The organism is Amycolatopsis sp. EV170708-02-1 (assembly GCF_022479115.1).
Lineage (GTDB): Bacteria > Actinomycetota > Actinomycetes > Mycobacteriales > Pseudonocardiaceae > Amycolatopsis.
Window position 1 is genome coordinate 2,969,177 of the sequence record NZ_CP092497.1, and the last position, 222,590, is coordinate 3,191,766.

219 protein-coding genes, 4 tRNA genes, 12 pseudogenes and 1 riboswitch (1 of these 236 cut by a window edge) are annotated in these 222,590 nt (G+C 68.7%); of the genes and pseudogenes, 124 read left to right on the forward strand and 111 right to left on the reverse strand.

Annotated elements, in window-relative coordinates:
• Positions 1-5: 5 nt before the first annotated feature.
• The 3 genes from MJQ72_RS13720 to MJQ72_RS13730 all read right to left on the reverse strand — a co-directional run bounded on the left by MJQ72_RS13720 (position 6) and on the right by MJQ72_RS13730 (position 3,581).
• Positions 6-1,271 carry a C39 family peptidase gene (locus MJQ72_RS13720; protein WP_240599542.1) on the reverse strand — a complete coding sequence of 422 codons (1,266 nt, stop codon included), beginning with the start codon at positions 1,269-1,271 and terminating at the stop codon, positions 6-8.
• Positions 1,272-1,345: 74 nt separating this feature from the next.
• Positions 1,346-1,747: a PaaI family thioesterase gene (locus MJQ72_RS13725; RefSeq protein WP_240599543.1), complete on the reverse strand. Its 402-nt coding sequence runs from the start codon at positions 1,745-1,747 to the stop codon at positions 1,346-1,348.
• 112 nt (positions 1,748-1,859) lie between these two features.
• Positions 1,860-3,581: a TIGR03767 family metallophosphoesterase gene (locus MJQ72_RS13730; protein WP_240599544.1), complete on the reverse strand. Its 1,722-nt coding sequence runs from the start codon at positions 3,579-3,581 to the stop codon at positions 1,860-1,862.
• A 175-nt stretch (positions 3,582-3,756) separates the two neighbouring features.
• Between MJQ72_RS13730 and MJQ72_RS13735 the strand changes: the two genes are divergently transcribed.
• Positions 3,757-4,191, forward strand: a complete 435-nt coding sequence (locus MJQ72_RS13735; protein WP_016337460.1) for a hypothetical protein — start codon at positions 3,757-3,759, stop codon at positions 4,189-4,191.
• On the opposite strand, the gene MJQ72_RS13740 is transcribed toward MJQ72_RS13735, so the two are convergent.
• Positions 4,188-4,787, reverse strand: coding sequence for a TetR/AcrR family transcriptional regulator C-terminal domain-containing protein (locus tag MJQ72_RS13740; RefSeq protein ID WP_240599545.1), 600 nt, complete (start codon positions 4,785-4,787; stop codon positions 4,188-4,190). The genes MJQ72_RS13735 and MJQ72_RS13740 overlap by 4 nt on opposite strands.
• A 58-nt stretch (positions 4,788-4,845) precedes the next feature.
• Here MJQ72_RS13740 and MJQ72_RS13745 point away from each other — a divergent pair, with 58 nt between their 5' ends.
• Positions 4,846-5,295 (forward strand): hypothetical protein, encoded by a 450-nt coding sequence (locus MJQ72_RS13745; RefSeq protein WP_240599546.1) that lies wholly within the window; start codon positions 4,846-4,848, stop codon positions 5,293-5,295.
• Here MJQ72_RS13745 and MJQ72_RS13750 read toward each other — a convergent pair.
• Together MJQ72_RS13750 and MJQ72_RS13755 are read right to left on the reverse strand one after the other, a co-directional pair.
• Positions 5,264-6,526: an ABC transporter substrate-binding protein gene (locus tag MJQ72_RS13750; protein ID WP_240599547.1), complete on the reverse strand. Its 1,263-nt coding sequence runs from the start codon at positions 6,524-6,526 to the stop codon at positions 5,264-5,266. The two genes, MJQ72_RS13745 and MJQ72_RS13750, sit on opposite strands and share 32 nt — an antisense overlap.
• 99 nt (positions 6,527-6,625) lie before the next feature.
• Positions 6,626-8,263 carry a long-chain fatty acid--CoA ligase gene (locus MJQ72_RS13755; RefSeq protein WP_240599548.1) on the reverse strand — a complete coding sequence of 546 codons (1,638 nt, stop codon included), beginning with the start codon at positions 8,261-8,263 and terminating at the stop codon, positions 6,626-6,628.
• A gap of 450 nt (positions 8,264-8,713) precedes the next feature.
• Here MJQ72_RS13755 and mihF point away from each other — a divergent pair, with 450 nt between their 5' ends.
• The gene (gene mihF / locus MJQ72_RS13760) at positions 8,714-9,025 is read left to right on the forward strand and encodes an integration host factor, actinobacterial type (protein WP_005155963.1); all 312 of its coding nucleotides are present in this window, start codon (positions 8,714-8,716) and stop codon (positions 9,023-9,025) included.
• Between the two features lie 229 nt (positions 9,026-9,254).
• Positions 9,255-10,394 carry an isochorismate synthase gene (locus MJQ72_RS13765; protein ID WP_240599549.1) on the forward strand — a complete coding sequence of 380 codons (1,140 nt, stop codon included), beginning with the start codon at positions 9,255-9,257 and terminating at the stop codon, positions 10,392-10,394.
• Between the two features lie 67 nt (positions 10,395-10,461).
• Here the strand turns inward: MJQ72_RS13765 and MJQ72_RS13770 are convergent, their stop codons facing one another.
• Positions 10,462-11,151 carry a 4'-phosphopantetheinyl transferase superfamily protein gene (locus MJQ72_RS13770; RefSeq protein WP_240599550.1) on the reverse strand — a complete coding sequence of 230 codons (690 nt, stop codon included), beginning with the start codon at positions 11,149-11,151 and terminating at the stop codon, positions 10,462-10,464.
• Positions 11,148-12,488: a cation:dicarboxylate symporter family transporter gene (locus MJQ72_RS13775; protein WP_240599551.1), complete on the reverse strand. Its 1,341-nt coding sequence runs from the start codon at positions 12,486-12,488 to the stop codon at positions 11,148-11,150. The genes MJQ72_RS13770 and MJQ72_RS13775 overlap by 4 nt, the downstream gene beginning before the upstream one ends.
• A 125-nt stretch (positions 12,489-12,613) precedes the next feature.
• Here MJQ72_RS13775 and MJQ72_RS13780 point away from each other — a divergent pair, with 125 nt between their 5' ends.
• Positions 12,614-13,783 (forward strand): acyl-CoA dehydrogenase family protein, encoded by a 1,170-nt coding sequence (locus MJQ72_RS13780; protein ID WP_240599552.1) that lies wholly within the window; start codon positions 12,614-12,616, stop codon positions 13,781-13,783.
• 70 nt (positions 13,784-13,853) lie between these two features.
• On the opposite strand, the gene MJQ72_RS13785 is transcribed toward MJQ72_RS13780, so the two are convergent.
• Genes MJQ72_RS13785 through MJQ72_RS13800 form a run of 4 tightly spaced genes read right to left on the reverse strand, consistent with a single transcriptional unit; the run spans position 13,854 to position 17,160 of the window.
• A complete protein-coding gene (locus tag MJQ72_RS13785) occupies positions 13,854-14,180 on the reverse strand; it encodes a hypothetical protein (RefSeq protein ID WP_005155958.1) in 327 nt (108 codons plus the stop codon).
• 57 nt (positions 14,181-14,237) lie between these two features.
• Positions 14,238-14,879 (reverse strand): TetR/AcrR family transcriptional regulator, encoded by a 642-nt coding sequence (locus MJQ72_RS13790; RefSeq protein ID WP_240599553.1) that lies wholly within the window; start codon positions 14,877-14,879, stop codon positions 14,238-14,240.
• Positions 14,870-16,420, reverse strand: a complete 1,551-nt coding sequence (locus MJQ72_RS13795) for an ATP-dependent acyl-CoA ligase (RefSeq protein WP_240599554.1) — start codon at positions 16,418-16,420, stop codon at positions 14,870-14,872. Before MJQ72_RS13795 ends, MJQ72_RS13790 begins: the two co-directional genes overlap by 10 nt.
• The gene (locus tag MJQ72_RS13800) at positions 16,417-17,160 is read right to left on the reverse strand and encodes an enoyl-CoA hydratase/isomerase family protein (RefSeq protein WP_240599555.1); all 744 of its coding nucleotides are present in this window, start codon (positions 17,158-17,160) and stop codon (positions 16,417-16,419) included. Before MJQ72_RS13800 ends, MJQ72_RS13795 begins: the two co-directional genes overlap by 4 nt.
• Before the next feature lie 47 nt (positions 17,161-17,207).
• Here MJQ72_RS13800 and MJQ72_RS13805 point away from each other — a divergent pair.
• The 7 genes and pseudogenes from MJQ72_RS13805 to MJQ72_RS13835 all read left to right on the forward strand — a co-directional run bounded on the left by MJQ72_RS13805 (position 17,208) and on the right by MJQ72_RS13835 (position 22,430).
• Positions 17,208-18,795, forward strand: a pseudogene (locus MJQ72_RS13805) (amidohydrolase).
• A 5-nt stretch (positions 18,796-18,800) separates the two neighbouring features.
• A complete protein-coding gene (locus tag MJQ72_RS13810; RefSeq protein ID WP_007028633.1) occupies positions 18,801-19,250 on the forward strand; it encodes a GNAT family N-acetyltransferase in 450 nt (149 codons plus the stop codon).
• Positions 19,251-19,272: 22 nt separating this feature from the next.
• Positions 19,273-19,955, forward strand: a pseudogene (locus MJQ72_RS13815) (metal-dependent transcriptional regulator).
• Positions 19,956-20,132: 177 nt separating this feature from the next.
• On the forward strand, positions 20,133-20,519 hold the full coding sequence (locus MJQ72_RS13820; RefSeq protein ID WP_240601320.1) for a transcriptional regulator: 387 nt from the start codon (positions 20,133-20,135) through the stop codon (positions 20,517-20,519).
• A gap of 11 nt (positions 20,520-20,530) precedes the next feature.
• Positions 20,531-21,589, forward strand: coding sequence for an alcohol dehydrogenase catalytic domain-containing protein (locus MJQ72_RS13825; RefSeq protein ID WP_240599556.1), 1,059 nt, complete (start codon positions 20,531-20,533; stop codon positions 21,587-21,589).
• A gap of 86 nt (positions 21,590-21,675) precedes the next feature.
• Positions 21,676-21,813 (forward strand): hypothetical protein, encoded by a 138-nt coding sequence (locus tag MJQ72_RS13830; RefSeq protein ID WP_240601616.1) that lies wholly within the window; start codon positions 21,676-21,678, stop codon positions 21,811-21,813.
• Positions 21,801-22,430 carry an alpha-ketoglutarate-dependent dioxygenase AlkB gene (locus tag MJQ72_RS13835; RefSeq protein ID WP_240599557.1) on the forward strand — a complete coding sequence of 210 codons (630 nt, stop codon included), beginning with the start codon at positions 21,801-21,803 and terminating at the stop codon, positions 22,428-22,430. The genes MJQ72_RS13830 and MJQ72_RS13835 overlap by 13 nt, the downstream gene beginning before the upstream one ends.
• A gap of 63 nt (positions 22,431-22,493) precedes the next feature.
• Here the strand turns inward: MJQ72_RS13835 and MJQ72_RS13840 are convergent, their stop codons facing one another.
• From MJQ72_RS13840 to MJQ72_RS13865, 6 genes are all read right to left on the reverse strand, one after another.
• Positions 22,494-23,750: an HNH endonuclease signature motif containing protein gene (locus MJQ72_RS13840; protein WP_240599558.1), complete on the reverse strand. Its 1,257-nt coding sequence runs from the start codon at positions 23,748-23,750 to the stop codon at positions 22,494-22,496.
• 187 nt (positions 23,751-23,937) lie between these two features.
• Positions 23,938-24,795: a biotin-dependent carboxyltransferase family protein gene (locus tag MJQ72_RS13845; protein ID WP_240599559.1), complete on the reverse strand. Its 858-nt coding sequence runs from the start codon at positions 24,793-24,795 to the stop codon at positions 23,938-23,940.
• A complete protein-coding gene (locus MJQ72_RS13850; protein WP_240601321.1) occupies positions 24,792-25,397 on the reverse strand; it encodes an allophanate hydrolase subunit 1 in 606 nt (201 codons plus the stop codon). The genes MJQ72_RS13845 and MJQ72_RS13850 overlap by 4 nt, the downstream gene beginning before the upstream one ends.
• A complete protein-coding gene (locus tag MJQ72_RS13855) occupies positions 25,397-26,155 on the reverse strand; it encodes a LamB/YcsF family protein (protein WP_240601322.1) in 759 nt (252 codons plus the stop codon). The genes MJQ72_RS13850 and MJQ72_RS13855 overlap by 1 nt, the downstream gene beginning before the upstream one ends.
• 14 nt (positions 26,156-26,169) lie before the next feature.
• Positions 26,170-26,964, reverse strand: a complete 795-nt coding sequence (locus tag MJQ72_RS13860) for a putative hydro-lyase (RefSeq protein ID WP_240599560.1) — start codon at positions 26,962-26,964, stop codon at positions 26,170-26,172.
• Positions 26,965-26,990: 26 nt separating this feature from the next.
• A complete protein-coding gene (locus MJQ72_RS13865) occupies positions 26,991-28,235 on the reverse strand; it encodes an MFS transporter (protein ID WP_240599561.1) in 1,245 nt (414 codons plus the stop codon).
• A gap of 182 nt (positions 28,236-28,417) precedes the next feature.
• Between MJQ72_RS13865 and MJQ72_RS13870 the strand changes: the two genes are divergently transcribed.
• On the forward strand, positions 28,418-29,080 hold the full coding sequence (locus MJQ72_RS13870; protein ID WP_240601323.1) for a GntR family transcriptional regulator: 663 nt from the start codon (positions 28,418-28,420) through the stop codon (positions 29,078-29,080).
• A gap of 54 nt (positions 29,081-29,134) precedes the next feature.
• Here the strand turns inward: MJQ72_RS13870 and MJQ72_RS13875 are convergent, their stop codons facing one another.
• From MJQ72_RS13875 to MJQ72_RS13885, 3 genes are all read right to left on the reverse strand, one after another.
• The gene (locus MJQ72_RS13875; RefSeq protein ID WP_240599562.1) at positions 29,135-30,973 is read right to left on the reverse strand and encodes a ricin-type beta-trefoil lectin domain protein; all 1,839 of its coding nucleotides are present in this window, start codon (positions 30,971-30,973) and stop codon (positions 29,135-29,137) included.
• Complete coding sequence (locus MJQ72_RS13880) at positions 30,970-32,196, reverse strand: glycoside hydrolase family 16 protein (RefSeq protein WP_240599563.1); 1,227 nt, start codon at positions 32,194-32,196, stop codon at positions 30,970-30,972. Before MJQ72_RS13880 ends, MJQ72_RS13875 begins: the two co-directional genes overlap by 4 nt.
• Before the next feature lie 153 nt (positions 32,197-32,349).
• On the reverse strand, positions 32,350-33,597 hold the full coding sequence (locus MJQ72_RS13885; protein ID WP_240599564.1) for an ROK family protein: 1,248 nt from the start codon (positions 33,595-33,597) through the stop codon (positions 32,350-32,352).
• An 85-nt stretch (positions 33,598-33,682) separates the two neighbouring features.
• Here MJQ72_RS13885 and MJQ72_RS13890 point away from each other — a divergent pair, with 85 nt between their 5' ends.
• Complete coding sequence (locus MJQ72_RS13890; RefSeq protein ID WP_240599565.1) at positions 33,683-35,071, forward strand: GH1 family beta-glucosidase; 1,389 nt, start codon at positions 33,683-33,685, stop codon at positions 35,069-35,071.
• A gap of 192 nt (positions 35,072-35,263) precedes the next feature.
• Positions 35,264-35,899, forward strand: coding sequence for a DUF2306 domain-containing protein (locus MJQ72_RS13895; protein ID WP_240601324.1), 636 nt, complete (start codon positions 35,264-35,266; stop codon positions 35,897-35,899).
• Here MJQ72_RS13895 and MJQ72_RS13900 read toward each other — a convergent pair.
• Positions 35,871-37,013 carry an acyl-CoA dehydrogenase family protein gene (locus tag MJQ72_RS13900; protein ID WP_240599566.1) on the reverse strand — a complete coding sequence of 381 codons (1,143 nt, stop codon included), beginning with the start codon at positions 37,011-37,013 and terminating at the stop codon, positions 35,871-35,873. The genes MJQ72_RS13895 and MJQ72_RS13900 overlap by 29 nt on opposite strands.
• Positions 37,010-39,360 (reverse strand): annotated as a pseudogene (locus MJQ72_RS13905) (bifunctional salicylyl-CoA 5-hydroxylase/oxidoreductase). Before MJQ72_RS13905 ends, MJQ72_RS13900 begins: the two are co-directional and overlap by 4 nt.
• A 48-nt stretch (positions 39,361-39,408) precedes the next feature.
• On the opposite strand from MJQ72_RS13905, the gene MJQ72_RS13910 reads away from it, so the two are divergent.
• Positions 39,409-39,807 (forward strand): RidA family protein, encoded by a 399-nt coding sequence (locus tag MJQ72_RS13910; RefSeq protein WP_240599567.1) that lies wholly within the window; start codon positions 39,409-39,411, stop codon positions 39,805-39,807.
• On the opposite strand, the gene MJQ72_RS13915 is transcribed toward MJQ72_RS13910, so the two are convergent.
• Positions 39,804-40,652 (reverse strand): PaaX family transcriptional regulator C-terminal domain-containing protein, encoded by an 849-nt coding sequence (locus tag MJQ72_RS13915; RefSeq protein WP_240599568.1) that lies wholly within the window; start codon positions 40,650-40,652, stop codon positions 39,804-39,806. The two genes, MJQ72_RS13910 and MJQ72_RS13915, sit on opposite strands and share 4 nt — an antisense overlap.
• 72 nt (positions 40,653-40,724) lie before the next feature.
• Between MJQ72_RS13915 and MJQ72_RS13920 the strand changes: the two genes are divergently transcribed.
• The 3 genes from MJQ72_RS13920 to MJQ72_RS13930 are packed head-to-tail and all read left to right on the forward strand — an operon-like array spanning position 40,725 to position 42,225.
• Positions 40,725-41,384: an oxidoreductase gene (locus MJQ72_RS13920; RefSeq protein WP_240599569.1), complete on the forward strand. Its 660-nt coding sequence runs from the start codon at positions 40,725-40,727 to the stop codon at positions 41,382-41,384.
• A gap of 37 nt (positions 41,385-41,421) precedes the next feature.
• Positions 41,422-41,772 carry a PLDc N-terminal domain-containing protein gene (locus tag MJQ72_RS13925; RefSeq protein WP_240599570.1) on the forward strand — a complete coding sequence of 117 codons (351 nt, stop codon included), beginning with the start codon at positions 41,422-41,424 and terminating at the stop codon, positions 41,770-41,772.
• 36 nt (positions 41,773-41,808) lie between these two features.
• A complete protein-coding gene (locus tag MJQ72_RS13930; RefSeq protein ID WP_240599571.1) occupies positions 41,809-42,225 on the forward strand; it encodes a nitroreductase family deazaflavin-dependent oxidoreductase in 417 nt (138 codons plus the stop codon).
• A 1-nt stretch (position 42,226) separates the two neighbouring features.
• Here MJQ72_RS13930 and MJQ72_RS13935 read toward each other — a convergent pair whose 3' ends face one another.
• Together MJQ72_RS13935 and MJQ72_RS13940 are read right to left on the reverse strand one after the other, a co-directional pair.
• Positions 42,227-43,408 carry an acyltransferase gene (locus MJQ72_RS13935; protein WP_240599572.1) on the reverse strand — a complete coding sequence of 394 codons (1,182 nt, stop codon included), beginning with the start codon at positions 43,406-43,408 and terminating at the stop codon, positions 42,227-42,229.
• A gap of 97 nt (positions 43,409-43,505) precedes the next feature.
• A complete protein-coding gene (locus MJQ72_RS13940; RefSeq protein WP_240599573.1) occupies positions 43,506-44,840 on the reverse strand; it encodes an FAD-binding oxidoreductase in 1,335 nt (444 codons plus the stop codon).
• Between the two features lie 70 nt (positions 44,841-44,910).
• Here MJQ72_RS13940 and MJQ72_RS13945 point away from each other — a divergent pair, with 70 nt between their 5' ends.
• Positions 44,911-45,795, forward strand: coding sequence for a LysR family transcriptional regulator (locus MJQ72_RS13945; RefSeq protein ID WP_240599574.1), 885 nt, complete (start codon positions 44,911-44,913; stop codon positions 45,793-45,795).
• On the opposite strand, the gene MJQ72_RS13950 is transcribed toward MJQ72_RS13945, so the two are convergent.
• From MJQ72_RS13950 to MJQ72_RS13960, 3 genes are all read right to left on the reverse strand, one after another.
• Positions 45,764-46,828 (reverse strand): class I SAM-dependent methyltransferase, encoded by a 1,065-nt coding sequence (locus MJQ72_RS13950; RefSeq protein ID WP_240599575.1) that lies wholly within the window; start codon positions 46,826-46,828, stop codon positions 45,764-45,766. The genes MJQ72_RS13945 and MJQ72_RS13950 overlap by 32 nt on opposite strands.
• A gap of 118 nt (positions 46,829-46,946) precedes the next feature.
• A complete protein-coding gene (locus MJQ72_RS13955) occupies positions 46,947-47,771 on the reverse strand; it encodes an NAD(P)H-binding protein (protein ID WP_240599576.1) in 825 nt (274 codons plus the stop codon).
• On the reverse strand, positions 47,768-48,376 hold the full coding sequence (locus MJQ72_RS13960; RefSeq protein WP_240599577.1) for an antibiotic biosynthesis monooxygenase: 609 nt from the start codon (positions 48,374-48,376) through the stop codon (positions 47,768-47,770). The genes MJQ72_RS13955 and MJQ72_RS13960 overlap by 4 nt, the downstream gene beginning before the upstream one ends.
• Before the next feature lie 52 nt (positions 48,377-48,428).
• Here MJQ72_RS13960 and soxR point away from each other — a divergent pair, with 52 nt between their 5' ends.
• Complete coding sequence (soxR, locus tag MJQ72_RS13965) at positions 48,429-48,875, forward strand: redox-sensitive transcriptional activator SoxR (protein ID WP_240599578.1); 447 nt, start codon at positions 48,429-48,431, stop codon at positions 48,873-48,875.
• Here the strand turns inward: soxR and MJQ72_RS13970 are convergent.
• The 3 genes from MJQ72_RS13970 to MJQ72_RS13980 all read right to left on the reverse strand — a co-directional run bounded on the left by MJQ72_RS13970 (position 48,865) and on the right by MJQ72_RS13980 (position 52,077).
• Complete coding sequence (locus tag MJQ72_RS13970) at positions 48,865-50,085, reverse strand: RNA polymerase sigma factor (RefSeq protein WP_240599579.1); 1,221 nt, start codon at positions 50,083-50,085, stop codon at positions 48,865-48,867. The genes soxR and MJQ72_RS13970 overlap by 11 nt on opposite strands.
• On the reverse strand, positions 50,073-50,441 hold the full coding sequence (locus MJQ72_RS13975; protein WP_240599580.1) for a YciI family protein: 369 nt from the start codon (positions 50,439-50,441) through the stop codon (positions 50,073-50,075). Before MJQ72_RS13975 ends, MJQ72_RS13970 begins: the two co-directional genes overlap by 13 nt.
• A gap of 112 nt (positions 50,442-50,553) precedes the next feature.
• Positions 50,554-52,077, reverse strand: a complete 1,524-nt coding sequence (locus MJQ72_RS13980) for a trypsin-like serine protease (protein WP_240599581.1) — start codon at positions 52,075-52,077, stop codon at positions 50,554-50,556.
• 166 nt (positions 52,078-52,243) lie between these two features.
• Here MJQ72_RS13980 and MJQ72_RS13985 point away from each other — a divergent pair, with 166 nt between their 5' ends.
• Entirely contained in the window at positions 52,244-53,011 is a 768-nt protein-coding gene (locus MJQ72_RS13985; protein WP_240599582.1) for an SDR family oxidoreductase, read from the forward strand.
• Here MJQ72_RS13985 and MJQ72_RS13990 read toward each other — a convergent pair whose 3' ends face one another.
• Positions 53,012-53,548: a TetR/AcrR family transcriptional regulator gene (locus MJQ72_RS13990; protein ID WP_240599583.1), complete on the reverse strand. Its 537-nt coding sequence runs from the start codon at positions 53,546-53,548 to the stop codon at positions 53,012-53,014.
• Positions 53,549-53,629: 81 nt separating this feature from the next.
• On the opposite strand from MJQ72_RS13990, the gene MJQ72_RS13995 reads away from it, so the two are divergent.
• Positions 53,630-54,115: a DoxX family protein gene (locus tag MJQ72_RS13995; protein ID WP_396426987.1), complete on the forward strand. Its 486-nt coding sequence runs from the start codon at positions 53,630-53,632 to the stop codon at positions 54,113-54,115.
• Positions 54,116-54,166: 51 nt separating this feature from the next.
• Entirely contained in the window at positions 54,167-54,322 is a 156-nt protein-coding gene (locus MJQ72_RS14000; RefSeq protein ID WP_240599584.1) for a hypothetical protein, read from the forward strand.
• Between the two features lie 2 nt (positions 54,323-54,324).
• On the opposite strand, the gene MJQ72_RS14005 is transcribed toward MJQ72_RS14000, so the two are convergent.
• From MJQ72_RS14005 to MJQ72_RS14030, 7 genes and pseudogenes are all read right to left on the reverse strand, one after another.
• The gene (locus MJQ72_RS14005) at positions 54,325-55,026 is read right to left on the reverse strand and encodes a hypothetical protein (RefSeq protein WP_240599585.1); all 702 of its coding nucleotides are present in this window, start codon (positions 55,024-55,026) and stop codon (positions 54,325-54,327) included.
• 428 nt (positions 55,027-55,454) lie between these two features.
• A pseudogene (locus tag MJQ72_RS14010) lies at positions 55,455-56,671 on the reverse strand (DUF222 domain-containing protein).
• Between the two features lie 238 nt (positions 56,672-56,909).
• Entirely contained in the window at positions 56,910-57,032 is a 123-nt protein-coding gene (locus tag MJQ72_RS44615) for a hypothetical protein (RefSeq protein WP_256464199.1), read from the reverse strand.
• A gap of 76 nt (positions 57,033-57,108) precedes the next feature.
• A complete protein-coding gene (locus tag MJQ72_RS14015) occupies positions 57,109-61,092 on the reverse strand; it encodes a TIGR02680 family protein (protein WP_240599586.1) in 3,984 nt (1,327 codons plus the stop codon).
• On the reverse strand, positions 61,089-62,309 hold the full coding sequence (locus MJQ72_RS14020) for a TIGR02678 family protein (protein WP_240599587.1): 1,221 nt from the start codon (positions 62,307-62,309) through the stop codon (positions 61,089-61,091). The genes MJQ72_RS14015 and MJQ72_RS14020 overlap by 4 nt, the downstream gene beginning before the upstream one ends.
• Positions 62,306-63,799 (reverse strand): TIGR02677 family protein, encoded by a 1,494-nt coding sequence (locus tag MJQ72_RS14025; RefSeq protein ID WP_240599588.1) that lies wholly within the window; start codon positions 63,797-63,799, stop codon positions 62,306-62,308. The genes MJQ72_RS14020 and MJQ72_RS14025 overlap by 4 nt, the downstream gene beginning before the upstream one ends.
• An 87-nt stretch (positions 63,800-63,886) precedes the next feature.
• Positions 63,887-64,216 carry a hypothetical protein gene (locus MJQ72_RS14030; RefSeq protein ID WP_240599589.1) on the reverse strand — a complete coding sequence of 110 codons (330 nt, stop codon included), beginning with the start codon at positions 64,214-64,216 and terminating at the stop codon, positions 63,887-63,889.
• Between the two features lie 108 nt (positions 64,217-64,324).
• Here MJQ72_RS14030 and msrA point away from each other — a divergent pair, with 108 nt between their 5' ends.
• On the forward strand, positions 64,325-64,819 hold the full coding sequence (gene msrA / locus MJQ72_RS14035) for a peptide-methionine (S)-S-oxide reductase MsrA (RefSeq protein ID WP_063273222.1): 495 nt from the start codon (positions 64,325-64,327) through the stop codon (positions 64,817-64,819).
• A 102-nt stretch (positions 64,820-64,921) separates the two neighbouring features.
• Positions 64,922-65,272: a molybdenum cofactor biosysynthesis protein gene (locus MJQ72_RS14040; RefSeq protein WP_240599590.1), complete on the forward strand. Its 351-nt coding sequence runs from the start codon at positions 64,922-64,924 to the stop codon at positions 65,270-65,272.
• Here the strand turns inward: MJQ72_RS14040 and MJQ72_RS14045 are convergent.
• Complete coding sequence (locus tag MJQ72_RS14045; RefSeq protein ID WP_240599591.1) at positions 65,243-65,821, reverse strand: TetR/AcrR family transcriptional regulator; 579 nt, start codon at positions 65,819-65,821, stop codon at positions 65,243-65,245. The two genes, MJQ72_RS14040 and MJQ72_RS14045, sit on opposite strands and share 30 nt — an antisense overlap.
• 78 nt (positions 65,822-65,899) lie before the next feature.
• Here MJQ72_RS14045 and MJQ72_RS14050 point away from each other — a divergent pair, with 78 nt between their 5' ends.
• The 6 genes from MJQ72_RS14050 to MJQ72_RS14075 all read left to right on the forward strand — a co-directional run bounded on the left by MJQ72_RS14050 (position 65,900) and on the right by MJQ72_RS14075 (position 71,973).
• Entirely contained in the window at positions 65,900-66,286 is a 387-nt protein-coding gene (locus tag MJQ72_RS14050) for a cupin (RefSeq protein ID WP_240599592.1), read from the forward strand.
• A 143-nt stretch (positions 66,287-66,429) separates the two neighbouring features.
• Positions 66,430-67,152: a hypothetical protein gene (locus tag MJQ72_RS14055; protein ID WP_240599593.1), complete on the forward strand. Its 723-nt coding sequence runs from the start codon at positions 66,430-66,432 to the stop codon at positions 67,150-67,152.
• Positions 67,153-67,212: 60 nt separating this feature from the next.
• Positions 67,213-67,509 (forward strand): hypothetical protein, encoded by a 297-nt coding sequence (locus MJQ72_RS14060; RefSeq protein ID WP_240599594.1) that lies wholly within the window; start codon positions 67,213-67,215, stop codon positions 67,507-67,509.
• The gene (locus tag MJQ72_RS14065; RefSeq protein ID WP_240599595.1) at positions 67,509-68,687 is read left to right on the forward strand and encodes a wnt family protein; all 1,179 of its coding nucleotides are present in this window, start codon (positions 67,509-67,511) and stop codon (positions 68,685-68,687) included. Before MJQ72_RS14060 ends, MJQ72_RS14065 begins: the two co-directional genes overlap by 1 nt.
• A gap of 14 nt (positions 68,688-68,701) precedes the next feature.
• Positions 68,702-69,136 carry a hypothetical protein gene (locus tag MJQ72_RS14070; RefSeq protein WP_240599596.1) on the forward strand — a complete coding sequence of 145 codons (435 nt, stop codon included), beginning with the start codon at positions 68,702-68,704 and terminating at the stop codon, positions 69,134-69,136.
• A gap of 458 nt (positions 69,137-69,594) precedes the next feature.
• Complete coding sequence (locus MJQ72_RS14075; protein ID WP_240599597.1) at positions 69,595-71,973, forward strand: PaeR7I family type II restriction endonuclease; 2,379 nt, start codon at positions 69,595-69,597, stop codon at positions 71,971-71,973.
• A gap of 345 nt (positions 71,974-72,318) precedes the next feature.
• Here MJQ72_RS14075 and MJQ72_RS14080 read toward each other — a convergent pair.
• Positions 72,319-72,391, reverse strand: a tRNA-Arg gene (locus MJQ72_RS14080).
• A 356-nt stretch (positions 72,392-72,747) separates the two neighbouring features.
• Here MJQ72_RS14080 and MJQ72_RS14085 point away from each other — a divergent pair.
• From MJQ72_RS14085 to lspA, 5 genes are all read left to right on the forward strand, one after another.
• Entirely contained in the window at positions 72,748-73,401 is a 654-nt protein-coding gene (locus MJQ72_RS14085) for a response regulator transcription factor (RefSeq protein WP_005155565.1), read from the forward strand.
• Positions 73,401-74,015, forward strand: a complete 615-nt coding sequence (locus MJQ72_RS14090) for a trimeric intracellular cation channel family protein (protein WP_016337390.1) — start codon at positions 73,401-73,403, stop codon at positions 74,013-74,015. Before MJQ72_RS14085 ends, MJQ72_RS14090 begins: the two co-directional genes overlap by 1 nt.
• A gap of 85 nt (positions 74,016-74,100) precedes the next feature.
• Positions 74,101-74,793 carry a response regulator transcription factor gene (locus tag MJQ72_RS14095; protein ID WP_240599598.1) on the forward strand — a complete coding sequence of 231 codons (693 nt, stop codon included), beginning with the start codon at positions 74,101-74,103 and terminating at the stop codon, positions 74,791-74,793.
• Entirely contained in the window at positions 74,790-76,214 is a 1,425-nt protein-coding gene (locus MJQ72_RS14100; protein WP_240599599.1) for a HAMP domain-containing sensor histidine kinase, read from the forward strand. Before MJQ72_RS14095 ends, MJQ72_RS14100 begins: the two co-directional genes overlap by 4 nt.
• A 15-nt stretch (positions 76,215-76,229) precedes the next feature.
• On the forward strand, positions 76,230-76,748 hold the full coding sequence (gene lspA, locus MJQ72_RS14105) for a signal peptidase II (protein ID WP_240599600.1): 519 nt from the start codon (positions 76,230-76,232) through the stop codon (positions 76,746-76,748).
• On the opposite strand, the gene MJQ72_RS14110 is transcribed toward lspA, so the two are convergent.
• Positions 76,726-77,109, reverse strand: coding sequence for a VOC family protein (locus MJQ72_RS14110; RefSeq protein WP_240599601.1), 384 nt, complete (start codon positions 77,107-77,109; stop codon positions 76,726-76,728). The genes lspA and MJQ72_RS14110 overlap by 23 nt on opposite strands.
• A gap of 82 nt (positions 77,110-77,191) precedes the next feature.
• Between MJQ72_RS14110 and MJQ72_RS14115 the strand changes: the two genes are divergently transcribed.
• The 3 genes from MJQ72_RS14115 to MJQ72_RS14125 all read left to right on the forward strand — a co-directional run bounded on the left by MJQ72_RS14115 (position 77,192) and on the right by MJQ72_RS14125 (position 80,556).
• Positions 77,192-77,992: a DeoR/GlpR family DNA-binding transcription regulator gene (locus tag MJQ72_RS14115; protein ID WP_240599602.1), complete on the forward strand. Its 801-nt coding sequence runs from the start codon at positions 77,192-77,194 to the stop codon at positions 77,990-77,992.
• On the forward strand, positions 77,989-79,071 hold the full coding sequence (gene galT / locus MJQ72_RS14120; protein WP_240599603.1) for a galactose-1-phosphate uridylyltransferase: 1,083 nt from the start codon (positions 77,989-77,991) through the stop codon (positions 79,069-79,071). Before MJQ72_RS14115 ends, galT begins: the two co-directional genes overlap by 4 nt.
• Positions 79,072-79,143: 72 nt before the next feature.
• Complete coding sequence (locus MJQ72_RS14125) at positions 79,144-80,556, forward strand: S1C family serine protease (RefSeq protein ID WP_240599604.1); 1,413 nt, start codon at positions 79,144-79,146, stop codon at positions 80,554-80,556.
• Between the two features lie 116 nt (positions 80,557-80,672).
• On the opposite strand, the gene MJQ72_RS14130 is transcribed toward MJQ72_RS14125, so the two are convergent.
• From MJQ72_RS14130 to MJQ72_RS14155, 6 genes are all read right to left on the reverse strand, one after another.
• On the reverse strand, positions 80,673-81,083 hold the full coding sequence (locus MJQ72_RS14130; RefSeq protein WP_240599605.1) for a hypothetical protein: 411 nt from the start codon (positions 81,081-81,083) through the stop codon (positions 80,673-80,675).
• The gene (locus MJQ72_RS14135) at positions 81,080-82,138 is read right to left on the reverse strand and encodes a molybdopterin-dependent oxidoreductase (protein ID WP_240599606.1); all 1,059 of its coding nucleotides are present in this window, start codon (positions 82,136-82,138) and stop codon (positions 81,080-81,082) included. The genes MJQ72_RS14130 and MJQ72_RS14135 overlap by 4 nt, the downstream gene beginning before the upstream one ends.
• A complete protein-coding gene (locus MJQ72_RS14140; protein ID WP_240599607.1) occupies positions 82,135-82,743 on the reverse strand; it encodes a class I SAM-dependent methyltransferase in 609 nt (202 codons plus the stop codon). The genes MJQ72_RS14135 and MJQ72_RS14140 overlap by 4 nt, the downstream gene beginning before the upstream one ends.
• The gene (locus MJQ72_RS14145; protein ID WP_240599608.1) at positions 82,740-83,384 is read right to left on the reverse strand and encodes a DUF2064 domain-containing protein; all 645 of its coding nucleotides are present in this window, start codon (positions 83,382-83,384) and stop codon (positions 82,740-82,742) included. Before MJQ72_RS14145 ends, MJQ72_RS14140 begins: the two co-directional genes overlap by 4 nt.
• Entirely contained in the window at positions 83,381-84,037 is a 657-nt protein-coding gene (locus MJQ72_RS14150; RefSeq protein WP_240599609.1) for a glycosyltransferase family 2 protein, read from the reverse strand. Before MJQ72_RS14150 ends, MJQ72_RS14145 begins: the two co-directional genes overlap by 4 nt.
• Positions 84,038-84,182: 145 nt before the next feature.
• Entirely contained in the window at positions 84,183-84,734 is a 552-nt protein-coding gene (locus MJQ72_RS14155; protein ID WP_240599610.1) for a copper resistance CopC family protein, read from the reverse strand.
• Positions 84,735-85,060: 326 nt separating this feature from the next.
• Between MJQ72_RS14155 and MJQ72_RS44750 the strand changes: the two genes are divergently transcribed.
• From MJQ72_RS44750 to MJQ72_RS14205, 10 genes and pseudogenes are all read left to right on the forward strand, one after another.
• Positions 85,061-85,621, forward strand: a complete 561-nt coding sequence (locus MJQ72_RS44750; RefSeq protein WP_261367994.1) for a hypothetical protein — start codon at positions 85,061-85,063, stop codon at positions 85,619-85,621.
• A 3-nt stretch (positions 85,622-85,624) separates the two neighbouring features.
• Positions 85,625-86,353 carry a hypothetical protein gene (locus tag MJQ72_RS14165; protein WP_240599611.1) on the forward strand — a complete coding sequence of 243 codons (729 nt, stop codon included), beginning with the start codon at positions 85,625-85,627 and terminating at the stop codon, positions 86,351-86,353.
• On the forward strand, positions 86,239-86,526 hold the full coding sequence (locus MJQ72_RS14170; protein ID WP_240599612.1) for a CopD family protein: 288 nt from the start codon (positions 86,239-86,241) through the stop codon (positions 86,524-86,526). The genes MJQ72_RS14165 and MJQ72_RS14170 overlap by 115 nt, the downstream gene beginning before the upstream one ends.
• 26 nt (positions 86,527-86,552) lie before the next feature.
• The gene (locus tag MJQ72_RS14175; protein WP_240599613.1) at positions 86,553-87,506 is read left to right on the forward strand and encodes a plastocyanin/azurin family copper-binding protein; all 954 of its coding nucleotides are present in this window, start codon (positions 86,553-86,555) and stop codon (positions 87,504-87,506) included.
• Positions 87,507-87,579: 73 nt separating this feature from the next.
• Complete coding sequence (locus MJQ72_RS14180) at positions 87,580-88,044, forward strand: hypothetical protein (RefSeq protein ID WP_240599614.1); 465 nt, start codon at positions 87,580-87,582, stop codon at positions 88,042-88,044.
• Positions 88,041-88,649, forward strand: coding sequence for a cupredoxin family copper-binding protein (locus MJQ72_RS14185; RefSeq protein WP_240599615.1), 609 nt, complete (start codon positions 88,041-88,043; stop codon positions 88,647-88,649). Before MJQ72_RS14180 ends, MJQ72_RS14185 begins: the two co-directional genes overlap by 4 nt.
• 76 nt (positions 88,650-88,725) lie before the next feature.
• Positions 88,726-90,065: pseudogene (locus tag MJQ72_RS14190) on the forward strand (hypothetical protein).
• Between the two features lie 10 nt (positions 90,066-90,075).
• Entirely contained in the window at positions 90,076-90,774 is a 699-nt protein-coding gene (locus MJQ72_RS14195; RefSeq protein WP_240599616.1) for a response regulator transcription factor, read from the forward strand.
• On the forward strand, positions 90,771-91,820 hold the full coding sequence (locus tag MJQ72_RS14200; RefSeq protein ID WP_240599617.1) for a sensor histidine kinase KdpD: 1,050 nt from the start codon (positions 90,771-90,773) through the stop codon (positions 91,818-91,820). Before MJQ72_RS14195 ends, MJQ72_RS14200 begins: the two co-directional genes overlap by 4 nt.
• Before the next feature lie 53 nt (positions 91,821-91,873).
• Entirely contained in the window at positions 91,874-93,040 is a 1,167-nt protein-coding gene (locus MJQ72_RS14205; RefSeq protein WP_240599618.1) for a serine hydrolase, read from the forward strand.
• Between the two features lies 1 nt (position 93,041).
• Here the strand turns inward: MJQ72_RS14205 and MJQ72_RS14210 are convergent, their stop codons facing one another.
• Positions 93,042-93,845: an MBL fold metallo-hydrolase gene (locus MJQ72_RS14210; RefSeq protein WP_240599619.1), complete on the reverse strand. Its 804-nt coding sequence runs from the start codon at positions 93,843-93,845 to the stop codon at positions 93,042-93,044.
• A gap of 71 nt (positions 93,846-93,916) precedes the next feature.
• Positions 93,917-94,978, reverse strand: a complete 1,062-nt coding sequence (locus tag MJQ72_RS14215) for an NAD-dependent epimerase/dehydratase family protein (RefSeq protein WP_240599620.1) — start codon at positions 94,976-94,978, stop codon at positions 93,917-93,919.
• 122 nt (positions 94,979-95,100) lie between these two features.
• On the opposite strand from MJQ72_RS14215, the gene MJQ72_RS14220 reads away from it, so the two are divergent.
• Complete coding sequence (locus MJQ72_RS14220) at positions 95,101-95,601, forward strand: molybdenum cofactor biosynthesis protein B (RefSeq protein ID WP_005155592.1); 501 nt, start codon at positions 95,101-95,103, stop codon at positions 95,599-95,601.
• A gap of 13 nt (positions 95,602-95,614) precedes the next feature.
• Here MJQ72_RS14220 and MJQ72_RS14225 read toward each other — a convergent pair whose 3' ends face one another.
• Positions 95,615-95,893, reverse strand: a complete 279-nt coding sequence (locus MJQ72_RS14225) for a hypothetical protein (protein WP_240599621.1) — start codon at positions 95,891-95,893, stop codon at positions 95,615-95,617.
• A 55-nt stretch (positions 95,894-95,948) separates the two neighbouring features.
• Here MJQ72_RS14225 and MJQ72_RS14230 point away from each other — a divergent pair, with 55 nt between their 5' ends.
• Positions 95,949-96,122: a hypothetical protein gene (locus MJQ72_RS14230; RefSeq protein WP_240599622.1), complete on the forward strand. Its 174-nt coding sequence runs from the start codon at positions 95,949-95,951 to the stop codon at positions 96,120-96,122.
• Between the two features lie 6 nt (positions 96,123-96,128).
• Here the strand turns inward: MJQ72_RS14230 and mscL are convergent, their stop codons facing one another.
• The 3 genes from mscL to MJQ72_RS14245 form a co-directional block, all read right to left on the reverse strand.
• Positions 96,129-96,533 carry a large-conductance mechanosensitive channel protein MscL gene (gene mscL, locus MJQ72_RS14235; protein ID WP_240599623.1) on the reverse strand — a complete coding sequence of 135 codons (405 nt, stop codon included), beginning with the start codon at positions 96,531-96,533 and terminating at the stop codon, positions 96,129-96,131.
• Positions 96,534-96,626: 93 nt separating this feature from the next.
• Positions 96,627-97,268, reverse strand: coding sequence for an SAF domain-containing protein (locus MJQ72_RS14240; RefSeq protein ID WP_240599624.1), 642 nt, complete (start codon positions 97,266-97,268; stop codon positions 96,627-96,629).
• Between the two features lie 115 nt (positions 97,269-97,383).
• A complete protein-coding gene (locus MJQ72_RS14245) occupies positions 97,384-97,695 on the reverse strand; it encodes an FmdB family zinc ribbon protein (RefSeq protein WP_240599625.1) in 312 nt (103 codons plus the stop codon).
• A 157-nt stretch (positions 97,696-97,852) separates the two neighbouring features.
• Between MJQ72_RS14245 and MJQ72_RS14250 the strand changes: the two genes are divergently transcribed.
• From MJQ72_RS14250 to MJQ72_RS14270, 5 genes are all read left to right on the forward strand, one after another.
• Positions 97,853-99,085 (forward strand): sensor histidine kinase, encoded by a 1,233-nt coding sequence (locus MJQ72_RS14250; RefSeq protein WP_240599626.1) that lies wholly within the window; start codon positions 97,853-97,855, stop codon positions 99,083-99,085.
• Positions 99,082-99,726, forward strand: a complete 645-nt coding sequence (locus MJQ72_RS14255) for a response regulator transcription factor (RefSeq protein WP_240599627.1) — start codon at positions 99,082-99,084, stop codon at positions 99,724-99,726. The genes MJQ72_RS14250 and MJQ72_RS14255 overlap by 4 nt, the downstream gene beginning before the upstream one ends.
• An 80-nt stretch (positions 99,727-99,806) precedes the next feature.
• On the forward strand, positions 99,807-100,280 hold the full coding sequence (locus MJQ72_RS14260; protein WP_240599628.1) for a DUF6463 family protein: 474 nt from the start codon (positions 99,807-99,809) through the stop codon (positions 100,278-100,280).
• Positions 100,277-101,674, forward strand: coding sequence for an aminotransferase class V-fold PLP-dependent enzyme (locus MJQ72_RS14265; RefSeq protein WP_240599629.1), 1,398 nt, complete (start codon positions 100,277-100,279; stop codon positions 101,672-101,674). The genes MJQ72_RS14260 and MJQ72_RS14265 overlap by 4 nt, the downstream gene beginning before the upstream one ends.
• A 5-nt stretch (positions 101,675-101,679) precedes the next feature.
• Positions 101,680-102,087, forward strand: a complete 408-nt coding sequence (locus tag MJQ72_RS14270) for a VOC family protein (RefSeq protein WP_240599630.1) — start codon at positions 101,680-101,682, stop codon at positions 102,085-102,087.
• Positions 102,088-102,089: 2 nt separating this feature from the next.
• Here MJQ72_RS14270 and MJQ72_RS14275 read toward each other — a convergent pair whose 3' ends face one another.
• On the reverse strand, positions 102,090-102,647 hold the full coding sequence (locus MJQ72_RS14275) for a helix-turn-helix domain-containing protein (RefSeq protein WP_240599631.1): 558 nt from the start codon (positions 102,645-102,647) through the stop codon (positions 102,090-102,092).
• A 77-nt stretch (positions 102,648-102,724) separates the two neighbouring features.
• Between MJQ72_RS14275 and MJQ72_RS14280 the strand changes: the two are divergent.
• From MJQ72_RS14280 to MJQ72_RS14295, 4 genes and pseudogenes are all read left to right on the forward strand, one after another.
• Positions 102,725-103,860 (forward strand): annotated as a pseudogene (locus MJQ72_RS14280) (MFS transporter).
• 9 nt (positions 103,861-103,869) lie between these two features.
• Positions 103,870-104,031 carry a CopG family transcriptional regulator gene (locus tag MJQ72_RS14285; RefSeq protein ID WP_240599632.1) on the forward strand — a complete coding sequence of 54 codons (162 nt, stop codon included), beginning with the start codon at positions 103,870-103,872 and terminating at the stop codon, positions 104,029-104,031.
• On the forward strand, positions 104,028-104,375 hold the full coding sequence (locus MJQ72_RS14290) for a VOC family protein (protein ID WP_240599633.1): 348 nt from the start codon (positions 104,028-104,030) through the stop codon (positions 104,373-104,375). The genes MJQ72_RS14285 and MJQ72_RS14290 overlap by 4 nt, the downstream gene beginning before the upstream one ends.
• Positions 104,372-105,625 (forward strand): MFS transporter, encoded by a 1,254-nt coding sequence (locus MJQ72_RS14295; RefSeq protein ID WP_240599634.1) that lies wholly within the window; start codon positions 104,372-104,374, stop codon positions 105,623-105,625. Before MJQ72_RS14290 ends, MJQ72_RS14295 begins: the two co-directional genes overlap by 4 nt.
• On the opposite strand, the gene MJQ72_RS14300 is transcribed toward MJQ72_RS14295, so the two are convergent.
• The 5 genes from MJQ72_RS14300 to glp all read right to left on the reverse strand — a co-directional run bounded on the left by MJQ72_RS14300 (position 105,601) and on the right by glp (position 109,793).
• The gene (locus MJQ72_RS14300; protein ID WP_240599635.1) at positions 105,601-106,596 is read right to left on the reverse strand and encodes a teichoic acid biosynthesis protein C; all 996 of its coding nucleotides are present in this window, start codon (positions 106,594-106,596) and stop codon (positions 105,601-105,603) included. The two genes, MJQ72_RS14295 and MJQ72_RS14300, sit on opposite strands and share 25 nt — an antisense overlap.
• Before the next feature lie 133 nt (positions 106,597-106,729).
• A tRNA-Ala gene (locus MJQ72_RS14305) sits at positions 106,730-106,802 on the reverse strand.
• 71 nt (positions 106,803-106,873) lie between these two features.
• Positions 106,874-107,689 carry a gephyrin-like molybdotransferase receptor GlpR gene (gene glpR / locus MJQ72_RS14310; protein ID WP_240599636.1) on the reverse strand — a complete coding sequence of 272 codons (816 nt, stop codon included), beginning with the start codon at positions 107,687-107,689 and terminating at the stop codon, positions 106,874-106,876.
• Between the two features lie 161 nt (positions 107,690-107,850).
• Entirely contained in the window at positions 107,851-108,522 is a 672-nt protein-coding gene (locus MJQ72_RS14315; protein ID WP_240599637.1) for a GNAT family N-acetyltransferase, read from the reverse strand.
• Positions 108,522-109,793, reverse strand: a complete 1,272-nt coding sequence (gene glp, locus MJQ72_RS14320) for a gephyrin-like molybdotransferase Glp (RefSeq protein WP_063273172.1) — start codon at positions 109,791-109,793, stop codon at positions 108,522-108,524. The genes MJQ72_RS14315 and glp overlap by 1 nt, the downstream gene beginning before the upstream one ends.
• A 218-nt stretch (positions 109,794-110,011) precedes the next feature.
• Between glp and MJQ72_RS14325 the strand changes: the two genes are divergently transcribed.
• Positions 110,012-110,584 (forward strand): 5-formyltetrahydrofolate cyclo-ligase, encoded by a 573-nt coding sequence (locus tag MJQ72_RS14325; RefSeq protein WP_396426988.1) that lies wholly within the window; start codon positions 110,012-110,014, stop codon positions 110,582-110,584.
• A gap of 31 nt (positions 110,585-110,615) precedes the next feature.
• A complete protein-coding gene (locus MJQ72_RS14330) occupies positions 110,616-111,989 on the forward strand; it encodes a UTP--glucose-1-phosphate uridylyltransferase (RefSeq protein WP_240599639.1) in 1,374 nt (457 codons plus the stop codon).
• On the opposite strand, the gene MJQ72_RS14335 is transcribed toward MJQ72_RS14330, so the two are convergent.
• The 5 genes from MJQ72_RS14335 to MJQ72_RS14355 form a co-directional block, all read right to left on the reverse strand.
• Complete coding sequence (locus MJQ72_RS14335) at positions 111,986-112,708, reverse strand: class I SAM-dependent methyltransferase (protein WP_240599640.1); 723 nt, start codon at positions 112,706-112,708, stop codon at positions 111,986-111,988. The genes MJQ72_RS14330 and MJQ72_RS14335 overlap by 4 nt on opposite strands.
• A complete protein-coding gene (locus tag MJQ72_RS14340; protein ID WP_240599641.1) occupies positions 112,701-114,881 on the reverse strand; it encodes an MMPL family transporter in 2,181 nt (726 codons plus the stop codon). Before MJQ72_RS14340 ends, MJQ72_RS14335 begins: the two co-directional genes overlap by 8 nt.
• Positions 114,882-114,991: 110 nt before the next feature.
• Complete coding sequence (locus MJQ72_RS14345; RefSeq protein WP_125791739.1) at positions 114,992-115,261, reverse strand: hypothetical protein; 270 nt, start codon at positions 115,259-115,261, stop codon at positions 114,992-114,994.
• Positions 115,258-115,596, reverse strand: a complete 339-nt coding sequence (locus MJQ72_RS14350; protein ID WP_240599642.1) for a metalloregulator ArsR/SmtB family transcription factor — start codon at positions 115,594-115,596, stop codon at positions 115,258-115,260. Before MJQ72_RS14350 ends, MJQ72_RS14345 begins: the two co-directional genes overlap by 4 nt.
• 28 nt (positions 115,597-115,624) lie before the next feature.
• The gene (locus tag MJQ72_RS14355; RefSeq protein ID WP_240599643.1) at positions 115,625-116,380 is read right to left on the reverse strand and encodes a GNAT family N-acetyltransferase; all 756 of its coding nucleotides are present in this window, start codon (positions 116,378-116,380) and stop codon (positions 115,625-115,627) included.
• Between the two features lie 50 nt (positions 116,381-116,430).
• Here MJQ72_RS14355 and MJQ72_RS14360 point away from each other — a divergent pair, with 50 nt between their 5' ends.
• A complete protein-coding gene (locus MJQ72_RS14360) occupies positions 116,431-116,706 on the forward strand; it encodes a CPCC family cysteine-rich protein (RefSeq protein ID WP_240599644.1) in 276 nt (91 codons plus the stop codon).
• Here the strand turns inward: MJQ72_RS14360 and MJQ72_RS14365 are convergent.
• On the reverse strand, positions 116,703-117,437 hold the full coding sequence (locus tag MJQ72_RS14365) for a DUF2786 domain-containing protein (protein WP_240599645.1): 735 nt from the start codon (positions 117,435-117,437) through the stop codon (positions 116,703-116,705). The genes MJQ72_RS14360 and MJQ72_RS14365 overlap by 4 nt on opposite strands.
• Positions 117,438-117,531: 94 nt before the next feature.
• On the opposite strand from MJQ72_RS14365, the gene MJQ72_RS14370 reads away from it, so the two are divergent.
• Positions 117,532-119,001, forward strand: a complete 1,470-nt coding sequence (locus MJQ72_RS14370) for an NAD(P)/FAD-dependent oxidoreductase (protein WP_240599646.1) — start codon at positions 117,532-117,534, stop codon at positions 118,999-119,001.
• On the opposite strand, the gene MJQ72_RS14375 is transcribed toward MJQ72_RS14370, so the two are convergent.
• From MJQ72_RS14375 to MJQ72_RS14385, 3 genes are all read right to left on the reverse strand, one after another.
• On the reverse strand, positions 118,954-119,511 hold the full coding sequence (locus tag MJQ72_RS14375; RefSeq protein ID WP_240599647.1) for a TetR/AcrR family transcriptional regulator: 558 nt from the start codon (positions 119,509-119,511) through the stop codon (positions 118,954-118,956). The two genes, MJQ72_RS14370 and MJQ72_RS14375, sit on opposite strands and share 48 nt — an antisense overlap.
• Positions 119,490-120,290: an SGNH/GDSL hydrolase family protein gene (locus MJQ72_RS14380; protein ID WP_240599648.1), complete on the reverse strand. Its 801-nt coding sequence runs from the start codon at positions 120,288-120,290 to the stop codon at positions 119,490-119,492. Before MJQ72_RS14380 ends, MJQ72_RS14375 begins: the two co-directional genes overlap by 22 nt.
• 68 nt (positions 120,291-120,358) lie before the next feature.
• Entirely contained in the window at positions 120,359-121,840 is a 1,482-nt protein-coding gene (locus MJQ72_RS14385) for a helix-turn-helix domain-containing protein (protein WP_240599649.1), read from the reverse strand.
• A gap of 105 nt (positions 121,841-121,945) precedes the next feature.
• Here MJQ72_RS14385 and MJQ72_RS14390 point away from each other — a divergent pair, with 105 nt between their 5' ends.
• Entirely contained in the window at positions 121,946-123,469 is a 1,524-nt protein-coding gene (locus tag MJQ72_RS14390) for an aldehyde dehydrogenase family protein (RefSeq protein WP_037340578.1), read from the forward strand.
• A complete protein-coding gene (locus tag MJQ72_RS14395) occupies positions 123,469-123,852 on the forward strand; it encodes a DUF779 domain-containing protein (protein ID WP_240599650.1) in 384 nt (127 codons plus the stop codon). The genes MJQ72_RS14390 and MJQ72_RS14395 overlap by 1 nt, the downstream gene beginning before the upstream one ends.
• Here MJQ72_RS14395 and MJQ72_RS14400 read toward each other — a convergent pair.
• Complete coding sequence (locus tag MJQ72_RS14400) at positions 123,806-124,378, reverse strand: TIGR03086 family metal-binding protein (protein ID WP_240599651.1); 573 nt, start codon at positions 124,376-124,378, stop codon at positions 123,806-123,808. The two genes, MJQ72_RS14395 and MJQ72_RS14400, sit on opposite strands and share 47 nt — an antisense overlap.
• A gap of 40 nt (positions 124,379-124,418) precedes the next feature.
• Between MJQ72_RS14400 and MJQ72_RS14405 the strand changes: the two genes are divergently transcribed.
• Both MJQ72_RS14405 and MJQ72_RS14410 read left to right on the forward strand, forming a co-directional pair.
• Positions 124,419-125,114, forward strand: a complete 696-nt coding sequence (locus MJQ72_RS14405) for an MOSC domain-containing protein (RefSeq protein WP_240599652.1) — start codon at positions 124,419-124,421, stop codon at positions 125,112-125,114.
• Positions 125,104-125,715 (forward strand): TetR/AcrR family transcriptional regulator, encoded by a 612-nt coding sequence (locus tag MJQ72_RS14410; protein WP_240599653.1) that lies wholly within the window; start codon positions 125,104-125,106, stop codon positions 125,713-125,715. Before MJQ72_RS14405 ends, MJQ72_RS14410 begins: the two co-directional genes overlap by 11 nt.
• 49 nt (positions 125,716-125,764) lie before the next feature.
• Here the strand turns inward: MJQ72_RS14410 and MJQ72_RS14415 are convergent, their stop codons facing one another.
• Together MJQ72_RS14415 and MJQ72_RS14420 are read right to left on the reverse strand one after the other, a co-directional pair.
• Entirely contained in the window at positions 125,765-127,345 is a 1,581-nt protein-coding gene (locus MJQ72_RS14415; RefSeq protein WP_240599654.1) for a beta-N-acetylhexosaminidase, read from the reverse strand.
• 109 nt (positions 127,346-127,454) lie between these two features.
• Entirely contained in the window at positions 127,455-129,362 is a 1,908-nt protein-coding gene (locus tag MJQ72_RS14420; RefSeq protein ID WP_315860864.1) for a propionyl-CoA synthetase, read from the reverse strand.
• Positions 129,363-129,509: 147 nt separating this feature from the next.
• Between MJQ72_RS14420 and MJQ72_RS14425 the strand changes: the two genes are divergently transcribed.
• Positions 129,510-131,279: a serine/threonine-protein kinase gene (locus tag MJQ72_RS14425; RefSeq protein ID WP_240599656.1), complete on the forward strand. Its 1,770-nt coding sequence runs from the start codon at positions 129,510-129,512 to the stop codon at positions 131,277-131,279.
• An 82-nt stretch (positions 131,280-131,361) separates the two neighbouring features.
• Here the strand turns inward: MJQ72_RS14425 and MJQ72_RS14430 are convergent, their stop codons facing one another.
• The 3 genes from MJQ72_RS14430 to MJQ72_RS14440 form a co-directional block, all read right to left on the reverse strand.
• Entirely contained in the window at positions 131,362-131,913 is a 552-nt protein-coding gene (locus tag MJQ72_RS14430) for a hypothetical protein (protein ID WP_240599657.1), read from the reverse strand.
• Positions 131,914-131,990: 77 nt separating this feature from the next.
• The gene (locus tag MJQ72_RS14435; RefSeq protein WP_240599658.1) at positions 131,991-133,034 is read right to left on the reverse strand and encodes a DUF3558 domain-containing protein; all 1,044 of its coding nucleotides are present in this window, start codon (positions 133,032-133,034) and stop codon (positions 131,991-131,993) included.
• Positions 133,035-133,118: 84 nt separating this feature from the next.
• Positions 133,119-134,690 carry a dolichyl-phosphate-mannose--protein mannosyltransferase gene (locus tag MJQ72_RS14440; RefSeq protein WP_240599659.1) on the reverse strand — a complete coding sequence of 524 codons (1,572 nt, stop codon included), beginning with the start codon at positions 134,688-134,690 and terminating at the stop codon, positions 133,119-133,121.
• A gap of 68 nt (positions 134,691-134,758) precedes the next feature.
• Here MJQ72_RS14440 and rsmI point away from each other — a divergent pair, with 68 nt between their 5' ends.
• Positions 134,759-135,595: a 16S rRNA (cytidine(1402)-2'-O)-methyltransferase gene (rsmI, locus tag MJQ72_RS14445; protein ID WP_240599660.1), complete on the forward strand. Its 837-nt coding sequence runs from the start codon at positions 134,759-134,761 to the stop codon at positions 135,593-135,595.
• Here rsmI and MJQ72_RS14450 read toward each other — a convergent pair.
• Positions 135,592-136,068 (reverse strand): QsdR family transcriptional regulator, encoded by a 477-nt coding sequence (locus MJQ72_RS14450; RefSeq protein WP_228708412.1) that lies wholly within the window; start codon positions 136,066-136,068, stop codon positions 135,592-135,594. The genes rsmI and MJQ72_RS14450 overlap by 4 nt on opposite strands.
• A 177-nt stretch (positions 136,069-136,245) precedes the next feature.
• Here MJQ72_RS14450 and MJQ72_RS14455 point away from each other — a divergent pair, with 177 nt between their 5' ends.
• Positions 136,246-137,205: an NADPH:quinone oxidoreductase family protein gene (locus tag MJQ72_RS14455; RefSeq protein ID WP_240599661.1), complete on the forward strand. Its 960-nt coding sequence runs from the start codon at positions 136,246-136,248 to the stop codon at positions 137,203-137,205.
• Here the strand turns inward: MJQ72_RS14455 and MJQ72_RS14460 are convergent, their stop codons facing one another.
• From MJQ72_RS14460 to MJQ72_RS14480, 5 genes and pseudogenes are all read right to left on the reverse strand, one after another.
• Positions 137,206-138,483: an aminodeoxychorismate synthase component I gene (locus MJQ72_RS14460; protein WP_240599662.1), complete on the reverse strand. Its 1,278-nt coding sequence runs from the start codon at positions 138,481-138,483 to the stop codon at positions 137,206-137,208.
• Positions 138,484-138,592: 109 nt separating this feature from the next.
• Positions 138,593-139,207 (reverse strand): glycoside hydrolase family 25 protein, encoded by a 615-nt coding sequence (locus tag MJQ72_RS14465; RefSeq protein ID WP_240601326.1) that lies wholly within the window; start codon positions 139,205-139,207, stop codon positions 138,593-138,595.
• Positions 139,208-139,299: 92 nt separating this feature from the next.
• Complete coding sequence (locus MJQ72_RS14470) at positions 139,300-140,064, reverse strand: ABC transporter permease (protein ID WP_240599663.1); 765 nt, start codon at positions 140,062-140,064, stop codon at positions 139,300-139,302.
• Positions 140,054-141,063, reverse strand: a pseudogene (locus tag MJQ72_RS14475) (ATP-binding cassette domain-containing protein). Before MJQ72_RS14475 ends, MJQ72_RS14470 begins: the two are co-directional and overlap by 11 nt.
• Before the next feature lie 87 nt (positions 141,064-141,150).
• On the reverse strand, positions 141,151-141,747 hold the full coding sequence (locus MJQ72_RS14480; protein WP_240599664.1) for a PadR family transcriptional regulator: 597 nt from the start codon (positions 141,745-141,747) through the stop codon (positions 141,151-141,153).
• A gap of 62 nt (positions 141,748-141,809) precedes the next feature.
• Here MJQ72_RS14480 and metG point away from each other — a divergent pair, with 62 nt between their 5' ends.
• The 3 genes from metG to MJQ72_RS14495 all read left to right on the forward strand — a co-directional run bounded on the left by metG (position 141,810) and on the right by MJQ72_RS14495 (position 146,240).
• Positions 141,810-143,603, forward strand: coding sequence for a methionine--tRNA ligase (gene metG, locus MJQ72_RS14485; protein ID WP_240599665.1), 1,794 nt, complete (start codon positions 141,810-141,812; stop codon positions 143,601-143,603).
• 7 nt (positions 143,604-143,610) lie between these two features.
• A complete protein-coding gene (locus MJQ72_RS14490; protein WP_240599666.1) occupies positions 143,611-144,447 on the forward strand; it encodes a TatD family hydrolase in 837 nt (278 codons plus the stop codon).
• Between the two features lie 413 nt (positions 144,448-144,860).
• On the forward strand, positions 144,861-146,240 hold the full coding sequence (locus MJQ72_RS14495; RefSeq protein WP_240601327.1) for a resuscitation-promoting factor: 1,380 nt from the start codon (positions 144,861-144,863) through the stop codon (positions 146,238-146,240).
• 58 nt (positions 146,241-146,298) lie between these two features.
• Here the strand turns inward: MJQ72_RS14495 and MJQ72_RS14500 are convergent, their stop codons facing one another.
• The gene (locus MJQ72_RS14500) at positions 146,299-147,321 is read right to left on the reverse strand and encodes a DUF222 domain-containing protein (protein ID WP_240599667.1); all 1,023 of its coding nucleotides are present in this window, start codon (positions 147,319-147,321) and stop codon (positions 146,299-146,301) included.
• A gap of 147 nt (positions 147,322-147,468) precedes the next feature.
• The gene (locus tag MJQ72_RS14505; protein ID WP_240599668.1) at positions 147,469-148,050 is read right to left on the reverse strand and encodes a GNAT family N-acetyltransferase; all 582 of its coding nucleotides are present in this window, start codon (positions 148,048-148,050) and stop codon (positions 147,469-147,471) included.
• 40 nt (positions 148,051-148,090) lie between these two features.
• Here MJQ72_RS14505 and rsmA point away from each other — a divergent pair, with 40 nt between their 5' ends.
• From rsmA to MJQ72_RS14530, 5 genes and pseudogenes are all read left to right on the forward strand, one after another.
• Positions 148,091-148,927, forward strand: coding sequence for a 16S rRNA (adenine(1518)-N(6)/adenine(1519)-N(6))-dimethyltransferase RsmA (rsmA, locus tag MJQ72_RS14510; protein WP_240599669.1), 837 nt, complete (start codon positions 148,091-148,093; stop codon positions 148,925-148,927).
• Positions 148,928-149,174: 247 nt separating this feature from the next.
• A riboswitch (SAM riboswitch) is annotated at positions 149,175-149,265 on the forward strand.
• Positions 149,266-149,478: 213 nt separating this feature from the next.
• Positions 149,479-150,487 (forward strand): annotated as a pseudogene (locus MJQ72_RS14515) (methionine ABC transporter ATP-binding protein).
• A gap of 122 nt (positions 150,488-150,609) precedes the next feature.
• Positions 150,610-151,575 carry a 4-(cytidine 5'-diphospho)-2-C-methyl-D-erythritol kinase gene (locus MJQ72_RS14520; RefSeq protein ID WP_240599670.1) on the forward strand — a complete coding sequence of 322 codons (966 nt, stop codon included), beginning with the start codon at positions 150,610-150,612 and terminating at the stop codon, positions 151,573-151,575.
• A gap of 67 nt (positions 151,576-151,642) precedes the next feature.
• Complete coding sequence (locus MJQ72_RS14525) at positions 151,643-153,415, forward strand: ABC-F family ATP-binding cassette domain-containing protein (protein ID WP_240599671.1); 1,773 nt, start codon at positions 151,643-151,645, stop codon at positions 153,413-153,415.
• Between the two features lie 51 nt (positions 153,416-153,466).
• Positions 153,467-155,157 (forward strand): annotated as a pseudogene (locus MJQ72_RS14530) (fatty acyl-AMP ligase).
• Positions 155,158-155,217: 60 nt separating this feature from the next.
• Here MJQ72_RS14530 and MJQ72_RS14535 read toward each other — a convergent pair.
• The 4 genes from MJQ72_RS14535 to MJQ72_RS14550 all read right to left on the reverse strand — a co-directional run bounded on the left by MJQ72_RS14535 (position 155,218) and on the right by MJQ72_RS14550 (position 157,278).
• Positions 155,218-155,547 (reverse strand): DivIVA domain-containing protein, encoded by a 330-nt coding sequence (locus MJQ72_RS14535; RefSeq protein WP_038508226.1) that lies wholly within the window; start codon positions 155,545-155,547, stop codon positions 155,218-155,220.
• On the reverse strand, positions 155,547-155,906 hold the full coding sequence (locus MJQ72_RS14540) for a DivIVA domain-containing protein (RefSeq protein ID WP_240599672.1): 360 nt from the start codon (positions 155,904-155,906) through the stop codon (positions 155,547-155,549). The genes MJQ72_RS14535 and MJQ72_RS14540 overlap by 1 nt, the downstream gene beginning before the upstream one ends.
• Positions 155,907-156,065: 159 nt before the next feature.
• Entirely contained in the window at positions 156,066-156,662 is a 597-nt protein-coding gene (gene pth / locus MJQ72_RS14545; RefSeq protein ID WP_240599673.1) for an aminoacyl-tRNA hydrolase, read from the reverse strand.
• A 10-nt stretch (positions 156,663-156,672) separates the two neighbouring features.
• On the reverse strand, positions 156,673-157,278 hold the full coding sequence (locus MJQ72_RS14550) for a 50S ribosomal protein L25/general stress protein Ctc (protein ID WP_240599674.1): 606 nt from the start codon (positions 157,276-157,278) through the stop codon (positions 156,673-156,675).
• A gap of 338 nt (positions 157,279-157,616) precedes the next feature.
• Between MJQ72_RS14550 and MJQ72_RS14555 the strand changes: the two genes are divergently transcribed.
• Both MJQ72_RS14555 and MJQ72_RS14560 read left to right on the forward strand, forming a co-directional pair.
• On the forward strand, positions 157,617-158,738 hold the full coding sequence (locus tag MJQ72_RS14555; RefSeq protein ID WP_240599675.1) for a hypothetical protein: 1,122 nt from the start codon (positions 157,617-157,619) through the stop codon (positions 158,736-158,738).
• 96 nt (positions 158,739-158,834) lie between these two features.
• Positions 158,835-159,452: an NAD(P)-dependent oxidoreductase gene (locus MJQ72_RS14560; RefSeq protein WP_240599676.1), complete on the forward strand. Its 618-nt coding sequence runs from the start codon at positions 158,835-158,837 to the stop codon at positions 159,450-159,452.
• On the opposite strand, the pseudogene MJQ72_RS14565 reads toward MJQ72_RS14560, so the two are convergent.
• From MJQ72_RS14565 to MJQ72_RS14585, 5 genes and pseudogenes are all read right to left on the reverse strand, one after another.
• Positions 159,446-160,320, reverse strand: a pseudogene (locus MJQ72_RS14565) (TIGR03621 family F420-dependent LLM class oxidoreductase). The gene MJQ72_RS14560 and the pseudogene MJQ72_RS14565 overlap by 7 nt on opposite strands.
• Positions 160,321-160,449: 129 nt before the next feature.
• The gene (locus MJQ72_RS14570; RefSeq protein WP_240599677.1) at positions 160,450-161,430 is read right to left on the reverse strand and encodes a ribose-phosphate diphosphokinase; all 981 of its coding nucleotides are present in this window, start codon (positions 161,428-161,430) and stop codon (positions 160,450-160,452) included.
• Positions 161,427-162,913: pseudogene (glmU, locus tag MJQ72_RS14575) on the reverse strand (bifunctional UDP-N-acetylglucosamine diphosphorylase/glucosamine-1-phosphate N-acetyltransferase GlmU). The gene MJQ72_RS14570 and the pseudogene glmU overlap by 4 nt, the downstream one beginning before the upstream one ends.
• A gap of 44 nt (positions 162,914-162,957) precedes the next feature.
• The gene (locus tag MJQ72_RS14580) at positions 162,958-164,706 is read right to left on the reverse strand and encodes a diguanylate cyclase (protein ID WP_240599678.1); all 1,749 of its coding nucleotides are present in this window, start codon (positions 164,704-164,706) and stop codon (positions 162,958-162,960) included.
• A 43-nt stretch (positions 164,707-164,749) separates the two neighbouring features.
• Positions 164,750-164,821: transfer RNA gene (locus tag MJQ72_RS14585), tRNA-Gln, on the reverse strand.
• Between the two features lie 173 nt (positions 164,822-164,994).
• Here MJQ72_RS14585 and MJQ72_RS14590 point away from each other — a divergent pair.
• The 3 genes from MJQ72_RS14590 to MJQ72_RS14600 all read left to right on the forward strand — a co-directional run bounded on the left by MJQ72_RS14590 (position 164,995) and on the right by MJQ72_RS14600 (position 167,358).
• Entirely contained in the window at positions 164,995-165,945 is a 951-nt protein-coding gene (locus tag MJQ72_RS14590; RefSeq protein WP_240599679.1) for an acyl-CoA desaturase, read from the forward strand.
• Between the two features lie 98 nt (positions 165,946-166,043).
• Positions 166,044-166,637: a TetR/AcrR family transcriptional regulator gene (locus MJQ72_RS14595; RefSeq protein WP_026466989.1), complete on the forward strand. Its 594-nt coding sequence runs from the start codon at positions 166,044-166,046 to the stop codon at positions 166,635-166,637.
• Positions 166,638-166,719: 82 nt separating this feature from the next.
• Positions 166,720-167,358, forward strand: a complete 639-nt coding sequence (locus MJQ72_RS14600) for a hypothetical protein (protein WP_240599680.1) — start codon at positions 166,720-166,722, stop codon at positions 167,356-167,358.
• 3 nt (positions 167,359-167,361) lie between these two features.
• Here MJQ72_RS14600 and MJQ72_RS14605 read toward each other — a convergent pair whose 3' ends face one another.
• Entirely contained in the window at positions 167,362-167,754 is a 393-nt protein-coding gene (locus MJQ72_RS14605; protein WP_240599681.1) for an NUDIX domain-containing protein, read from the reverse strand.
• A gap of 7 nt (positions 167,755-167,761) precedes the next feature.
• Positions 167,762-168,283, reverse strand: coding sequence for an isochorismatase family protein (locus tag MJQ72_RS14610; RefSeq protein WP_240599682.1), 522 nt, complete (start codon positions 168,281-168,283; stop codon positions 167,762-167,764).
• Between the two features lie 31 nt (positions 168,284-168,314).
• Here MJQ72_RS14610 and MJQ72_RS14615 point away from each other — a divergent pair, with 31 nt between their 5' ends.
• Positions 168,315-169,040 carry an SDR family NAD(P)-dependent oxidoreductase gene (locus MJQ72_RS14615; RefSeq protein ID WP_240599683.1) on the forward strand — a complete coding sequence of 242 codons (726 nt, stop codon included), beginning with the start codon at positions 168,315-168,317 and terminating at the stop codon, positions 169,038-169,040.
• On the opposite strand, the pseudogene MJQ72_RS14620 reads toward MJQ72_RS14615, so the two are convergent.
• The 3 genes and pseudogenes from MJQ72_RS14620 to MJQ72_RS14630 form a co-directional block, all read right to left on the reverse strand.
• Positions 169,037-170,220: pseudogene (locus tag MJQ72_RS14620) on the reverse strand (PQQ-dependent sugar dehydrogenase). The gene MJQ72_RS14615 and the pseudogene MJQ72_RS14620 overlap by 4 nt on opposite strands.
• 21 nt (positions 170,221-170,241) lie before the next feature.
• Complete coding sequence (locus MJQ72_RS14625) at positions 170,242-170,901, reverse strand: response regulator transcription factor (RefSeq protein WP_240599684.1); 660 nt, start codon at positions 170,899-170,901, stop codon at positions 170,242-170,244.
• Positions 170,898-172,064: a sensor histidine kinase gene (locus tag MJQ72_RS14630; protein WP_240599685.1), complete on the reverse strand. Its 1,167-nt coding sequence runs from the start codon at positions 172,062-172,064 to the stop codon at positions 170,898-170,900. The genes MJQ72_RS14625 and MJQ72_RS14630 overlap by 4 nt, the downstream gene beginning before the upstream one ends.
• A 131-nt stretch (positions 172,065-172,195) precedes the next feature.
• On the opposite strand from MJQ72_RS14630, the gene MJQ72_RS14635 reads away from it, so the two are divergent.
• Positions 172,196-172,798 (forward strand): class I SAM-dependent methyltransferase, encoded by a 603-nt coding sequence (locus MJQ72_RS14635; RefSeq protein WP_240599686.1) that lies wholly within the window; start codon positions 172,196-172,198, stop codon positions 172,796-172,798.
• Complete coding sequence (locus MJQ72_RS14640; protein ID WP_240599687.1) at positions 172,770-173,276, forward strand: DedA family protein; 507 nt, start codon at positions 172,770-172,772, stop codon at positions 173,274-173,276. The genes MJQ72_RS14635 and MJQ72_RS14640 overlap by 29 nt, the downstream gene beginning before the upstream one ends.
• On the opposite strand, the gene MJQ72_RS14645 is transcribed toward MJQ72_RS14640, so the two are convergent.
• Positions 173,266-174,030: a helix-turn-helix transcriptional regulator gene (locus MJQ72_RS14645; protein ID WP_240599688.1), complete on the reverse strand. Its 765-nt coding sequence runs from the start codon at positions 174,028-174,030 to the stop codon at positions 173,266-173,268. The two genes, MJQ72_RS14640 and MJQ72_RS14645, sit on opposite strands and share 11 nt — an antisense overlap.
• 86 nt (positions 174,031-174,116) lie before the next feature.
• Here MJQ72_RS14645 and MJQ72_RS14650 point away from each other — a divergent pair, with 86 nt between their 5' ends.
• The 9 genes from MJQ72_RS14650 to MJQ72_RS14690 all read left to right on the forward strand — a co-directional run bounded on the left by MJQ72_RS14650 (position 174,117) and on the right by MJQ72_RS14690 (position 185,079).
• Complete coding sequence (locus MJQ72_RS14650) at positions 174,117-175,031, forward strand: LLM class flavin-dependent oxidoreductase (RefSeq protein WP_240599689.1); 915 nt, start codon at positions 174,117-174,119, stop codon at positions 175,029-175,031.
• Positions 175,032-175,087: 56 nt separating this feature from the next.
• A complete protein-coding gene (mfd, locus tag MJQ72_RS14655; RefSeq protein ID WP_240601328.1) occupies positions 175,088-178,642 on the forward strand; it encodes a transcription-repair coupling factor in 3,555 nt (1,184 codons plus the stop codon).
• Between the two features lie 242 nt (positions 178,643-178,884).
• Positions 178,885-179,889: a hypothetical protein gene (locus tag MJQ72_RS14660; protein ID WP_240599690.1), complete on the forward strand. Its 1,005-nt coding sequence runs from the start codon at positions 178,885-178,887 to the stop codon at positions 179,887-179,889.
• Positions 179,886-180,809, forward strand: a complete 924-nt coding sequence (locus MJQ72_RS14665) for a MazG family protein (RefSeq protein WP_240599691.1) — start codon at positions 179,886-179,888, stop codon at positions 180,807-180,809. The genes MJQ72_RS14660 and MJQ72_RS14665 overlap by 4 nt, the downstream gene beginning before the upstream one ends.
• A 155-nt stretch (positions 180,810-180,964) precedes the next feature.
• Positions 180,965-181,507, forward strand: coding sequence for an RNA polymerase sigma factor (locus tag MJQ72_RS14670; RefSeq protein WP_016337286.1), 543 nt, complete (start codon positions 180,965-180,967; stop codon positions 181,505-181,507).
• Positions 181,504-182,319, forward strand: coding sequence for a zf-HC2 domain-containing protein (locus tag MJQ72_RS14675; protein ID WP_240599692.1), 816 nt, complete (start codon positions 181,504-181,506; stop codon positions 182,317-182,319). The genes MJQ72_RS14670 and MJQ72_RS14675 overlap by 4 nt, the downstream gene beginning before the upstream one ends.
• Before the next feature lie 17 nt (positions 182,320-182,336).
• Entirely contained in the window at positions 182,337-183,140 is an 804-nt protein-coding gene (locus MJQ72_RS14680; RefSeq protein ID WP_240601329.1) for an ABC transporter ATP-binding protein, read from the forward strand.
• Entirely contained in the window at positions 183,137-184,510 is a 1,374-nt protein-coding gene (locus tag MJQ72_RS14685; RefSeq protein WP_240599693.1) for a hypothetical protein, read from the forward strand. The genes MJQ72_RS14680 and MJQ72_RS14685 overlap by 4 nt, the downstream gene beginning before the upstream one ends.
• The gene (locus MJQ72_RS14690; RefSeq protein ID WP_240599694.1) at positions 184,507-185,079 is read left to right on the forward strand and encodes a hypothetical protein; all 573 of its coding nucleotides are present in this window, start codon (positions 184,507-184,509) and stop codon (positions 185,077-185,079) included. The genes MJQ72_RS14685 and MJQ72_RS14690 overlap by 4 nt, the downstream gene beginning before the upstream one ends.
• 64 nt (positions 185,080-185,143) lie before the next feature.
• On the opposite strand, the gene MJQ72_RS14695 is transcribed toward MJQ72_RS14690, so the two are convergent.
• Positions 185,144-185,554: a PPOX class F420-dependent oxidoreductase gene (locus MJQ72_RS14695; RefSeq protein ID WP_038508268.1), complete on the reverse strand. Its 411-nt coding sequence runs from the start codon at positions 185,552-185,554 to the stop codon at positions 185,144-185,146.
• A 241-nt stretch (positions 185,555-185,795) separates the two neighbouring features.
• Here MJQ72_RS14695 and MJQ72_RS14700 point away from each other — a divergent pair, with 241 nt between their 5' ends.
• Positions 185,796-186,500 carry a murein transglycosylase gene (locus tag MJQ72_RS14700; protein WP_240599695.1) on the forward strand — a complete coding sequence of 235 codons (705 nt, stop codon included), beginning with the start codon at positions 185,796-185,798 and terminating at the stop codon, positions 186,498-186,500.
• On the opposite strand, the gene MJQ72_RS14705 is transcribed toward MJQ72_RS14700, so the two are convergent.
• Entirely contained in the window at positions 186,473-187,393 is a 921-nt protein-coding gene (locus MJQ72_RS14705) for an NAD(P)/FAD-dependent oxidoreductase (protein WP_240599696.1), read from the reverse strand. The two genes, MJQ72_RS14700 and MJQ72_RS14705, sit on opposite strands and share 28 nt — an antisense overlap.
• A 54-nt stretch (positions 187,394-187,447) precedes the next feature.
• Between MJQ72_RS14705 and MJQ72_RS14710 the strand changes: the two genes are divergently transcribed.
• Entirely contained in the window at positions 187,448-188,017 is a 570-nt protein-coding gene (locus tag MJQ72_RS14710; RefSeq protein WP_007028810.1) for a helix-turn-helix domain-containing protein, read from the forward strand.
• 9 nt (positions 188,018-188,026) lie between these two features.
• On the opposite strand, the gene MJQ72_RS14715 is transcribed toward MJQ72_RS14710, so the two are convergent.
• Positions 188,027-188,440, reverse strand: coding sequence for a tetratricopeptide repeat protein (locus tag MJQ72_RS14715; RefSeq protein WP_240599697.1), 414 nt, complete (start codon positions 188,438-188,440; stop codon positions 188,027-188,029).
• Between the two features lie 71 nt (positions 188,441-188,511).
• On the opposite strand from MJQ72_RS14715, the gene MJQ72_RS14720 reads away from it, so the two are divergent.
• From MJQ72_RS14720 to MJQ72_RS14775, 12 genes are all read left to right on the forward strand, one after another.
• A complete protein-coding gene (locus tag MJQ72_RS14720; RefSeq protein ID WP_240599698.1) occupies positions 188,512-189,000 on the forward strand; it encodes a glyoxalase/bleomycin resistance/extradiol dioxygenase family protein in 489 nt (162 codons plus the stop codon).
• Between the two features lie 104 nt (positions 189,001-189,104).
• A complete protein-coding gene (eno, locus tag MJQ72_RS14725; protein WP_038508280.1) occupies positions 189,105-190,391 on the forward strand; it encodes a phosphopyruvate hydratase in 1,287 nt (428 codons plus the stop codon).
• 186 nt (positions 190,392-190,577) lie between these two features.
• Positions 190,578-190,940 carry a septum formation initiator family protein gene (locus MJQ72_RS14730; RefSeq protein WP_123799156.1) on the forward strand — a complete coding sequence of 121 codons (363 nt, stop codon included), beginning with the start codon at positions 190,578-190,580 and terminating at the stop codon, positions 190,938-190,940.
• Between the two features lie 88 nt (positions 190,941-191,028).
• Positions 191,029-191,544 (forward strand): DUF501 domain-containing protein, encoded by a 516-nt coding sequence (locus MJQ72_RS14735; RefSeq protein ID WP_240599700.1) that lies wholly within the window; start codon positions 191,029-191,031, stop codon positions 191,542-191,544.
• A gap of 181 nt (positions 191,545-191,725) precedes the next feature.
• Positions 191,726-192,886, forward strand: a complete 1,161-nt coding sequence (locus tag MJQ72_RS14740; RefSeq protein ID WP_240599701.1) for a lytic transglycosylase domain-containing protein — start codon at positions 191,726-191,728, stop codon at positions 192,884-192,886.
• Between the two features lie 22 nt (positions 192,887-192,908).
• Complete coding sequence (locus tag MJQ72_RS14745; protein ID WP_240599702.1) at positions 192,909-193,862, forward strand: Ppx/GppA phosphatase family protein; 954 nt, start codon at positions 192,909-192,911, stop codon at positions 193,860-193,862.
• A 257-nt stretch (positions 193,863-194,119) separates the two neighbouring features.
• Positions 194,120-195,739, forward strand: a complete 1,620-nt coding sequence (locus tag MJQ72_RS14750) for an ABC transporter substrate-binding protein (RefSeq protein ID WP_240599703.1) — start codon at positions 194,120-194,122, stop codon at positions 195,737-195,739.
• Between the two features lie 87 nt (positions 195,740-195,826).
• The gene (locus MJQ72_RS14755) at positions 195,827-196,753 is read left to right on the forward strand and encodes an ABC transporter permease (RefSeq protein WP_016337270.1); all 927 of its coding nucleotides are present in this window, start codon (positions 195,827-195,829) and stop codon (positions 196,751-196,753) included.
• Positions 196,746-197,699: an ABC transporter permease gene (locus MJQ72_RS14760; protein WP_240599704.1), complete on the forward strand. Its 954-nt coding sequence runs from the start codon at positions 196,746-196,748 to the stop codon at positions 197,697-197,699. The genes MJQ72_RS14755 and MJQ72_RS14760 overlap by 8 nt, the downstream gene beginning before the upstream one ends.
• Positions 197,700-197,704: 5 nt before the next feature.
• Positions 197,705-198,697: an ABC transporter ATP-binding protein gene (locus MJQ72_RS14765; RefSeq protein WP_038508287.1), complete on the forward strand. Its 993-nt coding sequence runs from the start codon at positions 197,705-197,707 to the stop codon at positions 198,695-198,697.
• On the forward strand, positions 198,690-199,688 hold the full coding sequence (locus tag MJQ72_RS14770) for an ABC transporter ATP-binding protein (protein ID WP_037340729.1): 999 nt from the start codon (positions 198,690-198,692) through the stop codon (positions 199,686-199,688). The genes MJQ72_RS14765 and MJQ72_RS14770 overlap by 8 nt, the downstream gene beginning before the upstream one ends.
• 76 nt (positions 199,689-199,764) lie before the next feature.
• Positions 199,765-201,486, forward strand: a complete 1,722-nt coding sequence (locus MJQ72_RS14775) for a S8 family serine peptidase (RefSeq protein WP_240599705.1) — start codon at positions 199,765-199,767, stop codon at positions 201,484-201,486.
• Between the two features lie 62 nt (positions 201,487-201,548).
• Here MJQ72_RS14775 and MJQ72_RS14780 read toward each other — a convergent pair whose 3' ends face one another.
• A complete protein-coding gene (locus MJQ72_RS14780) occupies positions 201,549-203,045 on the reverse strand; it encodes a S10 family peptidase (protein WP_240599706.1) in 1,497 nt (498 codons plus the stop codon).
• 28 nt (positions 203,046-203,073) lie between these two features.
• Here MJQ72_RS14780 and MJQ72_RS14785 point away from each other — a divergent pair, with 28 nt between their 5' ends.
• The 5 genes from MJQ72_RS14785 to MJQ72_RS14805 all read left to right on the forward strand — a co-directional run bounded on the left by MJQ72_RS14785 (position 203,074) and on the right by MJQ72_RS14805 (position 206,429).
• A complete protein-coding gene (locus MJQ72_RS14785) occupies positions 203,074-203,754 on the forward strand; it encodes an endonuclease V (RefSeq protein ID WP_240599707.1) in 681 nt (226 codons plus the stop codon).
• A complete protein-coding gene (locus MJQ72_RS14790; RefSeq protein ID WP_240599708.1) occupies positions 203,751-204,443 on the forward strand; it encodes a uracil-DNA glycosylase in 693 nt (230 codons plus the stop codon). The genes MJQ72_RS14785 and MJQ72_RS14790 overlap by 4 nt, the downstream gene beginning before the upstream one ends.
• A gap of 84 nt (positions 204,444-204,527) precedes the next feature.
• Positions 204,528-205,856, forward strand: coding sequence for an NAD(P)/FAD-dependent oxidoreductase (locus tag MJQ72_RS14795; RefSeq protein ID WP_005155795.1), 1,329 nt, complete (start codon positions 204,528-204,530; stop codon positions 205,854-205,856).
• Between the two features lie 290 nt (positions 205,857-206,146).
• Positions 206,147-206,329 carry a hypothetical protein gene (locus MJQ72_RS14800; protein WP_240599709.1) on the forward strand — a complete coding sequence of 61 codons (183 nt, stop codon included), beginning with the start codon at positions 206,147-206,149 and terminating at the stop codon, positions 206,327-206,329.
• A 23-nt stretch (positions 206,330-206,352) separates the two neighbouring features.
• Positions 206,353-206,429 (forward strand) — tRNA-Leu (locus MJQ72_RS14805).
• Between the two features lie 15 nt (positions 206,430-206,444).
• Here MJQ72_RS14805 and MJQ72_RS14810 read toward each other — a convergent pair.
• Complete coding sequence (locus tag MJQ72_RS14810) at positions 206,445-209,243, reverse strand: BTAD domain-containing putative transcriptional regulator (RefSeq protein ID WP_240599710.1); 2,799 nt, start codon at positions 209,241-209,243, stop codon at positions 206,445-206,447.
• A gap of 166 nt (positions 209,244-209,409) precedes the next feature.
• Here MJQ72_RS14810 and MJQ72_RS14815 point away from each other — a divergent pair, with 166 nt between their 5' ends.
• From MJQ72_RS14815 to MJQ72_RS14825, 3 genes are all read left to right on the forward strand, one after another.
• The gene (locus tag MJQ72_RS14815) at positions 209,410-209,829 is read left to right on the forward strand and encodes a hypothetical protein (protein WP_240599711.1); all 420 of its coding nucleotides are present in this window, start codon (positions 209,410-209,412) and stop codon (positions 209,827-209,829) included.
• Between the two features lie 108 nt (positions 209,830-209,937).
• Positions 209,938-211,173: a sulfite oxidase gene (locus MJQ72_RS14820; RefSeq protein WP_240599712.1), complete on the forward strand. Its 1,236-nt coding sequence runs from the start codon at positions 209,938-209,940 to the stop codon at positions 211,171-211,173.
• A 1-nt stretch (position 211,174) separates the two neighbouring features.
• A complete protein-coding gene (locus MJQ72_RS14825; RefSeq protein ID WP_240599713.1) occupies positions 211,175-211,681 on the forward strand; it encodes a winged helix-turn-helix domain-containing protein in 507 nt (168 codons plus the stop codon).
• Here MJQ72_RS14825 and MJQ72_RS14830 read toward each other — a convergent pair.
• Positions 211,668-212,861, reverse strand: a complete 1,194-nt coding sequence (locus MJQ72_RS14830) for a type I restriction endonuclease (RefSeq protein WP_240599714.1) — start codon at positions 212,859-212,861, stop codon at positions 211,668-211,670. The two genes, MJQ72_RS14825 and MJQ72_RS14830, sit on opposite strands and share 14 nt — an antisense overlap.
• A 204-nt stretch (positions 212,862-213,065) precedes the next feature.
• Here MJQ72_RS14830 and MJQ72_RS14835 point away from each other — a divergent pair, with 204 nt between their 5' ends.
• Positions 213,066-213,938, forward strand: a complete 873-nt coding sequence (locus MJQ72_RS14835; protein WP_240599715.1) for an alpha/beta fold hydrolase — start codon at positions 213,066-213,068, stop codon at positions 213,936-213,938.
• Here MJQ72_RS14835 and MJQ72_RS14840 read toward each other — a convergent pair.
• On the reverse strand, positions 213,911-214,558 hold the full coding sequence (locus MJQ72_RS14840; protein WP_240601330.1) for a response regulator transcription factor: 648 nt from the start codon (positions 214,556-214,558) through the stop codon (positions 213,911-213,913). The genes MJQ72_RS14835 and MJQ72_RS14840 overlap by 28 nt on opposite strands.
• A 30-nt stretch (positions 214,559-214,588) precedes the next feature.
• On the reverse strand, positions 214,589-215,788 hold the full coding sequence (locus MJQ72_RS14845; RefSeq protein WP_240599716.1) for a sensor histidine kinase: 1,200 nt from the start codon (positions 215,786-215,788) through the stop codon (positions 214,589-214,591).
• A 224-nt stretch (positions 215,789-216,012) separates the two neighbouring features.
• Here MJQ72_RS14845 and MJQ72_RS14850 point away from each other — a divergent pair, with 224 nt between their 5' ends.
• Positions 216,013-216,564 carry a DUF4190 domain-containing protein gene (locus tag MJQ72_RS14850; RefSeq protein ID WP_240601331.1) on the forward strand — a complete coding sequence of 184 codons (552 nt, stop codon included), beginning with the start codon at positions 216,013-216,015 and terminating at the stop codon, positions 216,562-216,564.
• A gap of 77 nt (positions 216,565-216,641) precedes the next feature.
• The gene (locus MJQ72_RS14855) at positions 216,642-217,769 is read left to right on the forward strand and encodes an acyl-CoA dehydrogenase family protein (RefSeq protein WP_240599717.1); all 1,128 of its coding nucleotides are present in this window, start codon (positions 216,642-216,644) and stop codon (positions 217,767-217,769) included.
• A 109-nt stretch (positions 217,770-217,878) separates the two neighbouring features.
• On the opposite strand, the gene MJQ72_RS14860 is transcribed toward MJQ72_RS14855, so the two are convergent.
• Positions 217,879-218,325, reverse strand: a complete 447-nt coding sequence (locus MJQ72_RS14860) for a heavy metal-responsive transcriptional regulator (RefSeq protein WP_240599718.1) — start codon at positions 218,323-218,325, stop codon at positions 217,879-217,881.
• Between the two features lie 128 nt (positions 218,326-218,453).
• On the opposite strand from MJQ72_RS14860, the gene MJQ72_RS14865 reads away from it, so the two are divergent.
• Together MJQ72_RS14865 and MJQ72_RS14870 are read left to right on the forward strand one after the other, a co-directional pair.
• Entirely contained in the window at positions 218,454-219,251 is a 798-nt protein-coding gene (locus tag MJQ72_RS14865; RefSeq protein ID WP_240599719.1) for a TIGR03084 family metal-binding protein, read from the forward strand.
• A gap of 97 nt (positions 219,252-219,348) precedes the next feature.
• Positions 219,349-219,993: a histidine phosphatase family protein gene (locus MJQ72_RS14870; protein ID WP_240599720.1), complete on the forward strand. Its 645-nt coding sequence runs from the start codon at positions 219,349-219,351 to the stop codon at positions 219,991-219,993.
• On the opposite strand, the gene MJQ72_RS14875 is transcribed toward MJQ72_RS14870, so the two are convergent.
• From MJQ72_RS14875 to MJQ72_RS14885, 3 genes are all read right to left on the reverse strand, one after another.
• The gene (locus tag MJQ72_RS14875) at positions 219,990-221,195 is read right to left on the reverse strand and encodes a cytochrome P450 (protein WP_240599721.1); all 1,206 of its coding nucleotides are present in this window, start codon (positions 221,193-221,195) and stop codon (positions 219,990-219,992) included. The two genes, MJQ72_RS14870 and MJQ72_RS14875, sit on opposite strands and share 4 nt — an antisense overlap.
• A gap of 37 nt (positions 221,196-221,232) precedes the next feature.
• A complete protein-coding gene (locus tag MJQ72_RS14880) occupies positions 221,233-221,937 on the reverse strand; it encodes a TetR/AcrR family transcriptional regulator (protein WP_240599722.1) in 705 nt (234 codons plus the stop codon).
• A 107-nt stretch (positions 221,938-222,044) separates the two neighbouring features.
• Positions 222,045-222,590 carry the 3' portion of a PHB depolymerase family esterase gene (locus tag MJQ72_RS14885; RefSeq protein ID WP_240599723.1) on the reverse strand. 393 nt of this gene lie beyond the right edge of the window, so only the last 546 of its 939 coding nucleotides appear in the window; the start codon falls outside the window, past its right edge; it ends in the stop codon at positions 222,045-222,047.

A 222,590-nucleotide genomic window follows, 5' to 3' on the forward strand; every position in this document is an offset into this window, starting at 1 on the left:
ACGATTCAGTGCCCAGGCGTGATGATGTAAGCGATCCCGCCCGGGCCACTCGAAACGCCGCCATTCGTGTTGTACCGCTTGGTGCGCTGCCAGATCGTCTCGAACTGGTGTCGTTTGTAGACGTTCCGGACCCGGTCGTTGCTGCTCGCGGCCGGGTCGTTCGCGATCACGTCACCGTCCTTGGTGAAGCCGACGACGACCATGATGTGCCCGGCGGTGCCGTAGCCCGCGCCGTCGAGTTCCTCGGCCTTGAACGACTGCGACGTGATCACCGGGATGCCGCGCGCGATGTACTTTTCGAGTTCGTTCAAGGAGTGCAAACGGGTGATGTGCCCACGCAGTCCGAGTGAAGCGGCGTACGCGGTGTTGAACGGCCAGTTGCCGGTTCCGTCGTAGGCGTAGTCGAACGTGTAGCGGGCGGCGTACGCGACGGTCGGATCGACGTAACCCTCCGGAATCCATTTCATGTCTTCGGGCTTGGGCCGTTTGCCCCAGTACTCGGCGACCATTTCGGTGGACGTCGGGCTGCACCAGTTCTCGCCGCCACCGCCGTACTCCGGAAACTGTCCTTTGTGGAGATTCTGCGCGTAGGCGGGCACCTTGAGCTCGATGCCGGTGGCGCGGCCCGGTTTCGTCGGCCGCACCTCGAAGCGGTCCGGGACCAGCGACGTCATCGCGCCGACCGACGTCACCGAAGGCGTGGCGTGGGAACCGGCCTCGCGATACAGGCTGACCCGCAGCTGGTACGAGCGGAGCGCGACGCCCGCCTTCATGACCAGCGTGTCGACGTCGACCGCGGCGTTGGCGTCGCTCTGGCCGTCGACGCTGGTGCGCTTGATGTCGGCGTCGCCGCTCGCCCACCGGCCCATGACGTACCAGGAGGTCTCGGCGCCCGACGCGGTGCGGCCCTTGGCCTCAACCTTGACCCAGGTCTTGGCGGGAGTCTTCGCGTTCCACGAAGCGACCAGCTGGGAGGCGTCGAAGCCCTGCGTGTGGCTCCGCGACGTCCACTGGCCGTATTCGTAGGTCTTCGTGGTGCCGAGCGTGGGTTCGGTGTGCTCGATCGTGCCGATCGGGCGGTCGATGCGCAGCGCGCCGCGGTCGAGGCCGAGCCCTTCGAGCCTGCCGTCGCGGAAACCGGGATGACCGGACCATTCGTGGTAGTCGATCGACTCGTCGTCCGGGCGACCGGGACCCGCCTCCGCCGTCTGTGCCGTCACCGCGGTCATCGTCGCGATCGTCAGCAGCGTGACCAGCCCTCGTATGCGCATTCCGGCTCCATCCCTCGATTCCACCCAGTAGGGAAGGGATTTTCGCCGGTCGCGCGAGGTATGTAAACAGTTGCCTACAAGACGGCCTGAGTCTGTGTCACTTTCGCGACCAGCTTGCCCTCGTCGTCGCGGATTTCGGTCTCCACCACGATGAGCTTGCGGCCCGCGTGCAGCGGTTTCGCGGTCGCCGTGGCGTGGCCGGACCGGACCGCGCGCAGGAAGTTCGTCTTCGACTCGACGGTGGTCGTGCCCTGTCCGCCTTCGGGCAGGTTGAGGAACGCGCAGACCGCGCCCGCGGAGTCGGCCAGCGCCATCAGCGTGCCGCCGTGCAGTACCCCGCCGAGTGTGCAGAGCGTTTCGTCCCACGCGATCCGGGCGCGCACGGCGGCGGGGGAGTGCTCCAGTACCTCGATGCCGAGCCGCTCGGTGAACGGCATGGTCCGGTGGAAGAGCGCGGTGCCTTCTGCGTCGGTCATGGCGCCGAGCGTGCCCGGCACCGCGCCCCGTGTCGATTACCTCCGGGGTAACGGGCCTCGTGAGTGGCAAGGACGGTTAGAACCGTCCTTGCCACTCACGAGGCCCAAAGGGTCAGGCGAGCGGGTGCGGCAGCAGCAGTTCGGTGTTCTGGTCCTGAGCGGTGCCGACGGCGCCCAGCGAGGCGTGGATGTCGTTGTACGACAACTCCCGGTACAGCGACGCAAGCGCTTGCGTCGAGGTGTCCGAGTACGACGCCTCGTACGGCGCTTCCGCCTCGATCAGGGTCGTGAACAGCGACAACGTGCCATCGGCGTTGTCGGCGACCTCGATGATCCTCGCGTGCTGCGGGAAGTCGATATGCGAAGCGGTGTTGATCTCCCAGAAGCCCTGCTTCGCGGTCTTGCCGGCGTGCGGGGTGATCTTGTTGTGGTGCGTGTGCCCGTTGACCCACGCCAGCACGTTCGGGAACCGGTGCAGCAGCGAGACGAACGTGTCGCCGTTGAGCCGGATCTCCAGCGGGTGCCGCGCGTCCGGCAGCACGTTGCCCATGGTGTCGCTGGTGTGGTGGCTGAACAGGATGAACAGCTCGTCCGTCACGTTCTGCGTGACCTTGCGCCCGAAGAAGTCGTAGTACGTCGAGCTGTTGCGTTTGAGCGTGTTCTCCACCCAGGTGAACTGGCCGAGCCCGATCGACCCGTCGGCCAGTCCGGCCATCGTCGTGGTGTCGAGGCTGATGCCGGTGATCCCGGGCGCGATCCGGAAGGTGTAGTACACGTTCCGCCCGTCGGCGTTGTTCCCGCTGAACCCGTGGCCGACCGGGCCGGGGCCGGTGTTGGCCGAGTCGAGGTGGTGCTGGACGAACTCCGCGGTGCTGAACGGCCGCCGTCGCTCGTCCGGGGTGATCTCGCGGATCGTGCCGGAGCCGCCGAACAGCTCCGTGACCGGCACGCCGGAGCCGGACCCGATCGCGTTGGCGAGCTTCCGCGACGTCGTCTCGTCCTTGCCGATCACCTTGAAGCGGCCGGTGTACCAGGCGTCCATCCCCGGCAGGTCCGGCACCGTGCCGACGATGCTGTCGTCGTGGTTGCCGAAGGTGCAGAACCACGGGACGTCGAGACCGGGCGAGGTGAAGGTGTTCGACGCCGCGCCGAGCAGGCCGGGCAGCTGCGGGAAGCCCTTCTTCGTGTACGCGTCGTCCAGCGGCTTGCCGGGGTTCCAGTAGTGCGAAGACCCGGACGTCTGGACGCCCTCGTGCACGTTCGGGTCGCCCGAGGTCGGGTTCACCGTGCCGCCGTTGAGCACTTTGAGGAACCATTCGAGCTCGATCAGCTCGTGGTTGTCGGTGTTGTCGCCGGTGGTGACCATGAAGTCGATCGCCCGCCCGGTGAACGGGCCCGTCTTCAGGCTGTTCACGCGTTCCACCAGCGCCGTCGTCGCGACCGGGCCGAGGGTTTCCTGCGGCCGGTGCGCCGATCCGACGAACGGGTGCAGGTACTCGAACCGCGCCGGGCTTTCGGCGTCGGTGAAGTGCAGGTCGGTGAACTGCGCGAAGGACGCCATCGCGCGGCGCCGGTCGTCGCGGCCGGTCTTCGGCGCGGCGAGATCGCCGCGGACCACGAGCGGCCAGCCGGGGCCGGCGGTCAGCCGCGTGTAGCCGGGACCGCTGGTCAGCGGGGCCGCCGCGGCTTCCAGCGTGGTGCCCGCGGTACGGACCGCGCGGGACGCGGTGCGCGCCAGCGCCCGGTCGAGCGCGTTGGCGGTCGGTGTGCACAGCAGCAGGCCGACGCCGGCGGCGCCCGCCGCGGTGAAGGTGCGCCTGGAGATGACGGACATGGCGGTGCCCCCAGTCGTCGCGGGTGGGTGTCGCGGAAGGACGATGCCGGACGACGTTAGCCGTGGGGTGAACGCCAGAAAAGGGTAATGCGAAAATTTGTCACGTTCGGCCGAATACGCAAGTAGCCAAGCGGGCTGGTTACGCTGGCCGCTCGACGAGCGAGGAGGTGGCCCGGTGGGTGCTTCGGCTTGGTCCGTCCGCGGCCGGTTCGACGGCGACCCGGAAGCGGCGCTGGACGCGATGAAGGCGCGGGTCTTCGAGGAGGGCGACTACCTCTGGGAAGAGGACGAACTCGGCCGCCCGGATTCGATCGACGAGCTGTACGAGGTGGAGAGCGTCCAGGAGTCCGGGACTCACTCCGTGCTCGATGTCCACGAGTTCATCAGCGCCACCGGCGAGGACGACTTCGGCACGATCCGGCCCTTGACCGACGCCGAACTCGTCGCCGCCTTCGGCACCGAGGAGCCGTCCGTCGCCGACTTCGACGAACTCGACAAGGCGGGGCGGCTGCCGTACGAGCGCCGTCCGCGCTGGAGCGCGAACTGCGCGCTGCTCTACGAGAACGATGTCGCCGTCGAGTTGGCGATCTGGGGTGTGTCCGGCGACTAGAGCCGGGCCGCGAGCCCGTCCAGGATCACTTCCACACCCAGCTCGAACACGTCCTCGCCGCTCTGCGCCGCGAAAGCCGGGCCCAGCCTGCCCACGTGCGGATAGGCCTCAAGCCGCGCGAGGAATCCTTCGTCCGGCTTCCGCGCGGGAAGCGTTTCGACCGACGCGAGCACGTGCGCGGTGAGCAGCCGCGAAATCCCGGCGGTGTCCTCTTCGGAGAAGCCCGCTTCCAGCAGGATCCGCGCGGTCGTCTCGATGTGGCCCAGCCGGTGCGGGCCGATCGGCGGCCGCTCGCGCAGCAGCGCGGCCGCGTCCCGGTGACGCAGCAGCAGGGCGCGGAACTGCCGGAGCCCGCTGGCGAGCTGATCGCGCCACGGCCGTGAGCGATCGATCTCGAAGGCGTCGGCGCAGATCGCCTCGGCGACGAGATCCAGCAGCTCCGCCTTGTCCTTCACGTGCCAGTACAGCGTCGGCGAGCTGACGCCGAGCTTCGCCGCCAGCCGCCGGGTGGTCAGCTCCGTGAGGCCGGCCTCGTCGAGCAGTGCGACGGCCGCCTCGGTGATCTTGGCGAGGTCGAGCGAGCCTTTGCGTGCCACCAGCGGACTCTATCAGTGATAGATTTGTCTCTATCACTGATAGAGAACGGGGGAAGTGATGCTCTGGACACCGAAGATCCGCCTGGTCACGGTGCTCTGCTCGATCGTCTTCGTGCTCGGGACGGCGCTGCAGAACTACGTGATCATCGATCTGGGCCTGATCGAGGCGAGCATGCGGCTCAAAGGGGCGGACATCGCCGATGCGCCCGCTTATCTGAGCGCGTTGCGGCTGGTGGGGAACGTCTTCATCGCCGGCAACGCGCTGGGACTGCTGGTGTGGTTCCGGTGGCGATGGCTGTTCTGGCCGGTGCTCGCGGTCAACGTCGCCCAAGCCTTCGGCGTGTACGTCGTGCCGTTCGCGGTGCACCGCGCGGCGATCGCCGAACACGGCTGGCCTGGCGTGCTGCCTTCGCTGGTCACCGACGGTGGCGCGGTGATCCTGTCGATCGTGCTGATCGTCGCTTACGTGCGCTCGCTCAGGCGGAAAGGCGACCCAGTTCGGCTTTGACCGCCTCGACGGCGGCTTTGGTCTCGGTGGCCGGGTCGGCGCCGTCGCGGGCGATCCGGCCCAGCGCGTCGACGAGCGCGGTGTTCGCCGCCGGTGTCCACAGTGGACCGGCGGCGCGTCCGTTCTCCTTGACCAGCTTCGCGGCGTCGCCCGCCGCGGTGACCTTGTCGAGCACGCTCAGCCGCGCGGGCAGATGGAAACCGAACTTGGTGGCGAACTCCTGCTGGAAGTCGACGCGCTCCAGCCACAGCCATTTGACGAAGTCCTTGGCGGCGTTGGGGTTCAGGCTCTTGGCGTGCACCATCGCGCTCAACCCGCCGACCGGCACGGACGGCGCGCCCGCCGCGTCGAGCCGGGGGAAGGCCAGGACGCCGAAGTCGTCCTTCAAGGTGTCCTGGATCTTCGGCAGGTTCCACAGCCAGGTCCATTGCATGGCGGTGAGCCCGTCGATGAACGGGAGCGGATCCGGCCAGTCCGTCGCGGCGCCCAGCAGCAGCGAACCGTTGAGCTCGTGGAGTTTCGCGAACGCCGTGGCGGTGCGCGGATCGTCGAAGCCGACGGATTTCCCGTCCTTGACGTAGTCGAGCCCGGCCGACCACAGCAGCGGCCCGGCGAGCGCCGCCGCGCCCCCGTCGTTGCCGGCGAACAGTCCTTTGACGCCGTCCTTGGAGAGTTTCTTGGCGGCGTCGACGAGTTCGTCGAGCGTCCGCGGCGGCTGCACCCCGGCCTCCTGCAGGAAACTCTTGCGGTAGAAGAGAACTTGGGTGTCCAGCGCCTGCGGAATGCCGTAAGTCTTGCCGTCGACGGTCTGCGCCGCGAGCACCGAGGGGTTGAAGTCCCCGCGCACGGGCCCGATGACGTCGTCGAGCGGGACGAGGAGGTTCTGCCGGACGCGCTCGACGGTCACCTGGCCTTCGAAGACGTCCGGGACCGGGCCCGCCTGCAGCGCGGCGTTCAGTTTCGTTTCGTAGTCGTCGGGATTCCACTGCACCGCGACCTTGGACTTCTGGTACGCGGCCGCGTAGCGGGTGACGGCTTCCTGGACGCCCGCCTCGGGATACGGGTGGTACCACTGCGCGAGGTCCACCGGCTTCGGTTTCGGCCTGGTCACCCCGGCGGAGTAGGCGGTCGACGGGGGCGGGTTTCCTGTTTGGACGGTGTTCGACCCGCAGGCGGAGAGCACCGTCGTCCCCGCCAGCGCCAGGAACATCCGCCTGTTTGTCTTGCGCACCAACAAAACCCTTCGCCGAACGCCGTGAAGGCCACCTTCAAGGACAGCGTCCCTCAAGATGGCCTTCACGGAAGGGCAGGCGCGCGGGAGATTAACCCGTTAGAGCTGACTGACGTCGAGCTTGCCTTCGGAGTGGAACGCCCGCAGCCGCTTCTTGTCGAACTTGCCGACACTGGTCTTCGGGACTTCGTCCACAAAGGTCCAATTCTCCGGAAGCTGCCACTTCGCGACCTTGTCGGACAGGAAATCGCGCAGATCTTCGGCCGTGGCGCTCTGGCCCTCCTTGAGCACGACGGCGACCAGCGGGCGCTCGTCCCACTTCTCGTCGGGGATGCCGACCACGGCCGCCTCGGCCACCGCGGGATGCGCCATCACCTGGTTCTCCAGGTCCACCGACGAGATCCACTCGCCGCCGGACTTGATGACGTCCTTCGCGCGGTCGGTCAGCGTCAGGTAGCCGTCGGGGCTGATCTTGCCGACGTCGCCGGTGCGCAGCCAGCCGTCGTGGAACTTCTCCGGGTCGGGTTCGTCACCGGCCTTGCCGCCGTAGTACGAAGCCGCGATCCACGGGCCCTGCACCTCGAGTTCGCCGACGCTTTCGTTGTCCCACGGCAGTTCCTCGCCGTTGTCGCCGATCAGCCTGGCGCTGACGGACGCCGGGAAGCGGCCTTGGGTGTAGCGGTAGTCCCATGCCTTCTCGCCGGTCGCGGAGGCGGGCGGGCGCGCGACGCTGCCCAGCGGCGAGGTCTCGGTCATGCCCCACGCGTGCAGGATCGGCACGCCGTAGCGGTCTTCGAAGGCGTGCATCAGCGACGGCGGCGCCGCCGATCCGCCGACGACGACCTCGCGCAGATGCGAGATGTCCTGCGGGTTCGCGTCGAGGTGGGAGAGCAGGCCCTGCCAGATCGTCGGGACGGCGCCGGCGAAGGTCGGCTTTTCGGCCTCCAGCATCTGGGCGATGGGCGCGGGCTGGAGGAAGCGGTCCGGCATGAGCAGCGAGGCGCCGACCATCATCGCCGCGTACGGCATGCCCCACGCCATCGCGTGGAACATCGGGACGATCGCGAGGGCCTTGTCGTGCTGGGCCAGCCGCATGCTGTCGGACATCGTGACCTGCATCGAGTGCAGCCAGATCGACCGGTGCGAGTACGCGACGCCCTTCGGGTCACCCGTGGTGCCCGAGGTGTAGCACATCGCGGCGGCCGACCGCTCGTCCACTTCGGGCCAGTCGAACGTGTCCGGCTGACCGGCCAGCAGTTCGTCGTAGGAGTGCACCTGGACGCCGTCCGGCGCGGGGAGGGTGGAGGCGTCACCGTTGGCCACGATCACGTGGCGCACGGTCTTCAGCCCGGGCAGCTGCTTGGCCAGCAGCGGGACGAGCGTGCCGTCGACGATGACGACCTGGTCCTCGGCGTGGTTGGCGACGAAGACGAGCTGCTCGGGGAACAGCCGGATGTTCAGCGTGTGCAGCACCGCGCCCATCGCCGGGATGGCCAGGTATGCGGCCATGTGCTCGGCGTTGTTCCACATGAAGGTGCCGACGCGCTGGTCGCCGGTGATCCCGAGGCTCCGGAGGGCGTTGGCCAGGCGAGCGGCGTGCTTGCCGAGCTCGCCGTAGGTCTCCCGGCGGGCTTCTGAACCGGTCCAGGTGATGACTTCGCTCTCGGAGTGCACCGTGGTGCCGTGGCGGAGCAGCCTGCCCAGTGACAGCTGCCCGTCCTGCATCGTGCTCAACATCGCGTACTCCCGTGGTGCTCGTTCTCCGGTGAACTGGGGTTGGGCCGACTCTAATCCGGGAGGGGTGAACCGGTCAGTAACATCGCAGGCAACCGTTCGGTCACAGTGTCGCGCTAACGGGTGTTCCCCGGTTCGGGCCAAGATCATCAATAATTCGTTTTTTTCCTGCCATGAAACGAAAAATGGCTAACAGTGCGAAGTGTCGGCATCGCTCATAAGGGTGATGAACGCCGCTGAATCGCCGCCCGAAGGGTGTGTTTCCGCAGGCTGGGGCGGGTTGCCCGTGGCGTGGTCGAGGGGTAATAAGTGCGTGTCGGTTTCACGGCCGAGGAACGGGTGGCGTTTACTGGAGCCGTGGTACAGAGACGGCTGGCCAGCGCTTGCTCTTGCAAGCATGGTTAAAGGCCGTCGGCCGCGAAAGCGGAGACCTGAGATGAAAGGACTACTACGTTGGCTCTGCCCACGTTGACTCCGGAGCAGCGCGCCGATGCCCTCGCCAAGGCGGCTGAGGCTCGCAAAGCGCGCTCCGAGCTGCTTGCGTCGATCAAGTCCGGCAAGGAGAGCATCGACAAGGTGCTCAAGCAGGCCAAGGAGAACAAGACCATCGGCAAGACGAAGGTCACGCAGCTGCTGAAGGCCGTGCCCGGCCTGGGCGCGGTCAAGGTCGCCGCCCTGCTGGAGCAGGCCGGGATCGACCCGGACCGGCGTGCCGCCGGCCTGGGCGAGCGGCAGCGCGAGGCCCTTCTCGAGGCGCTGAAGTAACGCCGGGCGCGTCTCTCTTGGCCGGAGGCCTCGGATTTGCGGAGGCGGGCCGCCGACATGGCTGGGCGAGTGACAGCCGTTGCCACGGCCCGGCTACGGAAATCCGGCAGCGCGCTGTTGAGAGACACCGCCCAGGTCACGGGCTGTCCGGGGGAAGGTGTTGCCTGAGAGGCTGTTGCCCGGGCAACACTTTCCCCTGGTCTCAGCCGGAGCCTGGGACGCTGGTGGGGTGACGACCAGTACCGCACCGGCCACCCCGGCAGACCTGGCCGCCCGCTACGAGCGGGGCGACTTCCTCCTGGCCACGGCACGGCACGCGCTCCTCGCGAGCGGGGCCGTGGCCACCGCGACCGACACCGAGCCGTCGCGGCTGTCCGGGGCGCTCCCCGGGCTGTTCACCGACTCGGGTGGTTCGATCGCGGTCGGTGTGCTGCCCTTCGACACCGGCTCGACACCGAGCCACCTCGTGCTCCCGCGCGCGGTCCATCGCGCGTCGTCCGACCACGCGGCCGTCCCGCCGCGCACCTCGCTTCCGCGGCCGGTCAAGGTGACTCCCGTGCCGGAACCGGAGGCCCATCTGGCCGCCGTCCGCGCGGCCGTCGCGGCGCTGAGCGACCGTGACCTGCGCAAAGTCGTCCTGGCCCGCGCGCTCGATCTCGACTTCGCCGAGGCCGTCCCGGTCGCCGAAGTCGTCCGGAACCTGGCGAACGGGAACCCCCGGCACACCACGTACGCCGCGCAGCTGCCCGACGGGCGCACACTGGTCGGCGCGACCCCCGAACTCCTGCTCTCCCGCACCGGCGGCGCCGTCCTGTCCCGGCCGCATGCCGGGTCGATGCCCCGGTCGGCGGACCCGGCGATCGACAAGGCCAATGGTGAGGCGTTGCTGGCGTCCGAAAAGGACCACGTCGAACACGCCGTGGTGGTGGAGTCCGTCGTCGAGATCCTGCGGCCCTTCTGCCGCACGCTCGACGTCCGCGGCCCCGAACTCGTCTCGACGCCGGCCATCTGGCATCTGTCGACCACCGTCACCGGTGAGCTGATCGACCAGGACGTCACCGCGCTCGATCTCGCGGCCGCGCTGCATCCGACCCCCGCGATCTGCGGCACGCCGACCGACGCCGCACGCTCGCTCGTCCAGGAGCTGGAGCCGTTCGACCGCGCGTACTACGCGGGCGCCGTCGGCTGGGTCGACGCGGCGGGGGACGGCGAATGGGCCGTCGGGATCCGGTGCGCGGAGATCGCCGACACCGCGATGCGGCTGTACGCCGGCGGCGGGATCGTGCCCGCCTCCGACCCGCAAACCGAACTCGACGAGACCTCGGCGAAGTTCCGCACCCTGCTGGCCGCGATGGGTCTGGAGCTCTGACGCGTTTCGTCCTCTGAATGCGGTACTTGCACGCGCAACTACCGCATTCAGAGGACGAAACGCGGGGTCAGAGGGTCGCGAAGGTTTCGGTGACCGAGATGTCGTCCGAGGTGATCAGCGCGACGGCGGCCCGGTAGCCCTCGGCCGCCTTCAGGTCCGCGAGCCGGGTCCGGGCCGGGTCGAGGGCCTCGTGCGTCGACCGGACCAGCCGCGCCTGCTCGTCGTAGCCGGAGAACGTGATGCTCTGCAGCGGGATCTTGAGGCCCTTCCCGGTGGCCTTCATGACCGCTTCCTTGCGCGTCCAGTAGGTGAAGAACGCCGTCGCGCGCTGCTCGTCGGACAGCCCGGAGATCGCGGCCTGCTCCGCGGGGGTCAGCGCGTACTCCATGAGCGAGTCCTCGGCCCGCCTGGTGGCCGTCTCGACGTCGAGGCCGACCGGTGTCCCCGCGGTGGCCGCGACGCCGATGAGGTCGCCCGAATGCGAGATCGACAGCATCAGCGGCGCGCCGGGGACCTTGGGCCGCCCGTGCGGTTTGCCGCAGTCTTCGCAGGTCGCGTCGAAGCTCACGTCCTCGACGGCCATGCCGAGCCGCTCGGCGGCGACCGTCTTCGCCAGCACCCGGCCGGTCAGGAACCGGCGTTTGTCGATGTCCTGGCGGTAGTTCGCGTACCGGCCCTGCTCGAGCTCGTCGAGCAGGGCCAGGAACCGGGGTTCAGCGGGCAGGGGCTCCGACCAGCGGACCGCGCATTCGATCACGTCTCCTTCTTACCCGATTCCACGGTCGCGTCACTCGCGTTTTCGTCGAGCAAGGTCGCTTCGTCGAACGGCGACTCGCCGTTCAGCGTACGGTCCAGCTGCTCACGGTCGATCTCGTTGGTCCAGGTGCCGATCAGCACGGTCGCGACGGCGTTGCCCGCGAAGTTCGTCAGCGCGCGGGCCTCGGACATGAACCGGTCGATGCCGACGATGAACCCGACGCCGTCGACCAGCTCCGGCCGGTGCGACGACAGCCCGCCCGCCAGCGTCGCGAGCCCGGCGCCGGTGACCCCGGCCGCGCCCTTCGACGCGATGATCATGAACACCAGCAACGAGATCTGCTCGCCGATGGTCAGCGGTTTGTCGAGCGCGTCGGCGATGAAGATGGACGCCATCGTCAGGTAGATCGCGGTGCCGTCGAGGTTGAACGAGTACCCGGTGGGCACGGTGATGCCGACGACCGGTTTGGAGACGCCGGCGTGCTCCATCTTCGCGATCAGGCGCGGCAGCGCGGACTCCGACGACGACGTCGACAGGATCAGCAGGAACTCGCGGCCGAGGTAGCGCAGCAGTTTGAAGATGTTGACCCTGGCGAACAGGCCGATGATCAGCCCGAGCACCACGAACACGAACAGCGCGCAGGTGATGTAGAAGCCGAGCATGATCACCGCGAGGCTCTGCAGCGCCTTCCAGCCGGTCTCGCCGACGACGGCGGCGATCGCGCCGAACGCGCCGACCGGGGCCGCCCACATGATCATCGCCAGGATCCGGAACACGAGCCGCTGGATGTGCTCGATGCCGCGGCGGATCGGCTCGCCTTTCGTGCCCAGCTTCTGCAGCGCGAACCCGGCGAGCAGGGCGACCAGCAGCGTCTGCAGCACCTCGCCCTCGGTGAACGCCGACACCAGCGTTTTCGGGATGATCCCGAGCAGGAACTCGACGGTGCCCTCGCTCTTGGCGATCTGGTCCTGGCCCTTTTCGGCGATCTCGGGCGTCAGGTGCAGGCCGGTGCCGGGCTGCAGGATGTTGCCGACGACCAGGCCGATGACCAGCGCGACGGTCGACATGATGAGGAAGTAGCCGATCGCGAGCCCGCCGACGCGGCCGACCTTCGCCGCCTTCGCCACCGAGCCGACGCCGAGCGCGATCGTGCAGAAGATGATCGGCGAGATCATCATCTTGATCAGGTTCACGAACCCGGTCCCGAGCGGCTTCAGTTCCTTGCCGACGGCGGGGAACAGGATCCCGACCGCGATGCCGAGCGCCACCGCCACGATGACGGCTATGTAGAGGTAGTGGGTGCGATCCCGCTTCGCCGCGGGTGCTGCCGTGCTCATGGGTGCCCTTCGACGAGACGGGGACAGGTTGCGAAAACTTATGACAACTCCTCGGCTGACGACAACCGAAGCGGTACGCTGACTAAGCGAGCGCTTAGTCACTGTCGAACAGGAGCGGGCTGACCATGGATTTCTCTCTGAGCGTCGAGGAACGCGAGGTGCGCGACTGGGTCCGCACGTTCGTCCAGCGCGACCTCATGCCGCGTGAGCAGGAGGTGCTGCGCCGCGAACGCGCCGGTCAGCCCGGCCTGACCACCGACGAGCTGCGCGAGCTGCAGCTGAAGGCCAAGGAGTCCGGGTTCTGGGGTGTGCAGACGCCGGAGGAATACGGCGGCATGGGCCTGTCCGCGGTGATGACCGCGCTGCTGGAGGCCGAACTCGGCCGCACGTTCGTGCCGTTCCGCTTCGGCGGCGCCGCCGACAACATCCTGTACTACGCCAACGACGAGCAGAAGGAGCGCTACCTGCTCCCGACGATCTCGGGCGAGCGCAAGTCGTGCTTCGCGATCACCGAACCCGGCGCGGGTTCGGACGCCAAGGCCATCCGGACCTCCGCCCGCAAGGACGGCACCGACTGGGTCATCAACGGCGAGAAGACCTTCATCACCGGCGGCAACGAGGCCGATTTCGTGATGGTCTTCGCGATCACCGATCCCGAGAAGGGCGCGAACGGCGGCGTCACCTGCTTCCTCGTCGACCGTGACGCGGGCTGGAAGTCCGAATACATCGACACCATGGGCGAATGGGGCCCGGCGGCACTGGTCTTCGAGGACGTCCGCGTGCCGGAGACGCAGATCCTCGGCGAGCTCGGCCACGGGTTCGACCTGGCCATGCAGTGGATCGGGGCGGGCCGGTACCTGCTGCCCGCGCGCGCCATCGGCTCCTGCGAACGGCTGATCTCGATGGCCATCGAGCACGCCAACACGCGGGAGACGTTCGGGCAGAAGATCGCCGAGCGCCAGGCCATCCAGTGGATGATCGCGGATTCCGGCACCGAGCTGGAGGCGCTGCGCTGGCTGGTGCTGCACGCCGCCTGGCAGGTCGACCAGAAGCTGGACTCGCGGCACGCGCAGTCGATGGCGAAGCTGTACGGCGGGGTGAAGGCGAACGAGATCGTCGACCGCGTCCTGCAGATCCACGGCGGGATGGGCTACACGCGGGAACTGCCGGTCGAGCGGTGGTACCGCGAGCTGCGGCTGCTGCGGATCTACGAGGGCACCGACGAGATCCAGCGCCGGACCATCGCGCGGAACCTGCTCAAGGGGCACGTCAAGGTCGGCGGCACGCTGGGCTGACGGTCGCCCTTGCCATGAAGGCCTCCTTCCCCGCGGTCAAGGCAGGGAAGGAGGCCTTCACGGACTTTGTCTAGTCTTCCTTCTGGTTCCGCATCGCGATCGGGACCCCGGCCAGGTCCTCCTCGTTGCAGAGAAGCTTCACGTCGTAGTAGGGCGAACCCTTGCGGTCGTCATAGTCGAGATGGACGGCCAGCACATCGACCGGTTCCCCGAGCCACTCCTGAGCCTGGCGTAGCCATGTCGCGCACCGTTCGAGGGCCGTGGGCAGGTCGTCGTCGCGGAAGCCCACCGGGCGGTAGGGGACGTCCTGCACCTGATCACGGGGGTTCGAAGGCACCGGCAACGCCGGCGAGAGACCCGAGTCGTCCAGTTCGAGTTGGATCGTTTGCTCAGTCACCCTTCGAGCGTCCCCCAGAGAAGCCGTCTGAGCAAGGCGTACAGACCTAAGTCGCCGCTAAACGGGCACTCGCCACACTCCCGAGACCACTTCACGGCAGTTTTGCAACGCCGTGACGTCCAGCTGCCGTTCGCAGGCGAGCGCCCGCAGCGCCAGCTCCGCGTAATGGGAGGCCAGCTGATCGAGGGTGAGCGGCCCCTGCGGCGAATACCAGCGCGCGACCCCGCTGCACATCTCCACCAGCGCGAGCCGGGTGACCGAAGGCTGGCCGGTGTGGAAGACGCCGGCCGCGACACCGTCTTCGATGGCGTCCGCCCACAGCTTTTCGTAGGCGTCGCGCAGGCCCACCACTTCGGCCCTGGCGCCCGGGGTGAGCGCGTGGACCTCGTTGTCCACCACGCGGGTGTCATCCGGTTGGATGGCGTGCGCGAGCACGTGCAGCGCCACCAGGGATCCGAGCCGTGACACGGGATCCGACAGCCCGGCGGTCGCCAGCTCGGCCGCGTCGAGCAGGCGCCGCAGCGACTCGTTCATGATGGCGACCAGCAGATCCTCTTTGGTGCCCATGTAGTGGTACAGGCTGGCCGACGACAGCTCCGCCTCCTGCGCCAGATCCCGGATGCCGGTGCCGTGGAACCCCTTGGCGGCGAACAGTTTCACCGCCGCCTGGCGGACTCTCTCCCGGGTGCTCAGAGCCATGACTCCGTGGTCCTGTCCCAGGAACCGGCGCGGAGGTCTTCCGCCTTCTTGAGCTCACCCTTCGCGACCCGTTCCGACGGTGTCATCGGCAGTTCCGCCTCGATGGCCCAGAACCGGGGAACCTTGAAGTAGGCGAGTTTCGCCGAACAGAACTCCGCCAGCTCGGCCGGTTCGCACCGGTGCCCCTCGTTCTCGTCGAGGACTATGTACGCCTTGACCTCTTCGCCGCGGATGTCGTCCGGCACCGCGATGACGGCGGCGAGCTTGACCGCGGGATGCAGCTGCAGCGCCCGCTCGACCTCGTCGGCGGAGATGTTCTCACCGCTGCGGCGGATCATGTCCTTGGTACGGCCCACGTAGTACACGCGGCCTTCGCCGTCCATTGTGGCCAGATCGCCGGTGTGGAACCAGCCGCCGTCGAAAGCGCGCCTGGTCGCTTCGGGGTCGTCGTGGTAGCCGTGCATCAGGCCGACCCCGCGGATCAGCAGCTCGCCGGTTTCCCCGCGCGGCAGCGGTTTCCCGTCCGCGTCAGCGATCATCACCTCACGGGTCGGCGCCGGCCTGCCGAGGCAGCCGGTGCCGACGGTCTCCTCGTGATCCGCCGGGTACATCCGGATGTCGCCGCCGGTCTCGGTCATGCCGAAGGCCTCGAACCACGGCGTGCCCCAGCGTGCTTCGAGCGCGGCGTGCAGGTCGCGCGGGATGGCCGAAGCGCAGATCGCGCGGACCTGATGTGCCTTGTCGAGCTCGCTTTCCGGCTGGCGCAGCAGAAGGGTGGGCATCAGGCCGAGGCAGTAGAACCAGGTGACCCCGTGTTCGCGGATCTTCTCCCAGAACGTCGACGGGTGGAAGCGGTCGAGCACCACCAGGGTCGCGCCGCCCGCGAGTCCCAGTGCCACGTTCCACTGTGGATCGATGTAGTGGAACGGTTGCGCGGTCAGGACGACGTCGTCCGCGCCGACCGCGGGGAAGTCCGTGGCCAGGCTGATCGCCAGTGTCGTCCAATACCTGTTCGGCAACACGCAGCCCTTGGGCGCGCCCGTGGTGCCCGAGGTGTACTGGATGTTGACCGGGCGTTCGCCTTCGGACCAGAAGGTCATCCAGGCGCCGTCCTGGGGTGCCACGAGTTCGCCGGGCGTGAGCACGCGTTCCAGCGAGGTCTCCGGCGCGATCTTGTTCAGCAGCTCCAGGAATTCTTCGGCGGCGACGGCGAACCTGGCGCCGGAATGCCGCAGCACGTGCGCGCCGTCGAACTCGCGGTATCCGGTGTTGACCGGGACGAGCACCCCGCCGATCTTGGCCAAGGCCAGCCACAGCAACGGGAATTCGGGCTGGTTGCGCAGCATCACCGCGACCCGGTCGCCCGGTGCCACGCCGAGGTCGAGCAGCGCGCGGGCGTACTCAGTGCTGCGCGCGTCGACGTCGGCGAAGGTGAAGCTTTCCCCGGTGGAGTCGAAGACCCACGCCGTCTTGTCCGGCCAGAGCGCGGCGGCCCTCGTGGTCAGGCCCACGAGGGTGTCGATCCCGGCGAGCGAGGTCATGCCCGGCTCCGGAAGGCCTCGGACGAAGCGGCGACCTCGGCCGAGTGCTCGGTGATCAGCGCGTGGCTGACCTCGAGTTCGAGCGCGGCGTCGAGCGAGCTGTCGATGCCGGAATCGAGGGCGCGTTTGGCCATCGTGGCCGCGGCGGCCGGATGCGCGGCGATCTTGGCCGCCCACACGAGCGCGGTGTCCATCAGGTCGTCGGCGGGCGCGGTGGCGTTGACCAGGCCGAGTTCGTACGCCTCGGCGCCGCTCACGCGTTCGCCCAGCAGCAGGAGTTCCTTGGCCTTCAGCGGGCCGACCAGCAGCGGCAGCAACCGCGACGCCGCGCCGGTGACGCTCAGGCCCAGGGAGACCTCGGGGAAGGCGAACACGGCGTCTTCGGCGGCGAGGATCAGGTCGCAGCCCATCGCGAACTCCGCGCCCGCGCCGATCGCGTAGCCGTGGACCGCGGCGATGACGGGCTGGCGGAGGCCGCGAAGGCGGCGTGTCACGTCCTGTAGCCGGTCGAGCCGCGGGCGTGAATCACCCTCCGGGGTGGGCTCCTTGAGGTCGTGGCCGGCGCAGAAAGCGCGCCCCCGGCCGGCGAGCACGACGGCGCGCGCGTCCGATTTGGCGGCCGCGTCGAGCGCCTCCAGCAGGTCGTCGACCAGTTCGGCGACCACCGCGTTGAGCCGTTCGGGGCGGTTCAGCCAGATAACCGCGATTCCGTCGTCGAGTGCGTAGTCCACGGTGCTCATGACGCCGAGCCTAGACGACCGATCGATCGATCGATAGGGTTGAATCCATGCGGGTCGACACGGTCTACGAGAACGCCCGGTTCCTCACTGGGACGGGGGAATCCGTAGCGCTTGCCGCGCTGAACGGACGAATCGTCGCGTTAGGCCACGATGCGGCCGCGCTTTCCGCAAAGCGCCGGGTGGATCTGGGCGGCTCGGTGGTAGTGCCCGGATTCCACGACGCGCACAACCACATGGCCTGGTTCGGCATGGCACTCGACGATGTCGCCCTCTCGGATTGCCGCAGCGTCGACGAGGTGTACGACGCTGTCGCGCGGCGCGCGGCCGAAACACCGCCGGGCGGCTGGATCATCGGCAGCGGCTACGACCAGAACAAACTCGTGGGCGGTCATCCGACGCGACAGGGTCTCGACCGCGCCGCTCCCGGGCACCTCGTGCGGCTCAAGCACACGTCCGGGCATATGACCGTGGTCAACTCCGCGGTGCTGGAGCGGCTGGACCTGGGCGAGGTGCCCGTCGGCGGCGACGTCGTCCGCGACGAGGACGGTTCGCCGACCGGGCTGCTGCGTGAACAGGCCCAGCTCATGCTGCGGCCGCTGACCTATCCGACGCCGGTCGAGCGGGTCGTCCGGGGGCTGGACAGGGCGAGCGAGCGGTACCTGGCCGAAGGGATCACGAGCGTCCAGGAGGCCGGGATCGGCGGGGTCTCGTGGGGAGACCCCCGCCGAGCTCGCCGCGTACCAGCTGGCGCGCGAACGCGGGGTGCTGCGGGTGCGGAGCACGGTGATGGTCGCGGCGAGTGTGCTCCACGACCTCGACGCGGGTGCCGGCTTCGGTCTGGACCTGGGGATGCGCACCGGCTTCGGCGACGAATGGCTGCGGATCGGCGCGATGAAGCTGTTCGCCGACGGCTCGCTGATCGGCCGCACCTGCGCCATGCACGAGCCGTTCGCCGGCGAAACGGACAACGTCGGCTACTTCCAGGTGCCCGAGGACGAGATCGCGCGGACGATCGCCGCCGCGCACAAGGCGGGCTGGCAGGTCGCGACGCACGCCATCGGCGACCGCGCGATCACCGTCGTCCTCGACGCCTACGAAGCCGCGTTGAAGGCGGATCCGCGTCGCGACCACCGGCACCGCATCGAGCACTGCGCGGTGCTGCGGCCCGAGGAACTGAAGCGGCTGGCGTCGCTGGGGCTGATCGCGTCGCCGCAGGGCCGGTTCGTCAACGAGATCGGCGACGGCATGCGGGCCGCGCTCGGCCCCGAACGCGAACCGTGGTGCTACCGGCTCAAGAGCCTCCTCGACGCGGGCTGCGTGCTCCCCGCCAGCTCGGACCGCCCGGTCGTCGAGGGGGCGCCGCTGCTCGCGCTGGCCGACATGGTGCGGCGGAAGACCGCGTCCGGGGTCGTGCTGGGTCCCGATGAGCGGCTCACCCCCGCCGAAGCCCTGCGCGCGTACACGTATGGATCCGCGTACGCCGCTTTCGCCGAGAAGGACCTGGGCACACTGGAGATCGGCAAGCTCGCGGACTTCGCCGTCCTCTCGGCCGACCCGACCGACGAGTCCACTTTGGATTCGATCCACGTCGTCGCCACCGCCGTCGGCGGCGACATCGTCTACGAACGGAGCTGAGACCCATGCCGGTGCGGGACGCGGTCGCGGACGACATCGAGGAGATCTGCGCGCTCATCGAGGAGCACGCGGTCTACGAGGACAAACACGACCTGAAGCTCGACAGGCAGGAGATGGCCGGGTTCCTCTTCGGGCCCGATCCGAAGGCCTGGGTGCTGCTGGCCACCCCGCCGGGTGAGCCGGGCAAGGTCGCGGGCTTCGCGTTCTGCAGCTGGAACTTCTCCACCTGGGAGGCCCGGCCCGGGATCTGGCTCGACGACCTCTTCGTGCGCCCGGAGCACCGCCGTTTCGGCCTCGGGCGGGAGCTGCTCGACGAGCTGAGCGCGCGGACGCCCGGCCGGGTCGAATGGGACATGCAGGAGGGCAACGAGAAGGGTGAGGCGTTCTACGCCCAGCTCGGCGCCGACCCCGTCCCCGGCTGGATCCGGTACCGCTGGCGGCCGCACGCCGGGTGAGCCAAGCCGTAAACTCGAACGCATGGGTGAAGGGGCAAGTCGCAGGTCGTCGTCCGTGGAGGACTACGTCCGGGTGATCTACGGGCTGGTGGAGCGCGGCGAGGCCGTCACCAACACGTCGCTGGCCGGACGGCTGGAGGTCAGTCCGTCGTCGGCGTCCGGCATGGTCACCAAACTGTCCCAGCTGGGGCTGGTCGCGCACGTGCCGTACCGCGGGATCGAGCTGACCACCGACGGCAGGCTGCTGGCCCGCTCGGTGCTCCGCCGTCATCGGCTGATCGAGACCTACCTGGTGTCCGAGCTCGGCTACACCTGGGACGAGGTGCACGCCGAGGCCGACGCGCTCGAACACGCGGTGTCGGACAGGCTCGTGGAGCGGATCGCCGCGAAGCTCGGCAACCCGGTACGCGACCCGCACGGCGACCCCATCCCCGCCCCGACGGCAGTGTCGAGGAGATGCCGATGCGCATCCTCGACGATCTCCCGCCCGGCGCGGTCGGCGAGATCGTCCGCGTCTGGGACACCGATCCGGAACTCCTGCGCTACCTGACCGAGCATTCGATCGGCCTCGGCGAGCGGATCGAGGTCGTGGAGCGTCAGCCGTTCGGCGGCCCGATGGTGGTCAAGGTCGGCTCGCCGCCGGACGCGGCGACACACGCGATCGGCAAGGAGATCGCGCAGGCGCTGTCGGTCGCGCTACGCTGAGCTTCGTGTCCACTGTGGACGCGTTTCGGCCGGGTGGTGCGGTGGGAATTTTCCCTACGTCCCTGCATAGTTACGTCACCCGCCTGCCACGCGGAAAGGTGATCTAAGGCCCTTCCGATCATGTGTTCCCACGCCTAGGCTGCGCTTTTCCGGGTGGCTAGCGAGCGTGCGAAGGCGATGAAGATGACCGGTCAGCGGACACACACCATCGACCGGGGGGTGGCGGAAGGACGTGAACTCAGACGGCTTTTGGAAACCGGGCCGTTCGCGGACGCCCTCAGGGCGGCGATCAGGGCGAGGGGCCTCGGCCTCGATCGGATCCGGTACCGGCTGAGAGGGCGGGGGTGCTCGGTCAGCCTCGCGACGCTGAGCCACTGGCAGTCGGGGCGTTGCCGTCCCGAACGGCCGGAATCCCTGCTGGTGCTCAAGAATCTCGAGGAGGTCCTCGGGGTGCCGCCGGAGTCGCTGTCAAGGCTCCTCGGGCCGCCGCGCGGGCGCGCGGCCCGGTGTACGGTGCCCGGCGAGGGCCTCGTGACGCAGCGAGGCCGGGACACGGGAACTTAGCGGGAGTGCGAGTGCGGGCGGTCGTCTTCGAGGAGTTCGGGGTGCTGCCCGAGGTACGCGTGGTGCCGGATCCGGTCGCGCCGCCGGGCGGGGTGGTGATCGCCGTCGAGGCGACCGGGGTGTGCCGCAGCGACTGGCACTCCTGGCAGGGGCACGACACGTCGGTGAAGCTGCCGCACGTCGCCGGGCACGAGCTCGCCGGCCGGATCGCGTCGCTCGGCGAGGGCGTCCGCGGCTGGTCGGCAGGCGATCGGGTGACGGTGCCGTTCGTCTGCGCCTGCGGCACCTGTGCCCAGTGCGCCGCCGGTGACCAGCAGATCTGCGATCGCGAGTTCCAGCCGGGCGCGACCCACTGGGGTTCGTTCGCGGAGTACGTCGCCATCGAAAACGCCGAGGTCAACCTCGTGGCGCTCCCGGATTCGCTGTCCGCCGCGGAGGCGGCGGCGCTGGGTTGCCGGTTCGGGACGGCGTTCCGGGCCGTGCTGCGCCAGGGCGGGGTCCGGCCCGGTCAGTGGGTGGCGGTCTACGGCTGCGGTGGCGTCGGCGTCTCGTCGATCCTGCTGGCCGTCGCGGCCGGTGCGTCGGTCGTCGCCGTCGACCCGTCTCCGCAGGCCAGGGCGCTGGCTTCGCGGATGGGCGCCGCTTCGGCCGTCGATCCTTCCGAGTTCGAGGGCCACGAGGCCGTCGCTCTTCATGTCCGGGAGCTGACCGGCGGCGGCGCGCACGTCTCGCTCGACTGCCTCGGCTCGCCGACCACCTGTGCCGCCTCGATCGGGAGCCTCCGCAAACGCGGACGGCATGTCCAGGCCGGTCTGATGCCGCCCGCGCAGGGCATCGCGCCCATCCCGATGCACCGGGTGATCGGCGCGGAGCTGGAGATCGTCGGCATCCACGGCCTGCAGGCGCACGAGTACCCCGAGATGCTGCGGGTGGTGGAGGCGGCCGGGATCGACCTCGAAGGCATGATCGGCAACCGGGTCGGCCTCGACGAGGTCCCCGCGGTGCTCGCGGCGATGAACGACCCGGTGCCCGCGCGGGCCGGGGTGACCGTGGTCGAATTCGCACAGTGACCGGGTGAACGCACTGCGGTCAACCGGCCGATCGGAGTAGTCCGAAAGGTGGCTTCTGCTGCCGCTTTGTGGCAGCTTGCTTGGCCGTGACAGTCATGGATGCCCCGTCCGAGCCGCGTTTCGTCCGGCAGGTGCTGCGCTGGTTCGCCGCGGCCGGTGTCATGGTGCGGGGCCACCGGATCGTCGGCGCGTGTCCTGGCAGACTCGACATGTGGACGCGCTGATCCCTCGCCCGCGGACCGAAGTCGCGCCCGGCGCGGTGCACGTTCCGGACTGGCTCGACCTCGACGCGCAACGTCGTCTGGTCGAAGCCTGCCGCGGCTGGCGTGGCTACCGGCGGACACGGCTGCCGAACGGCGGTGTCATGTCGGTGCGGACGGTGTGCCTCGGCTGGCACTGGCATCCGTACCGGTATTCGAAGGTGACCGACGACGGCTCCCCGGTGCTGCCGTTTCCATCGTGGCTCGCCGATCTGGGCAAGCAGGCCGTCTCGGACGCCTACGGGGCTTCGTCGTACGAGCCGGACATCGCGCTGGTGAACTTCTATGATTCCGCCGCGAAGATGGGGCAGCATCAGGACAAGGACGAGGCTTCGCTGGAGCCCGTCGTGTCGCTGAGCCTCGGGGACGCCTGCGTCTTCCGGTTCGGGAACACGACCGATCGCGGCCGGCCCTATACGGATGTGGATCTGCGCTCGGGGGATCTGTTCGTGTTCGGCGGGGAATCCCGGCTGGCTTTCCACGGGGTGCCCCGGGTGTTGCCGGGGACCGCTGATCCGGCGCTGGGTTTGGCGGGACGGTTGAACATCACCTTGCGGGTTTCGGGACTTCCTTCGGCTTAGGTTTCCTGGGCCATTTTCACAGCTGGCTGCGAGTTCGGTTTCCGGCCACCGACAAGGGGCGGTCTATGTCCTGAGGTGCATGGTGTTGCGCCTCGGTGTCCCGGTCGGGTCGAGGTAGGCGGGCGGGGTGAATTCGGGGAGTCCGTCTTGGGCGATCTGGACTTTCCATTCGCTGCGGTGGATCAACCGGTGGTGTTTCGTGCACAGGAGGACGAGGTTGTCGATTTTCGTTTCGCCGTGATGTCGCCAGAAAACAATGTGATGAGCGGTGCACCGCGGGACGGGCATGTCACAACCCGGGAAGGCACAGCCGCCGTCGCGGAGGGTGAGGGCGTATTTCTGGGCCAGGGAGACGGTGCGTTTGGAGCGGCCGATGTCCAGCGGTTCGCCTGCGGTGCCGAGGACGCCGGGTCTGACGCGGGCGTCGCAGGCGAGGATGCGGGCGTCGGTGGCACTGATCGGCCCGACCAGATCAAGGTGGGCTTCACCGAGATCGTTCATCAAATCCTCGTAGGACATGGTGACGAGGATGTGGGTGGCTTCCCCGGCTTGGCCGGGAAGGTTACGGCTGGTGGTTTTCAGGCGGACGTAGTCGGTGAAGGCATCCCCGTAACGTTCGTCCTGGCTGCGGGAGTCACGCACGCCGTCGATGGCTTTGTGGGGTTTGGCCATCGGGTCGAGGTCGGATTTGAGGCGGGCGTAGGTTTCCAGGTCGAGTCTGGCTTTGAGGCCCAAGGTGCCGTCGCGGTGCTTCACGAACCGCAACTCCGGCCGGGTCTCCTTCGGGTCCTCGTTGCGGGGTTCCTTCCCATCGGGGTCGAGCTCGTCCAGCAGGCGCCGTCCGGCGCGGGCGATCTGCCGTGGCCCCGCGTGCCGGGCCAGCTCGACCAGGATCTTCTCCCCAGCCCGCACATCCTCCTCAGGCACAGAAGACGGGATCCGGGCGAGGGTTTTGATGATCGCGTCGATCTGGCCGCCGCCGATCGCGCCCTCCGCGGCAGCCTCGGCTGTGAGTGGAGCCAGGGGTGGTTCGGGATCGCCGCCGATCGACGGGCCAGGGTGCAGGGCGAGGACCCGGTCGGCGCGGGCACTGGCTTCCTTGTCCGACACCAGGAAATCCTCGACAATCAACCCCGCCAACGTCGAATGACCACTACAGCCACGCACTCCACGGGAGTTGATTTCCGCGAGGATCGCGTTCTGCTCGGCATCCAACCGCCGCTTCTGAATTTCGAGTTCCTGTTTACGGGCGTGCAGCGTCGCCGTATCGACGCGCCACCACTCGGTGGACGTCTTCGGAGAGGCATCGTCGCTGGACACAAGATCAACGCTACGCCGAATCGAACACCTGTGCTATAGCATATTCAGACTATATCGCGCTCAATGAACTCCGTACGTGATCAATCCGGCCCGCGGACGGAAAGTCCGAATCGGCCAAGAAGGAATATCGGAATCCGCGCCGCCGGAACACCAAGACGGAACACAGTGCGCCGACGCGGCCAAACCCTCAAACCAGCCGGAAAAGCACCCGCTGCCCCGGCCGCACCTGCGCGGCCAGGTCCAGATCCGCTTCCTCCACCACGGCGATCACCGGATAGCCGCCGGTCACCGGGTGGTCGGCCAGGAACAGGATCGGCTGCCCCGAAGGAGGTACCTGCAACGCGCCCGGCACGGCGGCCTCGGGCGGCAATTCGCCACCACGTGCCCGCGACAACGCGGGACCGGCCAGTCGCACACCCACCCGATCGACGTCGGCGGTGGCGACGTAACCAGTGGAGACCAAAGTGGACAGTGCGTCGGAAACGAACCACGAAACGCGAGGCCCCGGAGTTACTCGCAGGACCGGTACGTCCGGCAAGGGCGCACGAGGAGCGAGATCCACCCCGGGGTGGGAGAGCGCCCGCTGCCCCACCGGCAAAGTCATCCCGGCCGAAAGCGCGGGCGGGCCGAGTCCGCCCAGTGTGTCGGTCGACCGCGCGCCCAGCACGGCGGGGACGTCGATACCGCCGCGCACGGCGACATAGCACCGCAAACCGTGAGAAGCCATCCCGAGGACGAGTTCTTCGCCGGGGCCGACCTGGATCGGAGAGCCGGGGCCGAAAGCCCGTCCGCCGACGGTGATCGAGCACGGCGCGCCGGTGACGGCGACGGTCGCCGGAGCCGGGAATCGCAGGGCGAGGCCGCCCAGAACGCATTCGAGGGCCGCGTGGCCCTCGGGGTTCCCGATCAGCCGGTTCGCCAGCCGCAGCGAACCGCGGTCGGCGGCGCCGGACCGGCCGACGCCGATCGCGGCCAGCCCCGGTCGCCCGAGATCCTGCACGGTGGTGAAAACGCCGGGGCGGAGCACTTCGATCTTCGCGGTCATGAAGTGAACCGGATCCGGGTGCCGGGAGCCAGCAGGTTCGGCGGCTCCCGCTCGACGTCCCACACCGGCAGCGTGGTGCGCCCGATCAGCTGCCAGCCACCGGGTGAGGCGTTCGGGTACACCGCCGTGTACTCGCCCGCGATGGCGACCGAGCCGGCGGGCACCCGGGTGCGCGGGCTCGTCCGGCGCGGCAGGTGCAGCGCGGGGTCGAGCCCGGTCAGATAGGCGAAACCCGGGGCGAAACCGCAGAACGCCGAGACGTAGGTCCCGTCTTCGTGCCGCCGGACGACCGCCTCCGCGGACATGCCGGAGGCGGCCGCGACATCGGCCAGGTCCGGGCCGTCGTAGTGCACCGGCACGACGATCTCGGCGGCTTCACGCGGTTTTATGTCCACTGTGGACCGGTAAAGGACGTCTTCGGCGAGCCGGTCGTGGTGGGTCCGGCCGGGGTCGAACCGGATGAGCAGGGTCCGCGCGGCCGGGACCAGTTCGAGGACGCCGTCCGGCGGGTCCTGCTCCAGTGACGCGTGCAGCCCGAGCACCTCCGACGGATCGTCGAAGTCGACCATGGCCGCACGCGCCCCATAGGGCAGCACTCGCATCATGCGGCCTCGAGGAACGATCCGATGTGGACACCGGAGGCGTCGAGCCCCGCGCGGATCCGGCGCGCCAGTTCGACGGCGCCGGGTGTGTCGCCGTGCACGCACAGCGAATGCGGCTGCAGCGCCAGCTCGGTGCCGTCGGCGGCGACGACCTTGCCGGTGGTCGCCATCGCGACCGCCCGGGAGGCCACCTCGTCGGCGTCGTGAAGCACGGCACCGGGCTGTTTCCGGGAGACGAGAAGGCCTTCGGGGGTGTACGCGCGGTCCGCGAACGCCTCGGCGTACGCGGGGAACCCGGCCGTTTCCGCCTCCTTGGCCATTTCCGACCCCGGCGGGCACAACAGCGCGAGCCCGGGGCGGAACCGCCGGATGGCCTCGACCACGGCGGCCGCCTGCTCCGGATCCACCGCCGCCGTGTTGTACAGCGCTCCATGCGGTTTGACGTACCGCACGCTCGTTCCCGCCGCGCGGGCGAACGCGTCGAGCGCGCCGATCTGGTAGAGCACGTCGTCGGCCAGATCGGCGGGGGCGACGTCCATCGCCCGCCGCCCGAAACCGGCCAGATCGCGGTAGGCGACGTGGGCGCCGATGACGACGCCCCGCTCCGCCGCGCGCTCGCAGACGCGCCGCATCACCGACGGGTCGCCGGCGTGGAAGCCGCAAGCGACGTTCGCGCTGGTGACGATGTCGAGCATGGCGTCGTCGTCACCCATCTTCCAGGCGCCGAAACCCTCGCCGAGGTCGCTGTTGAGATCAATACTGTTGAGATCCATCAGGCCACCCTGAACTCACTGTCGAGTTTGTCGGTCACGAACATGTAGCCCGGCGCGTGCGTGATCGCGAACGGCGGCCGCGAGGCCATCAGCGCCGCCTGCGGGGTCACGCCGCACGCCCAGAACACCGGCACGTCACCGGGGGCCGCGTCGACCGGGTCGCCGAAATCGGGCTTGCCGAGGTCGGCGATGCCGAGCGCGGCGGGATCGCCGATGTGCACCGGCGCACCGTGCACGGCGGGCATCCCGCGGGTGATGCGCACGGCGTCGTCCACGCGGTCTTCGGGGATCTGCCGCATCGAGACCACCATCGGCCCGCGCAGCCGCCCGGCCGGGACGCACTCGCGGTTCGTCAGGTACATCGCCACGTTGCGGCCCTGGTCGACGTGCCGCAGCGGGATGCCCACCGCGGCCAGCGCCGATTCGAAGGTGAAACTGCAGCCGATCGAGAACGCGACCATGTCGCTGCGCCACAGCCCGCTCGCGTCCGCGATCTCGCCGGACAGCGCGCCGTTCTGCCAGACGCGGTAACGCGGCAGGTCGGTGCGCAGATCCGCGCCGGGCGCCAGCCGGGTCGACGGGTCGCCGGGGTCACTGACGTCGAGCACCGGACAGGGCTGCGGGTTCCGCTGGCAGAACAGCAGGACGTCGTAGGCCCAGTCCTCGGGGACGGCGATCAGGTTGGTCTGGGTGAACCCGTTCGCCCAGCCGGTGGTGGGGCGGGCCGTGCCCGCGCGGAACAGGGCGCGGGCCTCGCCGGGGGACAACGTCGCCGGGTCGTCGAAGGTGGTCATCGCGGTGCCTCCTCTTCCGATTGTGGTCACAGCAGTTCGCGGCCGCGAGTCTCGGGCAGGCCGAGCAGGGCCAGCACGGCGATCCCGTAGCCGACCGCGCCGAACACCATCGCGCCGCCCGCGCCGAGGAAACCGACCACGGCGGGGAACGTCGCGCCGATGGCCCGGCCGAGGTTGTAGGTGAAGCCCTGCCCGGTCCCGCGCAGCGCCGACGGGTACAGCTCGGCGAGGAAGGCGCCGAACCCGCTGAAGATCGCGGACATCGAGAACCCGAGCGGGAAGCCGAGGAACAGCACGAGCGTGTTCGCGCCCGCCGGGATCTGCGTGTAGGCGACGATGAGGCCGGCCGACAGCACCGAGAACAGCAGGAACGTCTTCTTGCGGCCCAGGAGATCGGTGAGATAGCCGCCGGTGACGTACCCGATGAAGGCGCCGGAGATCAGGAACGCGAGATAGCCGCCGGTGCCGATGACGGTGAGGCCGCGGGTGGTCTTCAGGTAGCTCGGCAGCCAGGTCGCGAGCGTGTAGTAACCGCCCTGGACACCGGTGGCGAGCAGCGCGGCGAAGAACGTCGTGCGCAGCAGGTCCGGTTTGAAGATGCCTGCCAGCGAGCCGCGTTCCTTCTTCGTGGCCCGGGCGGCTTCCGCGACGGGCGCGTCCTGGACGTTGCGGCGGACCCACAGCACCAGCAGCGCCGGGATGACGCCGGTCCAGAACATGACGCGCCACGCCATGTCCGGGCTCCAGATGCTGAAGACCACCGTGTAGACGACGACGGACAGCGCCCAGCCGACCGCCCACGCGCTCTGCACGAAGGCGACCGTGCGGCCGCGGTACTTCGCCTGCGAGTACTCCGCGACCAGCGCGGCGCCGGCGGCCCATTCGCCGCCGAAGCCCAGGCCCTGCAGGGCCCGGAAGACCAGCAGCGTCTCGAAGTTCGGCGCGAACCCGCAGAGCACGGTGAAGATCGTGTACATCGCGATGGTGAGCTGGAGGGTGCGGACCCGGCCGATGCGGTCGGCCAGGATGCCCGCGCCGATGCCGCCGATCGCCGAGACCACCAGCGTCGTGGTCCCGAGCAGGCCGGCCTCACCGCCGGAGAGGCCGTAGTAGGCGGTGATCGCGGCCAGGCCCAGCGGCAGGGTCTGGTAGTCGAACGAGTCGAGCCCGTATCCGCCGAAGGCGCCGACGAAGGCCCGGCGGCCTCGCGAACCGAGCGTGCGGAACCAGGCGAAGGGGCGGGTGTCTTCGGTAGTGGCTGTCGCGTCCATCGGCACCTCCAGAGGGTGGATCCCATCGTGGCACGGGTCACATGGGAAGCCACTGTAGGGATTGTTCAACAATTCCACAAGGGGATCCTTGGCTCGGACTCTTGTAGCCGGTTAGTATCGGTCACGTGACGATCGCGGAGGGTGGTCCTGCCTCGGTTCAAGGACTCGAAGCGGATCGCGGCATGGTGAGCCGCACCAGCACGGCCGAAAGGGTCGCGGGTGTCCTCCGCACGCGCATCGCGGAAGGGTTCTTCCTGCCCGGCGTCCGGCTGTCGGAGCACGACATCGGCTCGGCGCTCGGCGTCTCCCGCAACACGCTGCGCGAGGCGTTCCGGCTGCTCACGCACGAACGCCTGCTGACCCACGAGCTCAATCGAGGGGTCTTCGTGCGGGTGCTGCCCGTCGAGGACGTCGTGGACCTCTACAAGGTGCGCAAGGTCGTCGAGTGCTCGGCGGTCCGTGCGGTGACGGAGAAGCCCCCGACGTTCGCGAAGCTCGCGCGCCTGGTCGAGGACGGCAGGCTCGCCGAGCGGAGCGAGCGCTGGCAGGACCTCGGCACCGCGAACATCCGGTTCCATTCGGCGATCGCGGAGCTGAGCGGCAGCGAGCGGATCGACGAGCTGATGCGCGGCATCCTGGCCGAGCTGCGGCTGGTGTTCCACATGATGGCCGACCCGCGGCGGTTCCACGAGCCGTACCTCAAGCGCAACGCGGAGATCCTCGAGCGCATCGAGGCCGGCGACGGCCTGGGCGCCGAAAAGCTTCTCGCGCAGTACCTCACCGACGCCGAAAACCAGCTCGTCGAGGCCTACGCCGAGCGCTCCCAACCGCATTCAGAGGACTGAATGCGGTAGTTCGGAGTCGAACTACCGCATTCAGAGGACGAAACGCGTGGGGCGCTAGGGGGTGACCCACTTCTGGTTGGCGGCCCCGGTGCAGGCCCAGATCTGCAGGCGCGTGCCGTTGGCCGAGGAGTTCCCGGTCGCGTCCAGGCATTTGCCCGAGCCGGAGTTCACCAGGTCGCGGGCGGCGTTGGCCGCCCACCGCTGATTCGGCCCGCCTGCGCAGTCCCACAGTTGCAGCGGCGCGCCGTCCGCGGTGGACATCCCGGTGACGTCGAGGCATTTGCCCAGCGCCCGCACCGTGCCGTCGGCCTGGAACGACCACCGCTGCGCGGCCGAGCCGTTGCAGTCGTAGAGCTGCACCGCCGTCCCGTTGGCACTGTTCGCCCCGGCCACGTCGACGCATTTGCCGCCCAGTCCGGTGATCGCGCCGGTGCGGACGCCGCCGCCCGACTGCGTCCCCGACCACGTGAGCGTCGCCGACGTCGACGCGGGCAGCGTGTAAGTGAAGGACTGGCCGCCCCAGTTGACGCGCACGTTCTGGCTCGCGCCGCTGGTGTTGTACGCGATCAGCGCCTTCGACCCGTCCGGATTCTTCCACGCGACGTTCCGCACCGCGGAGTTGTCGTTCGACGAGATCCGGTACGCGCCCGGTTTCACGAACTTCGTCAGGTGGCCCATCGTGTAGTACTCGACGGTGTAATCGACCTGCCCGTGCCGCGAGTCTCCATTGTGGACAGTGATCAGCCCGGTGCAGGTGCCGCAGCCGCCGTTGTGCGGCCCCATGTTCTGGTCCACCGCGAGGCTCCATTTGATGAAGCTCTTGCTCCAGTTCCGCGTGTAGTCGACGATGTTCGCCATGTCTTCGGCCTGCTGATGGCTCACCCAGGTCCCGCCGGAATGCTCCGTGCTGTACGCGGGCACGTCCGGGTACTGGTCGTGCACCCTCGTCTGCTGGGCGACGTCGCCGCCGTAGCCGTGCCACGCCATCCCGCCGAAGTTCGGATCGGTGCGGATCGCCGTGTCGTCCATCGTCGGCGCGCCGAATTCCGCGTACTTGTCCCAGTTCCAGTCCAGTGCGAGGACCTTTGTGGACAGTCCCTTCAAGGCGGGCAACAGGTTGGTCTTCGTGAAGTACTGGAGACCGGCGCCGTTCCAGTTCATCGACGGATAGCTCGCGCAGCAGGTCGGCTCGTTCTGCACCGACACGTAATGGATCGGGACACCCTGCGCCTGATATGCCTGGATGTACTTGACGAAATACTGCGCGTAGGCCGGGTAGTACTCGGCTTTCAGCCAGCCCAGCTTGAAATCGCCGTTGTCCTTCATCCACGGCGGCGCGCTCCACGGCGACGCCATCACCTTGGTCGCCGGGTTGATCTCCCTGGCCTGTTTGGTCAGCGGCAGGATGCTGTCGAGGTCGTGCGCGATCGAGAACTTCGCCAGGTTCGGATCGGTCTGGCCCGCCGGGAGATCGTCGAACGAGTAGCTGAACCGCGCCAGATCCGAGGATCCCAGGGGGTTGCGGATGAAGTTGACGCCGATCCCCGAAACGGGGTCGAACAGCTTCCGCATGGTCTCGTCGCGGGTCGCCTGCGACAGCGCGCCACTGCCTTTCATCAGCCACGCGGCGGTGTCGGTGAACGACGCGCCCGCGCCCTCGAACTGCTGGTACGTGGTGTTCTCGTCGACGGTGATGGTCTGCTGACCCGTTCCGGTGCCCGCGGCGAAGGTGATCGGTGACTGCTGCTGGAGCCCGCGCGTGACGTTCACGCCGCGCGAGTCGTTCGTGGTGGTGAGCCAGATGTTCACCGTCTCACCCGCGGCCTGCGCCGGCGTCGCGACGAGGGTGGCCGCCGCGATCACCGCGGCGCCGAGCAGCGGCAGCCGTTTCACGGCGTCGTCCACTTCTGGTTCGCGCCGCCCCCGCAGGTCCAGATCTGGAGTCTGGTCCCGTTCGCGGAGCTGTTCCCGGTGGCGTCCAGGCATTTGTCCGCCTGCGGGTTCACGATGTCGCGCGCGCCGCTGATCGCCCACTTCTGCGCGCCGGATCCGTTGCAGTCCCACAGTTGCACGGCGGTGCCGTCCGCGGTTCCGCCGCCGGAGACGTCCATGCACTTGCCGAGCGCGCGGATCGTGCCGTCGCCGCCGACGGTCCAGTTCTGCGCGGCGTTCCCGTTGCAGTCGGTGATCTGGATCGGGGTGCCGTTGGCGGTGTTCGCCCCGGCGACGTCGACGCATTTGCCGCCGATACCGGTGATCCGCCCGGTGCGCCCGGCGGTGTCGCTGGAGTTGACGTGCACGTAGTCGACGACGAGCCGCTGCGGGAAGACGGTGCTGGAGTTCGGGTCACCCGGCCAGTAGCCGCCGACGGCGAGGTTCAGGATCAGATAGAAGGGGTGGTCGAAGACCCAGCGGTTGCCGTTGAGATCGGCTGGGGTGCGGGTCTGGTAGAGGTTCCCGTCCACGTACCACTTGATCTGGTTCGGTGCCCAATCGACGGCGTAGGTGTGGAAGTCGTCGGAGAAGTTCGGGCCGTTGTAGGCCGCGCCGATACCGCCCGCGCCGGAGTAGCCGGGGCCGTGGAGGGTGCCGTGCACCGTGTTCGGCTCGAAGCCGACGTTCTCCATGATGTCGATCTCGCCGCTGTTGGGCCAGCCGACGTTGCCGATGTCGGCGCCGAGCATCCAGAACGCGGGCCACATCCCCTGTCCGCGCGGCAGTTTCATCCGCGCCTCGAAGCGGCCGTAGGTCTGGGTGAACTGGCCCTGCGTGGACAGCCGCGCCGAGGTGTACTCGCACCGGCCGTACCAGCAGTTGTAGTTGCCGGGGTTCTCCTTCTTCGCGGTGATGACCAGGTTGCCCTGGCCGTCGAGCGCCGCGTTGTTCGTCCCGGACGTGTACCACTGCCGCTCGTGGTTGTTGACGTTGTCGCCGGTCTCGAAATGCCATTTCGAGGTGTCGATACCCGCGCCGGCGGGCCCGGTGAAGTCGTCGGTGAAGGTCGCGGCCATGACCGCGGCCTCGGCGGCCGGGGGCTGCGCGGTGGCCGGGAGTGAGCCGAGGAGAACGCCGGCGGCGAGGAGCGCCGCCCAGCGGAAACGAGTTGAGATGGACATCGTTGTCGCCTCTCTGACCGTTGGGGACCCCACGCGGCAGGGACGCGCGGGAGAACGGAAAGCGCTGGCAGAACCACTTTGTTGTGCCTGACAACAAAGTATGCATGGTCTCTACCACTGCGACAAGACGTATTTTTCGAACTCGAATTAAGGTCAGGCGGCGGTGCCCCGCTTCGACCCGGCCGTCCGCGGGTCCGCGCCCTGGTCCAGGAGGGCGGCGACCGGGAGGGTGGCGGCTCCTATGGCGACGGCGTCCGGCCCGAGCTGCCCGAGCTCGATCTCGGTCTGGTCGAACACGTGCGCCAGCGCGTGCTCGCCGGCCACCCGCCGGATCTCGGGCAGGTACCGTTCGCCGAGCGCGAGCCCGGCCCAGCCGCCCAGCACGATCCGCTCCGGGTTGAACAGGTTGATCAGGTTGCCGATCCCGGCGCCGAGATAGCCCGCGGTCTCTTCCAGCACCTTGGCCGCGGCCTTGGCCTTGCCCGCCGACTCCAGCAGGGCCGCGAACTGCGTCTGCTCGTCGTCGTCCGAGGCCGTCTTTCCACCGCGCGCCTTGCGATAGCGGGCGAGGACACCCTCCGCGCCGACGTAGGACTCCAGGCAGCCGCGTGCCCCGCAGCGGCATTCCTGACCGCCGTAGACGATCGTCGTATGGCCCCATTCGCCCGCGCTGCTGGTGGAGCCCCGGTAGGTGGTGCCGTCGGTGATCACGGCCGCGCCGACCCCGGAGCCGATCAGGGCGATCACCGCGTGCCGGGCGCCGCGGCCGGCGCCGAACCACATTTCGCCCTGGCCCTGGGTTTTCGCGCCGTTGTCGACGAACAGCGGAAGCTCGACGCCCTCCGCGCGCAGGAGGTCGGTGAGCGGGACCTCTTTCCAGCCGATGGTGGGCGCGTGCACGCGGAGCGCCTCGCCCTGGTGGACGGTGCCGGGGACGCCGACGCCGACACCGAGCACGGTCGCCTCGTCGATCCCCGATTCCGTGATCACCTCCCGGAGCCCGGACGCCACCTGGGTGACCGCCGCGGCCGCGTCCGGGCGCCGGGAGGCGAGGGGGTGCTCGACGGTGGCGAGCCGGTTCATGGCGAGGTCGAACAGCTCGACCTTCACCCCGGTCTCGCCGATGTCGACGCCCGCGACGTGGCCGTACGCCGGGTCGACCCGGAGCAGGACACGCGGCCTGCCGCCGTCGGACTCGACGAGACCGGCCTCGATGATGAGGCGTTCTTCGCCGAGCTCGGCGGTCACGTTGCTGACGGTCGCGGCGCTCAAACCGGTCAGACCGCTCAATTCGTGGCGGCTGAGCGGGCCGTCGAAGTAGAGTTTCGACAGGAGGAGGGAACGGTTGTGCCGCCGCAGGTCACGGACGGTGGTGCGCTTGGCAGGCATGCGGATACCCATCTTATGGCGGCGGACCTTTCCAGGATGCCCCACGACCTTAGCCTCCGCCATGTATCAACTGGTGAAATAAGGCGGGAAGAGGGTCATGACGGGGGACGACGAGCTCATCGGCTCCTTGCCGCCGGACTTCCGGTGGGGCGTCGGCAGCTCGGCGTACCAGATCGAGGGTGCGGTCGCCGAAGACGGAAGAACACCGTCCATTTGGGACACCTGGGCCCAGTCGCCGTGGTCGGTCGACAACGGTGACACCGGCGAGATCGCCTGCGACCACTACCACCGGATGCCCGCCGACATCGCGCTGCTCAAGGAACTCGGCGTCGACACCTACCGGTTCTCCGTCTCCTGGCCCCGTGTGCAGCCGCGCGGGCGCGGCGGCGTCAATCCCGCCGGGATCGCCTTCTACGACCGGCTGGTCGACGAACTGCTCAACAACGGCATCGATCCCTGGCTGACGCTGTACCACTGGGATCTGCCCCAGCACCTCGAAGACGCGGGCGGCTGGCCCGCGCGCGACACCGCCGTCCGGTTCGCCGACTACGCGATGCTCGTGTTCGAGCGGCTGGGCGATCGGGTCCGCCACTGGACCACGCTGAGCGAGCCGTGGTGCACGGCCATGCACGGTTACGTCCACGGAGTGATGGCGCCCGGCCGCCGGGACGCGAAGGCGGGGATGGCGGCGGCGCATCATCTGCTGCTCGGCCACGGTCTCGCCGTGCGGCGGATGCGGGAACTCGCGCCATCGGGGACGAAGTTCGGTATCACGCTCAATCTGAGCACCGCCGACCCGGCCACGCCCAGCGAGGCCGATCGCGAAGCCGCCCGCTTCGAGGACGGGCTGGGGACGCGGTTCTACCTCGACGCGCTCGTGCACGGCCGGTATCCGGAGGACGTCCTCGCGACCCTCGCGCGCCAGGACATCCGCCTGCCGTCCGAGCCCTGGGATCCGTCGATCATCGCGGCACCGCTCGATTTCCTCGGCGTCGACTACTACTTCGGCACGCGGTACTCCGGGGTGGAGGAGAACGGGAACGCGGTCGAGCACTTCGGGTTGCCGTCGTTCCGCAAGGTCCCGTTCGGGGCGCCGTCGACGGCGCTGGGCTGGGAGATCCTGCCGCACAAGCTCACCGAACTGCTCGTCCGGATCGGCCGGGACTACCCTGGCCTGCCGCTCTACGTCACCGAAAACGGCGCCGCGTTCGCCGACGTCCCCGACGAGACCGGTTTCGTCCGCGACGACGACCGCGCCGCGTACCTGTCCGCGCATATCGCCGCCACGGCCGCCGCGCGACAGGCGGGCGCGGATGTCCGCGGCTATTTCGCGTGGTCCTTTTTGGACAGTTTCGAATGGGCGTACGGCTACGCGAAACGGCTCGGCCTGGTCCGGGTCGACCGCGAGACGCAGGCGCGGACGATCAAGCAGAGCGGGCTGGCGTACCGGGATCTCGTCCACCGGGTGCGTGGCAGCCGGCGGTAGGGCCTGCTCCACCATCGAACCGGCGGCCCGCTCCATTCTTCCCCGAAGCCCCGCGTCCTAGGTTCGGCAGCGGAAAGGTGTTTACCGCTAACGGAAACGTGAGGGACAGTGATGACCGTCAGGCTGGAACGACGTGACCCGCCGGAGACGCCGCCACGGAAATCGTGGTGGCGACGGCCTTGGGTCGGGCCGATGGCCGTCATCGTCGTGATTTTCCTGGCCTTTTCGATGCCGCCTTATCTGTCGCTGGACCCGGCTCTGTCACGGGTTCCGCAGCCGCCCGGGTTCACCTCGCACTACTGGTTCCTCTCGGCGCACGTGCTGTTCGGCTCGATCGCGATGGTCGGCGCGCTGCTCCAGATCTGGCCGTGGTTCCGGGCGAAATACCCGGCGGTGCACCGGAAGATCGGCCGGGTGTACGTCTTCGCCGGGGTGCTCCCGGCCGGTCTGCTGGCGCTGACCGTCGGCGCGCTGAGCCCGTTCGGCCCGGCGACGCGTGTGGCCAACACCGTGGCCGGGGTGCTGTGGCTGGGGTGCACGTTCGCCGGCTGGCGCGCGGCGAGGCAACGCCGGTTCGGCGATCACCGGCGCTGGATGATCCGCAGTTTCGCGCTGACCATGTCGATCATTCTCAGCCGCCTGATCGGCCCGGTCGCGGAGATCGTGCTGCGACCGCGGCTGGAGACCACGTTCGGCGGCAGCGAACTCGCCTTGACCCAATCGGTCGCCGCGATCACGGCCTGGCTGAGCACGACGCTGGTCCTGCTCGCCACGCAGTGGTACCTCGACCGGCGCCCGGCTAGGAAGAAGCCAGCGATCGCGCGATGATCGTGCGCTGCACTTCCGACGCGCCTTCGTAGATCCGCGGCGCCCGGACCTCGCGGTAGAGGTGTTCGAGCAGATGCCCTCGCCGCAGCGCCCGGGCGCCGTGGATCTGCACGGCCGAGTCGACGACGTACTGCGCGGTCTCGGTGGCGAACAGTTTCGCCATCGCGGCCCGTCCGGCGAGGTTCCGCTCGCCCGCGTCGTACGCGGCGGCCGCGGCGTAGACGAGCAGGCGCGACGCTTCGGTGCGGGTCGCCATTTCGGCGAGGGTGTGCGCCACGGTCTGCTGTTTCAGCAGCGGCCCGCCGAACGCGACCCTGGTCTGCGCGTGGGCGACGGCGGCGTCGAGCGCGGCCTGCGCCATCCCGACGGCGAACGCGCCGACGCTCGGCCGGAACAGGTCCAGCGTCCGCATCGCCACGCCGAAGCCGCGGTCCTGTTCGCCGAGCAGTTCGTCCCGTTCGACGCGGACGCCGTCGAAGACCAGAGTGCCGATGGGATGCGGGCTGACGAGGTCGAGGTGCTCGCCCGACAGCCCGGCGCGATCGGCGGGGACGACGAACGCGGAGACCCCGCGCGATCCCGCTTCCGGGGTGGTGCGGGCGAAAACGCTGTAGAAATCGGCCTCGGGGGCGTTGGAGATCCACATCTTCTCGCCGGTGAGCCGCCAGCCGTCGCCGTCGGGTTCGGCGGCGAGCTCCAGCGCCGCCGCGTCCGAACCCGCGTTCGGCTCGGTGAGCGCGAAAGCGGCGACGGCGTCGCCCGCCGCCACGGCGGGAACCCATTTCGAGACCTGCGAGTCCTGCCCGGACTGCAGCACCGGATACGTGCCGAGGCCCTGCAGCGCCAACGCCGTCTCGGCCTCGGTGCTCTGGCTGGCCAGGGATTCCCGCAGGATGCAGAGATCCGTCGCGGCGGCCTCGCGGCTCGGGCTGCCGCCGCCGACGCCGGGGAACAGCCGGGCGAGCAGGCCGAGCGCGCCCATTTCCTTGAGCAGCGGCCGGTTGACCGCGCCTTCGGTGCCGGATTCGGCCAGCGGGCGGAGCTTTTCGGCGCCCAGCCGCCGGACTTCTTCGGCGAAGGCCTGCTGATCGGGGTTCAGTGCGAAGGCGGTCATCGGTCGCTCCCAGGTCGCCAGCGGGCGTGCGCGGTGCCGGGTTCCCCGAGCGAAGGAGTTCCAGCCGTGGTTTCGGGCCGTCGGTGCGGCCGCCCTGTGGTTTCCGGCTGCCCGCCGCGAACTGCTTGGGCCACGGCATCGGATAGCCCTGCTCGGCGGCGGCGTGCAGTGTCCACTGTGGATCGTAAAGGTGGGTTCTGCCGAGCGCGCACAGATCCGCGCGGCCTGCGAGGATCAGCGAGTTCACGTCGTCGTAGGAGGAGATCGCGCCGACGGCGATCACCGCGATCCCGTACTGGCGGCCGATCTCGTTGCGGATCCGGTCGGCGTACGGCGTCTGGTAGCTGCGGCCGTACTCGGGTTTCTCCTCGCTGACGACCTGGCCGGTCGACACGTCGACACCGTCCACGCCGTGCTCGGCGAACGCGCGGGCGATCTCGACGGCGTCGTCGACGTCGATCCCGCCGTCGTACCAGTCGGTCGCGGAGATGCGGACCGTCATCGGCCGCTCGGCGGGCCATGCGGCGCGGACGGCGTCGAAGACTTCGAGCGGGAAACGCAGCCTGTTCTCCAGCGAGCCGCCGTACTCGTCGGTGCGCCGGTTGGTCAGCGGGGACAGGAACGACGACAGCAGGTAGCCGTGCGCGCAGTGGAGTTCGAGGAGGTCGAATCCGGCGCGCGCGGCGGCGGACGCGGAGTGCGCGAACTGGTCGCGGATCTCGTCCAGCTCGGTCTTCGTGAGTTCGCGCGGGGTCTGGTTCGCTTCGCTGTACGGGATCGCGGACGGGGCGCAGATCTCCCAGTTGCCTTCGGGGAGCGGCTGGTCGATGCCGTCCCACATCAGTTTCGTGGAGCCTTTGCGCCCGGAATGGCCGAGCTGGACACCGATGCGCGCGGGGGTGTGGCCGTGGACGAAGTCGGTGACCCGCCGCCACGCCTGTTCTTGTTCCTCGGTGTACAGGCCGCCGCAGCCCGGGGTGATACGGCCGGTTTCGGAGACGCAGACCATTTCCGTCATCACCAGCCCGGCGCCGCCGAGCGCCTTGCTTCCCAGGTGTACCAGGTGGAAATCGGTCGGGACGCCGTCTTCGGAGGAGTACATGTCCATCGGCGAGACGACGACACGGTTCGGCAGGTCCAGGTTCCCTATACGGAACGGCTGGAACATCGGGGGCCGCACATCGGAGTCCAGAGTGGACGCGAACCAGGTGTCCAGTTCCGCGGCGAACTCGGGATCGCGCAGGCGGAGGTTGTCGTAGGTGACGCGGCGGCTGCGGGTGAGGATGTTGAACGCGAACTGCGCCGGATCCTGGTGGGTGTACTGGCCCATGTTCTCGAACCATTCGAGGCTCGCTTGGGCGGCGCGCTGAGTGGAGGTGACGACCGGCCTTCGCTCCGCCTCATAGGCTTTGAGCGCACTGTCCATATCGGACTGTTCGTGCAGGCAGGCGGCGAGCGCGAGCGCGTCCTCCATGGCGAGTTTCGTGCCGGAACCGATGGAGAAATGCGCCGTGTGCGCGGCGTCGCCGAGCAGGACGACGTTCTCGTGCCGCCAGCTCGCGCAACGGACGGTGGCGAACGCGGTCCACTTCGAGTTGTTGGCGAACACCTGGTGCTCGCCGAGGACGTCCGCGCACAGCTCGCGGATGACCTCGATCGACTTCTCGTCGCTTTCGCCGGGGGCCAGCGAGGTGGCGGCGATCTCGCCGAACGCGCGCTGCCAGACGTCCTCGTGCAGTTCGAGGATGAACGTGCTCGCGGTGTCGCTGTACGGATAGCCGTGGATCTGCATGATCCCGTGCGGGGTTTCGAGCACGGAGAACTTGAAGGCGTCGAACACGAGGTCCGTGCCGAGCCAGATGTACTTGCAGCGCCTGGTCTGGAGGCTCGGCCGGAAGCTCTCGGCGAGGGCGTTGCGGGTCGGCGAGTTGACGCCGTCCGCCGCGACGACGAGGTCGTACTCGGCGCTCGCTTCGGCCGCGCTCGGCGCCTCGGTGCGGAAACGGACGTCGACCCCGAGCTCCGCACAGCGTTCCTGGAGGATGCCGAGCAGCCGTTTGCGGCTCATCGCGGCGAATCCGTGCCCGCCGGAGGTGTGCACCGTGCCGCGAAAGTGGACGTCGATGTCGTCCCAGCGCGCGAACTCGCGGCGCATGGCGGCGTGGATCACCGGATCGGCGTGTTCGATGCCGCCGAGGGTCTCGTCGGAGAACACCACCCCGAACCCGAAGGTGTCGTCGGGCGCGTTGCGCTCCCAGACGGTGATCTCGTGATCGGGATGGAGCTGTTTCGCCAGCGTGGCGAAGTAGAGCCCCGCCGGGCCGCCGCCTAACACCGCGATACGCACGCCGCTCAGGGTATGTCGCGGTATGTACGACCGTCAACGATACGGGATATGCTGACCCGTATGGAGCGCATCAACCCGCCAGGGCTCGGCCGCCCGTCCGGCTTCTCGCACGCTGTCGCGGCGAGTGGCCGGTTCGTCTTCCTCGCCGGTCAGACCGCGTTGGACGAGGAGAACCGCATCGTCGGCGACGGCGTGGTCGAGCAGTTCGAACGCGCGCTGTCCAACCTGCTCACCGCCTTGCGCGCGGCGGGTGGGGAGCCGTCGGACCTGTGCAGCGTGACCATCTACATCGTCGACATGGACGACTACCGGGCCCACGCGCGTGAGATCGGCGCGGTGTGGAAGCGGCTGGCCGGGAGCGAGTACCCCGCGATGGCGGGCATCGGCGTCAGCCGGCTTTGGGACGCGGAGGCGCTGGTGGAGGTGCAGGGCTTCGCGGTCGTCTAAAGCAGTGTCCGCGAGACGTGCGCGGCCGCGGCCTCGCCCAGCCGCGAGTGCAGCGTGAAGAACAGGTCCGCGGCCCGGATCCCCGCCCAGCCCGGCGGCAGCAGTTCGGCGGGCAGGCCCGGATCGAGGTAGGGCAGCCGCCGCCAGTCGGTCAGCACGCGGACGTAGTCGGCGAACGCTTCCGCCTCGTCCGTGGTCTTGCGCCGCTGCCACCGCCGGAGCGCGCCCGCGTGCTCGTCGACGAAGGCGGTGTACAGCGCTTCGAGCTGGTCGAGGTCCCACCAGTCGCGGATCTTCTCCCGCACGTCGCCGAACGCGAGGTGCTCGGCGTGGAAGAGATCGGCGTACCCCTCGAGTTCGAGCCGCCGGAGCATGTCGGACGTCGCGTCACGCAGATGCGCGGGCGCGATCCAGACGCCGGACGACGCCGTCCCGAAGCCGAGCCGGGCCAGCTGGGTGCGAAGAACGTGCCTTTTGTGCCGTTCGGCCTCCGGGACGGAGAACACCGCGAGCAGCCAGCCGTCGCCGGGGGTGGCGCGTTCCCGGCGGAAGATCCGCTCGTCGCCTTCGCGCAGGATCGCCAGCGCGGTCTCGGAAAGCTCGTACCCGGCGGCCCCGTCGCGGCGCACCGCGGACAGGATGCCCCGGCGCTTCAGCCGGGAGATCGACGACCGGACGGCCGGTTCCTCGACGTCCACCCCGGCCAGCAGGTCGATCAGCGAGCGGACGGAGAGCCAGCCGCCCTCGCCGCGTGAGTAGAGGCCGTACACGGTCACGATCAACTGGCGCGGTTGCGCCGTTCGCCCCGCGCCGTCGACTTCGGTTGCCTCCGACACGGCCGTCACCCGGTCACCATACAACGACGATGAGCTCAGGTTTCGGCCGTGACCGAAGCGTTCCGCACTTAGCGTCACGGTATGGAGAACCCCCTGATCGAAGCCCCCGTTCCGCCGGTGCCCCAGGACGTCGAGCCGGGCGGTGTCCGGTGGTTGCGGGCGAACGTCGCCCGGTTCAGCCGCCCGGCGGACCACGCGCGGCGGCGGGCGCTCGTGCTCACCGAGCTGGCGCGGATGGGGCCCGTGCGGGACAAGGCCTTCGCCCTCGCCAAGGTGATGCGGGACGAGGTGGAGCGGGTTCCGGTCGCCGTACTCGCCGCGGAACTCGGCCTGCCCGACGTTTCCCGCGACATCGCGACGGTGTCCGGCGCCTACCACCCGCATACGGAGATCGGGGACGACGCCGAAGTAGCCATGCGGCGGCTCGTCGAGGTCTGCGGTGGTGACGCCGGCGAGCGGACCGCCGCGCGGATCGGGCTCCTGGTGCAGGCCTGCGACGCGACGGCCAAGCTGCTCGGCAAGGCGCTGGCCGCCCATCGGCCCGGTGAAGACAGCGAAAGCCTGCTCGACCGGGTCCTGCGCGAGGATCCGCCGGTCCGGGTCACGCGGCGGTGGGTCGGCGGCGAGGTGGTCGAAGTGGACCTGTCGGAGCATCCGTTCGGCGCAGGGCCGAAACAATGCCCCGGGGAAGCGCTCGCGCGGCAAGTGGCCGCGGGAATTCTCGACGCCCTGCTGTGCTAAGACTTACCCCGGTCATCTGGAACTGGGGAGTCTTTCGATGCTGTATTTCAATGGTTTCTTCGGAATTCTCACGCTCGGTCTGTGGATCTTCTGCATCGTCGACGTGATCACCACGGACGAGGGATCGTGCCGCAACCTGCCCAAGGGGATGTGGCTGCTGCTGGTGCTGATCGTCCCGCTGATCGGCTCGATCGTCTGGCTGGTCGCCGGCCGCCCGCAGCACGCCGCCCGTGCGCCGCGCGGACGGTACGAAAGGGAGACGCCGGCGTTCCCGGAGTACGACCGTCCGGGCCGGTTCGCCGCCACGAGCGCGGCGGACGACGAAGAGTTCCTCCGCAAGTGCCGGGAGCGCGCCGAGGAGCAGCGCCGCAAGGCCCGTGAAGGCTGAGTAGCCTCGGCGGAGAGATCGACACTGGAGGAAGAGATGTCCGAAGCACTCGACTGGAACAAGAACATCATCAAGGAGTTCCGCGAGAACGAGGGGAAGGTGGGCGGCCCGTTCGAGGGCGGCTCGCTGCTGCTGCTCACCACCATCGGGGCGAAGAGCGGCGAGCCGCGCACCTCACCGCTTGCGTACGCGGTGGAAGACGGCAAGTACGTCGTCGCCGCGTCGTACGCCGGGGCGGACAAGAACCCGGCCTGGTACCACAACATCGTCGCGAACCCGAAGGTCACCATCGAGGTCGGCACGGAGAAGTTCGAGGCGACCGCGACCGTCGTCCTCGAAGACCGCGCCGAGCGCGACCGTCTGTACGCGAAGATGGTCAGCATGATGCCGGGCTTCGCCGACTACGAGCAGAAGACCGACCGGGTGATCCCGATCGTCACCATTTCGCGCTGATTCAGCGCGCGCCGCTGGGGGCTTCGACGGCGTTCGGCCGCTTGAGTTCGGCTTCGGCCGCGCGCAGCGCCTTGCGCTCCTGGCGGCGCGCGATCAGCTTCTTGCCGGTGCGGATCATCGGCTGCTCCACCCAGCGGTGGATGAGATCCGCGATCGCGAGCCCGACCGCGAACACGGTCAGCGCGCTGATCATCCGGTGCTCGCCCAGCGGCGGGATCGCCGCGACCACGGCGAAATGCACCGGGCCCTGCAGCAGGTAGAGCGAGTACGAACGCTCACCGACGAACCGCATCACCTTCGTCGCCAGCAGCCAGCGCAGCGGCCCCGGCGAGACCAGCACCACCAGCAACATCGCCGAGAGCAGGCCGTAGGCGATCAGCAGGCCGAGGTTGCTGCCGGTCTCCCACCATAGGCTTTCCATGTTGACGTGCAGTACGGCGAAGGCGCCGAACACCGGGATCGCCGCGAGCGGATGGGTCAGCGGTTTGATCACCGCGTAGGACCGCCGGTAGTGCATCGCGATCGCCAGTACGCAGCCGATCAGCAGGATCGCGTAGTGCACGGTCGAGCGGTAGATCGGCACCTGCGGCCCGTTGAGCACCCAGCCGCTGGTGACCCCCACCAGCCCGGCCATCAGCGCGAACGCGGCGAACGCCAGCGCGAGTTTGCGCCAGGCCGCGGCCAGCCCGACGGCGCCCGCGACCACCAGCAGGAACGGCCAGAACAGGTAGAACTTCTCCTCGATGCCCAGCGTCCACGAGCCGCTGAAGAAGTTGTCCGGGCCGTTCGGGCTGCTGGCGGGGAAGAACTCGTTGAAGAAGGTCAGGTAGTACTTCAGCGCGTGCGGGAACTCGCGGGTGAAGAACTCCCCGCGCAGCCACACGAACACGATGATCCCGCCGAGGATCACCAGATACGGCGGCAGGATCCGGAACACCCGCCGCAGATAGAACGCCGAGAGCGAGATCCGGCCGGTCCGGTCCTGCTCACGCAGCAGCAGCGTCGTGATCAGGAAACCGGACAGCACGAAGAAGATGTAGACACCGACCCAGCCGGACAGCCAGCTCCACTTCGGACCCGCGAAGTGGAAGAGGATCACGATGGTGGCCGCGATCGCGCGCAGCCCGTCGAGCGCGGGGAACCGACGCATGGCGAGGAACTCGTCATGGTCCAAAGTGCGCACAGTGCCCCCTAATGGCGGTATCGGCCCGGAAGTATACGGGGGCCGCCGTCTGTGCCCTCGCCCCGGCCGGGGGCCTCCTACCAGCGGATTTCGGAGATCACCCAGCGTCACGCGCGGGTTCGACGTTGTGGGTCAGCCGGAACCGGTTCGCCGGATCGACGGCCGCCTTGACCTCGGCGAGCCGCCGCAGATCGGACGGCGAGTACACCTTGGCCGCTTCGTCGCCCGCGCCGCTGTCGCCGTAGACGAAGGTCAGGAGTTTGCCGGTCGTCTGGGGCTTCAGCGCGTCGAACAGCTTCCCGTGGGCCGCCTTGATCTCGGCCATGCTCGCGCCGTCCACCACGGACAGTGCCCGGACGGTGAAGCGGGCCTCGCGGTCCCAGCCGACCCCGGGGTGCTCGGGCGGGTCGGACAGCGCGCCGCCGAGCAGGTCCAGCAGGACGACGGTCGGTACCGGGGCGCCGGGGCCCGCGTGTTCGAGGATCGCGTCGAGCATCGTGTCGTCGAGCTCGGCCACGGTGACGTTGTCGGCGCGGTAGCCGTGCGGGAACGGCGGCTCGTTCGCGATCTTCCCCGAGTCGGTGAAGGGGAGCTCGGCGAGCGTGTCACCCAGCACGGGGGCGGCGGCGCGCAGCGGGGCGACCAGGCGTTCGCCCTCGGCGGCGTCGCCGAGGTAGGCGATCCGGATCTGCGCTACGTGCTGCCCGCGCAGCGGCTCGGGCACCATCGGCAGATCCGGCATCGGGACCATGCCCAGCGACGACGTCATCTCGCGCGGCAGGTCCGCCGCCCAGTCGCGCCAGGCGTGGAGCACCGCGGACAGCGACTCGGTGCCGAACTGCAGGCTCCCGCCGTACAGCCGGGTGACCGGGACGAGCCGGAACTCCAGCGCGGTGACGATCCCGAAGTTGTCGCGGCCGCCGCGCAGTGCCCAGAACAGGTCGCTTTCGGCGTCCGGGGTGGCGCGGCGGAGCTCGCCGTCGGCGGTCACGACCTCGATCGCGGTCACCTGGTCGGCGGCCAGCCCGAATTTGCGGCCGAGCAGGCTGAACCCGCCGCCGAGGGTGTAGCCGACGACACCGACGCCGGGGAAGGAGCCGCTCAGCGGCGCGAGCCCGTGCTTCGCGGCCGCCTCGATGACCGCACCCCAGCGCACGCCCGCGTCGACCCGTGCGACGCCGCCCTCGATCCGGATCCCGGTCATGCGGTGGGTGGTGACGAGCACGCCGCCCTCGAAGGGGACGCCCACGCCGTGGCCGGTCGAGTGGACGGCGATCGGCAGATCGTGCTCGGCGGCGTGACGGACGGCCTCGACGACGTCGGCGGCCGAAGCGGCGGGCACGATGACGTCGGGGCGGCGGGGCACCGCGGTCTGGAAACCGGCGAGTTCGTTGTCGTAGTCCGGGTCACCGGAGCGGAGCATCGTGGTCATGGCTCCAGCGTGATCTCGATTCGGCCAGAAGTCCAAGATCTGGTTTGTCTGGCAACTAGAATCATCGGTTATGGAACTGCGTCAGCTCGAATACTTCGTCGCGGTGGCCGAAGAAGCGAATTTCACCCGCGCCGCCGAGCGGCTGCACGTCGCGCAGCCCGGCGTCAGCGCGCAGATCCGCCGCCTCGAACGCGAGCTCGGGCAGCCGCTGCTCGACCGGTCGGCCAGGGCGGTGCGGCTGACCGAGGTCGGCGCCGCCGCGCTCCCGCACGCGCGGGCCGCGCTCGCCGCCGTCGCCGGGGTGCGGCAGGCGGTCGACGAGCTCACCGGGCTGGTCCGCGGCCAGGTCGCGATGGGCATGGTGTCCTCACGCGGCCCGGTCAACCTGCCGGATCTGCTCGCGCGCTTCCACGAGCGTCATCCGGCCGTCGACATCACGCTCGCCGAGGCGACCTCCGACGTCCTGCTCGCGGGCGTCGCCGACGGCCGGTTCGACGTCGCGCTGATCGGGGTCTCCGGCGAACCGCCGCCGGGGATCGGCCTCGAAGTCGTCCTCGACGAGCCACTGGTCGCCGTCTCCGGCCCGGACGATCCGCTCACCGGGCAGGCCACGATCACGTTGTCGGAGCTGGAGAGCCGGTCGCTGGTGAGCCTGCCGAAGGGCACCGGCATGCGCGCGATCGTCGACGCGGCGTTCCTCGCCGACGGCGCGCAGCCGAGGGTGACGCTGGAGGCGGGCGATCCGAACGTCGTCGCCGAACTGGTCGGGCGCGGGCTCGGCGTCGCCGTGGTGCCGATGTCGCTGGCGACGCATTACACGAAGCTGCACGCCATGGAGATCACTCGGCCGGCCGGGCTGCGCGCGAAACTGGCGCTGGCCTGGCGGACGGAGGGGCCGGTCAGCCCCGCCGCCCGCGTGTTCATCAGTCAGGCACGGGCGCTGCTCGGGTTGTGAGCCGCCACAGCGAGGTGACCTCCTTCGCGTCGGCCCGCGGATGCCTCGGCCGGATGTCCTCCCTGCCCCGGACTTCGAGGCCGGACCGCTCGAACGCGTCGAGGAGTTCTTCGCGCCGGCGCAGGCCCAGCAGTTCGGCGAGATCGGACAGGATCAGCCACGCTTCCCCGCCGGGTTCGAGATGCCGGGGCAGCCGGTCGAGGAACGCTTTCAGCATCCGGCTTCCGGGGTCGTAGACGGCGCGTTCGAGCGGGGTGTGCGCCCGGGCGGGCAGCCAGGGCGGATTGCAGACGATCAGAGGTGCGCGGCCCGGCGGGAACACGTCCACCTCAAGGGTTTCGATTCCGCCGAAACCCAGGCGATCGAAGTTCTCCCGCGCGCAGGCGAGCGCGAGGGGTTCGTTGTCCGTCGCCACCACGCGTTCGACGCCCCGGTGCGCGAGGACCGAGGCGAGTACGCCGGTGCCGGTGCCGATGTCGAACGCCAGTTCCTTGGCCGGCAAAGGAGTTCGCGCCACCAGATCGACGTATTCGCCGCGGACGGGGGAGAAGACCCCATGATGCGGGTGGATTTTGGCGCCGAGCGCCGGGATTTCGACGCCCTTCACCCGCCATTCGTGCGCGCCGACGACGCCGAGCAGCTCGCGCAAGGACACCAGCGACGCGGCGTCGGACGGCCCGTAGACCTCGGCGCACGCGTCGCGTACGTCTGGCGCTCGGCGCAACGGCAGGACGTGGCCCGGATCCAGCGGGACCAGCAGCCTGCCGAGGATCCGCGCCCGGCGTGACCGATGGTTCCGCTGCTCCGGAAAAGGTTTCCCGGCCGCCGTACCGCACCGGCGGGACATCGCGGCGAGGAGGTTCCGCGCGCCCGGGAAATCGCCGTACCAGGCGAGACCGGTGCCGGACGCGGCGAGCCGGAACGCCTCGCCGGCGGTGACGCGATCGTCGACGGGGACGACGTTTCCGGGCATTTTCGTGCCGACGGTGGTCAGCCAGCGCCGACCACCGTCCTTTGTGGACAGGGGGTTCATGGTTTCCGTTCCTGTTTTCGCCCGCGGCGAAGAGACCCCGCGGGCTCCGTGGGGTGTGGTCAGGAACGGCGGTTAGTGGACCACCGCGGCATGAACCGGTGTCGACACGAAGCCGAGTTTAGCGGAACGACGCGGCGTGCTCGGCCGCCCAGACCTCGAAGTCCAGCCCCGGCCTGCCGGTGACGTCCTGGACGATCGAGGTGACTTCGCCCGGTTTCGTCACCAGTTCCCGGAATCCGGTCAGCATCGTTTCGACGATGAAGTCCGGCATCTTGGCGAGCATGGCCGCACGTGCTTCTTCGAGCGGGATCTCCTCCCAGCGCGCCGGACGGCCCGCGGCATCGCCGATGATGCGGACCTGTTCGGCCTGCGTGAGCGGCCGCGTGCCGGTGAGCGTGTACTTGGCCCCCGCGTGCCCGGCGCCGGTCAGCGCTTCGACCGCCACCGCGGCGATGTCCTTCTCGTGGATCATCGGCATCGACGCCTCGCCGTAGACGCCGCGGACGACGCCGTCCGCGCGGATCGACGGCGCCCACCCGAGGGCATTCGTCGCGAAGGCGTGCGGCCGCAGGAAGGTCCACTCCACGCCCGCGGCTTCGATCGCCTCCTCGACGGTGCGATGCCAGGCGCCGATGGCGTTGTCCTGCTCCGCGAGGGAATCGTCGACGGCGCCCGAGGAAAGGAACACCACCCGCTTCACCCGTTCCCCGAGCAGCGACACCGTGGGGACCAGGGCCTCGGCGGCGCCGGAGAGCATCAGGAACACCGTGTCGACGCCGTCGAGTGCCGGAGCGATCGTTTCCGGTTCCGCCAGGTCGCCGCGGACGCCGTCCGGTGGCGGGTTCCGGCTCAGCGGCCGGACCGGGACGTCCCGCGCCCGCAGCTGGGCGACGACCTGCGAACCGACGTTGCCCGTCGCGCCGGCGACCAGGATCGGCTTCATGCCGCCACCGCCGAGAAGACCGGGCGGTACCGCTTGACCGACCCGCCCGACATCCCCGGGTAGGTCTGCACCTTCTTCCACAGGTCCGTCGTCCCGATGCCGTCGGCGCCCGGGGCAGAGAGTGCGGCGAGATGGGCTTCGGCGCTCGCCCATTCGGCGTAGTTCAGCACCCTGGTCCCGTCGGTGCTCACGTGGAAGAACCCCGAGATCCCGCCTTCCGGCCGGGCGGGTTCCGACGCGAGCGCTTCGAAGACGAGGTCGATCCAGTCGCGTTGCCGCCGCTCGTCGGGTCCTTCGAACTCGACCGAGACGATCACGAGGCAGCCTGGTGTCCCTTCGCCGCGCTGTCCGCGGTAGAGCTGGAACACGGGTGCGCCGTCCAAGCCTAGGATGGCGTCTTCGCTGGTCCACTGCTCGTAGGTGAAGGCGCCGTCGTGGTCGATGCCTTCGTACGCGGTGAAGGAAACGAGCCCTTCGTGGCTCTTGTACGCCGCCCGTGCCGCGTCGGCGTCCGGCCATTCCCGCGCCACCACGAAGGTCGTCCCGTCCGGCGTCGGCCAATGTCCTTTGTGGATGGTCATTTCGGAGGTCCCCTGTACTGTCATGCCTCCAGCATGAAACTTAAACAAGGGTTCAAGTCAAGCTAGGATCATGGGCATGTCCGAACTCCCGGCCGAACTCACCATCGGGGAGCTGTCCCGGCGCAGCGGTGTCGCCACCTCCGCCCTGCGCTTCTACGAACGCCAGGGCCTCATCAGCAGCAGGCGGACCAGCGGAAACCAGCGCCGCTACCCGCGTAGCGCGCTCCGCCTGGTTGCGTTCATCCGCGCGTCGCACCATCTCGGCATCCCGCTGGAGGTCATCGGCGGCGTGCTCGACTTCCTGCCCGAGGGCGCCGCGCCGGACCACGCGTTCTGGCAACGGGCCTCCCAATGCTGGAGCGCCGAACTCAACAAGCGCATCGAGCAGCTGGAGTGCATGCGGGACCGGTTCACCGAATGCATCGGCTGCGGCTGCCTGTCCTTCGACCAGTGCGTACTGGTGAACCCCGGTGACGTCCTCGCCGCCAAGGGACCCGGACCGGCGCGGCTGATCAACGACTGAGCACGGCCAGTTTTCGTTCCAGCAGCCGTCGTTCGGCGCTGTTGCCCGCCTGCCGGATCGCCTCTTCGTACTCCTGGGCGGCTTCCGTCGTGCGGCCCGCGCGATGCAGCAGATCGGCGCGGATGGCGTGGTACAGGTGGTATCCCTCCAGGTCGAGGGCGTCGATCACGTCGAGCGCGATCGACGGGCCGCGTACCTCGGCGACCGCGACGGCCCGGTTGAGCGCGACGACGGGCGTCGGATTCATCGCGAGCAGCAGGTCGTACAGCTCGACGACCTGCGACCAGTCCGTGCTCGCGGTGTCGGCGGCGTCGCTGTGGACGGCGTTGATCGCCGCCTGGATCTGGTATGGCCCCGGCTGGTTCCGGCGCAGGCAGGCACGGACCAGCGCCTGCCCTTCGGCGATGAGCGCCCGATCCCAGCGGGACCGGTCCTGCTCCGCCAGCAGCACGACGTCGCCGTCCTCGCCGGTGCGGGCGGCGCGACGCGACTCGGTGAGCAGCATCAGCGCCAGGAGCCCGGTGGCCTCCGGTTCGTCGGGCATGAGGCCGGCCAGCAGCCTGCCGAGCTGGATCGCCTCGGCGCACAGGTCCTCCCGCACCAGCCGCTCGCCCGAGCTGGCCGCGTACCCCTCGTTGAACACGAGGTAGATCACGGCGAGCACCGAACGCAGCCGGTCCGGCAGGTCGGCGTCGCCGGGCACGCGATACGGGATCTTCGCGTCGCGGATCTTGCCCTTCGCCCGGACCAGCCGCTGGGCCATCGTCGTCTCGGGGACGAAGAACGCGTGCGCGATTTCGGCCGTGGTCAAGCCGCCCAGCAGTTTCAGCGTCAGCGCGACCTGCGCGGGGACGGCGAGCGCGGGGTGACAGCAGGTGAAGATCAGGCGTAGGCGGTCGTCGCGCACCGGGCCCTCCTCCACTGGTTCACTGTCCGCGTTGAGCAGCGCGGCCTGGGCGTGCTTGTCGTCGCGCGCGGCTTCCCGGCGCAGACGGTCGACGGCCTTGTTACGGGCGGTCTTGATGATCCAGCCCGCCGGGCTCGGCGGTGGACCGCTGGACGGCCACCGGTCCACCGCCTCGGCGAAGGCGTCCTGGACCGCGTCTTCGGCGATGTCGATGCTGCCGAAGACGCGGACCAGCACGGATACCGCGCGGCCGTACTCCTGTGCGAAGACGCGGCCGATGTCTTCGGAGGTCAGGGCACGCACGAAGGGTCTTCCACACCCTGGAACGGCCGGACCTCGACCGGGAGATAGGTGATCTCGGCGATCCGGCGGCCCCAGTCGAGCGCGGCGTCCAGATCCGGCACCTCGACGATGGTGAAACCGCCGAGATGTTCCTTCCCTTCGAGGTACGGGCCGTCGAGCGTCGCGATCTGACCGTTCTCCGAGGCGCGCAGCACGGTCGCCGTGGTCGGCGGGTGCAGGCCGGCGGCGAACACCCACACCCCCGCGGTCTTCATCTCGTCGTTGAGCGCCTGGATCTTGCGCGTCACCGTTTCGAGGAACTCCGGCGGCGGGAGGGGGCCGTCGGGGTGGTACAGGCTGATCAGGTACTGGGTCATGGCGTCCTCCTCGTTCGTGCGGACTTTCACTCCCTATACGAAGGGCGACCCGCCGATTCGACAGCGACGGCGATCTTTCCGGTTTTTTTCTTTCCGCGCACTTCGTCGCAGGTCAGGCGGGCAGACGGCAGCCGGGGCGGGACAGGTCGAGCCGTGAGCCCTTGGCCAGGCAGGCGGAGATCCGGTGGACCTGCTGGCCGTAGCCGCGGCCCTTCACCGCGGTCACGGTGCCGTCCCGGCCGACCTCGCACGGGTTGCCCTCGGTGCATCGCCCACCGTCCCGGTTGTGGGTGTTGTTGATGCCCTTCACCGTATTCCCGTCGAGGGTCAAAAGCGCCGAGCCGGAGCGGCCGGGCCTGCTCGCGCAGGTGTCGCTCGGGGCGTAGCGGACCGCGTCGTCCTGCTGATACCCGGCCTCACGCAGATGCGGCACCACCGCCTCGATCGTGCATCGCGGGCGGCCGCTCGCGTAGGCCATGAGCAGCCGGTCCCCGGCACGCATCGGGGTGGTGGCCAGCCGGAAGACCTTCGCGCCTTCCTTGGCCAGCTGTGCGTAGGTCTTGTCCAGCCGGTACAGCGCGATGTCGGTGCCGGTCATGGTCGCGTACACCAATCGGGTGGCGCGGGCGCTGCTCTTCGGGTAGCCGTCCCGGCCGGCGATGGTGACCGGACGGGGCAGGTCGGCGGGCCGGTCGACCAGTGCCTTTCCCGGGGCGGGACGCCCGCTCGGCACGCAATGGCCGTTGGTCAGCGCCAGTGCCGGGTCCTGGGGACGCGCGGAGGCCGCACGCACCACCGCGCCGACGCAGTCGCCCACCGCGGCCGTGCCCTCCACGTTCGGGCCGGGGTCGTCCGGCGGGACGTCGGTTCCGGTCACGACGCCGTTGATCCAGGCCGAGTTCTTCGCGACGTCGGTGTACATGTCGGGGAAGTCGGCGCCCCGGATACCCGGCCCGATGACCGTTCCGGCCAGCGCCCAGCCATCACCCGAACGGACGAGGGCGGGGCCACCGGAATCCGTCGTCCCCGGCCCGACCGGCGGATCGGTGCGGCCGACGCACAACGGCAGGGTGCTCCCGTCGTCGTCCCAGCAGCGGTCGAGCGGCACGACCTCGGTGTCCGCTTCGCGCAGCTTGCTCGGGAAACACTTCGGGTCGGTGAAGTCGCCGCAGCCGGTCGAGGCTGCGCCCCAGCCGAGGATGCGGACGGGGCTGCCGACGGCGGGGGAGCTGCCGGCGAGCCGGATGGGCTTGGCTCGTACCGGTTCGCGCAGGTGCAGCAGCGCGATGTCCTCGCCGGGCGGGTTGTAGGAGAGGTGGCGCCGGTAGAACTTGTCGATGTCGGTGACTTCGCCCCCGGTGGTGGTGTCCAGCGAGCCGACGCGGACCTTCCAGCCGCGGGGGACGCCCGCCGTCGCGCCGTTCGGGGTGTTGGCGCAATGGCCTGCGGTGACCGCCCACTGGGGCGCGATGAGCACCGCCCCGCACCGATGGCCGTCCGGGCGGGGCGAGTCGTATTGAAGCGAGACCATGAAGTCGTAGGGCGTGGTGGACTCGGCGCCGCCGATGACGGCCGACGCGGGAGCGGCGGTGGCCGTCATGACGGTCAGCGCGAGCGCGAGGGATCGGATTCGCATACGGGTCACGCTGGCCGGTCCGTGTCCGCGGAACTCGATGAACACGTAACAGTTCCGCGCGCGGCCTGACTGGTACTGCCGGACCCAGGTTGAACAGACCATGCCATCTCCGTGCGTGGCCCGGTTTTCTTGATTCGTCACCCGAGTCCACTTAGGAGAAACAAAGATGACGAACTCCCAGGCACCGCACGCGAACAGGGTCGCCGTCGTCACCGGAGCGTCCAGCGGGATCGGCGAAGCGGCCGCCCGGCGGCTCGCCGCCTCCGGTGCGGCGGTCGCGCTCGTCGCCCGCCGGGCCGACCGGCTGGAAACCCTGGCCAAGGAGATCGAGCGGGACGGCGGCTCCGCGCTCGTGCTCGCGGCCGATGTCGCCGACGCCGAGGCGATGCGGGCCGCGGCGGCCGAGGTCGAAGCGAAACTGGGCCGCGCGGACCTGCTGTTCAACAACGCCGGCGTGATGCTGGCCGCGCCGATCGACGAACTCGCCACCGGCGACTGGCAGCGCATGATCGACGTCAACATGACCGGCCTGATGAACGCCATCGGCGCCTTCGTCCCGCATCTGGTCGCTTCGGCGGCCGAAAAGGGTGTCGCGGACCTGGTGAACACCTCGTCCATCGGCGCGCAGGCCGTCTTCCCGTCCTTCGCCGTGTACGTCGCTTCGAAGGCATACGTGACGCACCTGTCGAAGAACCTTCGCGCCGACCTCGGTCCGAAGGGAGTTCGGGTCGCGGCGATCGAGCCGGGCCTGGTCGAGACCGAACTGCAGGGGCACGTCACCGACGCCGGAGCGCTGGAGTGGCTGGACGGCGCGCGCGAGACGCTGACCTGGCTGAAGCCGGAGGACATCGCCGAGACCGTGGCGTTCCTGACCTCGCTCCCGGCGCGGGTGAACCTTCAGCAGGTCACCGTGATGCCCACCGCGCAGGTTTGATCACGGGAACAGGATCCGGGCGATCGCGCGGGCGGCGGTGTCCGGATCCTCCTGGAGTTCGGCGCGCAACGCGCCGGTAAGCCACAGATTCGCGAAACCGTGCATCAACGACCACGCGGCGACGCCCGCCATCGCGTCGTCGCTGACCGACGACGCGCCGCTGGTCAGCAAGGCGCCCGCGCGGTCACGAGCGGCGGTCAACGCGGGGTCGTCCTCACGGTGGAGCTCCGGGCGGAACATCACCTCGAAATGCGCGCGATGCTCGATCGCGAAGCGCACGTACGCCACCCCGACCTCGACGAAGCCCCGGTCGCCCTCGGCCGCGAGCGCGTCCGCGAGCAGGTCGAACCCCTCGGCGGCCAGCGCCGTGAGCACCCCGGCCTTGTCGCCGAAATGGTGCCCCGGCCCGGCGTGCGAGACCCCCGCGCGCCGGGCGAGGTCGCGGAGGCTGATCCCCGCCGGGCCGTGTTCGGTGATGGCCGCGACGGCGGCGTCGAGCACGGCCCGGCGGAGGTCGCCGTGGTGGTAGGGACTCATGACGATGAATCTAGTCATTGACAAGATGGCAGGCAAGCGCGCATCTTGTCAGTGGAAAGATTCGCTGCCGCCTGGGAGGGCATGATCATGGATCCCGGTCTCGCACCCGTACTGATGCTGATCGGCGTCACGGCGACGTTGTTCCTGCTGGGCGTCTTCGGCGTCCAGCGGTTGAAGCCCTGGCCGGTCGCCGTGCGCGGCGGTGTCGCGGCACTGTTCGTCACCACCGGTCTCGCGCACTTCATCGGCTTGCGTGAGGAACTCGTCGCGATGGTGCCGCCCGCGCCGGAGCTGCTCGTCACCGTCACCGGTGTCCTCGAACTCGCGGGCGCCGCGGGAATGCTGTGGTCGCGCACCGCGCCGTGGGCGTCCGCCGGGCTGACGCTGTTGTTGCTCGGAATGTTCCCGGCGAACGTGTACAAGGCCCTGCACGGACCGGTGACTTCGACGATGGACGAACTGGTGCCGCGAAGTCTCATGCAGGTGGTCTTCCTGGCCGCGACGGTGTCTCTCGTGGCGCATTACGCGCGTACGCCGGACAGACCCTTTTCCCAAAGGAGACCTTAAGTCTTTCCCAAGTCCGGGCCCCTTCCCCGGGAATGCCCCTACCCTCTGAGAATGAAGATCTCATTGTGGATCGGATTCTGTGGGCTGTGCATCCTCGCCGGGCACATGCTTCTCGGTGCTGTCGGTGTCGTACTGCTGATGAGCTGCCTCCCGGCGGGGAACGAACACGAATCCGGTGACAGGAAAGCACCCGCGCGCCTGGCCTGAGCTCAGCCCAGCGCGCTGGCCAAGGCGAGGCCGCCCAGAACCGGAACGGCGATCGCCGCGAACAACACCGTCCGGCGGCTCGGTTTGGGACTTTCCAGTAATGCGCGGACACCGGCCGGAACCAACGCGAGACAAAGTCCGGCGGTGCCGATGATCGACACGATTTCGGCGCCCTTGAGAACACCGAGCGGCAGAAGTCCCATCGTCGCCAGCCCGATCGACCCGGCGACACCGAGCACTTTCGCCCGATAGGCGGCGAAAGCGAGCACGTACCAGCCGAACATGATCGTGAACGACAGAAAACTGAACAGATGCAGGTCCTGGTACGACTCGCCGACCACACTCTCGGCGAAACCGGCACCACGGTGCTCGACGAGCCCCTGCGCGGCCTGATCGATCCCGGCGTGGAAGGTCCGCTCGAAGAGTCCGAAAAGGACGAACAAGCCACCCCAGGCGGCCAAGGCCGGCCTGGTGCGGCCGATCTTCGTGGCGAGCGCGACGATCGCGGGCCACAGCACGACATTGCCCGCCAGGAAACACGTGTACGCGGCGGTCATCAGCGCGGGATGCTCGCTCATCGCCCTCAGCTGCTCGGGGAAGAAGAAGTCGAAACGTGACCGCAGCAGCGTTCCGGTGAGCAGCAGGAGCGGGCCGAGGATCATCGAGACCGCGGCTATGCGGCGGCCCGGGAAGACGTTTTCCATGCTTGTGAGCGTGCCGCTGGTGGTGGCTGTGCGGATCGGTGCAGGGGCCGATTTCCGGGGTCAGACCGTGGGTGGAGTCTTGAGAGGTTGCTTCGGGCTGTCGTCGCTTTTCGGCGATGGCGGACTTGTCGGCGACTGAATCCCGCACCGCCGATCTCCTGACCCCGGAACCGGCGACACGGCAGCGGATCCGCTACAGCGACCTCCGGACCGGCCGGACCGGCGACGCCCTCCGTGCGCAACTCGCCTGTCGCCGTTTTCTGGCAACACGCCGGAACAGCGGAGGACTTTGTCAGCGTGGGTTTCGGCTGAGCCCAGCCCGCCGCACACAACTCGCCTGTTTCCGGCGATGGACCGGAACAGCGGAACCCGTCCGCGGCTGAAGCCTTTTCGCGCAATCGGCCTGTCGCCGGTTTCCGGCGACGGGCTCAGAACGGTGGTTCGTCGGCTGGCTGGGGTTCGTGCAGCGGCGGCGGTGTGCTGGTGTGGCGTTGTCCGGTGGGAGTGGTGATGGTGAGGGCGCCGTCCGAGCTAAGTCGGTAGTTCCAGCCGGGTTCGTAATTCAAACGATGGTCGCGACGGCAGAGGTCGACGAGTTCGGTGTCGGCGGTGTGGCCGCCGTGTTGCCAGGGCAGGGAATGGTCGAGGGCGCAGGCTTGGGCGGGGCGGTGGCAGCCGGGTCTTCGGCATTCGCGGTCCCGCACCCGCACGAACTCGGCGAGACCGGCGGTGGGCCGGTAGCGGTCGCGGCCGAGGTCGAGGACCTGCCCGGAGAGCGGGTCAGTGATGATCCGCCGCAGCACAGTGTTCTCGCCGGCGGCGATATGGCGGGCGAGCGCGGCGGGGATCGTGCCGTGCCCGGCCAGCTCCGCTGGGGCGTTGTCGAGTCCGAGGTAGGTGAACAAATCCATGTACAGGAAGACTTCGCTGCGTTCGCTGGTGCCGCCCTTCCCGCCGAGCAACAGATCGATCGCGACGTCGGCGCGTAGTTGATCGAGGGTACGGGTTTCGCCGCCGGCTCTGAGGGCTCTCGCTTCGCGGTCGATGCGTTGGTAGGCGGCGGTGACCTTCTCGACCGGGCCGTCCTCGACCTCGATCGAGGCGACCCGGTCTCCCCGTGCCGCACGGTGAGACGGCGGCCGTCGCGATGACGCTCGGCGCGTTTGCCGGCGCCTTCGGGGTCGATGGTGTTCGCCGCGTGATTGGCGGCCTTCCGGACCTGATCCGGGTTCTTGTCCGCGATCCGGTCTTCCAACACCGCGTCGACCGCGCGAGCGTCCTCATCGGAAAGCCACGCGGTCGCCGAAGCGACTTTCATCGCGCTGAACCCGGCCAGCTTCCCCTCATCCATGAGGTTCAGGGTGCGGGGCAGGCGGCTGGTCACCGCGTCGGCCGCCGCGACCAGCGCACCCGCGTGATTGTCCCCAATGGACAACGCGAATGCGACCTCCTGCGTCACGCTTTGCGCGCCGTCGCGATGCCGCCTCAGCTGCGCGAGTGCCCGGAACCGGACCGCCTCCAACCGTGCGATCCCCGCCGACGCCGCCTGCGCGAGCGCGATGGAATCCTTGTCGTCCAACGAATCCACCGCGGTATTCACTGCCGAAAGCAGCTCAGTATCGGTGAGATTCTCCAGTAGCGCCACCGGCGCGGAATGTGTGTCCACTCCGCGAACATACGACCCGTCACCGACAATTCCCGGCCTTTTGCGAGAGTGCGACATTGCCGATTTTCGGCAATGAGATCTGTCGGCCATGCGCTCTGGTCGGCGTCGCCGTTTTTCGGCAACCACACCCGGCGAAAGACCGCAGGCCCCGACAACCAGCCGCTCTCCCGGAAAGCCCCAATGCCCGGCCCGAAGACCGGACACCCGCGTTCCCCGCTCAGTCGGTATCGAGCGCCACCGCGACATCCCCGACCGGCAACGGGAATTCGCCGACCTTGGTCGCCCCGCCGGTGAGCAGATCGACCGTCTGGAACGTCGACGGGCCGGCGAACATGCGCAACCCGCACATCCTCCGCGGGAACGTAGCGAGCCCTCCCACACGCACAAGGAATAACGACGGAAAGGGCCCGCTCAGGCTAATGTCCCGCCGGCTGGAGGTCGTGTCCGTTCCAGGTGAACCGGGCCGTGGTGACCGCGTCTTCGCCGTCGCCGCCGGTGATGAGCTGATGGATCCCGACGCCGCCGAGTTCGGCGTAGGTGCACCATTCGTGGTCCGAAGTCAGCATCAGGTCGAGGTCGAGCGCGGACAGCAGGCCGAACACCTGCCCCCGGTTGGTGGTGTCGACGCCGACGAACACCTCGTCGAGCAGGATCACCCTCGGCGCCTCGGGCGCGGCCTGGTAGTGCGCGGCGACGGCGGCGAACAGCGGCAGATGCAGCGCGATCGCCTTCTCCCCACCGGAAAGCGCGCCGTGCAGCTTCTTGGTCAGCAGCTGCCAGCCCGCCCCGTTCGCGCGGTCCACCTTGACCACGAACCGGTGCCACGACGTGTAATCGAAGACCTGGGCGAGCTGCTGCTCCCAGCTGGTCGCCGTGTCGTCCGCCTTCGCCTGCTCGACGCGCTCACGGAAGAACTTGTGCAGTGACACACGGTCTTCGGCGGTCAGCTGATCCGGATCCTTCAGCAGCAGGTCCCGCGCGGTCTTGGTGCCCGGCGGCAGATCCGGGGAGACCTGCCAGACCAGCCGGACGGCGACCCTCGACGCGGTCCGCACGCGTTCCAGCCGCGCGTTCATGCCGTCGACGAGGTCGTTGGCCTGCCGGATACGGGCCGCGAGGTGACGGCGGGTGTCGCCGGTCAGGGTCTTGTCGAACAGGTCGCTCTCGCGATCGGTGATCTCGTGCCTGCTCTGTTCCGCTTCCGCGTAAAGGATCTTCAGCAGTTCGGCCGCGCCGACCCGCAGCCCGTCGACGACGGCGGTGAAGATCTGGACGTCCTCGTCGGTCTCCAGATCGAGTTCCGCGCGCGAGCTGAGCGTGTTCCGGCAGGTGTGCACGGCCTCCGAGAGCCGGTGCAGTGCCTCGCCGAGGTTGCTCGGCGCGTGCGGCACGGACGGCCACGCCGCGGCCACCAGCCGGGCCGTGTCGAGCGCCGCGCGGACACTCTCGGACGCGGACAAGGTGGCCTGGAATTTCGGCAGGTCCTCGATCCCGCCGTCCGCGGGGAAGATCCCGGTGGCGAGCTTCCGGAACCGGAGCGCCGCCGCGTCCTGCTTCTTGGCGGCGTCTTCGCGGGCCCGCGCGTCGGTCGTCCGCCGGACGCCGAGCGCGCCCAGCGAAACCGCGAGCTCCTTGGCGTCGGCGTTCGCGGCGCGGAGTTCGCCCGAGAGTTCACGCAGTTTCGTGCGCAGGCCGTCGATTTCGGCGAGCACCTCGCGCTGGCCGGTGCCGACCGTCCCGTCGATCGCGTCGAGCATCGCGGTGAGCTTGGTGCGTTCGGCCTCCGCGTCGGAGGCCTCCTCCTCGCGCCGGGCCGCGTTCGCCTCCGACCGGTCCGCCTGCTCGGCGCACAGCTCGGCACGCTGGGTCGCGGTGAGCAGGTTTCCGTTCTCGTACAACCAGTTCTCGCCCTGGTCGGAGTAGATGCGCAGGGCCGTGGCGAGTGCGGCCAGCGGCGCCCGCTCGGTCGGCAACCCGGACTCCGAAGCCTGGGCGGTCAGCTCGTGCAGCGCGGTCTTGGCCTCGATCTCCAACGCGCCGACGGCCGCCTCCAGATGCCGGACGGCGGCGTCGGCGGCGGTCAGCTCGGCCTCGGCCGTGGTCAGTTCCCCGGTCGCGGCAAGGAGATCGTCGTGACCGGGGCGGGCGGCGCGTTCGATCTTGATCAGCTCGCGCCTGCCGCGCAACGCGGCCAGCTCGCCCTCCAGCTCGGCGATGGTCTTCTCACGGAGGGAGATCTTGTCTCGCAGCCCGGCGATACGGCGTTCGCGGGCGCGCAGGCGCGCGGAACCACCGATGTACGCCGGAGCGTCCTTCGTCCAGCTGCCCGACAGGCTGCCCATCCGCCAGCCACCGTCCGCGCCGATCGCCGCGGGACCGGCGGGAAGCGTGTCGTCGAAGGCGATCACTTCGAGGATCCGGCGGATCTTCGTAGGGGAGACCTCGGCGTCGGGTTCCGGCACGAGGACGTCGGCGAGCGAACGACCGGAGGCCACCGGCAGAGTCCCGGACTCCGCGAGCACGTCGTGTCCGTCGACGACGCCGTGGGAGTTCACCCAGGCGTCCAGCAGGCCGGCGCCTTCGAGCGCGGCCTCGATCCCCGCGTGGCTGCTTTCCGGGACCGAGCCGGCGAAATCGACCAGCCGCCACAGCGGCGCGCCGCTCATCTCGGCCCGGTCCGCGGTGCGGGTTCGCGGCGACTCGGGCGCGAGGATGTCTTCGGTTTCGAGTACGCCCGCTTCGACGAGAAGCTCGTCGTGCTCGGTTCGCGCGGTGGCCAGCGCGGCACCCGTCGCCGCCTCCCGCCGGATGATGTCTTCGAGCACGGCCTCGGCGACGGCGCCGAGCCTGCCCAGCAGCGAAACCTCCGCCTCGGCGTCCCGGACGACCGCTTCGACGTCGGGGAACCGCAGCTCACGGCAGCCGATCGCCCATTCGGCGAGCCGGGTGCGCAGATCGCTCAGCGCGAGCTCCCGGGTCGCCGTCGTGAGGTCCACTCGCTCCTGCGCGACCGAGAAATCCGCTCGGGCGCGGTCCAGGTCCGCTTCGGCCTGGTGACGCCGCCCGACGGCGCGTTCGTGTTTGTCCAGCGCCCGCCCGAGCGCCTCGACCTGGTCGCGTTTGCCGCGCACGGCGGCCTGCAGCAACGGGCGGAGCCGGGCCGGTTCGTCCAGCCCTGCGACGAGTTCGTCGTGCACCCCGGCCAGGTTCGCGCGGGTCGCGGCGGCGCGGACCTCGGTTTCCAGCGAGCGCACGAGGTCGGCCTGCCGTTTCGCGACCTGCTTCGCCGCCCGCGAGCGCTCCTCGTCGGCGTCCGCCTCGGCACGGAGCCGATCGGCGTCCGCGCGCAGCGCCTCCGCTTTCTCACGCGTGGACAAGGCCCGTTGCCGCAGCTTGTCGAGCTCCTGGCCCTTGCGGTACGACTCGGATTCGGTCAGCCCCGAGAGCCGTGCTTCGGCCTCTTCGACGTCCTTTTCGAGCTTCTCCGCCCGTGCCTCGGCGGCCTCCTTCTTCGCCGCGACCTCGTCGTACTCCTCGGCCGAACGGCGTGCCGCCGCGGCGAGTTCGTCGAGTTCCGTGGTCGCGTCGATGAGGTTCGCGGCGCCCGCGCGCAGCACACGCTGGGCGTAGGTCTTCTGCCGTGCGGCGAGCGCGCGGGTCGCGTCGACCTCGGTCTCCAGCGAGCCCAGCCGTTCGCGCTGCGCGTCGAGCCGCTCGAAACCCTCGGCGAGATCCGCGATCTCCTGCTGTCCCAACGGCGGAAGCGCGCGGGAGAGCAGATTGGACAGCAGGCTCGGGTCGAGCCGCTGGGAGAGTTTGGGCATCCGCAGCTGCAGCAGTGCGGTGATCAGCGCGTCGTAGCGCTGTTCGCTCAAGGTGGGGAACAGTTTCGCGCGGATCGCCGCGCGGTATTCGGTCGCGCCCTCGTGCACGGTCCCGTGCTCGCCGAGGGCCTCCTCCAGCGCGTTCTTGGTCAGCGGCTGACCGGCCTCGTTGACCAGCGGCAAGCCGTCGCCCACGCGCAGATCGGTGGTGAAGAAGTCGGCGTGCACCGTGCTGGTGTGCGTACTGGCCTGCAGCCGCGCGCCGCAGGTGAACCACTTCTCGCCCGCCATACCGAATTCGAGCCAGACGTAGCCGACACGCGTGGCGCCGGAAGCGCCTTCGCCCATCAGGTTCCAGTGCATGCTGCGTTCGCTGGTGCCGAAGGTCGACAACCGGTTGGCGCGCAGGCTCGCGTCGAACAGGAACGGCAGCAGGAGTTCCAGCGCCTTCGACTTCCCGCTCCCGTTGGGGCCGCGCAGCAGCAGGCGCCCGTCGTGGAACTCGAAGATCTCGTCGTAGTAGCGCCAGATGTTGAGGATGCCCGCACGGGAGGGGATCCACCTCGTCACGGTCACGGCGCCTCCTCGGTGCGGTCGGTGTACCTCGCGGCGGCTGGGAGCGGCCGGACGAGTTCGGCTTCGGTGCGGACCAGGCCGAATCCGGTCAGCACGGCGAGCGCGTCGACGGTCAGCCGACGCACCCCGTCCTTGCCCCGGTACGTCTTGGCCCAGCGCGGGAAGCGTTTCAGCAGTTTGGCGGTGGCCTTCTGCAGATAGTCGGTGGTGCGCGGCTCGTCCAGCGCGTCGAGCAGCAGGAGCGCGGCGACCTTGGCGTTGCTGCCGTCGTCCGGGAACTTCTCGTCGGTGGCCAGCCCGTCGACATCGACGAGCAGCACGCCCTCGGCGCGTTCTTCGAGGACGAAGCCGCCCTGCTCCGCGGCACGCCGCAGCAGCTGGCGCCCGGTCGGCGTGCCGAGGTACGCGCGTTCCTCCGCGGTCAGTTCGGCGAAGTACAGCACCGGATCGTCGACGAGACGGCGGAACACCGTGTGCCGCAGCCACAGGTTCCGCTGGACGTCCGACGCGCTCGGCGTGTCCTCGTGGCGGCCCGACGAAAGGCCGTAGCGCTGCTCGTGCGACACCGCCTCCAGCAGCTCCTCGAACCGCAGTGCGACGTCGTCGGCGGGAACGGCCAGCTGCGACGGCCCGACCGGCGCGGCGAGCAGCCGCAGCAACAACGTCGCGTCGACGCGGAACAGCACCTTCGCCGCCGGATCGTCCACAAAGGACTCCGGGTCGCCGTCGGCGGCTTCGAGGACGCCGAAGGACTCCAGCAGCCTGAGGACGTCCACGAACGCCAGCCGCTCCGCCCGGACGGCGCCGTCGAAGGAGGTGACGAGGTCGTCGGCGGCGCTCGCCTGCGCGACGCGGCCGGCGAGCAGGCCGATGGTGGTCACCGGCACGGTCAGCAGTTCGGCCGCCACCACGCACAGCAGGACGTAGCGGCGGCGGTCGAACGCCGCGCGCCCGGAGCGCAGCCGCCGCGCCGGACGGGTGGGATCGGCGGCCGCGCGCACCTTGACCAGCCGGGCGTAGCCGAGCCGCGGTTCGACCGTGAGCGTCCAGCCGCAGTAGTAGTCGAACCACTGCCGGATGGGCTCGCGGCGACGGCGGATGAGGTCGAAGGTCTCGGGGGAGCCGCGTTCGCCGATCAACGGGGTGGCCAGCAGGGCCCGGATCCCGCGCGCGACCTCTTCGCGTTCCGCGATGACCAGTTGGTTCGTGAGGCTCACGCACCGCCTCCGGCCGTGCTGATCTCGATCTCGTAGTCGGGGCCGCGGAAGACGCCGCTAGTGGTGGTCAACCGGGCGACCGCGCCGTTCCGCGGCGGCCGCAGGACGATCTCGATCTGCCCGTCGGACGTCGTGCTCCGCCGGGTGCCCTCCGCGCCGGGAGGCCTGCCCAGCGCCTGACCCAGCAGGTCGAGCAGGCGCTCGAAAACGGTGTGGTCCAGCTTCTCGAACGCGGAAAGCCGCACGACGCCGCCGGTGTCGAGCATGTTCCACGCCGCTTCGAGTTCGGCGCGCTCCGCGATCGCCTGCTGGACCCGTGCCGCCCTGATCGCGGTGACGTCGCGAACCCGCCCGGTCCTGGTGAACCGCTCGGTGCGGCCGGCGGAGCGAAGCAGCTCGGACACCTCGACCGGCGGCGCGTCGAGCCATGAGGCCGTCGTGCTGACCACCTCCGGGTCGGCGTGGGCGAGATGCGCGTGCCGCGCGGAGCTCAGCCCGAACATCGTGGACCACAGGCGATGCAGGTCCTCCTGCGCCGGGACGACGGTGAACCACCGCGCCAGCTCCCGGAAATCGGCGACCGCGCTGCTCGCGCGCCGCCGCGACTCGGTGATCCGGTCGAGGACCTGGAGAAGCGTGATGATCGCCCGTCGCGCGAGGTTGTGAAGGTCCTCGACCCGCGGTGTCGTCCCGTCCTCGGGCAGGAACCAAGCGCGCAGCCCGTCCCAGCGCGCCTTGCGGACGTCGAGCCAGCGCTGATCCGGCGTGCGAAGGGTCGCCCCGTTGAGCGCTCGCCGGTGCACGCGCTCGATGCCGTGGTCGTCGATCTCCTTGATGCGGGTGGCGATCGTGTGGGTGTGATGTTCCAGGTCGTTCAGGAACTCCTGCAGATACGCGACCGTCGCCGCCTTGACCTCGTGAAACGTCGCGAGGTCGGCCTCCGCGTGCAGCAGGCGCTGGAGGTCGCCATTGAAGCGCTTCGTGTTGTCGCGGAACGTTTCGAGGTGGCCCTCGACTTCGGCGAGCGTGCTGAACACCCGCCGGTCGGTGCCGTCTTCGAGCTGCTTCGCGAGCTCACCGAGCCGCTCGCCCAGCGCTTCGAGCGTCGCGGACTGGAGCGCTCCGGAGGCGTTGAGCACCTCGTTCGCGCGGACCACACCCGCGTACGCCGCCTCGCCCTGCCGGGTCAGCGCGTACTGGAGGTTGCGGCGCTCGTACTCGGACGCGGTCCGGTAGTCGCCCGCGTGACTCTGGACGACGTCCAGCTGGCCCTGGCCCTTGAGCTGGTCCAACGCTTTGACGAGGTCTTCGTCGTCGAGCGTCTCCAGCCAGCCGACCTCGCGCAGCCTCGTGCGGACGTCGTCGATCCCGAGCGCCGTCTCCAGCCGTTCGTTCGCCTCGCCGAAGGCGTGCAGGATCGCCAGGGGGAGCCCGGATCTGCTCCCGTCGGTGAAACGGAACAGCTCGGGCGGTACACGGAACGGATCCATGCGTCCTCCGGCGGATGGTGCGTGGAGGTACACGTTAGGGGGTCACCCAGGCGAGTCCGAACGGCCCATCTTTTTCACGCAGAGTGCTCACGTCGTGAACATCTCGAGACGCACCGTCGTCCCTTCGACGGTGACCTTGCGGTAGACGCGGCGACCGTCCACGACCCGGTCGTCGTTCATGACCCCGGGTGCGAAGTTCGACGCTTCGAGCAGCTTGGGCACGTCCTCCGCCGGAAGCGTGAGGACGACGACGTAGCGCGAGTCGATGCCCCGGTCGTGCTGCGTCTCCAGCACCTTGCCGCTCGCGGGCATGGAGATCCCGCCGAATCGGAAGGCGTCTTCCGGCGTCGGGCCCGGTGGGGCCGTCGCGCAGCCGGCGAGGAAGAGGAGGGCGAGGACCGCGAGCAGGGTTTTCACCTACCGTGAGACGCACGGCGGACGTAAGCGTTCCGTCACACTTGGACGGGGATGACAGGGCGGGTGCGACACGTTGTACTGGGTGTCAACGACCGAAGGAGATCTACAGTGACGGAAAAGGCTGTTCTCGCGGGCGGCTGCTTCTGGGGCATGCAGGACCTGTTCCGCCGGCACCCCGGGGTCGTCTCCACCAGGGTCGGCTACACCGGCGGCGACGTGCCGAACGCGACCTACCGCAACCACGGCTCCCACGCCGAAGGCATCGAGATCGTCTTCGACCCGGCGCAGCTGACGTATCGGCAGATCCTGGAGTTCTTCTTCCAGATCCACGACCCGACGACCCGCAACCGCCAGGGCAACGACATCGGCACCAGCTACCGGTCGGCGATCTTCTACACCGACGACAAGCAGAAGCAGGTCGCCGAGCAGACGATCGCGGACGTCGACGCCTCCGGCAAATGGCCGGGCAAGGTGGTCACCGAGGTGACCCAGGCCGGTGACTTCTGGGAAGCCGAGCCGGAGCACCAGGACTACCTGGAGCGCATCCCGAACGGCTACACCTGCCACTACGTGCGGCCGGAATGGCAGCTCGGCGAGCGCTGATCGTCGCGCTGCACGTCTCTTCGGTGCACGCCTACGAGGGCCGTCCAGCCGACGGCCCTCGCCCCGACCCCGCTCCGGTCGGTCTCGCGCGACCACGTCGAGGTGCGCGCGGGACTGGGGCTGGTGGGGGACCGGTACTTCAACCATCCCGCGCATCGTTCCGCCGCGGTCACGCTCTTCTCTGCTGCTGTCCCTGGCGATCCGCTGCTTGCCCGGCGGAACATCGTGCTCTCGGGCTTCGACGTGGACGCTCTGCCGCGGGGCTCGGTCGTGACCCTGGACTCCGGTGACGGCCCGGTGCGCTTCGAGGTCCACCGGCCCGCGAATCCGTGCGCCTGGATGGACGTCGTCTACCCTTCGGGCACTTTCCGTGCTTTGCGGGGCCGCGGTGGGAAACGCTGCGTGCCGCTGGACGACGGCGTCCTACGCGTCGGGCCGGTAGAGATCTACTAAGCCTTTCTTGATCTGCTCCGGCGTCATGCTTTGCCGCTGGTAGACGTACTGTGCCGCCGCCAGCGGAGCGAGTAGCGCGTCGGCCCGGAAATGCGCGTCCGCCTTCGGGTCGATCTCGCTGATCAACGCGACCAGATGACTGTGGTGCAGCCGGTACGCGCCGGTCGTGAACCGCGCCATCGGCGTCTCGGTCTCCGCGACCATGAGCAACTCGCCGTGCGTCTCAAGCCTGTCGACGTACTTTTCGAGAAACGCCCTGAGCCTTCGGGGCGCCGACGCCCCCGGCCCGAGTGGCGGCGGCCCGCTGATGAAGGCCTCCTGGAACTCGCGCTCGTTCTCGTCGAGCAGCGCCTGCGCCAACGCCCCCTTGTCCGGGAAGCGCCGATACACGGTCCCGATCCCGACGCCCGCCTCCGCCGCGACCTCGTCCAACGCGAGCCCGTCGATCCCTTTGGCCGCAACGAGCTTGGCCGCCGCGCGGACGATCTTCTGCCGGTTGCGAGCCGCGTCCGCCCGCTCTATCGGCCCGGAACCTGCGATGGGAAGCACCCCGCGAGCCTAACCGGTGGACAAGTGGAACTTTCTCCAGTTAACTAAGTGGAGAAACTTCCACTTAAGGAGACGCGGATGTCCGTCGAACACTTCACCAGCGACGACGCTTCGACCTGGTTTCAGCGGCTCGACCAGCGGATCTTCCTGGCCGACGTCCTCGCGCAAGACAGCGGCGCGGCGATGTCCGTCGGCTTCGCCCGCTACGGCAAAGGGGAGAAGAACCCCTGGAAGATGACCTACGACGAGGCCCTCGTCATCACTTCGGGCGTTTTCACCGTCGAGGGCCCTTCGGGCTCGGTGACAGCTCAGGCCGGCGAGGTGATCTACCTGCGTTCCGGCGCCGAGGTGGTCTACGTGGCGGAGGAGGACACGGAACTCGTCTATGTCACCTATCCGCATTGGCTGGCCGCCACGGAGTCTTCAGTCGAGGCGCATCGCCTCGACGACTTCCACGAGGCCTGAAGTCCGGAAATCGTGGCATCGGCCGCTGTTTCGTGCGGATTCATATGATTTCGACGTCCGCTTGGCGTACTTGGAATCCCTGATTCGAGTTCATGGCCTATTGCTATCCTGCGGCGTACGTCGATCGCCGGAGGGGGTTCGGAATGGGGAAGAAGAAAACGAAAACAAGCGGCCCTCCTCCGTGGACCCAGCGCGACGAGGTGCTGCGCTACACCTGTTATCTCGCGGCCATGCTGGCGGGCGGGCACGATCTCAGCCGGACGCCGGAAGTGCTCGCTCCTTTTCCGGCGGTCAACGCCGATGACGAGCGTCTGTGGGCGGTAGGTCAATTCATTCTTTCCGACTTTCGGGCGCTGGGGGACGGTAGCTGGCAAGTCAATACGCCGATGGTCTTCGGTACCGGAGCGGTGGGGGTGGGTTTGGTCGCCGGCTCGCTGATCGGCGGAGCCGTCGCCAAGTCCCGGGCACGCGCGGCCGCACAGGCGGCTGCGGTGCCTCGATGGGTGCCGGTAACCCGGGGTTCCCTGTATGTCAGCAGCTACGGCTTCTACATGTACACGCCGCAGGTGCTCAGGTGGCATTGGAGCGCTATCACCTCGGCGAGCATCGTGGCCCCTGCGACCTTGCATTTCACCGGGGAGAGTGTCGACGGCCCCATTTCGCGGCTTCTGCAGTCGGACTATGCGGAACTGGTGTTCGTCAGCTGGGCGCTCGATCAGCATCGGCAGCATCCGCAACTGGTGACGGGTGGCTGGCTGCCGCAAGGCTGGCTCCACCACGCCGATTTCCACGGCAGGCAACCCGATGCGGTTCCCGGGCTGCTGCCGGCTTTGCCGTCGGCGGAAACGTCGGTGACCACCGACTGAATCGACCCCCTTGAACCTCCCAAACAGGACAAGTAGCCTCAAACCGAGGGGGAGGGGTAAATGACGGGGTTCGAAGCTGATCCAAAGGCCCTGCGTGACGCGGCTGATCAGGCAAAGCGTGCCGCAGGAATCGTTCGCGAGCTGGATCTGGAGCGGGTGGCTGCGCTTTCCGGCGCATTGACCGGAACCGAGTCGGCGAAGACAGCCGCCGAGCTCGGCCCACATTGGGAGAATTCCATCGGTGTCTGGGCGACGGGTGTGGATTCCTATGCGGAATCGCTGACCACCGCCGCGACCGCGTACCGCGCCCGAGATGACGCCGGTGAGCAGGAACTCGACGGGCCGGGTGGTCATTGATGGTCGCCTGGGCCGATGTCAGCCAATGGAAGGCTGACGGGATAGGACAGATCGGTGACCACTTGGCCGCGCAGAACCGCCAGGTGCTCGGGTTGCAGGACGAGATCGACGGTGCCAAGCCCGCCGGGTGGGCCGGGGAAGCAGCGGACGCGGCGGCCGAGAACCTTCGCGCCCGATGCCAGGAACTCGAGGATCTGGCGGCGCGCTTGTCCGCGGCCGTGAAGATCATCGACGATACGGAGCAGGCTGTGCGCGATCTGGTGCGCAGCGTCGAGACGACCGAGGACTTCGCCGCCAAGAACGGTTTCCGGATCGACAACGGCAAGGTCGTCGAGACCGAGGAAGCCACCGGGTTCCTCTCCAGCGTGCTCCTGCAAGTCGAGGTGGAAGCCATCCTGGCGCGCGCCGGCCAGATCGACACCGAACTGAACTCCGTGCTCAAGCGCATCATGGCAGGCGAGATCGGTGACGCCGGTGCGACGACGTTGGCCGCGGCCGCCGCGGCAGGCGAAGACCGTATCGCCGACGAACAGCGGCATCGCGATCTCCTGGCGAAGTACCAGGTCAAGACGGACGGCACGACAGTGTGGCCGAGTGGTCTGACGGGTTGGCTCGCGGAACGGGCGGGTTTCACGAAGGAGAAGATCACTCAAGCCGAGGCCAAGCTGCTCGACGATCTGCAGATGCGCAAGGGTCTGCTCGGACTCAAGGAGTTCGCCGACATCCGGCAGGACGCCTTGCATGTCGCCGAGGGCAAGTTCGAGGGCAAAGGCCTGACCGACGGGCACGCCGACGCGTTCCGCCACGCCTACTGGAACGCGATGATGACGCAGCGGTACGGGGAGGAATGGGCCCGCGACTTCGCCACGGCGCACGAGCGGAACCCGTCCAGCCACCACGTCCCGGTGGCCATGGACCTGCACAACAACGAGGTCGGCCGCGCGATCGCCCGGGCCAACCCGGACGCCAGCCCCGAGCAGATGGCGAACCTGATCGAACAAGCCGTCAAGGACGGCAAAATGGTGGTCATCGACAAGAACGACACACTGGTATCGTCCAACGAATCGCCTCCTGGCGAGACCCGCGAAACCAAGAACAAGCCTTGGCCCACGGACAATCCGGGGCGCAACGACGACCACGACCCCGGCGAACCGTCGGCGTATCCGGACCAATACTGACCATGCGCTTGATAGTGACTCTGCTCGCCCTGCTCGCCTTCATGGCGGGCTGCGGCACGAGCACCCCAGGAGTGACAGTGGAATTCGACGAAGGTCTCGAAAAGACGATCGGCGATCTCGCCCGGACAGGCGGCTCGCGACCGCTCAAGGAGCTGGCACCCGGCGACTGGACGTCGGTGCACATCCTCACCGGCCCCGCTTCAGGCGCACGAATCGAACGCGAACTCGGCCGGCCAGTCACCGTCGAGGGCGATGGCACGCACAGCGGGGACTATGTCCAGGACGGCAACCTGCTGGTGTTCGACCGGGACGGCTCCACCACGCGGATGGTCAGCCTCGGCACTCTCGCTGCCCTTGGGGAGGGGAAGTACCGGGCCGATGTGGTCTTGCGGGCGCAGGGTGGGGCGATCACGATGACGAACCCGGACGGCCGCCCCGCGGGTCGCTGATAGGGCCGATCTGGGTTTGGGAAACCAAATCGCGACCACCTCAGGGCATTCCCGCCAACGGACGAAGTGTTGTCTCGGCGAGTAAGTCGGCCGAGCGGCGAGTTTCAGCTTGAGCTGGTCGTCCAGCCGCTCGCAGCTTGCTCGTGATGGCAGCACCGGCAACTGCGTATAACAGTCGTCCGGTGCTGGATCGACTCGATCATGCGAGGACGATCTTGCGAGGAAGCCGTTGGTTCACGAGTCTCAGTTGCAACCCTGCTCCGCAGCCTCGTCTAGTCTGCGGACAGCCCATGCTTGCGTCCTACGCGATGAGTCTGGACCTGCGACTGCGATCGACGTCACATGCGGGCGAAGGGACGCCTCCGAACCGGCAATGCCTCGATGTGGATGACCCGTTGGAAGGACGCATCTGTCGTGTCGGGCGCGGAACCGTCAGTGGCCGTCTCTAGAGTAGCGGGGTGACCTTGACTGCTCCCACGCCGGCAATCAACTACGGCGAGTTTTTCACTCGCCGCTGGGTGGTCGACGTTCTGCTCGATATCACCGGCTACACCGCCGATCGCGACCTTGGCTCGCTGCATCTGCTTGAACCGTCGTGCGGGTCCGGGGCGTTTCTTGGTCCGGCGGTCGAACGCTTGATCTCCTCCGCGCGGGCCTATGGGCATGATCTTGCGTTGCTCGGCGACGCTGTCCGCGCGTACGACTTGCAGTCGAAGCACGTCAAGACCGCCCGCCAGGTCTGCCGCGACTTGCTTGTTGCCGCAGGTGCGCCTGAGGATACCGCAACCGCACTCGCGAAAACCTGGGTGCGTCGTCAGGACTTTCTTCTTCCCGGTGTCGACGACCTGCCCGCCGATGTAGCCATCGGTAACCCTCCGTACATCCGTTACGACGACCTCGACGCCGGCACGGCGATCGAGTACCGCCGTACATGGAGAACCATGAAGGGCCGCGGAGACATATACGTGGGTTTCTACGAGCGATGCCTCGCAATGCTGAAACCCGGCGGCCGGGTCGGTTTCATCTGCGCCGACCGCTGGATGCGGAACCAGTACGGCGAGGATTTGCGGGATCTGGTGTCGTCCCGATATGCGGTCGAGCACGTTTGGACCATGCACGATGTCGACGCGTTCGAATCCGAAGTCTCCGCTTACCCGGCGATCACGGTGCTAGCCAATCAACCGCAGGGCACGGCGGTCGTGGCGGACGCTACTGCCGCGTTCGGCGAAACCTCGGCTCAGGCATTGGCCAAGTGGTCTCGGGATGAATCGATGACGCACTTCACCGACACTGGCGTTAGGGCACACCGCCTCCCGCATTGGTTCCCAGCTGGCGAGATGTGGCCCACGGGTTCGCCGGCTCGCCTCGCCCTGATCGAGCGGCTCAACGACGGCTTCGCATCATTGCACGACGAGGCTACAGGTACTCGCGTCGCAATCGGTATCGCTACTGGTGCTGATAAGGCTTATGTAACCAAGGACGCTGGCGTGGCGGAGTCGGGGAGACTGTTGCCACTCTCGATGCGGCGAGACCTGATGTCGGGTTCGTTCGAGTGGCAGGGCAACTACTTGGTGAACCCATGGGACGCTGCCGGTAACCTCGTCGATCTTGCGGACTACCCGCGCCTTGCCGCCTACCTGGGCGCGCACCCGGCGATCAAAGATCGATTCGTCGCAAAGAAGAACCCTGATCGTTGGCATCGCACCATCGACAAAGTGAACACCTCGATCATCGACAAGCCGAAGCTGTTGCTGCAGGATATGAAGGCACGTATTCACCCGGTTCTGGAGCCCGGCGGCCACTATCCTCATCACAATCTCTATTACGTCGTCTCGGACATGTGGGACTTGGAAGTCCTCGGCGGGATCCTGCTGTCCCGGATCGCGCAAGCCTTCATCGAGGCATACTGTGTACGAATGCGCGGCGGAACCCTGCGGTTCCAGGCTCAGTATCTGAAGAAGATCCGTGTGCCGTCGCCAACTGCGATCCCCAGCGAACTCGCCGATGAGCTGCGCAGCGCTTTCCGGGCGCGCGACATCGAAGCTGCGACCACTGCTGCGGCACGAGTTTACGGAATCGACCTCTTGGAGTACGAGCTGACCGATACAGTGCCGACCATGTCTCGTGAAGATGTCGAACCACTCCTGGTCAACTGGTGGAAAGCGAAAAACGAGGCCGCCGCGAGGCTTCTCGCAGACGGCAAGTCGGACACTGGAGCGCAGGCGCGCGACGCGCGGCACATGCAGAGCATCTCGATGTTCGTAAGGCAGATGTTCGTGGACGCAGGGCTCGCCGAGTCGGACGTTACCGTGGACGGCATCGTTCCGGGTTACTACCGCCGCTCGAAGAACTGGGATGTGGTGGCGATGCACAAGGGCCATCTGGTGGGCCTTGTGGAGTTGAAGTCGCAAGCGTCGAGCTCGGGTAACAATGCGAACAACCGCATCGAAGAAGCGATTGGTAGCGCTGTCGACGCGAAGGCAGTACAGGAACTGACAGGAGCGTTCGGCAACCTCGGGGTCTGGACCGCGTGGTGTATGACATTTAACCGAGATGCGGAGAGTGGTCAACCCATTCGGTCGCGGAAGTCGAAAATCCGCATCCCCCTCGAGGACCCCGCGTTCAAGAGCATGACGTACGCTAGTCAGTACGCCATCGCGCTTGAACGGCTCATCTCGCAGAAGGTCTATGACGCAGGATGGATGGTGCTCACATGGCTCAACGATGACGGCACCGTTGATTACGTCGAGCCGATCCCGACTGCAACAGCCGAAACCTTGGCTACCCAGATCGAGGCGCGGGTCAAGTTCGCGATTCAAGCGCTGCGTAACGAGTAGCCGAGTCAGCCGAACCGATGTCCGACCCTGCAGGTCGGTGACGCTGCTTCGGGTCGAATTCCGTGTCAGACGAGTTCACTGGCGCTGTTCCCGCACTGGAGAATTCGATCTCCAATGCGGGCACAGCGCCATGACTCGCGTAGCCTGAACAAGTTGAATGTGATTCTTGTCGGACACTGGAAGGTCGAAACCCGCTGTGTCGTGCGGCCCCTATCCACTTGACTGGCATCCAGGCCGTGGAGAGCGGCTTCCGTACCCGCCACTTGGGCGACGGGGCATGCAACCCGAGGTTATACAGCCGAGCTGCCATTCCAGCAACGAAAGTTGGTAGCCGGAAGGATCATGTGCCCCCGGCAGGATTCGAACCTGCGACACCCGCTTTAGGAGAGCGGTGCTCTATCCCCTGAGCTACGAGGGCATGTACTGCCAGGCACAGCCTACCGGGTGACCGCCCCGGCCGGGCAAGAGGGCTGAGCAATCGAGCGGCCGGCCCGGTGAAAGCCCCGAATGCCCCGAACGGCGGTTGCGCGACCGACGCCCCAAGATCTGCGGCCGGACAGCGCCACTGGCCGCCCAGTGACACTCGACCTGCGGATCCGCCCAGGAGCAGCGACACTCAGGCCCAGGAGAACAGGGTCTGAATCGAGCGCTAGATCGACACAGATGACCCGCGCGGGTCACTCGTACGTGTCTGGTTTCGAAACCCTGAACAACAGTAGGTAATCTTCGTTAACGGGACGCGAGACGCCGCTCCCCGGCTGCCGGAGGGCTTCGTTGATCAAGCTCATGTTCGCCGACGACGAGGAACTGGTCCGTTCGGGCCTGCGTGCCATGATGTCGGGCGCTGCCGATATCGAGATCGTGGGCGAGGCGAGCGACGGGAGATCAGCGGTCGAGGTCGCCCGGAGGTACCACCCCGACGTCGCGTTGCTCGACATCAAGATGCGCGCGCCTGACGACGGCATTCGCGCGCTGAGGGCCATCCTCGCGCTGCCGGATCCGCCGACGGTGGCGATGTTGACCACGTTCGACATCGACGACTACGTCAGTCTCGCGCTCAGGCTCGGGGCCAACGGCTTCCTGCTGAAGGACATCGACCCGGCGGCGCTGCTCAGGGCGGTGCGCGACCTGGCCCGCGGTGGCGCGGTGCTCGACCCCGGGGTCGCGGCGCGCATGGTGCAGTCGCATCGGGACGAGCAGCGGGCCGCGCAGCCGGCGCGCAAGCTGCTCGCGTCGTTGTCCGAGCGGGAGCGCGAGGTCGTCGGGCTGATCGGGCAGGGGCTGTCCAACGCCGAGATCGGCGGGCGCCTGCACCTGTCCGAGGCCACGGTCAAGGGGTACGTCTCGGCCGTCCTGTCCAAGATCGGCGCGGCGAACCGGGTGCAGGCCGCGCTGCTGGCCTACCGCGGTGGCCTGCTCGACCAGTAATGATCCTCACCGCGCTCGAGTTCCTCGGCTTGATCGCGTTCGCCGCTTCGGGGGCGCTCGCGGCGGTGCGGTCCAGGTTGGACGTCTTCGGGGTCGTGGTCGTCGGGCTGACGACCGCGCTCGGCGGCGGGGTCATCCGTGACGTCCTGCTCGGGATCACGCCGCCCACGACCCTGCGGACCTGGCCTTATCTCGCGGTCTGCGGCGGGACGGCGCTGGTCGTGTTCGTCTTCCATCCGCAGATCGCGAAGCTGCGGCGTGCCGTGCTCCTCGCTGACGCGCTCGGGCTCGGGGTGTTCGCGACGGCGGGGACCACCATCGCGTTGAACGCGGGCGCCACTCCCTACGCGGCGTGCTTGATCGGCATGACGACGGGTATCGGCGGCGGTGCGGTGCGTGATCTCCTACTGCGGGAAATCCCGCTCGTGCTGCGGAAGGAGATCTACGCGGTCGCGGCGCTCGCGGGGGCCGTGCTCGTCGTGATCGGTCACGCTCTGCGACTGCCGCCGGGGCCGGTGACGGTGGTAGCAGCCGCCGCGGTCGTGGGGGTCCGGATGCTCGCTTTGTGGCGGAGATGGAACGCACCCGTTGCAAAGGGGCCCGAGACCGGCTGAAACGTCTTCCGGACCGCCGGATTTCCTTTGTTGGTTCTGTGTGTGTTCTTAGGCGAGTCTCAGCACTCTGCGTAAGACTGTCGCCATGCGCATCCTCGTAGTGGACGACGACAGGGCCGTCCGTGAATCACTCAGGCGATCCCTTGAGTTCAACGGCTACCAGGTGGAGCTGGCCGGGGACGGCGCGCAGGCCCTGGAAGCGATCATCGCCAACAGACCCGACGCGATGGTCCTCGACGTGATGATGCCGCGGCTCGACGGCCTGGAGGTCGCCCGGCGCCTGCGAAGCACCGGTGACGACCTGCCGATTCTCGTGCTGACCGCGCGGGACACGGTGTCCGACCGGGTGTCCGGCCTCGACGCCGGCGCCGACGACTACCTGCCGAAGCCCTTCGCGCTCGAAGAGCTGCTCGCGCGCCTTCGCGCGCTTCTGCGCCGGGCGATCCCGGATCCGCAGGCCGGCCAGAACGCCGAGGTCCTCTCGTTCGCGGACCTCACCTTGGATCCGGGGACGCGCGAGGTGCGCCGGGGTGGGCGGGAGATCAGTCTCACCAGGACCGAATTCGCCCTCCTCGAACTGTTCCTCTCCTACCCGAAGCACGTTCTGACCCGCAGCCGGATCCTGGAGGAAGTGTGGGGATACGACTTCCCGACGTCGGGCAACGCGCTGGAGGTCTACGTCGGCTATTTGCGCCGAAAGACCGAGGCTGGGAGCGAACCGAGGCTGATCCACACGGTGCGGGGAGTGGGCTACGTCCTGAGGGAAACCCCGCCGTGACCGAGCCGGTCCCGGTCGTCGACGTGTCCGAAAAGGATCCGCGCGGCGACCGCTGGGGCACGCGGCGCTTCTCGCTCCGCGGCCGGGTGACGCTGCTCGCGGCAGTTTCGGTGGCGGGTGCGGTGGCGCTGGTCTCCCTCGGCGCGTATCTCGTCGTGAAGGAGAACCTCTACCAGCAGGTGGACGACAACCTGCTCGCCCGCGCGCAGGCCGCGGTCGATTCGCCGCAGGTGCAGACCGAGCTGCAGCAGGTCCCCGGGGCCTTCCTGGCCAGCGCGGATCTGCAGATCGGCCAGCTGACGGTGGGGCAGAAGGTCCGGCTGACCTATCCGCAATCCGGCAGCCGCCCGCCGTACGGCGACGACGAGATCGCCGTCGCCTCCGGGGACAAGGCCTTCTCCCTGCGCACCGACCCGAAGACCGACAGCCGGGTCGTCGCGCTCCCGCAGGGCGCCGGTCAGGCGATGGTGCTCGCCCAGTCTCTCGGCCCGACCAAACGCACCCTGAACGAGCTTTCGGTGGTCCTGTTCCTGATCGGCGGCGCCGGGATCCTGGTCGCCGCGGCGGCGGGAACGGCGGTCGCGAGAGCGGGCCTGAGGCCGGTCGACCGGCTCACCTCGGCGGCGGAACGCGTCGCCACCACGGGTGACCTGCGGCCGATCCCGGTGAGCGGCGACGACGAACTCGCCCGCCTGACCCAGAGTTTCAACACCATGCTGGGCACGGTCGCCGAATCGCAGGAACGGCAACGGCAGCTCGTCGCGGACGCCGGACACGAACTCCGCACCCCGCTGACCTCGTTGCGCACGAACCTGGAACTCCTGCTGTCCGCGAGCAGACCGGGCGCGCGGACGTTGTCCGACGAGGACCGCAGCGACATCGAGGCCGACATCCGCGGCCAGCTCGACGAGCTGACCCAGCTGATCGGCGACCTCGTCGAACTCGCGCGCCAGGACGAGCCGCGGATCGAGCACGAGCGGGTCGAGATGGTCGACGTCGTCGAGCGCGCGCTGGACCGGGCGCGCCGCCGCGCGGGCGAGATCGAATTCGACGTCTCGCTCCAGCCGTGGGTGCTGACCGGTGACACCAGCGCGCTGGAGCGCGCGGTGCTGAACCTGCTGGACAACGCGGTGAAGTTCTCGCCGGAAGGGTCGACGGTCGGGGTCCGGCTGTACCCGGTCGGCGACGGCACGGCGGTGCTCGAAGTCGAGGACTCCGGGCCGGGCATCGCCGACGAGGATCTGCCGAAGGTGTTCGACCGCTTCTATCGCTCGTCGGAGGCACGGACGCTGCCCGGTTCCGGGCTCGGCCTCGCCATCGTCCAGCACGCGGCGCAGCGGCACGGCGGCGACGTCTACGCGGGCCGCGCGTCCACCGGCGGCGCGCTGATGACCTTGCGGCTCCCGGGAGCCCCGGCCTGATTACTCTGACGGGTGATGAGCACCGAGAACGCGCCTGAGCCGCCGCCCCGCCGTCTGCTGTGGACACTGCTGGTGGCCGCGGTGCTGCTGGCCGCCGACCAGCTGACCAAATGGTGGGCCGTCGACGCCCTCACCGATCACGCGCCGATACCGGTGATCGGCGATTTCATCCGGTTCCGGCTGCTCTACAACCCGGGCGCGGCGTTCTCGCTGGGCGCGAACTCCACCTGGATCTTCGCGATCCTGGCCGCGGCCGCGGTGGTCGCGCTGCTGTGGATCTCCCGCAAGGTCCGTTCGGCGGGCTGGGCGATTTCGCTCGGGCTGCTGCTCGGTGGCGCGACGACCCATCTGGGCGACCGCCTGTTCCGCGAGCCCGGCTTCGCGCGCGGCCACGTCGTCGACTTCATCGACTACAACGGCTGGTTCGTCGGGAACGTCGCGGACATCGCGCTGTTCTTCGGCGCCGTCTCGCTGTTCGTGCTGAGCTTCCGCGGCGTCCCGATCGACGGCGTCAAGGAGACGGCGGAGGACTGACGAGGCAGAACTCGTTCCCTTCAGGATCCGCGAGTACGACCAATCCCTCTTCATGGTGCGCGAGGACGCGCGCGCCCAGGGCGACGAGCCGTTCGACGCTGTCTCCGGTCAGGTCCAGATGCACGCGGTTCTTGACGACCTTCGATTCCGGCACCAGGTTGAAGAAGAGCCGGGGCCCCGTTTCCGCTTCGACCAGCACCGAAGGATCGTCTTCGGGACCGGAAAACCCCAGGGAACGAAGGCGATCAAGCTCCTCTTCGTCGTAGGGTGCGACTTCGTAGCCGTCGAGCGCGGCCGCCCAGAAGCGGGCGAGCGAAGCCGGATGACGGCAGTCGAAGACGACGTCGCGAAGCCTGGCCATGGCGCCATGGTGGCAGGCGGCTCATCTCGTCGCGCCATGTTTGATCGTGTAGGATTTTGTGTAATTCATCCAGGGAGGCTCCGTGCTCGCGCGGCAACGACAGGCGGTGATCCTCGAGGAGGCGCGCCGGACCGGGGCGGTCCGGGTCAGCGATCTCGTCGCGAGGCTCGGCGTTTCCGATATGACGGTGCGCCGCGACCTCGACGTGCTCGCGAGCCGGGGCCTGGTCGAGAAGGTCTACGGCGGTGCCACCTCCGTCGTCGGCAAGAGCACCGACGAACCCGGTTTCGAGGCCAAATCCGTGCGCCAGCGCGCGCAGAAGGAGGCCATCGCCGCCGTCGCGGCCGGGCTGGTCCGGCCGGGCACCGCGATCGGCATCTCCGCGGGCACCACCACTTGGACGCTGGCCAGGGCGCTCGACGAGGTCCCCGGCCTGACGATCGTCACGAACTCCATCCAGGTCGCCGACGTGCTGCGCGGCGCGAACCAGCCGGATCGCACGGTCGTCCTCACCGGCGGTGTCCGCACCCCGTCGGACGCGCTGGTCGGGCCGGTCGCCGTGCAGAGCCTGCGGTCGCTGCACCTGGACGTCGTCTTCCTCGGCGTGCACGGGATGGCCGACGGCCCGGGCTTCACCACGCCGAACCTCACCGAATCCGAGACCGACCGCGCGCTGGTCGAAGCGGGCCGCAGGCTGGTCGTGCTGGCCGACCACACCAAATGGGGCATCGTCGGGATCTCCACGATCGCCGGGCTCGAAGAGGCCGACGTCGTCGTCTCGGACGACGGTTTGTCCGACAACGCAAGGGAAACGCTCACCGAGCAGGCGGGTGAGCTGATGATCGCCGAAACGGCGGAGACGGCTGAGGCTGAAGAAGCGTGAAGCGCACGGTAAGGCACCTGGCCGATGGCCGGGAGATCATCTATTTCGACGCTCCGGGCGCGCCCGAACGCACCGCCGAGGACACCCGTGACCTGCCCCAGGTCGCGGCGGCGTCGGAGATCCGGCGCGACCCGCTGACCGGCGAATGGGTCGCGATGGCCGCGCACCGGCAGACGCGCACCTACAAACCGCCTGCCGATCTGTGTCCGTTGTGCCCCTCGAAACCCGGGAAGCCGAGCGAGATCCCGGAGGCGGACTACGACGTCGCCGTGTTCGAGAACCGGTTCCCTTCCTTCGCCCGCAACGTCCTCGGTGATTCGTCCACAGTGGATGGAGCCGGGCTGGTGCCGGTCGCGCCGGGCGTCGGGCGCTGCGAGGTCGTCTGTTTCACCAGCGACCACGACGGTTCTTTCGCCGGGCTCACGGCGAAACAGGTCCGCGCGGTCGTCGACGCCTGGGCCGACCGCACCGCCGAACTGTCCGCGATGGACGGAGTCGAGCAGGTCTTCCCGTTCGAGAACCGCGGCGAAGAGATCGGCGTGACCCTGCACCATCCGCACGGTCAGATCTACGGCTACCCGTTCGTCACGCCGAAGACCGAGCGCCTGCTGGAGGTCGCCCGCGCCTACGAGGCGGAGCACGGCCGTCCGGTGATGGGGGACGTCCTGGCCGCCGAGCGGGCGTCCGGGGAGCGGGTCGTGGTCGAGGGCGGGCACTGGACGGCGTTCGTGCCGCCCGCCGCGCGCTGGCCCGTGCAGGTCCAGATCGTGCCGCATCGCCAGGTGCCGGACATCCCCGCGCTCTCGGACGCCGAACGTGACGACTTCGCCGACGTCTACCTCGAAGTCCTTCGCCGCTGCGACGGGCTGTACGACCGGCCGCTGCCCTACATCGCGGCCTGGAACCAGGCGCCCGCCAAACGCGACCGCGAACTCGGCTGGCTGTACCTGGAGGTGTTCTCGGTACTGCGGTCCAAGGACAAGCTGAAGTACCTGGCGGGTTCGGAGTCCGGGATGGCCGTGTGGATCAACGACGCCACCCCCGAGCAGATCGCGGACAGGCTGCGCGCCACCCGCTGACGGGGCCATACTCATGTGCGATGCACAGCTTTGGCTCAGGAACTTCTCAGGACCATCCCGCAAGGTGAAGACATGACCGAGAACGACGCCGAGAAGGCGCGGCCCGCCGGCGATCGGCCGGACGCGGAGCAGAGCGCGAGCTGGGCTGCTCAGCCCGCGCCGCAGCAGCCTGACGCGACCGGCCTCGGCGGCCATGCCACTCCGCACACCGGAGCGCAGCAGGCCTACCCCGCGGAACAGCAGCAGTACAACCCGTGGTCGCCGCAGGCCCAGCAGACCCAGACCCAGGAGCACCCGGCGCAGGGGCAGTACACCCAGGGCCACCAGATCCCCGGCCAGCAGACGCCGTACACGCAGCCGGGCCCGTCGGTCTACGCGGTCCCGCAGCAGCGCCAGGCGCAGAAGTCCACCTCGGGCAAGCTGCTCGCCGGTGTCGCGGCGATCGCGCTCGTCGTCGGCGGGGTCGCGGGCGGCACGGTCGGCTACCTGACCGGCGACGGGTCCGGCGGCTCGGCGGTGAACGCGCTCGACGCGCCGAAGCCCGCCCAGCAGACGGGCAACCTGCCCGCCGGTTCGGTCGAATCCGTGGCGCAGAAGCTGTCGCCGAGCGTGGTCGAGCTGCAGGTCTCCGGCCGGTCGGGGGCGGGCGAGGGCTCCGGCTTCGTGCTCAGTACCGACGGTTACGTGCTCACCAACAACCACGTCGTCGAGGTCGCCGCCGGAGGCGGGCAGATCCAGGCGGTGTTCCAGGACGGCAAGAAGGGCACGGCGACCGTCGTCGGCCGCGACCCGACGACGGATATCGCCGTGGTGAAGGTCAGCGGCGTCAGCGGCCTGACCCCGGTGGAGCTCGGCCGGTCCGACGATCTGCGGGTCGGGCAGCCGGTGGTCGCGATCGGTTCGCCGTTCGAGCTGACCGGCACGGTCACTTCGGGCATTGTCAGCGCGCTGAACCGGCCGGTGAGCGCCGGCGGCAACGGCGACCAGACCACCGTGATGTCGGCGGTGCAGACCGACGCGGCGATCAACCCCGGCAACTCCGGCGGCCCGCTCGCGAACATGGCCGGCCAGGTCATCGGCATCAACTCGGCGATCTACAGCCCGAAGTCCGCGCAGGGACAGGGCGGCGAGAGCGGCGGCAACGTCGGTATCGGCTTCGCGATCCCGATCGACCAGGCGCGCCGCACGGCCGACGACATCATCAACACCGGCCAGGCGACGCAGACCTTCATCGGCGCGCGAGTGCAGACGGCGCCGACGGGCGGGGCGCAGCTCGGTGAGATCTCGCCGGGCAGCCCCGCGGAGAAGGCGGGCCTCAAATCCGGCGACGTCGTGACGAAGCTGGACGACCGGTCGATCCCGAACGCGGACGCGCTCGTCGCCGAGATCCGCACCAGGGCGCCGAACGACAAGGTGAAGTTCACTCTCAGCGGTGACAAGGTCATCGAGGTGACCCTCGGCGGCCAGCCCGTCACCCCGAACTAGAGACGCTCGGCCGCGGTGCGCGGCCGAGACCAGCTCCGGCTCGAACCCCCAGCGGGCCGGACCACGGAGGCCACGCGCGACCGGCTGCCAATCCCGGTCGCGTGTGGCCCCTTTTTTCATCGCGTCTTTCGCCTGAAGAACACGGCCACGAGCACGCCGAGCCAGACGACCGCCAGGGTGACGAGCAGTCCGGTGACGGTGTCGGCGTCGTGCAGGCCCGGGTTCCGCGCGCCGCCGAACGGGCGCCACAGCAACGGGAACGCGAGCAGCGTCAGGACACCGGTGAGCACCGCGCCGGTCTTGACCGGCGTCTTCCAGCGTTCCGGGAGGAGCCTGCTCAGCGCGAACCCCACGGCGCCGACCAGCGGCGCGACCAGCAGGTCGTGGACCAGCGGACCGCCGGCGAGCCAGCCGAGTGTCCCGAAGACGTCCGGGCGCAGCGGGAACGCGTACTCGGAGAACAGCACGGCGCCCCACGCGAGCGCGGCGAGGCCGGGCAGGAACAGCAGCAACCGCAACGTCTTCACAGCGTCTCCAAGCGGGTGACCCATTTCGTCTGCAGGACACCGGGCCGGTTCGGGGCGATGATCCGGCACGGGAAACCGTGGTCGGCGTCGAGCACTTCACCGTTGAGTTCGAGCGCCAGCAGGGTGAGCTCGTCCGCGGTGTGCTCGCCCGGCAGCTCGCTGATCCCGTACGGCCCCGCCTTCTCCAGGGAGAACACGCGGACCGGGGTGCCGGGTGTGCTTCCGGCGTGCCGCAGCAAATCCGGCAGGGAGACCCCGCTCCAGTGCGCGGACTCGCTCCAGCCTTCGACGCACGCGATCGGCAGCTCGGCCGAAGTCCGCGGAAGGGCGCGGAGTTCGTCCAGGGAATAGGTTTTCGTGCCGTTCGGGGTGACGACCGAGAGCCGCCAGTTCGGGTCTTTCGCCGTGTCCAGGACACCTGCGGCTTCGGCTGTCCGGTTCACCGGAAGGCCCTTGCCGCTGCGCCACGACAGGGCGGATACGGGGCGCAGCAACGGAACGGTCGCTCCGGCCGTCGCCACGACGGCGACGCCCGCGGCCAGCCAGGTGGTGCGGAGGAAGGCGCGCCGCGAGGGTTCGGGCTTCGTCGTGAGCGAGCGGCGGACGATGGGGAGTTTCACCGCGATGTGCACCAGGATCGAGCCGATCGCCACCCACGCGACCGCGTAGTGCAGCTGGGGGAAGTAGAAGTTCCACGGATAGTTCTGCGCGACGTTGAACAGGCCGGTGACGAGTTCGAAGAAGGCGGCCGCGGAAAGCACGAGGATCGACAGGCGTTCGAGCGCGTGCGGCAGCGAACGGATCACCGGGCGCTCGAAGAGCTTCGGGTAGACACTCCAGAGTTTGGCCAGCAGCAAGGGAATCGACGCGATCCCGGAGAGCACGTGCGTGCCCTGCGTGACCCGGTACAGCCAGACCGGACGGCTCGGCCAGCCGAACCACGACGGCGGATGCTGGATGAGATGGCTGATCAGCCCGGTGACGAAGCACAGGGTGAACGTGACGGCGAGGGCGAGCCCGATCCGGGAGGTCACGCGCTCCGAAGGTGTGTTCATGCTTTCTCCAGGCAGGCGAACCAGCGGTGGCCGTGGCTGGTGGACCAGGCGACGCGGAACGCGGTGCGGGCGGCGAGGTCCGCGATCGCTTCGACACCGACCCACGCCCAGGTGAACCAGGCGCCGTTGTCGGGGCGCAGCCGGACCCGGTCCTGGCGGAGGCCGCGGCCGGGCGGGTCGAGTTCGACGAGCACGGTCCCGCCATCGCTGATCAGTTCCGCCATCCGCGTCAGGAGCCGATGCGGATCGCCGCCGATGCCGATGTTCCCGTCGGCGAGCAGGACATGCCGCCACCGTCCTTCGCCGGGGAGCCGGTCGAAGACGTCGCGATGGAGCGCGGCGGCGCCCCGGTCGTGGGTGAGCCGCACGGCGGTGGCGGAGATGTCGACGCCGAGCGAGGCGACGCCGCGTTCGGACAGCGCGGCGGTGAGCCTGCCGGGGCCGCAGCCGACGTCGAGGGTCGGGCCGTCACAGGCGTCGAGGAGCACCTCGTCGCCTTCGCAGGGGATGGCCGTCCAGCGGTCCACCGGCAGGTCGACGCGTTCGCCGGTCGCCAGTTCCAGCCAGCAGCGGTGGCCGAGCAGGCCGCGGTCGAAGGCGGTCACCGGACTTCGGCCACCGCTCGGGCGAACCGGCCGTGCGGTACCGCCGCGGCGACCCGGCGCGCGTCCGCGATGGTGTCCACATCGGACAGTGTGGGCAGGATGCCGGGACGCGATCCGATCTCGGTCAGCGCGCGGAGGGTTTGTCGGCCGGTGTCGTCGCGCGACATCGGCACCCCGGCGAGAGCCTTGGCGTGCGACGGATCCTTGAGTCCCAGTGCCCACCATCCGCCGTCCTCGGCAGGTCCGAGGACCGAATCCTCGGGCCTGTTCGCCGCTTCGGCGAGGAGCGCCGGGGTGACCTGCGGGGTGTCCATCCCGATCTGCAGAACCGGTTCCCCAGGGCGAGGGGCGTCCGCGTGCGCGTTGACGAGCCGGATGTCGAAACCTTCGCCGCGCTGGGGGATCACCTCCGTTTTTCGGAGTACCGAGGCGATTTCCGCGCCACGGGCGGCCTTGCCGAGTTCGCCGGTCATGGCGACGACCACGCGGGCGTCCGGGGTCAGGAGGGCGGCGTCGAGGGTGTCGAGCAGGGAAGCGGCCGCGATCTCGGCGGCCTGTTCCGGGGTCGCGGGCGGGCAGAGCCGCGTCTTCGCGAAACCGGGCACGGGCGCCTTGGCGACGATCAGCAGGCAGAAGGTCATCGGCTCAGCACCCGCCCGAAATCCCTGGCGGCACGGAGGGTTCCGCGCAGCGAACCCGAGACCTTCGACTTGGTGCCCTTGGCGCGTTCGCCGTAGGACACGTCGAACTCGGTGACCCGCCAGCCCGCGTGCCTCGCCTTGATCAGCAGTTCGAGCGGGTAGCCGAAGGCGCGGTCGGTGACGCCGAGATCGAGGAGCGCTTGTCGTCGAGCGGCCCGCAGCGGCGCGATGTCCCGGACCGGCAATCCCTTGTGCCGCAACAGCGACGAGATCAACGCGTTTCCGGCTCTCGCGTGCCAGGGCCAGACTCCGGGCCCGGCCGGCACCCTTCGCCCGACCGTCAGATCCGCGTCCGCGAGCCCGCGGACGAGCATCGGCAGCTCGGCGAGATCGAGGGAACCGTCGGCATCGGCGAAACAGACCACGTCCGCGGTCGCCGCTTCCAGGCCCGTGTGCACCGCGGCGCCGTAGCCACGCCGGGGCTCGTGGACGACCTTCGCCCCGAGCCCGGCCGCGATCTCGGCGGAACCGTCCGTGGAGCCGTTGTCGACCACGATCGCCCGATATCGTTCGGGCAGCGCCGCCAGCACGCCGGGCAGGGCACCGGCCTCGTCGAGACAGGGGAGCACGACGTCAACCTGGTCATCGTTCACGCAACGCACGTTAAGTCCGGGCAGGACGGACGAAAACCCTTGCCGTGCTTACCGAATCATGACGTCGGCGAAGTTCTTACCGAGTTCTGACGGATCCCGCGCCCGCACCGCCGGGCGGCCGTGACGGGGCTAGGGTGCCCGGCCGTCACGGTTTCGCGATCCGCCTGGCCACGAACACCCCGGCGAGCGCGACCAGCGCGGACCCGGCGATCCACGGCCACACCGGCAGGGAATCGTCCGACGGCGGGAGGGCGGCCGCGGTGTCTGTCCGCACCTTCGGGGCGGCGGCCGTCCCCGGCCCCGCCGTGGTGAGGGTGAACGGGACGGAACCCGACACGGGGTGGCCGTCCGCCGACACCACGCGGTACCGCACCGTGTAGACGCCGGCGGCGCCCAGCGCTCGAAGAGGCGCGGACAGCTTCTCCCCGGTGATCACGGGCTTTCCGCCTTCCCAATGCGAGGTGCCGTCCGGGCCGAGAACGGTCAATTCGGTGAAACCGCTGTCGAGCGGCTCGTTGAACACCAAGGTGACGGCGGCGGGAGCGGACGCGAGCGAGGAGTCCTTCGCCGGGTCGCTCGAGACGAGAACGCTGTGCGCCATGGCGGGCTGGGCGCAGGCGAGTGCCAGGAAAAGCACCGTGGTGGCGAGCGCGGCTCCGCGCGGCACGTTTCGCACCAAAGGCGGGAAAAGCGGCATGGTTGTTCCTCGCAATCGCGTCGGGGACGCCCATGGTGGGCGACGGAATGGTCGGACGCGTTGCGGTGGAGGGGGTTCGTGCGACGAGCGTGTTAACGAAAACTCACCGCTCCTGGCGGAAAAGCACTCCGAAACGGACAGGCTTCACTCGTTCGGTCGTACGGGCCGGGCATTCGGCGGAGGAATTCACAGCCGGACGGAGTCACCGGGCCGGGTTCCTTTACCTGGGCTTCATGTGACGATCATGCCAGGTAACGCGGCAGCTGGTTTTCTTCTCGCCCATCGAGCCGTTCCCCCTTTTCTCCTTCGTAGGAGAGGACATATCCGTGGCTTTGCGAGCTATCGTCCCGCGCCGGGATCAGCTGATCGCGGCGAGCCTCACCGGCGCGGTCGTGATCGTGGTCGGATACGCGTCGGGTCTCGGGCTGAAACCCGGGACGGCGGCGGAAAGCCCGTCGCCGGTGATCGCCCAGCCCGCGCCGTCCGGCCCGTCCCCGGTGCCGGACGGGAAACCGCCGCCACCCGCGCCCATCCCTTCCCTGCCGGCGGTTCCGGTCACCGACGTCCCCGCCCCGGTGGCGCCGCCCGGGCCCGGTGGCGGTGTCGAGGTCAGCCCTTCGGCGCCGCCGCCGGAACCCGTGCCGCCGACGCATCCGCATCCGGAGCCGCCGACCACTCCGCCACCGCCGCCGGAGGAGCTTCCGGCGTGTCAACCCGGTGCGGTGCACCAGGTTCTGGACACGGTCGCCGCGCTACCGCTGCTCGGTGGCGTCACCGAAGGGCTCGGCGTGACGGGGGCGGACGGGCTCGGCGCGACCCTGCTCGGGTACTGCCGGGCGGAGGACGGCACGGTCGTCCTCGAGACCGTCCCCGTTCCGGCGCGGTGAGCCGTGGTCAAGACCTGGTACGTACTCGCCCGCTGCGTGGACTACTTCGGCATGACCCTGTTCACGGGCGGCCTGTTCTTCCTCGCGTTCCTGTGGCCGGACGGCGCCGGGCACGGCCGGGCCCGCAAGGTCGTCGGAACCGGATGGCTGCTCGGTTTCGCCGGTACCGTCGCGGGTCTCGGGCTGCAGGGCGCATGGGCGGCACAACGTTCGGCCGCGGACCTGTTCGACTGGGACCTGCTCGGGCAAGCGCTCGATACCCAGTTCGGGCGCGTCTGGTTCGCCAAGGCCCTTCTGTGGCTGCTGGCGGGTGTCGTCCTCGCCGACCTGATGCAGCGCGGCCGGAACGCGGCGACGTCGATCGCTTGGCGGGTCGGTGCGGGCGTGTTGACTCTCGGGCTGCTGCGCACGACGGGGCTGACCGGTCACGCCGTCGAAAGCGGGAGACCTTTGCTCACCCAGCTCGCGGATCTCGTGCATCTGGCCGGGATCTGCGCCTGGATCGGGGGCTGGCCGTCCTGTTGTTCGGCGTGCTGTCCCGGCGTGATCCCGGCGAGCTCGCCGCCGTCGTGCCGCGTTATTCCCGGCTGGCCATGGTTTCCGTCTTCGCCGTCATCGTGGCGGGTGCCGTGCTGGCGTGGCAGACGGTCGGCGGCTGGGATCGACTGTCCACAACGGACTACGGGCGCACGCTGGTGGTCAAGCTGCTCGTCCTCGCGGTCGTCCTCGTGATCGCGCAGGGCAGCAAGAGCTGGGTCGCCCGGCGCCTGGATTTCGCGGTGGTCCTGCGCGGGGACGCCGCCACCGTCCGCCCCTTCGTCCATTCCGTCGCCGCCGAGACCGCGCTCGTCATCGTGGTCCTCGCTGCGGCGAGCCTTCTCGTCACGGCCAGTCCCGGCCGGTGACCGTCCAACCGAAAGGAGTGTCCTCAATGGACAACCAGGAGACCGGGAACCCCACGGCCGAAGCGCCGCCGCCGGTGCCCGCCCGGCGCATCTGGCCGGTGGCGGTGGCGATCCTCGCCCTGGGTGTCGCGCTGCTCAGCCTCGCCACCCTACGAGGCGGGCAGCAGGCGGACACCGCCCAGAGCGCCGACGTCGACCTCGCCGCGCTGTCGAAGCAGGGGCCGCTGGCGGTTCCGCTGTATCAGGAAATCGCCAAGGAAAAGGCGGCGTCACCGGCGGCGGCCAAAACCGTCGAGATCATGGGGTACAAGTACAGCCCGGCGAGCCTTTCCGTCGCCGTCGGCGACACGGTGACGTGGACCAACCACGACACCGCGCCGCACAACGTCGTCATCACCGACGGCCCGGAGAAGTTCACTTCGCCCACGTTGCAACAGGGACAGACCTTCAGCCACACCTTCACCAAGGCCGGGACCTACTCCTACTACTGCTCGGTGCACCCGGACATGAAGGCCGCGGTCAAGGTCGAGGGCTCGGGTACTCCGCCGACGAGCGTTCCGCCGAGTTCGCCGACCTCGACGCCGACGTCGAGCCCGCCGCACACGATGCCGCCCACCACCCCGGGCGGAGGGTCCTGTGTCCCGAAGGGGGTGCTGCAGCCGATCATCGACCACATCAAGGCGGCGCATCTGCAGACCTCGCCGGGGCAGCAGGTGCAGGACATCCTGAACCTCGACCAGTACATCAAGACCCATACGGTGTGGCTGGAGACCGTCCTCGCCCCGGTGCTGGACGGATCGGCCGACAAGGTCGTCGCCGACACGCTCGCCCCGATCGTCGCGCATCTCAAATCCGCGCATCTGGAGACGTCGCCCGGTCAGCAGGTGGCCGATCTGCTGAACCTCGACCAGTACATCAAGACGCATACGGTGTGGCTCGAAACCGTGCTCACCCCGTTGCTGAACCAGGCGAGCTGCTAGCCGGGGGCCCGGCCGGTAAGCGGCCGGCCGGGCCCTTCGCCAGTATCCACGTTCCCCAGTACGGAGACGAGCGATGTCCGACACCGAGCTACTGCCCGCCCCGGCCCAGGCCGGCCACACCCTTCGTCCGGACCGTTGCGTCGTAGAGCCGTCACTCCGATTCCTGCGTTTCCCCTTGGCACGCGCCAGGTTCACCGCGACCGCGGGATACCTGGACGTCTCGGAGGATCCCTCGTTCTTCGTCGAGCTGGACGTGCCTTCGCTGCGGACCTATCCGTGGCCGTTGAAGTACTTGATCCTCAGGCGCCAGGAGACCCGCGTGCTGACGTTCACCTCCGGCGAGCTCGTCGTCGACGGGCGGCGAGTGCGGATCGACGGGTGGATCGGGAACCGCGGGCTCGTGCTGTCGGGCGAGCTGCGTCCGGTCGATGAGGAAAGGATCGTCTTGTGGGCCAAGGGAATCCTGCCCCGGCCACGGCGCGCGCCCTGGTACGTCCGCCGCGTCCACGTCGAGATCGCCATCGAGTTCGTCCGATGAAGCGGCTCGCCGGCCTCGTCTCGACGGCGATCTTCCTCGTCCTGCAAGCCGTCTGCCTGGCACCACCGGCGAACGCGGCCACCCATCAGGTGATGATGCAGGGCTACGCGTACAGCCCGGCGGCGCTGACCGTGCGGGCCGGGGACACCGTCACCTGGATGCAGCACGATCAGGCGCCCCACGACGTCGTCACGACGAGTGCGCCGGCCGCTTTCCGCAGTCCGCAGCTCTCGGCGGGGCAGAGCTGGAGCCACACGTTCACCAAGCCGGGTACGTATTCCTACTACTGTTCGGTGCATCCGGACATGCGCGCGACGGTCACCGTGCTCGCCGCGGAAACACCCACGAAGCAGCCGTCCGCCGCGCCTTCGAAGCAGACCACGGCCCGTCCGGCGACGTCTTCGGCGCCTTCGTCGAGCCCGCCTCCGACGAGCAGCGAGGCCCCTGCTCCGGTGGTCCCGGAGAGCTCGGCGCCCGCCCCGCCGGTCACCCAAGAAGCGGCGGCCACGGGACCGTCGCTCGACCCGATGTTGCTGGTCGCCGGGGTCGTCACCGCGGTGGCGGTGCTGTGCCTGCTCCTGGTCGGATCGCGACCGGCCGGGTGAGGGAAGGTCTTACCGAGTTCTGACGGACGGCGCCGACGCGTCGTTTCGCGCCGGGAACGCGGTTACGGTGCCGGTGATGTCCACTGTCACCGCCCCTTCCCGTACCGGTCGCCGGGCCGATCTGATCGCCGTGGGGCTGGCGATGCTCCTGGTCGCCGCCGCGATCGCCGTCGGTCTCCACTACAACCGGCCCGGCTCCGGCGTGGTGATCTACGCCTTCGCGCCACCGCTGTTCGGCTTGTGGCTGCCTCACGTGGGGCCGGGTTCGGTCGCCGCCGTGGTGCTCGCGCTCCTGGTCGTCAGCAAAGGTCCCTCGCTCGCCGCGCGGCTGCGGTGGCGCCCGCTGCTCGCGCTCGGCTACGTGACCGCGCTGGCGTGGACGTTCTCGCTGGCGATGATCGACGGCTGGGCGCGCGGTTTCACCGGCAGGCTCACCACGGAACACGAGTACCTGCACGAGGTCCCCGGCATCACCGACATCCCGGAGATGCTGGCCGGATTCTCCTCGCGCATCCTGGACTTCCAGCCGGACTCGTGGACGACGCACGTCTCCGGGCATCCGCCGGGCGCGACGCTCGTCTTCGTCTGGCTCGACAGGCTCGGCCTGCAGGGCGGCGCGTGGGCGTCGGCGGTCGTCGTGCTCGTCGGTTGCCTGGCCGTGGTCGCGGTGCCGGTGACGCTCGCCGCGCTGGGCAGGGAGGACGCCGCGAGGACGGTCCTGCCGTTCGCCGTCCTGACCCGGGCGCGATCTGGATCGGGGTGTCCGCGGACGGGCTCTTCGCGGGTGTCACGGCGACCGGGATCGCGCTGCTGGCGCTCGCCGTGCGGCGGCGGGCCCTCGCGCTCCCCGGCGGTCTGCTGCTCGGGTTCGGGCTCTTCCTTTCGTACGGTCTCGTGTTGCTGGCCGTGCTCGTGCTTGCCGTCGTCGTGCTGACCCGCGAGTGGCGGATCCTGCTCCTCGCCACGGCGGGCGTGGCCGTGGTCGTCGTGGCGTTCGCGCTGACGGGCTTCTGGTGGCTCGACGGCTATCACCTGGTGGTCGAGCGCTACTACCAGGGGATCGCGACGCTGCGCCCGTACTCCTACTGGGTGTGGGCGGATATCGCGGCGGTGCTCATCGCGATCGGGCCCGCCGTGATCGCCGGGACGCGACGGGCGGGCGCGGATTTCCTCGCCGAGCCGAAACGGTCGTTCCGCGAGCCGGTCACGCTGATCGTGCTGGCCGCGGCGCTGACGATCGCTTTCGCCGACCTGTCCGGCCTGTCGAAGGCGGAGGTCGAACGCATCTGGCTACCGTTCGAGGTGTGGCTGCTGCCCGCGGTGGTGTTGCTGCCGTCGAAGGGGCGGCGGTGGTGGCTCGCCGCGTCGGCGGCCACGGCGCTGGTGGTGAACCACCTGGTGCTGACGAGTTGGTGAGGTGGATGGCATGACAGAACAGGGCCGGGTGCTCGTCGTCGACGACGACGAGACCGTGCGGGACGTCGTCCGGCGGTACCTGGAGGTCGCGGGTTTCGAGGTCGACGTCGCCGGCGACGGCACCGAGGGGCTGCGGCTGTTCTCCACGACCGGGCCGGACCTCGTGGTCCTCGACGTCATGATGCCCGGGCTCAACGGGCTCGAGGTGTGCCGCCGCCTGCGGCAGGTGAGCCAGGTGCCGGTCGTGATGCTGACCGCGCTCGGCGAGGAGGAGAACCGCATCGCCGGGCTCCAGCTCGGCGCCGACGACTACGTCACGAAACCGTTCAGCCCCAAGGAACTCGCGTTGAGGGTGGCATCGGTGCTGCGGCGGGCGCGGATGCCGCGGCCCGAACCGGCGGCGCGCGTGATCACCGACGGCGACCTCGCGTTGCAGATGACGGCCCGGCAGGCGGCCCTCGGCGGCGTGGAGCTTTCACTGACGAGCCGGGAATTCGACCTGCTCGCGTTCTTCCTCACCCATCCCGGGGTGGCGTTCTCCCGCGCCGATCTGCTGGAGAAGGTCTGGGGCTGGGACTTCGGCGACCAGTCCACCGTGACCGTCCACGTCAGACGGTTGCGGGAGAAGATCGAGAAGAACCCGGCGAAACCCGTCCGCGTCGCCACCGTCTGGGGCGTCGGCTACCGGTACGACCCGGTGCGGCGATGATCGGCTCCGGGGAGTCGCTCGGCGAGATGCTGGCGCACGCCTGGCATATCCTGCCGTTCGCGCTGATGTTCGCGTTGCCGGTGGTGCTGCTCGGCGGGCTGGCGTTGTACCTGCTCCGGCACGGTTCGCTGGCCAGCACGATGACGATCCTCGTGCTGATCCCCGTGTTCGCGACGCTGATCGCGGTGCTCGGGATCAGCGGGTTCATGTTCACCCCGGCGCTGACCACGATGACACTGGTCTGCGTTCTGGTCGCGCTCGTGACCGTGCCGGCGGCGCTCGTGCTCGGCCGCGCGATCGCGCGCCGCAGCGTGTGGGAACGGGAGGCGCGGGAACGGGAGCGCGCGGCCGAGGCGTCGCGGCGCGAACTGGTCGCGTGGATCAGTCACGACCTGCGGAGCCCGCTGGCCGGGATCCAGGCGATGGCCGAGGCCGTCGCGGACGGCGTCGTCGCCGACCCGATCGAGGTCACCGGCTACGCGCGGCGGATCAGCGGGGAGACGACGCGGTTGTCCGGCATGGTCGGCGATCTGTTCGAGCTTTCGCGGATCACCGCGGGAGCGTTGCAGCTGACCATGGCCGCGGTGCCGCTGCGCGACGTCGTCAGCGACGCGGTCGCCGCGCAGGCGCCGCTCGCCGAGCAGAAACGCGTACGGATGATCGAATACGCCACCGTGTGGCCGGTCGTTTCCGGCAGCGACCCGGAACTGGCGCGGATCGTGCGCAACCTGGTGTCCAACGCCGTGCGGCACACGCCGCCGGACGGGACGGTCGCCGTCCAGATCGGTATCGAAGGCGGAGAGGCGCTGCTCGCGGTTTCCGACGGCTGCGGCGGGATCCCGGACGACGAAATCGGACGGGTCTTCGACGTAGCGTTCCGCGGGACGCGGGCGCGGACACCCGAACGCGGCGGGCTGGCGAGCGGCGGCGGGCTCGGCCTCGCGATCGCGAAAGGCCTCGTCGAAGCCCATCGCGGCCGCATCGGAGTCCAGAACCACGGGCCCGGCTGCCGGTTCGAGGTCCGGCTTCCGCTCGCCATGCCCTGACGTGTCAGCGGCGTGTCACCGCGGTGTCAGCGCGGACGGCGATCGTTGCCGCCATGACGACTTCAGCGAAACGATTCTTCCGGCGGGCCGGGATCACCGCGGTGGCCGCCGCACTGCTGGCCGGGGTGGCATCCGGCGTGGCCGCCGCGGACAACGGGCGGGACCGGCCGGACCTGCGGGCGATGGCCGAGGAGATCGCCGCCTCCGGTTTCGCCGGCGCGCAGCTGCGGGTGCACGACCCGCGAGGCGACTGGACCGGCAGCGCCGGGGTGCGCGAGCTGGGCTCGGCCGCCAAGCCGCCGACCAACGGACGGTTCCGGATCGGCAGCAACACCAAGACCTTCGTGGCCACCGCCGTGCTGCAGCTGGTCGGGGAGGGCAAGGTCGGCCTGGACGCGCCGGTGGCCGGGTACCTGCCCGAGTTCGGCCTCGACCGGCGGATCACGGTGCGGATGTTGCTGCAGCACACCAGCGGCCTGTTCGACTACACCGGCGCGATGCTGCCCGACGGCACGATCGTCCCGGGAATCCCCTTGTCGGGCAAGGAGTTCCTGGACAACCGGTACCACACCTACCGGCCGGAGGAGCTGGTGCGCTTCGGCCTGTCCAAGCCGCCGCTGTTCGCGCCGGGAACGGACTGGACGTACACGAACATCAACTACGTCCTGGCCGGGCTGGTGATCGAGAAGGTCACCGGCCGCCCCTACGGCGACGAGCTCCAGCGGCGGATCTTCCGGCCGCTCGGACTCCGCGACACCGTGGTGCCCGGCACCTGGTCGGGCATCCCCGGGCCGCACGCCCACGGCTACTACCGCTACGAGGAGAAGCCCGGGCAGTGGAAGACGGTCGACATCACGAACCAGAACCCGTCGTGGGCGTCCAGCGCCGGTGAGCTGATCTCGACCACGAAGGACCTCCACACGTTCTTCTCCGCGCTGCTGGGCGGAAAGCTGCTGCCCGCGCCGCTGCTGGCCGAGATGCGCAAGCCGCATCCGAAGGGCGGCTACGGCCTCGGGCTGTACGTCCAGGAGGCGAGCTGCGGCACCGTCCTCAAGGGAATGGGCGGCTTCCACGGCTACGGGACGCTGATGGCCAGCACACCCGACGGCAGCCGGACCTACGAGCTGTCCATGACCTACGGCGACTCGGAGGCCGATCTGGGACAGGCCTACAACAAGGCGGACCAGCTGCTCACCGACAAGGTGCTCTGCGGCAAGTAGGTCAGAGCCGCAGGAAACCCATCTCCGGGAAGTGGGCCGGCGCGATGATCGCGCCGGTCTCTTCCGCTTCCGCGAGGAACCGTTGCCGGGTGCGAAGCGCGAGATCGGGATCGACGTCGCCGAGGAAACCGACCCGCGAGTCCGTCAGTTGCGCGGGAGTGTGCAGGACGTCGCCGAGCAGCAGCAGACGCTCGTCGTCCACGGTGATGTCGAGGACGTAGTGGCCGGGCGTGTGCCCGGGGGCGTGCCGCGCCACGATCCCGGGCGCGATCTCGACGTCGTCGCCGCTGATCGCCTCGGTCAGCCCCGCGCCGCGGGCGGTCTCCATCCCGACGCGGCTCCATTCGCCGGTCCCGGCGGGCGCGATCAGCGCGTCCCAGTCGAGCTGGCCGAAGACGACCTGGGCTCCGGGGAAGGTCAGGTCGCCTTCGGGGGCGATCCAGCCGATGTGGTCGTTGTGCAGGTGAGTGAGGAAGACGGTGTCGATCTCGTCCACCGGGCACCCGGCCTTGTCGAGCGCGGCCGCGAGGTCGCCGCCCGTGCCCATCGGCGGCGTGGGGTCGCCCTTGGCGGGCGTCATCCCCGGCGGGAAGGCGAATTCGCGCGGACCGAGGCCGGTGTCGACGAGGATCGTGCGGCCGTTGCCGCGGATCAGGTACGCGCCGGTCGGGACGTGCACGGTGCCGTCCTCGTCGAAGACGTCCGGGTGGGCTTCGGGGTCGAGACCGGGGAAGAACGCGAGCGGAAGCCGGATCAGGCCGTCCCCGATCGCTTCGATCTCGATGTCTCCGACGGTGATGCCCACCAAAACCCCCAAAAAAGTCGATTCCGTTGCCGGGAACGACAACCGGCCGGGGGCCCGGTCTGTTCCCGGTTTCAGGAACCGACCGGTTCCCGCAGCTCAGCGGTGGCGAAACCGGCGATGCCTTCGGCGAAACCCGTTCGCGCGGTGAAACCGAGCAGCCGCCGGGCGCGGGCGGGATCCGCGACGACGTGCCGGACGTCGGCTGGCCGGGCACCTCCGGCGATCTCCGGAGCCGGTCCGCCGCAGGCCTTCGCGAGTTCCTCGGCGAGTTCGCCGACGGAATGGGGTTGCCCGGAACAGATGTTCAGCGGCGTCAGATCGCCTTCGGGGCCGTCGGTGCCCAGCGCCAGGACGTTCGCCCTTGCCACGTCGTGGACATGCACGAAGTCGCGCTGCTGTTTCCCGTCCTCCAGCACGATCGGCGCCTCGCCGCGCGAAAGCGAGGAGCGGAACAGCGACGCGACACCGGCGTACGGGGTGTTCTGCGGCATCCGCGGCCCGTAGACGTTGTGATAGCGCAGGGCCCAGACCGTTCCGCCGGTCTGCCGGGCCCACGCCGCCGCCAGATGTTCCTGCGCGAGCTTGGTGGCCGCGTAGGTGCTCCGCGGCCGCAACGGCGCGTCTTCGGGGACCAGCCGCCAGCCGAGCTCGGCACCGCAAGCCACGCACGTGGGCTCGAAACGGCCGGCATCCACATCGGACTGTTTCCGCGGTGACGGCGGAACGATCCCGTGGACGGGACATTCGTAGCGGCCTTCGCCGTAGACGACCATCGACGAGGCGAGCACCAGCTTCCGGACCTTCGCCCGGTGCATCGCCGCGAGCAGGACAGCGGTCCCGTAGTCGTTGTTCAGCGCGTACGACGGCGCGTCGGACGGGTCGACCCCGTGCCCCACGACGGCCGCCTGATGGCAGACCGCGTCGACACCGTCCAACAGCTCCGCGACCAGTTCGGTGTCGGTGACGTCGCCACGCAGGAACCGGTGGCGGCCGGTGTACCCGGGCGGGCGCGGCGAACCGTGCGCGGTGCCGAGGAGGTTGTCGAGGACGACGACCTCGTGGCCTTGATCGGACAGCAGATCGGCGACGTGGGAGCCGATGAACCCGGCTCCGCCGGTTATCAGTGTTCGCACCATCCCGACGCTAGGGGCGATTTCCGGCGGCGGCCCCGGATCACCGGCTCACGTCAGGGAATCGTCACAACTACGCGGCACCGCCGGAGCGAAGATCAGCCGAAACCGGATACGGTGTGCCTATGGAACGGAGCGCACAACGGCTGGGCCGCGCACTGGTGGTCATCGTGGACGATCGCGTCGCCCACGGCGAACACGAGGACAACACGGGACCGTTGGTCACGGAGCTGCTCGAAGAGGCCGGATTCATCGTCGACGGCGTCGTCGTGGTCGAGGCCGAGACGGCCGCGATCCGCAACGCGCTCAACACCGCGGTGATCGGCGGCGCCGACCTGGTGATCACCGTCGGCGGCACCGGGGTCTCCCCGCGCGACCGCACACCCGACGCGACGGCCGGTGTGCTCGACCGCCCGATCCCGGGCATCGGTGAGGCACTGCGCGCGTCCGGCCTCGCCGCCGGCGCGGTGGACGCGGGCATCTCCCGCGGGCTCGTCGGCGTCTCCGGCAGCACGCTGGTGGTCAACCTCGCGGGTTCACGCGCGGCCGTCCGCGACGGCATGGCGACGCTCTCGTCGCTGGTGCCGTACGTGATCGACGAGCTGTCCGGGCTCGAAGAGGCCTAGTCCTTCGAGTGGCCTAGTTCTTCGGGGCGGGTCCGGGCTCTGTCCCGGGCTCGCCCTTTTTGTCGTGGTGCAACACCCCTTCCACCTTTTCGGTGACGTGGCCGATCTTCTCCTCGAACCGGCCGCCGGTGACCTTGTTCGCCCCGGCCGACGCCGCCGAGACACCCTTGGCCGCGACGTCGCCCGCCTTCTCGGCCAGCGGCCCGGCCTTCTCGCGGACTTCGCCCGCGACCTCTTCCGCTTTGTGGATGGCCTGGGCGGCCAGCCCCTTCGCTTTGTCGACAATGCTCATGCGCTGATGGTCCCACCGGTCGGCGGACCTCGCGACCGGTGCGAAAATGGACGTCATGCCAGGTGAAGACGAGGACAAGCGCTCCGCCGCGGCGGCGAAACGACGGGCCGACGAGATCTTCGGAGACGTCCTGCCGGACACGACCTCCGACGAGCGAGAGCCGGGGCAGCGCACCCCGGACTCCGACTCGTGGTTCCTGGAGAACCGGCCGCCTCATCACGACCGGTGAACCGGCTCAGCCCTGGCGGTTCTGCTGCGCGCGCAGCAGGTCGCGGATCTCGGTGAGCAGTTCGACGTCGGTCGGCTCCGCCGGGCCGGCCTCCTCACCGCGCTTGCGCCGCTCCTGGACGTGCTTGACCGGCAGCACGATCACGAAGTAGACGACGGCGGCCACGATCACGAAGTTGATCGCCGCGTTGATCACGCCACCGAAGTCCATGAACGTCGAGTCGTTCGCGCTGAGGATGTTGAACCCCAGCCCCTTGGCGGCGTCCGACCCGCCGATGGCGTTGATCAACGGTTTGATGAGGCCGTTCGTGAAGGCCGTGACGATCGCGGTGAACGCGGCGCCGATGACCACCGCGACCGCCAGGTCGACGACGTTCCCGCGCATCAGGAAGTCCTTGAAGCCCTTGATCAAGACGCTCTCCTCTTTCACCTGGGACGGTTCGCCGACCGTCCCTTCTCCATACCGGGGGGACGCAGGCGCCCGCCGCCACAGGGCAGGCGCGAGCTAGCGGAGGGTAACCGTTATGGACCGTTCCAGCGAGGTGGCCGCGACTCGTGTCGCGAGCGCGGAAGGCAGGGAAAGCAGCACCAAAGGTCCCTTGCTCCCGGCACCGGGAGCCGTCGGATCACGGGTACCCTGTTCGCCGACGGCGGCCACCACGGCCATGCTGGCCAGCACAGATGCTTCACGCCCGGCCTCGGCGGACGCGACGACGTCGACCCGCTGGCCCGGCCTGAGCAGTTCCGTGACCCCGGCGTCGGCGAGCCTCACGGGGACAGTTGAACTTTCGGGATCACCCGATCTGGGGATGGCCGCGTCCAGCAGCCGGACGTCGGTCAGCGGCTCACCGGCCCGCGCCGCGCCGACGAGCAGCCGTCCCTCCACCGAGGCGGGCAGGCCGGTGGCGCCCTGTGGACGGACGTCGTCCGGGAGGTCGACGAGTTTGAGGTCGCCGGCGCGCAGCACCGACCCGGCCGGGAGATCACGGGCGGAGACCACGGTCGCGGTGCCGGGCGCACCGCGTGCGGACGCGGGCAGGAAGAGCACGACCAGGCCGCTGAGCAGCAGGGACAGGGCAAGCCAGCGGCGCAGCAGCCGCGCGGGCCTGCCGTGGAGTCTTCGCAGGACGGGCAGATCGTGGAGCACGGGATTCCCCCTCGTCGATCGGTGTCGATCTCGACGTTAGGGGCGGCACCTGGGCCTGGAAAGAACGAAAACCCCCGGCTGTGGATAACCGGGGGCTTGTGGACAACTCGGGACGTCAGGAAGCGGCGGCGGCCGTTTTCGTCGTACCCGTGGAGGAGGATGCCGCGCTCTTGGTCTCCGGCTTGGACTCGGTCTTCGACTCCGACTTCGTCTCGGTCTTGGCCGGGGCCGCGGTCGTGTTGGCCTTCGAGTCGCGCGAATCGTTGCGGTAGAACCCGCTGCCCTTGAAGACCACGCCGACCGAGCTGAAGACCTTGCGAAGCGGGCCCGAGCACTGCGGGCACACGGTCAAGCTCGCGTCGGAGAACGACTGCACGGCCTCGAAAGCGTGGTCGCATTCCTTGCAGGCGTATTGGTAGGTGGGCACTGCTGCTCCTTCGTGCATTGGCACTCAGCCGACAAGAGTGCTAACGCCCTACGGTACCGGGGCATTCCGACGCAGGTCAAACAAGGTTTCCCAAGGTCACATGACGACCTGGTCACGCCCGGTGTCCCGCCTGGCGACGGTGTCTACGATCGTGGCCGTGACGTGGACCGACCGCGTGGACCGGTGGACGCGGGCACACCCGGCCGGTTCGGACCTCCTGCTCGCCCTGGCCGTCGCGGCACTGCTGGGGCCGGGTTCGCTCGACATCCTCCTGGTCGCCCACTCCCCGGCCTGGGCGTTGTGGGTGGCGGGTGCCTGCGGGATCGTCGTGCACTCCACCGTCGCGTTGCGGCGGGTCGCCACCGAAGCCGCGTTCATCACCGCCGCGTTCGCGATGGCGGTGCTCGTCGCACTCCCGAACACGGTGGTCCGGCCCGTGCCGCTGGGGCTGGCGAGCGCGAGCGACAGCATGGAGATCCCGCTGTTCTTTCTGCCGACGTCGGCGGTCTACCTGGTGCTCCTGTACGCCGTCGCCGCGCATCGGCCGCTGCGCGAGAGCCTGCTCGCCCTGGGAATCAGCGTGCTCGGCGCGGTGCTGTGCACGGCCAGGACGGCGACGGCCTACGGAGCGCTGCCCGCGGGGTGGCTCACGCTGCTGCTGGCCGTGCTCGCCCTGGTCGCGGCGGTGGCGGGCACCTGGGCCGTCGGCCGCTTCCGGTTCGACCGGCGGCGGCGCCTCGCCGACGAGGCCGCGGAAGCCGCCGAGCGTGCCGCGGCAGGCGAACGCCAGCGCATCGCCCGCGACATGCACGACATCGTCGCCCATTCGCTGGCGGTCATCGTGCGTCAGGCCGAAGGCGGTTCCGCCATCGCTTCCAAGGCGCCGGACCGCGCGGCACAGGCGCTTTCCGTCATCGCCGGGACCGCTCGTGAGGCGCTGGCCGACATGCGGGGCACGCTGCGGGTGCTGCGGGACAGCGAAACGCGGCCCTCGCTCGCCGGGATACCGGACTTGGTGGAGCGGGTCCGCGCGACAGGCGTCGACGTCCGGCTGTCCGAGCAGGGGCGGCCCGACGCGCTGACGGCGAGCGCGGCCATGGCGGCGTACCGGCTCGTCCAGGAGGGCTTGACCAACAGCGTCAAGCACGCGGGCCCTCGCACGAGTGTCACCGTCACGATCACGCACACCCCACTCGCGTCGGTGTTCGTCGTCGCCGACGACGGAGCCGGTGCCGGCGAGCGGCCGTCGCTCCCCGGGACGGGCGCCGGACTGAGTGGCGTCCGGGAACGCGTGCGCGCCGCGGGCGGTACGTTCGAGGCCGGTCCGGCCGACGGCGGTTTCAGGGTGTGCGCGGAGTTCCGCGTCGGCGAACAAGGAGCTTCGGGATGACGATCGACGTCGCGCTGGTCGACGACCAGGAACTGGTCCGGACCGGGCTGGCCATGGTCGTCGACGCGACCGACGACATCCGGATCGTCGTCCAGGCGGCCGACGGTGTCGAGGCCGTCGCGAAGCTCGCCGAGACAACGGTCGATGTCGTGCTGATGGACGTCCAGATGCCGCGGATGGACGGCGTCGAGGCCACCGGGCTGATCGCCGCCCGCGAGAACGCGCCCAAGGTGATCCTGCTGACGACGTTCGATCTGGACGAGTACGCCATCGCCGGACTGCGCGCCGGGGCGAGCGGGTTCCTGCTCAAGGACGCGTCGGCCGACGAAGTGCTGCACGCCATCCGGGCCGTCCACGCCGGCGACGCCGTGATCGCGCGCTCCACGACCCGCCGCATGCTGGACCAGCTCGCGGTCGCACGCGAGACTTCCCCGCTCCTCAACCGGCTCACCGCGCGCGAACGCGACGTGTTGCTGGAGATCGCGCAGGGCTACTCCAACGCCGAGACCGCGCAGCGGCTCTTCCTCTCCGAAACCACGGTGAAAACGCACGTCGGTCATCTCCTCGCCAAACTCGGGGTCCGTGACCGGGTGCAGGCGGTGATCTTCGCGTACGAGAACGGGCTCGTGCGTCCGAGCTGAGGCGATCTCATCATTTCGGAGGAGGGGCTGAGCACCTCAGGCCGAGGATTCCCGTCGCGTCGGCGAGCAGCCTGATGCGCATGCGGACAATCGATAAACCCTACGAAGCGACCACCACCCGCGTCCGGTGGCGCGACCCGGCCACCTGGGGCGGGATCCTCGCGCTGGGCGGCGGCCTCTTCCACACCGTCGTCGCCGGCTTCATGCGCCAGGAAGTCTGGGCGCGGATCTTCGACGAAGGATTCTTCAACACGGTCACGCTGGACCCCACGCCCGACCGGCTCCCCATGGCCGAGGCGTTCTGGCTCAGCCCTGGCAGTTTCGGGGTGCCGCTGCTTCTGCTCGGCGGGCTGGTGCTCCGGCACACCCGGCGCGGCGAACGCGTGCCCGCCTGGCTGGGCTCGGGCGTCGTCGCATGGGCGGTCCTGCTCGGACTGCTGGGCGGTTTCGACGCCGGGACGATCGCCCTGCTGCTGGTCGGCGGGCTGTTCCTGGCGGGCGCCAGGTTCGGGAAGAACCGGCGCGGACGTGGTCGTGGAATCATGAGTGAATGACCGAGTTGCGGGATCTGCTGGCCGACGTCGCCGCCCGCGTCACCCGCTACCGCGAAAGCGTCGCCGACGCCCCGGTCTTCCCGGACGACACGACGGGTGTCCGGGAGAAGCTCGGTGAACTGCCCGAGAAACCCGTCCCGCCCGTCGACGTGATCCGGCGGCTGGCCGACGCCGTCGAGCCGGCGCTGGTGGCGAACACCGGGCCGAGGTACTTCGGTTTCGTCACCGGTGGCGCGCTCGACGCCGCGACCGCGGCCGACATGCTGGCGACCGGTTGGGACCAGCCCGCGTTCAACCAGATCACCTCGCCGGCCGCCGCGATCGTCGAAGAAGTGGCGGGCGAGTGGCTCAAGGAGGTCCTCGGCCTGCCGGCCGGTGCCTCCTTCGGCTTCGTGACGGGCGGGCAGGGCGCGAACACGGTCGGCCTGGCCGCCGCCCGGCATCACCTGCTGGCGCGGGCCGGATGGGACGTCGAGCGCCGGGGACTGCACGGAGCGCCACCGCTGCGGGTCGTCGCCGGGGAAGAGCGGCACGCGTCGATCGACCGGTCCCTCCGCCTGCTCGGCCTGGGCACCGACGCCGTGCGGCCGGTGCGCGCGAACGGTCAAGGCGCCATCGACGTCGCCGAACTCGAGCGGACGCTCGACGGGCCCGCAATCGTTTGCCTCCAGGCCGGGAACGTGAACACCGGCGCGTTCGACGACTTCGCCGCCGCGACGGAGATCGCCCACCGGCACGACGCGTGGGTCCACATCGACGGCGCGTTCGGGCTCTGGGCGGCCGCCGCCCCGTCACTCCGGCGGCTGACCACGGGGCTGGGAAGGGCCGATTCCTGGGCGGTCGACGGGCACAAGTGGCTCAACGTCCCGTACGACAGCGGCTACGCGTTCTGCGCGCACCCCGAATCGCACCGGGCAGCCATGGCGGTCACCGCCGCATACCTGACCGGCCAGGGCGCCGGCGGCGTGCGAGCGCCGGGCGACTTCGTGCCCGAGTCGTCCCGGCGCGCGCGAGGATTCGCGACGTGGGCCGCGCTCAGCGAACTCGGCCGCGAGGGGATCGCCGAGATGGTCGAACGATGCTGCGCGCTGGCCAGGAGGTTCGCCGAGAAACTCGAAGCGTGCGACGGCGTCACCGTCGTGAACGACGTGGTGCTGAACCAGGTGCTCGTCGCTTTCGACGGCGAAACGGACGGCGTCGTCGAAGCCCTCCAGCGGTCCGGCGAGTGCTGGATGGGCGCGACCACTTGGCACGGACGGCGGCTGATGCGCATCTCCGTGTCGAACTGGAGCACGACCGAAGCCGACGTCGACCGCAGTGTCGACGCGATCCGGGCGGCGTGGAAGAGCGATCAGGAATCGAGAAGCGTCCAGAACCGGTCTCACCTAGCGTGACCGTCATGGACATCGCCATTCACGGGAGCTTCCTCCCACAGACCGACCCCGAAGCCGCACTGGCCTTCTACCGCGACCTCCTCGGCTTCGAGGTGCGCAACGACGTCGGCTACGACGGCATGCGCTGGCTCACCGTCGGCCCGCCGGGGCAGCCCGTGTCGATCGTGCTGCACCCGCCCGCCGTCGACCCGGGGATCACCGAGGACGAACGCCGGGTGATCAACGAGATGATGGCCAAGGGCACGTACGCGGGGATCCTGTTCTCCTCCGACGACCTCGACGGGCTCTTCAAGCACCTGCAGGAGGCGGGCGCCGAGATCATCCAGGAGCCCACCGACCAGCCGTACGGCCTGCGTGACGGCGCGGTCCGCGACCCGTCCGGGAACCTGATCCGTATCCAGCAGCGCGTCTGAGCTCACCGGGTGCGGGCGCGGACGTGGATCCGCTCGCCCTGTTCGCCGAAGAGGCTGAGCACCTCGACCCGCCCGCGGCCGGTGGCGCCGAACCAATGCGGCGTCCGGCAGTCGAATTCGGCGGCCTCGCCGGGACCGAGCACGACATCCTGGTCGCCGAGCACGAGCCGCAGCCTGCCACGCAGTACATAGAGCCATTCACGGCCGGTGTGCGTCCGGGTGCGGGGCTCGTCGTCGCTCGCCGGGATCGTCATCTTGTAGGCGCGGGGCCCGTCCTCGTGCCGGGTGAGCGGGATGAGCACCCGGCCGTCCGAGGGTACGTCGAGCACTCTCGGTGAGGCGACGATCTCGTCGACGCGCAGGCCCAGCGCGGCGATCACCGGCAGCAGTAACTCCAGGCTCGGCTTGCGCTGCCCGGATTCGAGGCGGGACAGGGTGCTGGTGGAGATGCCGGTGGCGCGGCTGAGCTCCACCAGCGTCGTGCCTTTCTTTTCCCTGGCACGGCGCAGGCGGGGCGCGATCAGTTCGATCGCCGCGGTGACGGCGGGCTGGCTCTCCATGTCGCCAGCACAGCAGCTCGTCCCGGTTCCGGCAAAGTTCTTTGCCGAAACAGCCAGAAGCTCCCGATGCTGGCGCCATGATCGAGACGAAACGCCTCCCCGCCGGGGTCTACCTCCTCGCCTTCAGCCTGTTCGCGATGGGGAGCGCCGAGTTCCTGATGGCCGGGGTCCTGCCCGCGGCCGCCGCCGATCTCGGCGTCTCCCTGTCCTCCGCGGGCGCGCTCATCACCGCGTTCGCCCTCGGTGTCGTCCTGGGCGGTCCGCCGTTCGCCGTGCTGAGCTTGAAGTGGCCACGGCGTACGGCGTTGATGACCACGCAGGCCGTCTTCGCCGCCGCCATCGCCGCCGGCCTGCTCGCCGACGACTACTGGATCCTCCTGGTCACCAGATTCGTCGCCGGTCTCGCCTACGCCGGGTTCTTCGCGGTCGCCACCGTGACCGCGATCAGCCTGGTGACCCCCGATCGCAACGCCCGCGCCTCCGGCGTCGTCGTCGCCGGGCTCAGCGTCGCCATGGTGGCCGGGGACCGGTGGGCACCCTGCTGAGCAACCTCACGGACTGGACCGGCGGCTTTTGGGGTGTCGTGACGCTGACCGTCGTGGGCGTGGTCGCGTGCGCCGTCGGACTGCCCGCCACCGCGCCTTCCTCGGAGCCCAGCCTTTCGGGGGAGCTGCGCGCGATGCGGGCACCGCGCCTTTGGGGCGTCTACGCGATCACCATCCTGAGCACCGCCGCGTACATGGTGTCCTTCAATTACCTGGCGGCGATGCTCGCGGACGTCGTTCCCGCGGTCTGGATCCCCGCGGTGCTCGCGCTGTTCGGGATCGGCGCCTTCGTCGGGTTGTCGATCGGCGGCCGGATCTCCGACCGTCGCCCGCGCCACGCCCTGCTCGGCGGCGGCGCCGGTATCGCGGTCTTCTCGGCGACGCTCGCCCTCTTCGCCACGTCCGTCTGGGTCGTCGTGCCGACGGTGTTCTTGCTGGGCGTCGCGGCCTTCGTGCTCAATCCGGCGCTCTACGGGCGGGTCTTCACGATCGCCGCCTCCGCCCCGACCCTCGCCGGCGCGACCACGGTGTCCGCCTTTCAGCTGGGCATCAGTCTCACCCCGGCCTTCGCCGCCGGGGCGCTGAATCTGGGTGCTTCGCTGGCCGCCATCCCGTGGATCGGCGCGGGCCTGGCGCTGGTCACGGTAGGCCTTGTGCTCGTTTGCTAGCATGCGAGCATGGCTCTGGTCGAGAAACGGCAATTCAACGTCTATCTGCCGCCCGACCTCATCAAGCGGGTGAAGCACGCGTCGGTCGACGCCGACGAGTCGCTTTCGTCGTTCGTCGAACGGGTGCTGGAGGAGTACCTGCTGCGGACCAGTGAGGAGCGCGAGCGATGAAGATCATGCCGATCCGCTACAGCGCGGACGTCGAGGCCATGACGCGGTTCTACGAGGTGCTCGGCCTGCGGACCGGGCCGGTTTCGCGCCCCGGCGGCTGGGTCGAGATGCCCGCCGAGGCCGGGATGCTGGCCATCCACCGGTCGTCCGGCGACGACGTGGGCCGCTGCGAGCTGGCCTTCGAAGTCGGCGAGCCCCTGGAGGACGTCGCGGAACGTCTGCGGGCGGCCGGATTCGAACCGGGCCCGCCGATGGACGAGGGCTTCGGCCATTCGCTGCGCGTCCAGGATCCCGACGGGGTCTGGGTGCAGCTCAACCGGTACGACCGCGACCTCTACACGTGACGGGAGTCCGGCTGGCGGTCGGCATCGTCGCGCTCGAATTCGCGGCCGCCGTCACCGGTTTCGTCGCCTCCACTCTGCTGCCTGTCGTCGCCGGCGATCTCGACGCGAGGAACGACCTCGGCCTCCTGATCGCCGGCTCGACGCTGGGCCTGTTCGTCGCGCTTCCCTTGGCGAGCAGGGTTCTCGGCAGGCTTGGGCCGCGCGGGACGCTCGCCGTCGGGATGATCGCCTACCTCGGCGGGCTCGGCTTGGCCGCGTCAGCGCGGACCGCATGGATGTTCGCCCTCGGCCAGTTCTCCGCTGGGCTCGCCAGCGGGCTCCTGGCGATCTTCGGTGTCAGCTCGGCGATCCGGCATCTCGACGACCGGCTGCGGATCCGCGTGATCGCGGCGTCTTCGGCGATGTGGATCGTGCCCGCCCTGGTGGGCCCGGCCGCGACCCTCGGCCTGGAACATCTCGTCGGCTGGCGGTGGACCCTGCTGCTTCCGGTGCCGTTCGTCCTTTTCGGACGGTTGCTGGTCGTGCGCGCCGCCCGCGGTGACGCACCGGACGCCGCTTCACGGCCACTGCTGCGGACGCTGTCGGTGCCACTGGGAGCGGCGATCGTCGTGTTCGGCGCGGGTTTCTGGCCACTCGCGCTCGCGGGGGCGGCGATCACCGCCGCCGGGATGATCGCGATCCTGCCACCTGGCACCGCGCGGCTCCGGCCGGGAACGCCCGCGGCGCTCGGCGCGATGGTGCTGTTCGCGATCGGCTATTTCGGCGCGGACAGCCTGATCACCGTGCTCCTGACGAGCGGATTCCAGGTGAGCCTCGGGCAGGCGGCGATCGTGCTGAGTGCCGCCCCGCTGGGCTGGGCGGTGACCAGCCTCGTGGCGGCCAAGTTCACTTCGGCGCGCTTTCCCGTCGTGGGCCTGGGCCTGACCGCCCTCGGCACCGCGGCCGTGGCCTTCGGTGGTTCGTTCGCCACGGCCCTCGTCGCCTGGGCGGTCGCCGGAATCGGTGTCGGGCTCGCTTACCCCGGCCTGTATCTCAGAGCCACGACAGCGGACGCGAGCGGTTTCACCGCCGCGGAACTCGCGACCGCCGTCATCACCGCGGAATGCGTCGGGCAATTGCTGGGACGGGCCGTCGGCGGCGCCTTGAGCTCGTCCACCAGCGGATTGTTGGCCTCGTACGGGCTTTTCGCGGCCGCCCTGGCGGCGGCCGCGTTCGCCGCGACGCGTCAGTCGATGAGGACGTTCTTGTAGAACAGGTTCGCGTAGCGGTTGATGTTGTCCATGCTGCTACGCGACCCGAAACCCATGTACAGCCGGGTTTCCCCGGCCAGGCTCCGGTAGATCCCGAGGCCCTCCGGCTCGCGGAACACCAGCGACTGCCCCGCCTTGGTCAGCGCGCGGCTCTTCACCGTGCCCGTGTTCATGTCGATACAGGTGACGTAGGAGTTGATGTCGGCGGGGTCCGCGTGCCCCGTACCGTCCAATGTGTACAGATACTGGCCGTAGATGGTGTAGCCCTGGAAGGTCACCGGCACGGTGGACAGCGCGGGCTGCGCGAAATGCGCCAGCGGCGAGCTGAAGTTGCCGGCGGCCGCGGAGGCGAGCGGGTAGACGCTGTAGAACATCTTGCCGCCTTCCTTGCGGCGTACCGCGATCCGCTTGTTGATCGGATCGGTGGCGCAGGTGATCGTGTCGCTGCCGGTGAGGAACTTCTTCACCGACGGCGTGCCACCGTTGACGAACTTGAACCGGGCCAGCGCCGTCCCGCGACCGGTGCCCGTGGGACCGTCCGAGTCGCATTCCATCCAGATGTAGGAGTCTGTGCCCACCGGTTCGACACCGATCGACACCCCGTGCCCGGCGTTGTTCAGATGCATCGAGCCCTGGATCTCGCCGGAGAAGTTGACCTGGGTGACACACAGGTCGTCCCCGGTGCCGCCGTTGCGGGCGTTCACGATGAAGATGCGCACGTTCTGGTTGTCGAAGGCGAAGCCCTGCATCACATGATGCGATTCGTGCAGGATCTTGCTGCGGAACTCGTCGTAGGACGGCTTGGTGAGGTCGAACCGCTTGGACGCCGGCACCGCGGCCGAAGCCGGTCCGGCGAACACCGCGCCGGTGCCGAGCAGCGCCGTCGTCGCGGCGAGACCACCGCCGGCGCGGAGCAGGGAACGCCGGGAGAACGGGGATCGGACGGGATCCGGGGGCACCTGCTCGGACATGGGCGCTCGCCTTCGTCGAGTTTCGCGGTCCGATCGAAGGTTCTTCACGCTCGTACAAGATTCGTACAAGCCGGCAGTGCGGACAGCAAAAAGGGTCCTTCCCGATTCTCTGGGAAAGACCCTTGTTTCACTGTGGAGCTGAGGGGAATCGAACCCCTGACCTTCTCGATGCGAACGAGACGCGCTACCAACTGCGCTACAGCCCCTGGTGAAGCTTGCCCCTCGTTTGGAGCTCCATGAGCCTATCAGTGGCCCATGGAGCCCCGAAACGCGGGGGTCATTCTCCGGCGGCCCGGCGGAAAGGCCTGGTCCCGGGCTCGTCGAGCTCGTGGAAGGCCGGGTCCTCGTCGTCGAGGTCGACGACGACGGCTTGGCGCCGGAGGCGGGACATCGGGGACGGTTTGCGTTCCACGACGGCCGGGCGTTCGGTGGCGACGACCTCGATGTCCTCACGGGACTCGTGCGCATCGTGGTCTTCGTCGTCGACGAGGGAGCGTCGCGGGGCGCGGGTGTTGTTGAAGCGGGCGAGGCGGCGCTGCCGGATGTCGTTCTCGATGCGGACCTGGCGGCGCAAGTACGCCAGGTAGCCGATGAGGACAGCGTCGACGACACCGTTGGCCCACCAGACCGTCGGGGTCAAGAATCCGGCGACGGCCGCGGTGGTGACCACCAGTACCAGGAGTGCGATGACGACCCGCTGCCGGAACGCGTACTTGGCGCGCGCGGCGATGTCCGCCGCTTCCGGGTCGAATCCGCCGCGGCCGGGCCGGTAGCCGGCGCCTTGGCGTTCTCTTTCCGGGCGGGCCGTGTGCGAGGGCTGGGGAAGCGGTTCGGCTTCCGGTGCCTCGTCCTCGAGGTCGGCGTCGAGCTCCGCCTCGAGTTCGGCCAGGTCGTCTTCTACCGATGGTTCCGTGTTTTCCGCCATCGCGAACTCCTCCGGTCCCTCGTGGCGTGTGCTCCCGCTCCGCACGACTCGCGCCGCCAAGGCCGAGTCCGTCGTCCGTGCGACCTGCTGGCGCTTGCGGGCGACCATGGGCACGAGAACGACGAGCCATGCCGCTGCGAGCGCGACGATGATCACCGAACTGGGCATCTCCCGTCACCTCCCCCGATCCACTGCTGTAGTCACGCTAGCCACAACAGTCACACACGCCGCGCAGACTCGCCGGTTTCGATCACGGAAAATGCATCACCAAATTAGGTGAATCTCACAGCTTGTGGTAACGCGGTCACGGGAACGGCCCGGTGACGGGGTCAAACGCGCTCCGCGAGGCCCTTCGAGACGAGCCGGGAGACCAGTCCGTCACCGGTCTCCTCCTTGGTGACGGCGTAGCAGAAATGGTCCCGCCAGCCACCCGCGACATCGAGATAGCGCTCGAAAAGACCCTCCTGCCGGTAGCCCGCTTTGGCGAGAACCCGCAGGCTGGGGGTGTTTTCGGGGCGGACGGTCGCCTCGAGGCGGTGCAGTCCGCCGAAGTCGAAGACATGGTCGGTGACGAGGGCGACGGCGCCGGTCGCGACGCCGCCGCGGACGATCTCCGATGACACCCAGTAGCCGATCCAGGCGGATCGGAGCGACGCCCGGATGACGTTACCCACAGTGATCTGTCCGGCGAAGCGTCCGTCCACCGTGATGGTGAACGGGAGACATTGACCGCGCCTGGCCAGGCCGCGCAATGCCAGCCACTGGGACGGCCATGACCAGTACGCGTTGCGATCCGGCCATGGCCCGATACCGGTCGGTTCCCACATTTCCAGGTGCTCGCGATCGCGCAGCCGGACGCGGCTCCACTCGCCGGCGTCGCGGAGGCGGACCGGCCGGACGGCGAGGATCCCGGCGGGCACCCGGAGCGGGCCCAGCTTCGCGGGCCAGCCCGGATGCCTGCTCTCGATCGGATACGCGACGCCGGAAATCGGTGCGCCCATTACGCCCGCTGGGCCAGGAAGGTCACCTTGACCTGCTCGCCCGCGGCGACCTCGGTGAGGTCTTCGTCGATGTTGATCAGGCAGTTCGCCTCGGCCAGCGACGCGAGCAGATGCGCGCCGGAGGTGCCGAGCGGCTGCACCAGGTATTCGCCGTTGCCCTCGTCGCGCAGCAGTTGCCCGCGCAGGAAACCTTTGCGGCCCTTGGTCGAGGTGATCGGGGAGAGCAGCCGCGCGCCGACGATCCGGCGATGCGGGTTGCGGGTGCCGCGCGCTGCACGGATCAGCGGGCGGACCAGCACCTCGAACACGACCAGCGCGCTCATCGGGTTGCCGGGGATCAGGAACGTCGGCACCGAGTCGGGGCCGAGCCTGCCGAAACCCTGCACGGAGCCGGGGTGCATGGCGACGCGGGTCATGTCGATATGGCCGAGATCGGACAGCGCCGCGTGCACTTCGTCGCCCGCGCTCCCGCCGGCGCCGCCCGCGACGACGACGATCTCCGACATCAGCAGGCGGCCTTCGACGATCTCTCGCAGGCGTTTCGGATCGCCCGGGACGATGCCGACGCGGCTCACCTCGGCGCCCGCGTCCCGCGCGGCCGCGGACAGCGCGTAGGAGTTGACGTCGTAGACCTGCCCGACCGACGGCGTGCGGTCGATGTCGACCAGTTCGTCGCCGACGGAAACGATCGAGACCCGGGGTCGCGGGTAGACCAGGACCTTCGCGCGACCGACCGCGGCGAGCAGGCCGACCTGGGCCGAGCCGATGGTGTCGCCCTTGCGCACGGCGACGTCGCCGATCTGCACGTCTTCACCGGTCCGGCGCACGTAACCCGCCGACGGCACCGACCTGTGCACGGTGACCTTGGCCTGGTGACCGTCGGTGTAGGCGGTCGGGACGACGGCGTCGGCGAGCGTGGGCAGCGGCGCGCCGGTGTCGACTCGCACGGCCTGTCCCGGCTGCAACCGCCGCGGCTGGCGGGAACCGGCGGCGATCTCGCCGACCACCGGCAACTGCACCGGCTCTTGGCCCGCGGAGCGGACGTCGACGCTTCGCACCGCGTAGCCGTCGACGGCGGCCTGGTCGAAACCGGGCAGCGCGTGTTCGGCGACGACCTCTTCGGCGCACAGGAGGCCTTGGGCCTCGGAGATGGCGACGCGAACCGGACGCGGGCGTACCGCGGCGTCCAGAGTCAGGGAGATCTGATCCTCGACGGAACGGAACTGTCCCGCGTCTTCGGTCTCGGCCGCTTCGGCGATGGGTTCCGTCATGACTGGGAGATCTCGATCCGTTCGTTCGACCAGGCACGCGATGAGGGCCCGTCGGTGAACTGAAGTTCACCACCGTTACCAGGAGTGATGCGGTCCGAAGCCGCGGAAATCGCCCGATCGGGCAAGCTCCTCGTGGTCCGTGCCGCCGGGGTGGTCGCTGCGCCTGTCATAGGCGTGAAGCCTAACCTGACCACGTGGTCGAGCCCGGCAATGAACACCTGAGCAAAACGGAGTGGCGTTCCCGGATAACCGCCGAACGGCGTTCGCAGGTGTCGGAAGAGCATGCGCGGGAGGCCGTGGCGCTCGCCGCCGCCGCCGCTCGGCTGCCCGGTGAGGTCGTGTGCGCCTATGTCCCGTTCGGTACCGAACCGGGTTCGACGTCGCTGCTTGATCAACTTATCGACCAGGGCAAACGGGTGCTGCTGCCGATCGTCCCCGACGCGCCGGGCCCGCTGGAGTGGGCCGCCTACGAGGACCCGTCGAGCCTCGCGCCGGGTCGGCTGCGGGGGTTGCTCGAGCCGACCGGACGCCGCCTCGGTCCCGACACGCTGGGGACGGCCGATCTGATGCTGATCCCCGCGCTCGCCGTCGACGACGCGGGCGTCCGGCTCGGCCGCGGCGCCGGGTACTACGACCGGTCGCTCTCCTTCGCCGCGCCCGGCGCCGCGCTGATCGCGGTCGTCCGGGACGCCGAACTCGTGCGCGAGTTGCCCGCGGAACCGCATGACGTCCGCATGACCGGGGTACTGACCCCGGAGCACGGCCTGGCGCCGCGCCCGGTAATACACTGACGCCCCGACGCAGTGGTTCAGAAAGGGCACAATGAGCTCTGACGCGCACCTGTCCGATCATTTCGCCGAAACGCTGTCGAAAATGCGTTCCGCGGGCGCCCACGCCATGGAGCTGGCAGCCCTGCGGCGGCGCCTCGAGCAGCTGACCGAACCCGGCGCCGGTGAATTGCCGGGAAACGAACTCGAACCGCTCGATGACATCAGCAGGCTCGTGGATCTGCCGGAGCCGGACGCCGGCGAAGCGCGCCGGGTGCTGGATCGCACCGCCGTTCTGAAGCTCAATGGCGGGCTCGGCACCAGCATGGGGCTCACCGGGCCGAAATCACTGCTGGAGATCAAGCCGGGGAAGACGTTCCTCGACGTCATCGCCATGCAGGTGCTTTCGACCCGCGAGAAGTACAACGCGCGTCTTCCGCTGATCCTGATGAATTCGGCCGGCACCCGCGAACCTTCGCTGGAGTTGCTGAAGAAGTATCCCGATCTCGCCGACGAAGTCATCCCGGCCGACTTCCTGCAGGGACGCGAGCCGAAGATCACCGCCGACGGGCGGCCCGCCGAATGGCCCGCGAACCCGGAGCTCGAATGGTGCCCGCCGGGGCACGGCGACATCTACGTCGCGCTCGCGGTGAGCGGGATGCTCGAAACCCTGCTGGCGGAGGGCATCCGCTGGTGTTTCGTATCCAACTCCGACAACCTCGGCGCGCTCCCGGACGCCCGGATCGCGGCGTGGCTCGCGAAAGAGGACATCCCGTTCGCGATGGAGACGGTGCTCGGCACCGCGGCCGACCGCAAGGGCGGGCACCTCGCGCGGCGCGCGGGCCGGATCGTCCTGCGTGAATCCGCGCAGGTCCCGGACGGGGACGACTCGTTCGGCGACGTCGCCAAGTGGCGTTTCTTCAACACCAACAACATCTGGTTCGATCTCGAACGGCTGAAGGCGCTGCAGGAGGCCGACCCCGCCGCGCCGCTGTTGCCGCTGATCGTGAACCGGAAGACCGTCGATCCCGCCGATTCCGCCAGTACACCGGTGATCCAGCTGGAAACGGCGATGGGCGCGGCGATCGGTTCGGTCGAGGGCGCACGGGCCATCGAGATCCCGCGGACCAGGTTCGCGCCGGTCAAGACCACCGACGATCTGCTGGTCGTCCGGTCCGACGCCTACGTGCTCGACGACGGCGGGGAGATGGTCCCGGAGTTCACCACCACCCCGCCGGTCGTGTCGCTGAGCAAGGAGTTCTACAAGCTCCTTCCGGACTTCGACGCGCGTATCCCCGTGGCGCCCTCGCTCAAGGAGTGCACGAGCCTCGCGGTGGACGGCGACGTCACCTTCGGGAAGAACGTCGTCGTCCGGGGCGATGTGAAGATCACCGGGCCGAAGGCCATCGCGGACGGCGAAGTCCTCTAGCCGCGCTGGGCGATGAACACGTACTCGCGTCCTGGACGGTCGGGGGCGTCCCGGACGTCCAGGACGCGAAAGCCGTGCTTCGCCAGCAAAGCCTCCAAGTCTTCGCGCTCACGGAACCACAACGTCGAGTCCGAGGTGACGACCTCGCCGTCGGAGAACCGGTAGCTGTACCGGAACGACACGAACGGGAGGTCCACCTCGGTGACCTCGCGCCATTGCTCGACCTCGCCGACGCCGGGGACGTCGATGATTTCGTGGGCCGTGTCGGCCGCCCAGTCCTCCCACGCCCGGCGCCCGGGGCGCCGGATCTCGAAGACCAGATGACCACCCGGCACCAGCGCGGTGTGGACGCCTTCGAGAGTCCGGCTCCATTCGTCGTCGGCCAGGAAGACCTGGGCCACGTTCCCGGTCATCACCGCGAGATCGGCTCCCGCTTCACCCGCCGCTTTCGCGTCACCATGGATCCAGGTGATCTTCCCTTCCGGGTCTTTGGTCTTCGCGACTTCCAGCGACGCCTTCGCGGGATCGACACCGACGACCTCGATCCCGCGCGCGGCCAGGAGAACGGCCAGGCAACCGGTGCCGCAGCCGATGTCGAGCACTCTCTCGGCCCTGAGTTCGCCGATGATGGCGAGGTAGTGGTCCAAGTCGTCGCGAGCGCCGTCGAAGGCGTCGTAAATCGGTGCGAGCCGGGCGTGAGCGAAGAGCGCGTCAGGCATTCGGCGACGATAGTTCCGGTGCGCGTTCGGGAGCCACGGATTTACGGTCACGCCGCCAAACCTGTTCTCCCAGCGCCGCGAGGAAAGCGGGCAGCAGCACCCCGCGGACCAGCGTGGCGTCGATCAGGACGGCGACCGCCATCCCGACTCCCATCATCTTGTACTCGATCGCGCTCAACGTGATGAAGACGCTGAACACGCCGACCATGATCACCGCCGCGCCGCTGACCACGCCGGCGCTCGTGCCGGTGCCGCGGACGATCGCGGCGATGGCGCCTTCCGCCCGGCGTTCGCGGATCCGGCTGAGGATGAAGATGTGGTAGTCCATGCTCAGCCCGAGCAGCAGGACGAACATGAACATCGGCAGCCACCCGACCACCCCGCCGTACGGGGTGAATCCCAGCAGGGAAGCGAAATGGCCGTCCTGGAAGATCCAGGTGAGCACGCCGTAGGCCGCGCCGATCGACAGCAGGTTCAGCACGATCGACACGAGCGCCACCGCCACCGACCGGAAAGCCAGCAGCAGCAACACGAACGCCGCCAGCAGGACGAACCCGAAGACCAGCGGCATCCGCTCGGTCACCCGGTCGGCGAAGTCGCGGGCGTTCGCCGTCCGGCCGGACACCGCGTACTCGACGCCGTCCAGCTTCCCGATCGTCTCGGGGAGTAGCTCGGTGCGCAGCTTCGCGAGCGCCGTGTCGGATTCCGCGTCGCGGCCGGCGCCGGACAGCGGGACCCGGACGACCACGGCCTCGTCGACGTTTCCGACGGCGACGGGTTTGTTCAGCACACCGGAGGTATCCCCGATCCGCCGTTCGAGATCCGTGATCGCCGACCGCAGGGCCGGGCTGTCGACCGGGCCGCCGTTCTCGGCGGTGAGCACCACCGTGGCGGGGTAGACCACGCCCGGGAAGGCCTCCTGGGTGCGGACGGCGGCGTCGATCGCGGGCATCGATCGCGGCAGGCTCTCCGCCGGTGTCGGATCCTGCAGGCGCATGCCGAGCGCGGGCAGCGTGAGCAGGATCAGCAACGCGGCCCCCAGCCCGCCCCACAACGCCGGGCGCCGGGTGACCACGCGGGCGGTCGCGGACCAGAACCGCGACTTCTCCGCCGTGGTACGCCGCTTGCCCAGCCACGGAATCCGCCCGCGATCGACCTTGTCGCCCAATAACGAGAGCAGCGCGGGCAGCACGGTGACCGAGCCGAGCACGGCGAGGCCGACCACGAACGCCGTGCTGATCGCGAGACCGGTGAAGTTGTCGAGTCCGGTGAGCACCAGCCCGCTCACGCACAGGACGACCGTGACCCCGGAGACGACCACGACGTGCCCGGACGTCCGCGCCGCGATGCGGGTCGCGGCGTCTACCGAGTGCTCGCGTGCGCGTTCTTCCCGTTGCCGCCTGAGGAAGAACAGCGAGTAGTCGACGCCCACCGCCATCCCGATGAGCAGCGTGATCACCGTCGTCGCGCTGTTGATCGGGGTGAAGTCGTCGACGACGGACAGGAAGCCGAACGTCGCCGCGACACTCGTCCCCGCCAGCAGCAACGGGACCGACGCTGCGACCAGCGCCCCGAACACGATCAGCAGGATCACCAGTGTCAGCGGCAGGGAAAGAAGCTCCGACCGTTTGACGTCTTCACGGATACCCTTGTCGACCACGGTCGACAGGCTCAGATCTCCGGACTGGCTCAACCGGGCCGATGGATGCCGTGCGGCGACCTCGGCCACTCGCGCCGTCGCGGTCTCGAAGTTCGGGCGGATGTCCTTCTCGTCGCCCGCGATCGAAAACCCGACGAGTCCGGACGTGCCGTCGGCCGAGATCCGCTCGGCGCCTCCGTCGGCCAGCGGCGAGCGGACGTCGGTGACCGAGCCGCTCGTGGTGAGCGTGGTGATCAGATCTTCGGTCGCCCGCCGGAGTTCTTCGTTCGCGGCGAACGGCGGCGAACCGGGCTCCTTCGCCGCGACGAGGACGTTCTCGCGTAACGGGTCGAAGGTGTTTTGGGCGTTCAAGGCGGTCTGGGCGCGGCCGGACTCGCCGGGATCGGTGCTTCGGCGGCTTTCACCGTCCAGCAGCATTCCCGCCAGCAGTGCGACGACCACGAGGCCGGCCCAGCCGGCGAGGGTGACCGCGCGATGCCGCATGGACCAGGCGGCGATCTTTTCGGGCAGCATGAACTACAGTCCTTTACGTGAAGGAGTGAGATGCCTCGGGCGAGGTTTTTGCTTCTTCTTTCCTGGGCCGTCGAGTTGCCGCTCGGCGGCCCAGGGTCTTTCACCGGTGGTCAGTCGACCTCCTTGAGGATCCGCTCGACCGTGCCCACGCTCTTCTGGAGATCCGCGAGGCGTCCGTCGAGTTCGGTCAGTTTGCGTTCGGTCTCTTCCTGCGCCTGGACGGCCTTTTCGGCCAACCTGCGGTATTCCTGCTCGCGCGCGAGCGCGCCCCTGGCCCGGATGGTCGCGCCGAACTGCCACACGACCACCGTGATCACCACGGTGAGGAACACGAAGATGCCGATCAGCCCGGCGACCTCCTGCCATTGATGCCACTTCACGATCGTTCCCCCTCGTCACCGGGTGCCGTGCTCAGCGTCGGCGCCGCGGCGGCGATGGTGTCCGGGCTCAGCTCGACCAGGAACGGTTTCACCTCGTAGAACTTCATCGCCTTCCCGTCCTCCGACAGCTCCAGTTCGGCCGACACGAGCCCGGCCGCCTCCAGTTTGCGCAGGTGGAGCTGCAGCAACGCCCGGCTGATGCCGAGCTCTCGCGCCAGCTGGCTGACATACGCGCGCTCCGCACGCAACGCCGCGACGATCCGCAGCCGGTGCGGATTCGCCAGCGCCCCCAGCAGCCGCAGCAGCTCGTCGCCGGACGGTCCGGTGGCGGTCATGCCGAGCTCCTGCACATGCCAAAGAAATCTAGCAGGTGCTGGCTTCGTCTACCAGGTGCTCGAGCCAGGCGTTCGGCTCCGTGTAGACGCCGACGTCCAGCGCCGAGGACGCGAGCACCGGCGCTATCCCGCCCGGCACGGTCGTGAGACCGTCGTGGAGTTCGGCTCCGGTCCACGCCTTCCACTGGGCGAAGGTGCCGGTGACCGTCATCGCGAACGGAGCCACTTTCACGAACCGGGCGCCGAGCCGTTCGTGCGTGCGCAGCCACGGATCCTCCGGCAGCCCGTCCGCGCGACGGCGGGCGACATAGTCTTCAAAGGACAGTTCTGGTTCGTTCTCCTTCCCGGCCGGGCGGACCGGCACGACGAGTTTGCGCATACCTGTTTCCGAGGCGCGCTTCTTCAACGCTTCCAACGCTTTTGTGGCCAGGCCGCCGCCACGGCGGCCTGGCGCGACCATCACTTCGAGTGCTATCAACGTATTCGTCTCACGAGTGCTCAGCACGTCTTCCGCGGCCCAGATCAGGGCGGCGTCCCAGCCGTGGTCCGGCAGTTCCGGGCGTTCGGCGGTCGGGAAGCCGACCGGGACTGCCGCGGTTCTCGCCACGGGAACACCGTCTTCCAGCAGCACGAGGAAGTATTCGGGCCAGCGGGCGGCGAGGTGGGACGACTTCGCCAGCAGGCCCGCCAGGCCGTGCTGGAGGAATTCGCCGCCGACACCGCCGATGGCGAGCGCGGGCTCGCGCAATTCGGGCCGGGTGGCCAGGTCTTCGATCACGATCATGTCCTCAGTAGACCCGAGGACACGCGATTCTCACGAGGTGGATTTCGGCCGTGACGAAAGGGAAGGAAGGGTACGCCTGTCCTTGCTGTGGCTATCTCACGGTGGGCGAGCGGGGCGCGTACGAGGTCTGCCCCGTCTGCTTCTGGGAGGACGACGGGCAGGACGATCATGACGCGAACGTCGTCCGAGGTGGGCCCAACGGGCGCCTGTCTCTCACGGTGGCTCGGCTGAACTTCGATCTTCACGGTGCCTGCGAAGAGGCGCATATTCACGATGTCCGGCCGCCGGAACCGGACGAGATCCCTCCCGGCGGGAGCGACGGCTAGCGCACGGGCAGTGCGCGGCGCCTTCCGGTGATACCGGTGGTGTTGAGGTTGGCGCGCTCGCCGGCGGAGTGACCGTCGAGATAGCCGCTGCCGGACAGCCGCCTCGGCGGTGCCGAGCGTAGATCGCCGTATTGCTCATCGTACGCCTGTTTGACCATCGCCGTCCGATCCTGGATCACCAGTTCGGCCGAGCGATGACCGGCGGCGGTCGTATGGGTCCTGGCCGCGGTGTCCTCACTGTTGCGGAGCCGTTCGTAGACCGCGCCGGAGAAGCCGTGCAGCCACGTCCGCCGGTACGCGGCCAGCGATTCGCCCGCGAACACCCGGTTCTCCGGGCGGACCCTGGTCAGCTGGGTGGTCGCCTGCAACAGCAGGCTCGTGTACAGCAGTTCCGTCCGCTCCAGATCGCTGCGGAAACCGAACACGGTCACCGCGGTGACCGATTGGCCGAGCCGGTGCAGCAGGGCCCGGCAGCGCAGCGGATGCGCGATGTTCGTCAGCAGCCCCGCCTTGTCCCGGCTGTACGGGTTGTCGAGCGGGATCTTGATCTGCGTGATCTCGTCCGCTGTCGCCCCGGAGGCGGCCAGCAACGCCTGATCGATGCCGTACCGGGCGATCAGTTCGGCGGCCTTGGTGTTGTACGACTCGGCTTCGGCCTCGGTGACCGCCGGGTCCTCCGCCTTCGCGAGGAGCTTCCGGACGCGCGCGAGCAGCGTGTCATGGTCGGGCATGGTCCTCCTTCCTGATTGGGTTGGAGCGGATCAATCTAGGAGAGAGGTCCGACAATATTCGGGCGAGATGTTCGGATCCCGGTGAGGGGGCGGTATGTCGGTCGACGTGTCGGTGGTCGGTTCCGGCCCGAACGGGCTCGCCGCGGCGGTCCTGCTGGTCAGGGCCGGGCTGACGGTCGAAGTGCACGAGGCGGCGGAAGAGATCGGCGGCGGGACGCGCACGGCCTCGCTGTTCGACGACGAAGTCCGGCACGACATCTGCGCCACCGGGCATCCGCTGGCCGCGGCGTCTCCGTTCTTCCGCTGGTTCGGCCTCGCCCGGCACGGTGTCGACCTTCTGCGCCCGGAGGTCGCGTACGCGCATCCTCTTGGCGGTGACCGGGCCGGTCTCGCGTACGAAGACCTAGACCGGACCTGTGACGCCCTCGGTGCGGACGGGCCCCGGTGGCGCCGCCTGATGGGCCCGCTGGCCGAACGCAGCCGCGAATTGGCCGATCTCCTGCTCGGAGATCTTCGCCATCCGCCCCGCGACCCTCGTGCCGCCGCCCTCCTCCCGGCGAGGATCGCGCTGCTCGCGTCCGGTTCGGAACGCCGTTTGTTCACCGGTCCGGAAGCGCTCGCGCTGCTCTCCGGGGTTTCCGCGCATGTGATGAGCCGTCAGCCGTCCCTCGCCGCGGCAGGCGCGACACTGCTGCTCGGCCACCTCGCGCATTCGACGGGCTGGCCGATCGTCCGCGGCGGAAGCCAGGCCATCACCGAAGCCCTCGCCGCCGACCTCCGCGCCCGCGGCGGACGGATCCACACCGGCAGCCGGATCACCGATCTGCGGACACTGGCGAAGTCGCGCACGGTGATCCTCGACATCGCCCCGCGCGGTTTCCTCGAAATCGCCAGCGACCTGCTGCCGCCGCGCTACCGTAAGGCGCTGGAGTCCTACCGCTACGGACCCGGCGTGGCGAAGGTCGACTTCCTGGTGTCCGAACCGGTTCCGTGGGCGGCGCCGGACGTCGGCAAGGCGGGCACCGTCCATCTCGGAGGCACGCGAGACGAGGTGTACGCCGCCGAAAACGCCATCGTGCGAGGGGAAGATCCGGACGACCGGTTCGTGCTCGTGTCCGATCCGACGACGCTCGACCCGTCCCGCGGGGTGCCGGGCAAACGGCCGGTGTGGGCGTATTGCCATGTGCCGCATGGGGATCCGCGGGACGTCACCGAGCTCGTCCGGCGGCGGATCGAACGGTTCGCGCCCGGCTTCTCCGACACGATCCTGGCTAGCCGTTGCGTCACCGCGCCGGAACTGGAGGCCTACAACGCGAACTACCCCGGCGGCGACGTCGCGGCGGGTGCGGTGGATCTGCGGCAGGTGCTCGGGCGGCCGGTCGCCCGCTGGAATCCGCACCGGACCCCGCTCGGCGGTGTCTTCCTGTGTTCGGCCGCGACGGCACCCGGCCCCGGCGTGCACGGGATGGGCGGCTGGCACGCCGCGAAATCCGTGCTGGGGAAGGACTTCGAGCCGTTAGTCCAGATAGGCGTCCAACGTGACGGCCAGCGCCCGCTCCGGTGACGGCGCGAAGCTCGCGCCCGCCAGCCCGCCCCAGAGCCACAACTGGGCGAGGCCGTGCAGCGACGCCCATAGCGACGACGCGAGCAGCCGTGGATCGGTCGCGGGATGCCAGCCGCCTTCCTGCACGTCCTCGACCAACGCGGCGAAGAAGTCGAAGACCGCGCTGCTCACCCGGATGAGTTCGGGATCGTCCGCGTCGATGAGATCGCGGCGGAACATCAGCTCGAACATCGCCGGATTGGCCAGCGCGAAGTCGAGATAGCCGTGGCAGGCGGCGATGAGCCGCTCGCGGGGTGTCCCGGCCGGAAGGTCGGCGCCGCGTTCGAGCAGTTCGACGTAGCCGCGGGTGGCGACCGCCGAGAGCAGCGCCGCGCGGCCGGAGAAATGCCGCAGCGGCGCGCCGTGTGAGACGCCGGCGGCCTTCGCGATGCCGCGCAGCGTCACGGCGCCGACGCCTTCTTCGGCCAGCAGGTTCGCGGCGGTTTCGATCAGGCGGGTTCGGGCGCCCACGACCGGGTCTCCTCGTGAACGGGCAGGAGGTCGGGACGTTTCGGCAGGAAACCGTCGCCCGGCTGGCGGCCGATGAGCCGGTTGCGGAACCGGCTGACCGCGACCGGGAAGACCTCCCTGGTCAGCCAGCGCAGATCCGCGCGCAGGCCGGGACGTCCGGCCGAGCCGGGCAGCGGGGCGAGCCAGGACGGGTCGTGGGGGACGTCGAGCTTGCCGAGCACGTGCCCGGCCAGGCGCCGGTGGCCCTGCTCGGACAGGTGCAGCCGATCCGGGCCGAAGTAGCGGGAATCGTGCGTGGCGTCGTCCGGCCAGAGGTCGACCAGCGTCGCGCCGTAGCTGACGGACGCCTCGCGGACGGCGTCGTTCAACGCGACGATGCGCGGGCGCATGCGGTGCCCCATCGGCATGCGGTGGGAGATGTCGCTGAGGGTGAAGGTGACGACCCGCGGCGCGATCTCGGTGCAGGCGCGGATGGCCGTGTCGACGCGGCGGGCGACCGTGCGCGCGTCCCAGCCGCGGCTCATCACGTCGTTGCCGCCGCCGAACAGGGCGATCAGATCCGGCTGGAGCCTGGTCGCCGCGGGGGTCTGCTCGGTGTGGATCTGATCGAGCCTGCGCCCGCGGACCGCGAGATTGGCATAGCGGAACCCGGGCTCTTCCTCGGCGAGACGGTCCGCGACGAAGTCGGCCCAGCCTCGGTAGAAACCGCCCGACGGATGCGGATCGGCCAGCCCTTCGGCGCAGCTGTCGCCGAGCGCGACGAAACGTTGGTAGCCCATCCAGATCTCCGTAACCGCGAGTTCACCTTGTAGACACTGTCTATCAAACTCATGTAGACGCTGTCTACTCAGCGGTCGAGACGGTTCCGATGGGTGAAGGCGACGGCACGTCGCGGATCGCCGTCCGGGAGCACCCGGCACAGCGCGTCGACGATCTCCAGGTCGTCGGCCCCGCACGGGGTCTCCCAGTACGACCACAGCGCCGTGGCGTCCCCGCTGCCGAGCACGACCCGCCGGACCGACGCGGTGACGGCCTCGCGTTCCTCGCGCACGGCGGGTGCCTCCGATTCGGCCAGCAGCGGACCGCGGAACGCGTCCGCCGCGGCCGTGACGTCGCCTCGTTTGAGCGCCGCGCGGACGCGCAGGAAGTCGGCGTCCACGTCGGCGGAGAGCCGGTACGGCCGCGTCTGCACGATGTCCGATCCGAGCTGCGTCCGGAGCCGGTGGATCTCCGCGCGCACGGTCACCGGGTTGCCGCTCTCGCCGTAGAGCAGCAAGGCCAGCCGCTCCGCCGAAAGGCCGCCCGGGTTCAGCGCGAGCAGCGTCAGTATCTCCGCGTGTCGCAAGGTGAACGGCACTTCGCGACCGTCCACTGTGGTCGATGGTGGCCCGTCGGTGAGGAACTCCAGCGCGAGCCGCGGACGTCGCGAAGCACCCCGGCTCCCCAGGCGCAGCAGATAGCCCTCGCTCAACGGCTCCACGGTGCCCAGCCGCCCGTCGGGCAGGGCGACCGCGCCGCCGCCGGGCCGGATGTCCACAGTGGCGGGAAGATCGCCGCAGGATTCGGCCGCCAGCACGCGGCCCTTCGCCGAGAGCAGGGCACCCGGCGCGCCGCGCAACGCTTCCAGATGAGTCATGTTCGCGGCCCGCAACCGTTCGTCGCGCATCGCGAGCCGGGCCCGCAGCTGGCCTTCCGCGAGCTGGGCGGCCGCCGTGACCAGCGCGAGCATCGCGGGATGGACCGTCCGCAGCGGACCGCTGACGTCGATCGAGCCGAGCAGCGCGCCGGTCTCCGGATCGCGTACGGGCGCCGCCGCGCAGGTCCAGCCGTGATAGGTCCGCACCAGATGCTCGGCCGAGTAGATCTGCACCGGCTCCCCGGTGGCGAGCGTGGTGCCCATCGCGTTCGTCCCGATGACGTCCTCGCTCCAGCGCGTGCCTTCGGCGAGCATCACGCTGTCCGCTCGCCGCAACACGCCCGCGGCGCCCTCACGCCACAGGATGTGCCCGGCCGCGTCGGTCACGATCATCATGTGCTCGGCGTCGTCGGCGATGCTCACCAGCGTCTGCCGCAGGATCGGCAGCACCGGGGCCAGCGGATGCTCGTCGCGCAGCCCGTTCACCTCGCCGGGGTCGTAGACCAGCGGGGCGACGCCCGTGTCCGGATCGACGTGCGCGGCGAGCGAGCGATTCCACGAAGCCGACACGATCGACCTGGGGGAACGCGGCGCGGGAACACCGGAGAGGACGGCGTCGTGGACGTCCTTCAGCAGCCGCGCGTACGCCTGAGGGTCACGCGGCGACGACTCTCCACCGGGCCGCTCTGCCACATTTCCGAGAATAGGTGACCGCGCTCACTTCGTTGCAACGTGCGTGCAACCTCACCCGCCCTAGCTTCGCCGTCATCCGTCACCCCTAGCGATGAGGCAGGAAAGATGGCCAAGTACGCGGCACCGAACACCGAAGGCAGCGTCGTCAGCTACGAGTCGCGCTACGACCACTACATCGGAGGCGAGTACGTACCGCCCGCGAGCGGTCAGTACTTCGAGAACCCGACCCCGGTGACCGGACAGGTGTTCACCGAGGTCGCCCGCGGCACCGCCGCCGACATCGACCGCGCGCTCGACGCGGCCGAAGGCGCGGCCGCGGCCTGGGGCCGGACGTCGGTGGACGAGCGCGCGAACGTGCTGCTCCGGATCGCCGACCGGATGGAACAGAACCTCGAAGCGATCGCCGTCGCCGAATCGTGGGAGAACGGCAAACCGGTCCGCGAGACCCTCGCCGCCGACATCCCGCTGGCCATCGACCATTTCCGCTACTTCGCCGGCGCCCTGCGCGCCCAGGAGGGCGGCATCTCGCAGATCGACGACAACACCGTCGCGTACCACTTCCACGAGCCGCTCGGCGTCGTCGGCCAGATCATCCCGTGGAACTTCCCGCTGCTGATGGCGGTCTGGAAGCTCGCGCCCGCGCTGGCCGCGGGCAACGCGATCGTGCTCAAACCCGCCGAGCAGACCCCGGCGTCGATCCATCTGCTGATGTCCCTCATCGGCGATCTGATCCCGCCGGGCGTGCTGAACATCGTCAACGGTTTCGGCGTCGAGGCGGGCAAGCCGCTCGCGTCGAGCAACCGGGTGCGGAAGGTCGCGTTCACCGGCGAGACCACCACCGGGCGGCTGATCCTGCAGTACGCCAGCGAGAACATCATCCCGGTCACCGTCGAGCTCGGCGGGAAGAGCCCGAACATCTTCTTCGACGACGTCGCCGCGGCCAACGACGCCTTCTACGACAAGGCGCAGGAAGGTTTCGCGCTCTTCGCGCTGAACCAGGGCGAGGTCTGCACCTGCCCGTCGCGCGCGCTGATCCAGTCCGGCATCTACGACCGGTTCCTCGGCGACGCCGTCGAGCGGGTCAAGAAGATCAAGCAGGGGCACCCGCTCGACACCGAGACGCAGATCGGCGCACAGGCGTCCAACGACCAGCTGGAGAAGATCCTTTCCTACATCGACATCGGTCAGAAGGAAGGCGCGAAGATCCTCACCGGTGGCGAGCGCAGCGACCTCGGCGGCGAACTGTCCGGCGGGTACTACGTGCAGCCGACGGTCTTCGAGGGCGACAACAAGATGCGGATCTTCCAGGAGGAGATCTTCGGCCCGGTGGTCTCGGTGGCCAGGTTCGACGACTACGCCGACGCGCTGAAGATCGCCAACGACACGCTGTACGGCCTCGGCGCCGGTGTCTGGTCGCGCGACGGCAACACCGCTTACCGCGCCGGCCGCGACATCCAGGCGGGCCGGGTGTGGGTCAACAACTATCACGCGTACCCGGCGCACGCGGCCTTCGGCGGCTACAAGGCGTCCGGGATCGGGCGCGAGAACCACAAGATGATGCTGGACCACTACCAGCAGACCAAGAACATGCTGGTGTCCTATTCGGACAGTGCGCTCGGGTTCTTCTGATGGCCGAGCGGGTCGGCTTGACACCGGCCGCCGCGGATCTGCTGCGGCGGCTGGTGTCGCTCCACGGTCCGGTGATGTTCCACCAGTCCGGCGGATGCTGCGACGGGAGCGCCCCGATGTGTTACCCGGCGGGCGAATTCCGCACCGGGGCGTCCGATGTCCACCTTGGTGACCTGAGCGTCGAAGGCGTCGAGGACGTTCCGGTGTGGATGTCGGGCCCTCAGTTCGAGTACTGGAAGCACACGCATCTGACCATCGACGTCGTCCCCGGACGGGGGAGCGGATTCTCCTTGGAGGCGCCCGAAGGGGTCCGGTTCCTGGTCCGGTCCCGGTTGTTCAGCGACGAGGAATCGGCTGAGCTGAACGGCCCAGCAACGCGATGAGCCGTGCGCCAGGTCCGGCGCCCGGCGGTGCCTCGACAGCGTGGTCGAAGGCGCCGCCGGGCCCGCGTACCGGCGTGACGTCGGGATAGCGGCTCGCCACCTTCAACGCGGCCTCGGCGAGCTTGTCGTCCCATCGGTGTTCGCGGCCCAGGGCGGTGTCGAGGTCCCAGTGGTGGGTGAGCGTGTCGACGAACAGCACGGCCAGCGCGTTCTTCCCGGGGAGCGGGCCGAAGATCCCGAAATCGAAGGACTTCTCCAGGGCTTCGGCGTCGAAGGCCGCGAGGAACTCGGCGGAACTCTCCGCGTAGGACCCGGCGAGGGCGTCGTCGGCCGACGGCCGGCTCTTCATCGGGTGACCGCTCGCCTCCGCGGTGCGGGAATCATGCCCTTCGATCAGGTGTTTCACGATGTCGCGGACGGTCCACTCGGCGCAGGGGGTCGAGCGGTCCCAGTCGTTCGCGCCTATTCCGGCGATCGTTTCCCCGGTGGCTTGATGGGCCCGGGTGGTGAGTGCGATGAGATCCATGGCGGCAATGTATACGAACGGTCGTGCTATCTTCTAGGGTGTGAGCACTCTCGAAGTGAAAGAGGTCTTCGTCGGGCGGCCGTCGGTGCTGGGCATGAAGCGTGACGTACCGGTGTACAGCGCCATCGCGAAGTCACGGGTGGAATCGCCGTCCTTGACATTGGACGAGATCAATCTGGCCGGTGACGACCAGGCGGATCGCACCGTCCACGGCGGCGTCGACAAGGCGGTCTACGTCTATCCGGCCACGCACTACGCGGCCTGGGCGGAGCAGGGTTTCCCGGTGTCGGCGGGTGATTTCGGGGAGAACGCCTCGGTGACGGGCGCCGACGAGTACGACGTCCGGGTCGGCGATGTCTGGGCCTGGGGAGACGCGCTGGTCCAGGTCTCGCAGCCGCGGACGCCGTGCTTCAAGCTCGCGATGAAGACCGGGCGCAAGGACGTCATCCCGGCGATGATCGATTCCGGTCGCAGCGGCTGGTACCTGCGGGTGCTCCGGACGGGCGAGGTCCCCACGTCGGGACGCATGACGCTCGAAGAACGCGATCCGGTGAACCCGACGATCGCCGAGGTGTACGTCGCGTCGTTCACCAACGTCGCCCAGCTCGACGACGAGCGCCGGGACGCGTACTGGGCGCTGCTGGACCGGGTGCTCGCGACGCCGTCGCTTTCCCGGCAGTACCGTGACGGCCTGGAATCGGCGAAGAGGCGGCGAGAGGAACGGAATGCCGGTTGACGGCCGGGTGGCCCGCGGGGACGCGACGAGGCGGATCGTACTTCGGCGCGCCGTGGACATCGCTTCCGTCGAAGGGCTCGACGGGTTGTCCCTCGGCAGGCTCGCCACCGAACTGGAATTGAGCAAATCCGGGGTGTTCGCCCTCTTCGGCTCCAAGGAGGAACTGCAGCTCGCGGCCGTCGAGACGGCGAGCGCGATCTTCGCGGAGAACGTCGTCGAGCCGACGTTGGAGGTCGAGCAGGGGATCGCGCGGCTGCGCGCCCTGTGCGCGAACTGGCTCGACTACTCGGAACGCCGCGTGTTCCCGGGTGGTTGCTTCTTCTTCAACACCGGCGCCGAATTCGACGCGCGGACCGGCCGGGTGCACGACGCGGTCGCGAACGCGAGCCGGGCCTTCGCGCAGTTCATCCGGTCCACCGCGGTCGAGGCGCGGAAGGCCGGGCATCTGCGCGAGTCGGTCGATGTGAATCAGCTGGCCTTCGAGCTGAACGCGCTGGGGCGGGCCGCGAACGCCGACTCGGTGATGTTCGGCGGTACGGAGCCTTACGCGCTGGCTCGGGCCGCCATCACCGCCCGCCTCGACGCCGCCGCCGTGCGATGAAAGGTCCCTTTCTCGCGAAATTCGCAAGAAAGGGACCTTTCACTGCCCGCTACTTCCAGTCGACCTGCGTGGACCGATAGAAGTCGATGCCCTGCTGAACCCACCGCGGGCTCTGCTTCGCCAGCCGGAGCCGGTACGCGTCCCAGCTCCGGGAAGCCTTGGGCGACCAGCCGATCTCCGCGTGACCCGGCAGCCTCGGGAACGCCATGAACTCGATGTTGTCACTGGTGATCAGCGTTTCCGACCACAGCGGCGCCTCGACACCGATGACGTTCTTCTCCGTCACACCCTGCAGGTACGTGGCCGGATCCCAGTCGTAGCCGTCCTTCACCTCGATCAGCGCGGCCCAGTCCAGGCCGAGCGGCGTCCCGGGGTGGTACTTCATGTCCAGGTACGCCTTGTTCGCGGGCGACATCAGGATCTTGTTGCCGCGTGCCGCCGCGGCGGCGACGGCCGCGTCCGTCCCGGTCGTGCCCCAGAACTGCGGGACGGCCGAAACCGGCGGATTCGTCTTGGCGATGTCGTGCCAGCCCGTGATCGTCTTGCCGTACTTCGCGACGATCGGGTGCACCTTCGTGGCGAAGGTCTGGTAGTCCTCCGGAGTGGTCGAGTGCGCCTCGTCGCCACCGATGTTGATGTACTTCCCAGGAGTGATCGCCGACAGTTCGCGGATGACGTCGTCGACGAACTTGTAGGTGATGTCCTTGCCGATGCACAGCGAGCTGTAGCCGACCTCGATGTCCGTGCGCGGCGGTATCGGCTTGCCGTCGCAGTTCAGTTCGGCGTAGGAGTACTGCGCCGCGTTGGTGTGTCCCGGCATGTCGATCTCGGGAACGATCGTGATGTGCCGCGAAGCCGCGTAGCGCACCAGGTCCTTGTACTGCTCCTGCGTGTAGTAGCCGCCGGGAGCGCCGCCGACGGCCGTCTGGCCGCCCACGGTCGCCAGCTTCGGCCAGCTCTTGATCTCGATCCGCCAGCCCTGGTCGTCGCTCAGGTGGAGGTGGAGATTGTTGATCTTGTACTGCGCGATCTGGTCGATGTAGAGCTTGACCTGGTCCGGAGTGAAGAAGTGGCGGGCGACGTCGAGCATCGCGCTGCGGTAGCCGAAGCGCGGATAGTCGAGCACCGTGCCGCCCGAGACCACCCACGAACGCTTCTGGACGGACTTCGCCTCGATCGCCGACGGAAGCAACTGGCGCAGCGTCTGCACGCCGAGGAACAGGCCATCATCGGTGTTCGCCTTCAAGGTCACACCGGAAGGCGACACCTTGAGCTGGTAGCCCTCGTCGCCGACGCGGCCGCTCGCGTGGCCGGTTTCGAGCGAGATGGCGGGGCCGCCGCCGCGGTGGCCGCTGACGACGGGCAGCCGGTAGCCGGTGGCCGGCCGGAGGAGGCCCGCCAGGTACTCGGCGACCTGCTTGCCTTCGCGGTCGGTGCGGATGATGGTCGCGGGGCCGAGACGGAAGTTCGCGCGAGGGTCGGATTTCGCGTCGACCGGCGCGGGGACGACGTCGGTGACGGTCCGTTCGGCCTTCGCGTGCTGTCCCGCGCTCGCCGTGGCGGGCAGTCCGAACGTCACGAGGCTCAGGACGGCCACGCCGAGCACGGTTCTGGACAGGCGTTTACTCATGGAGCACCTCCGGTCGGATAACTGGAGACTCTCTTCCCTGAGAAGGTATAGACCAATAGGGCAAAGGCGACAACACCCGATCGGACCAGTACGCCGTACCGATCACCGGTCACTCGCCGCGGAGAACCGCTTTCAGGGCATCGAGAACGCTCGCGTCCTCGATGGTCGACGGCACCTGTTCGTCGCGTCCGTCGGCGATGCCGCGCATGGTCTTGCGCAGGATCTTCCCGGACCGCGTCTTCGGCAACGCGTCCACAATGGACACGTCGCGGAACGCGGCGACCGGGCCGATGTCGCGCCGCACCAGCGCGACCAATTCGGCCTTGAGCGTTTCGGCGTCGATGTCGGCGCCCGACTTCAGCACCACGAAACCGCGCGGAAGCTGCCCCTTGAGCTGATCCCGTACTCCGATCACGGCGCATTCGGCGACGGCGGGGTGCGACGCCAGCACGGCCTCCATGGAACCGGTCGAAAGCCGGTGACCCGCGACGTTGATGACGTCGTCGGTGCGGCCCATGACGAACAGGTAGCCGTCTTCGTCGACGTACCCGGAGTCACCCGTCAGGTAGTGGCCTTCGTACCGCGAAAGGTACGCCTCGCGATACCGCTCGTCGTCCTCCCACAACGTCGGCAGCGAACCCGGCGGGAGCGGCAGTTTGATGGCGATGGCGCCCTCGCGTCCGGCGGGCGCCGGGTCGCCCGCCTGGTCCAGGATCCGCACGTCCCAGCCCGGCACCGGTTTCGTCGCGGAGCCGGGTTTGACCGGCATCGGCTCCAGCCCGCGCGGATTCGCCGCGATCGGCCAGCCGGTCTCCGTCTGCCACCAGTGGTCGATCACCGGCACGCCGAGCTTGTCGTGCGCCCAGTGATAGGTCTCCGGATCGAGTCGTTCACCGGCCATGAACAACGTCTTGAATCCGCTGAGCTGGTATTTCCCGATTTCGACGCCGTCCGGATCGACCTTCTTGATCGCCCGCAACGCGGTCGGCGCGGTGAACAACGCCTTCACTCCGTGATCGGAAACGACCCGCCAGAACGCGCCCGCGTCCGGTGTTCCGACCGGTTTGCCCTCGTACATGACCGTCGTCGCCCCGATCAGGAGCGGTGCGTAGACGATGTAGGAATGGCCGACGACCCAGCCGACGTCGGACGCCGTCCACCACACGTCGCCGGGCTGGATGTCGTAGATCGCGCCCATCGACCAGGCCAGCGCGACCGCGTGCCCGCCGGTGTCGCGCACGACGCCCTTCGGCTTCCCCGTGGTGCCGGAGGTGTACAGGATGTACAGCGGGTCGGTGGCCGCGACCGGCGCCGGATCGGCGGGGGAGGCCTTCGTGACCAGTTCCGCCCAGTCGGCGTCGCGCTCACCCAGATCGGCGCGGGCGCGTTCCCGCTGCAGCACCACGACCTTGTCCGGCTGGTGGACGGTTCCCGCGAGCGCCTCGTCGATGATCGGTTTGTATTCGACGATCCGCGTCGGCTCGATCCCGCACGACGCCGCGACGATGACCTTGGGTTTCGCGTCTTCGATCCGCGCCGCGAGCTCCTTGGGCGCGAAGCCGCCGAAAACGACCGAATGCACCGCGCCGAGCCGGGCGCACGCCAGCATCGCGACCGCGGCTTCGGGGACCATCGGCATGTACACGATGACGCGGTCGCCCTTCCCGACGCCGAGGGAGGCGAGCGCGCCGGCGAAGCGCGCGACTTCGTCCAGCAGCTCCGCGTAGGTGAACCGGCGTACCGAATCGGTGACGGGCGAATCCCAGATCAGCGCGGTCTGCCCGCCGCGGCCGTCCCGCACGTGCCGGTCGAGCGCGTTGAACGCCGTGTTCAGCTCCCCGTCCGGGAACCAGCGGTAGAAGGGCGCCTTCGACGCGTCGAGTGCCCGCGTCGGCGTGCGGGTCCAGTCGATCGCCTGCGCGGCTTCGAGCCAGAAACCCTCCGGGTCTTCGAGGCTCCGCTGGTACGACTCGGCGTGCATCGAATGCTCCTTCACGTTCGGGTACCGGACCATCATGGACTTCCGGACCGGCCGATGCCTGGTGGTAACGGCGGAGAGACACCCGCGACAACCCGGCAACCCTGCGAGGGCATGGAGCGTCCTAAGCTGGACTAGGGGGAAAACCGCCGGAAACGGCCTCGACGAGCGAGGGGAGCAGGGTCCATGGGACTAGCGAGCGCGCTGCTTTCGTTCGCGCACAGCCTGTTCGGGCCAGGGATCTGGCCAGGGGACTGGGTGTGGGCGACGAGCACCGCGGGAGCGCTGGTCGCGCTGCTGCCCGCACTGGGAGCGATGATCGTCGCGATCATCCGCAAAGGCACCGGCAACCGCTACGACGTGGTGACCCTGTCCGTCTTCGGCGGGATCGGCGTCGTCGCCGTCTTCCTGCTGCCATGGCTGCTGGCCACCGGCGTGTCGCAGACGTATCAGGAGGCCGCGTCGAAGTCGGGTGGCCAATCCGGCTTCTCCAGCAGTGACTTGGCGACCTTCAACGCCGACTACAGCCCGCTCATCGGCAAGCAGAGCGAATACCTGGGCCGCGGTCAGAACGTGTACGAGGTCCTGTTCTACCCGAACGGGATGCAGCTGGGTTACGTGTTCTACCTGATCCTGCTGGTCGGGTTGCCCGCGCTCTCACTGCTGTTCGTGATGCTGCAGGCACGCACCGCGTTCCGCCGGGGACCGAAGTGGCCTTCGCGGTTCTTCTGGATCCCGTTCGTGCTGATGGTGCTGGCGAGCATCGGCATGGGCGCGAACACCGCCGTGCACTTCTGGCTCGGGTTCCTGCCGTTCAGCGTGCTGGGGCTGATCCCGGTCGCGCTGGTCGGCCCGCCGCCGTGGTCGGTGATCAACCGGCCCGACCCGCAGCCCCGGCAGAAGGTCGAGCCGTACCGCCCGGAGCCGCCCGCCCCGAAGCCGCAGCCTCAGCTGCCGCCCCCGCCCGCCAAGCAGTACCCGGCGACCGCGCTGGCGCAGGCACCCGAACCTCCCGCGCTGGCCGCGGTCCCGGGCCCGATCCCGCCTCCGCCGGGTTCCCGCAACTCCGGCGGCAGCCGATACAAGCGTGTCCGGCGGCTCGGCCACGGCGGCTTCGGCACCGTCTGGGAAGCGGTCGACACACAGCTCAACCGCACGGTCGCGCTGAAGATCGCGCACGCGCCGGACCGGGACACCGAGGAACGGATGCAGCGCGAGGCCCGTGCGCTGGCCGTGGTGAACCACCCCAACTGCGTCAAGGTGTACGACCTCGTCGAGGAACCCGACGGGCTCGCGCTCGTGATGGAGTACCTCGAAGGGCGCTCACTGGCCGAAATCGTCGATTCGCAGGGCCCGCTCGACGACATCGCCGCCGGGCGGCTCTGGTCGACCATGGCCGGCGCGCTCGCGGCCGCGCACGAGAAGGGTGTGCTGCACCGGGACCTGAAGCCGTCGAACATCATCCTCGACCGCAACGGGCTCGCCCACCTGATCGACTTCGGCATCGCCCGCAGCCAGGGCGACTCGAAGATGACCGCGACCGGGATGATGATCGGCACGCCGGACTTCGTCGCTCCCGAGCAGGCGATGGGCTCGCCCGCCAGCCCGGCGTCGGACGCCTGGCAGCTCGCCGCGACGGTCAGCTACGCGCTCTCGGGCCAGCCGCCGCGCGGCACCCGGGAGACCCCGATGGCGGCGCTGATGGCCGCCGCCCGTGCCGAACCGGTGTCGAAGCTGCCGAACCGCAGCGCCCACGCCCGGATCCTCATCGCGTCACTCGACCAGGAGCCCCGCCGCCGCCCGACGCTCACCGCCGTGCGACGCGACGTCGAAGGCTGGCTGGCTCGTGCCGGCAAGTCGCCGGACGGCCCGGTGACGCAAATCGTGCCGCGCCGCCCTCCGCAGCAGCAGCCGCAGCCCCATCAGCAGCCGCAGCCTCAACGCCACCCGCGCTGACCTGCGGAAGGAGAGCAAGGGACCTTTGCTACCACTTATCTCGACGTCGAGACAAGTGGTAGCAAAGGTCCCTTGCTCTTCCTCAGTCGACGATGACCCAGGTCCCGCCCTGCCAGGCCATGGTGAACGTCTTGGGCTGAGCCGCCATCATCGCGATCTGCGGCGCGATCGCGCCCGGCGGGACGACGACCTTGTCCGGCCCCTTGCTCTGCAGTTTCGCCCGGTCCACGCGGGTGGCCTTCAGCTTCTTCACGTCGTCGGCCGAAAGCATCCCGAACTGCATCGGGGTGAGTTGACGGCATTCCTTAATCCCGCCGTCGAACGCGGGCCCGGTGATCCGGCAGACGGTTTCGAGGTCCTTGTCGCCCAGCGCGTGGTGGTATTCCTCCATCACGCTCGCGGCCCCTTCCGGCGTGTGCGCCACCGCGCCGCCCGTGGCGGATTTCGTGGCCTCGGAGACGGTCGCCGAAGGCCTCGAAGTACTGGCTTGTGTCGTGCTGGTGGCCGGCGCTTCGGAGGTGCTCGGAACGGCCGAGGACTGCGGCGACGCGGTTCCCGGAGTCTGCTCTTCGCACCCCGCGATCAAGAACAGTGCCGCGGCCGCGCAGGCCGCTCCGAGCGGTCGGATCGTCATGATGCCCCCTGTAGAGCTGCTGTTGACCAGCGAAGAGTAACAACTCGGGGCGAAGTGTCACACTTGAATCGGGAAAATCACGAGTCCCCGGTGATCAGCCCCAGCATCGACACCGACAAGACGAGCTGGGCGGAGACGCAGGTCCGCGGCATCGCTTCCTTCTTCTTGCCGACGAAGTCGACCTGAACGACTTGGCCGTTGCTCAGCTGGACGCTCAGGGCACAGGCGTCCGCGGTCTGCTCGAACCTGGCCTTCAGCGTGCCGAACTGCCCGTTCCGCACGTCCGCGCCCGGGTTCGGCGGCACGGCTTCGAGACCGCCCGTGCCCGTCGTGTACATCCCGACGACCTTCGCGTACGGGACCTCGTGAGTACAGGTCGGCCCGAGTGGCCCCTCGCCCTTCTGTGCGCCTTCGCGGCCCGCGTTGACCCCGGCGTAGTTCGTATGAGTGAACTTGACGACCTCGCAGATGTCCGCGTTCGTCAGCACACCGGCCGCGGGTTCCTGGACGGTGCTCGGCGCCGGTTTGCCACCGGCGAGCGGAACGAATTTCTTCAGCACCACTTCGGCGACCTTCTTCGCCAGTTCGCAGTGCTCGGCGCGCGTGCCTGCTTCGTCGCTGTTGACGTCATAGGCGTCGACAGCGATCGAGGCGTAGGCGCGGACGTCCATGTTGACCGAGCAGAACGTCACCGGCTCCGGATCGAAGGCATAGGTCCGGCCCTTGATCCCGGCGATCTCCACCGGCTCCATCACCGCCGAATCCTGCGTGATCCAGCCGAACGGGCTGTAGGCGTGCACCTGCGCGCCCTTGTTGTTCGGGAACTCGAACTGACAGCCGCTCAGCACACCCTTGGCACTCGTGAGACCGAGCGGCTGCAGATCCGGCTTGATCGACTCGAGCCAGTCGCAGCCCTCTTCGCCGCGCTTCGCAGGCAGGGCCAGCGGCTGGTCGAGCACCTGATCGCTGAACCCCGACCCGTCGGCGGGCGGTTCGTATCGCGGGTACTTCGCCTCGCTCGCGCCGGGTGCCGAGCCCTCGCGGAAAGCCTTCCCGTCGATGGCGCCGGAACATCCGGTGAGCAGCAGGGCGACGGCCAGGAAATACGGCCAACGAGACATGACGACCCCCAGTAGTCCTCAATTCGGACGGGAGTCTAAGCCGCTTCCGGGCGCTTCGCCGGGGCTTGGGTCAACCGATCGTGGTCACTTCCAGGACGGAAGCCACAACTCGGCGTTCCAGTGCTCGTTCGTGATCGCGTTGCCGTTCAGGATCGGCCACAACCAGGCGAAGTTGGCCACGACGAGGCCCACGTAGAGGGCGACGACGAGCAGGCCGGTGCCCCGCCGCTCGAATCCGCGTTTCGCGCTCCCGAGGATCTGCCCGAGGACCAGCGTCAACCCGAGTACCAGGAACGGCGCCAGCGGCGTCGCGTAGAAGTAGTACATCTGGCGGTCGAGGTTGGTGAACCACGGCAGGAACCCGGCGAGGTAGCCGACGAGCACGGCGGCGTAGCGCCAGTCCGCGCGGAAGACCGAGCGCCACACGCTCCAGCCGAGCATCGGCAGCGCCAGCCACCACATCGCCGGCGTCCCGATCAGCATCGTCGCCCGCACACAGGTCGACTCGCCGCAGCCCGTCGCGTCCGTGCCGCCCGCGTACGCGTAGAGCATCGGCCGCAGCCCCATCGGCCAGGTCCATGGCTTCGACTCCCAGGGATGCGGTTTGTCCTTGGGCGTCACCAGGTTGGCGTGGAAGTCGAGCACGTTCATCGAATAGTCGCCGAGCGACCGCAACGCGGGCGGCATCCAGGCCCAGAAACCGGGATCGATGTCCTTGATGGCCACGTAGTTGCGGTCGGTCGCGGTCTCGCTCGCGAACCAGGCCCAGTAGCAGGCGAAGTACACCAGGATCGGGATGACGACGATCGCCCACAGCGCGGGTAGCACGTCGCGGCGCAGCGTGCCGACCCATGGCCGCTGCACGCCGGCCGCCCGGCGGGCGGCGACGTCGAAGAAGACGGTGAGCAGCCCGAAGGCGGCGATGTAGTAGAGCGCCGACCATTTGACGCCGAAGGTCAGCCCGATCATCAGGCCGCCGGCGAACCTCCACCACCGGAAACCCAGCTTCGGGCCGAACCGGGATTCGTCGATCCAGCCTTCGCGGACGGCCACGGCGAGCCGTCGCCGCACCTGGTCGCGGTCGCACAGCAGACAGGCGAACGCGGCGAGGACGAACAACGCGATGAAGATGTCGAGCATGCCCATACGTGACTGCAGGTGCAGGACGCCGTCGCTGATCACCAGGATTCCGGCGACCGCACCGAGCAGTGTCGACCGCGTGAGCCGCCGGGCGATCCGGATGGTGAGGAGCACGATCAGCGTGCCTGCCAGCGCCGGCATGATCCGCCAGCCCCAGGCGTTGTAGCCGAACAGCCACTCGCCGATCGCGATGAGATGCTTCGCCAGCGGCGGGTGGACGATCAGCTCGTAGCCGTAGTTGTCCTCGTAACCGCCGTTGCGCAGCATCTGCCACGCCTGCGGGACGTAGTGCTTCTCGTCGAAGACGGGGGTGCCCTTGTCCGTGGGCGTTCCCAGGTTCTGGATCCGGACGATGCCGCCGATGAGCGTCAGCACCAGCGTGACGATCCAGCCGCGCAGACGGTCCGTCGGCATGCCGCGGCCGAGGAGGGTGGCCTCCCGGTCGTTCGGTGGCCTGAGCGAGTCGACCGGATCCGGCCGCACGCTCTCGTTGTCGCGGGTCAGCAGTGCGGTCACGGGGCATGATCCTACGGGCGGAAGAGTGAACTCGGTGTCCGGATCTGCGAACCGGTTAACCTTCGGGAATGACCGAAGGACGCCTCGTGCTGGCAGCCACCCCGCTCGGAGACGTCCGTGACGCTTCGCCGCGCCTGTCCGAAGCCCTCGCGACGGCCGACGTGATCGCCGCCGAAGACACCCGGCGCCTGCGCTCCCTCACAGCGGCTCTCGACGTCTCACCGGTCGGACGCGTCGTCAGCTTCTACGAGGACGTCGAGACCGCCCGTCTGCCGAAGCTGCTCGAATCGCTTCAAGCCGGTGAGACGGTGCTCCTGGTGACCGACGCGGGGATGCCGAGCGTCTCGGATCCCGGGTTCCGCCTGGTGGCGGCCTGCGTCGAGGCGGAGGTGCCGGTGACCTGCCTGCCCGGCCCGTCCGCGGTGACCACGGCGCTCGCGCTGTCCGGCCTGCCCTGCGACCGTTTCTGTTTCGAAGGTTTCGCTCCGCGCAAGCCCGGTGAACGGGCGAAATGGCTCGGTTCGCTGAAGGACGAGCCCCGTACGGCCGTGTTCTTCGAGTCGCCGCATCGCCTCGCGAGCACGCTCGCCGACGCCGCCGACGTCCTGGGCCCCGAGCGTCGCGCCGCCGTTTGCCGCGAATTGACCAAAACCTACGAAGAGGTCAAACGCGGCAATCTGCCGGATTTGGCCGCTTGGGCCGCCGAAGGGGTCAAAGGCGAGATCACCGTCGTTCTGGCGGGCGCGCCGCCGCGCTCGGTGAGCGTCGAGGACCTGGTCTCGGAGGTCTCTTCGCGGGTCTCGGCAGGTGAACGCCTCAAATCCGCCGCCGCCGAGGTCGCCGAGGCGGCCGGGGTGTCGAAGAAGGAGCTCTACGACGCGGTTCTCGCTTCCCGCAAGCGCTAGGACAGCAAGGCCGTCACGGCCGCGTGTGCCTTGCCGGCGTCGGGTTCGTCGCCGGTGATGACATCGGTGTAGATGAAGGACTCGCCGATCCGCACCAGCAGATAAGCCAGGTCTTCGACCGGCAGCGGCGGAGTGAGCCGCCCGGCCTCGACCTCTTCGTCCAGAAACTCGCGCATCTTCGCGATCGCGCGACTCTGCACCACGCTGGCCTTGGTCGTCAGGATCCGCAGTGCCCGCTCGGGCTCGTTGCGCAGGAACTCCCGGAACGGTTTCGAGCCGTTCACGGTCCGGACGAAGGTGCCGACGAGCTCCGCGATCCCTTCCGCGCCGCGCCCGAGCTTGCCGGAAGACCGCGCTTCGAAGACCTCCACGGTCATCGACCACAGGATTTCGCCGAGCAGCTGATCCCGGCCGCCGACCCATCGGTGCAGGGTCGCCCGGCTGATCCCCAGCTCGCTCGCCAGCTCGCCCATGTCCACCCGGCGCCCCTCCAGAAAGCGGGCGCGCGCGATCGTGAACGCGCGCAGGGCGTCCGGGCGCGGCGAAGTCAGCTGGCGTTCGAGTGCGGTTTCGATGAGTGAAACATATCACGCAATGTCTCAGGCATGAGACATATGCAAGAATGTCTCATCTCGACGAGGAGGAAGCGGATGCGCGCAGTACAGGTGACCGAGTTCGGCGGACCCGAGGTGCTCAACCTCGTCGACCTTCCCGATCCCGTCCCCGGTCCAGGTCAGCGGCTGGTCGACGTCGACCGGATCGGCATCAACTACGCCGATACCCACCAGGCGGAAAACTCGTACCTCGCACCGAGCAAGCTCCCGCTCGTCCCCGGCGGCGAGATCGTCGGCCGCACCGCCGACGGCAAGCGGGTCGTCGCGCTGCTCAACGGCGGTGGCGGCTATGCCGAACGCGCGGTGGCCGACGACGTCACCAGCTACGAGGTTCCCGACGGCGTCGACGACCTGACCGCGCTCTCCTTCATCGTCCAGGGCACCACGGCCTCGCTTCTGCTGCGCAAGAGCGCCCATCTCGAACCCGGCGAAACCGTCGTCGTGCACGCGGCCGCGGGCGGGGTCGGCTCCATCGCCGTGCAGCTGGCGAAAGCCTGGGGAGCGAGCCGGGTCATCGCCACCGCCAGCAGCGACGAAAAGCGCGCCCTCGCCCTCGAACTGGGCGCCGACTTCGCCATCGATTCGCGGGCCGAGAACATGACCGACGCGCTCCGCGAGGCGAACGGCGGCAAACGCGTCGACATCGTGCTCGACATGACCGGTGGCACGGTCACGGACCAGAGCATCGCGGCCCTCGCGCCGTTCGGCCGTCTCGCGTTCTACGGCATGGCCAGCCGCGAGAACCCGAAGCCGATCGAAGCCCGCAACCTCCTCGGGCACAGCACCACCGTGGCCGGGATGTGGCTGCCGCACGCTTTCAAACTCCCCGGCGACGTCTTCGGCCGCGCGCTCGACGAGCTTTTCGAGCTGGCTCTCGCCGGCCGGATCCGCGCTGTCGCCGGAGGCGAGTACGCGCTGTCCGACGCGCGCGCCGCCCACGAGGCCCTCCGCTCGCGCGGCACGATGGGCAAGCTCCTGCTGGACCCCACCAAGTAGCTAGCCGAGCAGGTGCTCCAGCGGAGCGGACTTGTGCAGGCACTCCTGCCATTCCGCGTCGCTGTCGGAGTCGGCGGTGATCCCACCGCCGACTCCGAGCGCGATCGTGCCTTCGTGGATTTCGAAGGTTCTGATCGCGACGTTCAGTTCCAGGCCGGCGATCGGCGAAGCGAGCCCGATCGCACCGGTGTAGACGCCGCGCGCGGTGGGCTCCAGCTCGGCGATCAGGTCCAGCGCCCGGATCTTCGGCGCGCCCGTCACCGAACCCGGCGGGAACGTGGCCGCCAGCAGCGCCGCGTCGTCGATCCCGTCGGCGAGCGATCCCTCCACAGTGGACTCCAGATGCCAGACCCCCGGCGCGGGCCGGACCGCGAGCAGCTCGGGGACACGGACGCTGCCGGTGGCGCACACCCGGCCGAGATCGTTGCGGACGAGATCGGTGATCATCACGTTTTCGGCGACGTCCTTGGTGGATTCCCGAAGCCGTCGCGCGAGGTGCTCGTCAGCGGGGTTCCGCCTCGGCAGGGTGCCCTTGATCGGCGTCGACCGGACGCGTCGTCCATGCCTGGCAAGGAAAAGCTCGGGAGAGAACGAGACGACCGAGCCCCAGTCTCCGGCGAGGAACGCCGCCCGGCGGGCTCCCAGACGACGCACGCCTTCGGCGAACAACGCGATCGGATCGCCCGTGAACCTGCCGCCGAAGCGAGCGCAGATGTTCGCTTGGAAGAGCTCGCCGGCTTCGATCGCGTGCACACACGCCTTGACGGCGTCGTAGTGCTCCGAAGGAAGCGGCCGTGCCAACGGGCCGGAACTCCAGGTCGTCGCCTCGGGAAGCTCGGCGAGCGCGGATTCCACCGCGGACACCTCGGCGACCGGATCCGGAGCACCGTCGGGAACCAGGGCTTCGAACCACCACGACCCGTTCGCGTCCAGCCGGAGAACCCGGTCGACCCAGCCCCACGCGGCCGGCGGAAGCTCCCCGGAACGGCCCGACGGATCGGTCAGGTCGTACCCCAGGTAACCGAACCAGCCGCCCCCGACCGCGCCGGGCACCGCGTCACGAACGTCCGGCATCCGAGTGGGGATCGAGAACGCTTCGGCCACGTCACGGACCGGAGTCAGGGAAGCGTTCAGCGCGATGACCGCGCGCGAAGAGAACCACTCTCCGCAAAGCGCGGCGGGCGGTGCGAGGCCGAGCTTCTCGGCGCGTGCGCCGAGGACCGCCAGTGCCCGTTCGGGCCCGACGTCGGTCCGCAGCTTCCGGCACATCAACCGCACGCGACATTGTCGCCGTCCGGGTGGCCGGAAAAGCAACCCGCGCCCAGCGGAAAGTGAGATCCGCGACCACGCGGTGACGTCGTGCGCATCCGCCGTCACGCAGCGGAAACTACAAGAGCACGTCGGTCAGTTTGAAGGGATAGACCACCGCGTCCTGCGCGATCGGTCCGTCCACACCGGGCAGGCCGTCGCCGAAACCGTGCTGATGCAATCCCAGCCGCGAGTGGAACCATCCCGGTCTCCCCGGGATCTCGTTGTGCCTGACCAGCCACAACACCACTTCGCTGTCCGCCCACTTGTCCGGCCGCAACCGGTTCGTCCAGCAGTCGAGGCTCGCGTACACGAGGACGCGTTCGACGCGCGCCGCATGCCTGACGTGTTTGATCCACGCCTTGATGAACCGGTCGTCGACGCTGGGCGCCTCCACTTCGAGCGCGGGCGCGAGCGAACCGGGCGCGAAGGCGCCGAGCGCGCTCGCCGTCCGCACGAAATGGTCGGCTTGGTCGTGGACGGCACCAGGACGTGCGTAGTGCCGCGCGCCCGTGTGGATACCGGCGTGCTGCGCGCCGGTCAGATTGCGTTCCGCCGCGGCGTCCCGCCAGTTGGTGTTTTCGGTGACGGTGACCGACGCGAACCGGATATCGGCGCCGCGCACCGCCGCCCAGTCCGTCACCGACTCACGGTGGGACAGGGTGACGCCGTGCTCGCCTTCCGGATCCAGCAAACCCACCCGCCTCGAATTTCGCCCCAGTACGACCGAAAGGTCACCATACGTCCGCGGAGCGGCCGCAAGGTGACCTTTCGGTACAGCGTGTCTCAGGCGTTTTCGCGTTGGAACGTCCGCGAGCCCCACCAGATGGCCAGAACGGCCATGACCAGCACCACGACGCTCCCGGTGAACAGCGCGTCCATCGAGAAGTCGCCGCGGAAACTGTTCCGCTCGACATCCACCACATGCCGGAACGGATTGATGCGGGAAATCGTGTACAGCCAATCCGGCGCCGAGCCCGCGGTGATCGGGATCAGGATTCCGGAAAGCAGCAGCAGTGGCATGAGAACCGCGTTGAGCAAAGCCGGGAAGGCGTCTTCGCTCTTGAGGGTCAGCGCCAGCGCGTACGAGCACGACGCCAGCGTGATCGACAGAAGGAAAACGATCACCAGGCTGAGCACGACACCGCTGAACGGAGCGTTCAGGTCGAAGACCAGATACGCCAGCGCGATGATGATCAAGGCCTGGACGACGGTCTGCAACGCGTTGGCGAGCACCTTGCCCAGCAGCAATGCCACCCGGCTCACCGGGGTGACCCGCATGCGTTCGACCACGCCCGAGCGGAACTCCGCGAGGAGCCCGAACCCGACGAACGAGCTGCCGAACAACGCGAGCTGCGCGATGATCGCCGGGGTGAAGATCATCCATCCGTCCACATCGGACAGCCCTTGCGCGTTGAGCGCCTTCACCAGAAGCGGCCCGAAGAAGAACAAATAGAGGAGCGGCTGCATGATGCCGATGGCGAGCCATGTCGGGTTGCGCAACGCCGTGAGCATGTCACGGCGGAAGATCAACCAGGTGTCATGCAACATGCGTGGCCTCCTTCTCCGCCGCGGCGTCGGTCGGCGCGCCCTCTTCGGCGTCGCGCAGGCTCCGGCCGGTCAGAGTCAGGAACACATCGTCGAGCGTCGGCCGGTGCACCTGCATGGACGCCATCGCGATGCCACGCGCGTCGAGCGCCCGCAGTAGTTCGGGCATCGCGGTGTCCCGCGCGGCACCCGGAAACGCACGGTGCCGTCGGTGACCGTCAGTTCGTGTGCACCTTCGAGGCGGCCCGCCACCTCCGCGGTCTCCGCCGCCGACTCCGGTGAAACCCCGATGACGACACCGTCGCCGGAAACCCTCGCTTTCAACGAGTCCGGTGTGCCTTCGGCGACGATCTTCCCGTCATCGATGACGATCAGCCGGTCGGAGAGCGCGTCGGCCTCGTCGAGGTAGTGCGTGGTCAGGAAGACCGTGACTCCCTGCTCGTCGCGCAGCCTGCGGATGTGGTCCCACAGATTCGCCCGGCTCTGCGGGTCGAGCCCCGTCGACGGCTCGTCGAGGAAGACGAGCCCGGGCGAGTGGATCAGCCCGAGCGCGATGTCGAGCCGGCGGCGTTGCCCGCCCGAGAGCGTCGTGGTCGTCCGCTGGTCGAGCCCGGCCAGGTCCAGTTGCTCGGCGAGGACGGCCCCGCGCGCGAGCGCGTCCTCCTTGCTCATCCGGTACAGCCTGCCCTGGAACTCGATCTCCTCGACGACCTTGCTCGCCGGCGCGGTGCCGCCGCCTTGAGCGACGTAGCCGATTCGCCGGCGCACCCCCAGCGGGTCGGCGAGCAGGTCGCAGCCGCCGACCGTCGCCTCGCCGGCGGTGGGCTTGAGCAGCGTGGTCAGCATGCGCAGGGTCGTGGTCTTCCCCGCGCCGTTCGGTCCGAGGAAGCCGACCAGTTCCCCGGCCGACACGTCGAGATCGACGCCCTTGACGGCGTGGACCTCGCCCCCATTGCGGCCCTTGCGGCGGAACCGCCGCTCAAGGCCGCGTGCCTTGATCATGTCTACTCCTTTCGGTGCTCAGCTAGTCAAGTTTGACTAGTGGCAGCACGCACTGTGCCCTAGGAGTCGTTCCGCAGTCAAATTTGATTACTTGGGCGGCGCGCCGAACACGGCTTCTTCGTCCGCGCCTTCGCCCGCCATCACGTATTCACCGGCTTCGAGACGGCCGATCAGATCCCTCATCCACGTCACGTTCGCTTCCGCGTGCACGCTCCACAGGCGGTACAGCTCGCTCACGTGGGGAGGTTTCCCCAGATCGACGGCGTGTTCGCGGGCGTAATGGGTCGACTGGGCGTGCGCTTCCATGTTCGCCAGCTGCTGTTTCAGCAAAGCCAGCACCTGCGCGCGGGGCAGCGTCGGCATGAATATGACGGCCGCGGACAGTGAGTACCCCGTGGCGTCGTCGCTCGACAGCGCCCTGCCGAGTTGCACGAGGAACTCGGTCTCGCCGTCCTCGGTCAGCCGGTACGCGATCCTGTCCGGCCCGCCATCCGCTTCGACGTCCTCGACCTGTTCGAGGAGGCCTTCGGTGGTCATCTTCTTCAGCGCGTGATAGATCGAACCCGGCTGGACATTGCCCCACTTGTCGGCCGCCCACGAGAGAAGCTCGCGCCGGACCTGGTAGCCGTGCGCCTTGCCGTACATGCGCACGACACCCAGCACCAGCAGACGCGTGGCGGACACCGAGGCCTCCGATCCTCTCCCGGACAACAATGCCTTAGACGACGTCCGTAGGCTAAACAAGCATGAGCACCCCAGTGTTGACTGCGGTGGCCTGGCCCTACGCCAACGGCCCCCGCCACATCGGCCACGTGTCCGGATTCGGCGTCCCGTCCGACGTCTTCTCCCGCTACCAGCGAATGGCCGGCAACCGGGTGCTCATGGTGTCCGGTACCGACGAACACGGCACCCCGATCACCGTCCAGGCCGACAAGGAAGGCATGACCTCCCAGCAGACGGCCGACAAGTACACCCGTCAGATCGGCCAGGACCTGCAAGGGCTCGGCCTCACCTACGACCTGTTCACCCGCACCACCACGGGTAACCACGCCGAGGTCACGCAGCAGATCTTCCTCGCGCTGCACCGCAACGGTTACGTCGTCCCCAAGACGACCAGGGGCGCGATCAGCCCGTCGACCGGCCGCACCCTGCCCGACCGGTACATCGAGGGCACCTGCCCGATCTGCGGCTACGACGGCGCGCGCGGTGACCAGTGCGACAACTGCGGCAACCAGCTCGACGCGGCCGAACTGATCAACCCGAAGTCGCGGATCAACGGTGAAACGCCGAAATTCGTCGAGACCGAGCACTACTTCCTCGACCTGACCGCGTTCGTCGACACCCTGGGCAAGTGGCTGTCCAGCAAGACCGACTGGCGCCCGAACGTCCTCAACTTCACGAAGAACCTGATCGACGACATGCGGCCGCGGCCGATCACCCGTGATCTCGACTGGGGCGTGAAGATCCCGCTGGACGGCTGGCGCGACCAGCCGCTCAAGCGGTTCTACGTCTGGTTCGACGCGGTCATCGGCTACTTCTCGGCCAGCGTCGAGTGGGCCCGCCGCACCGGCAACCCGGACGCCTGGCAGGAGTGGTGGAACAACCCGGACGCCCGCTCCTACTACTTCATGGGCAAGGACAACATCACCTTCCACGCCCAGATCTGGCCCGCTCTGCTCTTCGGCCACAACGGTGAGGGCGATCGAGGCGGTGTGGCCGGCAAGTACGGCAAGCTGCACCTGCCCGACGAGATCGTTTCCAGCGAGTTCCTCACGATGAGCGGCTCGAAGTTCTCGACCTCGCGCGGCACGGTCATCTACGTCCACGACTTCCTTCGCGACTTCGGCCCGGACACGCTGCGGTACTTCATCTCCGTCGCCGGCCCCGAGACCCAGGACACCGACTTCACCTGGGACGAATTCGTCCGCCGGACCAACTTCGAGCTGGCCAACGAGTGGGGCAACCTGGTCAACCGCTCCATCTCGATGGCGCACAAGAACGTCGGAGCCATCCCGCGTCCCGACGCGCCCGTGGCCGCCGACGAGGAGCTCAAGGAGCTCTCCCGCAAGGCGTTCGACACCGCCGGTGCCCACCTGCAGCGCTCTCGGTTCAAGGCGGCGGCGAGCGAGGCCATGCGTGTCGTCACCGCCGCCAACCGGTACCTCTCGGACCAGGAGCCGTGGAAGCTCAAGGACGACCCCGCGCGGCGCGACAGCGTTCTGCACACCGCCCTGCAAGTCGTCTCCGACGCCAACACGCTGCTGACCCCCTTCCTGCCCCACTCGGCGCAGAAGGTGCACGAGGCCCTCGGCGGCACTGGCGTCTGGGCGGCCCAGCCCGAGCTTCAGGAAGTCGAGGACCTCGACATCCCCGGCCGGATCAACCCCATCCTCACCGGGGACTACAAGGCCGAGCAGGCGCGCTGGAAGTCCGTGCCGATCGAGGTCGGCAAGCCTCTGGAGAAGCCGACCCCGCTGTTCGCCAAGCTCGACCCGGAGCTCGGCGAGACCGGTCCCGAATGGGCGCCGATCTCGAAATGAGCAGCTGATGGGTGCGGAGAAGAAGGAGCCACCGCCGATCCCGGACAGGTTGCCGGTCTCGGTGGTGGACGCGCATACCCACCTCGACGCGTGCGGCGCGGTCACCGCGGCTGACGTGACAGCCATGGTCGACCGCGCCGAGCGCGCCGGCGTATCGCGGGTGATCACCGTCGCGGACGACCTCGCCGCCGCTCGCTGGGCCGCGCGAGCGTCCACTTGGGACCCTCGTGTGTGGGCCGCCGTCGCGATCCATCCCACGCGCACCAAGGAATTCGGCGAAGCCGAGAAATCCGAAGTGGAGAGTCTCGCGAAAGAGTCCAGAGTGGTCGCGGTCGGCGAGACCGGCCTCGACTACTACTGGGACTACTCGCCCCACGACGCCCAGCAGGACGCCTTCCGGTGGCACATCGATCTCGCCAAGCGCATCGGCAAGCCGCTGATGATCCATGATCGAGACGCTCACGACGACGTCCTCCGGATCCTCGAGGAAGAGGGGGCGCCCGAGCAGGTCGTCTTCCACTGTTTCTCGGGGGACGAGAAGGTCGCTCGCCGCTGTGTCGATGCGGGATACGTGCTGTCCTTCGCCGGGACGGTCAGCTTCCGCAACGCCAAGGGGCTCCACGAGGCGGCGAGGATCGTTCCGGCGGACCAGTACCTCGTCGAAACGGACGCCCCCTTCCTGACCCCGCATCCGTTCCGCGGGCGGCCGAACGAGCCCTACTGCGCCGCGTACACGGTTCGGCACCTCGCCTCCCTCCGGGGCGAGGCGGTGCACGAGGTGGCCGAATCGGTGCGAAAGACCGCTGAGCGGGTCTTCCGTTTGCCGACAGTCACCGCCGGTTGAACGGATTGCGACATTAGTGATCAGCAATGGTCCACTCTGATGAGTGACCAACGTCACGACACTCCGGGCGGTGTTTGCGCAACCCGGCGAGGTTCGTTACTGTCCCGTGATCGTGCCGGTCGGTACCCGCTCATGCGGTTTCCGGCTGTTACGCCCACAGTCACGTCAGTGCACGTCGGGGAAGCGGAACCAGGAGAGGTACGGCCTGGAACCGTGACGATGGCGCTGGCTGCGGGTGTCGGACTTCTAGAGGTGTGCCGAAGAGTGCATCGAGACGAAGGACGTAGTGGAGCGGTTGTCGAGCTCCTCGACGTCTTGGGAAAGGGAACGACCCAGTGACTGGTAGCAGTAGGCAGGATGGCTCGCGCCTCGGCGCAGAGACGAACACCTTCGCTTCCGCCGGCTCGGTCGCCGTGCTCGACCGCGACACCCACTACGGCGAGCTCGACTACTCCGACGATCCGCGCATCACGCACCAGGACGTCCTGGCCGCGCTCGGCCCGGACGCCGACGCCTTGATGGCCGAGATCGACGTTGACGTCGACGAGCTGATCCGCCTCATCAGCGCCGAGACCACCATGCTCCCGCCGATCGTCATTCCGGACGAGCTGGCCGAGGACCGCACCGCGGGCGCGCCGATGAAGGTCGCGACCAAGGACGAGGTCATCGCGAACTCGACCCGCGTCTGGAAGAAGCGGTTCCTCAAGGGGACCGTCATGGCGGTGCTGCTCACCCTCGGTGGTGGCGGCGCGGCCGCGATGGCGATGAACAAGAGCGTCACGCTCGACGTCGACGGCAAGCAGCAGACCGTCCACAGCTTCGGCGACACCGTCGGCGAGGTCCTCGAAGACGCCGGCCTCTCGGTCGGCGCGCACGACTCGCTCTCGCCCTCGCCGCAGGCCGAGGTGGGCGACGGCGGCGTCATCAAGCTGGAGCGCGGCCGCAAGCTCAACCTGATCGTCGACGGCGCACCGCAGCAGGAGTCCTGGGTCCGTGCGACCAACCTCGGCGACGCGCTGAACCAGCTCGGTCGCGCAGACCTCGCCAAGGCCGGCACCTGGACCTCGCTCCCGCAGAACGGTGAGCTGCCGCTCGAAGGCGCCACCGTCGAGGTCAAGACCCTCAAAAACGTCACGGTCTACGACGGCGCGAACGAACCGCGCAAGGTGCAGACCAACTCGGTGACCACCAAGGAATTCCTCGGTGAGCTCCGGATGACCCTCGGCCCGGACGACGAGGCCGTCGGCGGTCTCGACGTCAAGCTGGTCGACGGCGCCGAGGTCCACATCAGCCGGACCGGCGTCACCATGGTCAAGCAGAACGAGGAAATCGCGCCGCCCGAGCAGAAGGTCGACGACCCGAACCTCGAAAAGGGCAAGACCAAGGTCGAGGACCCGGGCACTCCGGGCCAGAAGACCGTGACCTACAAGGTCACCAAGCGCAACGGCAAAGAGGTCGGTCGCGAGAAGGTCTCGGAAGAGGTCATCACCGAGGCCAAGCCCAAGATCGTCAAGGTCGGTACCAAGAAGCCCGCGGACCCGGTCATCGGTGACGCCGGCGCCTGGGACCGCATCGCGCAGTGCGAGTCGACCGGGAACTGGTCCGCCAACACCGGCAACGGCTACTACGGTGGCCTGCAGTTCAACAAGAGCACCTGGGACGCCTACGGCGGCGACCAGTACGCCGCGTACCCGCACCAGGCCAGCAAGGCCCAGCAGATCGCGGTCGCCGAGAAGGTCCGCGAGGACCGTGGCGGTTACGGCGCTTGGCCGCACTGCGGCAAGAAGGCCTGACGCCAGATCAACCTCCTTTCCTGAAGGTCACCTGTGGGTTTTGCCCGCAAGGTGGCCTTCAGGCCGTTAGAGGCTTCTGTGGCTGCGTCACATTCCCCGGTCTTGGTCTCGACAGTCGTGCCCACCATCGAGGGGGCCGCATGTGGGCCACATTCCGGGATCGTTCAGCCGCGTTGCCCTCTCGAACGCCTTCGCCGCCGCGGTAAGGGCTTTGGTGGCCCTGTGGTGGCGCCTGGGTGGGTTTAGGGCGGCTGGCGGGTTCCTCGGCGTGCTGTGCGGGTTGAGGCTCCTCTGCGACCCGCTCCGAGGTCTGACGGGGAACGGGGATGTCCGGACCGGCCTCCGCGAGATCGACGATCTCCGCGAACGCGTCGCCGCGTCTCTCCGCCGGAGCACGGTCGTCGGCTTCTTCGCCGGGAGCCGGATACGCACGCGGCACCAGGAGTGCGTTCAGACGGGCGCCTGTCTCGGGATCGAGATCTCCGCGCATGTCCCAGCGGCCGGTCCGTTTCTGGCGCAACCAGAATTCGCTTCGCTGACGTTTCGGCCCGGGGTCCTCTTTGGGCTTCCCGTCCGGGTCGTGTCGCGCGAGCAGGTCGGTGCCTGCCATCGTGACGTCACGCGGTCTCGCGACACCCGCGAGTTCGACCAGGCCCCTTTCGGCCTCGAGTCGTTCGTCCGCGTCGAGGTGGTCCGGCAGCCTCTTCATGACAGTGACGATCCGGTCGATACCGGCCTCGGCCAACGCGCCGGTGCCGGCCGACACACCGGTCAATGGCGCGACGGGGTCGATCGACGTGCCGTCGCGCGCCCGTCTCGAATTGAGCGCGAGCGCTCTGCCGGTCACTTTCTGAGCCTCCGCTCGAGGTACTCGAGCCACATGCTCGTAAAAGACGGCGATCGAGTTGTATCCGTAGAGGTCCCGGACACCACGTGACTCGATCTCGGCCAGGATCTGGCCGACTTCGGCGAACAGACGTCGCCCTTCGCGTAGCCGCGTCTGCAACTCGTCGAGGAGCAGTTCGGCGTCACCTTCCGGCAGGTTGAGCGGGAAGGCCTTGGGGATATTTGTGCTGGTCATCCCTCGATTGTCGAGGCAGATTCGAACGAATGCACGGTATCGATCGGGTGGATGATCATTACGCTCCGGCTGCGCTGACCTGCGCCGATCACACGGGAGTGGGATACGTGTCGGTTCGAAAACGCCATACGGATGGTGGGGGCGGAATCACGGCTCCGTGCTCGAGTGGCTCAGCTGGTCCCACTCCTCGCGGAGCACCCCGTAGACGACGGCGTCGTGCACGCCCCCGGACCAGCGTCGAGCGCGTCGGAACCGGCCTTCCTCGACGAATCCCAGCCGCCGGCCGACGGCGATCATCCCTGGGTTCCCCGAAAACGTGGCGAAGTCCAGGCGGAGTGTGTCGGTGCGAGCGAACAGGTAGGTCGTCCACAGGTGCAGGGCGTCCGTGCCGTACCCGCCGCCCCAGTACTGCTCGTCGTAGATCACCAACCCCATTCGCCGCCAGTCGGTCTGCCTGCTTTCCCAGTACCAGCTGACCCTGCCGATCAACCTGCCGTCCCTCAGGTCGCATACGGCGAGGCTGGTGCGGGGATCGGCGGGCTCGGCCTTGGAGTTGGTGAGCTCGCGTGCCGTCGAGTCGGCGGCCGCCGCTGTCGGGGTGCCGAAGTAGGGCCCGTTCGTCTCGTGCCATGGCCGCGTTGGGTCGAGTAGTTCGCGAAGCGGCCGGAGGTCGCTTGGCCTCCAGTCGCGCAGCCGGACTTTCTCGCCTTCGAGTACGACGTCGTCCACCGGCCAATCGTGGCCTACCGGCGCTGGTTACGATCGTCGGGTGACTGAACTGCTCGGTCCTGCGGAGATCAGGGCGCTGGCGGCCGAGCTGGACGTACGTCCGACCAAGAAGCTCGGCCAGAATTTCGTGCACGATCCCAACACCGTGCGACGCATCGTCGACCTTTCGAGGGTCGGCGAAGGCGACGTCGTGCTGGAGGTCGGGCCGGGCCTCGGCTCGCTGACCCTCGGCCTGCTCGCGACCGGCGCCGAGGTCGTCGCGGTCGAAATCGATCCCGTGCTGGCGGGGCGATTGCCGAACACCGTGGCCGAACGGGGTGGGGCCGAACGGCTGACGGTCGTCGGCGCGGACGCGTTGCGGATCACGGCGGACGACCTGCCCGCGCGTCCGACTGCGCTCGTCGCGAATCTGCCGTACAACGTCGCGGTTCCGGTCGTTCTGCACCTGCTTGCCGAGCTGCCGTCGCTGACCAGTGGCCTCGTGATGGTCCAGACCGAGGTCGCGGACCGGATGGCGGCCGGCCCCGGGAGCCGGACCTATGGCGTGCCAAGCGTCAAGCTCGCGTGGTACGGAAAGGCACGCAAGGTCGCCGCGGTGCCTCGGGCGGTGTTCTGGCCTGTTCCGAACGTGGACTCCGCGCTGGTCGCTTTCGAGCGGGGTGACGTGGTGTCGCCGGTGGACCGGGAACGATTGTTCGCGGTGGTCGACGCCGCCTTCTCCCAACGGCGGAAGACTTTGCGCGCCGCGTTGGCGTCATGGGCCGGTTCCGCCGAACGAGCGGGGGAGTTGCTCGAGAAGGCGGGTATCGACCCCAAGACCCGCGGTGAGCAGTTGGATGTTCACCAGTTCGCGCGGATCGCGGCGGCCGCCGGTTGACCGCCCGCCCCAGGTGTGACCGGCACCGCGTGGACGTCGTCGTGGCTAGGTCAGCACGAGTGCGTAAGTCTTCTTCTCAAGCTGTATAGGCCGGCATTGTCTTAGCAGGTAGCGCGCCTGAAGCAAGTCGGAGACGCCTGCCTGTGTTCCAATATGTGGACAGCGCATCCTGTATAATGGACGCGACCAGACGTGTGATCTGCGCCTACGCGCTTGCTTTCATCCAGTGGGATCGGTTTTACTCAGTGAGCCATCCCGAGCGACTGAGAGACCTGGCTCGCCGAAGTCGCAGCAACCACCCTCCACAGGGCAGGTGCTACAGCCAGGACCGATGGAGGCTGTGCCTAATGAACAGGGTCACCCACCCGCTCCTGCTGACCAGGCGACGTGTCGTCGATGAAGGTCGCCGCACGGTAAGTGCGTGTCGACGCTCCACCGTTACTGCCTGAGTCCTTCTCCCTTACCTCTGAAACCCGTCCGTTTCCGGACGGCTACTCGGTGACGGTCGGCGCGCTCGAAAGATGCGGCGCCCCATTCGCATGGAGCCTCTCGTGATCACTGTCGAAAACCTGTCCAAATCCTTTCCCCTCAACGGAAATCCCGTCGTCGCGCTGCGCGATGTGAGCGTGGACATCCAAGCGGGCTCGCTGTTCGGGGTCGTCGGCCCGGCCGGCTCCGGCAAGTCGACCCTCGCCCGGTGCATCGGCCTTCAGGAGCGTCCCGACCGCGGCGTCGTCCGCCTCGACGGCCTCAACACGGGAACCCTCGACGGACGCCGTCTGCGCGAAATCCGGCGGCAGGTCGGTGTCGTGAGCACCAAACCGGAATTGCTCGCCGAGCGCACCATCGCCGGCAACATCGCTTCGCCGCTCGAACAGCTCGGTCTCGACGGGCCGCAGCGTCGCAACCGGGTCGGTAACCTGCTCGATCTGGTCGGGCTCACCCCCGGGCCGGACAGCGGCCGGGGACCTTTCCGAGGGGCAGCTTCGCCGAGTGGCCATCGCCAAGGCGCTGGCCGCCGGGCCGTCCGTGCTCTTGGCCGACGACCCGACCGCGGGTGTGCAGGCCGAGGAGTCCGGAGCGGTCCTGACCGTGCTCGACCGGGCACGTGCCGAGCTCGGAGTCACCGTGCTGCTCACCACTCCCGACGCCGGCGTGGTTCGCCGTGTCTGCGATGACGTCGCGGTTCTGGAGGCGGGCGCGATCATCGAACGCGGAACCGTGCTCGACCTGGTCTCCGACCCGAACAGCCGGACCGCGCAGGCGCTTCTTCCCGCGATCGAGACCGGGCGGGCGCAGGCCTCGAAGTACGACCGCGCGGTGGACGTCGTGCTCGTCGGCTTCGCTTCGGTCGGCGCGTTGCTTCCGGAGGCTGCCGGTCGCTTCGACGTCGAGCTCGCGACGATCGGGGGCGGCCTGACCCGGATCGGCGACACGCCGGTCGGCCGGTTCCGCCTCGGTGTGCGCGGTGAGCGCGCGGACGCCGCGCTCGCCTGGATCGCCGAACGTGGCGGCCACGTGACCCACCCGGTCCGCGGACCGCAGGGTGTCGCCGCCTGATTCCTCCACGAACGGGCCGCTCAGGACGAAATCGGTCCCGGGCGGCCCGTTCGTGTCCGACTCGCCCTGTTCTCTTTTCTCCTGGTGACAGCGCAGGCGGAGCGGCCACGTAGGCTTGACGGGTGCTCGCCGTCGTACCGCCCCCAGTAATCGTCAGGGTTCCCGCCAAGGTCAACCTGCACCTGTCGGTCGGTGACGTACGCCCGGATGGCTACCACGAACTGGTGACCGTGTTCCAGGCGCTTTCCTTGACCGACGAGGTGACCGTCGCGGTCACCGAGGACCCCGGCGTCGAGGTCTACGGCGAAGGCGAGGGCTCCGTACCGACAGGGGCCAACAACCTCGCCTGGAAGGCGGCGCAGGCACTGGCGGCCCACGTCGGCAAGGCGGACGGCGAGTCCAAGGTCAGGGTAGTACTGCGCAAAGGCATCCCGGTAGCGGGCGGCATGGCCGGCGGCAGCGCCGACGCGGCCGCGACCCTGGTGGGACTCGCGTCGCTTTGGAAGCTCGACATCTCCCGAGACGAACTGGCGGGGATCGCCGCGAAGCTCGGCAGCGATGTCCCGTTCGCGCTCTACGGCGGGACGGCGTTGGGGACCGGCCGAGGTGAGCAGCTGGTGCCGGTCTTGTCGCGGCACACCTTCCATTGGGTCCTGGCCTTCGACCAGCGTGGTCTTTCGACTCCGAGGGTGTTCGGCGAGCTGGACAGGTTGCGGGAGGAGGGCAGCCCGCCGCGGATCGGTTCGCACACTCCGGTGGTCGAGGCGCTGGCGTCCGGCGACCCGCGGCAGCTGGCGCTGCTTCTCGGCAACGACCTGCAGGCGGCGGCCGTTTCGTTGCGGCCGGGGCTGCGTCGCACCTTGCGGGCGGGGGTCAACGCGGGTGCGCTCGCCGGCACCGTCTCCGGATCCGGGCCGACCTGCGCCTTCCTGTGCGCGGATGCCCAGTCGGCCGTCGAGGTCGCCGCGGAGCTGTCCGGTGCGGGTGTCTGCCGCACGGTGCGGGTCGCGCACGGGCCGGTGCCCGGAGCCCGGCTGGTCGGCGGCGATGACGCGCCGCGGCCGTCGCCGCCGCGGGTGCACGCCTGAGGGTGTCCGAAATGGACATCGACTAATTCGTTGTGGTGCAAGCTTTGTGGAAAGGATCGGCTGAGGCATGGCCAACTTGGTCAACCTGGAGTCGGTGAGCAAGTCCTTCGGGGTGCGCCCGCTGCTCGACGGTGTTTCGCTCGGTGTGGCGGAGGGGCAGCGTATCGGTGTCGTCGGCCTCAACGGGGGTGGGAAGACGACGCTGCTGGAGGTGCTCGCTGGGATCAGCGAGCCGGATACGGGACGTGTCAGTCAGGTCCGTGGCTTGCGGATGGCCGTGGTCACCCAGCGGACCGAGCTCCCCGCCGGCAGTACGGTCGGAGATGTCGTGCTGGAGCGTTATGGCGCGGAGCACGAGTGGGCCGCTGACGCGCGAGTCCGGTCCATTATGGACGGTCTGGGGATCACCGCTCTCGGCGTCGAGAAGGAAACGGCGAACCTGTCGGGTGGCGAGCGCCGCCGGGTGGCGCTGGCGGCCGCTCTCACTGGTGAACTTGACCTCGTGGTCCTCGACGAGCCGACCAACCACCTGGACGTCGAAGGCGTGCGCTGGCTCGCGGATCACCTGCTGAACCGCAAGATCGCGGTCGTGGTCGTCACCCACGACCGGTGGTTCCTCGACACGGTCGCGAGCCTGACCTGGGAGGTCACCAACGGCCGCGTCGAGCAGTACGAAGGCGGGTACGCGGACTGGATCTTCGCGCGGGCCGAACGGGCGAGGCTGGCGGCGACGGCCGAGGAAAAGCGGCAGAACCTGGCGCGTAAGGAGCTCGCGTGGCTGCGCCGTGGCCCGCAGGCCAGGACCTCGAAGCCGCGCTACCGCGTGGAGGCGGCGGAGGCGCTGATCTCCGATGTGCCGGAGCCGCGTGACTCGGTCGAGCTGCAGGCGTTCGCGCGTCGGCGGCTGGGGAAGACCGTGCTGGAGATCGAGGACGCCACGTTGACCGTCGGCGACCGCACCCTGCTCGATCACGTCACTTGGCGGATCGGGCCCGGCGATCGGGTCGGTCTGGTCGGTGTCAACGGGTCGGGCAAAACGACGCTCCTCAAGCTGCTCGGCGGCGACAAGGAGCCCGAGACGGGCCGACGCATCCAAGGCAAGACGGTCAGCCTCGCGCACCTGCGACAGGAGCTCGACGACCTGCCGGGTGATCTGCGCGTGCTGCAGGCGATCGAAGAGGTGTCCGGCCGGGTCGTGTTCGGCAAGCAGGAGCTCACCGCTTCGCAGCTCGCCGAAAAGCTGGGGTTCCCCGCGGCGAGGCAGTGGACGCCGGTCGAAGACCTTTCCGGTGGCGAACGGCGCCGTCTGCAGCTGTGCCGGCTTCTGATGGCCGAGCCCAACGTGCTGTTGCTCGACGAACCGACGAACGATCTCGATATCGACACCCTGCAGCAGCTCGAAGACCTGCTGGATTCCTGGCCGGGCAGCCTCGTCGTCGTCTCGCACGACCGGTACCTGGTGGAACGCGTCTGCGACACGATCGTGGCCCTGTTCGGGGACGGGCAGGTGACCCACCTGCCGGGCGGGATCGACGAGTACCTGGACCGGCGCGCCAAGAGCCTCGAAAAAGCAGGCAGTGACCGGAAGGCAGGCAACGCGCAGGCCTCCGCGCCCAAGAAGAGCGCCGCTGAACAACGGGCGGCGCAGAAGGAGCTGTCGCGTCTTGAGCGCAAGCTCGACCAGCTGCACACGAAGGAAGAGAAGCTGCATGCGGCGCTGCTCGCCGCGGCGACCGATCCGACGAAGCTCATCGAGCTGAACACCGAACTGAAAGCCGTCGAAACGGAGAAAGAGGAGGTCGAAGCTCAGTGGCTCGAGACCTCCGAAGCGATCGAATGAGTTGACTCGACGGCGCGCGGGCTTTCCAGCGCGGACAGTAGTGTGACGCGCATGAGTCGGTTCGTGGACACGCTCGTCGCCACCGCGGCGGGGCGAGGTCAGCAGCGGGGAATGGTCACCGGGGAGCCCAAGGAGCCGGTTCGGCGGACATGGGCCGAGATCCACGAGCAGGCCAAACGGGTTGCCGGGGGTCTGGTGGCGGCCGGGCTCGAGCCCGGCAAAGCGGTCGCGGTCCTGGCGGCGGCGCCGTCACTGATCGCGCCGACGGTTCAGGCGGTTTGGCTCGCCGGTGGCAGCGTGACGATGCTGCATCAGCCGACGCAGCGCACCGATCTCGCGGAATGGGCCGAGGACACCGTTCGCGTGCTGCGGATGATCGGTTCCGACCTGGTGCTGCTCGGCGAGCCGTTCGACCAGCTGGCGCCGGTGCTCACCGAGCACGGCATCGCCTTCCAGGTGATCACCGAGCTGCTGGAGGCGGAACCACTGGCGGAGCCAGTGCCGACGGCCGAATCGGATACGGCTCTCCTGCAACTGACCAGCGGGTCGACGGCCGACCCGAAGGCCGTTCAGATCACCTACGGAAACCTGTACTCGAACGTCAAGGCGATGGTCGATCGGGCCGAGTTCGACTTCGACGTCGACGTGATGGTCTCGTGGCTGCCCACCTTCCACGACATGGGGATGGTCGGCTTCCTGACGGTCCCGATGACGTTCGGCGTCGAACTCGTCAAGATCACGCCGCTCGAGTTCCTGTCGGGCCGTTGATCTGGCCGCAGCTGATCAGCAAGTACAACGGCACGACCACAGCCGCGCCGAACTTCGCCTATGCGATCGTGGGCAGGCGGATGGCCCGTGTCGAGGACGACGACGCGTACGACCTTTCGAAGCTTCGGATCGCGTTGAACGGCGCCGAGCCGATCGACGAAACGGCCGTGCAGACGTTCGTCGATGCCGGGAAGCGCTTCAAGATGCCCGCCGAATGCGTCTTCCCGGCGTACGGCATGGCGGAGGCGACACTCGCGGTTTCGTTCGCGCCGTTGTTCACCGGCTTGACGCTGGACGTCGTCGAAGCCGACGCGCTCGAGGCGGACAACCGCGCGGTGCCGGTCCCCGAGGGCGACCCGCGCCGCGGGACCGACGAAGTCCGGTCCTTCGCGGTGCTCGGACCGCCGCTCGACGGGCTCGAGGCCGAGATCGTCGACGACAAGGGAACCGTGCTCGGGGAACGCGAGGTCGGGGAGATCCGCCTGCGTGGTGAGGCCGTGACGCCGGGATACCTGACGATGGAAGGGCCGCTCGCGACACAGGACGACGACGGCTGGCTGCTCACCGGCGACCTCGGTTACCTGGTCGACGGCATGATCGTGATCTGTGGCCGTCGCAAGGACGTCATCATCATGGGCGGCCGGAACCTGTACCCGACCGACATCGAACGAGCGGCGACCTCGGTCGAAGGGGTGCGGGCGGGGAACGCCGTGGCCGTGCGGCTTGACGCGGGCAGCCGGCGGGAGCGGTTCGCCGTCGTCGTCGAATCGAAGCTCGCCGGGGATCCGGAGACGGAGAAGGCGCTGGCGAAGGAGGTCGCGGCCAAGGTGCGCGGCGCCGTCGACATGCGGCCCTTCGCCGTTGTGGTGCTCCCGGCGGGGAGCCTGCCGAAGACGCCTTCGGGCAAGGTGAAGCGGGCCGCGACCGCCGTCCAGTTCGCGGACAAGATCGCCAAGAACGCGGCGACCAGCTGACACGAAAGGGCCGGGCCGCGAGTATCGCGGCCCGGCCCATTCGCGGCACCTCCCGTTGGTTCAGCGGCGTCGCCACAGTGGCTTGCGGTTATGGGTGTGTTCCAGGGCAGGCGCTATGTAGTAGCCGGAGGACTGGGACAACCCGGCCAGCGTGCCCTCGACGTCTCGCAAGAACGCGTCGACGGCTGCCGGGTCATAGCCTCGTTTCGAGAGGGGCGCTTTGGCGAACGCCACGTTGTGGACGTCCGAAACCGACAGGTCGTCGTCCCCGTCGAGAGTCGCCGCGACCCGTTCCAGGAAGGCGTCCACCGCGGGTTCGTGGTAGCCACGGGCGCCGATCGGCGCCCTGTCGAACTGCCGGGTTCTTGCCTCGAACGCGGTGACGGGCACTAGCGCTCCGGCAGGGACTCGACGGGGCCGCGGTCCGGAACGGCGCGTCCGGCGGTGGCCTCGTCCTCCTCGCGGGCGCCGGGCACATGGAGTGCGTGCTGGCCGGTCCGCTGGGCGAGTTGCTCCTCGACCTTGTCGAGGAAATCGTCGACTTCCCGTTCGTCGTAGCCGCGCTTCCCGATCAACGGACGCGAGAACATGACGTGGTGGACCTCGGCGGCCGTCAGGTCGTCCCGATCCGAGAGCGTGTCGGCGATCCGTTCCAGGAACGCGTCGACCTCGTGTTTGGCGTACCCGCGGCGCCCGATCGGGGCGTTCGGGAATGTGGCGCCGGCGATGTCTTCGGCCGTAAACGACATGAAACTCTCTCCGGTTTCGGTGGGGAATGCGATCTCCGCATTCCGTCCTAACGGGTTTAAGAGTTCCCGGGAAGAGCTCACCCTATTCCACGACTCGATCAGGGGCGTGGTGAAACGCCTTCGAGTGACGAGGTGTAACGCACCGCCATGTGAGCGGATTCACCCAGCGTGGAAGGTGTTCTGGGCCGCCGCGAGCCCGGTGCTGATAAGCGCTTCAACGGCGTCGGCGCAACGATCGATCTCGAAAGCGAGCTCTTTGCGTTCGACCGTCGAGAAGTCCTTCAGCACGAAATCGGCCGGATCCTGCCGTCCTGGAGGTCGGCCGACGCCGAAACGGACACGGTAGTAGTCCTTCGTGCCCAGGGACTTGGTGATCGAGCGGAGACCGTTGTGGCCGTTGTCGCCGCCGCCCAGCTTCATCTTGAGCGCGCCGAAGTCGACGTCCAGCTCGTCGTGGACGACCACGACACCGGCCGGGGGGATCTTGTAGAACCGGGCCGCGCCCACGACCGGGCCGCCCGAGAGGTTCATGTACGAACGCGGCTTGACCAGGACCACGCGCCGGCCAGCCAGCCTGCCTTCGAGGATTTCGGCGCCGCTCTTGTGGGCTTTGAACTTGCCGCCGACGCGGCCGGCCAGTTCGTCGAGCACCATGAAGCCGACGTTGTGCCTGTTGCCCGCGTACTGGGGGCCGGGATTGCCGAGGCCGGCGAGCAGGATCTGCTCGCCGGCCCCGGGAAGTACTGCTTCGGTCACACCGGTGACTTTATTCGGCGTCCTCGGCGGGGGTCTCCGCAGCCTCGGCCTCTTCGCCCTCGAGCGAGGACTCGGACGGCGCCTCGTTCACGGCGACGACCAGCGCCTCGGGGTCGGTGACCAGGGTGGCGCCCTGCGGCAGGGTGACCTGCGAGGCGAGGATCTGGGTGCCGGCTTCGACGCCCTCGACCGAGAGCTCGACCTGCTCGGGGATGTGCAGCGCCTCGACCTCGATCTGAAGGGTGTCGAGGTCGGTGGTGACCAGGGTGCCCGGGCCCGCGGTGCCGGTGACGACGACCGGGACGTCGACGGTGACCTTCTCGCCGCGGCGGACGACCAGCAGGTCGACGTGCTCGATGTAGTTCTTCAGCGGGTGGACGACGATGGTCTTCGTCAGCGCCAGCTCGCTCTTGCCTTCGAGCTCGAGGGTGATGACGGCGTTGCTGCCGTTCTCACGCACGACGCGGGCGAACTCGAGGGCGGGCAGGGCGTAGTGGCGCGGGTCCGAGCCGTGCCCGTACAGCACCGCGGGGATCTTGCCGGCACGACGCGTGCGACGCGCGGCACCCTTGCCGAATTCGGTGCGGGGCTCGACGGACAGGCTTACCTCGGACACGGTGTAGCACTCCTTCAATTCACCAACATGTTCAGCGAAAGCATGCTGAGGTGGGGATGGTTCGGGCGGTTCGGGTGTTCGGCGGCGAATTCCACAGGCGTGCTCGACCGCGTGTGGCCACTCAAGCCGCCGCGTCGATCACGTCGGGCACCAGGTGCTCACGGAACCCGCCTCGCCGAGACCGGGAAAGTGTAGACCAAGCGGTGGTGCCGGGGTCCCGCCGGGTGGCTCGTTCAGATGACAAGTCGGTGACAGCTGCTTCGGGAACCCGCGGATGCGGTGGTGCGCGACCCCTTTTCTAGGGTGTGATCTCCTCGCACTCGAGACAAGGGGGCGGAATGGCGGCACGACGGTCGAGGATCGGCGCGATCGCCGCGTTGTGCTGCCTCGTGGCCGGTTGCGACGTCGCGATCGACGGTGCGGCGGGGATCTCGCCCGCCGAGCAACAGCGGGTGGACCGGCGCACCGAGCAGCGTGGCGCCGTCGAAAGTGCGCTGAAGGCGCTTGAGCAAGCCCCAGCTGTTGTCTACAAGTCGACAATCAAGGATGCGGCAGGCAAGCCCGCCGAACTGCAGTTCCGGATCACCCGCAACGGCAGCGCGCAGGGCGCGTTGCCGGTCGACGGCCAGTCCATCCAAGTCCTGGCCGCGGACAAGCAGCTGTACCTCTCGGCGACGCCGGAGTACTGGAAGGCGCACGGGCTCGGCAATAGCGAGCAGTACGGCACCAACTGGGTCCGCACGGACGGCTCCGACCTGCCGGTGAACGCCGTCGAGGTGCTCAGCCCGCGCAAAGCCGCGTCGACACTGAGGACAGCGGTGTCCGCCATGGACCCGCTGACCGATCCGGTCCGGTCGAAGCTGCCTGACGGGACCGAGGTCTACGAGGTCGGCAGCGGGCTCGGGGCCCTGCGCGTGACCACCGCGGCGCCGCACCGCGTCGTGAGTTTCGCGCCTTCCCTTGTCGCCGCGGCGGGCGGTAAGACGCTCGGTGCCGAGATGCGGGTCGAACCGCTCGCCGGGGACGCGCTCAAGAAGCTCCAAACCGATCTGGACGGCGCGATCGGGGGAATCGGGCAGCCGTTCGACGCGCTCGCCCAAGTCAGTGTCAGCGTCGTCAACGACAAGCTGGATTGCACGGATTTCGTCGGAACCTGCCGGGCGACCATCGACGTCGCCAACACCGTCATCGGCGGCGTGAGCGGGACGCCCGTGCATCTCACGCTGACCGTCGATTTCACGGCGCAGTCCCTCGGCGCGCAGAGCTGCACGGCGGCCGCCGACGCGGCACCCGGCGCCACGACGAGCATGTCCTGCGAGGTCAAGTTCAAGCTGCCGAATCGGAACGCCAGCTACCAGGTACAGGCGAAGCCGGCGGCACGCGGCGAGGTCCGGGCGGCGGTCGACGTCAACGCCGTCCGCGAGAAGCTCAAGTCCGAGTTCGCCGCGCTGGGCGGCTGACCTGCACACTCACCCCGGGGTGCGTTGCATACGTTGAAGTAGCCGATCTTGCGTTCTTAGCATCGGCGTGGTCGCCGATGAAAAGGGAGAAACGCGATGGCGAAGTTGGTTGTGTTCGGAGGAACCGGGTACGCGGGCGGAAAGATCGCCGAGGAGGCGCGCGGACGCGGTCACGAGGTGCTGGCGGTGTCGAGGAACGCGGAGGGCGAGGGGACCAGGGCGGGTTCGCTTTACGACGAGGCCTTCCTGGCCGACGTTGCCAAGGGTGCGGACGTCCTGGTCATCGCGGTTCACGGGCAGAGCGGCCTGCTCGAAGCGGTGCCCTCGATCGCCCAGGTCGCGAAGGACAACGGCGCGCGGATCGGGGTCGTCGGCGGGGCAGGCAGCCTGAACGTGGCCGAGGGTGGGCCGCGTTTGATCGACACCCCCGAGTTCCCGGACGAGTACAAGGGCGAGGCGGGTGCGCACGCCGAGGTGCTGGAAGCGTTCCGGAAGCTTCCCGAGGACGTCGACTGGTTCTACCTCAGCCCGGCCGCGGAGTTCGGCGCGTGGGCCGAGGGTGAGCGGACCGGCGAGTTCCGGCTCGGCGGAGACGTGCTCCTGACCGACGAGAACGGTGGATCGAAGATCAGCGGCGCCGACTACGCGATCGCGTTCGTCGACGAGATCGACAAGCCGGAGCGCCGCCGTCAGCGTTTCTGCGTCGCTTACTGACCGGACAGTTCCCGCACGACCGGCGCGAACGTTTCCATCATCGGCTCGAACACCGTGATGTAGGAGAAGCCGTATCGTTCGCGACGCTCCTGGAGTTGCCGGACGATCTCTGCGACGGTGCCGAAAAGCAACTGCGGTGTCTCGAGGAGAGTGTCGACGTCGAGGCCGTCCTCGTCTTTGACCTCTTCACGCCAGGCCGCGGCGGCCGCTCGCCGGTCGTCCGCGACGACGACCCGCTGGACGAGCACGTTCAGTTCGGGATTCCGGCCGTTCGCCCGCGACTGGAAGAAGGCGACGCGCTCGTCCATGCGTTCGGCGTCGTCGAGCTGGAAGGTTCCCGGTGCCTTTCCCGGTGCTTGACGAAGACCCGAGAAACCGGCGATGTCGGCTTCTCGGGCGGCGAGGGAGAGCACGCCGTCGCTGTTGCCCGCGAGGAGCAGCGGCGGGGGCGTGATCCCTTCGGCGGCGAACTGTTCACGCAGGTGGTCGAGGCCCTTGGCGAGGTACTCGATACGTTCCTTGGCCGGGGTCCACGGCAGGCCGGCGTCGTCGAATTCCGATTTCATGTGGCGGAGCCGAGGCCGAGGTCCAGCCGATCGCCGGTCATCTTCACCGTCGTGACGACGTCGCGCGCGAAGAGCGCGAAGTTGTAGAAGGGCACATTGGAGACGAGAGTGCCGACGCGGGGCCGTTGAGTCACCGCGGCGGCCATGGTCAGCGCCGGGAAAGGCGCGTTCCGTCCTGAGCCGAGATGATCCGGCACGGAGATGACGTCGTATCCGAGGGTCTCGGCGCGGCGGCACTTCGCGACCCAGTTTTCGCGGTTCTCGGCGCCCCACAGGTTCACGCCGAATTTGAATTTCCCCATATCGGAAACCTAGCGACGCGGGGAGGCCGGGCGCGCGCCGTTTCGCGAGGAGCCGAAAACGGAGCAGGGGACCTTTGCTCTCACTCTCCGAAAGAGAGTGGTAGCAAAGGTCCCCTGCTGCCTTGAAGATCAGGCGTTGCCGTCGAAGAGGGACGTGACCGACCCGTCCTCGAAGACCTGCTGGATCGCCTGCGCCAGCAGCGGCGCGATGGACAGCACGGTCAGCCCGGGGAACCGCTTCTCCTCCGGGATCGGCAGCGTGTTGGTGACGATCACCTCGCGCGCCTTGCAGTTCGACAGCCGCTCGGTGGCGGGGTCGGACAGGATGCCGTGGGTCGAGGCGATGACCACGTCGGACGCGCCTTCGTCGAGCAGGGCCTCGGTGGCCTTCACGATCGTGCCGCCGGTGTCGATCATGTCGTCGATCAGCACGCACAGCTGACCGCGGACCTTGCCGACGACGCGGTTCGCGACGGCCTGGTTCGGCTTGTCCGGGTCGCGGGTCTTGTGGATGAAGGCGATCGGCCGGTCACCCAGCTGTGCCGCCCACTTCTCGGCGAGCCGCACCCGGCCCGAGTCCGGCGAGACGACGGTGATGTTCTCGTCGTGGTAGGTCTTGTTGATGTGCGCGGCCAGCACGTTCTGCGCGAGCAGGTGGTCGACGGGGCCGTCGAAGAAGCCCTGGATCTGCGCGGTGTGCAGGTCGACCGTCATGATCCGGTCGGCGCCGGCGGTCTTGAACAGGTCCGCGATCAGGCGCGCGGAGATCGGCTCGCGGCCCTTGTGCTTCTTGTCCTGCCGCGCGTACGGGTAGAACGGCATGATCACGGTGATCCGCTTGGCGCTCGCGCGCTTGAGGGCGTCCACCATGATCAGCTGCTCCATCACCCACTCGTTGATGGGCGCCGGGTGGCTCTGGATCACGAACGCGTCGGTCCCGCGCACCGATTCGTTGAACCGGACGAAGATCTCCCCGTTGGCGAAGTTGTGCGCGGTCTGCGGGACGACCGACACGTTGAGGTGCTTGGCCACCTCTTCCGCGAGCTCCGGGTGGGCGCGCCCGGAAAACAGCATCAGGTTCTTCTTCGGTGTTCCGGACTTCGAGCTCATGCTGGCGACTCCCCGTCGTTTCCCTTATTCGAATCGGACACGGCGGTGGTGTCCTGCTTCGCGGCGGAAGCTGCTTCCGCCGCGGGTGTGCCCGGCCTGCGCCGGGACACCCAGTCTTCGATGTTGCGCTGCGGCCCGGTGGACACGGCGAGCGCGCCCGGGGGCACGTCTTGCCTGATCACGGTGCCTGCCCCACTGTAGGCGCCGTCGCCGATGGTCACCGGGGCGACGAACGTGTTGTCCGCGCCGAGCCGCACATGGGAGCCGATCGTGGTGTGGTGCTTGTTCACGCCGTCGTAGTTCACGAAGACGCTGGAGCAGCCGATGTTGCTGTTGTCGCCGATGGTCGCGTCGCCGACGTAGGTCAGGTGCGGGACCTTCGTGCCGGCGCCGATGTCGGCGTTCTTCGTCTCGACGAAAGCGCCGAGTTTGCCCTTGGTCCCCAGTTTGGAGCCGGGACGCAGGTAGGTGAACGGGCCGACCTTCACGCCGTCGCCCAGTTCCGAATCGGAACCGTGCGTCCGCACCACCGACGCGCCCGCGCCGACGGAGACGTTCTCCAGGGTGCTGTCCGGGCCGATCTGCGAGCCCTCGCCGACCGACGTCGAGCCCTTCAGCTGGACGCCGGGTTCGATGACGACGTCGCGCGACAAGGTCACGCCCGCGTCGATCCAGGTGCTCGCCGGGTCGACGACGGTGACACCCGCCCGCTGCCAGCCGCGGACGATCCGGCGGTTCAGCTCGGCGCCGAGTACCGACAGCTGGACGCGGTCGTTGACGCCTTCGGTCACCCACGGGTCGTCGATGACCAGCGCGCCGACGCCCTTGCCGTCGCCGCGGGCGATGCCGAGGACGTCGGTGAGGTAGAGCTCGCCCTGCGCGTTGTCGGTCGAAAGCTTCGAAAGCCCGTCGACCAGGACCGAGGCGTCGAAGGCGTAGACGCCGGAATTGATTTCGGCGATTTCGTGCTGTTCGGGGTGGCGTCCTTCTGCTCGACGATCGAGGTGACGACGCCGTTCTCGTCGCGGATGATCCGGCCGTATCCGGTCGGGTTCTCGACGACCGCGGTCAGCACGGTGACCGCGTTGCCCGTCGACGTGTGCTCGGCGACCAGGGAAGCGAGCGTTTCGGTGTCGAGCAGCGGGACGTCGCCGTAGCTGACGACGACGGTGCCGGTCAGCCCGGCGGGCAGCGCCGAGAGCGCGCACGAGACGGCGTGCCCGGTGCCCTTCTGCTCCTCCTGGACGGCCGTGACGACCTCGCGGCCGAGCGCCTCGCCGACCTTCGCCAGCCGGGCGCCGACCGAGTCGCGACCGTGGCCGATGACCACGACCAGGTGCTCCGGGTTCAGTCCCGCGGCGGCTCGCACCGCGTGCTCGACCAACGGGCGGCCGGCGATCGGGTGCAGCACCTTCGGGGTGGACGAGCGCATGCGGGTGCCCTCACCCGCGGCGAGGATCAACGTGCTCAGCGGGCCGGTCACGGCACTCCCAACATTTCACCAACGGTGGTTGTCGGGCATTGATCCTACGTGGGCTGCTCGGCGTCCCACGCGGGGTCGGTCGGAGCATCCTCGCCGGGCCATCCGGTCGCCGGATCGATGGCCATCGAGTTCACCGACGAAACCTGGTTCCCGCCGCCGCGTTTCGCCTGGTACATGGCCGCATCGGCACGCGCGAGGACCTGCTCGGCCCGTTCCTGCGGGCGGAGCGAGACGAGGCCGACGGAGAGCGTGACGCCGTGCGAAAGATGGTGCGGCAGAGATGCGACGGCATTCACAGAACGACCCAGCGCCTGCTTCGCCGCGGACGCCGGAGCCCCAGGTAGAAGCACGATGAACTCGTCTCCGCCGTAGCGGGCGACGACGTCGTCGCCGCGCAGGGCGTCGCGCAGCGTGCTCGCGATGACACGGAGCACGTTGTCGCCTTCGGCGTGCGACTGCTTGTCGTTGACGTCCTTGAAGCCGTCGAGGTCGACCAGCGCCACCGCGAGCGGCTGGGCGTCGGCGGACGACGCCAGTGAACGCAGCTTTTCGTCGAGCGCGCGCCGGTTCGGCAGCCCGGTGAGCGGGTCCTGCAGCGCCTGCTGGGTGATGGCGCCGTGCTCGGCGGAGAGCCGCTCGTGCTCCCGCCGCGCGTTGAGCGTGGCGATCTGCGATTCCCGCAGCGACCACATCTCCGTTTCCAGGATGGTCGCGTAGTCGATCAGCGACTGGCTCGCCCCGGACGCGTAGTCCGGCGTGGTGTCGAGCCTGGCCAGCTCGCGGGCGAGGTTCAACCGCATCGACGGCAGCGAGCCCTCTTCGTTGTCCTCACGGACCTCTTTGAGCACCTGCAGCGCGTCCTCGCGGCGGCCGTCGTTGTCCAGGCAGCGGGCCAGCGCGATGGCGATGATCTCGCGTTCGTGCGGGAACACCAGTTCCGGATGCAGCAACGCGGTCAGCCGCTCGATATGCGACGAATCGGGCGACGCCAGCGCGGCCGCGGCGGCGAGCACGCCGACCTGGTCGATCGCGGGCACCCCCGCCTTGCGCGGGAACAGCGACTCGGTGAACGGGCCTTCGGCGGCCTGGGCCATCGACGCGGCGGTGCGGAACTTGTCGGCTCCCTCGTCGTACCGCTCGATGCGTTCGAGGCGCAGGCCCCAGCCCAGCAGCATCTTGACCCGGTTGATCAGCTGGAGCGCGATCTCGTGCGGGCTCGCGCTGTCGCGGATCGCCTGCGCGGCGCGGGCGATGGCCTCCTCGGCCGCCTCGTACACACCCAGCTGGTTCAGCACCAGCCAGCAGTCGACCAGGGTCGTGGACAGCATCCGGTCCCAGTTGCGCCTGCCGATCTGACGGTCCGGGACCGCGGAATCGTCGAGGATGGCCAGCGCCCTGGCGATCTCGGTGAGGGCGGCGTCCTCCTGTTTGGCGATCACCAGCCGTCGGCCGCGCATGGCGTGCGCGTCGGCCCGCATCAGCGCGAGACCGTGCCGCCGGGTGTGCGCGAGCATCTCGTCGAGCCTGGGTTCGGCTTCGGCGGCGAGACCGCGGGTGACCAGCCTGGCCGCCGCGGAGTAGCGCAGCAGCTGGGCGACCAGCAGGGGTTCGCCGCGGCGCTGCGTCTCGTCGAGGAGTTCGTCGAGGCTGGTGATGATGTCCAGCTGTTCGGCGAAGGTGACGCGCTGGATGGCCGCACCGAGTTCGCGCGCGCGACCGTAAAGCCAGGCGTCGGACATCTCCGCAAGCGCCGGCCGCCTGCCACTGGTCGTCGCGTCCTCGGTCAGCCGCACACACCCCCACCGTTGGAAACGCCGCTGGTCATCTGTTCGTCTGCTCCGCCGCCAGGATTCGAACCTGAACTGTCAGAACCAAAATCTGAAGTGCTGCCGATTACACTACGGCGGATCGATCCTGGTCAGGATAGCCATGTCGGGGACGTCCACGTACGCCCGGGGGTGGCCTCACCGTCGCGGGCACTCCACAGGGGACGAAACCTCCTGTACCGTAACTTACGGCATCGTAGGTAAGGTCACCCTTAGGGAAACCCTCGGGGTTGCGCGTAGAAAAGAAGTGACTGCATGACGGCTACCCTCGACCGTTCCCAGAAGCCCGCGAAGGGCCCCAAACCGGTAATCGACGGACACCGATCGAGCGCGGTGCAGCTCTCGGTCTACCTCGGGGTCATCTTCCCGCTCGCCGCGCTGCTCGCGGCCGTCCCGTTCGCCTGGGGCTGGGGACTGACCTGGGTCGACGTCGGCCTGTTCGTGGTCTTCTACGCGATCAGCGGCCTCGGGATCACCGTCTCCTATCACCGCTACTTCACGCACGGCTCGTTCAAGGCCAAGCCGTGGCTGCGCGTCGCGATGGCGATCGCCGGCAGCATGGCCGTCCAGGGCCCCGTCATCACCTGGGTCGCCGACCACCGGCGCCACCACGCCTTCTCCGACCGCGACGGCGACCCGCATTCGCCGTGGCTGTTCGGGACCACGCCGCTCGCCATCGCCAAGGGGTTCTGGCACGCGCACATGGGCTGGCTGTTCGACCGCGACCAGAGCAACGCCGAGCGGTTCGCGCCGGATCTGCTGAAGGACCGCGCCATCAAGAAGGTCGACGACCTGTTCTGGCTGTGGAGCCTGCTCACCCTGGTGCTGCCCGCGATCCTGGGCGGACTGATCACCTGGTCGTTCTGGGGCGCGGTGACCGCGTTCTTCTGGGCCGGGCTGGTGCGGGTCTGCGTGCTGCACCACGTGACCTGGTCGGTCAACTCGGTCTGCCACATGATCGGCGAGCGCCCGTTCGCGGCCCGCGACAAATCGGCCAACTTCTGGCCGCTGGCGATCTTCTCCTTCGGCGAGTCGTGGCACAACCTGCACCACGCCGACCCGACCTCGGCGCGGCACGGGGTGCAGCGCGGCCAGATCGACATCTCCGCCCGGCTGATTTGGCTCTTCGAGAAGTTCGGCTGGGCCTACGACGTGCGCTGGCCGACCCCGCAGCGCCTCGCGCGTATCGCCACTGAAAGCAAATAGCGAGGTCGCGTTAGTCTTCTGCGATGGCGGGGAGAAGGCGGACCAAACGTGAAGCGGTCACCGGGGCGCGTCCTGTCGCTCCGGTGGCCAGGGTGCGGATGACGGGGAGTGAGCGCAGGCAGCAGCTGCTCAACGTCGCCAGGGCCCTTTTCGCGGAGAAGGGTTTCGAAGGAACGTCCATCGAGGAGATCGCGCACCGCGCGAACGTCTCCAAACCGGTGGTGTACGAGCACTTCGGCGGCAAGGAAGGCATCTACGCCGTCGTCGTCGACCGCGAGACCCAGCTGCTGCTCGACCGGATGGTGTCCACCCTCCACGGTGGACACCCGAGGGTGATGCTGGAGCAGGCGGCGATCGCGTTGCTCTCCTACGTCGAAGACTCGCACGACGGCTTCCGCATCCTGGTGCGGGATTCGCCCGTCGCGAGTTCGACGGGCACGTTCTCGACGGTGCTGAACGACATCGCCAGCCAGGTCGAGCACATCCTCGCGCAGCAGTTCGCCGCGCGCGGCTACGACGAGAAGCTGGCCGCGCTGTACGCGCAGGCGCTCGTCGGGATGGTGGCGCTCACCGGGCAGTGGTGGCTCGACGCCCGGAAGCCGAAACGCGACGAGGTCGCCGCGCATCTGGTCAACCTGGCCTGGAACGGTCTGTCCAATTTGGAGCACAAGCCCAAACTGCGGCTGCACTGAGACCTGCGTCGCGCGGCCGTAACGTTTCCCGGGCGATGAGCGCTAGGCCCCCCATAGAGATCATCCAGCTGGGGGAAGCACCGTGGAGAACTATCCCGCGCCCGCCGTCGAACAGATGGTGCCGCAGAAGAAGAGAACGTGGCTGAAGCCCGTCATCCGCTTGGGCATCTTCGGGGTCGTCGCCCTGATCGCGTTCTTCGTCGCGAATCCGTTCACGGCGTCGAGCACCGAGGTCGGCGCCTGTCTGAAGGGCAACGTCGACAACGCGGACAGCGTCGAGAACATCGAATGCGGGACGCCGGACGCGAACTTCAAGGTCGTCGGAAAACAGGAGAACAAGTCGGAAATCGGGCTCAGGCTCTCGGGCGGCTCCGAATGCGACGACTATCCGACGACGGACGCCTACTTCTTCCAGGGAAAGAAGGGGGCGACCGACGGCACCCTGCTCTGCCTGGAAGACCTGAAGAACCCGGGCGAGCGGGCGCCGGTGGTCGGTGATTGCCTCCCCGACGGCGTCGTCGAGGCGAAGAAGCTCACGAAGGCGGACTGTGCGACAGCGCGGTACAAGGTCCTCGCCATCGAAAAGAGCACCGCCTTCCTCGTCGACGGCAGCACGGTGTGCACCCAGGTGCCGTCGACCGACGAGAAGATCCAGTGGCAGCGGTCGGGTGGCACGCTCCCGCAGTCGCGGGTGCTGTGCCTGGACGACCTCAAGAAGTAGCGGTCAGCGCAGGAGGCCGGTCTCCCGCAGGTGGTCGAAGATGATCTTGTCCACCGCGGAGACCCGGTCCCTGTCCCCGTGGCCCAGCCAAGCGATTTCCTCGATTTCGCTGCTGGCCGCGAGTGTTCCGCCGAATCCGGCCGTGTAGCAGGTCATCCGGACCACGAGTCCCGACGCGTGCCCGTCGGCCTGCGCTTCGAAGACTCCGGCGGGTTCGATGTCCGCCGGATCGATCTCGACGGTCAGTTCCTCGCGGATCTCCCGGATCAGCGTCTCGGCGTCGCTTTCGCCGGGTTCGCGTTTGCCGCCGGGCAGGTAGAACACGGACTTGCCGCGCGAGCGGGTGCTCAGGATCCGGCCGTCGACCAGGTGCAGCCAAGCGATCTTGTCGATCATGGGTCAGTCAGCCCAGCGCCGCGGCGGTCTCGGCGGTCGTGAGCACTTCGCCCAGGCGCGGGAACACCTTCGTGATCGCCGATTCGTGGGAGATCGCGGCGATACCCGCCATCGCGTCCGAGACGGCGATGGTCTCGTAGGCGTGGTCGATCGCGGCCCGCAGCGTCGATTCGACGCCGTACTCGGTGGCGATCCCGGCGAGCACCAGCGTCTTCACGCCCAGCCCGCGCAGGAGTTCGTCGAGCCCGGTGCGGTAGAACGCGCCGATCGTGTTCTTGGTGATCAGGTGCTCGCCCTCACGAGGCGTCAGTTCGGCGACCAGTTCACTGCCGGGCGGCTGCTCGTCGACGTCCGGCCGGTGCGCCCGCACGTGGACGATCGGCGAGCCGGCCGCGCTGAAGGCGTCTCGCAGCAGGACGGCGTTCGATACGACTTCGGTGCCTTCGATCGGGACGGTCTCCAGTGCGACGATCCGGGTCTGGAGGTCGATCAGGACGAGCGCCGTCGTCGCCGGGTCGATCTTCGTCATGGGGGAAGCGTAGTGCCCCTATCCTGGAGACATGGGGCAGAACAGGGAAGTAGTGGTCACCGGCGGAGGAACGGGAATCGGCTACGCGGTCGCGGCGGCTTTCGCCGCGCGAGGTGATCGGGTGACGATCACCGGCCGTCGCGAACAGGTCCTCACCGAAGCCGCCACGTTGCTCGGCGCGAACCCGGTCCCGTTCGACGCGGCGGATCCGGACGCGGTGGAACGGGCACTGGCCGGATTGCCGGACCGGGTCGACGTCCTGGTCAACAACGCGGGCGGGAACACCGATTTCCAGGCCGGATCCGCGGAAGACCTGAAGTCGTTCGCCGCGAACTGGCAGGCCAATCTCGACGCGAACGTGTTCACCGCCGTGCTGGTCACCCGCGCCTTGCGGGAAAGGTTCGCCGACGGGGCGCGGATCGTCACCATCGGCTCGATCGCCGCGCGCACCGGGGCGGGTTCCTACGGTGCCGCCAAGGCCGCGCTGGAGGCGTGGAACGCCGACGTGGCAAGGGAATTCGGGCCGCGCGGGATCACCGCGAACATCGTCGCGCCCGGGCTGGTCGGCGACACCGAGTTCTTCCAGGGCAAGCTCTCCGACGAGCGCCGGGCGTGGCTGATCGGCAACACGCTGACCAAACGCGCCGGCGAGCCCGCGGACGTCGCCGAAGTGGTCGCCTTCCTGGCGAGCCCGGAGGCGCGGCACGTCACCGGGCAGATCGTCCATGTGAACGGCGGCGCGCACCTCGGCCACTAGGCGCCGGGCGTGACCTTCAGCAGTTTGTCGTCCTGGCCTTCCGAAGTGGTGATGTAGAGGGCGCCGTCCGGGCCGCTGCGGACGGCGCGCAGCCTGCCGAACTTGTCGTCGAACTCGGGCGGCAGCGTCACTTCGGTGACCTTGCCGGCGTCGTCGAGGCGGAACAGAAGGAGTTTCTGTCCCTTCAACGCGGTCACGGCGAGCGAACCTTCGAGCGCTCCCCACTGCGATCCGGTGAGGAACTCGGCACCGCAGATCGCCTCGGTGATCTCACCGGTCGTCCACAAAGGACTGACGGCGTCCGGGAAGCGCTGCTTGTCGGTCATCGGGACGCTTTCGTCGTAGCTGGTCTCGGTGCCGCCCTTGGACGGGTCCCAGCCGTAGTTCCCGCCGCGGTCTCCAGGTTGACCTCGTCGTCGATGGTCGGCCCGTGCTCGGCGGTGAACACCTGCCCGGTGCCCGGCCGGACCGTGACGCCCTGGACGTTGCGGTGCCCGTAGGTGAACACACGCTGCTCGTTCGGGTTCGCGGACTTGATGAACGGGTTGTCCGGCAACGCGTTCCCGGTCTTCGCGTCGACGCGCAGCACCTTGCCGCCGAGACTCGTCTTGTCCTGCGGATGCTGCGGGCGGGCGGTGTCGCCGGTGCCGACGAGCAGTGCGCCGTCCGCGCCGAACGCGGGACGGCAGCCGGAATGCCTGCCGCTGGGGTTCACCGGCAGCCCGGTCAGCAGGTCCTTGACCTTCGTGGCGCTCGCGCCGTCGTCCGAAAGCCGCCAGGTGACCAGCCGGATGTCGACGGCCTTGTCGCCTTCCTTGTGGGTCTGGCAGGTGATGAACTCGCGCGACGTCGCGAAGTCCTTGCTGATCACCATCCCCATCAGGCCGCCTTCGCCGCGTACGTGGACGGAGGAAAAGTCCGCGGCGACGTCGCGCTTCGTGCCGCCTTCGATCAGCGCGAGTTTCCCTGGGCGCTGGGTGACGAGGATCTTCCCGTCCGGCAGGAAGCCGACGTCCCAGCCGTGTTCGAGCCCGGCCGTCACCTGCTCGACCTTCAGCTTCGACACCGAGGGCTTCGAGGTGACCGGCGGCGCGCTCTGCACCGTCTCGCTCGACGCCCCGGAACAGGCCGTGACCAGCAAGGACAAGGACGTGAACGCGACGACGGCGGAAGTGCGCATGACATCAGCATGCCACCGTGCTCAACCGCCCGCGCGAACCAAACCGCTTTCGTAGGCGAACACGACCGCGTGCACACGGTCGCGCAGCGCGAGCTTGGCGAGGATCCGTCCGACGTGGGTCTTCACGGTCGTCTCCCCGATGTAGAGCTTCGCGGCGATTTCGGAGTTCGTCAGGCCGCGCGCGATGAGCGCGAGGACGTCCTTCTCGCGCTCGGTCAGTGTCTCCAGTCGCGCGCTCTCACCGGAGTCCCGTTCGTCGGCCAAATAGCGGTCGAGCAGGCGTTTCGTCACGGAGGGGGAGACCATCGAATCGCCGCGGAGGACGCCTCGGATGGCCACGAGGATTTCGTCGGCGGGCGCGTCCTTGACGAGGAAACCGCTGGCACCGGCACGCAACGCGGCATACGCGTATTCGTCGAGGTCGAACGTGGTGATCATCAGGACCCGGGTGTCCGGGAGCGACCGGCAGATCCGCTCGGTCGCGGCGACGCCGTCGAGCACCGGCATCCGGACGTCCATCAGGACCAGATCCGGCCGCAGCTTCTCGGCGGCTTCGACCGCTTCGGCACCGTTGGTGGCTTCGCCCGCGACGGTCAGGTCGTCCTGGCTGGTGACGATCATCCCCATCCCGACCCGGACCAGCTCCTGGTCGTCGCAGATCAGCACCTTCACCGCCGTCATCCCGCCTCCACCACCAGGTTCGCGGCGACCCGGTAGCCACCGTCGCGGGTCGGCCCGGTGTCGAGGGTGCCGTGGAACATCTCGACGCGCTGGGTCATCCCGGCGATCCCGCGGCCGGACGACGGGAGGCGCGGTGCGACGGGTTCGCTCCCGCCCGTGTTCGTCACCTCGATCCGGACGTTCCGGCGGTGGCCGCCCTCGCCGAAATCGATCTCGACCTGGCCACTCGCGTCTCCCGGCGCGTGTTTGATCATATTGGTCAGCGACTCCTGGACGATGCGGTACGCCTGCAGCGCGGCGCTCGGCGGCAACCCCTCGGCGTCGCCGGTGACCTGGAGATCCACCTCCCGCCCGCTCGCGCTGACCTGCGCGACCAGGTCGCGTAGCTCCGCGACGGTCGGCTGCGGGCTTCGGGCGGCTTCGCCGGCATGGAGGACTTCCAGCAGACGGCGCAGCTCGGCGAGCGCGTCGCGGCCCGCCTTGCCGATCGTGTCGAGTGTCCGGTCGACGACCTCGGGATCCTTGTCACGCATGAGTTTCGCGCCCTCGGCGTTGATCACGATGACGCTCACACTGTGCGCGAGGACGTCGTGCAGTTCGCGGGCGATCCGCGTGCGTTCCTCGGCGACGGCGGCCCGGGCACGGGCCTCCTGTTCGGACGCGGCCAGCTCCGCCTTCGTCGCTTCCTCCGCCGAAAGCCGTTGCCGCGCACGAAAGAACTCGCCGAGCGCCCAAGCCGCGACGTGCAGCGGCAGCGTCACGACGATGGTGAGCCAGGCGCCCTGTTCGGTGGTGGCTCCCCAGACGAGGCCCCACGTGATGTCCAGTGCGACGATCCCGGCGGCGATCAGCGTGGCGAACCGGCGGTTTCCCGCGCGGACCAGCGTGTAGAGGGCGACGGCCATCGCCAGCTCGCCCCGGCCGCGGTCGTAGGCCCAGAGCTCCGTCGTGTACTGCGCGGTCACCCCGGCGACGATCAGCACCGCGACGATCTCGGGGTGGCGGCGCCGCCAGAGCAGCGGGACGAGGAAGAGGTACGGCACCAGCAGGACGGCCTTGGGGACGGACGACGATCCGGTCGGCGCGAGGAAGACGAACCACGCGTACAGGGGAAGGTCGGTCACCCACGGGTGGGAGCGGAGCCGGTCGAGCAGCCTGTGCACCGTTCGAACGTAACCCCGCCCGGCACGCGAGCGCGTCGTCCTGGGGTACTCCCGGGGTCCTCCCACGGGAGGACGGAACCGGCCGACGAGGCCGACGCGGGGCCACGAAGCCCGTTTCTAGCGTCGGGAACATGTCGATCACCAGGGAATTCCTCCGCCATCCCGTCCTGACCGGAGCCGTCGCGGCCAGTTCGCCGAAACTCGCGGAGGCCATGACCGCGGGCCTCGGCCTGGAAAGCGCCAGACTCGTCGTCGAGCTGGGCCCCGGGACCGGGGTGTTCACCGGCGCCGTCGTCCGCCGTCTGCCACCGGGCGCGCGGCTGATCGCGGTGGAGATCAATCTGCGACTGGCGAGGGAACTGCGGTCCCGGCACGGGGACGTCGAGGTCGTCGAGGGTTCCGCCGAGAATCTGCTTTCGTACGTGGACGACGCGGCCGACGTGGTGGTCTCCGGGCTGCCGTGGACGGTCATGCCCGGCGAGCGGCAGCTGCGGATCCTCGACCAGGTCACGGAGATCCTCGCCCCGCACGGACGGTTCACGACGTTCGCCTACGCGCACGCGGCCTGGACGACGCCTGCCCGCCGGTTCGCCGCGGCGCTGCGGGACCGGTTCGCGGTGACCGGCCGGACCCCGTTGGTCTGGCCGAACCTGCCGCCCGCCTTCGTTCATCGCGCGGCCTTGCCACTGAAGACGGGGAGGCGTCTTGGACAGCCTGCTACGGCCGCTTCTTGAGTCACCGCCCGTGCTCGTCTATCTCGTCTGTGGCGCACTGATCTTCCTGGAAACCGCGCTGCTGCCGGGAATCGTGCTGCCGACGTTGTCCAGCCTGCTGCTGATGGGGTTCCTCGCCGGGCGAGGCACGCTCGACCTGCCGCTGGCGTTGACGGTCGCGATCGGTGCCGCCGTGGCGGGCGACCAGATCGCCTTCCTGGAAGGGCGGAGGCTGGGGCCGCGGCTGCGGACCACGCGGTTCGGGCGGCGGTTCGGCCTGGCTCGGTGGGACCGCGTGGAGCGGGCCGTCGCCAGGTACGGCGTCCCGGCCGTGATCGCCGGCCGCTGCCTGGCCGGGGTGCGGACCGTGGTGCCGCGTATCGCGGGCGCGGCGGAGATGCCGTACCGGCGGTTCGTGCCCGGCAGCGTCTGCGCGGCCGTGGTGTGGGCGTGCGCCGAGCTGTCCTTGGGCCACGCGGGCGCCTGGGTCAACGGGTGAGGATCGCCGCCGTCTCGGCGTCGGCGGGGAGGAACGTCTCCAGTTTCAATTCCGAAACCGTGACATCGGCCGCGGTCGCGAACGTCGTGATGGCCGTGATCAGCCGCAGTTCGCCCGCCGAAGTGGACAAGCGCATCGGCACCGCGAAACCGAGGTGATCGGGTCCGGGCGGGCCGGGAGCCGGAACGTAGCCTTCGAGTTCGGCGAGCAGCGCGGTGAGCCGCTCGTCGGGCGCGTGGGCGATCTCCTGCGTCAGCCGTTCCAGGATGTGCCGGGCCCAGTCCGCGAGGTTCCGCACCCTCGGCGCCATCCCCTTCGGGTGCAGCGCGAGCCGCAGGGTGTTGACCGGCTCCTCCAGCAGTTCCGGTGCGACGTCCTCGAACAGCAGGTCGAGCGCGTCGTTGCGGGCGACGAGCACGCCGTAGCGATCGACCACGATGGCCGGATACGGGCGGTGCCCTTCGAGCAGCCGCCGCATGCCGTCGAGGACCGGCCGCAGGCTCGGATCGTCCAATTCGGTTTCGGGGAAACCGGGGGCGAACCCGGCCGCGAGCAGCAGGCCGTTGCGTTCACGCAGGGGCAGTTCGAGCGATTCGGCGACGCGCAGCACCAGGCCGCGGCCGGGGATCGACCGGCCGCCTTCGAGGAAACTCACGTGCCGTTGGGTGGTCCCGGCCCGGATCGCCAGCTCCAGCTGGGAAAGCCGCCGTCGTTCGCGCCAGCCCCGGAGCGCGGGGCCGAATCCGGAAACCATGGCCGCCATCTTGGCCGAGACGTCGGCGGCGTCGCCATTCCCTCGAAGGAATTGAGACGATTCCCCGTCGCGGAGAGGCTTCCGGCATGAAATTCGGTCTGGTCGTCCCCACTTATCGGTCCATCCTCGACGCCGGGCGCACCGCGCCGGGAATGGTCGCCGTCGCGGTCGAAGCCGAACGCCTCGGCTTCGATTCGGTCTGGGTCGGTGACACGCTCGCGAAGGCGCCCATCGATTCCTTGACGTTGCTCGGCGCGTTCGCCGCCAGGACCGAGCGGGTCACCCTCGGCACCGCCGCGCTGCTGCCGGCGTTGCGGGATCCGCTTCTTTCCGCGAACGCGATCCTCTCGCTCGATCTGCTCAGCCAAGGCCGCGTCACCCTCGCCGTCGGGGCCGGATTCGCGGGTCGCAGCGAACCCGAGTTCGCCTTCACCCGGGTCCCCTGGGAACGACGGCGCGCCCGCCTCGACGACATCGTCGCGTTGTGGCGGCACGTCTGGAGCGGGAAGAGCGGCCCGTTCCACGGCGACGTGCTGCACTACGACACCCTGCCGGAGTACCCGGAACCGCACCGTCCCGGTGGCCCGCCGGTGTGGCTGGCCGCCTTCACCCCGGGCGCGCTGAAGCGGGCAGGACGTCTCTATGACGGCTGGTTGCCGTACCCGCCCGACGTCGCGGATTACACCGACGGCCTCGCGAAGATCCGCGAAGCGGCCGTACGTCCGGTGACACCGGCGTTGTTCGCGACAGTGCTCATCGAGGAGGACCCGATCAGGGCACGCGAGCGGCTGGAGGACTACGTCCAGCGGAACTACGGGGCTCCGCTGGACTTCGTCGAGAAGATCCAAGTGCTGATCGCGGGCAGCCCGGAGCAGGTCGCCGACCGGTTGCGCGAATATCGGGAAGCGGGTGCCGAACACGTGCTGATCCGCATCGCGACGCAGGAGCCGGCCGAGTTCGACGAGCAGCTCCCGAAGGTCTTCGACGCCCTGCCCAGGTAATCGCGCGGCGGACTGTCGGTGCCCCCACGTAGGCTGGGACGGTGACAAACGCTCCATTGTCCGGACTCCTTCATTCCATCCTTCCCGATCCGGCCCTTCGCGGGGTCGTCGAGCGGGCCGGTGCCCCGGTGCTCGAACTCCAGGGCGCGATCGCCACCCGCCAGCTGGTCGCCGGCGCCCTCGCCGCGGACGAGGGCGCCGGCCGCCCCGTGCTCGCGGTGACCGCCACCGGCCGCGAGGCGGAGGAACTGACCGCATCCCTGAAGTCGTTCCTCGGCGAAGGCGCCGTCGTCGACTTCCCGTCTTGGGAGACGCTGCCGCACGAGCGGCTGTCCCCGCGGGCGGACACCGTCGGGCGGCGGCTGGAGGTGCTGCACCGGCTCAAGACGGGCGCGGACGGCCTTCGCGTCGTCGTCGCGACCGTCCGCAGCCTGATCCAGCCGATGGCGCCCGGGCTCGGTTCGCTCGCGCCGATCGACCTGGTCGTCGGCGAGGAGCAGAGCTTCGAAGGGCTGCTGGAGCGGCTGGTCGAGCTCGCGTACACGCGGGTGGACATGGTCGAGAAGCGCGGCGAGTTCGCCGTGCGCGGCGGCATCCTCGACCTGTTCGGGCCGACGGCGCAGCATCCCGTGCGGGTCGAGTTCTGGGGCGACGAGGTCAGCGAGATCCGCGCGTTCGCGGTGTCCGACCAGCGGTCGCTGCCGGGGGAGATCCAGCACGTCAGCGCGCCGCCGTGCCGTGAGCTGCTGCTCACCGAGCCGGTCCGCGCGAAGGCCGCCGAGCTCGCGACGACGTACGAGGCGGACGCGCAGCTCACCGAGATGCTCACCAAGCTCTCCGGCGGGGTCCCCGTCGAGGGCATGGAGGCGCTCATCCCCGTGCTGTGCGAGGGCGAGCTGGAGCTGCTGACCGACGCGATGCCCCAGGGCACGCACGTGCTGCTCGCCGATCCGGAGAAGATCCGCGCCCGCGCGGCCGACCTGGTCCGCACCGGGCAGGAGTTTCTCGAAGCGTCCTGGACCACGGCCGCCGCGGGCGGTCAGGCGCCGATCGATCTCGGCGCGTCCGCGTACCGGGATCTCGCGGAGATCGCGAAGCACGCCCAGGAGACGAAGCGCCCTTGGTGGACGCTGACGCAGCTCGCCAGCGACGATCCCGACGTCTACCGGGTCTCGATCGAGGCCGCGCCGAACTACCGCGGCGAGGTCGAGCGCGCGACGACCGATCTCCGCGCCCACACGGCCGCGGGCGGGACGGCCGTGCTCGTCGTCGCCGGGCACGGCACCGCGGCCCGCGCCGTCGAGCAGCTGTCGGCGGGAGACGTGCCCGCGTCGCTCGCCGAAGGCATCACCGGTCCGCTGACGCCGGGCGTGGTGACGGTGACGTGCGGCGGCCTGTCGGACGGTTTCGTCTCGCCGGAGCGCGCCCTCGTGGTGCTGTCCGAATCGGACCTCACCGGCCGCGGCTCGGGCGCCGGGACGTCCACAAAGGACTTCAGCACCAAGATGCCGTCGCGGCGCCGCAACGCCGTCGACCCGCTCGCCCTCAAGGCCGGCGACTACGTCGTGCACGACCAGCACGGCATCGGCCGGTTCGTCGAGATGGTGCAGCGCACCGTCGCCGGCGCGACCCGCGAGTACCTGCTGCTGGAGTACGCCTCCTCCAAACGCGGGCATCCGGGGGACCGGCTGTTCGTCCCGACCGACCAGCTCGACGAGGTCTCCCGCTACGTCGGCGGCGAGCTGCCCACGCTGAACAAGCTCGGCGGGTCGGACTGGAAGAACACCAAGGCCAAGGCGAAGAAGGCGGTCAAGGAGATCGCCGCCGAGCTCGTGCAGCTCTACGCCGCGCGGCAGGCCGCGCCTGGCCACGCGTTCGCGCAGGACACGCCGTGGCAGGGCGAACTCGAAGACGCCTTCCCGTTCACCGAGACCAACGACCAGCTCGCCGCGATCGACGAGGTCAAGGCGGATATGGAACGCGGCGTCCCGATGGACCGCGTCATCTGCGGCGACGTCGGCTACGGCAAGACCGAGATCGCGGTGCGCGCGGCGTTCAAGGCCGTGCAGGACGGCAAGCAGGTCGCGGTGCTGGTGCCCACGACGCTGCTGGCGCAGCAGCACCTCAACACCTTCACCGAACGGATGAGTTCGTTCCCGGTGAAGATCAAGGGGCTCTCGAGGTTCACGAACAAGGCCGAGTCCGACGCGATCCTCGAACAGCTCGCTTCGGGTGACGTCGACATCGTGATCGGTACGCACCGCCTGCTGCAGACCGGGATCCGGTACAAGGATCTCGGACTCGTGATCGTCGACGAGGAGCAGCGGTTCGGTGTCGAGCACAAGGAGCACATCAAGGCGCTGCGGACGCACGTCGACGTGCTGACCATGTCGGCGACGCCGATCCCGCGGACACTGGAGATGTCGCTCGCCGGCATCCGCGAGATGTCCACGATCCTGACCCCGCCCGAGGACCGGCACCCGATCCTGACCTACGTCGGCGCGTACGACGACAAACAGGTCGGCGCCGCGATCCGGCGCGAGCTGCTGCGTGACGGCCAGGTCTTCTACGTGCACAACAGGGTTTCCTCGATTGAGAAGGCCGCGAAGCGCATTCGCGAGCTGGTGCCGGAGGCGCGCGTCGTCACCGCGCACGGGCAGATGAACGAGGAAAAGCTCGAGAAGATCATCCAGGGTTTCTGGGAGAACGAGTACGACGTGCTCGTCTGCACCACGATCGTCGAGACCGGGCTGGACATCTCGAACGCCAACACACTGCTGGTGGAACGCGGTGACCTGCTGGGGCTCGCACAGCTGCACCAGCTGCGCGGCCGGGTCGGGCGAGGGCGCGAGCGCGGATACGCGTACTTCCTGTATCCGCCGGAGGCCCCGCTCACCGAGACGGCGCACGACCGGCTGGCGACCATCGCGCAGAACACCGAACTGGGCGCGGGTATGGCCGTCGCGATGAAGGACCTGGAGATCCGCGGCGCGGGCAACATCCTCGGCGCGGAGCAGTCCGGGCATATCGCTGGAGTCGGATTCGATCTGTACGTGCGGCTCGTCGGCGAAGCGGTCGACGCGTTCCGCCGGCACGCGGGCGCGGAAACCGCCGAAGACGAGGAGCTCGCCGAGGTCCGCGTGGATCTCCCGGTGGACGCGCACATCCCGCACGACTACGTGCCGGGCGAGCGGCTGCGGCTGGAGGCGTACCGCAAGATCGCGGCCGCTCCCGACCAGGCGGGGCTCGACGCCGTCCGCGAAGAACTGATCGACCGCTACGGTCAGCCGCCCGCCCCGGTGCGGAGGCTGCTCGCGGTCGCCGCGTTCCGGCACACCTGCCGCGCGGCGGGGGTCACCGAGGTCGCCGTGCAGGGCACGTCGATCCGGTTCGCGCCGCTGCCGCTGGCGGATTCGCAGATGGTGCGGCTGAAGCGCTTGTACCCCAAGGCTCTCTACAAGGCGGTGACGAACACGGTTTCCGTGCCGAAGCCGACGGAAGGCCCGGCGGGCGGTCGTATGGGCGCCCCGGCGCTGCGCGACGAGGAGCTGCTGGACTGGTGCGCGAAGCTGCTGACGAATCTGATGAAGTCGCCGGCGCCCGTCGCGTAGGCGGTGTGCTTGGAGCCGTAACTCGCGTGCTTGGGGACGGAACTCGCGCATCGCGGGTCTTCCGCCCCGGGGCACGCGAGTTCCGCCTCCAAGCACGCGTGATCCGTCTCCAGGCACGCGAGTTACGGCTCCAGGCACGCGTGATCCGGCACGATGTCCCGGGCTTTGGCTCGCCAGAAGCCGAATCGCGACTTATGACCTGGTTCTCTCGCCGGGGCCGGTATGAGAGGGTAGGCCCTGTGATGCGGATCATGGGGCGCCGTCGCGCGCTGGTCGGGGTTCTTGCCGGTTCTCTCCTTCTCGCCGGATGCAACGCCGGTCCCGGGCAGGTCGGTGCCGCGGTGATCATCGAGGGCAAGACCGTCTCGGTGGATCGCGTGCAGCAGCTGATCGACAAGGCCGTCCGCGAGCACCCGTACGGGCAGCAGCTCGCCAGTGAGCACAAGCTCGACCTCGTCGGCCGCGAGATCGTCCGCCAGGAGATCCTGCACGACCTCACCGAGCGCGCCGCTCAGCGGGAAGGCGTCCGGGTCGACGAGTCCCTGGTCGTGAACGCGCTGCAGAACGACCCGCTGGCCAAGCCGATGGAGGCCAACCCGCAGAACGACCCCGCCCTGAGCGTCCAGCAGCTCGTGGCGCGGGTGCGGGACCACCGCGAATCCCTGGTCGACGCGGCGCTGCAGACCCAGCTCGCGATGAAGTACCTGGACAAGCTCACCGTCACTTTCGATTTCAGCTCGGTCTCCTCGACCGACGCCACCGGTTCCGACGCGGACAAGCTGCGCGACCAGGCGATCGAGAAGGCCAAGAAGTTCGCCGCGTCGCCGAACGCGGCCGCCGAGCTGATCGCGCAGGACCAGCAGACCGCCGACACGCAGGCGGGCACCGGCCAGAAGCTGCCGGCGATGCAGTCGCCCGCGACCGCGGCGACCGTCCTGTTCGGTCTCGAACCCAACACCGTCGCCGCTTTCCAGCCGACACCGCAGCAGCCGCTGTGGGTCGTCGTCGTGGTGCGCGAGCGGACCGCCGACAAGCCCGTCGCGTCGGATCAGGCCGCGCAGCCGACCGCTCAGCAGCTGGCAGGAGTGGGTATCCGGCTCCTTCAGCCGTACCTCGACCAGGTCGACCTCAAGGTGAACCCGCGCTACGGCGTGTGGGATGTTGTGGGCATGGACCTCGCGCCCAACGAAGCTTCGAAGAAGGGCATCGTGCTGCCTGTGCACGGTGCCGCGCCGCGAAACCCGTGACTGCTGCCGTCGTCGTGATCGCCCGCGGGGCGACACTGCCCGCCGCGGCACTCCCGATCCTGCGAAGCAGCGCCGCCGTGTACGCGGCTTCCGATGTCGATCCCGAGGTCTTCGGGGTGCCCGCGCTCGGTGACACGCAGGTGCGCGACCTCGTGCTCATCGCGGGTTCGCGCCGGGAAGCCAAGGCCGTGGCGCTGATCAGGTCGGGTGCGCGGGTGATCGAAGCGCCCGTTCCGCCGCTGGTCGAGGCCGCCGAGGTGATGGACCGCCTCCGTTCGCCGGGCGGGTGTCCGTGGGACGCCGTGCAGACCCACGAGTCGCTGCGCCAGTACCTGGTCGAGGAGACCTACGAGCTGCTCGACGCGATCGAGGAGGGCGACCGGGCCGCTTTGCGCGAGGAGCTCGGCGACGTCCTGCTCCAGGTGCTGTTCCACGCACGCGTCGCCGTCGAGGACGCGGCCGATCCGTTCGGGATCGACGAGGTCGCGTCCGATCTGGTCGCGAAACTCGTCGGACGTCATCCGCATGTCTTCGCCGACGCTCCCCGGGTCGAGACCGTCGGCGACCAGAATCTCAAGTGGGAAGAACTGAAGCAGGCCGAGAAGAGCCGTCAGTCCATTGTGGACGGCGTCGCGCTCGGGCAGCCCGCCGTGGCGCTGGCCGGGAAGCTCGGTCAGCGCAGCGGCCGGGCCGGGATCCCGCTCGACCTGTTCCCCGACGGCGCCGAGGCGGCGGCCCAGCTGTTCCGGGTGGCCGCGACCGCGCGCCGGGCGGGGATCGATCCCGAAGGTGAGCTCCGCGCCGTCGCGAAGCGGTTCGCGAGCGACATTCGGGACGCCGAACAGGCCGCCCGGGACGCCGGTCTGGAACCGGCGACGCTGGAGGCCGACGGCTGGCGCAAGTTCTGGCCGAGTTCCTGAAGCTCGCCGCGATAGGACTCCGGCGGGCGTCGCGAAGCCACTTTCGAGACGCCTGATGTCCCGAAGGCGGCTTTCGCGGCATCGCGATCGGCATCTTGTGATGCGGAACACAATCGGGTGAGAACCGTTTCGGTGATCTCGGCGTCTTGCCGGATGTGAAGGGAACGGAACCGGACGAAGAGCAGCTCGTCCGCCGCACCGCCAAGGGCGACCGTGCGGCGTTCGAGGAGCTCTACCGTCGCACGTCGCCGTGGCTGGCCGTGCGCCTGCGCCGTCGCTGCGCCGACGAACAGATCGTCGCCGAGGTGATGCAGGAGACCTACCTCGCGGTCTGGCGTGCGGCGGGCGCGTTCGCCGGTTCGGCCGTCGGCGGGAGCGCCGTGGGCTGGCTGTGGACGATCGCCGCGAGGCGGCTGGTCGACGCCTTCCGCCGCCGGGCGAAGTTCGCGCAACCGCTGCCGGTCGCGGAAACGGCCGTTTCACCCGCGGCCGAGGACGAGGCGCTGGCCGGTGCGGTCGGTGACCACGTCGGTGACGCGCTGCGACGGCTCGCTCCCGAACTCCGGCAGGTCCTGCAGGCCATGGTGCTCGACGGGCTGACCGTCCGCGAGACCGCGGTCCTGCTCGGCGTGCCGGAAGGAACCGTCAAAACCCGCGCCAGGCGGGCTCGGATCGCGATGCGGGAGGCGCTGTCGTGAACAAGGAACACGTGTCCGAACAGCTCCTCGCCGGTTACGTCCTCGGCGACGACGGCTTGGCCGGTGACGAGGTCTGGGCGGTCGAAGCCCATCTCGAATCGTGCGCGGAATGCCGGGGGAGGCTGGCCGCGGTCAGCCTGCCGTCGGTGTCGGCGCTGGTGGACGACGTCTGGGCCGGGCTGGGGCCGAAACTCGCCGAAGCGGGGCCGAGTCCGCTGCGGAGGCGGTGGACCGGACGGCTGCACACCTGGGTGACACCGGTGATGCTGCCGTGGCTGGTGATGATCCTCCTGATCCCGGCGATCGGGCTGCTGCTGGACGCGGTCGGGTTCACCGGGAGCAAGGGCTACTCGTTCGTCCAGCTGTTCTCACCGGTACTGCCCGTGCTCGGGGTGGCGGTGTCGTGGGCGAAGGGGCTCGATCCCGCGTACGAACTCGTCACTTCGACACCGAGGGCAGGGCTCTACCTGCTGCTCCGCCGGACGACGGCGGTCCTCGCCGTCGTCTTGCCGATCCAGGGCCTTTCGAGCTGGCTCGGCGGTGGTGGTTTCGGGCTCGGTCTCCTGCCGAGCCTGGCCTTCACCACCGGGACGCTCGCGCTCGGCGGGCTGATCGGGGTGGTGCGGGCGGCCTATGTCCTCGCCGGGGTCTGGATGGCGGTGATCCTGGCGCCCGCGGTGGCTTCGCAAGGGCGTGCCACCGCGCTCGAACCCCGCCTGCTCCCGGTGTGGGGCGCGATCTTCGCGGTGACCGCGGTCGTGGTGGTGCTCCGGCGGAGCGTCTTCGGCCTGCTCACCGGATCCGAACGATGAACGAAGGGGAGAACATGATGCGTGCTGTCGGGGCCGCGGAGGTCGCACCGACGACCTACGCGTGGCAGATCAAGGCGGAGGGACTGAAGGTCCGGGTCGGCAAACGCAAGTTCGCCGTGAACGGGCTCGATCTGGACCTTGGCACGGGGGTGCACGGTCTGCTCGGCCCGAACGGGGCCGGGAAGACCACGCTGATCCGGGCACTGGCGACGGTGCTCCGGCCGGCGGGGGGAGGGCTGGCGCTGCTCGGTGAATCCGTCGGGGGGTTCACCGATCAGCGCCGCCTGCGCCGCCGTATCGGCTATCTGCCGCAGAATTTCGGTTTCTACAAGCGATTCACCGTCCGGGAGTTCGTCGAATACATCGCCTGGCTCAAGGAGATGTCCAAACAGGACATCCCGGCGGCGGTGCAGCGGTCGATCGAACGCGTCGGCCTCGCCGATCGCGCCGACGACCGGATGAAGACCTTGTCCGGCGGAATGGTGCGACGGGTCGGGATCGCGCAGGCGATCGTGAACGATCCGGACATCCTCCTGCTGGACGAGCCGACCGCCGGACTCGACCCGGCGCAGCGAGTGCGGTTCCGGGAGCTTCTTCAGGAAATCGGCCGCGATGCCTGCGTCGTCGTCTCGACGCATCTCGTCGAGGACGTCGCGACGGCCTGCACCGACGTCGTGCTGTTCGAAAACGGGAAGCTCGTCTTCCAGGGCACGCCGGACGAACTGGCCGCGGCCGGGAGCGAGGAGCACGTCGGCGACAGCCCGATCGAGCGTGGCTACTCGGCGCTGCTGGGGCACGAGCCGGGGAGGGGGAACTGGTGAACACACGCGTCCTGCGGACCGAAGTCCGCCGTTCCATCGCCCCTTGGGCCACGCTGGCGATCCTCGTCGTCGCGTTCGGCTTCCTCTATTCGTTCAGCGGCCCGTGGACGAGGGCGCCACTCGCCTGGGACGAGCAATGGACGCATGCCGCGGAGTGGAGCCGGTTCCTGCTGGTGTTCCTGTGGCCGATCGCGATCGGTGCCGGTGTCATCCAAGGTATGCGCGACAGCCGCTCCGGCACGGTCGAACTCATGACCACCATGCCGCGGCCCGGCTGGCAGCGTGCCGCGAAACTCGCCGGCGCGCTCGGTGGCCTCCTGGTGCTGGGCTATCTGCTGATCTTCGCCGTCGGCGCCGTCCAGGCCGCCTTCAACGGCGGGTTCTTCACCTTCGGCTGGCTGCCGATCGTCGTGGTCGGTGTGCTCGGGATGCTGGCGGGCGCCTGGATCGGGCTCGGGATCGGCCGGTTGCTGCCGCATCCGCTGACCGCGCCCGCGGTGGCCGTCGCCGCTTTCGTGGCCGTGCTCCTGTTCCAGTTCGCCGGAGCGGAGGGCAGCGCGCTGGCCGGGATCGTGCCGTTCCGGGTCTCCTTGCTCTCTCCCGCGATGGACACCGTCCGGGATCCGTTCAGCACCACCGCGGGCTGGATGGATATCGGGCAGGGCGTCTGGCTGGCCGGGCTGGCGGCGACCGGGTTCCTTCTGCTGGCAGCACGCTCCAAGCGGGCGAAGGGACTAGCCGTCGTCCCCGCGCTGGTGGCGGCCGTGATCGCCTTGCCCGTTCTTCCCGGCACCACGGCCGAAGCCGAGGTCGCCGACCCGGCCGCGACGGAGATGGTCTGCGACGGCCCGGTCTGTGTCCCCCGCGTGCTCGACGCCGAACTGCCCCGTCTCGCCGGGCCGGGCAAGGAAGCGTTACGGCTGTTGGGAACCTTGCCGGACGCGCCGGTCAAGGTCGCGGTACTGGACCGGCGGCTGGGCTACGACGAGGTGCCGCCGCGTGCCGCCGACACCGTCTCCGTGGACCTGGTGGATTGGTCCATCCGTTCGGTCCTGAATTCGGACGACCTGACGCGGACACTGGTCGCCGGTTCCGGGACGCCGTCCTGTTACAGCCTCAATGGCGTCAATAGGTCCTTTTTGGACGAACTCACCGCGCGGTCGATCTCGTCGAGCTGGTTCCTCGGTGAGTGGAAGGTGTCCGGGGCTTCCTGGCTGAGCGAAGAGACGAAGGCCGAGGTCGCCCGGAAGTGGGAGACCTTCCGTGCCCTTCCGCCCGATGTGCAGCGAGAGCGGATCATCGCGCAGCGGCAGGCGGGGCTGACCTGCCAGGGCAACCAGCTCGACATCCTGCTCGGAGGGGCCCGATGAGATGGGCTGTGCTGTACGCCCGCTCCCGTGCCGTGCCCGCGTCCTTGGCGGGGCTTGTGGTGAGCATGTCCGTGATCTGGTTCGTGGCGCGGGACCGCTGGTCGGAGATCCCGGTCTCCCTGGCGCTCCTGGTGGCGATCGCGGTGACCGCCATCGGCCTCAGCGGGCAGGACACCGACCTCGACCGGACCGCCGCGATCCGCTGGGCGCCTCGCCGCGTCCTGCATCTCCTGCTGATCGGCGGCCTCGGTGCCGGTGCCGCGCTGCTGCCGCGGCTGTGGGAGGCGGAGCAGGTCCCGGTGGAGGTCATCGTGCGGAACGCGAGCGGGCTGCTCGGTCTCGCCGGGATCGCCGCGGTGCTGTTCGGTGGGGCCTTCGGGTGGACGTTGCCGCTGCTCGGGTTCGCGGTCGCGTTCGTGGTCACGGTGACCACGTCGAGCACCGACGGCGCGCACCTGATGGTCACCTGGCTCTTCCAGCCCACCGGTGTCGCCGAAGCCACGTGGACCGCGGTGGTGCTCGCCGTGGCGGGCCTCGGGAGCTACGCGGTCTTCGGTAACCGCCGCTGAAGTGTCATGAAAGGGTCGTTCCTGACGTTCTCCGTCAGGAACGACCCTTTCACGACATCCGAGGTCAGACGTTCCGGTTGTGCGGAACGAGATCGAGCGGGTCGTGATCCGGGTCGTCGACACCGAGACTGATGATCCGTGACGGGTGGATCCGGATCACCGCGCCGTCGAAATGCCCGTCGGCCGTGCGGGCGCCGGTGAGCGCCTCGGCCCGGCCGCGGATCTCGAGGCAGCGGATCCTCGGCGGGTCCTGTGAAGGCATGTCGTCCACCACGAACGCGGCCTGCCCGTTGGCGGCCACGTTCCGGAACTTCTTGCTCTTCGCCAGTTCGTAGCCGGTGATGTCGATCGTCTTGGTCTCGGTGTTGTAGGCGTAGCCGACGGGGCTGACCTGCAGCGTGCCGTCCGGCTGCGCCGTCGCGAGCCGTCCGAGCCCTTGGGTGGCGAGGTAGTCGAGTTCCGCTTCACTGAACATGGGCCCAGTGTGCGATCTCCACTTAACTGGAGGTCAAGAGAGCAGGGTCTCGCCCGGAAACCGCCTTCGCGCAGGTGGCGCCGACTGGCCCGAAGGCAGACCTTGATCGGACGAGGTGTTCGGAAGCTTTCCCAGGTCAGCGCGACCTTGCCGGTGTGCACTGCGGATTCGCTTTACTCTAAGTCGGCTTCGTAAGCCGAATGGGTCATCGCCCGGAAGTGTGGCGAAGTAACCTGTCCGGGTGGCCGAAACCGCCCAGAGCACCGACGCCCCGGAGCATCCAGCGCGCCCTCTGCCGCCGTACGTCCCCCGGCTCGCCTTCGCGGGCGGGCTCGTGCTCACGGGCGTGGTGCTGATCATGACGGTCGGGGTGAACCGGCCGGCCGGGGAAGAACCGCCTCCGGCGCCTCAGCCCCAGCCCGCGCTCGCGGTTCCCGACCAGAAGCCGCAGCCGGGGGTGGCGACGCCGCGTGCCGGTCTCGCCGCGCCACCCGACCGGCCCACCGTTTCCGACGCGGCCGAATTGGAGACCTGGGCGAAACGGGTGGCCGCGAAGACCCGGCTCTCCGTCACCGATCTGTCCGCATACGGCCGGGCGGAGATGTGGCTCCGGCGGCAGAAACCGGGCTGCCATCTCTCATGGGCGACCCTCGCCGGCATCTCCCACGTCGAGACGGCGCAGGGCAGGCCCGGCCCGATCACGCTCGCGCCCGAGATCTGGGCCAAGCACTCCGCCCGGGCCAGGAGCGACGGCAAACAGCCGGATCCGAAGGACCTCGACGACGCCGCCTTCGCCACCGCCCGCTACCTGTGCGCCGCCGGCGACGACGTCGCCACCCCGGACGGCTGGTGGAAGTCCATGCGGGTCTTCAATCCCGCGGTGCCCTACGTCCAGGAAGTGTTCAGCGCGGCCGACACCTACGCGGACGCCAGCGTCGCGCCCTGATCTTCGAGCACCAGATCGAAGTTGAGCGCGGCCGCCATCCGGTAGGCGTCGCCCGCCGCGACGACGAGCTGTGCCATCGGATCGACGACGTTCCCCGCCGCCCAGACACCGTCCACGTTCGTGCGGCCCTGCGCGTCCACCGCGATCGAGCCGCTTTCGGTACGAGCGCAGCCGACCTGCGCGAGCAGCCGGTCGTGCGGGACGAACTTCGGCCCGACGAACACGACGTCGCGTTCGACGAATTCGCCGTCGACGAGCCGGACACCGGTCAGCCGGTCGTTTTCGACGGCGAGCTCGGCCACCTCCCCGTCGACGATCCGGATGCCCAGCCCGGTCAGTTTCGCCCGGTCCTCGGCCGAGAGCCGCTGGGTATGCGTGAAGAAGGTCAGGTCCTTGCTCCACTGCCAGACGATCAGGGCCTGGTGGACCGACTTGTCGGACGTGGCGAGCACGCCGAACCGCTGATCGCGCACCTCCCAGCCGTGGCAGTACGGGCAGTGCAGCACGTCGGCGCCGAAGCGCTCAGCGACGCCGGGGACGTTCGGCAGCTCGTCGGCCAGCCCGGTGGTCACCACGATCCGGCGGCCGTTGACGACCCGCCCGCTCGCGAGTTCCACCGCCCTGTCGTGCCGCAGCCGGTGGACGACGTCGTCGATGATCTCGACGCCGTACGCGCGGACTTCGTCACGGCCTATCTCCAGTAGCTCTTTGGGCGGGATGCCGTCCCTGGTCAGGAAACCGTGCGAGTGCGCGGCGGGCGCGTTGCGCGGGGTGCCGCCGTCGATCACGGCCACCTTGCGCCGCGCCCTGCCCAGCACCAAGGCCGCGCTGAGGCCCGCGACGCCACCACCGATGATCACCACGTCGAATTCTTCGTTCATGGTCCCGAGCATCCGGATCTCTTCGAAAGTTGGCAAAGTTCATTGCCGATTTGGCAAACTGGGGGCATGGAGGACATCGAACGGCGGCTCGCCGAGGTCGGCCCGAAGCTCAAGGCCCTTCGCAAGGAACGCGGCACCACCCTGTCCGCGCTCTCGGAGGCGACGGGGATCTCCGCCAGCACGCTCTCGCGGCTCGAATCGGGTACGCGGAAGGCCACGCTGGAGCTGTTGCTCACGTTGTCGGCGGCGCATCAGGTCCCGCTCGACGAGCTGGTCGGCGAACCCGAACCCGCTGATCCGCGGGTCCGGATGAAGGCGCAGAAGTTCGGCCGGTTCACCGCTTGGGCGCTGACCGCGCAGCCGGGCCAGCCGCAAGCGTTCAAGCTGCTGATTCCCGTCGAGGACATCGAGCCGGTGCAGCGCACCCACGAGGGCTACGAGTGGATGTACGTCCTCAGTGGACGGTTGCGGGCGTTGCTCGGCGATCGCGACTTCACGATGGGCCCCGGCGAGGCCGCGGAGTTCGACACGCGGGTGCCGCACTGGTTCGGCAGCGCGGGGCCGGGGCCGGTGGAGCTGCTGGTGCTGTTCGGCAAACAGGGCGAACGGGCCCATCTGCGGGCCAGGTCGAAATGAGGCGCCCGGTCAGTCGCGCAACGCGATCCGCGCGCTGACCTCGCTGATCGCTTCCAGATACTCCGGGATCGGGTGCATCGCCGACGCTATCCGCATCTGCGCGAGCGCCTCGGTCAACCGGCCGAGGCGCTGGAGGGTCCGTCCGAGTACGAACCGCGCGTAATGATCGGTGGGATCCAGCTCCAGCACCCGGGTGAAGGCGCGCTCCGCCCGCCGCAACTGTGCGGAGTGGAAGTACGCGCGGCCGGCCAGCAACTGAACGCTCGGTTTGTCGGTTTCGTGCTCCAGCAAGGGCTCGAGGGCCTTGAGGGCGTCGAGCGGCCTGCGGCTTTCGACCAGCGCCTCCGCTTGCCGGAAGGCGCGGAACCGAGACTCGCCGGACGAGTCCTCACCGGGTTCTGGGGCGGGTTCGGCATCCATCATGGTCCGCTCCACGATACGCCTGGGCAGGGCCGATCTCGACTGCTGAAACGGTCATGGTGGACTGTCCTGCCATGAGCAGTACCGAAGCGGATAGGCCCGAAAACGAGCCCGGATACCTCGGGCTCGCGCCGTACCTCTACTACGCCGACGCCACCGAGGCGGTCGCGTGGCTGGTCAGAGTGTTCGGGTTCACCGAAGAAGTGCGCTTCGCCGACGCCTCCGGAGAGGTGTTCCAGGCCACGCTGTGCGCCGGTCCGGCCAAGATCCAGCTGGCCGGGGTCGGCCCCGCGTACTGGCAGGCCAAGGGCGTCGACGGTCCGGTCGGGCAGCTGAACATCGTTTACGTCGCCGACGCCGACGCGCAGTACGAGCGGGTCCGCGCCGCGCTCGGCGACGACGCCGACATCGACGCGCCCCAGGATCAGCCGTACGGCGCCCGCGTGTTCACCGTCTCCGACATCGGCGGCAACAGCTGGACCTTCTGGCAGCAGATCTCCGACACCGTCGAGCTTCCGTCGGGCTGGAAGGAAGTCCGGGCGGACGAACCAGCCGAGGAATAGGTCTGGTCAGCGCGGGATGTGGCGCGTGCCTCCAACGGGTGAACTGCGGTGACGGCTAGGCTGGGCCCGGTCACCGCAGGCACAACCCACATGAGGAGCATGGCGTGGCGCTCATCGAGCAGGTAGGCGCTCGCGAGATTCTGGACTCGCGAGGCAACCCGACGGTCGAAGTGGAGGTGGCTCTCGACGACGGCACGCTGGCGCGGGCCGCGGTCCCCTCGGGTGCGTCCACCGGCGAACACGAAGCCGTCGAGCTGCGTGACGGCGACACCGGCCGCTACAACGGCAAGGGTGTCGAGCGCGCGGTCGCGGCCGTCCTGGACGAGATCGGCCCGGACCTGGTCGGTACCGACGCCGTCGATCAGCGCATCGTCGACCAGAAGCTGGTCGACCTCGACGGCACGCCGGCGAAGTCCCGCCTCGGCGCGAACGCCATCCTCGGCGTTTCGCTCGCCGTCGCGAAGGCCGCCGCGGAGTCGGCCGAGCTGGAGCTGTTCCGCTACCTCGGCGGGCCGAACGCGCACGTGCTGCCGGTGCCGATGCTGAACATCCTCAACGGTGGCGCGCACGCCGACACCGATGTCGACATCCAGGAATTCATGATCGCGCCGATCGGCGCCGAGTCGTTCCGCGAGGCCCTGCGCTGGGGCACCGAGGTCTACCACTCGCTGAAGTCGGTCCTGAAGGGCCGCGGCCTGGCGACCGGCCTCGGCGACGAAGGCGGCTTCGCGCCCAGCCTGAAGAACAACCGCGAAGCGCTCGACCTGATTCTTCAGGCGATCGAGAAGGCCGGGTACGCCCCGGGCCGTGACGTCGCGCTCGCGCTCGACGTCGCCGCGACGGAGTTCTTCTCCGACGGCGCGTACACCTTCGAAGGCGCAAAGAAGAGCGCCGAGCAGATGTCCGCCTACTACGGCGAGCTCGTCCGCGACTACCCGCTGGTGTCCATCGAGGACCCGCTGAGCGAGGACGACTGGGACGGCTGGGTCCAGCTGACCACCGAGATCGGCGAGAAGGTCCAGCTGGTCGGCGACGACCTGTTCGTCACCAACCCGGACCGCCTCGAAGAGGGCATCACCCGCCGCGCCGCCAACGCGCTGCTGGTGAAGGTCAACCAGATCGGCACCCTGTCGGAGACCCTCGACGCGATCTCGCTGGCCACCTCGTACGGCTACAAGTCGATGATGAGCCACCGGTCCGGCGAGACCGAGGACACCTTCATCGCCGACCTCGCCGTCGCGACCGGTGTCGGCCAGATCAAGACCGGCGCCCCGGCGCGCGGCGAGCGGATCGCCAAGTACAACCAGCTGCTCCGCATCGAGGAGACCCTCGCCGACGCGGCACGCTACGCCGGCGACCTCGCGTTCCCGCGGTTCAGCGCCGAGGGATAACGAACGATGGCGGACCGGGGGAGGGCGCGGACCCGTCGTAGCGGGCGCGCGAGCGGTGGCGGCTCCAGCAGGGGCCGCCGGCCGGAGCGTGCCCGTCGCACGACGACGACGGAGGTCCGCGCCCGAACCCGGCTGCGCCGCAGCCTGGCGGCGAAACGGGCATCGGGTGCCGCGAAGGTGCTCGGCATGTCCACCACCCGCCGGGCCGCGGTGGTGGCGATCGTGGTGTGCGCGCTCGCGTTCACCATCGCCGTTCCGCTGCGCACGTACCTCAGCCAGAAGTCCGAGGTGAACGAACAGCAGCAGCTGCAGTCCGAGCTGCAGCGCAGCGTCACCCAGCTGGAAGGCCGCAAGGCCGAGCTGAGCGATCCGGCGCAGATCGAGGCCGAGGCCCGTAAGCGGTTCGGTTTCGTGAAGCCCGGCGAGACGCCGTACATCGTGCAGCTCCCCGAGGACAAGGCGCCCGAGCAGGGACAGCCGCAAGGTCAGCAGCCGGTGCCCGCGGGCTCCTGGTACGAGAAGCTGTGGGATCAGGTCGCGGGCGGCTGAAGGGGACCTTCACCGCGTGAGACGCGGTGAAGGGAGCTTTCACCACGTCCTATGCGGGGAAAGCGTCCTTCAGCCGCGCGTTAGCCTTATGAGCGTGAACAGCACGGAAAAGTCTTCCTTCGAGCCTGTGACCGACGCCGACCGCGAGATCATCGCGGAACAGCTCGGCCGGGCACCCCGTGCGCTGCGCGCCGTCGCCGCGCGCTGCCCGAGCGGCCACCCGTCGGTCGTGCAGACCAGCCCCCGCCTCGACGACGGCACGCCGTTCCCCACGCTCTACTACTTGACCTGCCCGAAGCTGACTTCGATGGTCGGCACGCTCGAAGCGTCCGGGCTGATGAAGGAGATGACCGACCGGCTCTCCGAGGACCCCGAGCTGGCGGCCACCTACCAGCGGACCCACGAGAGCTACCTCGCCGAACGCGACGCCATCGACCCGCTCGGTCACGAGGTCAGCGCGGGCGGGATGCCCGGCCGCGTCAAATGCCTGCACGTCCACCTCGCGCACACGCTGGCGGTCGGCCCCGGCGTGAACCCGTTCGGTGACGAGACCCTCGCGTTGCTCAAGGCGAACGGATGGCCATCGGGCGACTGCCAGGGGTAACACCGGCCGCCGATGTACAGATAGTTCCTCCAGGCGGGTTAATTCACCCGATGTCGGCCAACTGGTCGTCCTCAATGGGGTGAAACCGGTCACCGCATGCGGCAGGCTGGGTACCAGTCGTGGGTTGCCGGGGTGGGTGTACCGGATCACGAGCCGTGATCCGTCGGGAGGGTTCACAGGTATGCGCGTGAGGCAGGTGCCAGGCGCGGTCTCCGGTCATGTCCGGAGACTCTGTCTCCGGCACCGCACGATCGCCGCGGTGACCGGAGGTGTCCTCGCCATCGTCCCGGCCGGTGCCGCGGTCGTCGGTGCCGGCAGCTGGGCCGCGACGGCGAGCACGATCCATACCGACAACGTCGCCCTCGTCGGCGGCTACGACCCGAAGAACCCGCTCGTCCAGCAGATCGGCGTCGACGGCAGCCTGCCGAACGCGCCGACCCCGCTGCCGCTCCCGGCGGACGAACTCCCCAACGGACCGCTCGGCATCCCGGTCACGGCGCTCGCCGCGTATCGCAACGCCGCCGACATCCTCATCGCCGAACAGCCCGGCTGCCATATCGACTGGGCGCTGATAGCGAGCATCGGCCGCATCGAGTCCAACCACGCGCGCGGCGGTTTCGTCGACGCGAAGGGCAACACCCTGGAGCCGATCCTCGGCCCGCAGCTCAATGGAGCCGGGCCGTTCGCGGCCATCCCGGACACCGACGGCGGCAAATTCGACGGTGACACGGTGTGGGATCGCGCGGTCGGCCCGACGCAGTTCATCCCGTCCACGTGGAAGGGCTACGCCTCCGACGGCAACGGCGACGGCGAAGCCAATCCGAACAACATCTTCGACGCGGCGCTGGGCACGGGCCGGTACCTGTGCTCCGGCGGCCTCGATCTGTCGAAGCCGGATCAGCTGCGCGCCGCCGTGTTCCGCTACAACAACTCGGACACGTACGTGAACACCGTGCTGATCTGGGCCGAGGCCTACCGCACGGGGGTGCTGCCGACGCCGGACAGCAAGGTGCCGATCGGCGCCCCGAACGCCGGTGCCGCTCCGCCGCCCGTGTCGGTACCGCCGCCTCCGGTGCCGTCGACACCACCCGGTTCGGTGACGCCGCCGCCGTCGACCTCGCTGCCGCCGAGCAACTCGGGTTCGTCGTCGTCCAAAACGCCGACGACAACCCCGAAGCTGCCGCCGTGCCCGACGGTCACCGAGACGGAGACGCAGCCGACTTCGACCACGAGCACGAGTCCGACGACCACGACGCCGACTCCCGCGCCGACCTGCTCGTCACCGACGACGACCACAACGACGACGACGGTGTCGTCGGCGAGCGGTTCCAAGACGCCTTGATCGCGTTGTCTAAGCTCGGGGCATGCCTCGTGTTGCCGCGATCGACTGTGGGACCAACTCCATCCGCCTGCTCGTCGCCGAGCTGACCCCCCGCCACGACGGGACGGTCGACCTGCGCGACCTGCACCGCGAGATGCGGATCGTCCGCCTCGGCCAGGGTGTGGACGCCACCGGCAAGCTGGCGCCCGAGGCGCTCGAGCGCACCCGCAAGGCGCTGGCCGACTACACGATCGCCGCGCGCCGCAAGGGCGTCGAGAAGGTCCGCATGGTCGCGACGTCCGCGACCCGCGACGCGAGCAACCGCGACGAGTTCTTCGCGATGACGCGCGAGGTGCTCGGCACCGAGGCCGAAGTCATCAGCGGCGACGAAGAGGCCCGCCTGTCCTTCACCGGCGCCGTCGGCGAGCAGGATCCCGACGACGGCCCCTTCGTGGTGGTCGACGTCGGCGGCGGCTCGACCGAGCTCGTGGTCGGCACCTGGGACGGCCGTCAGGCCGAGGTCATCGCGGCCAAATCGGTCGACATCGGCTGCGTGCGGATCACCGAACGCGCGCTGAAGTCCGACCCGCCGACCGCGGCCGAGATCGCCGAAGCCCGCGAGCTGGCCGCGAAGGTGCTCACCGAGGCTTTCGACGTCGTCGACGTGTCCACCGCCAAGACGTGGATCGGCGTCGCCGGGACGGTCACGACCCTGACGGCCGTGGCGCAGGGCCTGTCGGAGTACGACTCCGATCGCACGCACCTTTCGAAGCTCTCCCACGCCGACATCGACCGCGTCGCGCAGTCGCTCCTCACGGCCGACCACGCCACCCGCGCCGCGAACCCGGTGATCCACCCCGGCCGGGTCGACGTGATCGGCGGCGGCTCGGTGATCGTGCAGGTGCTGGCGGAGCAGTTCGCCACGCGCGGTGGTCCCGACGAGCTGGTGATCTCCGAGCACGACATCCTCGACGGGATCGCGTTGTCGTTGGCTTGACAGTCGGGTTTTCTCTTACGTGAAGCCATTTCTTTAGGTGATCAAGTGGTGACCTCCAGTCCGGATTGAGCCATTCGGCCCAGCCCGGTTCCTACCAACGTTGTGCTCTAACCGGGTGGTCCGGGAGACCGTCACACATTTGCAACACCAACGCACTGTGATCGGCTTCACCTGTCCCATAGCGTCGTCTCACCTTCTGGGCGGTAGGGCGCGACCAGCGCCCGCCGGACTATCCGACGACGAGAGTTGGAGGGGACATGCGGGCTTCACGCGGGTTCTGGGGAGCGACGGCGGTGGTGGCCACGGCGGCCCTGCTGCTGACGGCCTGTGGGGGTGGTGGGTCCAGTGAGAACAAGGGATCCGGCGCCACCGACGCCAACGCGTCGGTTTCGGTCTACGGCACCGAGCCGGAGAACTCGCTGATTCCCGCCAACACCAACGAGCTCGGTGGGTCCAAGGCCCTCAAGCCGGTCTTCTCGGCGCTGGTCGGCTACAAATCCGACACCGCCGAGCCGTACAACCTGATGGCCGAATCGATCAACACGACCGATTCCAAGGTCTTCGACATCAAGATCAAAAAGGGCTGGAAGTTCCACGACGGGACCGAGGTCAAGGCCAAGAACTTCGTCGACGCCTGGAACTACAGCGCGAACGGCAAGAACGGCATGCAGAACGCGTCGTTCTTCGAGCAGATCCAGGGCTACGACGAGATCAGCGCCAAGGAACCCGCCGTCCAGACGATGTCCGGGCTCAAGGTCGTGAACGACTACGAGTTCCAGGTCACCCTCAAGGGCCCGTTCTCGGTGTTCGCCACCAAGATCGGTTACCTCGCCTTCGCGCCGCTGCCGGACAAGTTCTTCGCCGACCCGGAGGCCTTCGCCAAGGCCCCGATCGGCAACGGTCCGCTGAAGTTCGTTTCGCGCACGCCCAACCAGAACATGAAGCTCACGCGGTACGACGAGTACCAGGGCGAGGACAAGGTCAAGTTCAAGGACCTGGAAGTCCGCATCTACACCAGCCAGGAGACCGCGTACCAGGATCTGCTGAGCAACCGCCTCGACTTCATGGAGGCGCTCCCGCCTGCGGCGAAGGCCGGTGGCAAGTACAAGACCGACCTCGGTGAGCGTCTGGTCGAAGGGAAGCTGCTCGGTATCAGCGCGCTCGCGCTCCCGTACTACGTCCCGGGTTACAACAACCTCGACCTGCGCAAGGCGATCTCGCTGGCCATCGACCGCGAGCAGATCGTCAAGACGGTCATGAACGACACCTACGCGCCCGCCGACGGCTACGTGTCGCGCGGTATCGAGGGCTACCGGCCCGGTGTCTGCGGCGAGTTCTGCAAGTTCGATCCGGTGAAGGCCAAAGAGTTCTTCGCGAAGTCCGGTTTCACCGGCAAGCTGACCATCGCCTCGAACGCCGACGGTGGCCGCAAGGAGCCGCTGGTCGCGGCGTGCAACAGCATCAAGAACGCGCTCGGCGTCGAATGCGACTTCGTGCCGGCGACCGACTTCGGGCAGTGGCGCAGCATCGTCAACAACCGCCAGCTGACCGGGATGGGCCGGTCCGACTGGTCCGCCGACTACCCGTCGATCGAGAACTACCTGAACCCGCGCTACAAGAGCACCGGTTCGTCGAACGACTCCACGTACAACAACCCGGCCGTCGACGCGCTGCTGACCCAGGCGGACCAGACCGCCGACAAGGCGGCCGCGATCAAGCTGTACCAGCAGGCCGAGGAGCTGATCGCGAAGGATCTGCCGCAGATCCCCGTGTGGGAAGAGAAGGGTGTCGGCGGCAAGTCGAACCGGCTCAAGGTCGCGAAGCTCGACTTCGGCCGGCTCGCGGACTACTCGTCCATCGAGGTCGCGGCGAAGTAATCGCGTGGTCGTGCCGGCCGGGAGCGCATCGCTCCCGGCCGGCCGGACCCACGGCTCCCACCACGCGATCCCCAGGACGGCACGCCCATGCCCCAGTACATCCTTCGACGCCTACTTCAACTCATCCCGGTCTTCTTCGGTACGACGTTCCTCATCTACGCCCTCGTGTGGGCGGTGCCCGGTGACCCGTTCGCCGGCAAATGCGGCCAGGTCGCCTGCCCGCCCGCCTACATCGAGATGATGACGGCGAAGTTCAACCTCGACGATTCGATCTTCGTCCAGTACTTCAAATACCTCGGCAACCTGTTCACCGGCGACTGGGGCGAGACCTTCAACGGTGTCTCGGTCGGCGAGCTGATCGGCAACGCCTATCCGGTGACCGTGCGGCTCGCCCTCATCGCGGTGGCCATCGAAGCGATCATCGGCCTGTCCGCGGGCATCCTGACCGGCCTGCGCGGCAAGGGTTTCCTCGACAACCTCGTGCTGATGTCCACCACGTTCCTGATCTCGATCCCGGTGTTCGTCACCGCGATCGTGCTGCAGATCGTCCTCGGTTCGGAACTGGGCATCATCGACGCGAGCGTGTCCGAGGACGCCACGATCGGCGAACTGATCGTGCCCGGAATCGCGCTCGGCAGTCTTTCCATGGCCTACATAGCCCGGCTGACCAGGACGAGTATCGCGGAGAACCGGCACGCCGACTACGTCCGCACGGCCGTCGCGAAAGGACAGCCGCGCAGCCGGGTCGTCGGTGTGCACCTGCTCCGGAACTCGGTGATCCCGGTGCTGACCTTCATCGGCACCGACATCGGCGCGCTCATGGGCGGGGCCATCGTCACCGAAGGCGTGTTCAATATCAACGGCATCGGCGGGCTCATCTTCCGCGGTATCCAGAACCGGGAGGGCGCCACCGTCACCGGCGTCGTCGTCCTGCTGGTGATGGTCTACCTGCTGGTGAGTCTCATCGTCGACCTGCTCTACGCCGTTCTCGACCCGAGGATCCGTTATGACTGACCCCAACGTGGCCGGCGGAGTGTCCTCTGTGGACGTCGCGAGCGCCGGTGTCGCCGACGATTCCGCGGTGGCGCACAAACCGCGCAGTCTCGGCGGCGACGCCTGGCGGATGTTGCGCAAGCGCCCGTCGTTCATCATCTCCGCCGTCATCATCGCGCTCGTCGTGCTCATCGCGATCGCGCCCGATCTGTTCAGCTCCCGGCCCGCCGGGTTCAGCGATCTGCTCCACGCCAACGAAGGACCGTCCGCGGACGCCTGGTTCGGCTACGACAACCAGGGCTACGACGTCTACGCGCGGACCATCCACGGCGCGCGGGCGTCGCTGCTGGTCGGGGTCTTCGCGACGATCCTGACGATCCTCATCGGTTCGGTGGTCGGGATCATCGCCGGGTACTACGGCCGTCTCGTCGACAGCCTGTTCTCGCGGGTGGGCGACATCTTCGCGGCGCTGCCGTTCGTGCTCGGCGCGATCGTCATCCTGACCACGTTCAACGCGCCCGGCTCGAATCCCGGTGTGGTCACCATCATCGTGCAGGTGGTCGTCTCGATCGCCGCGCTGAGCTGGCCGGTGGCGATGCGGATCATGCGGTCGGCGACGCTGGTGGCCAAACAGCTCGACTACGTCAAGGCCGCGCGCGGTCTCGGCGCGAGCACGCCGCGTATCGTGTTCCGGCATCTGCTGCCCAACACGGTCGCGCCGGTGCTGGTCTACGGGACCATCGCGCTCGGCGCGTTCATCGGCGCGGAAGCGACACTGGCGTATCTCGGTGTCGGTGTGCGGCCGCCGGTCGTCTCGTGGGGTGTGATGATCAGCGACGCGCGGGACTACTTCCGGGTGAATCCGCACATGCTGTTGTTCCCCGCCGGGTTCGTGACCATCACCGTGCTCGCGTTCGTCATGCTCGGTGACGGGATCCGCGACGCGCTCGACCCGAAGGCCCGGTGATCGGTGTGACCGACGAATTGCTGCTAGAGGTGGAAGACCTCCACGTCGAATTCCGCACCTCCGACGGTGTCGCGACCGTGCTCAACGGCGTCGACTACTCCGTGCACGCCGGGGAAACCCTTGCCGTGCTGGGGGAATCGGGCTCCGGCAAGAGTGTCACGGCACAGACCGTGATGGGCATTCTCGACAGCCCTCCCGCCGTCGTCACCGGTGGCGCGGTCCGGTACCGCGGCGAGGACCTGCTCACCGCCACCGAAGAGCGGCGGCGCGAAGTGCGGGGCGGGGAGATCGCCATGATCTTCCAAGACGCGCTGTCGGCCTTGAATCCCGTGTTCACCGTGGGATTCCAGATCGAGGAGCAGCTGCGGGTCCGGCTCGGCATGTCCAAAAAGGACGCACGCAAACGGGCGATCGAACTGCTCGACATCGTGCGCATCCCCGCGGCCGCCCGCCGCGTCCGCGAGTACCCGCACCAGTTCTCGGGCGGGATGCGGCAGCGCGCGATGATCGCCATGTCGCTCGCGCTCGACCCGGATCTGCTGATCGCGGACGAGCCGACGACCGCGCTCGACGTCACCGTGCAGGCCCAGATCATGGATCTGCTGGCGGAGATCCAGGCCGAACGGCGGATGGGGCTGATCCTGATCACGCACGACCTGGCGGTGGTCGCCGAGGTCGCCGACCGGATCGCCGTGATGTACGCGGGCCGGATCGTCGAACAGGCCGACGTCACCGAGCTCTTCCGCTCGCCGGGGCATCCCTACACCGAGGCGCTGATGGCCTCGCTGCCGCGGCTCGACCTCAAAGGACAGACGCTGGAGACCATCAAGGGCCTGCCGCCGAGCCTGCTGAACGTCCCGCCCGGCTGCCCGTTCCATCCGCGGTGCCCGCGGGCGGAAAGCCGGTGCGAGACCGAACGGCCCGCCCTGCACAGCCTCGGCTTCGGCCGGGTCAGCGCCTGCCACTTCGCCGACGAGGTGGTGAGCGGCCGTGTCTGAGCCCATTCTGCGGGTCGAGAACCTGGTGAAGTACTTCCCGGTACGGGCCGGGATCCTCTTCAAACGCACCATCGGGCATGTGAAGGCCGTCGACGGGGTCTCCTTCGACCTGATGCCGGGGGAAACGCTGGGCGTCGTGGGGGAGTCCGGTTGCGGCAAGTCCACGCTGGCCCAGGTGCTGATGCGGCTGGAGGAGCCGACGGGCGGGCTCGCGACCTTCGAAGGCCGCGACATCTTCGCGTTGCGAGGAGCCGAGCTGAGGAGGCTGCGGCGCGAAATCCAGATCGTGCTGCAGGATCCGTACACCTCGCTGAACCCGAGGATGACGGTCGGCGACATCATCGGCGAACCCTTCGAAATCCACACCGAGGTGGCGCCGAAGGGCTCGCGGGCGGCGAAGGTGCGGGAGCTGCTCGACGTCGTCGGATTGAACCCCGAGCACATCAACCGCTATCCGCACCAGTTCTCCGGCGGACAGCGTCAGCGCATCGGGATCGCGCGGGCGCTGGCGTTGCGGCCGAAGGTCATCATCTGCGACGAACCGGTGTCCGCGCTGGACGTTTCGATCCAGGCGCAGGTGATGAACCTGCTCGGTGAACTACAGAAGGAATTCGGCCTTTCCTATGTGTTCATCGCACACGATCTGTCCGTTGTCCGTCACCTTTCCACGCGAGTGGCGGTGATGTATCTCGGCAAGATCGTGGAAATGGGGACGGAAGAGGAGATCTATGAACATCCGTCGCATCCCTATACGCAGGCGCTGCTGTCCGCGGTGCCGGTCGCGGATCCGGCGTTGCGCGGGCAGCGGCAGGTGATCCGCCTGGAAGGCGACGTGCCGAGCCCGCTGGATCCGCCGTCCGGCTGCCGGTTCCGCACCCGGTGCTGGAAGGCGCAGGACATTTGCGCGGATCAGGAACCCGAATTGATCACCCGGTCGGGCGGGCATTTGTCCGCCTGTCATTTCGCGGAAGAGAAAACCGTCGTCCCCTGACTTTCGTAGGGACTTCGTTGATACGCGGCGATCGCTGACGTAGTTTGCACGAATAGTTTTCTTCAGGAGGCAGGAAGTGAAAAAGCCAAGATCTCTCGTGATCGCGCTCGCGGTACCGCTGTTCGGTGCAATCGTGGCCGCGCCGACGGCTTCCGCGCAGCCACAGCTTTCCGGTGCGGCGACCGAATTCTCCGTCCTGGCCCGTGAAGGCCAAAGCGTGGCCTCGGTGGAAAGGGCGATCCGCGCCGCCGGGGGCACCGTGGTGACGAGCAACGCCGCGGTCGGCCTGATCACCGCGACCGCGCCCGCCAACGGTTTCGCGGAACGGGTCTCCGCGGACCGCGCGGTTTTCGGTGCCGCAAAAGCGAAGGCGATCGGCACCGCGCCGAAGCAGGGCAAGGTGAAGGACAAGCCGGGTGCCGTCGAGAAGGAGGGCCGCGGCGGCGCGTCGGCCAAGAAGCCGGTGCAGGCGAACGCCGCCGGCATGGACCCGCTCGACGATCAGCTCTGGGGCCTCAAATCCGTCCGGTCGGACCTTTCGCGTACCAAGCAGCCGGGTGACAAGCGGGTGAAGGTCGGCGTCATCGACACCGGCGTCGACGGCAGTCACCCGGACATCGCGCCGAACTTCGACCGTGCGGCGTCGCGGAACTTCACGAAGGACATCGTCACCGATGTGAACGGCGCCGTCGTCGACGGGCCGTGTGAGTTCCGTAGCTGTGTCGACCCGGTGGACCACGACGACAACGGGCACGGCACGCACGTCGCCGGCACCATCGGCGCGGCCGCGAACGGTTTCGGTGTCTCGGGGGTCGCCCCGAACGTGACGCTGGTGAACCTCCGCGCCGGGCAGGACTCGGGCTCGTTCTTCCTGCAGCCGACCGTGGACGCGATCACCTACGCCGGCGACGCCGGTGTGGACGTCGTGAACATGAGCTTCTTCACGGATCCCTGGCTGTACAACTGCACCGCGAACCCCGCGGACTCGGCGGAGCAGCAGGCCGAGCAGCGCACCATCATCGAGGCGACGACCCGTGCGCTGAACTACGCGCACCGCAAGGGCGTCACCCAGGTCGTCTCGCTGGGCAACCAGCACAGCGACCTCGGCGCCCCGCAGCCCGACGCGTCGAGCCCGAACTACCCTTCGAACAGCACGCACCCGCGGCAGATCGACAACGCGAGCTGCCTCTCGCTGCCCGTCGAGGGCCCGCACACGATCGGCGTCTCGTCCTTCGGCCCGTCGCAGGCGAAGGCGGACTACTCGAACTACGGCGTCGAGCAGATCTCGGTGTCCGCGCCCGGCGGATACTTCCGTGACTACTTCGGCACCCCGTGGCACCGCACGAACGAGAACATGATCCTTTCGACGTACCCGCGCAACGTCGGTGTCGCGGAGGGCATGATCGACGCGGAGGGGAACCTCACGCCCGACGGTGTCGCCGCCGGTATCCAGAAGGCGACCGCCGCCGACGGCCGCGTCGGCTACTACCAGTGGCTGCAGGGGACGTCGATGGCGTCGCCGCACGCGACCGGTGTCGCCGCGCTGATCGTTTCGCAGTACGGCAAGGGTTCGCGCGACTTCGGGATGAACCCGGACGCCGTGCAGCGGGTGCTCGAGGGCACCGCTTCGGACATCGCCTGCCCGACGCCGCGGACCGTCGACTACCTGAAGGAAGGCCGGGACGCGTCGTTCACCGCGACCTGCACCGGTGACGCTTCGTTCAACGGCTTCTACGGCCACGGGGCCGTCGACGCCTGGTCGGCCGTGACGCGCGGTTCGCAGTACCTGCGAGGCTGATCTTCACCTCTCGTGAGTGGTAAGGACGGTTAGAACCGTCCTTACCACTCACGAGTATCCGGCTACTTTCCGGAAGCGGCCTTGATGAACTTCGCCAGGTCCTTCGCCTGCCGCACCCGCGACTCCTCGTGCACGTACATCATGTGCCCGGCCGGGTAGTACGCGGTGTCGATGTTCTCCCGCAGCTCCTCGGGAATCTGCAGGCGTGCCAGCACATGCTCCGAAGCGAAGTACGGCGTCGCGCCATCGTAGTGACCGAAGGCGACGTGTACGCGAAGATGCGGGTTCGCCCGCATGGCCGACGCGAGTGAGTCCACAGAGGACACCGAGCGCCCCTCGAAGTCCGAGTACGACCAGGCTTTGAAGACGTCCGTCGAGAGGATCTCGTACGGCAGGTCGTTCTCGTAGCCGAGTTCGGCCCGCACGTAGTGGTTGAGCCCGCCCGTGTAGGCGCCGATGATCCGCGAGATCGACGGGTCGTCGCTCATATGCTCGCGGCCGCCGTCGGGCTCCCAGGTGGTGAACCGGCCGTCCATCCGGCCGACGACCAGGCCCTTGTCCCGCAGCAGTTCGGTGAAGTACCGGACGTGCTCGATCCGCAGGTTGACCCGGTCCACATAGGACTCGCTCAGTCCGGTCAGCGAAGCGAGCGTCGCCACCGCTTCCGCGCGGTCCTGTGTGGACAGACGCGCGCCGCGGGCGAGGGCCCAGGGGAGTTCCTTTGCCGCGAAGTCCTCGGCGTCGGCGAGGACGTCGTCGAGCGGCCGGTCGCCGTGGAGCCCGTGGTAATGCGCGATCGCCGCGTACGTCGGCACGTAAAGCGAGTACGGCAGGTCGTTGCCCTCGGTGAACCGCAGCGTGCCCAGATCCAGCACGGAAGAGATCAGCAGGAGCCCGTTGAAGTACATCCCGTGGCGTTCCTGCAGATGCGACGCCAGCCCGGCCGCGCGGAGCGTGCCGTACGACTCGCCGGCCAGGAACTTCGGCGAAAGCCAGCGCTGTTTGCGCGAGACCCAGAGCCGGATGACCTCGCCGATGGACTCGATGTCGGCGGTGTACCCGTGGTACTCCTTGGCCGCCTCACCGTCCACGGCGCGTGAGTAGCCGGTCGACACCGGGTCGATGAACACCAGGTCGCTGTGCGCCAGCAGGGTTTCCTGGTTGTCGGTCAGCCCGTAGGGCGGCGCGACCGGGTCGTCGACGTCGCCCGAAAGCACGCGGCGCGGGCCGAGCAGGCCCATGTGCAGCCAGACACTCGCCGAGCCGGGCCCACCGTTGAACGCGAACGTGACGGGGCGCGAGCCGGCCTCCGCGTCGTCGAGCGTGTAGGAGGTCAGGAACACCTCGGCCTTGGCCTTGTGGCCTTCGGACTTGCCGTCGGTGATGACCTCCTTCCGCAGCACGATCCGCCCGGTTTGGGCGGTATAGGCGAGCTTCTTGCGCTTGAGCGTCAGCGTGTGCTTCGTGGTGACCAGGTCGTCGGTCGGCTCGACCTTGGTTTCCACCGACGGGGTGTCCTTCTCGTCGGTGGCCTTCGCATCGGGATTGGTGTCCGGCATGTCTCCAACTTACTGGCAGTCTGTAGGAGTGGACATCGTCACGGCGCATGATCGCCCGAGCACGCCCCGGCAGGCGGTCGAGATCCAGGAAACCCTGCGTGGCCTGGTCGATCTCGAAGATCGCTGTCCACAAGAGATCGTCACGGTCACCGGTCTGGACGTCGCGTACGACGAGGGCAGCGGCCTCATCGCCGCGGCCGCGGTCACCCTGGAGGCCTCCGGATTCCGCGTCGTGGAAAAGCGATCGGTCGTTTCCCGGGTTCCGTTCCCGTACGAACCGGGCCTTTTCGCGTTTCGTGAGCTTCCCCCGCTGCTCGACGCCCTCCGCGCGCTCGACCACGTCCCGGATCTGCTGGTCTGCGACGGGCACGGCCTGGCACACCCGCGCCGGTTCGGGCTCGCCTGCCATGTCGGCGTCGTGACCGGCCTCCCGTCCGTCGGCGTCGGCAAGACCCGGTTCGTCGGCGAGCACGACGAACCCGGCGGCACCCGCGGCTCGCGCGCACCCCTGCTGGACGAGGGCGAGGTCGTCGGCGCGGTCTTGCGCACCCAGGACGGGGTGAAGCCTGTTTACGTCTCCGTCGGGCACAAGATCTCGCTGGACAACGCGTGCCGCCAGGTGCTGCGGCTGGCCCCGTCGTTCCGGCAGCCGGAGACGACCCGGCACGCCGACCGCCTCGCCCGCGACACGCTGAAAGAAGCGTTATGAGGTTCCGTTCGCTCGCCGAACTCGACGCCGAGGTCGTGGATTGCCGTGCCTGCCCGCGGCTGGTCGCCTGGCGCGAGGAGATCGCCGTGGTCAAACGGGCGGCGTTCGCCGGCGAGACCTATTGGGCCCGCCCGGTGCCCGGCTTCGGCCCGGCGGACGCGTCGCTGGCGATCGTCGGCCTCGCCCCGTCGGCACACGGCGCGAACCGGACCGGGCGGCTGTTCACCGGTGACCCGTCCGGCGATGTCCTCTTCAAGGCGCTTCACCGGGTCGGAGTCGCCTCGCAGCCGACGTCGACCCATATAGGTGACGGGCTCGAGCTGCGAGGCACCCGGATGGTCTCCCCGGTGAGATGCGCGCCACCCGCCAACAAGCCCACACCTGAGGAACGGGAAACCTGCCGATCGTGGCTCGCGGCCGAGCTCACGCTGCTGAAGCCGACGCTGAAGGCCGTGGTGGTGCTCGGCGCGTTCGGCTGGCAGGCGTTGCTGCCGGTGCTCGCGGAGGCCGGCTGGCCGGTGCCCGCGCCACGCCCGAAATTCGGTCACGGAGTCGAAGTGGAACTCGGCGACCTGCGCCTTTTCGGCTGTTATCACGTGTCGCAGCGCAATGTCCAGACCGGCCGCCTGACGCTTGACATGGTGTGCGACGTCCTGGCCTCCGCGACCTCGGCGGCGGGCTTGAACTGAATCGGTGCGGAAACCGTGGCGACGCTGGTCACAGCCGGATGGGGTCTGCGAGCGATCTCAGCAGATGGGTGCGACTATAGGAATATGGCTGGTGTTAAGTCGGAACCGACACGGATCCTCGTCCTTGGTGGTGGGTACGTCGGGCTCTACACGGCGTACGGGCTCCAGAAGATGCTCCGGGCCAACGAAGCGTCCGTGACGGTCGTTGATCCGCAGCCGCACATGACCTATGCCCCCTTCCTGCCCGAGGCGGCGGCCGGTGCGATCGAACCGCGGCACGTGGTCGTGCCGCTGAGGCGCGTGCTCAAGCGCTGCCACGTGCTCACCGCGCGCGTGACGAAGATCGAGCACGAGCGCAAAGCCGTGACGGTCGAGGCCGCCGACGGGCACGTCGAGCAGCTGAACTACGACGTCCTCGTGGTCGCGCTCGGCGCCGTCGCGCGCATCCTGCCGATCCCGGGCCTGGTCGAAGAAGGCATCGCCTTCAAGACCATCGGCGAGGCGATCTACCTGCGCAACCACGTCATGACGAAGCTGGACGAGGCCGCCAGCACGCTCGATCCCGAGCAGCGCAAGCGCCTGCTGACGTTCACCGTCGTCGGCGGCGGGTTCGCCGGTATCGAAGCGCTCGCCGAACTCGAGGACATGACCCGGTTCGCGGTGGAGAACTACTACCCGAACCTCAAGGTCGAGGACATCCGCTGGGTGCTCGTCGAGGCTGCCGGGCGGATCCTCCCCGAGGTGCGCGAGACGCTCGGCGTGTACACCGTCGAGCAGCTCGAAAAGCGCGGCATCGAAGTCTATTTGTCGACAGCGGCGAAGTCGTTCGAGAACGGCCACGTCGTGCTCTCGGACGGCACCGAATTCGACACCGACACGATCATCTGGACCGCCGGTGTGAAGGCGAACCCGGTGCTCGCCAGCTCGGACCTGCCGCTGGACAAGCGCGGCCGGGTCGAGGCCACCGCCGCGATGCAGGTCGTCGGGCACCCCGACGTCTGGACCGCCGGTGACAACGCCGCCGTGCCGGACCTCTCGCGTACCGAGCAGGACCCGACCGCGACCTGCCCGCCGAACGCGCAGCACGCCGTCCGTCAGGCGCGCCTGCTGTCGAAGAACATCATCAAGGTGATCCGCGGCGGCAAGCCGAAGGACTACTACCACAAGAACCTGGGTGCGGTGGCCAGCCTCGGCCTGCACAAGGGTGTCGCCGACGCGCTGAACCTGAAGATCAAGGGCTTCCCGGCCTGGCTCTTCCACCGCGCGTACCACCTCAAGGCGATGCCGACGTGGAACCGCAAGATCCGCATCCTGTTCGACTGGATGCTCGGTGGCCTGTTCCGCCGCGAGGTCATCTCGCTCGGCCAGATCAACAACCCACGCGAGGAGTTCGACAGGCTGTCGAAGTCCTGAGTTCGTAAGTCCGTGAGGGCCTCCTTCCCTACCTTGAACGTAGGGAAGGAGGCCCTCACGGCGTTTAAGGTGTGCCGGTGCAGGCATTCCGGAAGCTGAAGTCGCTGTCCCGCTCGCGACCGGTCTGACTCCCGCGGACCTGGCGAAGCACGTCTTGGAGAGGATCGAGCGCGACAACGCGCACGCCCGCTCCCGGAAGAGGCGTTTCCGCCGGCGCGCGGTGTCGATCAGGCTGCTTCTGTGGTCGGCGCGCTCGAACCTTCTTCGCCTGGCGTTCCCTGTGGGTCCTGATGGAAGAGGTCCAGCTCCGGCTCTACCGTCTCCGCGACGAGCTCAGCTTCTACATCGCGTCGACCCCGCCCGAACGGATCGATCACCGGCTGATCAACGAGAAGTTCGAGGAGTACCAGGCCGTGTGGAACGGGCTCGGGCTCCGTTGGCTCGAATATCAGCGTACTGAAGCGGCGAACTGAGGGGGATCGCCTAGGCTGTCGGTGCCCCGGTAGCCCAACTGGCAGAGGCAGTCGACTTAAAATCGACACAGTGCGGGTTCGATCCCCGTCCGGGGCACCAGAAAGGCCGTGATCGTCAGATCCGTGTCGCGCGGGCGAGCCCGACCATTTCTGTCCAGTCCAGCCGGGCGCCCTCGGTTTTCGCGACGCGCCGCTGAGCCAGGGTGAGGATTCCGGCGAGTTCTGCCTCGTGGGGGCCCGCGCCGGCCTGGGAAACGCTCGTCCGGTCCAGCCCCAGCTGGTCCGCACGGTGGAGGATGGCGGCCTCCAGGGTGGCGGCGTCAACGGGCCTGCCGACGCGCAAAAGCAACTCCACGGCGACGTTCATCGTGAAGAGGACGTGACAGACGTCGCCCTCGGCTTGGAATCGGGTGATGGCCCGCCACACGAAGTCGGCTGCGTCGTCGACCTGGCCGGGTGTTCCCGCTTTCCGGAGCAGGGACTTTCCGAGCGCGAACTCCGCCCAGGCCGCGAGCCAGTGGAGTGCGGATCGTTCGGCCGATCGGGCGGTACCGGCCAAGGCCTCCTCGCCGGCGTGGACCTGCCCTTGTTCGACGAGAACGGCCCCGAGAACCATGCGGGCGCCGAGTATCAGCCAGATCGTCCGCGTTCGTCCGCCGATCGTGATCGCCTCCGTCGCGGCGGCTCGTGCCCGGCCGAATTCGCCGGTGTGCAGCCAGGCCACCGCGTGGTAAAAGAGCGCCGAACCATGCAGGATCCGGTGTTCTAGGTCGGTGTGCCCGCCTGTGAGTGCCAAGGTCTCGCCGCCGAGGCGGTGCCCTTCGGCGATGTCGCCGGCGAAATAGGCGAGGTTGGCGGCCGCGGAGAGTGCTCGTGCCCGGTCCGCCGTCGGCGCGTCGGTCGCCGTTCGCAGGGCCTCCCCGACGAGTGCCCTTCCCTCGGTGATGTGGCCACTGCGGGTCCAGAACCAGTCGAGCAGTCCGACCGTGCGCAGGGCCGCTTCCGGGCGTCGGGACAGGTCGTGGCCGATACCGGCACGCAGATTCGGCCATTCGCGGTTCAGCGCGGCCACTGCCCGGCCGGCGTGTTCGCCGGTGAACAGCGCGGCGTGGTCGGCCGCGAACCCGCGCATCCACGCGGCGTGCCGGTCCCGAGTGGCCACCGGCGCCGGATCCTCGGATTCACAGTAGGCGCGGATCGTTTCCAGCATGCGATAACGCGATGGTGTCGTCGTCGTGTCCGCCAGCACCACCGAGCGGGTGATCAATGATGACACCGAATTGAACACCGAAGCGTTGTCGCGTCCGCTGATGGTTTCGGCCGCGTCCAAGGAGAAGCCGCCTTCGAAAGGCCAAAGGCGCGACAAGAGTGTCCGATCGGCGCCCGGGAGCGGTTCGATGCTCCAGGCGATGGCTTCGCGGAGTGTCGCGTGCGACGTCAGCGATCCGCGTGGCACGGGCCCGAGTACGGCGAACCGATCGGCCAGTGCCTCGGCGATCTCGTCGAGCCCCAGGACATTCGCGCGGGCCGCCGCGAGTTCGACGGCCAGCGGGAGGCCGTCCAGCGTCTCGCAGACACGCGCCGCGTCGCGGAGCTCGCCGGGCGAGGGCGTCCATCCGGGGTGAGCCGCGCGTACCCGGTCGACGAGCAGCGCCACCGCCGTTTCGGTGCGCAGGGGATTCAGCGGCAACAACGCCTCGCCGTCGATGTCCAACGGTTCCCGGCTGGTGGTGAGGACGCTCAACCGGGGGCAACAGGCGAGCAGTTCAGTGACGAGTCCGGCGACGGCGGGGACGAGATGTTCGCAATTGTCGAGGACCAGGAGGCCGGATCGGTCCGCCAGTGCGCGGCACAGTGACCGCCGCGGATCTCCCGCGATCCTGACCAGCCCGACCCCGTCGGCGACGGCTTGCGGCACCACCGCGGCCTGACCGACGTCGGCGAGCCGGACCAGCCATGCCTCCCGGCCGGCCAGGTGCTCGACGACCAGCCGGGTCTTGCCGACCCCGGCCGGGCCTGCCACGGTCACCAGCCGCCGCTCGTCCAGGACTCGGGCGAGCGTCCGCAGCTCTGATTCCCGGCCGACGAACGCGTTCAGCGGACGGTGAGACGTGCCGGCGATCCGTGCGCTGTCCGGGGCGATTTCGGCCTGGCTCCGGACATCCGTGCCGAGGAGCGCCGGGTCGCCCGTGAGGATCCGCTGGCGCAGGTCTTTCAGCGCCGGGCCGGGGTCGATACCGAGTTCGGTGGCGAGCCGCTCCCTGGCCTGGTCGTAGGCGGCGAGCGCTTCGGTCTGGCGTCCGGTGACGTGAAGGGCACGCATGAGCAGCATCCACAGTGGCTCCCTGAGCGGATGCACCACCACCAGGCCACGCAGCTCTCCGATCACCGCGCCGTCCCCTATGGCCAGCCGCGCGCCGAGGTGATCCTCGGTGAGGACGAGCCGGATTTCGCTCAGGCGAGCCACCTCGGCCGCTGCGGCTCCATGCAACTCGACGCCGTCGAAGGGGTGTCCGCGCCACAGGCGAAGCGCGGTCCCGAACCGTCGCGCGGCGTCCGCGTGCTCGCCCGCGCGCCGGGCGGCGTAGCCTCGCGCCACGAGGTCCTCGAAAACGGCCAGGTCCACTTCGTCCGGTCGCGCCGAGATCTGGTAGCCGCCGCCGGTCGCCGCCAACCGTCGCTCGCCCTCCGGCGCGAGCGCTCGCCGCAACCCGGCGATATGGCCGCGCAGGTTGACCGCGGCGGATCGGGGCGCCGGCTCACCCCACACCATGTCGATCAACTCGGCGTTCGGCACGACCTGGTTGGACCGCAACAACAACGCCGTGAGCACCGCCCGCTGACGTCCGGACCCCACCTGCCGGGGCACTCCTCCGGCGACCACTTCCAGCGGCCCCAACACCCGGAATTCCATGATCCGCCCCCGGCTCGCTGAGGCGATCTCAGCAATTCCGGATTCGTGTTGTCAACCATTTCGCCCTTTGGGGCAGCGATTCCTGTACTCGGGCGAGTACGCGGCCTGTACTCCGGTCGTCGCACAGTGGGGCTCCGGTAATCATTCTGAATTCAGGGGAGTAATCATGGGTAAAGCGTTGAGGTGGGCCGCGGTGTTCGCGCTGGTGACCGCGGCCGGTTTCGGCACCGCAGCCGCGCAGGCGTCGCCTTCCGAGGGAACTGGAGCCGTCGTTTCCCGGCAACAGGTTCTTGAGGCGGAAGGCGACCGAACCGCGCTCGCTCCCGGGACGGCCCACGGAGGGCGAGTCCTGTACTGCGGTATCAAGGGACTGAGGAATCTCTGGCTCCCGATCGGTGGTGTCCGTCCCGGCCACGGGGTCGTGCTTTCGGTCGCCGAATCGGGGAGCGGTGGCGTCGAATTCATCGGCAACGCGGTGATGAACATCCAGAGCACCGCGGTGCAGACCGATGGTGTGCTGTTCCAGGTCGACGTGCAATGGGACAGCGGGCTGTGCATTTGGGTGAAGTACGTCGCCGTCCTGTGACGTGGATCCGGAGGCGGCGACCGCCGCCTCCGGGCTCACCGGACGCAAAGTGTTCCGCTCTGTGGACATGCTGGTCCGCGCGGTCGGCCGCTGCCGACAATGGCCCACATGATCGGAACCGGCCTGACCGACGAAGCCGTTTACGACCGCACGCGGATCGAGCAATGGCGGGCGGGGAAGGCGCTGTCGCGGCGCGGGATGCTTCGGCTCACGGCCGGCGGCTCACTCGCTCTGACGGCGTTCGGCGCGCTTCCGTCCGGGACGGCGTCGGCGGCCACGCCGATCGTGAAGCCCCTGCCGCCGGAGATCTTCGAGGTCTACGGCACCAACGCCGAGACCCGCTGGGAGGCGCTGAGCGGCCAGGGCTATCTGACGCCGATCGAACGGTTCTTCGTGCGGAATCACACCGCCACTCCGACGATCGACGTCGGCACTTGGCGGCTGAAGCTCTTCGGGAGCGGGCTGCGTGGAGGGCCGGTCGAGTTCAGCTACCGAGACCTGCTCCGGTTGCCTTCCGAGACGATCACTTCCGCCATCGAATGCGCGGGCAACGGACGGAGTTACTTCACCAGCCAGCAGGGCCAAACGGTGTCGGGCACGGCCTGGAAGCTCGGCGCGATCGGCGTCGCGCGCTGGCGTGGTGTCCGGCTTTCCACGGTGCTGGCCAAGGCGGGCCTGACGCGGAACGCGGTGGACGTCCTGCCGGAGGGGCTGGACGCCGATTACGTCACCGGCGGGGTCAACCTGGGAAAGGTGCGCCGCCCGCTGCCGGTCGAAAAGGCATTGCAGGACGTTCTGCTGGCCTACGAGATGAACGGGCATCCGCTCCCGCCGGACCACGGCCATCCGGTGCGGCTCGTCGTACCCTCCTGGGCCGGGATCTCGTCGATCAAATGGCTGGGGCGCATCGAAGTCTCGGAAACGCCACTGGTGTCCCCCTGGAGCACGCAGTACTACCGGCTGCTCGGACCGGACTATCCGGCGGAGGGCACTCCTGTGACGCGGCAGGTGGTCAAGAGCGCGTTCGAACTGCCGTGGAACGGCGAGTTCGCGGCAGGCGGCAGGCAGGTGCTGCGCGGCCGCTCGTGGTCGGGAAACGGCCGGATCCGGCGGGTCGAAGTCGACACTGGAGGCGGTTGGCGGCAGGCGAAGTTCGTGGGCGCGGCCGCGGATCGAGGATGGCAGCGCTGGGAGATCCCTTGGCGCGCCGGTGTTCCCGGTGCCCATACGCTGCGGGCGCGAGCCACGGACATCACCGGTGCCAGCCAGCCCGACGTCACCCCGTACAACACCCAGGGCTACCTGTTCGACGCCGTCGTCCGTCATCCGGTCCGGGTGGTGTGAGATGACGCAGTCGGTCGCGGCGAGCTTCGAGCCGACCGTCGAGCTGACCCTGGCGTTGCGGGTCAGCACCGACTCCGAGCACGCCGCCACGATCGCCGCGCGCCTGCTTGAGTCCTTTGAGGACACTGTCGGCGTCACGCTGACGGCACGGACCGTCCAAACCGGTCAGGTCGTCGAGCTCGCCGGGCGAAGGCGATCGGGTGCGCCCGCGCCGCCGCTGCGCATCGAACCGGATTCGCGACGTGTGCTGCTGCGCGGTGAGGTACTGGAGTTCACCAGGCTCGAGTTCGACCTCCTGCTGTTCCTGAGCCGGAATCCGGACCGAGTCTTCGACCGCATCACCCTGATGGAGCGGGTGTGGGGTCTGTCCGGCGGCAACGGGCGGACCGTGGACGTCCATGTCCGCAAGATCCGCGGCAAGCTGGAACCCGTGCTGACGCCGATCGTGACGGTGCGCGGGGTCGGTTACCGGTTCGACGGGGCGGGCTTGGTGTTCATCGCGGACTGAGTGGCGAGTCCGCGCCGTTCGACTCTGTGCCTTCGATCGTCATGGGCTCGGAGGTGGCCGGAGAGTTGTATCGAGTCACAGTCTTCCTGAGGTGATCTGCGTGCTGGTAGATCTCCTCGACTGTCGTGATGGGGATGCGTGTCTCCACCTTGTTCTCGTCGAAGACGCCGAGATACTTCTTTGAGCGGTTGAACCACAGGCGAGCGATCGGTTTACGATTGTTGTCGTCCAGCAGGACGCCGAAGTAGGTCTTCGTATCGCGCGCGATGACCCTTGCTGCCGGGACCTCTCGACAGACGATTGCGCGGACGATTCGGTATCCCTCAAGTTCTTCTTCGGTCGTCACCACATCCCCGTTGCTGTCACGGGGCCTTGCTTCAGCAGGGACCTCGGGGGCATTGTCGACACGATTTTCCTGCTCGGAGAGATTGGGTGCACCGGCTGAAACGCTGACGAATGAATCGGGTCCGCCCAGCGCGTTCTTCAGACGGTCGTTGACCTGCTCGTTGAGGAATTGGCGGGCCGCCTTGTCCACAAGCGGAGCGAACTGGTCGCGAACCCGCTGAGTGAAGGAGCCCTCGTAAACGCGGCCTGCCAAGAACTTCACCCACTCATCCTCGGGTGTCTTGAACTGGGTCGCGAGGATCCGCTTGATCTGGCCGATGTACTTGAGTTCCTCGGCGGCATTGATGACCGAGTCCAGGTTGAACGACTCTTTGCTCAACTTCGCAAGTTCAGGAATGAGGGTCTCATCGATATCCGAAAAATCGAGAACCAGAAAGGGTTTCGCATCCATTCTGTTCGGCGCGTCCAGATCGGTGTAAAACTGGTATGTTTCGCCATTGGTGAGGATGGCGATCCTCGCATTTGTCACGGCGAAGTACCGGAAAAGCTGAGAAGCATGCTCAAGGCGAAGCGGATCGTTGATCTTCTTGGCTTCGACCAGTACCTGTACCTGTCCGTCGTGCACAATGGCGTAGTCGATCTTCTCGCCCTTTTTGGTGCCGACATCAGCCGTGAATTCGGGGATGACTTCCGCAGGATTGAAGACGTCGTACCCGAGTACTGTGCTGATGAAGGGCATCACGAAAGCGTTCTTAGTGGCCTCTTCCGTTTGGATGTCGGCCTTGTGCTTCCGAATTTTCAGAGCCAGAGCCTGTGCGCGCTCTGCGATCTCCATAGTGATGTCCTCCATATGACACGTTTCCTCGGTGCGCGATGGCCGCACCTTCCCCAGTGGCTCTCGCTGCGTTGCGGGACCTAGGTCGTAGACGGAAGCTCTCGCGTTACATCCCGTGACTCGATGGTGATGTCGGATGTCGATGCGATCACCCGGCGGCGCCGACTGACATTTGGGCAAAGCCGGGATGTCAGGATACGAACCGTGACTCCCACTTACGTCTTGGTCCACGGTTCCAACAGCGCCTCGTTCACCTGGGGCCCGCTGCAACGCGAGCTCGCCCTGCTCGGCCACCGCACGCTGGCCGTCGACCTTCCCGGTCACGGCTTCGCCGCCGGGTTCCACGCCGCCTACCAGGCACCGCAAGACCTCGAAGCGCTGGCCACAGCACCGTCGAACCAGGCGGGCGCCACCTTGGCCGAGGCCGTCGAGCAGGTGGTGGACGTCGTGCGCAAGGTCGCCGAGCACGGTCCGGTCATCCTGGTCGGGCACAGCCGCGGTGGGCTCGCGCTCACCGGCGTCGCGAACGCCGTCCCGGAACTGATCGACCGGATCGTCTACATCTCCGCGTGGTGCTGTGTCGACGCGACGGTGGGCGAGTACATGCAGGGGCCGGAGTACGCGAGCAGCGCGCTCAACGACGTCGCCGGTGTCGTCGTCGCCAATCCCGCCGAGCTCGGCGCGCTCCGGATGAACTGGCGCACCGCCGATCCCGAGCTGCTGGCCGCGTTGAAGACCGCGATGATCGAGGACGGCACCGAGCAGGAGTTCTTCGCCTACCTCAACACGCTCGAGCCGGACGAGAGCCTCGACGCCGGGACCGAACTCGCCGACGCCGCGACCTGGGGCCGGATCCCGCGCACCTACATCAGGCTCACCGAGGACCGGTCGATGCCGCTCGCGCTGCAGGACCGTTTCATCAAGGAGGCGGACGCGCTCACCCCGGACAACCCGACCGACGTGCGGTCACTGAAGAGCAGCCACGTCCGTTTCCTCGTGCACCCGCAGGAGGCCGCCGCCCTCCTCTCCGGGCTGCTCGCGACGGAAGGTCAGGGAGCGACGAGCCCGGCTTCGTAGGCGAAGATCGTCAGCTGGACCCGGTTGGTCGCGTCGAGTTTCGCGAAGATCCGGGTGATGTGGGTCTTCACCGTCGCTTCGCTCAAGTGCAGTTCCGCGCCGATCTCGGCGTTGGTCCAGCCTTGCGCGACGGCGGTGACGATCTGCCGCTCGCGTTCGGTCAGGGTGCCCAGCCCGGCTCGTGCCCGGTGACGGCGAGGGCTCGTCCTGGTCGCGACGAAATGCCCGATGAGCGTCCGCGTCGTCCGCGGTGACAGCATGGCCTCGCCCGCCGCGACCACGCGCACCGCGTCGATGATCTCCTGCGGCGAGCCCTCCTTCAGCAGGAACCCGCTGGCGCCCGCGCCGAGCGCGTCGAAGACGTACTCGTCGAGGTCGTAGGTGGTGAGCACGAGGACCTTCGGCGGATTGGGCAGCGCGGTGACCGCGGCGGTCGCGGTGAGGCCGTTCATCCGCCGCATCCTGATGTCCATCAGCACGACGTCGGGCGCGTGCATGGTCACCTTCGGGACGGCTTCGTCCCCGTCACCCGCTTCCGCGACGACCTCGATGTCGCCCGTGCTGGACAGGATCATCGACAAACCGGTTCGCACGAGCGGGTCGTCGTCGACGAGCAGCACTCGCAGTGGGCGCTGGTTCACCCGGACAGGTTAGTGGTGTCCCCAAGGCAGCCAAGCCCGGACGGCGAATGTGCGCTCTTCGGTGGGGCCGGCGCTGACGTTCCCGCCGATCAGCGTGACACGTTCACCGATGCCCGTCAGCCCGGCGCCCGCGCCCGGCGGCCTTCCCGCCGCGACGGTCGCGGCCAGGGGATTGACGACCTCGACGGTGAGCCCGTGCCCTGGCCCGCCGCGAACCGAAACCTCGGCCGTCGCACCCGGGGCGTGTTTCAGGATGTTGGTCATCGATTCCTGGACGATCCGGTACGCGGTCGTGCCGAGCAACGCCGGCGCGCCGCCCGCGTCGTCGAGCAGGATCGTCACGTTGACCCCCAAACCGGCCCGGCGGGCGTTGGCGACCAGTTCGGGGATGTCCGCCAGCGTCGGTTGTGGCGGCTCCGGGTGGATCCCGTTTTCGCTGTTTTCGCTGAAACCCTGGCCATCGCGGAGGACCCCGATGACCTGCCTCAGGTCTTCGAGCGACTGGCGCGCGGTCGTGCGGACGGTCTTCGCCGCCTCGGTCGTCGCGGGTCCTTTGCTGACTTCGAGCGCACCGGCTTGCAGCGACAGCAGCGAGAGCCGGTGCCCGAGGACGTCGTGCATCTCGCGCGCGATCCGGGTGCGTTCCGCGCGGCGGGTCATCTCGGCCCGGAGTTCCTCCTCCTTGGCCTCACGGATCGCGAGCTTGTCCTGCATCCCGCGGACGACCCCGACGGTGAGCGGCACCGCCGTCATCACGACGGCGACCGTCAACGTCCCCATCAGCTGCACGGCGGAGAACTGCTTGCCGACGATCTGCCCCGCGACGGTCACGTCGGGATGGCGGTTGGCGTCGCCGAACAACGCCCACGCGGTGGCGACGTAGACCAGGACGGAGCCGGTCCACAGGACGCGGTCGCGGCGGCGCGCGGCCAAGGCGGCGAGGGCGACCAGCGCGGCCAGCGCGTCGGACCGGAAGCAGAGCGGCGGCACCAAGGCGATGCCGAGGACGAGTTCCGGCCATTTGTGCCGCCAGCAGAGCATGACCGCGGCCGCGATCCCGGTGAAGAACCCGAGCGTGGACCACCAGGTCGGGTCGAACGATTGCGTCGCCGGAAGGTAACCCTGGGCGCTGAAGACGAAAATGCTGCTGATCACGCACGCCGCGACCGCCACCACGGTGAGCACCACACCGAGCACACGCCTTGCCATGCGCTGAGCGTACGCAAACCCGCTTGGCCGGCCGCATCAGCGGAACCGGTCCTTCACGGCGCGCGAATTACGACTTTCGTCGTAACGGGTTGGCGCGCCGAGGACGACGCGGGCGCCTCGCGATCGCTGGTTGTATGCCGCCTCGTTCATCCCTTTGGAAAGGAAAAACCCCCGTGACCCAGCAAACCCCCTACACGCCGGCCCCGCAAGCCCCCGCCAGCCCGATGCCGCCACGCAACGGCATCGGCGTCACGGGCTTCGTCCTCGGCCTGGTGGGGCTGGTCTTCTCCCCGATCCCGTTCGTCGGCGTCGTCGCCTGGCCGTTGGTGATCCTCGGCCTGATCTTCTCGATCATCGGCCTGATCCGCGTCAAGAACGGGAAGGCCTCCAACAAGGGGCTCTCCATCACCGGTATCGCCTTGTCCGCACTCGGGCTCGTGGTCTGCGTGGTCTGGATCTTCGTGTTCAACGCGGCGGTCAACGAGGTCAACAACGAGATCAACCGCACCGCGAAGGTGTCCTACGAGGTCACCGGCGACGCCACGAACGTCGAGGTCATCTACGGCGAGGTCCTCAACCCCGTCACGGAGACCGTCCCGGCGCTGCCGTGGAACAAGGAAGTCGAGAACAAGGGCGTCTACAAGGGCGGGACGCTCACGGTCACCACCGGCGAGACCGGTGGATCCGTGACCTGCAAGATCACCGTCGACGGCGCGGTGGTTTCGACCAAGACCGCTTCCGGCGAATTCGCGATGGCCGCCTGCACCGGAGTGTGACGGTCGGACCGTGAAAGGCCTCCTTCGCCATTCTCGGGGTGGCGGGGAGGCCTTCGCGATTCCGGCATGATGCGGGCATGACCGAGCCCGTCCATCCGTTCGCCCCACCCGCCCACGAACGTCACTGGATCGAAACCGTCACCGAACTGGCGGAGGACTTCGCCGCGAGCGCCGCCGAGTTCGACGAAACGGCCGAGCTCCCCATCGCCAACCTGCGTGCCTTGCACGCGACCGGACTCGACAGGGCGACCCTGCCCGCGGAGTTCGGCGGCGAGGATTTGAGTTATCGGACGTACGGCGAGATCGTCCGGATGCTCAGCGCGGCCTGTTCTTCGACGGCGTGTATCTGGGTGATGCACATCGGCGCCGCCGTCGGGCTGGCCCAGTTGTCCACCCCCGATGTGGGTCGCTTCTACGCCGACGAGCTCATCGGCGGCAAGCGCTTCGCCAACGCGCTGTCGGAACCGAGCAGTGGCAACATGTTCCTGATGCCGCAACAGGTCGCCGAACCCGTCGACGGCGGGTACCGGCTCACCGGTGCCAAACGATTCGTTTCGGGTTGCGAGGTCGCCGACCACTTCCTGGTCAACGCGCTCGTCGACGGCGTGCCCACGTTCTTCGGTGTCTCGCCGGACGACACGATGACCTTCGTTCCCATCTGGGACACGATGGGACTGCGCGCCAGCCGGAGCCAGCTCGTCTCGTTCGAAGACACCGTCCTGCGGGAGGACCGCCGGTGCCCGCCCACGACCGTGCGGCGGCCGAACCACATCGCCGCGGGCCTCGCCTTCTTGTCACTGGGGATCGCCGACGCGGCGGAGCAAGCGCTGATCGCGCATGCCCGGAGCCGTGTCATCCCCGCGACCGGGGAGCCGCTCGCCGGAATGCAATGGCTGCAGTTCGAGGTCGCGGACGTCCACGCCCGTCTCGAAGCGTCGCTCATGTACGCCCGGAACATGGCGTGGCTGGCGGATCAGAACTCGCCGGAGTTCCTGCCCGCGACCATGACAGCGAAGGTGCTCGCGAACGACATCGCCCGCGACGTCGCCCAAGTGGCGCTGAAAGCGGGCGGCGGTTCGGGTTTCCTGCGCACCTCGCCGATCCAGCGGCTGTTCCGCGACGCGCAGGCGGGCGGGCTGATGGCCTATTCGGCCGAAGTCACCAAGGACCGGATCGGGAAGACGGTGCTCCTGCCGCAGGACTGACCTCGGATGGCCGGCCGGGTGACGTCAAGCCCGGCCGGTCCCGCCGGAGCGGGTCAGCAGCAGCCGCTGCCGCAGCAGTCGCAATCGCACCAGTCGTCGTTCCGCATGGTCATCCACCTCCTCCCTCGGGTCCGCATTCGGGCGGGCACCAGGCGCCGGGAAGCGGGTCGGCGCATTGGGCGCCGGACATCCCGGACAGCATGGAAGTGAGTTCGGCGCGCAGCTCGCCGAGGCGCGCCATCTCCGCTTCGATCTCGGCGAGATGGCGTTCCAGCATGGTTTCGGCGGGTTCGCACGGGCACACCCCGGTGTCGCGCACGCTCAGCAGGTCACCGATCTCCGTCAGCGACAGCCCGAGCCGCTGGGTGCCCCGGATGAACCGCAGCCTGTCGATGACGTCTTCGTCGTAGCGCCGGTGTGCCCCGGAAGTCCGCGCGGGCGTGGGCAGAAGGCCGATGCGCTCGTAGTAGCGCACGGTGTCCGGCCGCACTCCGGCGCGGGAGGTCACCTGGGACATGGTCAACGCCGTCAGCGCCTTCGTCGCTTCGGTTCGCATGGTGTGAGGGTAGAACTTGGACCCGGCTCCAGAATCAAGCTCGAATTCGACGGGGCTCACGAAGAGAAGACGACGGCCCGGCGCGTCCGCATCATTCGAGAGGGTGGAAACGGCGAGAGGACGGCACGGTGACTGACTTCCGGTACGTGATCAGGGACCTCACCACGGAGGGCGAGCAGGTCGATGCCCTGGTGGCCGGCCTGGACGACGCGGGATGGGAGCTGCCGACACCCGCGGCGGGCTGGTCGGTCAAACACCAGATCGCGCATCTCTCCTTCATTTTCAAGATCGCCGGGTTGTCCGCGGGCGAGCCGCAGACGTTCGCCGAAGTCATGAAGCGCTCGATGGCGCGTGGTTTCGACGCCGCGGTCAACGCGGCCCTCGACGACTACCTCGGCGACCCCAACGAGGTCCTGCTCAGCCGCTGGCGTGCCGAACGCGACGCCGGGATCAAGGCGCTCGCCGCGGTGCCGGCGGACCAGGTCGTCCCGTGGCTGGTCAACCCGCTGCCGCCGGCCGTCCTCGCCTGCGCCGGGATGATGGAACTGTTCGCCCACGGCCAGGACATCGCGGACGCGCTGGGAGTGCGGCCGGAGCGGACCGACCGGCTCGCGTACCTCGTCGGCTTCGCCGTCCGGGTGCGGGACTTCGGCTACGAGGCACGGGGCCTGACCCCTCCCGAACAGGAGTTCCGGTTCGAGATCACCGCGCCGTCCGGGCAGTTGTGGACGTTCGGCCCCGAGGACTCCCGGCAGCGCGTCACCGGCAGCGCGGAGGACTTCTGTCTGCTGGTCACCCGGCGCCGTCACCGCGACGACCTCGACGTCCGCGCCGAGGGCGCGTTGGCGGACCACTGGCTCGACATCGCGCAGGCGTATCGCGGTCCCGCTGGCGAGGGACGCTCGCCTGGACAGTTCGGTCGGTGAAAATTCCGCCACTTCCGCGGTGATTGGGCATCCTGGAAGACGCGGTCAACTCCGCTCGGTGCGATCGTCGATGGCACACGGGGTCTAGGAGGCGATCGTGGCACGGGTGTGGCTGATCAGGCATGGCGAGAGCGAATCCAACGCGGGGCTTCCCGGCGGTGAGCCGGGGGCTTCCGCGTTGACCGAACTCGGCCGGCGGCAGGCGATCGAAATCGCGGAATCGCTGGCCGAACCGCCTCGTTTGATCGTGACGTCGCCCTTCTTACGGGCGCGGCAGACCGCCGCGCCGACGATCGAGCGGTTCCCCGGCGCGGAGCGTGAGGAGTGGCCTGTCCAGGAGTTCACCTTTCTCGGCGAACTCCATGGACAGGTCACCACCACCACCGCCACCCGTAAGCCGTACACGGAGGCTTACTGGTCCCGTGCCGATCCGCACCACGCGGTGAACGGCGCGGAATCCTTCGCCGCCCTCTTCATCCGGACCCAGGAATTCCTGGCACGGCTGGGAGAACGGGAACCCGGGCCGATCGCCGTCTTCACACACGGACTCTTCATCCGCGCGGTCATGTGGTCATTGCTGACCGGGACCACCACCCCGGACAGCGCGGCCATGCGCCGATTCCGCACTTTCGCCGACACCTACCTCGTGCCGAACGGCAACATCACCGAACTGAGGTACACGCCCGGGAAGCGGATCCCGCGCATGGTGGTCCCGCTCGCCTCCCGGTTCGCGGACCGCTAGGGCTTCAGCAGCAACCGAAGCTCGTTCACTCCCGTCATGTGCGGGCTGGGGATGAACGACGGCGGAACGGCCGGATCGGTGCGCAGATCCGGGAAACGGTCCAGCAGGATGTTGAGCGCCGTCTTGCCTTCGAGCCTGGCGAGCGGGGCGCCGATGCAGAAATGGATCCCGCGGCCGAAAGCCAGATGCGGGTTGTGCGCCCGCGCCGGATCGAAGACCCCCGGATCCGTGAAGGTGCGCGGGTCGCGGTTCGCCGCCGCGACCCAGATAGCGAGCATGCGGTCCGCCGGGATCGTCTGGCCGCCCAGTTCGACTTCGGTCGTCGTGGCGCGGGCGACCAGTGCGAACGGGCTGAGGAACCGCAGTGATTCCTCGATCGTGGCGGGCAGCAACGCGCGGTCCTCACGGACCCGCCGGTACTCGTCCGGATGGGAATCCAGGCACAGCACCGTGTTCCCGAGCAGCATCGTGGTGGTGATGTGCCCGGCGAGCAGCAGCACGTTCGCGAAGTTGACGACTTCGTTCTGCGTGAGTTTCGTGCCGTCGACCTCGGCTTCGACGAGTTTGGTCAGCAGGTCCTCACGCGGATTCCGCCGCCGGTCGTCGACGTGTTCGGAAAGGTAGTTCACCAGGTTCTTCACCTGAGCGGACGTTTCCTCGGCGGCCTTCTTGTCCTCTTCGGTCTGCTTGATCAACGACCTCTGCTGGCTGTTCCGCAGCAACGTGTCGACCCATTCCTTGAACAGGTCGCGATCGCTCGCCGGGATGCCGAGCAGCTCGGCGATCACGATCACTGGCAGCGGGTAGGCCAGATGGGTCACCAGTTCCATCGAGTCCACGCCGTCGACCGCGTCGAGGAGCTCGTTCGTCAGCGCGGCGATCCGCGGTTCGAGATCCGCGACGACCTTCGGTGTGAAGGCGTGGCTCACCAGCGTGCGCAGCTTCTTGTGATCCGGAGGATCCATCTGGAGCAGGTTGCCTTCGACGAACAGGTCCTTGTCCGGTGAGATCTCCTTGGGGATCAGCCGGGTGGTGTCGGAAGAGAACACCTTGGGATCACTCAGGGTCTTCAACGCCTCGGCGTGGCCGTAGACGTTCCACATGCCCGTCTCGGGATCGAATCGGACCGGTTCGGCCGGGAATTCGTCCCGAAGCCAGAACTGGGCTTCGTGGACACCCCAGGTTTCGGCGATCGTGGTCATGGCTTGCCCCCTTCTTCGTGTGGTGGAGGAACCCGGGTCAAGCGGGCTCCGCGGGGCCGTCCTTCCGGTAGATCCAGGCGCGATAGGACGAGATCAGATCCTGGAACGCCTCGATCACTTCGGCCGCGGTGGCGGCCAGATTCGCCGTGGACGGCGGCTCCGGCGGCTCGAACGCCGTCCGGATGATGTGCGCGAGAGCGTCGGCCTTCTCTTCGATGGTGAGGCCGGCGCCGTCGCCGGTGAAGCTGTCCATCAGGTAGAACCCCAGCGCCGAAGCACGCAGGGAAAAGAGCAGGTTCGGGATGTCGTCGCGCAGCAGGCCCCGGTCCGTCATCGTCTTCAGGTACCGCTCGGTCACGACCGCGTCCTGATCCTGCAGAGGGTGTTTCTTCAACCGGCCCAGCAATTCGGTGTTGCCGGTGATGAGCGCGCCGAGCAACGGGTTTCGCTGGGTGAACAGGAAAGCGGCTCGCTGGAACCGATGCGGGACGACTTCCGCCGGGTCTTCTTCCAGCCGCTCGAGAAGGTTCTCGGCGGCAAGGAGGGATTCTCGCAGGAGCAGCGCGTGGAAGAGGTTTTCCTTGGTGGGCCAGTGCAGGTAGATCGTGCCCTTCCCGATGCCCGCCTGGCTCGCGATGTCCTCGATGGTCACCTTGCGATAGCCCAGCCGCGACAGCAGGACGCCGGCCGCGTCGAGGATGCGATCGGCGCGGCCGGCGGTGCGGTCCGGACGTTCTGCCACATGCGCTCCCAGTGTCTGACTTCGTGACCAGATTTGCTTATCTGGTCATCCGGTCAAGTTCGACGGTAGCGCCGGGCAGCGGGTCCGGCAAGGAAATCGACGAGTTCTTAACGCAGACGGTGAGCGAGCAGGAACTTCCAGATGACCGGGGTCGCGTCGATGACGGTCGGAGTGGCGGAGTCGTTGTTCGGGCTGGTGCTCGGCCAGACGTGCCCGGCGCCTTCGACCCGGTAGTGCTGAAGTGAGCAACCAAGCCATCGCTGGACGGTGACGTCGGCCTTCGGCGAGTACTGGATCGGACGTGGGAAGCAGCCGTTCCGGTTCGCCCATGCCGCGAGCCAATCCGGCAGTGTCGGGAGGCCCTTGGCGGGATTCCCGGTGTAGGGGATCGTCGCGTCGGCCGTGCCGTGGAAATCGAGAATCGGCGCGGGACGCGACGGGTGGCACTCGCCGCCTTGTGGATAGAACGCGCCGGCGACCGGGGCGAACGCCGCGATCCGGCCCGGCATCCGGCAGGCGAGGACGCCGACGAATCCGCCGCCGTTCGACTTGCCCGTCGCGTAGATCCGGCGGGAGTCGACGCACAGTTCACGCTGGAGCGTGTTCAGCAGATCGCTGGTGAAGAGCACGTCGTCGGCGGCCGCCGAGTACGG

Excerpts from the sequence above, each read along its gene's own strand:
- MJQ72_RS13720 (WP_240599542.1), bottom strand. The coding sequence starts at position 1,271 with ATGCGCATACGAGGGCTGGTCACGCTGCTGACGATCGCGACGATGACC.
- MJQ72_RS13725 (WP_240599543.1), bottom strand. The coding sequence starts at position 1,747 with ATGACCGACGCAGAAGGCACCGCGCTCTTCCACCGGACCATGCCGTTC.
- MJQ72_RS13730 (WP_240599544.1), bottom strand. The coding sequence starts at position 3,581 with ATGTCCGTCATCTCCAGGCGCACCTTCACCGCGGCGGGCGCCGCCGGC.
- MJQ72_RS13745 (WP_240599546.1), top strand. The coding sequence starts at position 4,846 with ATGCTCTGGACACCGAAGATCCGCCTGGTCACGGTGCTCTGCTCGATC.
- MJQ72_RS13755 (WP_240599548.1), bottom strand. The coding sequence starts at position 8,263 with ATGTTGAGCACGATGCAGGACGGGCAGCTGTCACTGGGCAGGCTGCTC.
- MJQ72_RS13775 (WP_240599551.1), bottom strand. The coding sequence starts at position 12,488 with ATGAGCACGGCAGCACCCGCGGCGAAGCGGGATCGCACCCACTACCTC.
- MJQ72_RS13780 (WP_240599552.1), top strand. The coding sequence starts at position 12,614 with ATGGATTTCTCTCTGAGCGTCGAGGAACGCGAGGTGCGCGACTGGGTC.
- MJQ72_RS13790 (WP_240599553.1), bottom strand. The coding sequence starts at position 14,879 with ATGGCTCTGAGCACCCGGGAGAGAGTCCGCCAGGCGGCGGTGAAACTG.
- MJQ72_RS13795 (WP_240599554.1), bottom strand. The coding sequence starts at position 16,420 with ATGACCTCGCTCGCCGGGATCGACACCCTCGTGGGCCTGACCACGAGG.
- MJQ72_RS13800 (WP_240599555.1), bottom strand. The coding sequence starts at position 17,160 with ATGAGCACCGTGGACTACGCACTCGACGACGGAATCGCGGTTATCTGG.
- MJQ72_RS13810 (WP_007028633.1), top strand. The coding sequence starts at position 18,801 with ATGCCGGTGCGGGACGCGGTCGCGGACGACATCGAGGAGATCTGCGCG.
- MJQ72_RS13820 (WP_240601320.1), top strand. The coding sequence starts at position 20,133 with ATGAAGATGACCGGTCAGCGGACACACACCATCGACCGGGGGGTGGCG.
- MJQ72_RS13845 (WP_240599559.1), bottom strand. The coding sequence starts at position 24,795 with ATGACCGCGAAGATCGAAGTGCTCCGCCCCGGCGTTTTCACCACCGTG.
- MJQ72_RS13850 (WP_240601321.1), bottom strand. The coding sequence starts at position 25,397 with ATGCGAGTGCTGCCCTATGGGGCGCGTGCGGCCATGGTCGACTTCGAC.
- MJQ72_RS13860 (WP_240599560.1), bottom strand. The coding sequence starts at position 26,964 with ATGACCACCTTCGACGACCCGGCGACGTTGTCCCCCGGCGAGGCCCGC.
- MJQ72_RS13865 (WP_240599561.1), bottom strand. The coding sequence starts at position 28,235 with ATGGACGCGACAGCCACTACCGAAGACACCCGCCCCTTCGCCTGGTTC.
- MJQ72_RS13870 (WP_240601323.1), top strand. The coding sequence starts at position 28,418 with ATGGTGAGCCGCACCAGCACGGCCGAAAGGGTCGCGGGTGTCCTCCGC.
- MJQ72_RS13880 (WP_240599563.1), bottom strand. The coding sequence starts at position 32,196 with ATGTCCATCTCAACTCGTTTCCGCTGGGCGGCGCTCCTCGCCGCCGGC.
- MJQ72_RS13885 (WP_240599564.1), bottom strand. The coding sequence starts at position 33,597 with ATGGGTATCCGCATGCCTGCCAAGCGCACCACCGTCCGTGACCTGCGG.
- MJQ72_RS13890 (WP_240599565.1), top strand. The coding sequence starts at position 33,683 with ATGACGGGGGACGACGAGCTCATCGGCTCCTTGCCGCCGGACTTCCGG.
- MJQ72_RS13895 (WP_240601324.1), top strand. The coding sequence starts at position 35,264 with ATGGCCGTCATCGTCGTGATTTTCCTGGCCTTTTCGATGCCGCCTTAT.
- MJQ72_RS13900 (WP_240599566.1), bottom strand. The coding sequence starts at position 37,013 with ATGACCGCCTTCGCACTGAACCCCGATCAGCAGGCCTTCGCCGAAGAA.
- MJQ72_RS13910 (WP_240599567.1), top strand. The coding sequence starts at position 39,409 with ATGCTGACCCGTATGGAGCGCATCAACCCGCCAGGGCTCGGCCGCCCG.
- MJQ72_RS13920 (WP_240599569.1), top strand. The coding sequence starts at position 40,725 with ATGGAGAACCCCCTGATCGAAGCCCCCGTTCCGCCGGTGCCCCAGGAC.
- MJQ72_RS13925 (WP_240599570.1), top strand. The coding sequence starts at position 41,422 with ATGCTGTATTTCAATGGTTTCTTCGGAATTCTCACGCTCGGTCTGTGG.
- MJQ72_RS13930 (WP_240599571.1), top strand. The coding sequence starts at position 41,809 with ATGTCCGAAGCACTCGACTGGAACAAGAACATCATCAAGGAGTTCCGC.
- MJQ72_RS13940 (WP_240599573.1), bottom strand. The coding sequence starts at position 44,840 with ATGACCACGATGCTCCGCTCCGGTGACCCGGACTACGACAACGAACTC.
- MJQ72_RS13945 (WP_240599574.1), top strand. The coding sequence starts at position 44,911 with ATGGAACTGCGTCAGCTCGAATACTTCGTCGCGGTGGCCGAAGAAGCG.
- MJQ72_RS13950 (WP_240599575.1), bottom strand. The coding sequence starts at position 46,828 with ATGAACCCCCTGTCCACAAAGGACGGTGGTCGGCGCTGGCTGACCACC.
- MJQ72_RS13955 (WP_240599576.1), bottom strand. The coding sequence starts at position 47,771 with ATGAAGCCGATCCTGGTCGCCGGCGCGACGGGCAACGTCGGTTCGCAG.
- MJQ72_RS13960 (WP_240599577.1), bottom strand. The coding sequence starts at position 48,376 with ATGACAGTACAGGGGACCTCCGAAATGACCATCCACAAAGGACATTGG.
- soxR (WP_240599578.1), top strand. The coding sequence starts at position 48,429 with ATGTCCGAACTCCCGGCCGAACTCACCATCGGGGAGCTGTCCCGGCGC.
- MJQ72_RS13975 (WP_240599580.1), bottom strand. The coding sequence starts at position 50,441 with ATGACCCAGTACCTGATCAGCCTGTACCACCCCGACGGCCCCCTCCCG.
- MJQ72_RS13980 (WP_240599581.1), bottom strand. The coding sequence starts at position 52,077 with ATGCGAATCCGATCCCTCGCGCTCGCGCTGACCGTCATGACGGCCACC.
- MJQ72_RS13985 (WP_240599582.1), top strand. The coding sequence starts at position 52,244 with ATGACGAACTCCCAGGCACCGCACGCGAACAGGGTCGCCGTCGTCACC.
- MJQ72_RS13990 (WP_240599583.1), bottom strand. The coding sequence starts at position 53,548 with ATGAGTCCCTACCACCACGGCGACCTCCGCCGGGCCGTGCTCGACGCC.
- MJQ72_RS13995 (WP_396426987.1), top strand. The coding sequence starts at position 53,630 with ATGATCATGGATCCCGGTCTCGCACCCGTACTGATGCTGATCGGCGTC.
- MJQ72_RS14000 (WP_240599584.1), top strand. The coding sequence starts at position 54,167 with ATGAAGATCTCATTGTGGATCGGATTCTGTGGGCTGTGCATCCTCGCC.
- MJQ72_RS14005 (WP_240599585.1), bottom strand. The coding sequence starts at position 55,026 with ATGGAAAACGTCTTCCCGGGCCGCCGCATAGCCGCGGTCTCGATGATC.
- MJQ72_RS14025 (WP_240599588.1), bottom strand. The coding sequence starts at position 63,799 with ATGGATCCGTTCCGTGTACCGCCCGAGCTGTTCCGTTTCACCGACGGG.
- MJQ72_RS14050 (WP_240599592.1), top strand. The coding sequence starts at position 65,900 with ATGTCCGTCGAACACTTCACCAGCGACGACGCTTCGACCTGGTTTCAG.
- MJQ72_RS14055 (WP_240599593.1), top strand. The coding sequence starts at position 66,430 with ATGGGGAAGAAGAAAACGAAAACAAGCGGCCCTCCTCCGTGGACCCAG.
- MJQ72_RS14060 (WP_240599594.1), top strand. The coding sequence starts at position 67,213 with ATGACGGGGTTCGAAGCTGATCCAAAGGCCCTGCGTGACGCGGCTGAT.
- MJQ72_RS14065 (WP_240599595.1), top strand. The coding sequence starts at position 67,509 with ATGGTCGCCTGGGCCGATGTCAGCCAATGGAAGGCTGACGGGATAGGA.
- MJQ72_RS14090 (WP_016337390.1), top strand. The coding sequence starts at position 73,401 with ATGATCCTCACCGCGCTCGAGTTCCTCGGCTTGATCGCGTTCGCCGCT.
- MJQ72_RS14095 (WP_240599598.1), top strand. The coding sequence starts at position 74,101 with ATGCGCATCCTCGTAGTGGACGACGACAGGGCCGTCCGTGAATCACTC.
- lspA (WP_240599600.1), top strand. The coding sequence starts at position 76,230 with ATGAGCACCGAGAACGCGCCTGAGCCGCCGCCCCGCCGTCTGCTGTGG.
- MJQ72_RS14110 (WP_240599601.1), bottom strand. The coding sequence starts at position 77,109 with ATGGCCAGGCTTCGCGACGTCGTCTTCGACTGCCGTCATCCGGCTTCG.
- MJQ72_RS14125 (WP_240599604.1), top strand. The coding sequence starts at position 79,144 with ATGACCGAGAACGACGCCGAGAAGGCGCGGCCCGCCGGCGATCGGCCG.
- MJQ72_RS14135 (WP_240599606.1), bottom strand. The coding sequence starts at position 82,138 with ATGAACACACCTTCGGAGCGCGTGACCTCCCGGATCGGGCTCGCCCTC.
- MJQ72_RS14145 (WP_240599608.1), bottom strand. The coding sequence starts at position 83,384 with ATGACCTTCTGCCTGCTGATCGTCGCCAAGGCGCCCGTGCCCGGTTTC.
- MJQ72_RS14155 (WP_240599610.1), bottom strand. The coding sequence starts at position 84,734 with ATGCCGCTTTTCCCGCCTTTGGTGCGAAACGTGCCGCGCGGAGCCGCG.
- MJQ72_RS14175 (WP_240599613.1), top strand. The coding sequence starts at position 86,553 with ATGGACAACCAGGAGACCGGGAACCCCACGGCCGAAGCGCCGCCGCCG.
- MJQ72_RS14180 (WP_240599614.1), top strand. The coding sequence starts at position 87,580 with ATGTCCGACACCGAGCTACTGCCCGCCCCGGCCCAGGCCGGCCACACC.
- MJQ72_RS14185 (WP_240599615.1), top strand. The coding sequence starts at position 88,041 with ATGAAGCGGCTCGCCGGCCTCGTCTCGACGGCGATCTTCCTCGTCCTG.
- MJQ72_RS14195 (WP_240599616.1), top strand. The coding sequence starts at position 90,076 with ATGACAGAACAGGGCCGGGTGCTCGTCGTCGACGACGACGAGACCGTG.
- MJQ72_RS14200 (WP_240599617.1), top strand. The coding sequence starts at position 90,771 with ATGATCGGCTCCGGGGAGTCGCTCGGCGAGATGCTGGCGCACGCCTGG.
- MJQ72_RS14205 (WP_240599618.1), top strand. The coding sequence starts at position 91,874 with ATGACGACTTCAGCGAAACGATTCTTCCGGCGGGCCGGGATCACCGCG.
- MJQ72_RS14220 (WP_005155592.1), top strand. The coding sequence starts at position 95,101 with ATGGAACGGAGCGCACAACGGCTGGGCCGCGCACTGGTGGTCATCGTG.
- MJQ72_RS14225 (WP_240599621.1), bottom strand. The coding sequence starts at position 95,893 with ATGAGCATTGTCGACAAAGCGAAGGGGCTGGCCGCCCAGGCCATCCAC.
- MJQ72_RS14230 (WP_240599622.1), top strand. The coding sequence starts at position 95,949 with ATGCCAGGTGAAGACGAGGACAAGCGCTCCGCCGCGGCGGCGAAACGA.
- MJQ72_RS14255 (WP_240599627.1), top strand. The coding sequence starts at position 99,082 with ATGACGATCGACGTCGCGCTGGTCGACGACCAGGAACTGGTCCGGACC.
- MJQ72_RS14260 (WP_240599628.1), top strand. The coding sequence starts at position 99,807 with ATGCGGACAATCGATAAACCCTACGAAGCGACCACCACCCGCGTCCGG.
- MJQ72_RS14265 (WP_240599629.1), top strand. The coding sequence starts at position 100,277 with ATGACCGAGTTGCGGGATCTGCTGGCCGACGTCGCCGCCCGCGTCACC.
- MJQ72_RS14270 (WP_240599630.1), top strand. The coding sequence starts at position 101,680 with ATGGACATCGCCATTCACGGGAGCTTCCTCCCACAGACCGACCCCGAA.
- MJQ72_RS14275 (WP_240599631.1), bottom strand. The coding sequence starts at position 102,647 with ATGGAGAGCCAGCCCGCCGTCACCGCGGCGATCGAACTGATCGCGCCC.
- MJQ72_RS14285 (WP_240599632.1), top strand. The coding sequence starts at position 103,870 with ATGGCTCTGGTCGAGAAACGGCAATTCAACGTCTATCTGCCGCCCGAC.
- MJQ72_RS14290 (WP_240599633.1), top strand. The coding sequence starts at position 104,028 with ATGAAGATCATGCCGATCCGCTACAGCGCGGACGTCGAGGCCATGACG.
- MJQ72_RS14300 (WP_240599635.1), bottom strand. The coding sequence starts at position 106,596 with ATGTCCGAGCAGGTGCCCCCGGATCCCGTCCGATCCCCGTTCTCCCGG.
- glpR (WP_240599636.1), bottom strand. The coding sequence starts at position 107,689 with ATGCCCAGTTCGGTGATCATCGTCGCGCTCGCAGCGGCATGGCTCGTC.
- MJQ72_RS14315 (WP_240599637.1), bottom strand. The coding sequence starts at position 108,522 with ATGGGCGCACCGATTTCCGGCGTCGCGTATCCGATCGAGAGCAGGCAT.
- glp (WP_063273172.1), bottom strand. The coding sequence starts at position 109,793 with ATGACGGAACCCATCGCCGAAGCGGCCGAGACCGAAGACGCGGGACAG.
- MJQ72_RS14330 (WP_240599639.1), top strand. The coding sequence starts at position 110,616 with ATGAGCTCTGACGCGCACCTGTCCGATCATTTCGCCGAAACGCTGTCG.
- MJQ72_RS14335 (WP_240599640.1), bottom strand. The coding sequence starts at position 112,708 with ATGCCTGACGCGCTCTTCGCTCACGCCCGGCTCGCACCGATTTACGAC.
- MJQ72_RS14340 (WP_240599641.1), bottom strand. The coding sequence starts at position 114,881 with ATGCTGCCCGAAAAGATCGCCGCCTGGTCCATGCGGCATCGCGCGGTC.
- MJQ72_RS14350 (WP_240599642.1), bottom strand. The coding sequence starts at position 115,596 with ATGACCGCCACCGGACCGTCCGGCGACGAGCTGCTGCGGCTGCTGGGG.
- MJQ72_RS14355 (WP_240599643.1), bottom strand. The coding sequence starts at position 116,380 with ATGATCGTGATCGAAGACCTGGCCACCCGGCCCGAATTGCGCGAGCCC.
- MJQ72_RS14365 (WP_240599645.1), bottom strand. The coding sequence starts at position 117,437 with ATGCCCGACCATGACACGCTGCTCGCGCGCGTCCGGAAGCTCCTCGCG.
- MJQ72_RS14370 (WP_240599646.1), top strand. The coding sequence starts at position 117,532 with ATGTCGGTCGACGTGTCGGTGGTCGGTTCCGGCCCGAACGGGCTCGCC.
- MJQ72_RS14380 (WP_240599648.1), bottom strand. The coding sequence starts at position 120,290 with ATGGGCTACCAACGTTTCGTCGCGCTCGGCGACAGCTGCGCCGAAGGG.
- MJQ72_RS14390 (WP_037340578.1), top strand. The coding sequence starts at position 121,946 with ATGGCCAAGTACGCGGCACCGAACACCGAAGGCAGCGTCGTCAGCTAC.
- MJQ72_RS14395 (WP_240599650.1), top strand. The coding sequence starts at position 123,469 with ATGGCCGAGCGGGTCGGCTTGACACCGGCCGCCGCGGATCTGCTGCGG.
- MJQ72_RS14400 (WP_240599651.1), bottom strand. The coding sequence starts at position 124,378 with ATGGATCTCATCGCACTCACCACCCGGGCCCATCAAGCCACCGGGGAA.
- MJQ72_RS14410 (WP_240599653.1), top strand. The coding sequence starts at position 125,104 with ATGCCGGTTGACGGCCGGGTGGCCCGCGGGGACGCGACGAGGCGGATC.
- MJQ72_RS14415 (WP_240599654.1), bottom strand. The coding sequence starts at position 127,345 with ATGAGTAAACGCCTGTCCAGAACCGTGCTCGGCGTGGCCGTCCTGAGC.
- MJQ72_RS14420 (WP_315860864.1), bottom strand. The coding sequence starts at position 129,362 with ATGATGGTCCGGTACCCGAACGTGAAGGAGCATTCGATGCACGCCGAG.
- MJQ72_RS14425 (WP_240599656.1), top strand. The coding sequence starts at position 129,510 with ATGGGACTAGCGAGCGCGCTGCTTTCGTTCGCGCACAGCCTGTTCGGG.
- MJQ72_RS14430 (WP_240599657.1), bottom strand. The coding sequence starts at position 131,913 with ATGACGATCCGACCGCTCGGAGCGGCCTGCGCGGCCGCGGCACTGTTC.
- MJQ72_RS14435 (WP_240599658.1), bottom strand. The coding sequence starts at position 133,034 with ATGTCTCGTTGGCCGTATTTCCTGGCCGTCGCCCTGCTGCTCACCGGA.
- rsmI (WP_240599660.1), top strand. The coding sequence starts at position 134,759 with ATGACCGAAGGACGCCTCGTGCTGGCAGCCACCCCGCTCGGAGACGTC.
- MJQ72_RS14450 (WP_228708412.1), bottom strand. The coding sequence starts at position 136,068 with ATGGGCGAGCTGGCGAGCGAGCTGGGGATCAGCCGGGCGACCCTGCAC.
- MJQ72_RS14455 (WP_240599661.1), top strand. The coding sequence starts at position 136,246 with ATGCGCGCAGTACAGGTGACCGAGTTCGGCGGACCCGAGGTGCTCAAC.
- MJQ72_RS14470 (WP_240599663.1), bottom strand. The coding sequence starts at position 140,064 with ATGTTGCATGACACCTGGTTGATCTTCCGCCGTGACATGCTCACGGCG.
- metG (WP_240599665.1), top strand. The coding sequence starts at position 141,810 with ATGAGCACCCCAGTGTTGACTGCGGTGGCCTGGCCCTACGCCAACGGC.
- MJQ72_RS14490 (WP_240599666.1), top strand. The coding sequence starts at position 143,611 with ATGGGTGCGGAGAAGAAGGAGCCACCGCCGATCCCGGACAGGTTGCCG.
- MJQ72_RS14500 (WP_240599667.1), bottom strand. The coding sequence starts at position 147,321 with ATGACCAGCACAAATATCCCCAAGGCCTTCCCGCTCAACCTGCCGGAA.
- MJQ72_RS14525 (WP_240599671.1), top strand. The coding sequence starts at position 151,643 with ATGGCCAACTTGGTCAACCTGGAGTCGGTGAGCAAGTCCTTCGGGGTG.
- MJQ72_RS14540 (WP_240599672.1), bottom strand. The coding sequence starts at position 155,906 with ATGTCGTTTACGGCCGAAGACATCGCCGGCGCCACATTCCCGAACGCC.
- MJQ72_RS14555 (WP_240599675.1), top strand. The coding sequence starts at position 157,617 with ATGGCGGCACGACGGTCGAGGATCGGCGCGATCGCCGCGTTGTGCTGC.
- MJQ72_RS14560 (WP_240599676.1), top strand. The coding sequence starts at position 158,835 with ATGGCGAAGTTGGTTGTGTTCGGAGGAACCGGGTACGCGGGCGGAAAG.
- MJQ72_RS14570 (WP_240599677.1), bottom strand. The coding sequence starts at position 161,430 with ATGAGCTCGAAGTCCGGAACACCGAAGAAGAACCTGATGCTGTTTTCC.
- MJQ72_RS14590 (WP_240599679.1), top strand. The coding sequence starts at position 164,995 with ATGACGGCTACCCTCGACCGTTCCCAGAAGCCCGCGAAGGGCCCCAAA.
- MJQ72_RS14595 (WP_026466989.1), top strand. The coding sequence starts at position 166,044 with ATGACGGGGAGTGAGCGCAGGCAGCAGCTGCTCAACGTCGCCAGGGCC.
- MJQ72_RS14605 (WP_240599681.1), bottom strand. The coding sequence starts at position 167,754 with ATGATCGACAAGATCGCTTGGCTGCACCTGGTCGACGGCCGGATCCTG.
- MJQ72_RS14610 (WP_240599682.1), bottom strand. The coding sequence starts at position 168,283 with ATGACGAAGATCGACCCGGCGACGACGGCGCTCGTCCTGATCGACCTC.
- MJQ72_RS14615 (WP_240599683.1), top strand. The coding sequence starts at position 168,315 with ATGGGGCAGAACAGGGAAGTAGTGGTCACCGGCGGAGGAACGGGAATC.
- MJQ72_RS14625 (WP_240599684.1), bottom strand. The coding sequence starts at position 170,901 with ATGACGGCGGTGAAGGTGCTGATCTGCGACGACCAGGAGCTGGTCCGG.
- MJQ72_RS14635 (WP_240599686.1), top strand. The coding sequence starts at position 172,196 with ATGTCGATCACCAGGGAATTCCTCCGCCATCCCGTCCTGACCGGAGCC.
- MJQ72_RS14645 (WP_240599688.1), bottom strand. The coding sequence starts at position 174,030 with ATGGTTTCCGGATTCGGCCCCGCGCTCCGGGGCTGGCGCGAACGACGG.
- MJQ72_RS14650 (WP_240599689.1), top strand. The coding sequence starts at position 174,117 with ATGAAATTCGGTCTGGTCGTCCCCACTTATCGGTCCATCCTCGACGCC.
- MJQ72_RS14660 (WP_240599690.1), top strand. The coding sequence starts at position 178,885 with ATGCGGATCATGGGGCGCCGTCGCGCGCTGGTCGGGGTTCTTGCCGGT.
- MJQ72_RS14680 (WP_240601329.1), top strand. The coding sequence starts at position 182,337 with ATGCGTGCTGTCGGGGCCGCGGAGGTCGCACCGACGACCTACGCGTGG.
- MJQ72_RS14690 (WP_240599694.1), top strand. The coding sequence starts at position 184,507 with ATGAGATGGGCTGTGCTGTACGCCCGCTCCCGTGCCGTGCCCGCGTCC.
- MJQ72_RS14695 (WP_038508268.1), bottom strand. The coding sequence starts at position 185,554 with ATGTTCAGTGAAGCGGAACTCGACTACCTCGCCACCCAAGGGCTCGGA.
- MJQ72_RS14705 (WP_240599696.1), bottom strand. The coding sequence starts at position 187,393 with ATGCTCGGGACCATGAACGAAGAATTCGACGTGGTGATCATCGGTGGT.
- MJQ72_RS14710 (WP_007028810.1), top strand. The coding sequence starts at position 187,448 with ATGGAGGACATCGAACGGCGGCTCGCCGAGGTCGGCCCGAAGCTCAAG.
- MJQ72_RS14715 (WP_240599697.1), bottom strand. The coding sequence starts at position 188,440 with ATGATGGATGCCGAACCCGCCCCAGAACCCGGTGAGGACTCGTCCGGC.
- MJQ72_RS14720 (WP_240599698.1), top strand. The coding sequence starts at position 188,512 with ATGAGCAGTACCGAAGCGGATAGGCCCGAAAACGAGCCCGGATACCTC.
- MJQ72_RS14730 (WP_123799156.1), top strand. The coding sequence starts at position 190,578 with ATGTCCACCACCCGCCGGGCCGCGGTGGTGGCGATCGTGGTGTGCGCG.
- MJQ72_RS14735 (WP_240599700.1), top strand. The coding sequence starts at position 191,029 with ATGAGCGTGAACAGCACGGAAAAGTCTTCCTTCGAGCCTGTGACCGAC.
- MJQ72_RS14740 (WP_240599701.1), top strand. The coding sequence starts at position 191,726 with ATGCGCGTGAGGCAGGTGCCAGGCGCGGTCTCCGGTCATGTCCGGAGA.
- MJQ72_RS14745 (WP_240599702.1), top strand. The coding sequence starts at position 192,909 with ATGCCTCGTGTTGCCGCGATCGACTGTGGGACCAACTCCATCCGCCTG.
- MJQ72_RS14750 (WP_240599703.1), top strand. The coding sequence starts at position 194,120 with ATGCGGGCTTCACGCGGGTTCTGGGGAGCGACGGCGGTGGTGGCCACG.
- MJQ72_RS14755 (WP_016337270.1), top strand. The coding sequence starts at position 195,827 with ATGCCCCAGTACATCCTTCGACGCCTACTTCAACTCATCCCGGTCTTC.
- MJQ72_RS14760 (WP_240599704.1), top strand. The coding sequence starts at position 196,746 with ATGACTGACCCCAACGTGGCCGGCGGAGTGTCCTCTGTGGACGTCGCG.
- MJQ72_RS14780 (WP_240599706.1), bottom strand. The coding sequence starts at position 203,045 with ATGCCGGACACCAATCCCGATGCGAAGGCCACCGACGAGAAGGACACC.
- MJQ72_RS14790 (WP_240599708.1), top strand. The coding sequence starts at position 203,751 with ATGAGGTTCCGTTCGCTCGCCGAACTCGACGCCGAGGTCGTGGATTGC.
- MJQ72_RS14795 (WP_005155795.1), top strand. The coding sequence starts at position 204,528 with ATGGCTGGTGTTAAGTCGGAACCGACACGGATCCTCGTCCTTGGTGGT.
- MJQ72_RS14800 (WP_240599709.1), top strand. The coding sequence starts at position 206,147 with ATGGAAGAGGTCCAGCTCCGGCTCTACCGTCTCCGCGACGAGCTCAGC.
- MJQ72_RS14810 (WP_240599710.1), bottom strand. The coding sequence starts at position 209,243 with ATGGAATTCCGGGTGTTGGGGCCGCTGGAAGTGGTCGCCGGAGGAGTG.
- MJQ72_RS14815 (WP_240599711.1), top strand. The coding sequence starts at position 209,410 with ATGGGTAAAGCGTTGAGGTGGGCCGCGGTGTTCGCGCTGGTGACCGCG.
- MJQ72_RS14820 (WP_240599712.1), top strand. The coding sequence starts at position 209,938 with ATGATCGGAACCGGCCTGACCGACGAAGCCGTTTACGACCGCACGCGG.
- MJQ72_RS14825 (WP_240599713.1), top strand. The coding sequence starts at position 211,175 with ATGACGCAGTCGGTCGCGGCGAGCTTCGAGCCGACCGTCGAGCTGACC.
- MJQ72_RS14830 (WP_240599714.1), bottom strand. The coding sequence starts at position 212,861 with ATGGAGATCGCAGAGCGCGCACAGGCTCTGGCTCTGAAAATTCGGAAG.
- MJQ72_RS14845 (WP_240599716.1), bottom strand. The coding sequence starts at position 215,788 with ATGGCAAGGCGTGTGCTCGGTGTGGTGCTCACCGTGGTGGCGGTCGCG.
- MJQ72_RS14850 (WP_240601331.1), top strand. The coding sequence starts at position 216,013 with ATGCCGCCACGCAACGGCATCGGCGTCACGGGCTTCGTCCTCGGCCTG.
- MJQ72_RS14855 (WP_240599717.1), top strand. The coding sequence starts at position 216,642 with ATGACCGAGCCCGTCCATCCGTTCGCCCCACCCGCCCACGAACGTCAC.
- MJQ72_RS14860 (WP_240599718.1), bottom strand. The coding sequence starts at position 218,325 with ATGCGAACCGAAGCGACGAAGGCGCTGACGGCGTTGACCATGTCCCAG.
- MJQ72_RS14875 (WP_240599721.1), bottom strand. The coding sequence starts at position 221,195 with ATGACCACGATCGCCGAAACCTGGGGTGTCCACGAAGCCCAGTTCTGG.